The following is a 223592-nucleotide window of genomic DNA, read 5'->3' on the forward strand; positions in this document are numbered from 1 at the left end:
AGGTCGTCGTGACCCGTCCCGACGACGAGCGCGCCTCGCGTTCGCTCCACGGCCTCACGCGCACCCTCATCGCCAACGACATCATCGGTGTCACCGAGGGCTACTCCAAGGGCCTCGAGATCGTCGGCACCGGCTACCGCGTCGCGCAGAAGGGCAGCGCCGTCGAGTTCGCGCTCGGCTTCTCGCACCCGGTCACGGTCGAGGCTCCCGAGGGCATCACGCTGACCGTCGAGGGCAACAACAAGATCACGGTCGCCGGCATCTCGAAGCAGGCCGTCGGCGAGACCGCCGCCAACATCCGCAAGATCAAGAAGCCCGAGCCGTACAAGGGCAAGGGCATCCGCTACGCCGGCGAGGTCGTGCGTCGCAAGGCCGGAAAGTCAGGTAAGTAATCATGGCTGTGAAGAGCAAGACGGCCGCGCGTTCGCGCCGCCACACCCGCCTTCGCAAGAAGATCGTCGGCACGGAGCTCCGCCCCCGTCTCGTCGTCACCCGCTCGGCCCGCCACGTCTTCGTGCAGGTCGTCGACGACGCCAAGGGTCACACCGTCGCGTCGGCGTCGACCATGGAGGCCGACCTCCGTGCGTTCGACGGTGACAAGACCGCCAAGGCGAAGAAGGTCGGCGAACTCGTCGCCGAGCGCGCCAAGCAGGCCGGTGTCGACTCCGTCGTGTTCGACCGCGGCGGCAACAAGTACGCCGGTCGCGTCGCAGCGATCGCCGATGGAGCGCGAGAGGCAGGACTGAGCCTGTGAGCGAGAACACTGTGAAGGAGACCGAGGTGACCGCAGAGGCACCCGTCGAGACGGCAGCGGCGTCCGAGCCCGCCCGCAACGAGCGCGACTCGCGCCGTGGCGGCGGTCGCGACCGCAACCAGGGCCGTGACCGTGGTGGTCGCGACGCTGAGAAGAGCCAGTTCCTCGAGCGCGTCGTCACCATCAACCGCGTGTCGAAGGTCGTCAAGGGCGGCCGTCGCTTCAGCTTCACGGCGCTCGTCGTCGTGGGTGACGGCAACGGGCTCGTCGGCGTCGGCTACGGCAAGGCGCGCGAGGTTCCGACCGCGATCTCGAAGGGCGTCGAGGAGGCGAAGAAGAACTTCTTCCGCGTTCCCCGCGTCGGTTCGACCATCCCCCACCCCGTTCAGGGTGAGGCTGCCGCCGGTGTGGTGCTCCTGCGCCCGGCGTCGCCCGGTACCGGTGTCATCGCCGGTGGTCCGGTCCGCGCCGTGCTCGAGTGCGCCGGCATCCACGACGTGCTCTCGAAGTCGCTCGGCTCGTCGAACACGATCAACATCGTGCACGCCACGGTCGAGTCGCTGAAGCAGCTCGAGGAGCCCCGTGCGGTCGCCGCCCGTCGTGGTCTCGACTACGACGAGGTCGCCCCCGCGCGCCTCATCCGTGCCGAGGCACAGGCGGCCGAGGCCGCCGCAGCAGCGAAGGCAGGTGCCTGATGACCAAGCAGCTGAAGGTGACCCAGATCAAGTCCAAGGTGAGCGAGAAGCAGTACCAGCGTGACACGCTGCGCAGCCTCGGGCTCAAGCGAATCGGCCAGTCGGTCGTGCGTGAGGACACCCCGCAGAACCGCGGGTACGTCAACACCGTCGCTCACCTCGTGAAGGTTGAGGAGATTGACTAATGGCTGACGAGAAGAACGACGCCACCACCGAGGCCCCCAAGAAGGCCCCGGCGAAGAAGGCCGCCGCGAAGCCCGCCGCCGAGAAGGCCGCCCCCAAGGCGGCTGCAGCGACGAAGGCTCCGGCCAAGGCCGCTGCCGCGAAGGCCGACGACGCGAAGGCCGAGAAGGCCCCCGCGAAGAAGGCTCCCGCGAAGAAGGCGGCCCCCAAGGCCGACGTCGCGGAGAAGCGCGAGCAGGTGCTGAAGGTCCACCACCTCCGCCCCGCTCCCGGTGCCAAGAAGGACAAGACCCGCGTCGGACGCGGTGAGGGTTCGAAGGGCAAGACCGCCGGTCGCGGCACCAAGGGTTCGAAGGCCCGCAACAACATCCGCCCCGGCTTCGAGGGTGGCCAGCTTCCGTACCACATGCGTGCGCCGAAGCTCCGCGGCTTCAAGAACCCGTTCCGCGTCGAGTACCAGGTCGTCAACCTCGACAAGCTCGCCGAGCTCTACCCGAAGGGCGGCGATGTCACCATCGCCGACCTCATCGAGAAGGGCGCCGTGCGCAAGAACGAGCGCGTCAAGGTGCTCGGCAACGGCGACATCCAGGTGAAGCTCAACGTGGCCGTCGACAAGGTCTCCGGCTCGGCCGAGCAGAAGATCGTCGCCGCCGGCGGCTCGGTCAAGTAAGACCGAAACACGATTGGTTCGAGCCAGTCGGGACCTCGCGTAGGATAAGCGGGGTCTCGACTGGCTCGAGTCGTATAACGAACCAACTCCCTGCGCGGCGCAGACGCATCGCACGGAGCAACAGGAGGACGAGTGTTCAACGCCATCGGGCGGATCTTCCGCACGCCGGATCTTCGCCGCAAGCTCGGGTTCACGCTGGGCATCGTGGCCCTGTTCCGGCTCGGATCCTTCATTCCCGCGCCGTTCGTCGACTTCGGCAACGTGCAGCAGTGTCTCGCGGCGAACCAGGCCGCCGGGGCATCCGGGCTCTACGATCTCGTGAACCTCTTCTCGGGCGGTGCACTGCTGCAGCTCTCGATCTTCGCGCTGGGCATCATGCCGTACATCACCGCGTCGATCATCGTGCAGCTGCTGCGCGTGGTCATCCCTCACTTCGAGACCCTCTACAAGGAGGGCCAGGCGGGCCAGGGCAAGCTCACCCAGTACACCCGCTACCTGACCATCGCCCTCGGCGTGCTGCAGTCGACGACGCTCATCACGGTCGCGCGCTCGGGTGCGCTCTTCCCGAACAGCGACCCCTCGTGCTCGGCGCTGATCACGAACGACGCGTGGTACGCGATCCTGCTCATGGTCATCACCATGACCGCCGGTACCGGCCTCATCATGTGGATGGGCGAGCTCATCACCGAGCGCGGCATCGGCAACGGCATGTCGCTCCTCATCTTCACCTCGATCGCCGCGACCTTCCCGGGCTCGCTCTGGGCGATCGGCATCGCCCGCGGCTGGGACATCTTCGCGATCGTCCTCCTCATCGGTCTCGCGATCGTCGTCGCGGTCGTCTTCGTCGAGCAGAGCCAGCGGCGCATCCCGGTGCAGTACGCGAAGCGCATGGTCGGACGCCGCACGTACGGCGGCAACAACACGTACATCCCGATCAAGGTCAACATGGCCGGCGTCGTGCCCGTCATCTTCGCCTCGTCGCTGCTGTACCTGCCCGCGCTCATCGCGCAGTTCAACCAGCCGGCCGCCGGTGAGGACCCGCAGCCGTGGGTGCTCTGGATCACGAACTACCTGACCAAGGGCGACCACCCGCTCTACATGCTGCTGTACTTCCTGCTCATCGTCGGCTTCACGTACTTCTACGTCGCGATCACCTTCAACCCCGACGAGGTGGCCGAGAACATGAAGAAGTACGGCGGCTTCATCCCCGGCATCCGCGCGGGCCGTCCGACGGCCGAGTACCTCGACTACGTGCTCACCCGCATCACGGCGCCCGGCTCGCTCTACCTCGGCCTGGTCGCGCTGATCCCGCTGATCGCGTTCGTCTGGGTCGGTGCCAACCAGAACTTCCCGTTCGGCGGCGCATCCATCCTGATCATCGTCGGCGTCGGCCTCGAGACGGTCAAGCAGATCGACGCCCAACTCCAGCAGCGACACTACGAAGGACTTCTCCGATGACGCCAGCCGCCTCGAACGGCACCGACGCCACCAGCTCCGCCCGCTTCCTGATCGTCGGCCCCCAGGGCTCAGGCAAGGGGACCCAGGGCGTGCTCATCGCGGAGGCGTTCGGAGTGCCGCAGGTCGCCACCGGCGACATCTTCCGCGCCAACGTCGCGGGCGGCACCGAACTCGGCAAGCGGGTTCAGGCGATCATCGAGGCGGGCGACCTCGTGCCCGACGCGCTCACCAGCGAGCTGGTGCGCGACCGTCTCGCGCAGGCGGATGCCGCGGAGGGCTTCCTGCTCGACGGCTACCCCCGCAACCGCGGACAGGTCGACGACCTCGACGCGTTCCTCACCGGGCGCGGCGAGGCGCTCGACGCCGTGATCGAGCTGGAGGTGCCGCGCGAGGAGTCGATCACGCGCATCCACCAGCGCGCGGTCGAGCAGGGCCGCACCGACGACACCGAAGAGGTCATCGCGAACCGTCTGGCGATCTACGAGCGCGAGACGGCGCCGATCCTCGACGTCTACCGCGAACGCGGCCTCGTCGTCCGCATCGACGGCGTCGGCACGCTCGCCGAGGTCACGGGGCGCATCTTCGAGGCGCTCGCCGCTCGGGGCCTCGCGCCCCGGCACCCCGGCGCCGCGGCCTGACCCACGTGTTCCGGCGTTCGATCTACAAGTCGCCGGCCCAGCTGCGCTCGATGGTCGCGGCGGGCCGCGCGACGGCCGCGGCGCTCGGTGAGGCCCGGCGCCTCGCCGTGGTCGGCGCGACCGGCCTCGAGCTCGACGCCGCGGCGGAGCGAACCATCACGGCCGCCGGCGGTCGTTCGAACTTCAAGCTCGTCCCCGGGTATCGCCACACCCTGTGCGTCTCGGTGAACGACGACGTCGTGCACGGCATCCCGGGCGACCGGCGGTTCCAGCCGGGCGACATCATCTCGGTCGACGGCGGCGCCGAGGTCGACGGCTGGAACGGCGACTCGGCGTTCACGATCGTGCTGCCCGACCCGTCGCGGCCCGAGATCGTCGCGGCACGCGAGACGCTGTCGAAGGTCACCGAGCAGGCGCTCTGGCACGGCATCGCGACCCTCGCCCGCGCCTCCCACCTCAACGAGGTGGGAGCGGCGATCGAGGACTACGTGCGCGGCGAGGGGGAGTACGGCATCCTCACCGACTACGTGGGGCACGGCATCGGCCGCACGATGCACGAAGAGCCGCCGGTGTTCAACTACCGCGTCGACCGCCGGGGCCCCGCCGTGAAGCCGGGCCTCGTCGTCGCGATCGAGCCGATGCTCGTCGCCGGCGCGATCGACAGCTTCGTGCGCGACGACGACTGGACCGTCACGACGGCCGACGGCGCCGATGCCGCGCACTGGGAGCACAGCGTCGCCGTGCACGCCGGGGGCATCTGGGTGCTCACGGCGCCCGACGGCGGGGCCGAGGGCCTCGCTCCCTTCGGTATCGTGCCGACCCCGATCGACTGAGCGTTCCCGACCCGCGCCCGCGCCCGCAGGGCTAGGCTGGGTGCCGATCGAGCCGGGGGTGGTCGAGGTGGAGTTCATCGGGATCGGGGTGGGACGCGGCGTGGCGATCGGGCCGGTGGCCTGGATGTCGCCGCCGCCGCCCGAGCCGTCGACCGCGGCGAGCGGGCGCGGCCCCGAGCTGGAGCTCGAGCGGGCGCAGACCGCCGCAGCGGAGGTCGCGCGCGAGCTGCGCCGTCGGGCGGCCTCGGTGGAGGGCGCAGCGGCCGAGGTGCTCGAGGCACAAGCCCTCATGCTCGAGGACCCGGCCGTGCACGCGAGCGTCGCCGAGCACGTGACGCGGGGCTCGACGGCCGAACGCGCCGTGTTCGAGGCCTTCGCCGGATACCGCGAACTGCTCACCGGCATGGGCGGGTACCTCGCCGAACGCGCCGCGGACCTCGCCGACGTCTCGCAGCGGGTGATCGCCGAGCTGTCGGGCGCGCCTGCCCCCGGCGTCCCCGATCCGGGGCATCCGTTCGTGCTCGTCGCGCACGACCTCGCCCCGGCCGACACCGCGACCCTCGATCTCGATCGCGTGCTCGCCGTCGTGACGCTCGAAGGCGGGCCGACCTCGCACACGGCGATCCTCGCGCGCGAGAAGGCGCTCGTCGCGATCGTCGGCGCGGATGCCGCGGCGCTCGTGGAGGGCGAGACGGTGATCGTCGACGCGGAGAACGGACGGATCGTGCGCGACCCCTCCGACGACGAGATCGCCGCCGCGGTCGCGCGGCAGGAGGAGCTGGCGGCCGAGGCGACGGCGCCGATCGAGCCGGGTCGCCTCGCCGACGGCACGCCCGTCCCGCTGCTCGCGAATCTCGGCGACCCGGCCGGTGCCGATGAGGCCGTGCGCCTCGGCGCCGAGGGCGTCGGACTGTTCCGGACGGAGTTCCTCTTCCTCGGCTCGGAGGTCGCGCCCTCGCGCGCGGTGCAGGAGGAGGCCTACGAGCGGCTCCTCGCCGCCTTCCCCGACCGCAAGGTCGTGGTGCGGGTACTCGACGCCGGGGCCGACAAGCCGCTCGCATTCCTCGGCGGGAAGCCCGAGGAGAACCCCGCGCTCGGGATGCGGGGCATCCGTGCGCTGCGGCGCACCGAGCCCGTCCTGCGGGACCAGCTCGACGCCCTCGCCGCCGCGGCCGCACGGACGCACGCGCGCCTCGAGGTGATGGCGCCGATGATCGCGACGGTCGAGGAGGCCGCCTGGTTCGCGGAGATCGCCCATGGGGCGGGGCTCCCGGTCGCGGGCGTCATGGTCGAAGTGCCTGCCGCCGCGCTGCTCGCGGATCGGCTGCTCGCGGTCGTCGAGTTCGCCTCGATCGGCACGAACGACCTGACGCAGTACACGATGGCCGCCGACCGCCTCCTGGGCGACGTGGCGGAACTGCAGGACCCGTGGCATCCCGCCGTGCTCGGCCTCGTCGGCGCGGTGGGCGCGGCCGGGGCGCGGCTCGGCAGGCCGGTCGGCATCTGCGGCGAGGCCGCGGCCGACCCGCTCCTCGCGGTCGTGCTCGTCGGGCTCGGTGCGACGAGCCTGTCGATGTCGCCCTCGGCGCTCGCGGGGGTGCGTGCGGGGCTGCTCCGCCATTCGGCGGCCGACGCCAGGGCCATCGCCGAGGCGGCGCTCGGTGCTGACGGGGCCGCATCGGCGCGGTCGGCGGCGAAGGCGGCGTCGGACGCGCTCCGCTGAACGGCGCCCGCGGCATCCCTGGTCGGGGCCGCGCGGCCCGCTCGCGGCGCCGACTGGCGAAAACGGCGGAAATGACCTAAAGTTGACCCTTGGTGTTCTGCACGCCTGCCTTGCCATGCCCGACGACCTCGTCCGAGGGCACCGAGCACGGTACGCGCGCAGCAGTCATCGCACGACCAGCATCCCAAACTCCAAGCGATAGTGAGGCTATGGCCAAGAAAGACGGCGTCATCGAGATCGAGGGCTCGGTCATCGAGGCTCTCCCGAACGCGATGTTCCGGGTGGAGCTCACGAACGGGCACAAGGTTCTCGCGCACATCTCAGGGAAGATGCGCCAGCACTACATCCGCATCCTCCCCGAGGACCGCGTGATCGTGGAGCTGAGCCCCTACGACCTGACGCGCGGGCGCATCGTCTACCGCTACAAGTAAGGGCTGCCGGAAAGTAACGGCCCGCGGCATCCCGCGGGTACGAGGACAGCGAATCAGAGGAACCACTGTGAAGGTCAACCCCAGCGTCAAGCGGATCTGCGAGAAGTGCAAGGTCATCCGCCGTCACGGCCGCGTGATGGTCATCTGCGAGAACCCGCGCCACAAGCAGCGCCAGGGCTAATCGCCTGACGCGGGGCCACGCCGGGTGCGGGGCCCCACGCCACAACTGAATACGAATCGGCACTGCCAGATCCCGCTCACGCGGGGGACACCTCGGGACGGAGGCCCGGGCACCGGCAGTGCTCCACACCTCCACTTCGAAACAGGAGAAGCCACACATGGCACGTCTGGCAGGAGTCGACATCCCGCGCGAGAAGCGCGTGGAGATCGCACTGACTTACATTTTCGGCGTCGGCCGCACTCGCGCGCTGCAGACGCTCGCGGAGACCGGCATCGACGGCAACATCCGCGTGAAGGACCTCAGCGACGAGCAGCTCGTCGCCCTTCGTGACTACATCGAGGGCAACTTCAAGGTCGAGGGTGACCTCCGCCGTGAGGTCGCCGCCGACATCCGCCGCAAGGTCGAGATCGGCTCGTACGAGGGCCTCCGCCACCGCCGCGGCCTTCCGGTCCGCGGTCAGCGCACCAAGACCAACGCTCGTACCCGCAAGGGCCCGAAGCGCACCGTCGCCGGCAAGAAGAAGCCCGGCCGCAAGTAACCGCTCGTCGCCAGATCTAGGAGATTTCACACATGGCAGCACCCAAGGCGGCTACTCGCAAGCCGCGCAAGAAGGAAAAGAAGAACATCGCCGTGGGCCAGGCCCACATCAAGTCGACGTTCAACAACACGATCGTCTCGATCACCGACACCACCGGTGCCGTGATCAGCTGGGCCTCCTCGGGCGGCGTCGGCTTCAAGGGCTCGCGCAAGTCGACCCCGTTCGCCGCACAGCTCGCCGCCGAGTCGGCTGCGCGTCAGGCGCAGGAGCACGGCATGAAGAAGGTCGACGTCTTCGTCAAGGGCCCCGGATCGGGCCGTGAGACCGCAATCCGTTCGCTCCAGGCCGCGGGCCTCGAGGTCGGCAGCATCAACGACGTGACGCCGCAGGCGCACAACGGCTGCCGCCCGCCGAAGCGCCGCCGCGTCTAAGGCTCTCCGGACCGGTGGTCGGGCCGGGCTCTTCGGAGCCGGCCCGGCCACCGGGCATCCGTTCTCACACAACTCAAGATCCTCGACCTCGCAGGTGTCATATAGCGGACACCCTGCCGAAAGGAATCAACAGTGCTGATCGCACAGCGCCCGACGCTCACCGAAGAGAACATCTCGGAGTTCCGTTCGCGTTTCGTGATCGAGCCCCTCGAGCCGGGCTTCGGTTACACCCTCGGCAACTCGCTTCGCCGCACCCTCCTCTCCTCGATCCCCGGCGCGGCCGTGACGAGCATCCGCATCGACGGCGTGCTCCACGAGTTCTCGACGGTTCCGGGTGTGAAGGAGGATGTCACCGAGATCATCCTGAACATCAAGAACCTGGTCGTCTCCAGCGAGCACGACGAGCCCATCACCGCCTACCTGCGCAAGCAGGGTGCCGGTGAGGTCACCGCCGCCGACATCTCGGCTCCCGCCGGTGTCGAGGTGCACAACCCCGAGCTGGTCATCGCGACGCTCAACGACTCGGCCAAGTTCGAGCTCGAGCTCACGATCGAGCGCGGCCGCGGCTACGTCTCGGCCAGCCAGAACCGCAACGAGTACTCCGAGGCCGGCCAGATCCCGGTCGACTCGATCTACTCGCCGGTGCTCAAGGTCACCTACCGCGTCGAGGCCACCCGTGCCGGCGAGCGCACCGACTTCGACCGCCTCGTGGTCGACGTCGAGTCGAAGCCGGCCATCTCGCCGCGCGACGCGATCGCTTCGGCCGGCCGCACGCTCACCGAGCTGTTCGGTCTCGCCCGCGAGCTGAACACCGCGGCCGAGGGCATCGAGATCGGCCCCGCGCCGGTCGACGCCGTGCTCTCGAGCGAGCTCTCGATCCCGATCGAAGACCTCGACCTCTCGGTGCGCAGCTACAACTGCCTCAAGCGCGAGGGCATCAACACGGTGTCGGAGCTCGTCGCCCTGAGCGAGTCGCAGCTCATGAACATCCGCAACTTCGGTCAGAAGTCGGTCGACGAGGTGAAGGACAAGCTCACCGAGATGAACCTGTCCCTCAAGGACTCGGTGCCCGGTTTCGACGGCGCCCACTTCTACACCGGCTTCGACGACGAGAACTAGTCGCTCGCGCACGTAGCACCGACCCCACACACTGGAGATAACGAACCATGCCGAAGCCCACCAAGGGCCCCCGCCTCGGAGGCGGACCCGCGCACGAGCGACTCCTGCTCGCGAACCTCGCGGCTGCGCTCTACACGCACAAGAGCATCACCACCACCGAGACCAAGGCGAAGCGGCTCCGCCCGCTCGCCGAGCGTCTCATCACGTTCGCGAAGCGCGGCGACCTGCACGCCCGCCGTCGCGTGCTCGCCGTGATCGGCGACAAGGCCGTCGTGCACGAGCTGTTCGCGGTCATCGCCCCGCAGGTCGCCGACCGTGAGGGCGGCTACACCCGCATCACGAAGATCGGCAACCGCAAGGGCGACAACGCCCCCATGGCGGTCATCGAGCTCGTGCTCGAGCCGGTCGTGAAGAAGCAGCGCGCCGCGAAGCCCGCCGCCGCCGCCGCGGCCGCCCCGGCCGAGGTCGTCGAGGAGGCGCCCGCCGCCGAGGAGACCGAGGTCGTCGAGGAGGCGCCGGTCGAGGAGACCGCCGCCGACGAGACCGCCGAGGCCGCCGCCGACGAGGCCGCCGCCGACGAGGCCGCCGCCGAGAAGGCGTAAGCACTCCGCACCACGAGGAGGGCCCCCTGTCCACAGCGACAGGGGGCCCTTCGTCGTCTGTGCCACAATCGTGCTCGGCGCCGACGAGGTCCGTCGGCGGAGGCTCGGAAGGAGCAGCGTGCGCGCACCGGTGCGGATCCCCGAGGATCGCGACCTCTCGATCGACTTCGCCCGGGCGCTCTGCCTTCCGGTCGTCGTGCTGCTGCACGCGCTGCAGATGGGCATCGGCGGCGACCCGCTGCGCGCGTTCAACGCGCTCGACGGCTTCGAACCGCTCGCGTGGGCGACCTGGCCGCTCATGATCATGCCGGTGTTCTTCATCTGCGGCGGCTTCGCCTCGATCACGCAGTGGCGGAGGCTCCGTGGCCACGGCGAGACCGGCGCGCACTACCTGCGGGTGCGGGCGGTGCGGCTCGCGCAGCCCGTCGTGTCGGTGACGGCGGCGGTCGGGCTCGTGCTCGGCGGCATGCTGCTGGCGGGCGTCGACTTCGGCTTCGTGCAGAGCTTCGCGGTCCGGCTGGCCGAGCCGTTGTGGTTCATCCCCGTGTACCTGATCTGCACCGCGCTCGTCCCCGCGATGTCGTGGCTCCATCGGCACGCCCCCTGGCCGACCTACCTCGGCCTCGCGGCCGGCGCCGCGCTCGTCGACGTGCTCGCGCGGGGCCTCGGACTGCCGATCGGCGCCCTCAACTGGCTCTTCGTCTGGCTGTTCGCGCAGCAGCTCGGATTCGGCCTGCGCGACGGCTGGTTCGCGCGGCGCTCGTGGCCGCTGCTCGTCGCCATCGCGGCGTTCGCCTACGGATTCATCGCGATGCTCGTGACGGTCTTCGGCTACTCGCACGACATGCTCGACAACCTCAACCCGCCGAGCCTCGCGATCCTGGCCCTCGCGCTCGGCCAGGTCGCCCTGTTTGCGCTGCTGCAGCCGGCGATCCGGCGGTTCGTCGCGCATCGGACGGTGCTCGGCGTCGTGTTCGTGTTCGGCGTGTACGGCATGGTGATCTACCTCTGGCACACCTTCGCGATGGCGATCGTGACGGCGGCCCAGCTCCTTGTCGGTCTGCCCTTCCCGCCGGTGCTCTCTCCCTCGTGGTGGGCGACGAGGCCGCTCTGGATCCTCGCGATCGCCCTGGTGGTCGCCGCGTGCTGCGCCGTCGTGCCGAGACTCGAGACGCGTTGGCCGGCGCCGGTCGAACGCCGCACCCCGCTCGCCGCGGTCGTGGTCTGGACCCTCTGCGCGGTCGGCGGCGTGGGCGTGTTCCTGACGCTGGGCTACGTGCCGTGGACGCACGGGGTGCTGGGCTGGACGCTCGTGACGCTCGCGGTGGTCGCCCTCATCGCCGGCGGACCGGGGCCCCGCGCGCCGCGCGCTCGCGCCGACGAGGTCGATGCCTTCACCGCGACGGCGCGCGCCTAGGCTGGCGGGTATGGACAGGAGCGAGGCGGATGCCGCGGGGGCGACGCCGGTCGCCGTGAACGGCGAGCCCGATGAGGTGGTGCGCATCCGGCTCGGCATCGCCTACGACGGGACCGACTTCAAGGGCTGGGCCGCGCAGCCGCGGTTGCGCACCGTCCAGGGCACCCTCGAGGGTGCGCTCGCGACGCTCTTCCGACGCGAACGGGTGGCGCCCCGGCTGACCGTCGCGGGGCGGACCGATGCCGGGGTGCACGCGCTCGGCCAGGTGGCGCATCTCGACGTGCCCGCGTCCGCTTTCGCCAGGGTCACGCGGCTGCGCCGAGGCGACGCCTCGGGCGCGCTCGAGCACGATCCCGCCGCGGTGCTGCTCCGCCGGCTCACCGGCATCCTCGGCACCTCCGATTCCGATGTCGTGATCACGCACGCCGAGTCGGCGCCGGCCGGCTTCGACGCGCGGTTCTCCGCGGTGTGGCGACGCTACGAGTACCGGATCGCCGATGAGGCCGCCCTGCGCGACCCGCTCGCACGCGGCCGGACGGTCTGGTACCCCCGGGCGCTCGACGTCGAGGCGATGGATCGCGCGGCGAACCGCCTGCTCGGCCTCCACGACTTCGCCGCCTTCTGCAAGCCGCGCGAGGAGGCGACGACGATCCGCACCCTGCAGGCCTACGGCTGGCGGCGGGGCGAGGGCGACGTGCTCGTCACGACGCTGCAGGCCGACGCGTTCTGCCATTCGATGGTCCGGGCGCTCGTGGGCGCGTGCGTCGCGGTGGGGGAGGGCAAGCTCGCCGACGACGACCCCGAACGCCTGCTCGCCGCGGCCGAGCGCACGAGCGCGTTCAAGGTGATGCCCGCGAAGGGGCTGGTGCTCACCGAGGTCGGCTACCCCGACGACGCCGAGCTCGAGGCTCGGGCCGTGCAGACCCGGGCGCGACGGGACCTCCGGCAACGAGGCATCCCCGACCCGGTGGGGGAGCCGCGATTCTGAATCGCGGGATGAAGCTGCTAGAATCTCCCTTTGGTGCCGTTCTCTGCAGCGGTACCCGAAGTTGAGCCCTCCACCAGGCGTTCGCCCGCATCGCGATCGAACTCCCCCGGAGTGGGATTCACGAACCCCTCACTCGATCAGAAAGCAGCACTTCCGTGACGCGCACCTATACCCCGAAGTCGAACGAGATCCAGCGCGACTGGGTCGTCATCGACGCGACCGACATCGTCCTCGGTCGTCTCGCGAGCCACTCCGCAGCACTGCTGCGCGGCAAGCACAAGGCGATCTTCGCCAACCACGTCGACACCGGTGACTTCGTCATCATCGTCAACGCCGACAAGGTGGCCCTCACCGGCCAGAAGCTCGAGCAGAAGAAGGCGTACCGCCACTCGGGCTACCCGGGCGGCCTCAAGGCCGTCGGCTACGCCGAGCTCCTCGAGAAGAACCCCGTTCGCGCCGTCGAGAAGGCGATCCGCGGCATGCTTCCGAAGAACTCGCTCGGTCGGGCGCAGCTCAAGAAGCTCAAGGTCTACGCAGGCCCCGAGCACCCGCACGCCGCGCAGCAGCCCAAGCCGTACACCCTCACCCAGGTCGCCCAGTAATTCCGGCACCCTCGACGTTCTCGAAATAAGGATTCACACCAAAATGGCGAAGATCGCAGACCAGATCGAAGCGGCTCCCGAGAGCTACACGACCGAGAGCGCGCCCGAGGCCGCTCCCACCACCCCCCGCCCCGTGCTCAACGTGTCGGGCGCAGCCGTCGGCCGCCGCAAGCAGGCCATCGCCCGCGTGCGCGTCGTCCCCGGCGCCGGCACCATCACGGTCAACGGCCGTGAGTTCGCGGCGTACTTCCCGAACAAGCTGCACCAGCAGCTCATCACCGACCCGTTCACCGTGCTCGAGCTCACCGGCTCGTACGACGTGGTGGCGAAGATCACCGGCGGCGGCCCCTCGGGCCAGGCCGGTGCGCTCCGCCTCGCGATCGCGCGTGCGCTGAACGAGATCGACCGCGAGAACAACCGCCCGACCCTCAAGAAGGCCGGCTTCCTCACGCGCGACGCCCGCGTCATCGAGCGCAAGAAGGCCGGTCTCAAGAAGGCCCGCAAGGCTCCGCAGTTCTCGAAGCGTTAATCCGCTCCGCGAATCCGTATGCCTCGGCTTTTCGGAACGGACGGGGTCCGGGGCCTGGCCAACCGTGAACTCACGGCTGACCTGGCCCTGGGCCTCTCCCAGGCGGCTGCGGCCGTCCTCACGCAGGGACGCCACGCCGACGAGAATCGCGCGGCGGGCAGGCGCCCCGTCGCCGTCGTCGCGCGCGACCCCCGCGTCTCCGGTGAGTTCATCACCGCCGCGGTGTCCGCGGGCCTCGCGAGCTCCGGTGTCGACGTGCTCGACGCCGGGGTCATCCCGACCCCCGCGACCGCCTTCCTCATCGACTCGATCAAGGCCGACTTCGGCGTCATGATCTCGGCGTCGCACAACCCGGCGCCCGACAACGGCATCAAGTTCTTCTCCTTCGGCGGCACCAAGCTGCCCGACGAGGTCGAAGACCGGATCGAGTCGTTCCTCGGCAAGCAGAAGCTGGCCCCCGTCGGCGACGGCGTCGGCCGCATCCGGCGTTTCGCCGATGCCGAGGACCGCTATGTCGTGCACCTGCTCGGCACCCTCCCCAACCGCCTCGACGGCATCAAGGTCGTGCTCGACTGCGCCCACGGCGCGGCGGCGGGCGTCTCGCCCCAGACCTTCAAGGACGCCGGTGCCGAGGTCGTCGTGATCGGCGCCGACCCCGACGGCATCAACATCAACGACGGCGTGGGCTCGACCCACCTCGACCAGCTCCAGGCCGCCGTGCTCGCGCACGGTGCCGACCTGGGCATCGCGCACGACGGCGACGCCGACCGCTGCCTCGCGGTCGACGCCGACGGCAACATCGTCGACGGCGACCGCATCATGGCGATCCTCGCGCTCGCGATGAAGGAACGCGGCCACCTGACCGACGACACGCTCGTCGTCACCGTCATGTCCAACCTCGGTCTCAAGCGCGCGATGGCCGAGCACGGCATCCGCATCGTCGAGACGAAGGTGGGCGACCGCTACGTGCTCGAGGCGCTCGGCGCGGGCGGGTTCGCCCTCGGCGGCGAGCAGTCCGGTCACGTGATCATGAGCGAGTACGCGACGACCGGCGACGGGGTGCTCACCGGCCTCCACCTGGTGGCCGAGATGGCACGCACGGGCAAGACGCTCGCGGAGCTCGCCTCGGTGATGACGGTGTACCCGCAGGTGCTCGTGAATGTGCGCGGGGTCGATCATCACCGTCTCGGCGAGAACGAGCGCATCGCCGCAGCCGTCGCCGAGGTGGAAGCCGAGCTCGGCGAGTCCGGCCGGGTGCTCCTGCGTCCCTCGGGCACCGAGCCCATGGTGCGCGTGATGGTCGAGGCGGCGGACCAGCCCGAGGCCGACCGTCATGCGGCGGCCCTCGCCGACGTGGTGAAGGCGGAGCTCGCGCTGTAGTCGGCCGACTCCATCGACGTCATCGGAACGCCGCGTCCTCGCTCGAGGACGCGGCGTTCCGGCGTTCACGGACTGATCGTCGGGCGTCGACGACGGCCCCGGGTCAGAGCTTGCGCAGCAGCACGCTCGAGACCGCGTGGTCCGAGCCCTTGCGCAGCACGAGCGAGGCGCGCGAACGGGTCGGCCGGATGTTCTGGAGCAGGTTCGGCTCGTTGATGGAGTGCCAGATCTCGCGCGCCCGGAGCCGCGCCTCATCCTCCGACAGCGAGGCGTAGCGGTGGAAGTACGAGCGCGGGTTCGCGAACGCGCCCTGCTGGAGTTTGAGGAAGCGCTCCTCGTACCAGCGTGCGATGTCGCTCGTGCGCGCGTCGACGTAGATCGTGAAGTCGAAGAGATCGCTCACCGCGAGGCGGTGCCCGGGACCGGGCGGCTGCAGCACGTTGAGCCCCTCGACGATGAGCACGTCGGGGCGGCGCACGGTCACCTGGGCGTCGGGCACGATGTCGTAGGCGAGGTGCGAGTAGAACGGGGCGCGGACCTCGGCGGCGCCGGCCTTCACCTCGCTCACGAAGCGCAGGAGCGCTCGGCGGTCGTACGACTCGGGGAATCCCTTGCGGGCCATCAGCCCGCGGCGCTCGAGCTCGGCATTCGGGAAGAGGAACCCGTCGGTCGTCACGAGCTCGACCCTGGGCGTGTGCTCCCACCGGGCGAGGAGCTCGCGGAGGAGCCGCGCGATCGTGGACTTGCCGACGGCGACCGATCCCGCGACCCCGATCACGAAGGGCGTCGACTCGAAGCGCTCCCGCAGGAACTCGCTCGCGACCTTGTGCAGCGACTTCGTGCCGCCGACGTAGAGGTTCAACAGCCGGCTGAGCGGCAGGTAGACCTCGGCGACCTCGGTCGGGTCGAGCGGCTCGCCGAGGCCGCGCAGCTGCACGATCTCGGTCTCGCGGAGGGGCGACGGCATCGACGGCGCGAGCGCCGCCCAGTCGGCTCGGTCGAGTTCGATGAACGGCGAGATCTGCGTCGGGTGCGACGACGGGCTCTGCTGATCCGGCACCGTGCCAGTGTAGTGCGGGGCGGCGGGCTCGTCGGGCTGCGCCCTCGGGGCGGGCGCACAGCCGTTCGCCAGTAGAATCGCCCCCATGTGTGGAATCGTCGGATACGTCGGAGAGCGCAACAGCCTCGACGTCCTCATGGGTGGCCTGCGCCGCCTCGAATACCGTGGCTACGACTCGGCGGGGGTGGCGGTCGTCGATGACGACGGCGCCATCGAGACCGCGAAGCGCGCCGGCAAGCTCAAGGTCCTCGCGGACGAGCTCGAGCGCAATCCGCTGCACCACGGCGGCACCGGCATCGGCCACACCCGTTGGGCCACCCACGGCGGGCCGACCGACCGCAACGCGCACCCGCACCTCGGCGACGAGGGACGCCTCGCGCTCATCCACAACGGCATCATCGAGAACTTCTCCGAGCTGAAGGAGGAGCTCCTCGCCGAGGGGCACACCTTCGAGTCCGAGACCGACACCGAGGTCGCCGCCGTCCTCCTCGGTCGCGAGTACCGTGCCGCCGGCGACCTTCGCGCGGCCTTCCGCAACACCGTCTCGCGCCTCGAGGGCGCCTTCACCCTGCTGGCCGTGCACCGCGCCGAGCCCGGCGTCGTCGTCGGCGCACGTCGCAACTCGCCGCTCGTGATCGGGCTCGGCGAGGGCGAGAACTTCCTCGGCTCCGACGTCGCCGCGTTCGTGGAGTACACGAAGCAGGCCGTCGCCGTCGGGCAGGACCAGATCGTCGCGATCACCGCCGACGAGGTCGTCGTCACCGACTTCGCGGGCGAGCCCGTCGAGTTCGACACCTTCGAGGTCGCCTGGGACGCCTCGGCCGCCGAGAAGGGCGGATGGTCCTCGTTCATGCGCAAGGAGGTCTCGGAGCAGCCCGAGGCCGTCGCCAACACGCTGCGCGGCCGCGTGGTCGACGGTGCCGTCGTGATCCCCGAGCTCGAGGGCTTCGGAGACGACGAGCTCCGAGGCATCCGCCGCATCACGGTGATCGCCTGCGGCACCGCCTCGTACGCCGGCATGGTCGCGAAGTACGCGATCGAGCAGTGGGCGCGCATCCCGGTCGAGGTCGAGCTCAGCCACGAGTTCCGCTACCGCGAGCCGGTGCTCGACGCCGACACGCTCGTCGTCTCGATCAGCCAGTCGGGCGAGACGATGGACACCCTCATGGCGGTCAAGTACGCCCGCGAACAGGGTGCACGCACCATCTCGATCTGCAACACGCAGGGCGCCACGATCCCGCGCGAGTCCGACGCGGTGGTCTACACGCACGCCGGCCCCGAGGTGGCGGTCGCATCGACGAAGGCGTTCGTCGCGCAGATCACGGCGCTCTACCTCTTCGGCCTGCACCTCGCCCGCGTGCGCGGCACGCTCGGCGACGCCGAGCTCGCGGCGCAGCTCGCCGAGCTGACCGCGGTGCCCGAGAAGATCGAGCAGGTGCTCGGCGAGGCCGGCAAGGTCGAGCAGCTCGCCCACTGGATGGCGGACACGCGTTCGGTGCTCTTCCTCGGCCGGCACGTGGGCTACCCGATCGCCCTCGAGGGCGCGCTGAAGCTCAAGGAGCTCGCGTACATCCACGCCGAGGGCTTCGCCGCCGGCGAGCTGAAGCACGGGCCGATCGCGCTGATCGAGCCGGGCCAGCCGGTGTTCGTCGTCGTGCCGAGCCCGCGCCACGACCGCAGCCTGCACCCGAAGGTCGTCTCGAACATCCAGGAGATCCGCGCCCGCGGCGCCCGTGTCATCGCGATCGCCGAGGCCGGCGACGCCGCGGTGCTGCCGTTCGCCGACGAGGTCGTGCGCATCCCGCTCGCAGGCCCGCTCTTCGAGCCGCTGCTCGCGGTGGTGCCGCTGCAGATCTTCGCGATGGAGCTCTCACAGGCGAAGGGCCTCGACGTCGACCAGCCGCGCAACCTCGCGAAGTCGGTGACGGTCGAGTGATCATGGGCGCGGGGGCCGAGTGATCGCCGGCATCGGCATCGACGTCGTGGACATCGGGCGCTTCGAGCGCTCGATCACCCGGACCCCCGCGCTCCTCGGGCGTTTGTTCGCCGAGAGCGAACGTGATCGCCCGGCGCGCTCGCTCGCCGCGCGATTCGCCGCGAAGGAGGCGCTCATCAAGGCGCTCGGCGGCCACGCGGTGATCCGCTGGCACGACATGCAGATCGTGCAGGACGCCGAGGGCAACCCCGACTTCGCACTGTCGGGCGCGCTCGCCCGGCACGTCGCCGAGCTCGGCATCGACCGGGTGCACCTCTCGATGAGCCACGACGCCGGCATCGCGAGCGCGTTCGTCGTGCTCGAGAAGGCGAACGGGCGATGAGCCGGCAGGATGCCACGGGGTCGCCGTTCCGCGAGGCCGTCATCGACCTGGGCGCGCTCACGGACAACGTGCGCACCCTCGCCGCACGCATGGCCCCGGCCGAGATCATCGCCGTGGTGAAGGCCGACGCGTACGGGCACGGCGCGGTGGCCGCCGCGCGCGCCGCCCTCGCGGGAGGCGCGACCCGGCTCGGCGTCGCCGACCTCGACGAGGCGCACGAGCTGCGCGACGCCGGCATCGACGCCCCGGTGCTCGCATGGCTGCACGGGCCCGACGCCGACTTCGCCTGTGCGGTGCGTGCGGGCATCGAGCTCGGCATCTCCAGTCGCACGCAACTCGAGCGCGCGGCGGAGGCCGCGGCGTCGGTCGCGGCCGACGGCTTCGACGCGCCTGCCCGGGTGCATCTCAAGATCGACACCGGGCTGAGCCGCAACGGCGTGCCGGAGGCCGAGTGGGCCGAGGCGGTCGCCGTGGCCGCGGGCCTCGAGCGCGACGGGCTCGTCGAGGTCGTCGGCGTGTTCAGCCATTTCGCGAACACCTCGCGCGAGGTCGACGCCGCACAGCTCGACGCCTTCGAACGCGCCCTCGCCGAGGCGCGGGCCGCCGGCCTCGCCCCGCGGATCCGGCACATCGCCTCGACCGAGCAGGCGCTCCGCGACCCGAGCGCCCGCTACGACGCCGTCCGCATCGGGATCGGCATGTACGGCCTGACCCCCTTCGGCGACGGCACCACCTCGACCGAGCTCGGGCTCACCCCGGTGATGACGCTGCGTGCGCGCGTCGCGGCGGTGCGTCGTGTCGAGACCGGTGCCGGCGCCTCGTACAGCCACATCTGGCACGCCGAGCAGGCCAGCACCCTCGCACTCGTGCCGCTCGGCTATGCCGACGGGGTGCCGCGCCAGGCCTCGGGCAACGGGGCAGAAGCGCTCGTCGCCGGACGCCGTCGCCCGGTCGCCGGACGCATCGCCATGGACCAGTTCATCGTCGACGTCGGCGACGACGAGGTGGCGGTCGGCGACGAGGTCGTGCTCTTCGGCGACCCGGCCACCGGCGCGCCGACCGCGGACGAGTGGGGCGCTGCCGCCGGCACCATCGGCTACGAGATCGTCACCCGCATCGGCCCCCGCGTGCCGCGGCGGTACGTCGGCGGTGCCGATGCCGTCGAGGAGACCTCAGCGACCGAGGCGCGATCGTGACGTTCGCGGCGACCTTCGACACCGCGGAGGACCTGACCGAGTTCGGTCGCGACCTCGGCGCCGCGCTGCGCGCCGGCGACCTCCTCGTGCTCACCGGGCCGCTCGGGGCGGGCAAGACCACCCTCACCCGCGGCATCGGCGCGGGACTCGACGTGCGAGGCCCGGTGCAGAGCCCGACGTTCGTCATCGCCCGCACGCACCCGAACCTCGGCGGAGGCCCGCCGCTCATCCACGTCGACGCGTACCGGCTCGGCGACGCGGCGCTCGTCGACGACCTCGATCTCGACGTCGCCCGCTCGGTCGTCGTCGTCGAGTGGGGCGCCGGCCTCGTCGAGGAGCTCAGCGACTCGCGGCTCGAGATCGTGATCGAGCGACCCACGGGTGCGAGCGAGGCTCGAGGCGAGTCGCTCGACGAGGCCGACGGCGACGACGAGCTCGACCCCGACGAGCCGCGTACCGTCACCGTGCGCGGCTTCGGTCCCCGGTGGGCGGGCACCCCGTACGCCGTCTCGGCGTAGGCTTGTCCCCATGCTCCTCGCGATCGACACCTCGACGGGCACGAGTGTCGCGATCGTCGATCGCGACGCCGCGAGCGGCGAACTGCGCGTCCTCGCCGAGACCGGCACCGACGACACCATGCGTCACGCCGAGGTGATCGGCGGCTTCATCCGCGACGCGCTCGACGCGGCCGGCGTCGCCCCCGACCGGCTCTCGGGCATCGCCGCCGGCATGGGCCCCGGGCCGTTCACGGGCCTGCGGGTCGGCATCGCCGCAGCGCACGCCTTCGCACTCGGCATCGCCCGACCCTTCGTGCCCGTCCCGAGCCATGACGCGATCGCGTGGTCGCGGTACACCGCGGGCGAGACCGGCCCGCTCCAGGTCGTCACCGACGCGCGGCGCCGGGAATTCGCGGTCTCCGAGTACGACGGGCTCGACGAGGCGGGGCTGCCGGTGCGGGTGAGCGGCCCGGCGCTCGCGCCGCGCGACGCGCTGCCCGAGGCCCGTGGCATCCGATTCGAGGCGACGGTCGTCTCGGCCGGCGCCGTCGGCCTCGTCGCAGAACTCGCCTTCGCCGCCGGTCGCCTGCCGCTCGCCGACGATGCGCCCCTCTACCTCCGTGCGCCCGATGTCACTCCCTCCGCCGGAAAGCGGGTGCTGCAGTGAGCGTGTTCATGCGCCGAGCGCGGCCCACCGACCTCGAGGCGATCATGCGGCTCGAGCGCGCGACGTTCACCGACGAGGCCTGGCCCGAGGACGCGATGCGCCGCGAGCTCGAGAGCCCCCACGGGTACTACCTCGTCGCGGTCGACGACGAGCTCGCCTCGCGGCAGGCGCCGGCCGACGAGCCCGCGGCGGGCGACGACGCCTCCTCCGACCTCGAGCACGACGGGTCGGATGCCGCGTGGCCGCCGCTGCTCGGCTACGCCGGGCTGCTCGCGCCCTCGGGCGGCGACCAGGGCGACATCCAGACCATCGCCGTCGACCCCGCCGCGCGCGGGATCGGCCTCGGCCGCGGGCTCATGCACGCGCTCATCACCGAGTCCCGGCGCCGGGGCATCGCCCAGCTCTTCCTCGAGGTGCGGGCCGACAACCCGATCGCCCGTGCGCTGTACGAGTCGCTCGGCTTCGTCGAGATCGGGGTGCGCCGCGGGTACTACCGGCACGGGGTCGACGCGATCATGATGCAGCTCGCGGTGCCGCCGGCCGTCACTCGACCTGCTGGCGGCGTCGACGGCACGACGATCCGAGGGGCCTCACGATGAATACCCGCGAGCCGCTCATCCTCGGAATCGAGACCTCCTGCGACGAGACCGGGGTCGGCATCGTCCGGGGCACGACCCTGCTCGCGAACACGATCGCCTCCTCGATGGACGAGCACGCCCGCTACGGCGGCGTCGTCCCCGAGGTCGCGGCGCGTGCGCACCTCGAGGCCATGGGGCCGACGATCCGTGCGGCGCTCGCCGAGGCATCCGTCACGCTCGAAGAGATCGACGCCGTCGCCGTCACGAGCGGTCCGGGCCTCGCCGGCGCGCTGATGGTCGGGGTCGGGGCGGCGAAGGCGCTCGCCCTCTCGCAGGGCGTCCCCATCTACGCGGTGAACCACCTCGTCGGGCACGTCGGCGCCGACCTCCTCGACGCGGCCGACCCGCTCGAGACGCCGACGGTGGCGCTCCTCGTCTCGGGCGGACACACCTCCCTCCTGCTCGTGCGCGACCTCGTCTCGGACGTCGAGCTGCTCGGCGAGACCATCGACGACGCCGCGGGCGAGGCCTTCGACAAGGTCGCCCGCGTGCTGGGCCTGCCCTACCCCGGCGGTCCCGAGATCGACCGCGCCGCGGTGGGCGGCGATCCGAAGGCGATCCGCTTCCCGCGGGGGCTCACCCGCCCGAAGGACCTCGTGGCGCACCGCTACGACTTCAGCTTCTCGGGGCTCAAGACCGCGGTCGCCCGCTGGGTCGAGCAGCGTGAGGCCGCGGGCGAGCCGGTGCCGGTCGCGGATGTCGCCGCGAGCTTCCGCGAGGCGGTCGTCGACGTGCTCGTCGCGAAGGCGATCGATGCGTGCACCGAGCTCGGCGTGCCGCGTCTCCTCCTCGGCGGCGGGGTCATCGCGAACGCTCGCCTGCGCGAGGTGGCCGCCGAGCGGGCGGCGGCCGCGGGCATCGCGCTGCGCATCCCGCCGCTCTCGCTCTGCACCGACAACGGCGCGATGATCGCGGCGCTCGGCGCCCAGCTCGTCATGGCCGGTCATGCACCGTCCGAGCTCGGCTTCGGTGCCGACTCCACGCTGCCGGTGACCGACATCCAGGTCGCCTGACGCAAGAATCCTGTGCAGGTCGGCCCTCGCGCGATAGTGTGGGGACGAAATCACCGGGGAGCGGCGGCGATCGTCCGCGCCCGGAGCGCACCCTCATCCCGAGGGAGGCGTACACACAGCATCGAGGGGAACCACCGTGACCGACCCGAACCTTCCCGAGCAGCCCGCCGGCGCCGTCCCGCCCGTGCCCCCGGCCGCTCCCGCGACGCCTCCCGCCGCTCCCGCGTACGGCACGCCGCCGGCCGCTCCGGCCGCCCCCGCCTACGCCGCTCCGGCCTACGGTGCCCCCGCCCCGACCAAGACCAACGTGCTCGCGATCGTCTCGCTCGTCTCGGCGTTCTTCGTGTCGCTCGTCGCGATCATCACGGGTCACATCGCGCTCAGCCAGATCAAGAAGACCGGTGAGCAGGGCCGCGGCCTCGCGATCGCCGGCCTCATCATCGGCTACGTTGGCCTCGTCGCCACGATCGTCGTCGTCATCCTGTGGATCGCCGCCTTCGCGTTCGTCGCCTCGAACCCCGACATCACCACCTACTGAGCCGGGTCGATACCCGCATCACGCAGAGCAAGGAGCACCGATGAGTGATCCGAAGAACCCCGACGAGCTCCCCGGCGAGCCGGTCGAGCCCACGGTGCCCGACGCGCCCGAGCCCGTCGTTCCCGACGCGCCCGAGCCCGTCGTGCCCGACGCGCCCGAGCCCCAGGTGCCCGGTGCACCCGAGCCGGTCGTCCCGGTGGATGCGGCCGCGACCGGCCCCGAGGTGCCCTCGGTGCCCGAGCCGCCGGCTGCGCCCGAGCCGCCGACCGCACCGCCGGCTCCGCCCGCGCCTCCGGCTCCGCCCGCTCCGCCCGCCTACGGTGCACCGGCACCCGCGGCGCCGCCGAGCTACGGTGCAGCGACGCCGCCTCCGCCGCCCGCCTACGGTGCGCCCGCGCAGCCCGGCTACGGTGCGCCGGCGCAGCCCGGCTACGGTGCGCCGGCGCAGCCCGCGTACGGTCAACCCGGGTACGGTGCGTACGGCACCGCACCGAGCAAGCCGACCCCGGTGTTCAGCCTGATCTCGCTCATCGCCGGCGTGCTCGGCATCGTGGGCGGATTCGCCGTCGTGTGGATCCCCTTCGTCGGCGGCATCATGCAGCTGTTCATCCCGGCCGCGGCCGTGGTGCTCGGCTTCATCGGCAAGCGCAAGGAGCCTGCCGCGAAGGGCATGTGGCTGACCGGCATCATCACCGGCTTCGTCGGGATCGCCATCGGCCTGCTGTCGATCGTGCTCTGGAGCGTGCTCTTCGCGAGCGTCCCCTACGGCGACTACGACATCTACTGAGGGTGACATGACCGACCGTGCGGGGGTCTCGCCCGAGGGCGAGGCCCCCGACCGCCGTTCTCGGGCGGAGCCTCCCGCGCACGGAGCTCCATCCGATTCCGCGGGCGAGCCGTCGGGGGCGTCGCGACCCGACGGCGAACTCGCCGATCCGGACGGACGGGCTGGCGACGAGCGCCCGACGTCCACGCCGCCGACCGAGGCCGAGACCCCGCTCGACGACCCGCTCGCGCCCTACCGCCCCGCGGAGCCGACGCTCCGCGCCGACCCGGTCGTGCGCGAGTTCGACGTCCCCGTCGACACCGGGCAGCTCCGGCGCATCTCGACCGGCCAGCTGCTCGTGGTGCATCGGCCGGAGTACGACCAGAGCGAGGTCGTCGAGGCGCAGCAGCAGAGCCGCGCGTACAGCTGGGTCGCCGCGGTCACTGGCATCATCGGAGCGACCGCGTCGCTGTTCGTCGGCTGGATGCTGCCGCTCTCGATCGCGGCCATCGTGTTCGGCGTGCTCGGCCTGCGCCGTGAAGAGCACGGGCGGACGCTCGCGTTCATCGGCATCGGAACCGGGCTCGGCGGGCTCGTGTTCTCGGCGCTCTGGATCGGCTACTACGCGATCGTGTTCGGCGCGCTGCAGGCCTGACGCGGTGCGGCAGCGCCTTCGGGCCGTGTCCGGCTCGGTCCGAACGGTGGTCAGATCCGTTCGACGAGCAGCGTCACGTGGCGGCCCTGCTCGCGCGTGAGCACGATCGTCGCCCGCTCCGATCCCTTCAGCTTCAGGCGCGTCCGCAGTGCGGCGGGGTCGACGTCGACGCCCCGCTTCTTGATCTCGAGCGTGCCGACGCCGCGCGCCTGCAGCGCCTGCCGGAGCCCTCGCTCGTCGGCGGGCAGGCGTTCGATCACCCGGAACCCCCGGGCGAACGGCGAGTCGAACGCCGTGTCGGCGGTGAGGTAGGCGATGCCGGGGCTCAGCATCCATGCACCGTTCGCCCTGGCGAGGTCGCCGATGAGCCGGGCCCGGATGACCGCGCCGTCGGGCTCGTAGAGGTAGTCGCCGAGGGGCCCGTCGGGGGCGTCGGGGGAGTCGGCCGGCGCGGTCAGCTCGTGCGCGAGCTCGCCGCGGATGACGAGTGCCGAGCGGCCGACGCCCGGGCGCGCGAGCGCGCCGAGCCAGACGCCGAGTTCGACCACGTCGCCGTCGACGGAGACCCACTGCGCCTCCGCGCCCGCGGGGATCACGTCGCGGTCGGTGCCGGGCCCGAGCTTCACGCCCACCGGCAGTCGGTCGGCGAGCCCGAACGCGAAGTCGAGGCTCGGCGAGTACGCGGAGGCGTCGGCGATGCGCGTCGTCGTACCGCCCGTGGTGGTGCGTCGCGCCGGATCGAGCCAGACGCCGCCGATGCCGCCGAGTGCGACCTCCTCGGCGCGCTCGTGCAGCACACGGGCCTGCGGGAACGGAGTGAGGTTGTACGTCGCGATCGCGGCGGTGACCTCGTCGGCGTCGGCGGCGGTGACCTCGAGATCGATCGCCGCCATGGCCAGGGCGTCTCCGCCGATGCCGCAGCCGAGGTCGGCGACGTGCCGCACGCCCGCCCGCGAGAAGCGGCCGGCGTGGAGCGCGGCGACCTGCAGGCGGGTCGCCTGCTCGAGCCCCGCCTCCGTGAAGAGCATGCGGGCGGCGAACGGGCCGAACTTCGCGGCGGCCTTCGCGCGGAGCTTCGCCTGGCTGAGCACGGTGGCGACCAACGACGCCGGATGCCCCTGGCGGCGGAGCGCGGCGACCGTCTTCACGATGTCGGCCTTCGAGTCCCATTCGGGCAGGCCGTCGAGGAGCCGCAGCCCTTCGGGGGAGAGGAGTTCGACGAGCTCGGAGCGTTCCACCCGGCCACGCTAGCACCGCGGCGCGGCCGCCGAGCGGCGATGGCGCGGGGCCATCCGGCCGCCGTGTTCGCCGCGCGTGAACGGTCTGGCACTCACGTTGCACGAGTGCCAAAACGCGCCTAGACTCGGCTTAGCACTCTCACTCAGAGGCTGCTAATCAGTCTTCGCAAGACAGTTTCTTCATCAGAGAGATAGGGGCAACCGTGTCGGTTTCCATCAAGCCGCTCGAGGATCGCATCGTCATCAAGCAGGTCGAGGCCGAGCAGACCACCGCGTCGGGCCTCGTGATCCCCGACACCGCCAAGGAGAAGCCCCAGGAGGGCGAGGTCGTGGCGGTCGGCCCCGGCCGCATCGACGACAACGGCAACCGCGTCCCGCTCGACGTCGCCGTCGGCGACAAGGTGATCTACTCGAAGTACGGCGGCACCGAGGTCAAGTTCGGCGGCGAGGACTTCCTCGTCCTCTCGGCCCGCGACGTGCTCGCGGTCGTCGTTCGCTGAGCGAACCGACTTTCTGAACGGCCCGGATGCTGAGCATCCGGGCCGTTCTGCGTCTCCGCAGCCGCCGCGTTGGCCATCGACCCGCGCGGGCGTAGTCTGTATCGGTGAATCCCCGCCCTGAGACCCCTCCTGCGCCGACGCACCAGGGCATCAGCAGGCCGGGGCTCGGGTACGCGATCTCCTCTTACCTGCTCTGGGGCTTCCTCCCCATCTACTTCATCGCGCTCGCGCCCAGCAGCTCGCTCGAGATCGTCGCGTGGCGCATCCTGCTCTCGCTGGTCTTCTGCGCACTGCTCATCACGGTGACGCGCGGATGGGGCGCGTTCTTCGCCCTGCTGCGCGACCGGCGGGTGCTCTTCACGATGGCGGCCGCCGGCGCGCTCATCTTCGTCAACTGGCAGACCTACGTCTACGCGGCGGTCTCGGAGCAGGTCGTCGAGGCCTCGCTCGGGTACTTCATCAACCCGATCGTGACCGTGTTCCTCGGGGTGCTCGTGCTGCGCGAGCGGTTGAACACGACCCAATGGGTCGCGGTCGGCATCAGCATCGTCGCCGTCGTCGTGCTCGCCGTCGGCCACGGGCAGTTCCCGTGGATCGCCCTGCTGCTCGCGTTCTCGTTCGGCTTCTACGGCCTCATCAAGAAGCGGGTCGGCCCCCGCGTCGACGCCGTCTCGGGGCTGACGCTCGAGACCCTGTGGCTCGCCCCCCTCGCCGCGGTGCAACTGTGGTGGGTCGCCGCGACCACCGGGCTCACGATGGGCACCGAAGGCGCCTGGCACACGGTGCTGCTCCTCGGTGCCGGCGCCGTCACCGCGGTGCCGCTGCTGCTGTTCGCGGCGGCGTCGCGCCGACTGCCGCTCATCTACATGGGCTTCATCCAGTACTTCGCCCCGTTCATCCAGTTCCTCGTCGGCGTGGTGCTGCTCGGCGAGCCGATGCCGCCCGAGCGGTGGATCGGCTTCGCCCTCGTGTGGGCGGCCCTCGCCGTGCTCACGGTCGACCTGATCAGGGGAGCGCGGCGCGCGTCGAAACGGGTCGTCTCCGAGCCGGTCTGAGCGTCGTCCGCCCTGCGGAATCCGCGCATGATGACGTCGAATGACGCTGATTTCGTGCGCAGAACCCCCGAAGGATGTCGGTCGGGTAACAATCCGGGCGGGTGTTACCGGGTTGTGACCGGGGTGACTTGTTTCCGCGGATGCCCCGGAATACTGTCAGACAACGGCGTCACCACGGCGCTGCATTGTGTACCAATTCCTTCAGTCCCAAGGAGCAACATGAGCGTTTTCGCGAAGGCCACGGCCACGCGCTCGGCTCGCGCAGCCTGGACGGGTATCGCCATCGCCGGCGTCAGTGCCCTCCTCCTCACTGCGTGCAGCACGGGTTCACCGGAGCCGGCCGAATCCGAACCGGCAGCGGACGCCGGCGACGCCCTGCCCATCGCCGAGGGCGAGCGCGATCTCGCGCTCAAGCTCGGAACGATCCTGCCGCAGAGTGGTGCGCTCGCATTCCTCGGCCCGCCCGAAGAGGCGGGTGTCCAGCTCGGTGCCGACGACGTCAACGCGGCGGACTCGGGTCTCGCCGTCGAGGTCGTCTTCCGTGACTCGGGCGACACCACGACCGACACCGCGACCGTCTCGGTGACCGACCTCCTCTCGCAGGATGTCTCGGCCATCATCGGCGCCGCATCGTCGGGTGTCTCGAAGACCGTCATCGACCAGATCGTGGCGGCGGGCGTCATCCAGTTCTCGCCCGCGAACACCTCGGCCGACTTCACCGACTACAACGACAACGGCCTGTACTGGCGCACGGCTCCGTCCGATGTGCTGCAGGGCGAGGTGCTCGGCAACCTGATCGCCGAGGACGGCAACGCGACGCTCGGCCTCATCGTGCTGAACGACTCGTACGGCACCGGTCTCGCGCAGTTCACCAAGGACGCCTTCGAGGCGGCCGGTGGCGAGGTCGTCGCCGAGGCGCTCTTCAACGAGGGCGACTCGAGCTTCGACGCGCAGATCGCCGAGGTCACGGCGGCCAACCCCGACGCGATCGCACTGATCACGTTCGACCAGGCCAAGATCATCACGCCGGCCCTCGTCGGCTCGGGCTACCCCGGCGACCAGCTCTACTTCGTCGACGGCAACCTGTCCGACTACAGCGCCGACTTCGCACCGGGCCTCGTGGCCGGCTCGAAGGGCACGCTGCCGGGCCTCGACACGGGCACCCTCGGTGACTTCACCGACCGTCTGCTCGGCGTCGACCCCGACCTGACCGACTACAGCTACGCAGCCGAGTCGTACGACGCCGTCGTGCTGCTCGCGCTCGCGGCCTATGCGGCCAACAGCACCGACGGTGCCGAGATCGCCAAGTACCTCCAGCAGGTCTCGGGCGGTACCGGTGACGGCGAGAAGGTCACCACCTACGAGGACGGCATCGCGCTCCTCGCCGAGGGACAGCAGATCGACTACGACGGACCGTCGGGCCCGATCACGTTCGACGAGAACGGCGACCCCACCGAGGCGACGATCGGTATCTTCCAGTACCTCGACGACAACACCTACGAGCGCATCGGCGACGGCTGATCCAACGCACGAAGAAGGGCCCCGGCTTCGGCCGGGGCCCTTTCCCGTGCGCGGGGGAGCATCCGAGGCAGTCGCATGGCCGGATACGCCAGGCGGGTGGCGTTGACGCGACCCGAGGCTCCGAGGCTGGGCGCCGCAGCCCTCACGCGCGGCCGGCCTCCTGAGGCCGCTCGTGGTCGCTCGGGAGACTCGTGGTCGCTCGGGAGAACTGTTGCGACAGGCGTGAAGTGAGCCCCGTGGGCGCGCGTACAGCGGTGCCGACGATGCGACGGTGCAGCACCTCCTCGCCCGGTGTCCGCGTGCTGCGCCCTTCACAGCCCTTCGAGAGACCAGGCGGAGTGCGCGGTGCGAGCGTCGGCGGGCCACTGGCGTGCGCTGGACGGGGCCGCTCACGCCACGAACGACGAAGGGGCGGATGCCGCAGCATCCGCCCCTTCGCCGTTCGCCTGCGGCTACTCCTCGTCCTGCCCGAGGGTGCCGAGGTAGAGGCCGATGACCTTCGGGTCGTTGAGCAGCTCGCGGCCGGTGCCCGTGTAGGCATCGCGACCCTGGTCGAGCACGTAGCCGCGATCGCAGATCTGCAGGCATCGGCGGGCGTTCTGCTCGACCATGATGGTCGTCACGCCTGCGCGGTTGATCTCCTTCACCCGGAGGAACGCCTCGTCCTGCCGGACGGGGGAGAGGCCGGCGCTCGGCTCGTCGAGGAGCAGCACGTGCGGCCCCATCATGAGCGCGCGCGACATCGCGACCATCTGCCGTTCACCGCCTGACAGCGAACCGGCCCGCTGGCCGAGGCGCTTGCCGAGCTCGGGGAAGATCTCGGTGACGAACTCGAGACGCTCCTTCAGACCCTTCGGCTTCAGGAAGATCCCCATCTCGAGGTTCTCCTGAATGGTGAGGGAGGGGAACACGTTGTTCGTCTGCGGCACGAAGCCGACGCCCTGAGCGACGAGCTTGTTCGCCTTCAGGTTGGTGATCTCCTCGCCGTGGAGGAAGATGCCGCCCTCGCGGACCTTCACGAGTCCGAAGATCGACTTCAGCAGGGTCGACTTTCCGGCGCCGTTCGGGCCGATGATGCCGATCAGCTCGCCTTGTGCGGCCGTGAGCGAGCACCCGTTGAGGATGTTCACGCCCGGCAGGTACCCGGCGGTGACGCTGCGCACCTCGACGACGAGCTCGCCGGCGGGCGGCTCTGCGAGCGACGGGGCAGGGCTACTGTTCGTCATCGAGGAGCTCCTTCAGTGCTTCGACGTGACCGGTGTCGGTGGAGCCGAGGTCGGCGTCGTGGTGGGCGCCGAGATAGGCGTCGATCACCGCCGGGTCCTCCATCACCGTGTGCGGGTCGCCTTCGGCGACGACCTTGCCCTCGGCCATCACGATCACCCAGTCGGCGATGTGACGGACCATGTGCATGTCGTGCTCGACGAAGAGCACGGTCATGCCCTGGGCCTTGAGGTTGAGGATGTGGTCGAGCAGCGACTGCGTGAGCGCCGGGTTCACCCCGGCCATCGGCTCGTCGAGCATGACGAGCGTCGGGTCGCTCATGAGCGCCCGCGCCATCTCGAGCAGCTTCCGCTGCCCGCCCGAGAGGCTCGCGGCGTAGTCGTCCTTCTTGGCGTCGAGCTTGAAGCGCGTGAGGATCTCGAGCGCCTTCTCCTCGATCGCGGCGTCCTGCTTGCGCCAGAGCGACGGGATGAGGGAGCGGAAGAGGTTCTCGCCGACCTGGTCCTTCGCCCCGAGCTTCATGTTGTCCATGACCGAGAGCAGGGCGAGGGACTTCGTGAGCTGGAACGTGCGGATCAGGCCCATGCGGGCGACCCGGTAGGCGGGCACGTGCGCGAGCGCGCGCCCGTCGAACGACCACGTGCCGGTGTCGGGCTTGTCGAAGCCCGTCAGCAGGTTGAAGAAGGTCGTCTTCCCGGCGCCGTTCGGCCCGATGAGCGCCGTGATGGCGCCCCGCGGGATCTCGACGTGCTCGACGTCGACGGCGGTGAGGCCGCCGAACGTGCGCTTCACGCCGTCGGCGATCAGGATCGGGTCGTGCTTCTTGACGCCGGGGACGGCATCGCCGATGTGGAGACCCGTGGTCTTCACCGGCTTGGACGTGGGAGTGGCATCACTTGACAAAAGCCAGCTCCTTCCGATTTCCGAGGAGGCCCTGCGGCATGAATATGACGATCAGCATGATCGCGATGCCGACGAGGATGAAGCGGAGCTGACCGGCCTGCACCTGCGTCATGAACGGGAACCAGCCCGCCTCGACCGCTCGGGAGATGAAGCCCGAGAAGAACGAGAGCAGCACCCAGAACACCATCGAGCCGACGATCGGCCCGAGGATGGTCGCGGCGCCGCCGAGCAGCAGGATGGCGTAGACCATGAAGGTCAGCGTCGGCTGGAAGTACGACGGCACGACCGCACGCGGCATCACGAAGATGATGCCGGCGAGGGTGCCGAAGAGTCCGCCGAGGATGAGGCTCTGCATCTTGTACGAGTAGACGTTCTTGCCGAGCGAGCGCACGGCGTCCTCGTCTTCGCGGATGCCCTTGATGACACGGCCCCACGGGCTGCGCATCAGCAGCCAGGTGAGCAGCGCGGCGAGCGCGACGACGACCCAGGCGAGCACGAGGAAGAACCACACGCGGTTGTCGAACACCCACGGGCCGAAGCCGTAGCGCCCGGGCGGGAACGGGTTGAACTCGAGCAGCCCGGCCTGGAACTCGGAGAGGCCGTTGGCCGAACCGGTCACCGGCTGGAACTCGTTCGTCGTGAAGACGAGCCGCAGCACTTCGGCTGCGGCGATCGTCACGATCGCGAGATAGTCGGCGCGCAATCGCAGCGTCGGGATACCGAGGATGAGTGCGAACACCACGGACGCCACGAGTGCGCTGAGCAGGCAGGCCCACCAGGGCCAGCCGAGCTTCAGCGCCGGGATGGCGTAGCCGTAGGCGCCGAGCAGCATGAATCCCGCCTGGCCGAAGTTCAGCAGGCCGGTGAAGCCGAAGTGGATCGCCAGACCCAGCGCGGCGAGCGCGTAGGCGGCTGTCGTCGGGCTGATCAGCTCGACGGCCGCGTTTCCGAAGATTGCTCCCCAGTCGATCATGGTCGTCCCCTCCTATCCGATTCGCTCTCGACGGCCCAGGATGCCCTGCGGCCGGAACAACAGCACCAGGATCAGGATGACCAAGGCGCCCACGTACTTCATGTCGCTCGGCAGCCACAGCGTCGACAGCTCGACGAACACGCCCACGATGAGCGAGCCGACGAGGGCGCCGAACGCGGTGCCGAGACCGCCGAGGGTGACCGCGGCGAAGACGAGCAGCAGGATCTGGAAGCCCATGTCCCAGCTGACGCCCGGACGGAAGTACGCCCAGAGGATGCCCGAGAGACCGGCGAGCAGTGCGCCGAGCACCCAGACGATGCGGATGACCCCGTCGACGTCGATGCCGCTCGCGGAGGCGAGGCTGGCGTTGTCGGAGACCGCGCGGGTCGCCTTGCCGATGCGGGTACGCAGCAGGAAGAACGCGACCCCGAGGAGCACGACGATGCTGACGCCCATGCTCAGGAGGTCGACCCACGAGAGTGCGATCGGGCCGAGGCGGATGTCGCTCGGCAGGGTCGCACCGGGCAGCTGGCTCGTCGAGCCGCCGTAGAAGAACTGGTACGTGTAGCGCAGCGCGAGCGAGAGGCCGATGCTCACGATCATGAGCTGGATGACGCCGACGCCCTTCCTCCGCAACGGCTTCCAGATGGCGGCGTCGAGCCCCCAGCCGAGGGCCGCGCTCAACAGCAGCGCGATGCCGATCGCCGCCCACAACGGCCAGCCGAGGTTCGACCCGAAGGTGAGCACCATGAGCGCACCGAAGGTGATGAGCTCGGCGTGCGCGAAGTTCGAGAGGCCGGTCGTGCCGAAGATGAGCGAGAGACCGATCGCGGCGAGTGCCAGCAGCAGACCGAAGTTGATGCCGTTGAACAGTCGTTGCGCGAACTGGTCGAAGAAGCTCACCGTCACACGGTTGCCTTCGCCGAGGAAGAAGTTCACCGAGGCGTTCTTCGTGAGGCCGAACTCGGCCTCACGGGTCGCGCCGCCCTCGGCGACGACCACGCCCTTCGGCAGCGTGTCCTCGTCGAGGGTCACCTCGTAGGTGGCCTTCTCGGGCACGCCGATCTCCCAGCGGCCGTCGGCATCCGTCTCGGTCTCGGCTTCGAAGCCGTTCCCTTCGAGCGATATGCCCACTCCTTCGAGCGGCTCGCCGTTGTACTGCACGTTTCCACGGAAGTGGTATTCGTACTCCTCGGACTCCGAGGCCGTACTCCCATCCTCCGCCATCGCAGGGGACGCTGCGATGCCGGACAGAGTGAGTGCGGACAGAAGTATTCCGAGGAGGAGAAGCCACCTCCCGCGAGAGCGTGTCTGGATTGTTCTCGTGGGTTCCACTGCACCTCCAAGGGGTCACCGGAGGCATCTTGGACCTCCGGGACCGATCCTTTCCCGTTGACGACGTCGTCGACGGTACGTGCCGATTATGTCCCATGTGTTTCCGACATGAGCACAACAAGCCCTCGATTGTTATCCGGGGAATGCCCGCGGTGCAAACTCGCTTAACATTGATGCACCGCCAACTCGCCCACGACGCGCTCTGCGCGGGCTCACTCCACACGAAGGGAAGTCATGGATCAGGCAGATCCGTTCGGATTCACGGGACTCACGTACGACGACGTCCTCCTCCTGCCCGGTCACACCGACGTGATCCCGAGCGACGCCGACACGAGCTCGAGGCTCACGCGTCGCATCACCGTCGCGACGCCGCTGCTGTCGGCCGCGATGGACACCGTGACCGAGTCGCGCATGGCGATCGCCATGGCGCGCCAGGGCGGCATCGGCATCCTGCACCGCAACCTCTCGATCGCCGACCAGGCCGAGATGGTCGACCGCGTGAAGCGCAGCGAGTCGGGCATGGTCTCGAACCCGGTCACCACCACGCCGGATGCCTCGGTCGCCGACGTCGACGCGCTGTGCGCGACCTACCGGGTCAGCGGCCTCCCCGTCGTCGACGACGAGGGCAAGCTCGTCGGCATCATCTCGAACCGCGACATGCGCTTCGTCTCCGACTTCGACAAGCCGGCCACGAAGGTCAGCGACGTCATGACCAAGATGCCGCTCATCACCGGCCGGGTCGGCATGAACCCCGACGAGGCGCTCGCGATCTTCGCCGAGCACAAGGTCGAGAAGCTGCCGCTCGTCGACGACGAGGGCCACCTCACCGGGCTCATCACCGTGAAGGACTTCGACAAGTCCGAGCAGTACCCGAACGCCACGAAGGACTCCGAGGGGCGCCTCCGGGTCGGCGCGGCCATCGGCTTCTTCGGCGAGGCGTGGGAGCGCGCCGAGGCCGTCCGCGACGCGGGCGTCGACGTCATCGTCGTCGACACCGCGAACGGCGAGTCGGCGGGCGTGCTCGACATCATCCGCCGCCTGAAGGCCGACCCGAGCTTCGCCCACATCGACGTCATCGGCGGCAACGTCGCGACCTACGAGGGCGCGAAGGCGCTCGTCGAGGCCGGCGCCGACGCCGTCAAGGTCGGCGTCGGGCCCGGCTCGATCTGCACCACCCGCGTCGTCGCCGGCGTCGGCGTGCCGCAGGTCACGGCCGTGTACGAGGCATCCAAGGCGACGAAGCCCGTCGGGGTGCCCCTCATCGCCGACGGCGGACTGCAGTACTCTGGCGACATCGCGAAGGCGCTCGTCGCCGGCGCCGACACCGTCATGCTCGGTTCGCTGCTCGCGGGCACGGCCGAGAGCCCCGGTGAGCTCGTCTTCCAGAACGGCAAGCAGTTCAAGGCCTACCGCGGCATGGGATCGCTCGGCGCGATGCAGACCCGCGGCAAGAAGACCTCGTACTCGAAGGACCGCTACTTCCAGGCCGACGTGCCCACCGACGACAAGCTCATCCCCGAGGGCATCGAGGGCCAGGTGCCCTACCGTGGACCGCTCTCGGCGGTGGCGTACCAGCTCATCGGCGGGCTGCGCCAGTCGATGTTCTACGTCGGCGCCCGCACCATCGAGGAGCTGAAGACGAAGGGTCGCTTCGTGCGGATCACCCCGGCCGGCCTCAAGGAGTCGCACCCGCACGACGTGCAGATCGTCGTCGAGGCGCCGAACTACACGCGTTGAGGCGCGGCGACCTCGTCGCCTGCACAGGAGGGCGGTACGACTTCGGTCGTGCCGCCCTCCGTCGTCGTCGGCGCCCTATGCCGACGCCGCGTCGGCGAGCCGCGTGATCGCCTCGCCGAGCACCTCGGGCGTGCACGCGAAGTTCAGGCGCACATGGCCGCGACCGACCTCCTTGCCGAACATCGTGCCGATGCCGAGCGCGACCCGAGCGTGCTCGAGCGCGTAGCCGGCGGGGTCGTCGCCCCAGCCGAGGGCCGTGAGGTCGAGCCAGGCGAGGTAGGTCGCGTCGGGGATGCGGTAGCGCACCCCGGGCAGCTCGTCGGCGAGCAGCTCGGCGAGCAGCCGCCGGTTGTCGTCGAGGCTCGCGAGCACGCCGTCGAGCCAGTGCCCGCCCTCGCGGAACGCGGCGATCGAGGCGATCGAGCCGAACTGGCTCATGCGCCACTCGACCTCGTACGGGAACGCCCGCCGCACCGCGTCGCCGCGCTCCGACGCGGTGACGACCATCGCCGCCTTGAGCCCGGCGAGGTTGAACGCCTTCGAGGCGGCCGTGACCGCGACGCCGTGCTCCCGAGCCGCGTCGGACACGGTGAGGAACGGCGTGTACCCGGTGCCGGGCTGCGCGAGCGGGCCGTGGACCTCGTCGGAGACGATCGTCACGCCGTGCCGCGCCGCGAGGTCGGCGAGGGCGGTGAGCTCGTCGCGAGCCGGCACGAGCCCGATCGGGTTGTGGGGGTTGCAGAGGATCATCGCCCGTGCGCCCGCCGCGAAGGCCGCGTCGATCCCGTCGAGGTCGAGCGACCATCCCTCGTCGATGCCGCCGCGCATGGGCACCTCGACGACGCGGGCCGAGGCCTCGGTGACGATGTCGAAGAACGGCGGATAGATCGGGGGCGTGATGACGACCCCGTCGCCGGGCTCGGTCACCTGGCGCAGCACCTCGACGAGCCCCATGGCCACGTCGCCCGTGCAGGTCACGCGCGTCGGGTCGACCTGCCAGCCGAGCCGTTCGGCGGCGAACGGGACGAACGCCTCCGCCACGCCCCGGCTGCCGGCGGCGTAGCCGGTGTCGGAACGGTCGATCGCCGCGTGCAGGGCGGCCGCGATCGGCTCGGCGAGCGGGTAGTCCATCTCGGCGACCGGCAGCGGCAGCACGTCGGCGTCGTAGTGGCGCCACTTCTCGCTCGTTCGGGTGCGGAGGACGTCGAGGGGCTCTGCGGCGATGCGATGCATGCCTCCAGCTTGCCGCAGAACGGATCGGGGTGGCAGGGGGTGGCGCTGAGCTTGTATCCTGATCGGCTGCCCATCGGGCGGCGCGGCCGCGGGTGTCCCGAGTCAGGTCGCCGACCGATCGGATCACCGAGCAATGGGCTTCATCGACGTCAACGGCGTCTCCTTCTCCCTCCCCGACGGGCGGCCGCTGCTCGCCCGCCTCGCGTTCCGCGTCACCGACGGCGCCACGACGGCGCTCATCGGCGCCAACGGCGCGGGCAAGTCGACGCTGCTGCGGATCATCCGCGGCGAGCTCCGCCCCGATGAGGGCAGCGTGCAGCTCGACGGCGGGCTCGGGGTCATGGACCAGTTCATCGGCACCGGGCAGACGGTCGAGGGGGCGGATGCCACGGTCGCGGGCCTGCTCGTCTCGGTGGCGCCCGCGCGCATCAAGTCCGCCGCACTCGAGCTCGAGGCATCCGAGAACGCCCTCATCGAGCGCGACGACACCGACGCGCAGATGCGGTACGCGACCGCGCTCGCCGAGTACGCCGAGGCCGGCGGCTACGAGCAGGAGGTGGTCTGGGACCACTGCACCCTCGCGGCGCTCGGCATCCCGTTCGAACGTGCGAGGTGGCGCGAGCTCTCGACGCTCTCGGGCGGCGAGCAGAAGCGGCTCGCCCTCGAGGCCCTCTTCCGCGGGCCCGAGCAGGTGCTGCTGCTCGACGAACCCGACAACTCGCTCGACGTTCCCGGCAAGCGGTGGCTCGAGGAGCGGTTGCGCGAGACCCCGAAGACGGTACTGCTCGTCTCGCACGACCGCGAGCTGCTCGCGCGCGCCGCCGACCGCATCGTGACGATCGAGCTCGGCGCGGCCGGCAACACCGCCTGGATGCACGGCGGCAGCTTCGAGGGGTACCACGCCGCACGCGACGATCGGTTCGCCCGCCTCGACGAGCTGCGTCGACGCTGGGACGAGCAGCATGCGGCGTTGAAGACGCTCGTGAACACGCTCAAGGTGAAGGCGACGTACAACGACGGCATGGCCTCGCGCTACCAGGCGGCGGTGACCCGGCTGCGCAAGTTCGAGGAGGCCGGCCCGCCCGAGGAGCGTCCGCCGGCCCAGGCGGTCTCGATGCGGCTGCGGGGCTCGCGCACCGGCAAGCGCTCGATCGTCTGCGAGGGGCTCGAGCTCACGGGGCTCATGCGACCGTTCGACCTCGAGGTCTGGTACGGCGACCGGGTCGCGGTGCTCGGCTCGAACGGATCGGGAAAGTCGCACTTCCTGCGCCTGCTCGCGGGCGGCGGCACCGAGCCCGACCGTACGCTCGGCCACGTGACGAGCGTGGGCGAGACGCTCGCGCGGGTGCCGCACGAGGGGCGTGCGGTGCTCGGGGCGAGGGTCGTGCCGGGCTGGTTCGCGCAGAACCACGAGCATCCCGAGTTCCGGGGGCGCACACTCCTCGACATCCTGCACCGCGGCGACGCGAACCGCGACGGCATGGCGCGCGAGGCCGCGAGCTCGGCGCTCGACCGCTACGGGCTCGCCGGTGCGGCGCTGCAGAACTTCGAGCAGCTCTCGGGCGGGCAGCAGGCGCGGATGCAGATCCTGCTGCTCGAGCTCTCGGGGGCGACCCTGCTGCTGCTCGACGAACCGACCGACAACCTCGACCTCGTCTCGGCCGAGGCGCTCGAGGAGGCGCTCGAGCGCTTCGACGGCACGGTGCTCGCGGTCACCCACGACCGCTGGTTCACCCGCAGCTTCGACCGCTTCGTGGTGTTCGCCGAGTCGGGCGAGGTCGTCGAGGCGGATGCCCCGGTGTGGGACGAGGGCCGGGTGCAGCGCACGCGCTAGCCGTACCGACCTCGCGAGCACGCGTCGCACGTCGCGGCAGGTCGTCGGACGGGCCGAGCCGGGTCACCCGATCGGGTGAGGCGCGGATGGCAAGCCGCCGCGGAGACTGATCGGCATGACAGGACAGAAGACGGACAAGCGGACGGCGATCGCGGGACCGGCGCTCATCATCGTGTGCGCACTGCACACCGTGGTCGGAGTGCTCGTCTCCGCGCCGGCGCTGGCCGCGGCGGTGGCCGACGGCTGGTACGGGGCGATGACGATCGAGCTCGAAGTGGCGCTCTGGTTCTTGATGACCGGGTTCTTCGGGTTGGCCTCGGGCCTGGCGGTGACCGCCCTCGAGCTCACCGGCCGACTGCCGTGGTCGGTGAGCATCGCCCTGCTGGCGATCGCGCTGATCGGGGTGGTCGCGGCGCCGGTGTCGGGGTTCCTGCTCGTGCTCGTGGCGGCCGTCCTCGCGGTCGTGCAGTCGGCGCGCGGGCAGCGTCGGCGAGGATCGGCCGACTCGGACCGCGGCGCGCCTCTCGTCGACGGGCTGCGCCCGTCGGCTCCGGAGGGTGCGGGTCTCGTGCACGCTCCACGATCGCGGGAGGATCGGGCGTGAGCTCCGTCCGCCCCCGCGCCGAGGCCCGTCAGGCGAACGCGACGGCGAGGCAGGCCCCGACGAACACGAGCTGCTCGATCGTGCGCGGCAGGAGGGGCGAGGCGGTGCGGCTCGTGCGGGCGGCGTGCACGTTCGCGGGGAACACGGCCACGAGCAGCAGCGCGAGGCAGAGCGCGGCGAGGCGGTGCGTCGGCGGGAGCAGGAGTCCGATCGCGCCGGCGGTCTCGAGCACGCCGGTGGCCGCGACGATGAGCTCGGGCCGGGGCAGCCGCGGCGGCACCATCGCGACGAGCTCGGCGCGCACCGACGGCACGAGCCGCCCGACGGCGCCCATGAGGAACATCAGGGCGAGGCCGCCGGTGAGCCACGCCGGCCAGCTGCCGAGCGCCGGCACGCCGAGGGCGCCGAGGAGGGCGGTCGCGGCGATGCCGACGGCGAAGGCGATCGGCACGGGGGAGAGGAAGGTCCTCGCCCAGGGGCCGCGCGGCTTCGGCGCGGTCCGGTCGGCACGACCGGATCGTGCGTCGTCGGTCGCGGCCGTGTTGCTCGGAGTGCGGTGCATCGGTAGCTCCCATCTCGTGAACTTGTCAGTGTCAAGATAGGCCCGATCCCCAAACTTGTCAATGACTAGTTCAGGGTCCTAGTCTTGGCGCATGGCGTACCACCACGGCCGGCTCCGCGAGACGCTGATCGACGAGGCGGCGGCCGCGATCGACGAGCGCGGCGTCGACGCGCTGAGCCTCCGCGAGCTCGCGCGCCGAGCCGGCGTCTCGCACGCCGCGCCCGCCCACCACTTCGGCGACCGCTCGGGCCTGCTCACGGCGATCGCCGCCGACGGCTTCGAGCGCCTCGCCGACGCGCTCGGTGCCGCCGGCGCCGACTTCGTCGAGGCCGGGGTCGCCTACGTGCGCTTCGCGAGCGAGGAGCCCGGCCGGTTCGCGGTGATGTTCCGCACCGAGCTGCTGCGCCTCGACGACCCCGCGCTCGAGGCCGCGCGCGACCGGGCCGGGGGGATCCTCGCCTCCGGGGCGGTCGGCGCCCTCGGCGACGCCCGGGCCGACCGCCTCGCCGCCTGGTCGATCGTGCACGGCTTCGCCACCCTCTGGAACTCCGGCGCGATCGAGTCGGCGCCCGACGAGCATCCCGATGCACTCGCCCGCGAGGTCGCCGCGCGTCTCGTGCCCGACGCCCGGGCCGGCGACTGAGCCGCGATACCGCGGGCTCGGGCGCTTTCCGGCGCGACCGGTAGGCTGGGACGGTGAGCCAAGAGATCGAGATCGGCCGCTCCAAGCGGGGCCGGCGCGTATACGCATTCGACGACATCGCGATCGTGCCGAGCCGGCGCACCCGCGACCCCGAAGACGTCTCGGTCGGCTGGGCGATCGACGCCTACCAGTTCGACATCCCGTTCATCGCCGCGCCGATGGACTCGGTCGTCTCACCGCAGACGGCGATCATGATGGGCAAGCTCGGCGGTCTCGGCGTGCTCGACCTCGAGGGCCTCTGGACCCGCTACGACGACCCGGCGCCCGTGCTCGCGGAGATCCGCAGCCTCCCGGCCGAACGCGCGACCGAGCGCATGCAGCAGCTGTACTCCGAGCCGATCAAGCCCGAGCTCGTCACGGCCCGCCTCGCCGAGATCCGTGCCGCCGGCGTCACCGTCGCCGCAGCGCTCTCGCCGCAGCGCACGCAGGAGCTCTACGAGACCGTCGTCGCCGCGGGCGTCGACCTCTTCGTGATCCGCGGCACCACCGTGTCGGCCGAGCACGTCTCGAAGAACCAGGAGCCGCTGAACCTCAAGAAGTTCATCTACGAGCTCGACGTGCCGGTGATCGTCGGCGGAGCCGCGACCTACACGGCCGCCCTCCACCTCATGCGCACCGGCGCGGCCGGCGTGCTCGTCGGCTTCGGCGGCGGCGCGGCCTCGACGACCCGTGCCACCCTCGGTATCCACGCGCCCATGGCGACCGCGGTCGCCGACGTGGCCGGCGCCCGCCGCGATTACCTCGACGAGTCGGGCGGCCGCTACGTGCATGTCATCGCCGACGGCGGCGTCGGCACCGGCGGCGACATCGTGAAGGCGATCGCCTGCGGCGCCGACGCGGTCATGCTGGGTGCGGCGCTCGCGCGCGCGACGGATGCCCCGGGCGGCGGCTACCACTGGGGCGCCGAGGCGCATCACCCGCAGCTCCCGCGCGGCCGGCGCGTGCACGTCGGCCAGGTGGCGCCCCTCGAAGAGGTGCTCTACGGGCCCGCCCCGGCCGCCGACGGCACCGCGAACCTCGTGGGCGCGCTCCGCCGCTCGATGGCGACGACGGGCTACTCCGACCTGAAGGAGTTCCAGCGGGTCGAGGTCATCGTCGAGCCGTATCTCGGGTCGTAGTCGCCGCCGTACCCCCGCACGAGTCGGAGTCGCTCTATTCGATCGACGACGTCTCGGGTAGCGTGGAAACGGATCACGCGGCCCAGCCACGAGGCCGCGGGGATGGGGTGGCACGATGGCTCGGAACAAGTCGGTGACGCGTTCGCAGAAGCTCGGACCCGAGGAGCGCGCGGCCGCGATCGCCCGGCTCAAGGAGAAAGAGCTCGACATCCTGGTCGTGGGCGGCGGCATCGTCGGCACGGGGGCCGCGCTCGACGCCGTCACCCGAGGGCTCTCCACCGGGCTCCTCGAGGCCCGCGACTGGGCCTCGGGCACGTCGAGCCGCTCGTCGAAGCTCGTCCACGGCGGCATCCGATACCTCGAGCAGCTCGACTTCCGCCTCGTGCGCGAGGCGCTCATCGAACGCGGACTCCTCCTGCAGCGCATCGCTCCGCACCTCGTGAAGCCCGTCCGATTCCTCTACCCGCTGAAGACGCGCGTCATCGAGCGCTGCTATGTGGGCGCCGGCATGCTGCTGTACGACATCTTCAGCTACACGGGCGGCAGGCCGCCCGGGGTGCCGCATCACCGGCACCTCTCGAAGCGGCAGGTGCAGCGGGCCATCCCCTCGCTCGCCCCGAACGCGCTCATCGGCGGGCTCACTTACTACGACGCCCAGGTCGACGACGCCCGCTACGTGGCATCCCTCGCACGGACCGCGAGCTTCTACGGGGCGCACGTCGCGAGCCGGGTGAAGGTCGACGGCTTCATCAAGGTGGGCGAGCGCGTCGTCGGCGTGACGGCGCACGACCTCGAGACCGACGAGCGCTTCGAGGTGCGTGCGAAGCAGGTCGTGAACGCGACCGGCGTCTGGACCGACGACACGCAGCGCATGGTCGGCGAACGCGGCACCTTCAAGGTGCGGGCGTCGAAGGGCATCCACCTCGTAGTGCCGCGCGACCGCATCCAGTCGGCGATGGGCATGATCTTCCGCACCGAGAAGAGCGTGCTGTTCATCATCCCGTGGGGCCGCCACTGGCTCATCGGCACGACCGACACCGACTGGAACCTCGACAAGGCGCACCCCGCGGCGACCGCGGCCGACATCGACTACCTGCTCGAACACGTCAACCAGGTGCTGTCGATCCCGCTCACGCGCGAAGACGTCGAGGGCGTGTACGCGGGGCTCCGCCCGCTGCTCGCCGGCGAGAGCGACCAGACCTCGAAGCTCTCGCGCGAGCACCTCGTCGCCCACACGGTGCCGGGGCTCGTCGTCATCGCGGGCGGCAAGTGGACCACGTACCGGGTGATGGCCAAGGACGCGATCGACGCGGCCGTCGACGCCCTCGACGGCAGGATCCCGCCGTCGACGACCCAGGACATCCCGCTGCTCGGGGCCGAGGGCTACCAGGCGGCGTGGAACAAGCGCGGCAAGATCGCCAGGGCCTTCGACGTGCACAAAGTGCGGATCGAGCACCTGCTGAACCGCTACGGCACGATGACCGATGAACTGCTCGATCTGATCCGCAGCGACCCGAAGCTCGGCGAACCGCTGCCGGGCGCCGACGACTACCTCGCCGCCGAGGTCGTGTACGCGGCCTCGCACGAGGGCGCGCTGCACCTCGACGACGTGCTCGCGAGGCGCACCCGCATCTCGATCGAGGCGTGGGACCGCGGCGTCTCGGCCGCGCCGGTCGCGGCGAAGCTCATGGGCGGGGTGCTCGGCTGGGACTCGGCGCGCGAGACGCTCGAGGTCGAGCGCTACCTCCAGCGCGTCGCCGCCGAACGGGCCTCGCAGGAGCAGCCCGACGACGAATCGGCCGACCGGGTGCGGCTCGAGGCGCCCGACATCGTGAAGGTCGACTGAGCGCACCGACCGCGGCGCTGCAGCTCGACCGAACCCCGTCCCCGTGAGTGAACCCGGTGCATCCGGGGCTCGGTCACGGGGACGGGGTTCAGTCGTGCTGGGGCCGAGGGTGCGCACAGGTACGGCCGGGTAGGCTTGTCCATCGTGTCAGCCGAGTCCCGACGCGCCACCCTGCGCATGATGGTCCGTCCGCGCTGGGTGCTCGCGCTCCTGCTCGCTCTCGGGATCGCGGCCGCGTTCGCACTGCTCGGGCAATGGCAGCTCGAACGGGCCGTCGAGCAGGCCGAGGTGGTCGAGCACCCGACCGAGGAGCTCAGGCCGTTCGCGGGCGTCGCCGAACCCGGTGCCCCGACCACGCAGGCGGTGACCGGCCAGAAGGTCGAGGTCACCGGGACCTTCGTGGCGGGCGACACCGTGCTGGTCGCCGATCGCCGCAACGACGGCACCTCGGGATACTGGGCGGTCGCGCACCTCGAGGTCGCGGATGCCCCGGAGGGCGGCCTGCCGGTCGCGCTCGGCTGGGCCCGCGACGCGAAGGCCGCGCAAGCCGCAGCCGATCGCTTCGACGCCGCGATCGATCCCGATGACACGGTGGCGATCGTGGGTCGCTTCCTGCCGAGCGAGGCGCCGGTCGCACCGGCCGACGACGAGGACCCGTTCCTCATGCGCTCGGTCGCCGTCGCGCAGCTCGTGAACGTCTGGGCGGACTACGACGACCGGCCCGTGTACTTCGGGTACGTGACCGCGGCCGAGCCGGTCGATGGCCTCGAGGCGATCTACTCGCCGCCGCCCCAGCAGAACACCGAGCTCAACTGGCTGAACATCTTCTACGCGGTCGAGTGGGTCGTGTTCGCGGGCTTCGCGATCTACCTCTGGTACCGGCTCGTGCGCGACGCCGTCGAGCGCGAGCGCGAGGAAGCGGCGGAGGCCGCCGCGGCTGCCGGGCGGGCACCCGTCGACGCCGGCTGAAGCCGGAGCCGAACCTCCAGGTCTCGTACCGACTGAGCCCTGGGCGCGGTGACCCGCCCTGATCGGCTCAGCGGCCGAACGCCGCCGCGAACTCCGGCGCCGGCTTGATCTCGGTGATCACGTCGACGAGCACGCCGCCCGGGTCGCGCACGATCACATGACGCTGCCCGAAGGCCTCGCTGCGGAGCTCCTGCACGGTCGGCACTCCCGCGGCGTCGAGTCGGGCCGCGAGCGCGTCGACGTCGTCGACCTCGAGGTTCACGAGCATGCCGCGGGCGGCTTCGCCGTACCCGGCGGGGATCGACTCGTGTCCGGCGTCGAGCAGTGCGAGCTCGTGGCCGCCGTCGGGGTGGCGGAGGCTCACGTACCAGTCGGACTCGAAGGTGGTCGCGAACCCGAAGTGCTCGCGGTAGAAGTGCGCGCTCGCGGAGACATCCGCAGTGCAGAGGACGGGGTAGCAGCCGGTGAGCATGGTCTCTTCTCCTTCGTCGGGATGCATACAGACTGTATGTATCTATCCTCAGCCTGACTGACGTACAGTGTGTATGTCAATCAGGGAGGGTCGCATGGCGACGAAGGCGGAGCAGCGCGAACGCACGCGAACGGAGATCGTGCGGCTCGCGACCGCGCGCTTCGCCGAGCACGGCTATGCGGGCGTCGCGCTCGAGGAGCTCATGGCCGAGGCCGGGCTCACGCGCGGCGCGCTGTACCACCACTTCGGCAGCAAGCAGGGCCTGTTCCAGGCTGTCGTCGAGCAGGCGCAGCGCGGGGTCGCGCAGGCGGTCGAACTCGCCTCGGCGGGCCACGACGACGTGCTCGACGACTTCCTCGCGGGATGCCGCGCCTTCCTCGAGGCGAGCCTCGCCCCCGAGGTGCGACGGATCCTGCTCATCGAGGGCCCGGCCGTGCTCGGCTGGGGGGAGTGGCGCGAGGGCGACCTCGACACCAGCGTGCGACTGCTCGACGAGGGCATCGCCGAACTCGCCGCCGCCGGCCGCATCGACGGGCGTTCGCTCGACACCGTCTCGACGATGCTCTCCGGCGCCCTCAACGAGGTCGCGATCGCCAACGCGGCCTCGCCCGACCCCGCCCGAGGCATCGACGAGGCGGTCGAGACCCTGGGCCGGTTCCTGCTGGGTCTGCGCCCAGCCGCGGCCACGTAGACTGTACGCATGCCCCTCGAGCCGAAATCCGCCGATCTGCCGCGCATTCGCGGGGCGCTGAAGTTCTACAAGGTCGCCTCGGTGATCACGGGCGTCATGCTGCTGCTGCTCTGCGCCGAGATGCTGCTGAAGTACGTCTGGCACCTCGAGCTCTTCGCGTTCGGCCCCAACGGCGTGCTGAGCTTCGAGCCGGTCATCGAGACGGCGGCCGGCCTCGAGTCGACCGGCTCAGGTGTGAACCTCTCCACTGGCATCCTCATCGCCCACGGCTGGTTCTACGTCGTCTACCTCTTCAGCGACTTCCGGCTCTGGAGCCTCATGCGCTGGCACTTCGGCCGGTTCATCCTGATCGCCCTCGGCGGCATCATCCCCTTCCTCTCGTTCTTCCTCGAGGTCCGCGTCGCCCGTGAGGTGACCGCCTACCTCGACCGCCGCGAGGCCGCAGAGGCGGCCGCCGCGAGCGCCGCCCCCGAGACATCCGAAACCACCCCCGACTCCGTGGAGGCACAGCAGTGACCGATCAGCAGACCGAGCAGCGGCCCGTTCTCGTCGTCGACTTCGGCGCCCAGTACGCGCAGCTGATCGCTCGGCGCGTGCGCGAGGCATCCGTCTACTCCGAGATCGTGCCGCACACGATCACGGCCGACGAGGTGCGCGCGAAGAACCCGATCGGCATCGTGCTCTCGGGCGGGCCGTCGTCGGTCTACGAGGAGGGCGCGCCTCGCCTCGACGAGGCCATCCTCGAGCTCGGCGTGCCGACGCTCGGCATCTGCTACGGCTTCCAGGTGATGGCCCAGCACTTCGGCGGCGACGTCGCGCAGACCGGCCAGCGCGAGTACGGCGCCACCGCGGCGAACGTCGTGGATGCCTCGGGCAACGCACTGCTCGTCGAGCAGCCCGCCTCGCAGACCGTCTGGATGAGCCACGGCGACTCGGTCGCCCGTGCGCCCGAGGGCTTCGAGGTGCTCGCCTCGACCGAGTCGACCCCCGTCGCCGCGTTCGCGAACGACGAGCGCAAGCTCTACGGCGTGCAGTGGCACCCCGAGGTGAAGCACTCGCCGTTCGGCCAGGGCATCATCGAGAACTTCCTGCACCGCGCCGCCGGCATCCCCGCCGACTGGAACCCGGGCAACGTCATCGCCGAGCAGGTCGCCCGCATCCGCGAGCAGGTCGGCTCGGCCCGCGTCATCTCGGCGCTCTCGGGCGGCGTCGACTCGGCCGTCTCGACGGCCCTCGTGCAGCAGGCGGTCGGCGACCAGCTCACCGCCGTCTTCGTCGACCACGGCCTCCTCCGCAAGGGCGAGCGCGAGCAGGTGCAGAACGACTACGTCGCCGCGACCGGCGTTCGCCTCGTCACGATCGACGCCGAGGAGACGTTCCTCGACGCGCTCGCCGGGGTGACCGACCCCGAGGAGAAGCGCAAGATCATCGGGCGCGAGTTCATCCGCTCGTTCGAGGCCGCCGAGCGCGACCTCATCGCCGAGGCCGCCGCCGACGGCGAGCCGATCAAGTTCCTCGTACAGGGCACGCTGTATCCCGACGTCGTCGAGTCGGGCGGCGGTTCGGGCACGGCGAACATCAAGAGCCACCACAATGTCGGCGGCCTCCCCGAAGACCTGCAGTTCGAGCTCGTCGAGCCGCTGCGCACCCTCTTCAAGGACGAGGTGCGCGCGATCGGCCGCGAGCTCGGCCTCCCCGAGGCGATCGTCGGCCGCCAGCCGTTCCCCGGCCCGGGCCTCGGCATCCGCATCGTCGGCGAGGTCACCCGCGACCGGCTCGAGCTGCTGCGCGACGCCGACGCGATCGCCCGTGAAGAGCTCAGCGCCGCCGGCCTCGACCAGGAGATCTGGCAGTGCCCGGTCGTGCTGCTCGCCGACGTGCGCTCGGTGGGCGTGCAGGGCGACGGCCGCACCTACGGCCACCCGATCGTGCTGCGCCCCGTCTCGTCCGAAGACGCGATGACCGCCGACTGGACCCGCCTGCCCTACGACGTGCTCGCGAAGATCTCGAACCGCATCACCAACGAGGTGCGCGAGGTCAACCGCGTCGTGCTCGACGTCACGTCGAAGCCGCCGGGGACGATCGAGTGGGAGTGACCGCTCCCTGCCCCTGAGCTCGTCGAAGGGGAGTGGGCGAAGGGCGCCGGCCGTGTGGCCGGCGCCCTTCGGCGTACCCGGCGTGCGGCCGCGGCGCAGGCGGTCCGCGCTCTCAGCCCGAGAGGGCGTCGAGCTGCGCCTCGACTTTCGCTGAGACGGCACCGGTGCCGCCGAGGATGACGATCTTGTCGGGCCGGAGGCGCTTGAGCGCATCGGAGACCGGCTTCGGCAGGCTGTCACGGGCGGTCAGCAGGACCGGGCCGCTTCCGATGCCCGCGACCGGCCCGCCGGCGAGCGCGTCCGGGAAGTCCATGCCATTGGCGACATACGCCACCGAGACGCCGTAGTCGAACCAGCCGGCAAGCAGGGCTGACGTCGCGTAGCGGTCGGTGCCGTAGTCGACCACCGAGTAGCCCGGGATCAGAGCATCGAGTTGCGCGTGAGCGTTGGGACCCACGACGCCGCCGCCGATGATGTGGACGACCTCGGGCTTCAGGCGCTTCAGCTCGGTCACGATGGAGGCGGGGAGACTGTCGGCCTCACCCGTCAGCAGGATCGGTGCCTCCCCGATGGCGGCTTGCGGTGCGGCGGCGAGCGCGTCGGGGAACTTCGACCCGCTCGTGAGATAGGCGACCGGGACCCCTGGGGCGAAGCGGGACTTCGACAGTTCGGCTGAGGTTGCGAAGCGGTCTGCGCCGCCGATCCGCGTGACCGAGCCCGTGGTGAACTCGTCGAGCTCGCGCTCGACCGTGGAACTGATCGCGCCGGTGCCGCCGAGGATGACGATGCGCTTCGGCTGGAGGCGGCGGAGCTCGCCCTCGACGACGCGCGGCAGCGAATTCTGGGCTGAGAGGAGGATCGGCCCACCGGTCGTCGCCGCTACCGGCGCCGCCGCGAGTGCATCGGGGAAGCTGCTGCCGCTCGCGACATAGGCGACTGGGACCCCGGCGCTGAACTGCGAGGCGGAGACGCCGACCGCGGTCGCATAGCGATCACTCCCGGCGATGCGCGAGACCGCGCCCCAGGGATGGGTCTTGGACTCAAAGGTGAGCTTCGCGTTCTTTCCGGTGATCGTCGCGCGGGGAAGGACTCGGATCGAGTCGAAGTTCCCCCACGGACGATCGCTCCACCATTCGTCACGGAGCCCGGAACCCGGCGGTCCATAGAAGTAGAGCCTCCAGAGCCCCGGGGGGATGCCGCGGATGGAGTATTCGCCGTTCTCGTCGGTGGTGATCCAATCGATGGATGCCTCCTGCGTCCGCACGCCGGTCGAATGCGTATGGGCGCTCTCGAAGAAGACGTCTGCATCGGCGACCGGTGAACCGTCTGGGCCGGTCAGCCTGCCCGACAGTGTGGCTCCGCGCGTGAGCACTGCGTTCTTGTTCACCAGCACTGCACCCTGCGCGAGTTCCATGAAGGTGGCTTGGGACCGGTACGGCTTGTCGCCCAAGTACTCCGTGACATACGGCTCGCCATCGGCGCTCCGCCCCCAGAACTGCAGCGTCCATCTCCCGGGCGGCACACCTCGGATGGTGTACGAGCCGTTCGCATCGGACGTGACCGTTCGCTCGGGGGAGTAGCCGTCAGGGTCGACGACCTGGGCGGAGCCGGCCCCGAGCATCGCACCGGTGTCGAGTGAGACCTGTCCCGAGATCGTTGCACCCAGCCCGAGCGTCGCGTTCATACCCGTACGACGCTGGCCCGCCGAGAGATCGAAATAGACGGCGTCGCCCCCGGAGTACACCTCGCCCCAGTACTCCGCGACATAGTCGGCGAGCTCAGCGTGACGAGAGCCGAGCTCGAAATGCAGCGAGTATTTGCCCGCGGCCAGCCCCGAGAAACCGTATGTGCCGTCCGCCGCGACGGTCGTGTACGCGTCATCCGACGGCGAGGTTCGGATCAGCCGCACGGAGCCGCCGTCGAGCGGTCGACCGTCGCTGAGCGTCACCTTGCCGGTGATCGTCCCGGTTCCGGTCGCCGCGGCGCTGCTCACGGGCGCCGACGGATCATCCGCTGCCGCAACGGCTGCCGTGTCGGCGGGAAGTGCGAGCGACAACGCGAGGACGACGGCGCTGGGCGCGGTGAGCTGGCGGGCTGCGCGGCGTGCTCGGGTATCTGAAGAGGCAGGGCGGCGCAATCGGGTCTCCGGGAGTTCGGGTCTCAGGGTCGAACGGCCGATACGCCTCGACGCGAGCGACCTGGATGAATCTCACCACACCCGAACGCGCTTGGGAACACCTCTGCCGAACCGCCGCTCGTTCGGCTCACCGCCTGGCTGGCAGACTGGCCGCATGGGAGTCGTCGAGAACAGCAAGCTCACCGTCGTCGGCGCCGGGGCGGTGGGCTCGAGCCTCGCCTATGCCGCGCTCATCAGGGACTCGGCCGCCGAGGTCGCGCTCTACGACATCGCCGCCGAGAAGGTCGAGGCCGAGGTGCTCGACCTCGCCCACGGCACCCAGTTCACCCGCTCACGGGTGACGGGCGGCGCCGATCCGGCGGTCGTCGAGGGGTCGCACGTCATCGTCGTCACCGCCGGGGCGAAGCAGGCGCCGGGGCAGAGCCGGATGGATCTCGCGGCGACGAACGTCGGGATCCTCGAGACGCTGCTGCCCACGCTCCTCGAGCGGGCGCCGGGTGCCGTGATCATCCTCGTGACGAACCCGGTCGACGTGCTCACGGTCGCCGCCCAGCGCATCACGGGGCTGCCGCCCGAGCGGGTGTTCGGCTCGGGCACGGTGCTCGACACCTCGCGGCTGCGCTGGCTGCTCGCGGAGCGGGCCGGGGTCTCGACCTCGAGCGTGCACGCCAACATCGTCGGCGAACACGGCGACACCGAGTTCCCGCTGTGGTCGGAGGCCCGCATCGGGCCGGTGCCGATCCTCGACTGGACGGGCGGCGAGCGCTTCACGGCCGAGGAGCTCGACGGCATCGCGCTCCAGGTGCGCGACGCGGCGTACACGGTCATCCGAGGCAAGGGGGCGACGAACTACGCGATCGGGCTCACGGGCGCGCGCATCGTCGAGGCGGTGCTGCGCGACCAACACGCGGTGCTGCCGGTGAGCACCGTGCACGGCCCCGAGATCCCCGAGCTCGAGGGCATCGCGCTGTCGCTGCCGAGCATCGTCGACGGCGAGGGCGCACGGCCGATCCTCGGCACGCCGCTGTCCGATCGCGAGCGGGCGCAGCTCGCCGCGTCGGCCGATGCGATCCGGGCGACCGCGGCGGCGTTCGGGTTCTGAACACCGGCCGGATCGCCCGGAAACGACGAACGGCCGCCCGAGGGCGGCCGTTCGAAATGGGTGCGGGATTCGCTAGTCGCGCGTGATCGCGATCATGCGCAGGATCTCGAGGTAGAGCCAGATGACGGTGACCATGATGCCGAAGACGCCGGTCCACTCGTACTTCTTCGGGGCGCGGTTGCGCACTCCCTGCTGGATGAAGTCGAAGTCGAGCACGAGCGAGTAGGCCGCCATGATCACGACGAGGATGCCCAGGATGACGCCGAACGGGATGCCGGTGCCGAGGAAGTTCGCGCTGCGCATGCCCCACGGGTCGTCGTTCACGCCGAAGACCATGAGACCCCAGTTGATGAGCGAGAACACGAGGTAGCCGACCATCGCGATGAGGAAGACCTTGGTGGCCTTCTTCGACGCCCGGATCTTGCCCGACGCGAACAGCGCGAGCGTCACGCCGAAGACGACGAGGGTCGCGATCACGGCCTGGGCGACGATGCCGCCGCCGTAGACCATCTCGTACCAGGCCGAGATGCCGCCGACGAAGACGCCCTGCACGCCGGCGTAGGCGAGGATGAGGCCGGCCGACGGCTCGCGCTTGAAGGTGTTGACGAGGGCGAGCACGAAGCCGACGATGCCGGCACCGATCCAGAGGAACGGCACGCTCTCGACGGTCAGCCAGCCGAGTGCGGCGCCGACGAGCAGCAGGCCGAAGCCGGCGACCGACTTGCCGAGCGTCGACTCGACCGTCATCGTCTCGCCCGCGGGCGGCGTCGAGGGCTGGTTGTACATCTCCTGCAGCTGCTGCGCCGAGACGTCCTGCGCTGCGGCCACGGCTCCCTGCTGCGAGAAGGCGGAGTTCCGCGAGAATGCGGGATTGTCGAGAGCCATGGTTTCCTCTGCTTTCGGCTGTCGTCGGATGCGGGGGATCGGCGACCGGATGCGGCATCCGTGCCGTGAACAAACCTACCCGAATACTCCGTGACAACGCCGTGAGTCCGCGCGGAATTCCGCGGGGCAGGCGAGGTGGCTGGCTACGCTGGGCCCATGCAGCCCGACCTGGCCCCGCGCCCGCTCGTCATCGGCCACCGCGGAGCTCCGGGCTACCGCCCCGAGCACACCCGTTCGGCATATGAGCTCGCGTTCGCGCTCGGCGCCGACGCGGTCGAGCCCGACCTCGTCGCGACGCGCGACGGCGTGCTCGTGCTGCGGCACGAGAACGAGATCTCGGGCACCACGGATGTCGCGTCGCGACCCGAGTTCGCCGGCCGCCGCACGACCCGCGAGATCGACGGCAAGCCGCTCACGGGCTGGTTCACCGAGGACTTCACGTGGGCCGAGCTCGCGACCCTGCGGTCGCGCGAGCGGCTCGCCTCGGTCAGGCACGCGAGCGCGAGCTTCGACGGCCGATACCCGATCATCCGCCTGCGGGAGCTCTTCGAGCTCATCGACCGGGCGGCCGACGAGCAGCGGCGGATGCTGCGGATGGTGGCGGAGTTCAAGCACGCCGCGCACTTCGACGCGCTCGGCCTGCCCCTCGACGAGCTGTTCGCCGCCGAGCTCGGCGCCGCCGGATGGGGCTCGGGCGACGAGCGCCTGATCATGGAGGCGTTCGAGCCGACCCTGCTCGATCGGCTGGGGGCGCGGGGCATCCGGGGCCGACGGGTGTTCCTCATCGAGAACTCGGGCGCTCCCTGGGACCTCGTGCTCGCCGACGGGCGCCGGGCGCCGCGGTACGACGACTTCGTGACCGAACGCGGGCTGCGCGGCCTGACCGGCCGCTTCGACGGCGTGAGCGTGGGCACGCCGCGTCTCGTCGGCCCACCGTCCAAGCGGTCGCCGGATGCCACGGGCGCGCCGTTGCGCGGAGCGGCCCTCGTCGCGGCCGCGCACGCCGCGGGGCTCGAGGTCTACACGTGGACCCTGCGGCCCGAGAACCGCTTCCTCACGGCGCCGCGCCGTCGCGGCACCGCACGATCCGGTTACGGCGACTGGGCGGCGGAGTTCGGCGAGGTGCTCGCGACCGGGGTCGACGGCGTCTTCGTCGACCACCCCGATCTCGGGGTCGAGGCGCGCGCCGACTTCGCGAGGCCGGCCGGGTAGCACCGTCTCGAACGACGGAGAAGGTGTCAGGGGCCGCGCCTAGACTTGAAGGCGACATGACGCTGATCCTCGACCCCGACGACCCGGCCGGCTGGCGCGAGGCGCCCCCGGCACGCTCCGACGACCCCTCCACGGCGGGCTCGCCCCTCACCGAGGGTCTCAACCCGCAGCAGAAGGAGGCCGTCGAGTACCGCGGCCCCGCGCTGCTCATCGTCGCCGGTGCGGGCTCGGGCAAGACCCGCGTGCTCACGCACCGCATCGCGCACCTCATCGAGACTCGCGAGGCGTGGCCGAGCCAGATCCTCGCGATCACCTTCACGAACAAGGCCGCGGCCGAGATGCGCGAGCGCGTGCAGGCCCTGCTCGGCGACAGCGCCTCGGGCATGTGGATCTCGACGTTCCACTCGGCGTGCGTGCGCATCCTGCGCCGCGAGGCCGAGTCGCTCGGCCTGTCGTCGACGTTCACGATCTACGACTCGGCCGACCAGCGCACGATCCTGAAGCGCATCATCAAGGGCCTCGACGCCGACACCATGGGCTTCACGCCCGCGGGCGCGCAGGCGAAGATCTCGAAGCTCAAGAACGAGCTCGCCGATGTCGAGACCTACGCCCGCAACGCGAACATGAACGACCCGCAGGAGGTCATGTTCCTCGAGATCTTCCGGCAGTACACGAGGCGCCTGCGCGAGGCATCCGCCCTCGACTTCGACGATCTGATCGCCGAGACGGTCTACCTCTTCCGCGCGTTCCCGAAGGTCGCGGCGCTCTACCAGCGGCGGTTCCGGCACATCCTCGTCGACGAGTACCAGGACACGAACCACGCGCAGTACTCGCTCATCCGCGAGCTGACGCGACCGGTCGAGCCGGCGATCGTCACCGAGCTCGACAGCCACGGCATCCTCGTGCGCGGCATGACCGATGCGAGCGGCGCGATCCCGGGGGCGAGCCTCACCGTCGTCGGCGACTCCGACCAGTCGATCTACGCGTTCCGCGGCGCCGACATCCGCAACATCGTCGAGTTCGAGCGCGACTTCCCCGGGGCGAAGGTCGTGCTCCTCGAGCAGAACTACCGCTCGACGCAGAACATCCTCTCCGCGGCGAACGCCGTCATCTCGAACAACTTCGACCGCAAAGACAAGAAACTCTGGACGGCCGACGGAGACGGCGAGCAGATCGTCGGCTACACCGGGTACACGGCGCACGACGAGGCCCAGTTCATCGCCGACGAGATCGAGTCGCTGCACCGCTCGGGCGTCGCCTACCGCGACATCGCCGTGTTCTACCGCACCAATGCGCAGACCCGTGCGCTCGAAGAGATCTTCGTGCGCTCGGCACTGCCGTACCGGGTCGTCGGCGGCACGAAGTTCTACGAGCGGGCCGAGATCAAGGACGCGATGGCCTACCTCATCGCGGTCGCGAACCCGCTCGACGAGCTCGCGCTCCGACGCATCCTGAACACCCCGAAGCGGGGCATCGGGCCCGCAACCGAGACGACGATCGCGCAGTTCGCCGAGCAGAACGAACTGACGTTCCGGCAGGCGATGCGCTCGGCCGGCGGGCTCGGCCTCGGGCCCAAGGTCACCGCGGCGATCTCGGCGCTCGCCGACGTGCTCGACGAGGCCGCCGCGATGCTCGTGCCCTCGCAGGCCGGCATCGACGCGGGCACGAACGAGGGCGCGTCGAAGATCTCCGAGGTCCTCGTCTTCCTGATGGAGCGCTCGGGGCTGCTCGACGCGCTCCGCAACAGCCGCGACCCGCAAGACGAGACGCGGGCCGAGAACGTCGAGGAGCTCGTCGCGCAGACCCGCGACTTCGATCGTGAGAACCCCGGCGCGACGCTCGTCGACTTCCTCACGCAGGTCTCGCTCGTCGCCGCGGCCGACGAGCTCGACGACGCCTCCGGCACGGTCTCGCTGATGACCCTGCACACGGCGAAGGGGCTCGAGTACCACGCCGTCTTCCTCACCGGCATCGAGGAGGGGCTGCTGCCCCACCAGATGTCGGCGTCGGAGCCGGGCGGCCCCGCCGAGGAGCGACGGCTCTTCTACGTCGGCATCACGCGCGCCCGCAAGCGGCTCTACCTCTCGCTCGCGATGAGCCGCGCCCAGTTCGGCGAGGTCGCCGTCGCGATGCCCTCGCGGTACCTGCAGGAGATCCCCGAGGGGCTCATCGACTGGCGGCAGTCGCCGGGCATGGCGACGAGCCGCGGCGGTTCGCAGCCGCGGGCGCTCAACGCGCGTCGCGGCTTCGGCCAGGGCGGCGGGCAGGGCGGCGCCTGGGGCACCCGCGACCGCGACCTCGAGCGCTTCAGCGTCACCCGCTCCGAGAAGCCGAAGACCGAGTGGGCGAACAAGGTCACCGGCACGGTGCGCGACAACGGCGACCTCACCCTCGAGGCCGGCGACCGCATCCGCCACGCCGACTTCGGCGAGGGCAAGGTCACGCAGGTCACCGGCGAGGGCACGAAGCGCATCGCGCACGTCTCGTTCGACCGCGCAGGGCAGAAGAAGCTCCTCATCAAGATCGCGCCGATCGAGAAGCTGTGAGCTGGCCGACGCGGGCCTCGCGCACCGTCTACGAGAACCGGTGGATCCGGGTGATCGAGGACGAGGTCGTGCGTCCCGACGGAGGGCGGGGCATCTACGGCGTGGTCGAGGTGACGCACCCGGCCGCATTCGTGGTCGCGCTCACCGATGACGACGAGGTGCTGCTCGTCACGATCGACCGGCACACGGTCGGCTCGAGCGTCGAAGTGCCCGCGGGCGGCACCGACGGCGAGGACCCGCTCGTCGCCGCTCAGCGCGAGCTCGCGGAGGAGACCGGCCATGAGGCATCCGACTGGCGGGCGATCGGCCGCATGACCGCGCTCAACGGCATCGCCCGCGCGGTCGGGCACGTCTACCTCGCCACCGGCCTCCGCCGGATCGGCGATGCGGACGGCTCGCACGCGACCCGGATCGAAGAGGGCATCTCGGCCGTGCAGGCAGTGCCGTGGGCCGAGGCCATGCGCATGGTGCGCGAGGGCGGGATCGACGACGGCGAGACCGTCGCGGCGCTCTGCTACGCGGCGCTCGCACTCGGACGCCTCGCGTGAACGAGGGGCGCGCGAGCCTCCGCCGCTGGTGGCGGTCGGCACGGGCGCTCGACGTGGAGGTGGCGCTGCGAGCGGCGGTCGCCGCGGCGGTGCCGCTCGCGATCCTCGTGGCGGTCGGCCGGATCGACTGGGCCGCGTACGCGGCGTTCGGCGGCATGGTCGCCATCTTCGGCCGGAGCGAGCCGTACGGCACCCGGTTGCGCACGGTCACGGCCGCGGCCGCGGCGCAGCTCATGGCGACCGGGCTCGGCATCCTGCTGGCGGTCATCGGGGCACCGCTCGCGGCCCAGGCGATCGCCCTCGCGCTCGTCGTGACGGCGGTGATCGTCGGCTTCAACATGCTCGGCGTCACGCCGTCGACGCCGCTGTTCGCCGTGTTCGGGCTGCTCGTCTGCGCTGCGCAGCCCGTCGACGACGGCACCGGATGGCAGCGCTGGGGCGTCGCCTGGGCGGCGGCCGCATTCGCCTGGCTGCTCGCCATGTCGGGCTGGCTGCTGCGCCGGTACGGGGGCCGGGCGGCGCGGCGTGACGGTCTGTTCAAGCCGTTGCCGCGGCGCACCCCGACGCGGCGTCGCGGCCATGCCGATCCGAGGCTCTGGCTCAACGTGGTGCAGAACGTGCTGGCCGCGCTCGCCGCGGGCGGCATCGCGCTCGCGCTCGGCCTCGGTCACCCGTACTGGGCGGTCGTCAGTGCGGTCGCCGTCATCCCGCCTGCGCGCGCGGCGCACACGGTCTCGCGCGCGGTGCACCGGGTGCTCGGCACGATCGCCGGCGTCGCGGTGACCGCGCTCGTGCTCTGGCCCGAGCCGTCGGTCTGGGTGCTCGTCGCCGTGGTCGCGATCTGCCAGTTCGGCGCGGAACTGTTCGTCACCCGTCACTACGGCACCGCGCTCGTGTTCGTCACCCCGATGGCGCTGACGGTCGCGCACCTCGCCTCACCCGTGCCGGTCGCGACCCTCGTCGGCGATCGGGTGCTCGAGACCGCGCTCGGGGCCGCGGTCGGCGTCGTCGCCGTGCTGGCGGCGCGCCGCTTCGTCGAGGTCGTGCCGATGCCGCCGCCGACGACCGCGACGCCGAGCGTCGGCCCGCCGCGCGGGTAGCGCGCAGGCGGGGGAGCCCGACCGGGTCAGACCACCCCGCCGAGCAGCCCGCCGATCACCCACGTGACGACGAGCGCGAGCGCACCGCCGACGACGACCCGCAGCACCGCGCGGCCGCGCGGGGCGCCGCCGATCCACGCCGAGAGCCAGCCGGTGATCGCGAGTGCCACGACGACCGCGACGAAGGTCGTCGCGATCCGCCACTCGGGCGGCGGCAGGAGGATCGCGAGCATCGGCAGCACCGCGCCGACGAGGAACGACAGGGCGGACGCCCCGGCCGCGTGCCACGGGTTCACCACATCGCCCTCGGAGATGCGCAGTTCGGCCTCGAGGTGCGCCGCGAGCGCGTCGTGCTCGGTGAGCTCTCGCGCGACCCGCTCGGCCGTCTCCTCGCTCAGCCCCTTCGCCCGGTAGATGCCGGCGAGCTCGGCGAGCTCCTGCTCGGGCATCTCGGCGAGCTCGCGCGTCTCCTTCGCGATGAGCGCCCGCTCGGTGTCGCGCTGGGTCGAGACCGAGACGTACTCGCCGAGGCCCATCGAGATGGCGCCCGCGACGACCGACGCGACGCCGGCGACGACGATCGCGCCGAGATCGGTCGTGGCTGCGGCGACGCCGACGACGAGCGCGGCGACCGAGATGATGCCGTCGTTCGCGCCGAGCACGCCGGCCCGCAGCCAGTTGAGCTTCTCGTGCACCTTCGCGTCGTGGGGGTCGGCGCCGTGCGTCGGTTCGGTCGAGGCATCCGTCATGGCGGCAGTCTCGCAGCCCGCTCCCGCACCGCGCGGGCACGACGAGGGCGCGCCGCGACCGCGGCGGGGAGGGCCGGGGAGGGCGCCGTCCGGGCGGCCGGACACCGTGGCATCCGGCCGATTCTCGGCGCCCCGGCGCGGGGAGTAGCATGGAGGGTGGCCCACTTATCTTGACGTCGAGATGTTTTTCGTCGCCCTCCGGGCCGAAACCCACCAGCCCCTGTGCGCGATCGCGCGTGCGGACCGATTGGAAGTAGAGCGTGGATCTTTACGAGTACCAGGCCAGAGACCTGTTCGAGCAGTACGGGGTCCCGGTGCTTCCGGGCATCGTCGCCGACACCCCCGACGAGGTGCGTGCGGCCGCCGAGAAGCTCGGCGGCGTCGTCGTGGTCAAGGCCCAGGTGAAGACGGGCGGCCGCGGCAAGGCCGGCGGCGTCAAGGTCGCGAAGACCCCCGACGAGGCGTACGAGGCGGCGAAGGCCATCCTCGGCCTCGACATCAAGGGCCACGTCGTCAAGCGCGTCATGGTCGCCGGCGGCGCCCGCATCGCGCAGGAGTTCTACTTCTCGGTGCTGCTCGACCGGGCCAACCGCTCGTACCTCTCGCTCACGAGCGTCGAGGGCGGCATGGAGATCGAGCAGCTCGCCGTCGAGAAGCCCGAGGCGCTCGCGCGCATCGAGGTCGACCCGATCGCCGGCGTCGACGCGGCGAAGGCCCGTGAGATCGCGGTCGCCGCGAACTTCCCGGCCGAGCTCGTCGACAAGGTCGCCGAGGTCTTCGTGAAGCTCTACGAGGTCTACAAGGGCGAGGACGCGACGCTCGTCGAGGTCAACCCGCTCATCCTCGACGAGGACGGCAACGTCGTCGCCCTCGACGGCAAGGTCACGCTCGACGAGAACGCCGAGTTCCGTCACGCGAACCACGCGCTCCTCGAGGACAAGGCCGCGGCCGACCCGCTCGAGGCCGCCGCGAAGGCCCTCGACCTCAACTACGTCAAGCTCGACGGCGAGGTCGGCATCATCGGCAACGGCGCGGGCCTCGTCATGTCGACGCTCGACGTCGTCGCCTACGCCGGCGAGAACCACGGCAACGTGAAGCCCGCCAACTTCCTCGACATCGGCGGCGGCGCCTCGGCGGAGGTCATGGCCAACGGCCTCGGCATCATCCTCGGCGACCCGCAGGTCAAGAGCGTGTTCGTCAACGTCTTCGGCGGTATCACCGCCTGCGACCAGGTCGCCAAGGGCATCGTGGGCGCGCTCGCCGAGCTCGGCTCGGCCGCGAACAAGCCCCTCGTCGTGCGTCTCGACGGCAACAACGTCGTCGAGGGCCGCCGCATCCTCGAAGAGGCCGCGCACCCGCTGGTGACGCTCGCCGAGAACATGGACCAGGGCGCCGACAAGGCCGCCGAGCTGGCGAACGCGTAAGGGGCGTACGAAGAAATGACGATCTTCCTCAACAAGGACAGCAAGGTCATCGTCCAGGGCATCACCGGCGGCGAGGGCTCGAAGCACACCGCGCGCATGCTCGCGGCCGGCACCCAGGTGGTCGGCGGCGTGAACGCCCGCAAGGCGGGCACCACGGTGCTGCACACGGATGCCTCGGGCAACCCCGTCGAGCTCCCCGTCTTCGCGTCCGTGGCCGAGGCCATCGCCGAGACCGGCGCCGACGTGTCGATCGCGTTCGTGCCGCCGGCCTTCACGAAGGACGCCGTCGTCGAGGCCATCGACGCCGAGATCCCCCTCCTCGTCATCATCACCGAGGGCGTGCCGGTGCAGGACTCGGCCGAGTTCTGGGCCTACGCCAAGGAGAAGGGCGGCACGACCCGCATCATCGGGCCGAACTGCCCCGGCATCATCAGCCCCGGTGAGTCGCTCGTCGGCATCACCCCGGCGAACATCACCGGCAAGGGCCCGATCGGCCTCGTGTCGAAATCGGGCACGCTGACGTACCAGATGATGTACGAGCTGCGCGACCTCGGCTTCTCGACCGCGATCGGCATCGGCGGCGACCCGATCATCGGCACCACGCACATCGACGCGCTCGCCGCGTTCGAGGCCGACCCCGAGACCAAGGCGATCGTGATGATCGGCGAGATCGGCGGCGACGCCGAAGAGCGCGCGGCCGACTTCATCAAGGCGAACGTGACCAAGCCGGTCGTCGGCTACGTCGCGGGCTTCACCGCCCCCGAGGGCAAGACGATGGGCCACGCCGGCGCGATCGTCTCGGGCTCGGCGGGCACCGCGCAGGCCAAGAAGGAGGCCCTCGAGGCCGCCGGCGTCAAGGTCGGCAAGACGCCGTCCGAGACCGCGCAGCTCCTCCGCGAGGTGTACGCGGCGCTCGGCGCGTAAGCCCGAGGCCGCGTCCGGGCTTCCGGAAGCACGAACAGAACCCCGCAGACCCATGGTCTGCGGGGTTCTGCCGTCCGGCGGGGTGGAGCGGGGGGCGCACCCCGGCCGTCCGGCTCAATTCACGGTTCAGTGCTCATCTCAGTCGCTGCTGATGCTGCCCCCGTTCGTGATGCTCAGGACCGAGGTCTCGTGGCAGCTGGCGCCGATGTCCCGCTGTGCCGGGTTCGTGCTGTCGTAGTTGACTCGCCACGAGAACGACCCGCCCACCGTCTGCGCAGTGGTGTTGCTCGTCGACACCGTCTGCGGCGAGGTGCCCGACACGCTGACGTTCAGCTGCGTGAAGATGGCCGAACCGGTGCACGTCGCATTGGCGAACAACTCGAAATCGACGTTGCCCGCCAGAGCGCCGCTGCCGGCCGGGGCCGACACCGTCACCGAGTCGTTCGGCACCCACCGCTGCGCGCTCGAGAGCGTCGACGGCACGGTGTTCACCACGACGTCCTCGTTGGTGTCGGTGCATCCGCTGTTGTGCGTGGTGCCGTTGGTGTTCGGCGGGCTTCCGCTGTACACGGCGACCCAGTGGTAGGTGCCCGGCGCGGTGGGCACGAACTGCGGGGCCGGCGAGTTGTAGGTGCCGTTCCCGTTCACCGTCACCGCCGACGAGGTGTACGCCAGGGTGGTGCAGTCACCCGGCCCGTACAGCTTGAAGGTGATCGTGCCCGCGGCCGCGGCGCCCCCGGTGCCGGTCAGGTTGATGACCGGGTTCGCCGGTTGGGTGGCCGTCCCGGTCAGGGTCGCCGAGTCCGTCACCGCGTTGCCGAGCAGGACGTCATCGCCCGCGGTGGTCGCCAGCGTCGGGGTCTTCGGGATCACCGTGAAGCACTCCGTCTCGGTCGAGTCGCTCGAGCCGGGGATGCCGTTGGCTGCGTCGCCGCTGAACTCCGCACGCCAGCAGTACCGACCGACGGAGGTGACGTAGGCGGTCGGGGACACGACGGTCACCGGGTAGTCCGCTCCCGTCAGGCTCGTCGATCCGACGCTCGTGCCGCCGCTGTCGCACAGGTCCGGTGCGTCCACCTTGCACAGGGAGAACGCGACCGAGCCCGCAGGAACGGCGTCGCCTCCTTCGATGTCGACCACGGCCGAGTCCTTCACCGCGACGACGCCGGTGCCGATCGAGAGCCCACCGGACGGGATGTCAGCCCCGCCGCCGTCCTTCGGCGTGGTCACCGTGGTCGACGTGCAGTTGCTGATGGGCGGGGTCGTGGCGAGGATCGTGTCCTTGTAGTCCGCGGTGTCGGAGTTGCCGGTCACCGTGCTCGGGATGGTGTTGGCGAACGAGAGGCAGTCCGTCGACCCGCCGAAGATGGTGTCCGTCAGGTTGACGGCGGCCTCACCGAAGAACCCGTCGGCGCTGTACTGCGCCGCCGAGTTGGAGCTGTCGAGCTCCAGGGCCGGGCCGAGGGTCAGGTTCGGCGCGGTGCCGCTCCAGACGCGGAGGAACAGGTCGAGGCTTCCGCCCTGCTGATCCCAGAGGATCATGAAGTCGCCGGCCGTGCGGTTCGCCCACGGGTTGCAGTCGGCGATCAACTGCGCAGGCGTCGCCGTCTCGTAGGCGCAGGCCACGGGCGCCTTGTTCTGCATGAACTCGTACGCGATGAAGCCGCTGCCGGTGTTCTTGTCGCGCTCCCACGCGAAGTACAGCCAGTCGTCGCCGTCGGCGTCCTGATCGGTGTCGAGCCAGGCTCGGCGCAGGTCGACCTGGGCGTTCGGGTTCGTCTCACCCAGTGTGGGCGGCGCGTCCCGGTTGATGACGCCGATCTTCGTGGTGCTCGAGTTGAGCGGTCCGAGTTCCTTCACGTTCCCGAACGGGTCGTCGATCTGGTTGATGCCGCTGTCGGGCACCGAACCGTCGATGTCGAACGGCGGGACGGATCCTGCCAGCGCGGGACCGGCGATCAGGATCATCGTGACAGCGAGACAGCTCGCCGCCGCTGCGGCGAGCACCCGTCGTGTCCGTGACGTGGGTCCGGACGAGCGGGTTGGGGTTGTGAGCGGCATCGTCGCCTCCCGGTGTGCAACGTCGTCCGGCCCGGGCGGACCGGACGGTCCCGCGAGGCGATGGTCGGGGCGGCTGTGCGCGGGCGTGGCAGGGCGTGCGGGTGACGGTCGTCTCCCGCCGCCGTGGGTGAGGCGGCGGCGGAATGCATCGAACCCGGGGGAGTCTCAGGTTTCACCTCGCACGCTACTCCGGTGGGAAGCCGTGCAACAGAGTACGTGAGTGATTCTCATGACCCAGAACGGGGGTCATCCGTCCTCATCGTGAGAGAGTGTCGGCATGAGCGTCGAAGAACCGGATGCCGCGCGCGAGCGCGACCGTCGTGCCGCGCAGGTGCGCGACCACCTCGTCCGAACGGCCTTCGTGACCGAGGAGTCCGTGTACGGCGTCGTGCTGGTGTCGGGCATGATCGTGGTGGCCGGAACCCACGGCTCGAGCTCGTGGGAGGTCTTCTGGATCGTGGCGATCACCGTCGTCGTGTTCTGGGCCGCGCACGTCTACGCGGGCACGGTCTCGAGGCACGGACTCGCCATCGACCACGTGATGCCGCTGCGCCAGGCGTTCGACGCGGCGCTGAACCACTCGCTCGGTCTGCTCGCCTCGGCGCTGCTGCCGTCGCTGATCCTCCTGCTCGGCGCCCTGCGCGTGGTGCCCGACGCCCTGACCATCTGGCTGGCGCTCTGGGCCGGCGTGCTCGTGCTCGCCGTGCTCGGATTCGTCGCCTACCGGCGTCGGGGCGCACCCTTGCACAAGCAGCTGCTCGGCGCCGTCACCACGGCGGCCTTCGGCCTCGTCATGATCGTGTTGAAGGCATTCATCCACTGAGTTGTGCCCGGGGTGCCCCCCAAGCGCTATCGTCATGCTGAGGGGGGACATATGCCGAAGATGACCAGTGCCGAACTCGAAGCCCGGGTGGCCGAACTCGAGGCCGAGAACGCGCGCCTGCGCAGCGTCGAGACGACCGAGGTGTCCGGCGCGCAGGCGGCCCCGGTCACCGCCGAGAAGCGTCGCGGGCGTGGTCGTGGCCGAACCGTGGCTGCCGTCGTCCTCGTCGTGATCGGGCTCCTGCTCGCTCCCGTCGCCGTCGTCGCGGGGTGGGCCCGCCTCGAACTCGTCGACACCGACCGGTTCGTGGCGACCTTCGCTCCGCTCGCCGAGGACCCCGAGGTGCAGGAGTACGTCTCCGACCAGGTGACGGCGGCCATCGAACGGCAGGTCGACATCCCGCAGCTGACCGCCGATCTCTTCGACGGCCTCCGCGCCCTCGACCTTCCGCCCCGCGCCGAGGCCGCGCTCGGCCTCCTCGAGGCTCCGGCCACGCAGGGGCTCCAGTCGCTCGTCGCCGACGTGGTGGACCGGCTCGTGGCCTCCGACGCATTCGCCGACATCTGGCGCACGGCGCTGCAGACCACCCATACCCAGTTCGTCGCCGCCATGCAGGGCGACCCCGACGCGATGCTCGAGATCGGCGGCGACGGAACGCTGTCGGTGCAGATCGGCCCGATCATCGAAGCCGTGAAGGAGCGCCTCTCGGAGCGCGGCGTCGGGTTCGCCGACGCGATCCCGGTCGTCGAGCAGAGCATCGTCGTCGCGCAGGGCGACGCTTTCGTGCTGGTGTCGACGCTGTACGCGATCGCGGTCGGCATCGGCACGTGGCTGCCGTGGGTCGCGCTCGCCTTCCTCGTCGCCGGCGTCCTCGTCGCGAAGCGCCGCTCGACGGCCTTCGTCTGGACGGCCGGCGGCTTCGCCCTCGTGATGGCCCTGCTCGCGGCGGGCTTCGAGATCGGCAAGGTCGTCTTCGTCGCGACGCTCAGCCCGAGCATCATCCCGGGCGATGCCGCCGAGGTGATCTACGCGCAGCTCACCGAGCTGATGCGCTCGACGACCGTGGCACTGCTCGTGCTCGCCCTGTTCGCCGCACTGATCGCGTGGGTCGCCGGCCCCTGGGCGCCGGCTCGCTCGCTGCGGGGCTTCGCCGGCAGCGGCTTCGCGGCGCTCCGGCGCGCGGGCGACAAGCACGGGCTCTCGACCGGGTCGTTCGGCCATTGGCTCGATCGCTCCCACGGGCTCATCGCCGGGGCGATCGCGCTGATCGCCGCCGCGGTCATCCTGCTCAACCGGCCGGTGACGACGGCCTCGGTCGTGACGACCGTGCTGCTCGCGCTGCTCGTGCTCCTCATCCTCGAGGTGCTCCGCCGCCCCGTCGACGAACCCGAGGAGGCGGTCGGCGAACCGAACGAGGCGGATGCCGCGGCGCCCGCGACGGAGCCCGCGACGGAGGCCGCAGCCGACGGCGAGGCCGGCACCGACGCCGAGGCCGTCGACGACGCCGAGGTCCCCACCGGCGGCCGATCCGGACCGAGCTGACGTCGCGCCGCCGTGGCGGGCGGGTTCGGCGTCGGCGTCCGCTAGGCTCGGCGAGGTCATGAGACGTACGACGATCGCCCTGCTGGCCGCCCTCGAAGCCGCCGTCTCGGCGCTCATCGGTCTCGGCGTCGTCCTCGTGCCGCTGCTCGTCGTCTGGGCGGTGCACTTCGGCCTGGCGGTCGACGCGGCCGCGTTCTTCCGCGCCGCCGCCGACCTCTGGCTGCTCGGCCACGGGGTCGACCTCGTGCTCCAGCTCGACCCGGTCACCGCGGAACGCATGGCGCTGCCCGGGGCCGGTGATCCGTTCCCGATCACCATCGCGCTGCTCGGCTTCGCGCTCGCCTCCGTCGCCGTCGGTCGCCGCATCGGTCGCCGCTCGGCCGCTGCCGGTCACTCGATCACCGGGTCGGTCTCGGCGATCGTGGTCTACGCGCTCGTCGGCGCCGTGCTCGGCCTCGCCGCCGCCAGCGAAGCGGCGAGCGCCTCGCTCTGGCAGGCGATCGCGCTGCCCGCCTTCGTGATGGCGATCGGCGTCGTCATCGGCGCGGTGCTCGAGACGCTCCGCGAGGCCAATCTGGGCGACCTCGCGGGCGGCTGGGTGCGCGATCGGCTCGACGAGCTGCCGCCCGCCGGCGTCGACGCCGTGCGTCGAGCGGCGCGCATCGGCGGCGCCGCCGCCTTCGGCGTGCTCGGCGTCGCCGCGGTCCTCGTGGCCGCGCTCATCGCGGTCGACTACGCGACGATCGCGGGGCTCAGCCAGTCGCTCGGCGCGGGGGTCGACGGAGGCATCCTGCTCACCGTCGTCGAGCTCGCGTTCATCCCGAACTTCGTGATCTGGGCGGCGGCCTGGCTCCTCGGGCCCGGGTTCGCGATCGGCGCGGGCACGACCGTCGCACCGGGCGGCACCGTGCTCGGGCCGATCCCCGGCGTTCCGCTGCTCGGTGCGCTGCCCGGCGACGCCCCCATGCTCGGCGTGCTCTGGCTCCTCGTCCCGGTGGTGCTCGGCTTCGCCGGGGCGTGGTTCGTGCTCGGGCGGGACGGCGCGAGCGTGGCGAGCACCGAGGCCAGGGGCGACGTCGGGTCGGAGCCGTGGTGGTACCCGGTCGCCGTGGGCGCCGCAGCAGGCGTCGTCGCGGGCATCGTGATGGGACTGCTCGCCTGGTGGTCGGGCGGTGCGGCCGGTCCCGGACGCCTCGCCGTCGTCGGTCCCGACCCGTGGGCCGTCGCGCTCGTCGCGGCCGCGACGGTGGGCGTCGGCGCGATCGCGGGCGGCGTGGCGGCGTGGATGCGCCTCCGGCAGCCCGCTCACGAGTACGCAGCCCGGTAGTCCCCGGGTCGACGGGGCCGTCGTGGCGGCCTCCGGCGGCCGGTAGGCTCGAGGGGTGCTGAAGCTCGTCGTCCTCATCTCCGGCGGAGGCTCGAACCTCCGGGCCCTGCTCGAAGCCGCCGAAGACGCCGAGTTCCCGGCGCGCGTCGTCGCGATCGGCGCCGACCGCGAGGCATCCGGTCTCGTGCTCGGCGAGGAGTACGGCGTGCCGACCTTCACGGTGCCCTTCACCGCGTACCCCGACCGCGACGCCTGGGGTGACGCCCTGATCGAGGAGGTGCGCCGCTGGGAGCCCGACCTCGTCGTGCTCTCGGGGCTCATGCGGCTCGTTCCGCCCGCCGTCGTCGACGCCTTCTCCCCGCAGCTCATCAACACGCACCCCGCGTACCTCCCCGAGTTCCCCGGCGCGCACGGCGTGCGCGACGCGCTCGCCGCCGGCGTCGCCCAGACCGGGGCGAGCCTCATCGTCGTCGACAACTCCGTCGACGGCGGCCCGATCATCGCGCAGGAGCGCATCCCGGTGCTGCCGGGCGACACCGAGTCGAGCCTCCACGACCGCATCAAGCCCGTCGAGCGGCGCCTGCTCATCCAGGCCGTGCTCGACATCGCCAATTCGCACCTCGACCTGAAGGACCTCGCACGATCATGAGCGGCCACGCCATCGACCCCAGCCTGTACCGCGAGCGCGACCTGGTGCCCGTGCGCCGGGCGCTCATCGCCGTGAGCGACAAGCGCGGCCTCGTCGAGCTCGCGAGCGCGCTCGTCGAGTCCGGCGTCGAGATCGTCTCGACCGGCGGCACCTCGAAGGCGATCGCCGACGCGGGCCTGCCCGTCACGCAGATCGCCGAGGTCACGGGTTACCCCGAGCACCTCGACGGGCGCGTGCGCACGCTCCACCCGGCCGTGCACTCGGGCCTCCTCGCCGACCTGCGCCTCGAGTCGCACGAGCAGGAGCTCGCCGGACTCGGCATCGCGCCGTACGAGCTCGTCGTCGTGAACCTCTACCCGTTCGTCGAGACGGCCGCTTCGGGCGCCGCGCCCGACGCCGTCGTCGAGCAGATCGACATCGGCGGGCCGGCGATGGTGCGCGCCTCCGCGAAGAACCACGCGAATGTCGCCGTCGTGGTCTCGCCCGAGCGCTACACCGAGGTGGTCGCCGCGCTCGCCGCCGGCGGCACGACGCTCGCGCAGCGCCGCGAGCTCGCGCGCGAGGCGTTCCGGCACACCGCGTCGTACGACGTGGCGGTCGCCTCGTGGATCGGCAGCGTCGTCGCGCCCGACCAGCCGGCCGAGGTCTCACCGTTCCCCGCGTGGGTCGGCGGCACCTGGACGAAGGACGCCGATCTCCGCTACGGCGAGAACTCGCACCAGCAGGCGGCGATCTACTCCTCGCAGGGCGGGCGGCCGGGCATCGCCCAGGCCGTGCAGCTGCACGGCAAGGAGATGAGCTACAACAACTACGTCGACGCGGATGCCGCGGTGCGGGCCGCCTTCGACTTCGACGAGCCCGCCGTGGCGATCATCAAGCACGCCAACCCGTGCGGCATCGCCGTCGCCGCGGACGGCGCCGCCGACCCGATCGCCGACGCCCACCGCCGCGCGCACGAGTGCGACCCGGTCTCGGCGTTCGGCGGCGTGATCGCGGCGAACCGCATCGTCACCCGCGAGATGGCCGAGACCGTCGCCGGCATCTTCACCGAGGTGCTCGTGGCGCCGGCGTTCGAGGCCGAGGCGGTCGAGATCCTCACGCAGAAGAAGAACATCCGCCTGCTCACCCTGCCCGAGGGCTTCGTGCCGACCGCGGTCGAGCTCAAGCAGATCTCGGGCGGCGTGCTGCTGCAGCAGGCCGACCGGCACTTCGCGCCCGCCGCCGAGTGGACGCTCGCCGCGGGCGAAGCGGTCGACGCCGAGACCCTCGCCGACCTCGAGTTCGCGTGGCGGGCCTGCCGCGCGGTCAAGTCGAACGCGATCCTGCTCGCCTCGGGCGGCGCCTCGGTGGGCGTCGGCATGGGCCAGGTCAACCGCGTCGACTCGTGCAAGCTCGCGGTCGAGCGGGCCGGCGACCGGGCCGCGGGCTCGGTCGCGGCATCCGACGCGTTCTTCCCCTTCGCCGACGGACTGCAGATCCTGCTCGACGCGGGCGTGAAGGCCGTCGTGCAGCCCGGCGGCTCGGTGCGCGACGAGGAGGTCGTCGCCGCGGCCGCGGCGGCCGGCGTCACGATGTACTTCACGGGCGAGCGGCACTTCTTCCACTAGGCCGCGCTTCCACGGGGCCGGCCGGCCGGCCCGCCTGTTCGGTCGGGAGGAGATCGCGCGATCGGGAGGACCGGATCGCGCGGATGATCCTCCCGATCGTGCGAACTCCTCCCGAGCTGCGGTGACGGCGGGCGTGATGCGAGCCGGAGGTCACGGCGAGCCGTATGCGAGCCGCGGCATGCCGAGCGGCGGTACCCTTGGATCGACCCTGCGCACACCCCGCGCGGGCGAGGTTCCGCCCACGAAGCGGATGATTCGAGGAGAACGATCGATGTCGATCACCCACGCCCCGGCGGTACCCGCCGAGGTCAGCGCCACCCTGCCGAGCGACGCCCCCGACCATGAACGGGTGCTCATCACCCGCGGTCCCCGCTCCGGACTCACCGTCATCGTCGCGGTGCACTCCACGCGCCTCGGCCAGGCGCTCGGCGGTGCCCGCGTCTGGAACTACGGCCACTGGACCGACGGCCTCGCCGACGCCCTGCGCCTGTCGCAGGCCATGACCATGAAGAACGCCGCAGCCGGCCTCCTGCGCGGCGGCGGCAAGTCGGTCGTCGCGGTCCCGGCCGGCGTCGTCCTCGACGAGGCGCAGCGCCGCGACGCGATGCTCGACCTCGGCGACGCCGTCGAGTCGCTCGGCGGCGCCTACATGACCGCTGAGGACGTCGGCACGAGCGCCGAGCTGATGGCCGTCGTGCACGAGCGCACCGAGCACGTCTGCGGCCTGCCGCCCGAGCAGGGCGGCGTCGGCGAGCCCGCCGACGCGACCGCCGCGGGCGTCCACGCCTCGATCCTCGCGACGCTCGGCCACGTGTTCGGCTCGAACGACGCCGCCGGCCGCCACTTCGTCATCTCGGGTCTCGGGCAGGTGGGCGGTCGCCTCGCGCGCAGCCTCGCCGCCGCGGGCGCCCGCCTCACCGTGACGGATGTCGCGGAGCACAAGCGCGCGCTCGCCGACGAGCTCGGCGCCGCCTGGGTCGACCCGGCCGAGGCGCACCGCGTCGAGGCGGACGTGTTCGTGCCGTGCGGGCTCGGCGGCGTGCTGACGCCCGCCGTCGTCGACGAGCTGCAGGTGCGCGCCGTCGTCGGCGCCGCGAACAACCAGCTCGCCTCGCGCGAGGTCGCCGGCCTCCTGCGCGACCGCGGCATCGTCTGGGCGCCCGACTTCGTCGTCAACGCCGGCGGCGTGATCTACCTCGACGTCGCCGGCCAGCCCGGTGCCGACCAGGCTGCGCTCGACGCGCGCATCGCGGGCATCGGCGACGTGGTCGCCGCCGTCCTGCAGGACGCGGTCGCGACCGGTTCGACCACGCTCGATGCCGCCGAGCGGCTCGCCCGCGCCCGCCTCGACGCGGGTCGCTGAGCCCGCGGCTCCCGCCGCCGCATCCCGCCTCCGCCGGGCGACGCGTCGAGTTCCCCTCGACGTCTCGCCCGGCGGCCCGGGGGAGTGTTCACCGCGCACGGTGACGCATGCCGGGCGCGGAGAATCGCGGCGACGCATGGGCGACGGTGCGGCGCGACGGCGCGGGGAGCGCGGACGCCGAGGCATCCGACCGGCCAGTAGGCTCGTGCCATGACCTCCCCCGTTCCGCCGGCTTCCCCCCTGCCCGCATCCCGCTCCGCGGCTCGCTTCACGCCGGCCACGACCCGCGGACGCCGGGCGGCGGCGGCCCTCGTCTCAGCGGCGGTCGTCGCGATCATCGCCATGAGCGTCGCGGTGCTCGCCTTCTTCATCGGCAACGGGCAGTCTCCGACCGTCTTCGCCCAGGTCTTCGGGCACTTCGCCCTCGCCGCGTTCTTCGCGTGGGGGCTGCTCTCGATCGCGAACGCGCTCGGGGCGACCCGTGCGTGGTTCCTCGCCCTGATCACGGGGTTCACCTCAGCCTGTCTCGCCGCCCTCATCGCGACGACGATCATGGTCGCGCTCACCGCGCGTTCGCCGTTCGGGCCGCAGGCGTTCCTCTTCGTCGTCGGCTCCCTCGTGAGCCTCAACCTGATCTTCGTGCTCGCCGTCGTGCTCGGCCAGGTCCTCCTCGCGCCGCGCATCGTGCACGGCGTCCTCAGCTACGCACCGGTGCGGGAACCCCGTCGGATCGCCCTCGTGCGCATCCCCGCCTCGAACCTCGACGAGGCCGAGCTCACCCACGTCGAACGCCGCCCCGTCGACCAGGCGCGCGCCGACGAGCAGTGGGACAACTACTGCGCCGCGCTCGTCGCCGAGGGGTGGGAGACCGTCGAGGTCGACGCCGCTCCCGAGCTGGCGGATTCGGTGTTCGTCGAGGACACGGTCGTCATGTTCGACGACCTCGCGGTGCTCACGCTGCCCGGCGCCGAGTCGCGCCGCGCCGAGGTCGAGGCCGTGGAGCGCGCGGTCCGTTCCATCTCGAGGCTGAGCGTCGCGCGCATCGAGGCGCCCGGCACCCTCGATGGCGGCGACGTGCTGAAGGTCGGCGACGTCGTCTACGTGGGGGCCTCCTCGCGGACCAACGCCGAGGGCATCCGCCAGCTCCGCGAGCTCCTCGCGCCGCACGGCTACACCGTCGTCGGCGTGCCGATGTCGAAGGCGCTGCACCTGAAGAGCGCGGCGACCGCGCTGCCCGACGGCACCGTCATCGGCGACCCGGCCCTCCTCGACGAGACCGGGCTGTTCCCGCGGTTCCTGCCCGTGCCCGAGCCCGAGGGCGTCGCCGTCGTCGCGCTGTCGGCCACCTCGCTGCTCATGTCGGCGGCGGCGCCGCGGACCGCGACGATGCTCGCGGGGCTCGGCTACCGGGTGGTGACCGTCGACATCAGCGAATTCGAGAAGCTCGAGGGCTGCGTGACCTGCCTGTCGGTGCGGGTGCGCTGAGCCGTCGCCGTCGGCCGAGCGGTCAGCCGACCGCGCGGCCGTCGTGGAGTTCGATCACGCGATCGGCGCGGCTGACGAGCGCCGCGTCGTGGGTGGTCACGACGGCGGCGACGCCCTGCGCGTGCACGAGGTCGCCGATGAGGTCCATCACGGTCGTCGCCGTGCCGCTGTCGAGCTGCCCGGTGGGCTCGTCGGCGAGGAGCAGCTGCGGACGCGCCGCCAGCGCGCGGGCGATGCCGACGCGCTGCTGCTGACCGCCGGACAGCTCGTACGGCCGCTGGGCCGAGTGGCCGCCGAGCCCCACGAGTTCGAGCGCCTCCGCGACGCGCGCGGCGCGCTCGGCAGGGGGCGTGCGCTGGAGCCGCAGCGGGACCTCGACGTTCTCGGCCGCCGACAGCACGGGGATGAGCCCGAACGACTGGAACACGTACCCGACCCGGTCGCGGCGCACGGCGGCGAGTGCCTCCTCGCCGAGCGTCGACAGGTCGTCGTCGCCGAGCCGCACCGTGCCCGAGGTGGGGCGGTCGAGGCCGCCGAGGAGGTTCAGCAGCGTCGTCTTGCCGGCGCCCGAACGGCCGGTGACCACGACGAGCTCGCCGGGGTGCACCTCGAGCGACACCCCGTCGACTGCATGCACGGCACCGCCGCGTCCTTCGAAGACCCGGCTGACGGAATCTGCGCGCAGCGCGCTCATCGCTCCTCCTCGGTTCGATCGGATGCCTCGGGCCCGGCCGCGTGCCGTGCCCGCCGCGGGGGCGCCTCGGGTTCGTCGCCCGCGGCGGGAGCGGGGGTCGCGGACGGCGCGGGCTGCGAGGCATCCGGCCGTCGTTCGTGCCCCGGCCAGACGCCGACGTGATCGGTCTCGAGCGCGAGACGCACGCGGTCCCGCAGCTCGAGGCTGTGCATGAAGTCCTGCGGCAGCTGGAGGCGCCCGACGCGGTCGAGCACGGCGAACTCCTCGGCGACGTGCTGCTCCTCGCCGTGCTCGTCGACGCGCGTCGAGCGCAGCACCTCGGTCGAGGTGCGGCCGTCGCGGATCTGCACGGTGCGCCGGACGTGGCCCGACACGGCCGGGTCGTGCGTGACGATGAGGGTCGTCACGCCGAGCTCCTCGTTGACGCTGCGCATCGCCTCGAGCACCGCGGCGGACATGGCCTCGTCGAGCTCGCCCGTCGGCTCGTCGGCGAGCAGCACGAGGGGGTCGTTCGCGAGCGCGACGGCGATCGCCACCCGCTGCTGCTGGCCGCCCGAGAGCTCGGCGGGGCGCCGGTCGCGCTCGTCGCCGACCTCGAGCAGTTCGAGCAGTTCGTCGACGCGGCGGGTGCGCTCGGCGCCGCGGCGCGTGCGGGCGACGTTCATGGCGAGCGCGACGTTCTCGGCCGCGGTGAGGTACGGCAGCAGGTTGCGGGAGGTCTGCTGCCAGACGAATCCGACGGTGCGCCTGCGGTAGGCGACGCGCTCGCGCGAGCCCATCGTGAGCAGGTCGTGGCCGGCGACCCTGGCGACACCGGCCGTGGCGGTGTCGAGCCCCGAGAGGATCGTCAGCAGCGTCGACTTGCCCGAGCCCGAGGCGCCGACCACCGCGACCATCTCGCCCGAGTCGACCCGCAGGTTGAGGCCCTGGAGCGCCTGCACCTCGACCCCGTCGGCGGTGAAGATGCGCACGAGGTCGGTGCACAGGATGTGCGGTTCCTGGTCGATCGGCATGGTCAGCCCTCCTCTTCCTTGCGCATGGCGCGCGCCGCGCTCGCCTCGCCGCCGACGCGGGAGGCCAGCAGCACGGCGAGGCCGGTGACGAGCACCGAGCCCGCGAGCACCGCGCCGATCAGCCACGGGTCGAACACGACCCCGGGCTGCTGGTCCGCACCCGTGAAGGCGCGGAGGTCGATGCCCTGGAGCACCACGAACGGCAGCGCCACCCCGAGCAGCGCCCCGGCGACGAGCGCCACGGTCACGACCGGGCCGACCTCCCACGCGACGAGCGCGCGCTCCCCGCGACGACGCAGCCCGAGCGTCGTGAGCAATGGCAGGAGCCGTTCGCGGGCGGGGCGCCCGACCACGAGCGTGAGCACGATCGCGAGCGCCGTGAGCAGGCTCGAGAGCACGATCGCGCCGACGAGCGAGACCACGAGGCCCTGCGTCACCGAGGTCGAGGCGAGCTCGTCGCGCAGCATCGTCGGCGTGGTCACCGTGGCGCCCTCGCCGGCGATCTCCGCGAGCTCGGCGGTCACGGTTGCGGCATCGGCTCCGGGCTCGAAACGCACGAGCACGCGGTCGGGCACGAAGGTTCCGACGTAACCGTCGGCGTTGGCGCGGTCCATGAGCACCCAGCTCGTGCGCGGCCAGAAGGCGGTGCGCCCGTCGACGACGCCGAGGGTCTCCAAGGGATTGCGATCGAGTTCGACCTCCTCGGCGCCCTCGATCGAATCGGCGATGACCTTCGAGATGACGATCGGCACGGCGTCGGCGCCGGTCTGCGAGAGCCCCTCGGGCAGCGGCGTCGCCCCGGAGCGGCCGGCCTGCACGGCGCGCATCTCCTCGGCGTCGACGACGATCAGCGTCGTCGTGCGCAGGCGCCCGTCGATGCCGACCTGGATCGAGTCCGTCGCGTACACCGGGGCGATCGCCTCGACGCCCGGGACCTCGGCGAACGCCTCCTGCTGCTCGAGCGTGAACGGAACGCCCGCCACCGCGGCATCGGCTCCGACGCGGGCGTCGGCGGCGTCGTCGACGCCGGCTTGCACGGTGCCGAGCAGCACCGCGGAGAACATCGCGATCGAGACGCCGACGACCACGGTGAGCACGGGCACGACGCCCGCGGAGGGGTCGCGGAGCGCGCGCGCCGAACCGAGGAACGCCACGAGCCCCCGGCCGCGCTCTGCGGCTCGCACGATCGCGGCGAGCGGCAGGGGGTAGAGGCGCAGCACGACGAGGCACGTCACCACGGCGAGGAGGAGCGGGACCGCCGCGAGCAGCGGATCGACGCCGACCTCGCCCGCCGAGGTCGCGAGGCCGCGTCGGAGGAGCAGCACCACGGCGACCGCGGCGACGACCGCGACGAGGGCCTCGAGGATCCACCGGAGCCGCCCGCCCCCGCGCGTCGCGAAATCGGCGCGGGCGCGTCGGAGCGGGCTCAGCGCAGGCGCCGAGCTCACGAGGAGCAGCGCCGGCGTCGCCGCGAAGAGCGCGGCGATCACGAGCCCCGCCGAGCCGCCGTCGGCGGGCACCAGGAGCGTGCCGAGCACGGCGCCGAGGGCGGCCGCCGGCACGCCGATGACGGCGCCCTCGACGGCGAGGATGCCACGGAGTTGACCGGTCGACGCGCCACGGGCCGCCGCCAGCTCGAGCCCCTGCCTGCGCCGCTCGAAGACGACGCGCGCACCGAGCACGAGCACCGCGATCATCACCCCGATGGGCCCGGAGGCGACGGTCGCGAGCACCGTGTCGCTCGCCCCGGCCGCCGACGCGGCCGTCTCCAGGGCGTCGCCGAGCCCGCTGGAGAATCCGACGACGCCGATCGTCTGGAAGTAGTAGTCCCACTGGCCGGAACCGACCGGGTACCCGACGCTCGTGAACTCGTCGAGGTCGCCGCGGAGTTCGGCGGAGCGGTCGGCTCGGATACGGTCGTCGGCCACTGGGAACCACATCTCGAGGGTGGTCGGCAGCTGCGAGCGTTCGAGCGCCGCCCAGGAGTTCGGGTGCGCGAAGCCGAGCCCGGTGATGCGCAGGGTGCCGTCGGCCGTGAACGCGACCGAGGGTTCGAGCGGCACCGGCCAATGGGTCCAGAAGCCGTCGTCGGGATCCTTCGCGGCGAAGGTGCCGACGAGTTCGACGCGCTGGGCGTCGGCACCGAGCGGGATGCTGCGCTCCTGCCCGATCTCCCAGTGCATCTCTCGGGCGAACGGCTCGGAGGCGACGAACTCGAGCGGCTTCGCGCTCGGGGTGGGCCCGGACGGCTCCTCGGAGACGGCCGGTGCACCGGGATCGCTCTCGGGCGGTTCGGGCGGCGCTGGCGCGTCGAGCGCGGTCGGCCAGGCGCCCGCGGTCAGTTCGATGTGCTCGTCGAGGCGCGGGTCGAAGCCCGCGTAGAGCACGTAGTCGGTGGATCCGGGGCCCGCCCCGTCGGGCTTCGCCGAGTTGGGGCCGGCGATGACCGCCTGCAGGGGCTCGTCGGTCACGCGCGCCAGCTCGTCCGGCATCTGGTCGCGGATCGCGAGGAGGCGCTCCTCCTGCCCGCCCCACACCGCGTCGACGTCGTCGGCGAGCGTCGTCCCATGGCTCGAGGGTCCGAGCTCGGGGAGCGCCGAGCGGTTCGCCGACAGGACGTCGAGCTCTCGAGCCGGGAACTCGGCGAGGTGCTCGGCCAGCGCGGCGGTGTGCATCGCCGCGACGGCGCGGGGGAGCGCGGTGGCGAGGAGGGCGCCCGCCGCCACGAGCACTGCGAGCATGACCGAGGCGAACGGGGCGGCGAAGAACTGCCGGCGGAAGAGGCCGACCGGCGTCAGCGCCGAGTGGTGCCGTGCGCTCATCGCTCCTCCTCCCTGAGGCCGGGCCGGCTCGCCGTCCTCCGCACCGCGCGTGCTGCCGACGCGGCGACGAGCGCGGCGAGCAGCGCGAACGACGCGAGCCCGGCGAGCCAGGGCCAGAGCTCGAACCCGAGCGTCGCCCCGAGCGCGGCGGGGGCGTCGGCGACCGTCGCGCGAGCGAGCTCGCGAGCGGTCAACCACGCGGTCGCGCCGCCGATGACGGCACCCATCGCGATCGCAGCGAGCACGGTCGCGGCGAGTTCGGCGAATCGCGCGCGGGCCTGAACGCGAGGGCCGACGCCGACCACGCGCAGCACGACGATCTCGCCGAAACGGCTGCCGGCGAGGGCGCTCGCGAGCGCCATCAGCGCGATGAGGGCGAAGAGCAGGGCGCCGGCGGCGCCGAGCCAGAACGTCGCGATCGCCGGAGTGATGAGCTCGGCCGACGAGGCGTCGGCCCGGGTCGTCGTGGTGGCCGCGGTCCGCTGTCCGCGATCGATCGACTCCGCGGTCGCCGCGGGGTCGATCGACGCGAGCCAGCGCTCGCCGAATTGCGGCACCCCGGCGTCGGCGTCGAAGGCGGCGCGCTCGAGGGCGCCGAGGTCGACGAGGAGCGCGTCGCCGCCCGCGGTGGGGACGGCGGGGACGATGCCGGCGACGACGGCGTCGATCTCGGCGCCGCCCGTCACGATGCGGAAGTCCACGGCGTCGCCGACGTCCGCCGAGATGCGGGTCGCGAGCGCGGAGCCGAGCACGACCGGCAGCGGCTCGCCGGTCGACGCGAGCGGTGCCCGCGCCTCGGGGTCGCTCGCGGAGAGCTCGACGGTCTCGAAGGCGCCGGCGAGGTCGCGCGACGGAGCCTCGCCGTCGACCCCCAGCCCGCCGAAGGTGACCTGGACGCCCTGCGCGCCCGGCGCCCCGACGAGCTCGGCCGAGAGGCCGAGGAGGCGGAGGCCCGTGGCATCCGGGAGTTCGAGCTCTGCGAGGCCGCCGCCCGCCGCGATCTCGACCGAGCCCGCGGGCATCCGCATCGCGGCCCCGTCGTGAGTGAGGAGCCAGACCCCGACGCCGACCCGTCCGGGCGTGCCGCCGGGTGCGCGCACGCCGACCTCGATCTCGAGCGTCGTGGCGCCCTCGGGCAGCGGTTCCGCCGCGGCCTCCGCGGAGGGCGCCAGCTCGTCGGCCGCCGCGGCGAGCCCGGTGCCGGGGGCGACGGCGGCGAACCCGCCGGCGGGCGCGGCCACGAGCGTGGCGGCGTCGGAGCCGAGCCGGACCTCGCCGCGGAAGACCGGACCGTCCGCCACGATTCCGGGCACCTCGGCGAAGGGCTCACCCGTCGCCAGCGGGTCGGGGCCGCGCACGACGTCGCGGCCGGGGAACGAGACGCGGACGTCGCCGCCGGTCGCGAGCGCCGAGGCGTGTCGGTCGACCGTCTGCCACGCGCCCGCGAACACCGCGGCGAGCGTGAGCCCGGCGACCGCGATCATCGTGACGAGCGAGGCCGAGGCGAACAGGGAGCCGCGCCGTGCGAGCTGACGCATCGGCAGGGCGGGGACGAGCGCCGGCCGGGCGGCGGCCAGGCGCTCGAAGATCGCCCCGATCGGGCGCGCGAGGCCGAGCGCGAGGAGCGACAGCGCGAGCAGCACGAGCACGGGGGCGAGCACGGCGAGCGGATCGACCTCGACCGCGCCGGAGGCGCTCGTCACGAGCGGTGAGCCGTACAGCCGGAACTGCCACAGCGAGATCGCGGCGGCGACCACGACGAGCACCACGCCGCCCGCGACCGCGGTCCGCGGCATCCGGCCGTGGTCGTCGCCCGAGCCGCGCTGCACGGGCCGGCGCGCCTCTGCGAACGCGCGGCCGGCGACGAGCAGCACCGCGATCGCGACGCTCGTCGTCGCGACGAGCGAGGCGATCGCGGGGTCGCGCGCCTCGCCGGGGGGGACGAGCCCGAGGAGGAGCGTCGCGGAGATCGCGCCGACGGCCGCGGCGGGGATGCCCACCGCGAGCACTTCGACCACCGTGTCGCGGGCGAGTCGCGTGGCCGACGCGCCGCGCGCCCTGAGCAGCAGGGTCTCGCCGCGGCGCGCCGCACCGAGGAGCGCGGCGAGGCGGGCGAGCGCGGCGACGCCAGCGATGGCGAGCAGCAGCACCGGCACCGGGGTGAGCGCGCGCACCGCGCCGAGGCCCGCCAGCAGCCGGCTCAGCGTGTCGTGGAGGCCGCCCGACGCGGCGAGGCCGCTCGAGCCGAGGTCGTCCTGGTTGCGGAGCGCGGGTTCGACGTCGGGCAGGGTCGCGCGGAGCGCCGCCGCATCGTCGGGCGTCGTCGTCGCGGGGTCCACGACCGCGGTCCACTGCACGACCGCCGCCGAGGGGGCCGCCACGACCGCCGTCTCGTCCACGAGGAACGGCCCGGCGGCGCCGTCGGCGAACCCGGTCGCCACGACGGCGTCGCCGAACCAGGCGGGGTCGGTCGGGTCCGTCGGCTCCCAGATGCCGACGACCACGAGTGCGGGGCCGTCGTCGACGGTCACGGCCGAGCCGAGCTCGAGGCCGAGCTCCGTCGCGGCCGCCGCGTTCGCGGCGGTCGGCAGGGCGCCCTCCGCGCTCGCCTCCGGCGTGGACGAGCCGGCGTCGGGCCATTCGCCCGCGAGCAGCTTCGCACGCTCCGCGACGGCGGAGTCGGCCGTGAGCAGCGCCTCGAAGGGCTCGCCGCCCGCACTCGCCGGGGTCGGCAGCGCCTGCGTGCTCCGCTGCCAGGTCGCGCCGTGGGGCACGAGCATGCGGTCGAGCACCGCGGCGGCCGCCTCCGACTGGGCGTCCGCGTCGTTCGCGAGCCGGATCTGCCAGCGGGCGGCCCCCGCGGCGCCGGTGGCGGACTCGAGGCCGGTGCGCAGCCCGCCCGTCGCCGCTCCGGCGAGGGTGTCGAGCGCGGCGGTGCCGATCCCCGAGAGCAGCAGCACCACGGCCGCGATGCCGGCGAGCACCCCGAGACGGGCGTTCGCGCGGGCGAACGCCGTCCGTGCAGTTCCCACGCGGGCTCCTCATCGATCGGGACGGCACGCGGGCGGTGCAGGGCCGGGCATGCGGTCGCCTCGATGCGGCGGCGGCACGCGGACCCGCGTGGCGACGAATTCGCACACTCTACTCCGGATCACGGTCTTGCATGCCAGCGCGCGAACCCCATATTCTGAAGGGCTGGCCGCCGCAACCCTACGCGAGCGGCCCCGAGGGTATCGAAGACGATGACGCAGGAGGACACCATGCAGACAGACATCAACGCCCGCCAGGTCGCGGTCGATGGCGCTGCCCGCCGTACGTCCCCGGTCGCGCGGTCCGCGGGGTAGCGCCCCCGACAGCCCCGCAGGCGCTCAGCCTGCACGTTGCGCGGCCGTGCCGCGCCCGACGCGTGTTCCGCGTCCATGATCTCCGTTCACTCCACGCCGAGCCCGGTCGCGCCGCGACCCCATCGGCCACTCCTCCGAGAGGAATCCGGCTTTGTCCGACACCGTCCAGCCGCAGCAGCCCGCTGCGACCGAACCTCCCGCGCACGAGCAGCTCGGAGCGCTCCGCGCGCTCTGGCGCCTGCGCGAATACGCAGGGCCCGCGATGCCGGCGTTCGGCGCGAGCATGGCCGCGGCGCTCGTCGCGCAGCTCATCGCGCTGACGATCCCGCAGGTCCTCCAGCAGATCGTCGACGGCCCGCTCGCCGACGGCGAGGCCGACGCCGTCATCCCGCTGGCGCTCCTCGTCTTCGGACTCGGCGCCGCCGAGTCGCTGCTCTACGCCCTGCGCCGCTGGCTCGTCGTCGGACCGGGCACCAAGGTCGAGGCGCGCATGCGCAACGCCCTCTACGCGAAGCTGCAGGACCTGCCCGTGAGCTTCCACGATCGATGGCCGAGCGGCCAGCTGCTCTCGCGCGCGGTGAGCGACCTCGGCCTCATCCGGCGTTGGTTGAGCTTCGGCCTCGTGCTGACCGGTGCGAACCTGGTGATCATCGTGGTCGGCGTCGGCATCCTCATGTCGATGAACTGGATGCTGGGCCTCATCTTCCTCGTGTGCACGACGCCGCTCTGGTGGGCCGGATGGAAGTTCGAGGGCCGCTACTCCGAGCAATCGCGCCTCAGCCAGGACCAGCAGGGCGACCTCGCGACCGCGGTCGAGGAGTCGGTGCACGGCATCCGCGTGCTCAAGGCGTTCGGGCGCGGCAAGCACGCCTTGACGAGCTTCCGGGCGCGGGCCGAGTCGCTGCGCTCGACCGAGATCGAGAAGGCCCGCCTCGACGCCAACATCTGGGTCTGGATCATCGTCGTGCCGACGGTCGCGCTCGCGATCTGCCTCGTGCTCGGCATCTGGCTCGCGGCCAACGGCCAGCTCACGGTGGGCGAGCTCGTCGCGTTCTTCGCCACCGCGACGGTGCTCGCGTGGCCGATCGAGTCGATCGGGTTCATGCTCGCGTTCGCCCTCGATGCGCGTACGGCGACCGACCGCTTCTTCGACATCCTCGACAGCGAGAACACGATCGTCGACCCCGCCGAGCCGAAGCACGACGAGCGGCCGCGCGGCGAGCTCGCCTTCACGGGCGTGCACTTCCGCTACCAGGACTCGCCCGAGCGCTTCGGCGACCTGCTCGACGGCGTCGACCTCGTCGTCGAGCCGGGCGAGACGATGGCGCTCGTCGGCCTCACCGGCTCGGGCAAGACGACCATGACCGCGCTCACCACACGGCTCTACGACGTCACCGGCGGCTCGGTCGAGCTCGACGGCGTCGACGTGCGCGCGTTCACCCGCGAAGAGCTGCGCAGCCATATCGCGATGGCGTTCGAGGATGCGACGCTCTTCAGCGCCTCCGTGCGCGAGAACGTGCTGCTCGGCCGGCCCGAGCTCGCGGGCGACGAGCCCGGCGTGAAGGCCGAGGCCGAGCGAGTGCTCGACGAGGCGCTGCGCATCGCGCAAGCGGGCTTCGCCTACGACCTCCCCGAGGGCGTCGATACGAAGGTCGGTGAGGAGGGCATGAGCCTCTCGGGCGGGCAGCGGCAGCGGCTCGCGCTCGCCCGTGCGGTCGCGGCCAAGCCCGCCGTGCTCGTGCTCGACGACCCGCTCTCGGCGCTCGACGTCGCGACCGAGGCGAAGGTCGAGGCCGAACTGCGCTCGGTGCTCGCCGACACGACCGCGTTGATCGTGGCGCACCGCCCGTCGACGGTCATGATGGCCGACCGGGTGGCGCTCCTCGAAGACGGCCGGGTCACGGCCGTCGGCACACATTCCGAACTGCTCCGCGAGAGCGAGCACTACCGCTTCGTCATCTCGAGCCTCGAGGAGGACGAGCGTCGTCACGGCGTGGGCGATGCGGACGAAGCATCCGAACCGATGCGAGAGGAGGCGGCATCATGAGCGTCACCGGTGTACAGGGTGAAGAGCGCGACGAGTACTCGAAGGCCGAGTCGCGTCACATCCGCCTGCGGTCGCGGCGTCTGCTGGTGTCGCTGCTCAAGCCCCTCACGGGCAGGCTCTGGCTGACCGCGGCCGCGGTCGTCGTCTCGTCGGCTGCGCAGGTCGCGGGCCCCGCGATCATCGCCTACGGCATCGATCAGGGCATCCCGGCGCTCGTCGAGCAGAATTGGTGGCCCGCCGCCTTCGCCGGCGTCGCGTACCTCGTCACCGGCGTGGTGGGCGCGTTCCTCATCGCGGTCTACATCCGGCTGTCGGCGCGCGTCTCGCAGGCCGTGCTGATCGATCTGCGCACGCGGGTGTTCCTGCACACGCAGAAGCTCTCGCTCGAGTTCCACGAGTCGTACACCTCGGGCCGCATCATCTCGCGGCAGACGAGCGACCTCGACGCGATCCGCGAGCTCATGGACGAGGGGCTCACGCTGCTCGTCCGCGGGCTCATGTACATGGTGTTCACCGCGATCATGCTGTTCATCATCGACGCGCCGTCGGGGTTCGTGCTGCTCGTCGCGCTCATCCCGCTCGGCGTGCTCACCCGGTGGTTCCAGGTTCGGTCGCAGACGCTGTTCCGGCGCTCGCGGGTCGCGTCGGCGAAGCTCATCGTGCAGTTCGTCGAGACGATGACGGGCATCCGCGCGGTGCAGGCGTTCCGCAAGGAGCGCCGCAACGAGCAGGAGTTCGGCGGCCTCGTCGAGGACTACCGCGGCGTCAACGCGAAGGTGCTCGGCCTCTTCGTCGTGTTCAACCCGGGGCTCGCGCTCATCGGCAACACGGCGGTCGCGGTGGCGATCGTGCTCGGCGGCTTCCGCGTCATCGACGGCTCGCTCGGGGTCGGCGTGCTCCTCGCGGCGGTGCTCTACACCAAGCGGTTCTTCGACCCGATGGAAGACCTGGCGATGTTCTACAACGGGTACCAGTCGGCCTCGTCCGCGCTCGAGAAGATCTCGGGCGTGCTCGAGGAGGAGCCGAGCGTGCCCGACCCCGCGAAGCCGGTCGACCTCTGGAATGCGGATGGCCGGGTGACCTTCGACGGCGTCGAGTTCGCGTACACGCAGGGACGGGTCATCCTGCCCCGCTTCGACCTCGACGTGCCGGCGGGGCAGACGATCGCTCTCGTCGGATCGACGGGCGCGGGCAAGTCGACGCTCGCGAAGCTCATCGCGCGCTTCTACGACCCGAGCGACGGCGTCGTCTCGCTCGACGGCGTGGCGCTCAGCGCGCTCCACCCGAAGGACCTGCGCCGCGCGATCGTCATGGTCACGCAGGAGGCGTACCTGTTCTCGGGCTCGGTCGCCGACAACATCGCGCTCGGCAAGCCCGACGCGACCTTCGACGAGATCGTGCGGGCGGCGCAGGCGGTCGGCGCGCACGAGTTCATCGAGGGCCTGCCGAACGGCTACGACACCGACGTGAACAAGCGCGGCGGCCGCGTGAGCGCGGGGCAGCGGCAGCTGATCTCGTTCGCGCGCGCGTTCCTCGCGAACCCGGCGGTGCTCATCCTCGACGAGGCGACGAGCTCGCTCGACATCCCGAGCGAGCGACTCGTGCAGGAAGGGCTGACGAAGCTCCTCGCCGACCGCACCGCGGTCATCATCGCGCACCGCCTCTCGACGGTCTCGATCGCCGACCGGGTGCTCGTCATGGAGCACGGCCGCATCGTCGAGGACGGCGCCCCGGCCGAGCTCATCGGCGGCACCGGCCGCTTCGCGGCGCTCCACGCGGCCTGGCGGGACTCGCTGGTCTGAGCGTCACGCGCCGACGGCGCGCCGCGTTCACGGCATGACGGATGCCTCGCGCCCCACTCGGGGCGCGAGGCATCCGTCGTCCGTGCGCCGACTCATTGCGGCACGACCACCACGGGGGCGACCGCGCTCCCGTCGAAGCCGATCGCGGCCTGGAGCGTGTACGCCCCCATCCCGGGGATCACCACGAGGTCGCCCACGCCGAGCGGCGGCAGCGGCTGGTGTCGCACGAGGACGTCGCGGCGGTCGTTCGTCGGCCCGGCGAGGGTCGTCGGCACCCGGTCCCGGGTGAGGAGCCGACGGGTCGCGCGCTCCGCCGCGTCGTCGGCGAGCGGTTGGCTGGCGAGCTCCTCGGCGGCGAAGACGAGCGGACGGCCGCCGCCGCGCCGCAGGGCGGGGAGGAGGTCGCGCACCTCGCCGTCGAGCGCGAGCCATCGGCCGTCGGGACGGTCAGCGCCGGCGACGACGCGTGCGACGAGCGTCACCGCCGGTGCGGCGACGAACCGGCCCGGTGCGATCACGATCCGCAGGTGCGCGGGCGCGCCCGAGAGCGCCGCCCGGATGCGGGCGGCGACCCGGGCGAAGTCCGCCGACTCGTCGTCGAGGGGGAGGCCGCCGCCGAGGTCGAGCATCTCGAATCGGGTGCCGTGCCGGCGCTCGAGCGTGCGGGCGAGCGCGAGCGAGCCGCGGATCGCCTGCTCCCAGACCGCCGGGTCCCGCTGCCGGTCGCCGAGGTGGAAGGTGAACCCGGCGACGCGGAGCCCGACCCGTCGGCAGTGGGCCACGAGTGCGGGCGCCGCCTCGGCGGAGACGCCGGAGCCGGCCGCCGACCCGGCCGCCGAGCCGGCTCCGCGGCCGGGGAACGCGAGTCGCACGAGCACCGCGACGTCGCGGGGGAGTCCCGCGAACTTCGCGACCTCGGACGGTGCGTCCACGACGAAGGTGCGGATGCCGCGGAGATAGGCGCTGGTGAGGTCGTCGACCCGCTTGACGGGGTCGACGTGCACGACGTGCCGGAGCGGGACGCCCTCGCGCTCGAGCAGCGTGATCTCGCGTCGGGAGGCGACGTCGAAGCCGGCGCCGAACGCGTGCGCCGCCCGGATCGCGGCGGGGTGCGGCAGGGCGCCGAGCGCGAAGTGGAGGTGAACGCCGGGCAGTGCGCGCCGCAGCGCGAGCAGTCGCGTCGCGATCCGATCGGTGTCGAGCACCAGCAGCGGGCTGCCGTGCACCGCGACGAGCTCGGCGAGCCGGATGCGGGAGGCGGCGGCGACGAGCTCGCGGCGAACGAGTTCGCGGCTGGGCGGCAGCTCGGGGGCCGGCAGGGTGCGGCGGCGGGGCTCGGAGCGTCGGGTGCGCTCCCGAGTCGGGGTGGGGGTGAGGGTTGCGCCGAACATGTGACCGATGCTGGCCGAGACGCCGACCGTCCGGATCAGGAGCGACCACGAATCCGGCTGGGTGCGCGCCCTGAGCACCCGTCGGCACGCACGTCGCACGGGCAGCCTGCCACGTCGAGCGGTCGATGGGATCCGGGTACCCCCTGAAGCGGGGGAGCGGCGCGGGTGCCGAACGCGATACAGTCACGACAGGCGGGGGCGACCGGTTCGGTCGCCCGTGCCCGTTTCACGGCTCGGATCGGTGCGGTTCGGTGCCCCGGGTCGGCGGAGTGGAGGTGCCCATGGACGAGACGTCTCGACCGTTGCGGGTGGCGATCGCCGATGACGCGCTCCTCCTCCGCGAGGGCATCGCGAAGGTGCTCGAGGGCGGCGGGCTCGAGGTCGTCGCCTCGGTCGGAACGGGCGAGGAGCTCGTCGAGGTCGTGCGCGAAGGCGGGGTCGACGCGGCCGTGCTCGACATCCGCATGCCGCCGAGCTATCGCGACGAGGGCATCCTCGCGCTCGAGTCGCTCCGCGCGAGCGGATCGACGATCGGCGTCCTGCTGCTCTCGATGTACGCGACCCCTGAGTACGCCCTGCGCGTGATGGGCGCCGGCAGCGGCACCGGCTACCTCCTGAAGGAGCGGGTCTCCGAACCGCAGACCCTCGTCCGCGCCGTCGAGACGGTCGCCTCGGGCGGGTCGGTCGTCGACCCCGAGGTCGTCGAGCAGCTCGTGCAGCGCACCCGTGCCGACGACCCGCTGTCGCGGCTCACCGAGCGCGAGCGATCGGTGCTCGAGCTCATGGCGCAGGGGTACTCGAACGGCGGCATCGCGCAGACCCTCTTCCTCGGCCTGAAGACGGTCGAGACCCACGTCCGCTCGATCCTGCAGAAGCTCGACCTCGAGGAGTCGCCCGAGCACCACCGGCGGGTGCTCGCGGTGCTGACGCTCCTCGGCGCGAGGTGATGGCGCCCGGCCGACGCGGCCGGATCATCAAGCGCACGATCGCCATCGCGTCGGTGGTCGCGCTGAGCCTCACGATGGAGATCACGGGGTTCCTCGTGTCCCCCGAGTCCGAGCGCCCCGAGGTGAGCTACGTCACCCTGCACGCGATCGTCCCGCTCGTGTTCGCGGCCTGTGCGGGCGTCGCCTGGGCGATCGGGCCCTCCCGGGTGCCCGCGCGCCTCATGGTGCTCTTCCCGGTCGTGTGGATCCCGCTCACCTTCCTCCGGGTCATCGAGGACCTCGGATGGCTCTGGCCGCTGCTCTACGGCGTGCACCTCTGGTGGGGGCTGCTCACGGGCATCCTCGTGCTGCTCTATCCGCGCGGCGACTTCGGCGACCGCCTCGCGCGCGTGCTCGGGGCCATCGCGCTCGTGGCCTCGGTCGGCTACCTGCTGGGCACCGTGCTCCTCGCCGAGCCGCCAGCGGCGCTCTGCGACTGCGCCCCGAACCCCTACCGCATCATGGACGCCCCCGTCGTGGCCGGGGCGATCGACATCGGCTACCGCCTCATCGGCGTGCTCCTCGCGCTCGTCATCGCCGGACGGTTCCTCGTGCGCTGGATCCGGGGCAGCGTGCCCGCCCGCACCGTGGCGTTCCTCATGCCGGTGGCGCTGCTCGCCTGGGCGACGACGCTCGCCGCGCAGGCCGTGACGTACGCGGCGAACGCGACCGCGCCGCAGGTGCTCGCGACCGTGTCGCTCGTCGCGATCGCCTCGATCCCGGTGAGCTTCGTCGCGGGCATCTCGCACACGCGCAACATGCGCGCCCGCGTCGCCGACCTGATGCGCATCACCCGCGAGGGCGCCGACCGCGGCCTCTGGGCCGAGTCGCTCGCGCGCACCCTCCGCGACGCCTCGGTCAGGGTCTACTGGTGGGACGAGGAGCGGGGCCGGTACGCGGATGCCTCGGGCGAGCCCATCGAGCACGACCCCGCCGACCGCAACGGCGACCACAGCCTGCTGCCGGTCGCCTCCCCGACGGGCATGCCGATCGCGCTCATCCGGCACGACCGGGTGCTCACCGACAACATGCGCCTGCTCGACGGGGTGTCCAGCGCACTCCGGCTCTCGGTCGACAACGGCCGCCTGCGCTCCGAGATCGAGCGCACGCTCGAGCAGGTGCGCCAATCGCGTGCGCGCATCGTCGAGGCCGGGGACGAGGCGCGGCGCCGCATCGAACGCGACCTCCACGACGGGGCGCAGCAGCACCTCGTCTCGCTCGGCATGCGGCTGCGGCTGGCGGCGAACCAGGCGCGCGACCGCGGGGTCGAGCCGCTCGGGGTCGAGCTCGACGGCAACATCGCGATGCTGAACGACGCCCTGAAAGAGCTTCGGGAGCTCGCCCACGGCATCCACCCCTCGCTGCTCTCGTCCGGAGGGCTCGCGCTCGCCGTGCCCGAGCTCGCCGGCCGTTGCCCGGTGCCCGTCGAGATCGACGTGCAGGCCGAGGGACGGCTGCCCGAGGTGATCGAGTCGACGGCGTACTTCGTCGTGGCCGAGGCGCTCGCGAACGTCGCCAAGCACGCCCAGGCGACCCGCGGGTGGGTGCGTGCCCACCTCGTCGACAGCACGCTCGAGCTCGTCGTCCGCGACAACGGCGTCGGCGGCGCCTCGCCCGAGGGCAGCGGCATGCTCGGCATCGCCGACCGGGTCGACGCCGTCGGCGGCGAGCTGACGATCGAGAGCCCCGCGGGCGCGGGGACGACGATCACGGTGCGGATCCCGGTCGTCGTCACCGGGTGATCGCGGGTCCGATGCGCGGCCCGACTGCCAGACGCCCAGACGGGCCGACGGCCCGACGGCCCGACGGCCAGACGCCCAGACGGCCGAGCGGTCCGGCGGTCCGATTCGGCGTCCGGTCAGGGCCGCCAGCGCGCCGCGGCGAGATCGACGCGGTAGCCGTCGTCGTCGGCGGAGGGGCGCAGCGGGGTGCCCTCGCGCTCGTAGTGCGCTCGGGCCCGCTCGGCGTGCCCCGCGGGCGGACGCCCGCCCGCCCGGATGACGCGCCACCACGGGGCATCCGCGCCGTATCTCGCCATCACCTGGCCGACGGCGCGCGCGCCGCGCGAGCCGAGCAGCGCCGCGACGTCGCCGTAGGTGGCGACGCGGCCCGCCGGGATGTCGTCGACGACGGCGAGCACCGCGTCGACGAACCCGGCCGGCTGCTCGGGGAGCGCGCGGACCACGGGCCTCAGAGCTCGAGCGCGCCGATCACGTCGCCGTAGGCGGTCTCGCCGACGTCGACGAAGCCGACGCGGTGGAAGAACGCCTCGGGGCCCTGGTCGCCGGGCTCCCACAGCACGGTGATGCGGTCGAAGCCGCGGCGCTTGGCCTCCTCGGCGAGTGCCGTCGCGAGGAAGCGGCCGACGCCCTTGCCCTGCACGTCGGCGTCGACGTTGATGCGCCAGATGCAGGCGCGGAACTCCTCGTGGGCGTTCTCGGGGTCGAAGTTGCCGTGGATGAAGCCGACGACCCGCTCGCCCTGGAGGGCGACGCGCTGCCACGCGGTCTCGGGGTTCACGACCGAGGCCTCGGCAGAGTAGGTGACCGGCGCGATGAACTGCTCCTGGCCGGGCTTCAGCGACAGTGTGTTCGCGGCCACGATGTTCGACGCGGACAGATCTTCCAGTCTCAGCTCAGCCATAGCGCCAAGGCTAACCCGTGATTCCTGCGCACGGGTAGCCGGGCCGACCCTGAATCCACCCTGAATCCGGCTCGGGGTAGGTCCCCACGGGGTGCAGGGCGTGGCACCACCCGTCCTTCGTTGTCTCGATGTCGAGATATTCTGCCGACGCGGTAAGCTGGCAGACGGCGTGTCCGCCCACGAGACTTCCTCAAATTCCCCGAGAGATCCAAGGAGAACTCAACTTGTCCAAGATCAAGGTTGAAGGCACGGTCGTCGAGCTCGACGGCGACGAGATGACCCGCATCATCTGGCAGGCCATCAAGGACCAGCTCATCCACCCGTACCTCGACGTGAACCTCGAGTACTACGACCTCTCGATCCAGAAGCGCGACGAGACCGACGACCAGATCACGGTCGACGCGGCGCACGCGATCCAGAAGCACGGCGTCGGCGTCAAGTGCGCGACGATCACGCCCGACGAGGCGCGCGTCGAGGAGTTCGGCCTCAAGAAGATGTGGCGTTCGCCCAACGGCACGATCCGCAACATCCTCGGCGGCGTGATCTTCCGCGAGCCGATCATCATCTCGAACATCCCGCGCCTCGTGCCCGGCTGGAACAAGCCGATCATCGTCGGCCGCCACGCCTTCGGCGACCAGTACCGCGCCACCGACTTCCGCTTCGAGGGCGAGGGCACCCTCACGATGACCTTCACGCCGAAGGACGGCTCGGAGCCCCAGCAGTTCGAGGTCTTCCAGTCGCCCGGCTCGGGTGTCGCGATGGGCATGTACAACCTCGACGAGTCGATCAAGGACTTCGCGCGCGCCTCGCTCAACTACGGCCTCTCGCGCAACTACCCCGTCTACCTCTCGACGAAGAACACCATCCTCAAGGCGTACGACGGCCGCTTCAAGGACCTCTTCCAGGAGGTCTTCGACACCGAGTTCAAGGCGAAGTTCGACGAGGCCGGCCTCACCTACGAGCACCGCCTCATCGACGACATGGTGGCAGCCAGCCTCAAGTGGGAGGGCGGCTACGTCTGGGCCTGCAAGAACTACGACGGCGACGTGCAGTCCGACACCGTCGCGCAGGGCTTCGGCTCGCTCGGCCTCATGACCTCGGTCCTCGCGACGCCCGACGGCAAGGTCGTCGAGGCCGAGGCGGCGCACGGCACGGTCACGCGCCACTACCGCCAGCACCAGCAGGGCAAGCCCACCTCGACGAACCCGATCGCCTCGATCTACGCCTGGACGCGCGGCCTCGCGCACCGCGGCAAGCTCGACGGCAACCAGGAGCTCATCGACTTCGCGGCGACCCTCGAGGACGTCGTCATCAAGACGGTCGAGTCGGGTGCGATGACGAAGGACCTCGCGCTCCTCGTCGGCCCCGAGCAGGGCTACCAGACGACCGAGGAGTTCCTGAACTCGATCGACGCGAACCTCAAGGCGCGCCTCGGCGCGTAGTCCGGCGCCGCGGCCGCGGTGATCGATCCGAAGGGCGGATGCCACTGGGCATCCGCCCTTCGTCGTGCTTCCCCGGGGAGCGCAGGCCCGCAGGGCAGGATGGAGGCATGGCTCGCATCCTGAAGCTCGCACGTCGCTACTGGGTCGTCACGCTGACGCTCGCGATCGGAGTGCTCGGCATCGTGCTCGCGCTCGCCGGCGCGGGCGCCGCCGTGCCGTGGATCTTCAGCGGCTACGCGCTCGTCGTCGCCGCATGGCAGGCCGTCGGCATGGTCCGCGACATCCTCCGCGGCCACTGGGGCCTCGACATCCTCGCCATCACCGCGATCGTCGCGACGGTGCTCGTCGGCGAGTACATCGCCGCGCTCCTCGTGGTGCTGATGCTGACGGGAGGCGCCGCGCTCGAGGACTACGCGAACCGCCGTGCCAAGCGCGAGCTCGACGCGCTGCTGACGCGTTCGCCGCAGCTCGCGCACCGCCTCGACGGCGACGACCTCGTCGACGTGCACGTCGACGAGGTGCGGCCGGGCGACCGCCTGCTCGTGCGGCCGAGCGAGATCGTGCCCGTCGACGGCGAACTGCACTCGGCCGAGGCCGCCTTCGACGAGTCGTCGCTCACCGGCGAGAGCGTGCCGGTCGAGAAGCAGCGCGGCGACGCGGTGCTGAGCGGATCGGTGAACGGGCAGTCGGCGATCGAGATCGTGGCCACGGCGACGGCCGGCGACAGCCAGTACCAGCAGATCGTGGCGCTCGTCGCCCAGGCCGCCGAGTCGAAGGCGCCCGTCGTGCGACTCGCCGACCGCTACGCCGTGCCCTTCACGGTGTTCTCGCTCGCGCTGGCGAGCGTCGCGTGGTGGGCGTCCGGCGACCCGGTGCGATTCGCCGAGGTGCTCGTGCTCGCGACGCCGTGCCCGCTGCTCATCGCCGCGCCAGTCGCCTTCATCGGCGGGATGAGCCGCGCCGCGCGCAACGGCGTGATCGTCAAGGGCGGGGGAGTGCTCGAGCTGCTCGCGCGGGCGAAGACCGCGGTCTTCGACAAGACGGGCACGCTCACCCACGGCGAGCCGAGGCTCGTGGCGATCAGGCCCGAGCCCGGCTTCTCGGCCGACGAGCTGCTCGGCCTCGTCGCCTCCGCCGAGCAGTACTCGTCGCACGTGCTCGCGGCGTCGATGATCGAGGCGGCGAAGCAGCAGGGGCTGCCGCTCACGGAGGCCGAGTGGGCGCGCGAGGCCGCGACCAATGGGGTGACGGCGAAGCTCGGCGACCGCGAGGTGGTCGTCGGCAAGTTCGCGTTCGTTCAGGCGCAGGCCGCCGAGGCGCAGCGCACGGCGATCGCGCCGGGCGAGCTCGCCGTGTACGTCGCGGTCGACGGGCGCTACGCGGGCGCGCTGCTCGCGAGCGACCGGCTGCGTGCGAACGCGGGGGCGACCCTCGCCCGGCTCGACGAGCTCGGCGTGCACGACACGATGATGCTGACGGGCGACGCGCAGGCGACGGCCGACCACATCGCGGCGGAGCTCGGCATCACGCGGGTGCGCGCCGACTGCCTCCCGGGCGACAAGGTGCGCGAGGTCGCCGCGGTGGCCGCGCGACCTGTGATCATGGTCGGCGACGGCGTGAACGACGCCCCCGTGCTCGCGGCCGCCGACGTCGGCATCGCCATGGGGGCGAAGGGGGCGACGGCGGCGAGCGAGTCGGCCTCGGCGGTGATCCTCGTCGACGACATCTCGCGGACCGCGAAGGCCGTCGAGATCGGGCGCGACACGGTGCGCATCGCCCTGCAGAGCATCTGGATCGGGATCCTCGTGAGCGTGGGCCTCATGGTGATCGCGGCCTTCGGCGTGATCCCGGCGACGATCGGCGCGCTGCTCCAGGAGGTGGTCGACCTGATCGCGATCCTGGCCGCCCTGCGCGCGATCGGCGGGCGGCTCGACGCCAAGCGCGAGGTCGTGGCCGAGTCATCCGAATCTCGCCTCACCGTTCCGTAGATCACGAATCGATAACGCAGGCACGAAGTCGTGTCGAGCACTTGCGTCTGGTTTGTTCGTAAGGTTTACTAACAAACGTGACTGCAACGGATGCGCAGCGAGGCCCCGTCACCACGGAGCCGACGCCCCCCACCTCGGTGGTGCATTCCGACCTGCTCACCGTGCCGTTCGCCGGTGCCCCGATCTTCACCCGCTCGCGCGCCCTCCGGCCCACCGGCAAGGTGCTGCCCGAGCACGCGCGCAGCCACAACCGCGCCCTCGTCCTGCAGACGCTCTACAGCTCGGGCGCCCAGAGCCGCGCCGACATCGCCCGCGAGACGGGCCTCACGCGCGTCACGGTCTCCGACCTCGTCGCCGAGCTCATCTCCGAGGGGCTCGTCGTCGAACTCGGCCAGCGCGAGGACGCCCGGCCGGGCAAGCCCGCCACCCTCATCGACGTCGCCCGCGACGCCTTCCAGATCATCGGCCTCGACCTCTCCGAGCACGAGGTCTTCCGCGGGGCCGTCACCGCGCTCGACGGCACCATCGCCCGGCGCGCCGAGCTCGCCCGCGACGATGCGACCGGCGAGGACGCCGCCCGGCTCGTCGAGACCCTCGTCGACCGGCTGCTCGCGCTCGCGACGATCCCGGTGCTCGGCATCGGCGTCGGCTCGCCCGGCGTCGTCGACCCGCTCGGCGTCGTGCGCTCCGCCCCCAACCTCGGCTGGGTCGACCTGCCGCTCCAGGAGCGGCTCGCCGCCCGCACCGACCTCCCCGTGCACGTCGCGAACGACGCGAACGTCGCCATCCTCGCCGAGCACGGCGAGACCGCGCCCGGCGAGCTGCTGCTCGTCAAGGTCGGGCACGGCGTCGGCGCCGGACTCATCGTCGGGGGCCGCCCCGTCATCGGCGGCGGATTCGCCGCAGGCGAGATCGGCCACGTCGTCGTCGGCACCGACGGCGGCCCGCGATGCGCATGCGGCAAGGACGGATGCCTCGAGGCCTGGGTCGCCGAGCCCCGCCTCCGCGCGCAGCTCGACGAGGCCGCCGCCGAGCGCGACGTGATCCTGCGCGAGGCCGGCCGCCGGCTCGGCATCGTGCTCGCGCCGGTCGTCGGCGCCCTCAATCTGACGGAGGTCGTGCTCAGCGGCCCCGCCGATCTGCTCGACGGAGCCTTCCACGAGGCGACCGTCGACACTCTCCGGAAGCGGACGATGGCGGAACTCAACCGTGATCTGAGGCTCCGGATGTCCGAGCAGGCTGAGGACATCGTCCTCCGCGGCGCGGCCGTCATGGTCCTCTCCGGACAACTCGGAGTCTCGTGAGGGACTCCAACGCACCAAGGGTGACAGCGAACCCCCGCTGTTTCCCCACCCCCATGAAAGGAAACGACAAATGAGGAAACTCGGCATTGTGGCGCTCGGCGCCGCGGCTGCCCTGACCCTCGCCGGTTGCAGCACCGGTGGTGGGAACGAGTCGGCCGACGGTGGCGACATCACGGTCTGGGTCGTCGGAAGCGACACCCCTGAGGACGCTCGCGCCTACCTCAAGGACACCTTCGAGTCGGAGAACGACGGTTGGACCCTCACGGTCGAGGAGAAGACCTGGGCCGACGTGAGCGACACCTACGCAGCTGCGCTCCAGTCGAACGACTCGCCCGACGTGGTCGAGGTCGGCAACACCCAGACGGCGAGCTTCGCCGACCAGGGCCTCTTCCTCCCGCTCGACGACTTCAACAGCGACGACTACCTGCCCGGTCTCGTCGAGTCGGCGACCTACGAGGACGAGCTCTACGCCGCGCCGTACTACGCCGGTGGCCGCATCGTGTTCTACAGCAAGCAGATCCTCGGCGACACCCCCGTCCCGACGACGCTCGACGAGTACGTCGCGACGGGCAAGGAGCGCCGCACCGACACCGTCTCGGGCATCTGGGCTCCGGGCCGCGACTGGTACAACGCGCTTCCCTACGTCTGGGCGCACGGCGGATTCATCGCCGAGAAGGACGGCGACGCGTGGAAGGCCGGCTTCTCCAGCGACGGCGGCGTCGAGGGCCTGACCCAGCTCCAGGACGTCTACCTCAACGCGTCGAACGCGGCGAAGGACGGCGACGAGACCGACCCGCAGGTGCCGTTCTGCGCCGGTGAAGACGTCTTCCTCTCGGCTCCCGCGTGGGTGCAGTGGTCGATCACCGCTCCCGCCGACGCCGAGGCGCCCGGCTGCCCCGACACCTACGGCTCGGACCTGACGGCGTTCGCGCTGCCGGGCCTCGAGGCCGGCGAGACCGCCCCGATCTTCGCGGGCGGCTCGAACATCGCCGTCGCGACGAAGAGCGCGAACCCCGAGCAGGCTCGCGCCGCGCTCGACATCATGGCGAGCGCCGGCTACCAGGACCTCCTGGCCGCCGGTGGCCTGACCCCGGGCCTCACCGCTTCGGCGGCGAACCTGCCCGACACCGAGATCGCGAAGGCCCAGGCCGTCGCGCTCGAGAACTCGAAGGTGACCCCGACCACCCCGAAGTGGGCCGAGGTCGAGGCTGCGCAGATCATCCAGGAGGCGCTCGTGAAGATCGCCCAGGGTGGCGACGTGGCGGCCATCGCGGCCGACCTCGACGCGCAGATCGAGGAGATCCTCAACAGCTAGCCTGTTGAGCCCCGGCGGGGGCGGAGTCCCACACAGCTCCGCCCCCGCTTCCCTGCAACGAACTCGAACGGCGCCGGTGCCGCGAGACGTACCATCAGTCATACCCCGCGTCCCCCCGCGGACACCCGGAGGAAGAGCCATGAGCGCAACCCTCACCGAGCCTGACGCAACGCCGCGCACGCCGACCACGAAACCGCCCCGTCCCCCCAAGGGCGCCCCTGCCGGGCCTCGCAAGAGGAAGCCGGTGCAGTGGGCCCCCTGGGCGCTGCTCGCCCCGAGCATCGCGCTCCTCGTCGTGATGGTCGTCTACCCGACGATCGTGATGCTCGTCACCTCGTTCACGAACCTCGAGATCAAGAACAAGATGCTGGGCACGTCGCCCGACTTCGTCGGGTTCGACAACTACATCGAGATCTTCACCGACTCGCAGTTCCCCCAGGTGCTGGCCCGCAGCCTCGGCCTCATGGTCGTGCTCACCGCGCTCATCGTCGTGTTCGGCATGATCATCGCGCTGACCATGACGAAGCTCTCGAAGGCCTGGCGCCTCGCGGTGTCCGTCTCGCTCCTGTTCGCCTGGGCGATGCCGCCCCTGGCGGCCACGGTCGTCTGGGGCTGGATGTTCGACACCGACTACGGCGTCATCAACTGGGCCCTCAACACGATCACCGGCACCCAGGACTGGCGCGGTCACGGCTGGCTCGAGAACCCATGGTCCTTCATGATGGTGCTCGTCATCATCGTCACGTGGCAGAGCATCCCCTTCGCCGCGATCACCTTCTACGCCGGCCTCGGCCAGGTGCCCGAGGAGGTCATCGAGGCCTCCTCGCTCGACGGTGCCAGCGCGTGGCAGCGGTTCCGGCTCATCGTCCTGCCGTACATGCGCAACGTGATCACGGCCGTGCTCGTGCTCGAGACCATCTGGAACCTGCGCATCTTCACGCAGGTGTACGCCTTGCAGCAGCAGGGAGGCCTCGCGAGCGAGACCAACGTGCTGCCGACCTACCTGTTCCGGCAGGGGCTCGGCGAGTTCGGCACCACGGCCGCCATCGGCGTGTTCATGGTGATCCTGCTCATGGCCATCTCCTACTTCAACGTCCGCAACTCCCTGAAGGATGAAGAGCTGTGAGCATCAGTCCTGGAATGCAGCTCGCCGAAGAGCCCGGTTCGATCGCGGCGGAGACCCGCGCCGCCACCACGATCGGCGACGGGGGCCGCCTCGGCCGTCGCGCCGGCCGACGCAAGGGCCTCCTCGGACGCCTCGGCCTCAACCTCTGGGCGCTCGTCATCATCGTGTGCTCGATCTTCCCGGTCTACTGGATGGTGAACATGTCGTTCACCCCGTCGAACCAGATCATCAGCCGCAACCCGAGCCTGCTGCCGCTCGACTTCACGTTCAAGAACTACATCACGGCGTGGACGCGCGAGGCGGCACCGGGTCAGACCGACTTCCCGCACGCGCTCATCTCGAGCATCACCGTCGGACTCGCGGTCGTCGTCGTCTGCGCGATCCTCGCCTTCCTCGCGTCGATCGCCCTCGCGCGGTTCGCCTTCCGCGGCCGGGTGTTCTTCATCGTCGCCGTGCTCGTCGTGCAGATGGTGCCCGGCGAGGCGATGATGTTCACGATCTACAACATGATCGACGACTGGCGCCTCATGAACACGCTGCTCGGCCTGTTCATCGTGCACCTGGCCGCGGTCGTGCCGTTCACGATCTGGACCCTGCGCGGCTTCGTGAAGGGCGTGCCCGCCGAGCTCGAGGAGGCGGCCATGATCGACGGCTGCACCAAGGCGCAGGCGTTCTGGAAGGTCACCTTCCCGCTCATGGCGCCCGCGCTCGTCTCCACCGGCATCTTCGCGTTCATCCAGAGCTGGAACGAGTTCCTGATGGCGCTCCTGCTGCTCAAGGGCTACAACCTCACCCTCCCGCCGTGGCTGAACTCGTTCCAGTCGGCGACCGAGGCGACGAACTGGGGTGCGGTGATGGCCGGCTCGACGCTCATCGCGCTGCCCGTCGTCATCTTCTTCCTCTTCGTGCAGGGCCGCATGGTCGGCGGCCTCGTGAACGGAGCCGTCAAGGGATGAGCGCCGTGAACCCCACCGGTGCGGCCTCGCAGCTGCACCGGGACATCCTGACGACCCTGCTGCCGGGCTTCGACGGCCCGGTCGCCCCCGAGTGGGTGCTCGCGCGACTGCGCGACGGCCTCGGCGGCGTGTGCCTCTTCGGCGAGAACGTCGTCGACCCCGAGCAGCTCCGGGCGCTCAACGAGCGACTCCGTGCGGCGAACCCCGATGCGGTCATCGCGATCGACGAGGAGGGCGGCGACGTCACCCGCCTCTTCTACGACCGCGGCGCCCCGTTCCCGGGCAACGCCGTGCTCGGCCGCATCGACGAGCTCGAGCTGACCCGCCGGGTGGCGGCCGAGGTGGGCCGCGCCCTCGCGGCGACCGGCTGCACCGTGACCTTCGGGCCCGATGTCGACGTCAACGCGAACCCCGACAACCCCGTCATCGGCGTGCGCAGCTTCGGCGACGACCCCGAGCTCGTCGCCCGCCACTCGGCCGCCTGGGTCGAGGGGCTGCAGCAGACCGGCATCGCCGCGAGCGCCAAGCACTTCCCGGGCCACGGCGACACGGCGACCGACTCCCACCTCGCGCTGCCCGTGGTCGACGTGCCGCTCGCGACCCTGCAGGAGCGGGAGCTCGTCCCGTTCCGTGCGGCGATCGCGGCGGGCGCCCGCACGATCATGACCTCGCACATCCTGCTCCCGCAGCTCGATGCGGAGGCTCCGGCCACCCTCTCCCCGCACATCCTGCACAGCCTGCTCCGCGGGGAGCTGGGTTTCGAAGGCGTCATCGTGACCGACGCCCTCGACATGAAGGGGGCGAGCGGCGCGCACGGCATCCCCGAAGCCGCAGTGCGCGCCCTCGCCGCCGGTTGCGACCTCCTGTGCATCGGGGCGAACAACTCCGACGAGCAGCTCGGCGAGATCGTCGCGGCGATCGCCGAGGCGATCGAGTCCGGGCGACTGCCGGCCGACCGGGTCCGGGACGCTGCGGCCCGCGTGCGCGCGCTCGCCGCGACGGCTCCCGTCGTGCCCGCGGGTCCCGCTGCGCCCGAGGTGATCGAGCCCGCCCACGACGACGAGGAGATCGCCCGTGTGGTCGCCTCCTTCGAGGTCGCCGACGCCGTGCGCGGGCATCTGCTCGGTGCCTCGGGGATCGGCACGGTCGTCCGCGTCGACACGGTGGCGAACATCGCCATCGGCGTCGCGCCGTGGGGCCCATTCGCCGCGGAGGCCGTCGCCCCGCAGCCGTCGTGGCTCAGCCGCGCCGACCTCGTGCCGGTCGCCCACGGCGAGGTGCTCGACGACCCGGCCGCACTCGCCGGCCCCGTGCTCGTCATCGGCAAGGACCTGCACCGCCACGCCTTCGCCCGCCGGGCGATCGACGCGCTCCGTGCGGTGCGCGACGACGTCGTGACGATCGACATGGGCTGGCCGTCGCACGACCGCGGCTACGCCGACGTGGCGACCTACGGCGCCTCGCGCCTCCTCGGCGACGCGGTGCTCGCGTTCGTCGACGACGCGCTCGCCCCAGTGGCCGCGCGGTGAGGCTCGGCATCGACATCGGCGGCACGAAGACCGCGGCGGTCGCGCTCGCCGAGACCGGCGAACTGAGCGACCAGGTGCGCATGCCGACCGGGTTCGGGGCCGAGGCCGTCGTCGAGACGGCGCTCGCCACCGTCGAACGGATGGCGGAGCTCTCGGGCCTCGGCGCGAGCGCGTTCTCATCCATCGGCATCGGCATCCCCGGTGCCGTCGACACGATCACCGGCCGGGTCGCCCATGCGGTGAACCTCGGCCTCGAAGGGCTCGACCTCGGGCCTCGGCTCGCCGACCGGCTGGGCGTCGACGTGCGCATCGAGAACGACGTGAAGGCCGCGGCGCTCGGGGCACATCACCTCCTCGCCGCGGAGGGGTCGTCGGCACCGTCGGCCGACCGCTCGATGGCGTACCTCAACCTCGGCACCGGCCTGGCGGCCGGAATCGTGCAGGGGGGCCGCCTGCTGCGCGGCGGCCACGGTGTGGCGGGCGAGATCGGGCACATCCCCATCGACCCCGCGGGGGAGCTGTGCGGATGCGGCCAGCGCGGCTGCCTCGAGACCGTGGCCTCCGGTTCGGCGATCGCGCGCATGTGGCCGTCCGAGTCCGAGCTGCCCGCCCGTGAGCTCTTCGACCGGGCGGAGGCGGGTGACGCCGAGGCGGCCGGCGTCCGCGAGCGCTTCCTCTCCGGCGTCGCGGCGGCCGTGCGCCTGCTCGTGCTCACCACCGATGTCGACGAGGTCGTGATCGGGGGCGGGCTCGCCGCCCTCGGCGAACCGCTCGTCGACGGAACTCGCCGTATCCTGAACGGGTGGGCCGCCGACTCGGCGTTCCTCGCCTCACTCGGGCTCGCGGAGCGGGTCCGGGTCATTCCCCTCGGATTTCCGGCAGCCGCCGTGGGCGCTGCCCTGGTAGGAGTTGCGCAATGGCAGAAGTCGTAGTCGTCGAAGACGAGCAGGCGGCGGGCGAGCTCGTCGCGGGTTCGATCGTCTCGCTGATCAGGCAGAAGCCCGATGCGGTGCTCGGTCTCGCGACCGGCTCGACGCCGCTGGCGAGCTATCGGGCGCTCGCCGCCCGCATCGCGGCGGAGTCGATCGACGTGCGCGGGGTGCGGGGCTTCGCGCTCGACGAGTACGTGGGCCTTCCCGCAGGGCACCCCGAGAGCTATCGCGCGGTGATCACCCGCGAGGTCGTCGACCCGCTGGGCCTCACGCCCGAGCTCGTGCGGGTGCCGAACGGCGACCCGGCGACGATCGAGCATGCGGGCGCCGACTACGAGGCTGCCATCGTCGCGGCCGGCGGCGTCGACCTGCAGATCCTCGGCATCGGCCGCACCGGCCACATCGGCTTCAACGAGCCGGGCTCCTCGCTCGCCTCGCTCACGCGGGTGAAGACGCTCACCGAGCCGACCCGCGTCGACAATGCCCGCTTCTTCGACTCGCCCGATGACGTGCCCATGCACTGCATCACCCAGGGCATCGGCACGATCCTTCGCGCCCGTCACCTCGTGCTGCTCGCGTTCGGCGAGGCGAAGGCCGAGGCCGTCGCCGCGGCGGTCGAGGGCGGTGTGTCCGCGAGCCAGCCGGGCTCGGCGATCCAGTTGCACCCGCATGCGACCGTCATCGTCGACGCGGCGGCCGCGTCGCGCCTCGCGAACCTCGAGTACTACCGGCACGCCTGGGTCAACAAGCCCGCCTGGCAGGGCATCTAGCCCGCTGCGAACGACACGGATGCCTCGGGCGGGATGCCGCCCGAGGCATCCGTCGTTCTCGGAGACGTCGGGCGCGGAACGGCGACGCGCGCCCGTCAGTGGGGAAGCGTCCCGGGGAGCTCGGCGAGGTAGCCCTCCTCGTCGAAGTCGTCGAAGAGCTGACGCTGGATCATGAACCCCTGGCCGAGCGCCATCATGATGGGCACGCTGCGGGCGAGCCGGGCCTCGGCCTCATCGGCAGGGTAGTTGGCGAGGAACCACGGCCGGATGGCGTCGCTGAAGGTCTCCCTGATCGCACGGACGGGGCCGCGGATGGTGTCGCCGAGCTCGGTGTCGGTGGCCGCCGCGGCCCAGAGCTGCACCAGCAGGCGCGTGTCGAAGTGCGCGCGCATTCCGCGCAGCACGGTCGCGAGCACTTCGCCGGGAGTGAGCGGCGCCTCGCCCTCCTTCTGCCGCGCGGCGACCTCGAGGCGCCGCTGCCCGAGCGTGCGCTGCGCGACCGCCGCGAGCAGCTCGACCTTGCTCGGGAAGTGCCCGTAGATGGCGCCGGCGGAGAGCCCGGCCTCGGCGATGATGTCGGCCATCGAGGCGCCGTCGAGCCCCTTCGCGGAGAAGGCGCGCAGGGCGGCGTCGAGGATCTCGTCGCGTCTCGCCGCGCGGTACTCGTCGCTCACCTTGGGCATCGGCCGCCTCCCGCTCGGAAAACCGAATGATCGTTCTTGACAAGCATAGGAGGCGCGCGCATTCTTATAAAGAACGAATGTTCGTTTTTCTAGACTCCGGAGGAGATCATGGCGCACACGGATGCCACGCAGTCCCGCACTCCGATCGGGCGGGTCGTCGGCCTCGGCCTGGCGCTCGCGGCGATCGTCGCCGTCATCGTGCTGGCATTCGCCTGGCCCTCGGTGACGGCCGAGCCCAAGGACCTGCCGATCGCGATCACCGGCCCCGCCGAACTCGTCGACGCCGCCGAACAGGCGGTCGACGCGCAGCAGCCCGGCGCGATCGCCTTCGTCGAGGTCGACGACCGCTCGGCCGCCGTCGACGCGATCGAATCCCGTGAGGTGTACGGAGCCGTCGTGCTCGGCACCGAGCCCGAGGTGCTCAGCTCCTCGGCGTCGAGCGCCGTCGTCGCGCAGCTGCTGAACGGCGTCGCCGGCGGGCTCGAAGAGGGTGTCAACGCCCAGGCCGCTGCGGCGGCCGCGGCGGCGGGGGCGCCGACCGCCCCGCCCCACATCGACGTCGTCGTCACCGACGTGGTGCCGCTCGCCTCGAGCGACCCGCGCGGCACCGGACTCGCCGCCGCGCTCTTCCCGCTGGTGCTCGGCGGCATGCTCGGCGGGATCGCGATCTCGCTCGCCGTCATCGGCGCGATGCGCCGGGTGCTCGCCGTCGTCGTCTACGCCGTCGTCGGCGGACTGGCCCTGACCGCCATCCTGCAGGGCTGGTTCGGCGCGCTGCAGGGCGACTACTGGGTGAACGCCGCGGCGATCGCCCTCGCGCTCGCGGCGATCGCGGCGCCCATCACCGGGTTCGTCGCGCTCATCGGTCGCGCGGGCATCGCCGTCGGCCCCGTCGTCATGCTGCTCTTCGCGAACCCCATCTCGGCGGCGGCGATGCCGAAGGAGTTCCTGCCGGAGCCGTGGGGCGAGGTCGGCCAGTGGTTCCCGCCGGGGGCCGCCGCGACCCTCGTGCGCGAACTCTCGTACTTCCCGGCCGCCGACACGACCTTCCCGTGGCTCGTGCTCGCGGGGTGGGCCGTCGGCGGGCTCCTGCTCTCGGTGCTCGGCCACTTCCGCACCGCGGGCGGTGCCGAATCCGACGCGGAGGCCGATGCCGTGGCGGACGCAGAGGCCGCGGCCGGCGCGGAGGCCGCGTCGAGCGCCCGACCCGCCTGAGGCGGGCGGGGCGGGGTCAGCCCGCGAGCTCCTTGCGGCCGTTGATGATGCCGCTCACCGCGGCCACGACGGCGAAGACGACCGCCACGACGGGCTGCCCCAGCATCCACCAGCCGATCGCTGCGGCCGAGAAGATCGCGATCTCGACGAGCGCCTTGCCGAACGGATCGATGCGGAAGACCGCCTTCGGCGACATGAACAGCGCCCAGGCGACGATCGCGAGCAGCGGCGCCCCGATGCCGATGAGCACGCCCGGCCACGGCAGCGGGAAGGCCATGAAGCCCCAGATGCCGAGCGACACGAAGGCGAACAGTTCGAGGAAGAACCGGAGGATGTCGTTCGGGCCGATCTTCGGCTGGGCCTGCGGGGTCTCGGGTGCGGTGCTCACAACCCTCTAGCGTACCCGCGCCTCAGCGGAAGATGATGGTGCGGGCTCCGTCGAGCAGTACCCGGCGCTCGGCGAACCACTTCACCGCCTGGCTCAGCGTACGGCTCTCCTCGTCCTGGCCGATCGCGACGAGCTCGGCGGGGCTCCGCGAATGGTCGACGCGCACGACGTTCTGCTCGATGATCGGCCCCTCGTCGAGGTCGCTCGTGACGAAGTGCGCGGTCGCGCCGATGAGCTTCACCCCGCGGGCGTGCGCCTGCCGGTACGGGTTCGCGCCCTTGAAGCCCGGCAGGAACGAGTGGTGGATGTTGATGCAGCGTCCGGCGAGGGCCTCGCAGAGCTCGGGGGAGAGGATCTGCATGTAGCGGGCGAGCACCACGAGTTCGATGTCGTGCTCGTCGACCGCGTCGAGGACGCGTCGCTCGAACTCGGCCTTCGCAGCGGCGTCGGTGACGGCCGCCGATTCGAACGGCACGCCGTAGAAGTCGACGAGGTCGCGGAGCGTGCCGTGATTCGAGAGCACGAGCGGGATCTCGACCGGCAGCTGGCCCGCGCGCTGACGGAAGAGCAGGTCGTTCACGCAGTGGCCCGCGGTCGAGGCGAGCACGAGGGTGCGGAGCGGCCGCCCGACCTCGTCGAGGTGCCACTGCATGCTCCAGCGCTCGGTCACGGGGGCGAGCGCCGCCTCGAACTCGGCGCGCGTCGCTCGCGACTCGACCTGCAGGCGCATGAAGAAGCGCCCGGTGTCGAGGCTCGCGAACTGCTGGCTCTCGGTGATGTTGCCGCCTGAGGCGACGACGGCGCCGGAGATCGCGTGCACGATGCCGGGGCCGTCGGTGCAGCTCAGGGTCACGACCCAGTGGAACAGGTGATCGGGCGCGGCATCGGTGGTCATCCGCCCAGATTACCGGGCGGGCCGAGGCGGCTCGTGCTCGTCGCTCAGCGCGGGGTCACCAGTCCGCCTCGGCGGCGGGGCCCGTCCGCCCGTCCGCCGTGTAGCGCACCTGGACGCTGTCGGCGAAGAACCAGCGCCACGAGCCGTTCGATTCCCTGGCGCGACCCGCCGCGTTGAGCGTGTAGACGCCCTCGTGCCGGCCGTCGATCTCGAGCGCGACCGTCGCGCCGGGCACGCCCCTGAAATCCAGGCGGGTCAGCCGGACGCGGACCGAGGGCGTCTGGAGGGTCACGGGGACCGCCGTCGCCTCGGAGACGTTTCCGGCGCGATCGGTCTGCACGAGCTGCAGCGTCGTGGTGCCGGCATGAAGGCCCCGCGGGCCGATCCACCATGCGCCCGAGTCGTCGGCCGTCGTCGTCCAGGTCCGGCCGTCGTCGGCGGTCGCCGTGACCGTCGCTCCGGGCTCGGCGCTCCCGGCGAGGTCGGGGTCCACGAGCCCGCCCGCCGTGTCGACTCCGTCGACGACGGGAGGCAGTGCCTCCGTGTCGGGTTCGGGCGTCGGGGTGGGGGTCGGAGTGGGTTCGGGGGTCGGCGTCGGGGTCGGAGTGGGTTCGGGGGTCGGCGTCGGCGTCGGAGTCGGTTCGGGCGTGGGCGCGACGCTCGGCGTCGGCACGGGGCGAGGAGCCGGATCGACCGGCTGCGGGCCGGGCGATCCGTCGATCGGGGCCTCGTCGCCGATCGCCTCGTCGGGCTCGGGCGCGCTCGACGGAATCGGCCCGGGGGCCGTCGGCTCCGGCAGGATCGCGGGCGCCTCGCCCTCGTCGTCGGTGACCGGCGCGGGTTCGCCGACCTCGCTGATCGGCGCCGCGAGCGGCTCGTTCGTCGGCGTGAGGCTCGGAGCGACGACGGCGACCGCGACGACGGCTGCGGTCAGCACGAGCGCGCCGGCCCCGATCGCCACGCCAGTGCCGCCGATCGCGCCGACGAGCCCGCCGCCGGCCGCGGCACCGCCGCCGGCGGCTCCTCCGGCTCCGCCCGCCCCGGCGCCCGCTCCGCCCGAGCCGCCGGCCGCGCCGCCCGACCCGGCGCCCGAGCCACCGGTCGCGCCGCCGGCGGCGATGCCCCCGGCGCCCATCGCGTACTCGGCCACCGGCGCGCCCTGCGACAGCCAGGCCGAGTACGCCGTCGCACCGCCGACGCCGGCGGCGAGGGGCAGCAGCACGAGCGCGAGCCTCGATCCGACCTCCCGGGCCTCGGCCGCGACGATCGTGCAGCGCGCGCAGTCGTCGAGGTGCGATTCGAGCTTCGTGGTGTCGCGCGGCCGCAGCTTCCCGCGCGTGTAACTGCCGAGCCGGTCGATGGTCCAGCGGCACTCGGGCTCGGTCGAGTTCTTGAGGTGCGCGCGGATCCACGCCTGGCGGAGCCCTTCGCGGGCGCGATAGGCGAGGGCGGCCGTGCTGTTCGCGCTCATGCCCACGAGCGGCGCGACCTGCTGCGGGGTCATGCCCTCGACCTCGCTGTACCAGAGCACCTCCTGCCATCGGGTCGGCAGCGAACGGAAGGCCTGCGCGGTCGTCGAACGGTCGAGGGCGTCGAGCGTCGCCGCCTCGTTCGTCTCGGGGTCCTCGAAGGACTCGAGGGTCTCGAGGTTCGTCTCCTGGCGGGCCCGGCCCCAGCTCGCCGCCGTGTTGCGGATCGTCGTGAAGAGATACGGACGGAACGCGGCGGTCGGCCCCTTGCCGGCGAGGATCGCGTCGTAGATACGCGTGAACGACTCGGCGACGAGATCGTCGGGGTCGAGCGAGCTGTACGAGCGCGCGACGGTGCGCGCCGACGCGGCGTGGCGCTGCCAGAGTTCGGCGTACGCGGCGCGGTCGCCGCGGCGGGTGCGCTCGATGAGTGCGGCGTCGGCGGTGTGATCGGTGCGCACGGGGGGCACGCGCGGCTCCTTCGGGGTTCGGGTCGGTCCACCTGAGAGACGCGTCGAGGCGGGGATCATGACGCGGATCGGGGATTCCGGACAATTCCACCAGATTTTCCCGAGAATCGCGTCATAGATCCGTCTCGGCGACGTCTTCTCCTGTGAGGGCATGCACTGCGCCCTCGACTTCCGCCGTCTCGGTGCCCGAACGCCGAGACGGAAGCCGGGTACCCGCCGGCGGGACGAGACGCCCGGGGGAAAGGGCGGCTCGGTTCGAACGGCCGGGGCTCCGAGACGATGGGGAACACGTCTCGGGGCCCCGCCCTTCACCTCTCCGCGCGGAGCGGGCGCCGAGTGCTCCCGGCGTGCGACTGAAGCGGAGGACCGGGCGCGGGCAGCGCGCACTGCGCACGCACCGGTCGCGGGCAGCGGCGTCGTGCGCCGCACGGGCGCCCGAGGCAGGCTCGACCGCGGGAGGTCAGACGAGGCGGCTGCCGGCCGACCACACCGCCTGCACGTCGAGCTCGTCGCCGAGCAGCACTGCGTCGGCCGCGTAGCCGCGATCGAGCCGGCCGAGGTCGTGCGCCCGCCCGACCGCGGCTGCGGGCACCGTCGTGAGCGCGGCGATCGCCTGGTCGAACGGGATGCCGCAGTCGACGACGGCGCGGCGCAGCGCCTCGTCCTGCAGCAGGGTCGAGCCCGCGATCGAACCGCCCTCGCGGAGGCGGGCGACGCCCTGGTCGACGACGACCTCGAGCGTGCCGAGCAGGTACGCCCCGTCGGCCGAGCCCGTCGCCGCCATCGCATCGGTGATCAGTGCGACGCGGCCCGGGGCGCCCGCGAAGGCGAGCTTCACGACGTCGGGGTGCACGTGCACCCCGTCGTTGATGATCTCGAGCGTGACGTGGTCGGCGTGCATCGCGGCCACGACGGGGCCGGGTGCGCGGTGGTGCATGCCGCGCATGCCGTTGAACGCGTGCGTCAGGATCGTCGCGCCGGCCCCGAACGCCGCGAGCGCCGTGTCGAAGTCGGCCCCGGTGTGTCCGACCGCCACCGCGACGCCCGCGTCGACGAAGCGGGCGATCGCCTCCGTCGCCCCCGGGTGTTCGGGTGCGATCGTGATCTGGCGCAGCGTGCCGTCGGCCGCGGCGAGGAGGCGCTCGACCGAGTCCGCGTCGGCCGTGCGCAGCAGCGTCGGGTCGTGCGCGCCGCGGTAGGCGTCGTCGAGGAACGGCCCCTCGAGGTGGGCGCCGAGCACCCGGGGGTCGCGGCGCGACAGACGCGCGATCACCTCGAGCTGCTCGACCATCCGGTCGACCGAGGCCGTGACGAGCGAGAGCACCGTGCGGGTGGTGCCGTGGGCGTTGTGCACGGCGAGCACGCGTTCGATCGCCGCCTCGCCCTCGTCGGCCGACGCGCCGCCGGCGCCGTGGCAGTGGATGTCGATGAAGCCCGGGACGAGGAACCGCCCCGAGGCATCCGTCACGCTCGTCTCGGAGGTGAGGAGCGCCCGCCAGCCGTCGCCCAGGCCGCGCTCGGCGACGCGGCCGCCCTCGAAGCGCACCCAGGCGTCGGGCACCGTGTCGAAGCCGCTCACGAGCCGCGCCGAATGGATGATCGTGGGCCCGTTCGGGCCGGAGGCGGGTTCGGTCGCGACGACTGGGGTGCTCACCTAAGCAACGATAACGTCGTAGCCGTGGTCGGCGAGCCGTGCGAGCTGCGCCTCGGTCACGCCCGAGTCGGTGATCAGGGTCGAGAAGAGACGCCGCGAACCGATCGCGGCGAACGCCCGCTTGTCGAGCTTCGACGAGTCGGCGACGAGCACGGGGTGCGTCGCCCGCGAGGCCATGAGCGCGTTCACGGCGGCCTCGCGCTCGTCGTGCGAGGTCGGCCCGATCGCCGGGTCGATGCCGTTGACGCCGATGAAGGCGTAGTCGAGCGTCACGCTGCCGAGCACCGCGTCGGTGTAGGCGCCGACGAGCTCGTAGGAGCGCGCGTGCACCACGCCGCCGGTCACGACCGTCTTGATCTGCGGCCGGATCGCGAGCTGCATGGCGATGTTGATCGCGTTGGTGACGACGGTGAGGCTCGGGTCGTTCGCCGGCTCCATGATGTCGGCGCGCGACATGAGCGCCTCCACGATCGCCGTGGCGGTGGTGCCGCCGCAGAGTCCGATGACGGCGCCGCGCGGCACCATCGCGCTCGCCGCCCGGGCGATCGCCGCCTTCGACTCGGGGTTCTGCTGGTTCTTGTAGCGGATCGGCAGGTCGTACGCGACCGAGTGGGCGACCGCGCCGCCGCGGGTCCGGGTGAGCAGCTGCTGGCTCGCGAGCGCATCGAGGTCGCGTCGGGCGGTCGCCGGCGACACTCCGAGCTGGTCGACGATCTGTTCGACCTCGACCTGGCCGCCGTCGGCGAGCAGGTCGAGGACGGCGCTCAGGCGCTCCGCGCGATTCATCCGATCCCGTCCCTTCCGGTGGTGCCCGCCGTCGCCGGCGAGGCGAACAGTCTCAGCATGCGGCCCGCTTCGATGCGCACCGCGTCGCGGCCCGCCGCGAGGTACTTGCGAGAGTCTACGGCCGTCGGGTGCTCCGTGAGGTAGTCCCGGATCGCGCCGGTGAAGGCCGCATTCAGGTGCGTCGACACGTTGATCTTCGTGAGGCCCGCGGCGATGCCCGCGACGATCGTCTCGTCGGGCACGCCGGAGGAGCCGTGGAGCACGAGCGGCACCGGCACGGCGGCGTGGAGCCGCGCGATCAGCTCGAGGTCGAGTGCGGCGACCCGCTCGGTCATCGCGTGGGAGGAGCCGACGGCGACCGCGAGGGCGTCGACCCCGGTCTCGGCGACGAACTGCGCCGCCTCGGCCGGGTCGGTGCGGACGCCGGGGGCGTGCGCCCCGTCCTTGCCGCCGATCTCGCCGAGCTCGGCCTCGACGAGCACGCCCGCCTCGGCCGCGCGGGCGACGACCCGGCGAGTGGTCGCGACGTTGTCGGCGAAGTCGAGCTTCGCGCCGTCGTACATGACCGAGCCGAAGCCCCGGTCGATCGCGAGCAGTGCGAGCTCCACGTCCTCGGCGTGGTCGAGGTGCACCGCGACGGGGGCGCTCGAGGCCTCGGCGACGGCGAGCGTCGCCAGCGCGATCGGCTCGAACGCGCCGTGGTAGCGCACGCAGTTCTCGGAGAGCTGCAGGATCACCGGGAGGCCCGTGTCCTCCGCGGCGCCGACGAGGGCCTCGGCCGTCTCGAGGTGCAGCACGTTGAACGCACCGATGGCGGTGCCGGCGGCCGCTGCGGCGTCGAGGACGGTGCGGGTGGGGGTGAGCGTCATGCGGTGGTCCTCGGGTCGGTATCGGGCGCGGGGTACGCCTGCTCGGTGTTCGCCGGGTCGGCGGTGGATGCCTCGTGGTGGCCGGTGACGACCACCTCGGCCTCGAGCCGGGCGTGGTCGGGGGAGAGCGCGCCCGCGAGGGGCATCAGCACGGCCGAGGCCGACCACGCCGTCGCGCGCCGAGCGAGGGCCGCGCGGGCCGCGACGCCCTCGGAACCCGCATCGCTCACGAGCGAGGGGTTCGCCGCGACGGCGGCGGCGATCGCGGCGACTGCCGCGTCTCCGGCGCCGGTCGCGTTGCCGTGCAGCGGCTTCGGCAGCCGGGCGCGGACGCCGTCGGAGGCGTCGGCGTGCGACAGCACGAGCAGCCCCTCGGTGCCGAGCGAGACGAGCACGAGCCGGGCGCCGGCCTCGAGCAGGGCGCGCCCGCCCGCGACGGGGTCGTCGTGCCCGGTGACCTCGGCGAGCTCGTCGCGGTTCGGCTTCAGCACGGTGGCGCCGGCGCGAGCCGACGCGAGCAGGCCGGGGCCGCTCGTGTCGACGATCACCGGGGTGCCGGCGGCGACGAGTTCGGCGACGAGCCCGGCGAGCTCGTCGGGGCCGAAGCCGGGCGGCAGGCTTCCGCTGATGACCACCGCGTCGGCGCGCCGGCCGAGGCGGGCCGCCTCGGCGAGGAGGGTGCGCGCCTCGTCGTCGGCCAGTGCCGCGCCGTGCTCGTTGAGGATGGTCGTCTCGCCGCTCGTCTCGTCGACGAGGGCGAGGCTGCGGCGCGTCTCGCCGTGCACGGGCACGAGCCGGTGGGGGATGCCGCTGCGCTCGAGATCCTCCGCGAGGCGCGCGCCGGCCGCGCCGCCCGCCGTGGTGAGTGCGAGCACCTCGTGCCCTTCGGACGCGAGGACGCGCGCGACGTTCAGCCCCTTGCCCCCGGCGCGCGAGACGCCCGCCGGCATGCGGAGGGTCTCGCCCGGGCGCAGCTCGGCGAGGTGCCAGGTGAGGTCTTCGGCCGGGTTCGGCGTGACGGTGACGATCACGGCGCCGCCGTTCCGGCCTCGGCGGCCCGTGCCGCCGCCAGGTCGCGCGCCGCGAGGGCGGTGCCGAGCAGGCCCGCGTCGTCGCCGAGCTCGGCACGGAGGAGCACCGGCCGGCGATGGAAGCTGAGGAGGGCGTCCACGCGCTCGCCGAGCGGCTCGAAGAGCGCGGGCCCGGCCTGCGAGAGGCCGCCGCCGATGACGATCGCCTCGGGCGCGAGGGTCGCGACGAGTCGCGCGATGCCCTCGGCCAGCGCCTCGATGGCCGAGTCCCAGATGTCGCGTGCGACCCGGTCGCCGTCGCCGGCCGCTGCGAGCACCGCCCGGGCACCCGCGACCTCGCGACCGCTCGCCGCGCGGTACCGACGGGCGATCGCCCCGGCCGAGGCGACCGTCTCGAGGCAGCCGATCGCACCGCAGGGGCAGCGTTCGCCATGCGGATCGGCGAGCGAATGGCCGAACTCGCCGGCGTAGCCGCCGGCCGAGTACGGCTCGCCGCCGATCAGCATCGAGCTGGCGATGCCGGTGCCGATCGCGAGCACCACGGCGTCGTCGTAGCCGCGCGCCGCGCCGAGACGGTGCTCGGCGTCGCCTGCGGCGCGCACGTCGTGGCCGAACGCGACGGGCAGCCCGAGCGCGCGCTCGGCGAGATCGCGGATCGGTGCGTCGCGCCACCCCAGGTTCGAGGCGAAGAGTCCGAGTCCGCGCACCTCGTCGACGAGCCCCGGCACGCTCACCCCGGCCGCGGAGACGTCGACCTCGGGGTGCTCCTCGCGAAGGACCCGGGCCAGTTCGACGAACGATGCGGCAACCGCGCCCGCAGCATCACCGGCATCGCGCGCGGTCGGCGTGCGACGGAGCCCGAGCACCCGCCCCGAGGCATCCACCATCGCCGACTTCGTGTCGGTGCCGCCGACGTCGAAGGCGAGGACGGCGGCGCCGGGGCCGAGCGGTGGCGCGGTGTCGGTCATCGGGTCAGCCCTCGAGGATCACCGAGCGCGTGAGGTTGCGCGGCTGGTCGGGGTCGAGGCCGCGGGCGATGGCCCGGGCGAGCGAGACGCGCTGCGCGCGCACGAGGTCGGCCATCGGGTCGAGCGTGCTCGTCTCGAATCGCGCACCGGTCGCGGCGACGTCGCCGGCGAGCCCCTCGGGAGCGGGGCCGAACTGCCAGGTGACACGGCCGGGCGCGGCGATCGAGATCGGGCCGTGGCGGTACTCCATCGACGGGTAGGACTCGGTCCACGACTGCGAGGCCTCGCGCATCTTCAGCGCCGCCTCGTGGGCGAGGCCCACCGAGAAGCCGCGACCGAGGAAGGTGTACTGCTCGGCGTCGACGAGCGCCGGGTCGAGCTCTTCGGCGAGGGCGCGTTCGGCGTCGGCGATCACGGGCGCCAGGTCTTCGCCGAGCGAGGCGCGGAAGAGTGCGAGCGCCGTCGTCGCGAAGCGGGTCTGCACGACCGACTGCTCGTCGGCGAAGGGGAGGGTGATCGCGTCGTCGACGAGGTCGACGAGGGGCGAGGCGGCGTCGCCGATGACGCCGATCGTGCGCACCTGTCCGCGCACGTCGCCGACGAGCTGGAGCACCTCGGTCGTCGTGCCCGAGCGGGTGAGCGCCACGACCGCGTCGTAGCCGCGGAGGGGGAACGCCTCGGAGGCCGCGAACGCGTCGGTCTGGCCGTGCCCGCCCGACTCCCGGAGCCAGGCGTAGGACTGGGCCATGAACCAGGAGGTGCCGCAGCCGACGACGGCGATGCGCTCGCCGCGGCGCGGGAGGCGGGACTGCTCGTCGCGGAGCTCGGTCGCGCGCGCCCACGTCTCGGGCTGCGAGGCGAGCTCGGCGGCCATGTGGGCGGCGGGGGCGGAAGCGGAAGGCAGGCTCACGTGGGCTCCAGTCGGGTGGTGCGGCCGTCGAGTGACGACGATGACGCCTCAATGATTGCAGATGACTGCAACACGTGTCCAACGATCATAGAAAAGATCGTTTACTGCGTCGTCCCGCATTCGAGGGGTTTAGTGAGGGATCTAAACAAAATCCGGTAACAAATGGCTCTGCGGTCTTGACGGCCGTGCGGGGTGCGGAATAGATTTCCCAGCGTCGAATGAACGTACCTGATCGTTTGCTCGGCGAAACGTTCATCAAACTGCACGGATCACCAAGGATCGGTGCACAATGGACGAACGCATCGGCGCGTGAGACCTCGTCGTCGTCGGTGCGCCACCCAACACAGTGAGGAAGCATCCAATGAAGAAGTCTCTGCGCCTCGGCGCCGCGGTCGCGCTCGCCGCCACCGCCTCGCTGACGCTCGCCTCGTGCGGATTCGGCGGCGGTGACAGCGGCGGCGACTCGGCCGGCGGCAAGACCACGCTCGACCTGCTCGTGCCGAGCTACTCCGACAACACCCAGCAGCTCTGGGAAGACGTGATCGACGGCTTCGAAGCCGAGAACGAGGACATCGACGTCAAGCTCGAAGTCCAGTCGTGGGACAACCTCGAGCAGGTCATCACGACGAAGATCCAGGGCGGTGAGGCACCCGACATCTACAACGGCGGGCCCTTCGCCGGCTTCGCGGCCGACGAACTGCTCTACCCCGCTGAGGAAGTCGTCTCGCCCGAGACCTTCAGCGACTTCCAGGACTCGTTCATCAAGAACGCCGAGGTCGACGGCACCGCCTACGCCCTGCCGCTCATCGCGTCGGCGCGCGCGCTCTTCGTGAACAACGCGCTGCTCGAGCAGGCCGGCGTGGCCGAGGCCCCGAAGACCTGGGACGAGCTGCTCGACGCGGCGACCAAGATCTCGGCGCTCGGCGGCGGCGTGGCCGGCTACGGCATGCCGCTCGGCTCCGAAGAGGCGCAGGCCGAGGCGGCCGTGTGGCTCTGGGGCGGCGGCGGCACCTTCGGCGACGCCGAGGCGATCACCGTCGACGACCCGTCGAACCTTCCCGGTGCCGAGCAGATCAAGAAGATGATCGACGCGGGCGCGACGCAGGCCGACCCGGGCTCGACCGACCGCACGCCGCTCATGGAGATCTTCGTCCAGGGCAAGATCGGCATGCAGGTCGGCCTCCCGCCGACCGTCGGCCAGATCGAGGACGGCAACCCCGAGCTCGACTACTCGATCGTGCCGATCCCGACGCAGGACGGCTCGCCCTTCACGCTCGGCGTCATGGACCAGCTCATGGCCTTCCAGAACGACGGCGACAAGCAGGAGGCGATCACCAAGTTCTTCGACTACTACTACTCGGCCGACGTGTACGTGCCGTGGGTGCAGACCGAGGGCTTCCTCCCCGTCACCAAGTCGGGTGCCGAGCAGCTCAAGGGCGAAGAGGCGCTCGCGCCGTTCCTCGAGGTGCTGCCCGACGCGCAGTTCTACCCCTCGACGAACCCCAAGTGGTCGGCCACCGACGGTGCCTTCAAGGCCCTGTTCGGCCAGATCCAGACGAAGCCGGCTCAGGACGTGCTGACCGAGATCCAGGCGCAGGTCGACGCGAGCTGACGCTCGCCTCGACGCCACACGGAAAGGGTTCGGTGATCCTCGCACCATGAGCTCCACAACCGATGCATCATCGAACCCGACGGGGGCGGCCACCGGCCGCCCCCGTTCCGGGGGATCCCCGTCCGGCGGCACGGGCGCGAAGGCGCCCGCCCGCCGTGGCAAGCCCGGCGGCCGCGACCTCGCGATCGCCCTTCCCTGGATCACGCCCGCACTGATCCTCATCTTCGGCGTCGTGCTGTTCCCGGCCGTCGTCATGTTCTACAACTCGACCCGCGACATCTCGCTCTCCGGGCTCGACAAGGGCTCGGTCGGTCTCGACAACTACGTCGAGGTCTTCCAGTTCCCGTACTTCTGGCCGATCTTCTTCCGCACGATCGTCTGGGTCGTCGTGGTCGTGGCGTTCACGGTCGTGATCTCGCTCGGGCTCGCGCAGATCCTCAACAAGGCGTTCCCGGGCCGGCAGCTCGTGCGCCTCGTCGTGATCATCCCGTGGGCCGCCTCGGTCGTCATGACCACGATGGTCGTCTACTACGGGCTCGAACCGTACTTCGGCATCATCAACAAGTTCCTCGTCGACATCGGCCTCGTCGACACCCCCGAGGGCTACGGCTGGACGAAGAACCCGACCACGGCCTTCATGTGGTCGATCATCGTCGCGATCTTCGTCTCGCTGCCGTTCACGACGTACACGATCCTCGCCGGGCTCGCGACCGTGCCGGGCGACACGCTCGAGGCCGCGAAGATGGACGGCGCAGGCCCCGTGCGCACCTACTTCAAGGTCGTGCTGCCGCAGCTGCGCGGTGCGCTCAGCGTCGCCGTGCTCATCAACATCATCAACGTGTTCAACTCGCTGCCGATCCTCCGCGTGATGACCGGATCGATCCCCGGCTACGACGCCGACACGATCATGACGATGATCTTCAAGTACATCCAGAACCAGCACAAGGTCGACGTCGCATCGGCGCTCTCGGTCGTCGCCTTCCTCATCGTCATCGTGATCGTCGCGGTGTACGTGAAGGTCGTCAAGCCCATGAAGGAGGTCTGATCGTGACCGTCACCGAAACCCGCGCGATGCTCGCGACCGATACCGGCGGGGGCGCCGGTCGGCAGACCCCGCCGCGCAAGCGCCGCTACACCGAAGACCAGGTGTCGCTCGGGCGCGTGCTGCTGCGCATGTTCGCCGGCCTCATCGTGCTCGCGGTCTTCATCGTGCCGTACCTCATCATGTTCTTCGGCTCGGTGAAGACGAAGTCGCAGATCCTGTCGGTCGACCCCACCTACTTCCCCACGGAGTGGCACTGGGAGAACTACATCGACATGTGGTCGACGCCCGAGACGCCGCTGCCGCAGAACATGATCTCGACGATCGTGATCTCGGTGTTCGCGACGCTGCTCGTGCTCGCGGTCGCCCTGCCCGCGGCGTACTACACGGCGCGGTTCAAGTTCCCGTTCCGCATGGTGTTCCTCTTCCTCGTGATCGTCACGCAGATGCTGCAGCCGGCGGTGCTCACCTCGGGTCTGTTCCGCCAGTTCACGGCGCTCGGCATGGGCGACACCTGGGCGGCGATGATCTTCATCAACGCGGCCTTCAACCTGTCGTTCGCGGTGTGGATCATGCACTCCTTCTTCGCGGGCATCCCGAAGGAGGTCGACGAGGCCGCCCAGATCGACGGCGCGGGCCGGCTCACGGTGCTCTTCCGGATCAACCTCCCGCTCGTGTGGCCGGGCATCGTGACGGCGATCGTGTTCACCTTCGTCGCCTGCTGGAACGAGTTCGCCGCCTCGCTCGTCATCCTCTCGACGGCGGGCAACCAGCCCATGTCGGTCGCGCTCACGAAGTTCGTCGGCCAGTACTCGACGAGCTGGCAGTACGTCTTCGGCGTCTCGATCGTGGCGATCATCCCCGTGGTCGTGCTCTTCATGCTCATCGAGAAGCGCCTCGTCGGCGGCCTCACGGCGGGCAGCGTCAAGTAGCGCTCGGCACGCGATACGACAGGCGGATGCCTCGGGCTCGAACCCGAGGCATCCGCCTTCGTCGTCCGTGGACGTCGCCGGCGGTCGATCGACCGCGGCCCGGTGCCTGCCGATGCTTGACGGTCGCACCGTGCGTCTCCTATGTTCGGGGAGAACTTAGTTTACTCACTCACTGAAGTGGGATTCGAGACAAGGAGGTCTCCGTTGGACGACAGGATTCCGCCCGGCACGATCCGGGCACGATGGCGGCGGGGCACCGCGGTGGCGACGACGATCGCGACGGCGGGCGCGTTGCTCGCCCTTGCGCCGGTCCCGGCGCAGGCGGCGACGAACGCGGCCCCGGAGATCATCCCGGCCCTGCAGACCTGGACCGGCGGCGAGGGCGCGTTCGAGCTCGCCCCGGGCGCCCGAATCGTCGCCGACCCGGAGCTCGCGGCCGTCGCGCACCAGTTCGCCGACGACCTGTCATCCGCGACGGGGATCGTCGCAGACGTCGCGGTCGGCGGGGAGGCCGGCAGCGGAGACCTTCGGCTCGACCTCGACGCCGACCTCGAGTCCGCCGACGGCGGCGCCCTGTTCGACGCCGAGGGCTACCGACTCACGATCGACCAGGAGGGCGTCGTGATCGCCGCGCCCGCCGCGCAGGGCGCGTTCTGGGGCACGCGCACGGTGCTGCAGGCCCTCGTGCAGTCCCCGCTGCGCCGTTCCGTGCCCGCGGGTGAGTCGATCGACTGGCCGAACCACAGCGTGCGCGGCTTCGCGCTCGACGTCGGGCGCCGGTTCTTCACCCCTGAGTTCGTGCGCGACTACATCACGATGATGAGCTGGTACAAGCTGAACCAGTTCCAGCTGCACCTCAACGACAACGAGATCGCGCGGCCGGCGGGTGGCTGGAAGGACGCGTACGACGGCTTCCGGCTGAAGAGCGACAACCCCGCGTTCGCCGGGCTCGCATCCGAGGACGGCGCCTACGACCGCGCCGACTGGCAGAGCTTCGAGGACACCGCAGCCGCGCACGCCGTGACGATCGTGCCCGAGATCGACGCCCCCGCGCACTCGCGGTCGTTCATCCGCTGGAAGCCGCAGCTCGGATTCAACGGCGGCGACTCGGACCACCTCGACCTCTCGAAACCCGAGTCCACCGAGACGATCAAGGCCGTCTTCGACGAGTTCGTGCCGTGGTTCGAAGGCCCCGACGTGCACTTCGGCGCCGACGAGTACCCGCGCTCGGGCGCGGACCAGTACCGCGAGTTCTTCAACGCCATGGCCGAGCACATCCGCGGACTCGGCAAGCAACCGCGCGCCTGGGGCAGCATGAGCGTGATGCACGGCTCGGCCGACGGCTACGACCGCGACGTCGTCATCAACTCCTGGAACAACGGCTGGTACGGCATGGCCAAGGCGGAGGCCGACGGCTACCGGTACATCAACACGAACGACGGCGACCTCTACGTCGTGCCGTTCGCGAACTACTACCACGGCAACGGCCTGAACAACGCCGGCCTCTACGCGACCTGGCTTCCCAACCGGCTCGGCTCGACGGCCGTCGTGCCCGAGGGGTCGCCCGAGGGGGCGATGTTCGCGGTCTGGAACGACCTCGTCCACGAGGAGTACACCGAGCTCGACGTGCACGGCCTCGTCCGCGACTCGTTCCCCGTGATCGCCCAGAAGACCTGGGACTCGCAGACGCCCACTCGTTCGTACGGCGACTTCGTCGCCGTGCAGCGCCGCATCGGCTCGGGTCCGGGGCTCACGACGATCGACCAGACCGGAGTCGCTCGGCCGGGCGAGCTGAGCCTCGGCGCGACCGTCACCGCGTCTTCGAGCGAGGACGGCATGACGGCCGCGTCGCTGACCGACGGACTCGCGCTCACGCGATGGGCGACGTCCGAGGACACGGCCGACGTCCGGATCGAGCTCGCCGAGTCTGCGCCCGTCGGACGGATCGAGGTCGAATGGGCCGGCGCGGCTCCGGCGAGCTACGACGTCGACGTCTCCGACGACGGCGTGTTCTGGCAGCGGGTCGCCGACGACGTCGACGGTGCGACCGAGTCGGTCGAGCTCGGCTCGCTCCAGGCGAGGTACGTCGCAGTCCGCGACATCCGGTCCGACGGGGCCGCCGGCCTCAGCGCCTGGCGCATGTCGGTGTTCGCGCCCGAACCGCTCACGAGCGGGGCCACGGCCACCGCGTCGGGCGTCGAGGCCGCGGCGTTCCCGCCGAGCCTCGCGATCGACGGCGACGACAAGACCCGCTGGTCGGCGAACTACGTCGAGCAGCCGTGGATCGCCGTCGACCTCGGGGCGAAGCAGACGTTCGGCGAGGTCGTGCTGGCGTGGGAGGGAGCATCGGCGAAGGACTACGTCGTCGAGGTCTCCGACGACGGTGCGAGCTGGCGCAGGGCCGCCATGAAGTCCGGGCAGGCCGAGGGGGCGCGAGTCGACACCGTGACCTTCGAGCCCGTCGAGGCCCGCCACGTGCGGGTGACCGTGACAGCGAAGAACCTGAGCCCGTACCTCAGCCTGTTCGAGCTGACGGTTCCGTCGACGGGCGGACCCGACGCATGGATCTCGGCCGAGCTCACCCCGGGCGCGCCCGACGCGGACGCCGGCTGGTACACGACGGCACCGACTGCGGAGTTCGCCGCGGGCGGCACGGCCGGCGAGGTCTCGGCGATCGAGTACCGGCTCGACGGCGGCGAGTGGTCGTCGGCGGCCGACGCCGTCGCGATCGACGGGCAGGGCGAGCAGCGGCTGGAGTACCGCGCCACCGTCGGCGACCGGCGCGTCTCGGGCTTCGGCGTCGTCCGCGTCGACACCGCGGCGCCCTCGGTCGAGGTCGGCGCGAGCCGTCGACCCGCGGTGAGCACGCCGAGGAACCCGGTGCGGTTCACGGTCGACGCGCGCGACGACGGCTCGGGCGTCGCGGGCGTGGAGATCCGCCTCGACGGCGGCGAATGGACCGCCTGGGACGGCGAGGACGTCGTCGTCGAGGCCCCGGGCCGGCACACCCTCGAGGCGAGGGCCACCGACGCGGTCGGGCATCTCAGCGAGATCGCGACCTCGCCGGTGCCCGGTCGCGGCTGACCCGCGTCGCGCACTGAACACGGCGGATGCCTCGGGCCAGCCCCGAGGCATCCGCCGTCGCCGTGTTTGGGACGGGCGCGCCTAGCCCTGCCAGTCGACGCCGCCGACCTTGCGGTAGGCCACCCCGAGTGCGTCGAGGTGTGCGCCGAGCGTCGGCAGCCGCACGAGGAAGTCGGCCTCGTCGCGGGCGTCGGCGGGCGACCAGGCGACCTCGGCGGTCGCCGCGATGCGCGGGAAGACCATGAACTCGAAGTCGGGCACCGTCTCGATCGTCTCGCTCCAGAGCGACGACGTCACCCCGAGGATCTGCTCGTCGGCGAGCTCGATCCCGCCGATCGTCTCCTCGGGCTTCCACGCGTAGGCCTGCTCGAGGGTGATCGTGGCGGCCCACCTCGTGCCGAGCTGGCCGCCGAGCGGGCCCTGCGGTCGGTCGGGGTACATCATGTCGAGGTAGGTCACATCGGCGGGGGCGAGGATCAGCCGGCCGCCCTGCTCGAGGAACGAGCGCGCCTGCCCGGCCGACTCGGGGTACGGGCGCACCGGTTCGTCGCGTCGGTTCGCCGGCATCTCGTGGGAGGCCGTCAGGTCCCAGTAGTGCCCGACGGTGCCGGGCGGCAGCTCGCTCGACGCGCCCATCTCGTGGTAGGCGATGACCGTCTTGCCGGTCGCGGCGCCGGCCTTCGTGATGCGCCCGACGAGGTCGAGGAAGTCGTCGTGCGGGGTCGCGAGCGGTTCGTCGCCGCCGACGTGGATCCACGGGCCCGGGGTGAGTTCGGCGACCTCGCCGAGCACGTCCGCGAGGAACCGGTCGGTCGCCTCCGCCCGCTCGGGAGCGGCGCACAGCGACGAGAAGCCGACCTCGATGCCGGTGTACGGCTCGCGCGCCACCCCGTCGCAGTTCAGCTCGGCGTAGGCGCTCAGCGCGGCGTTCGTGTGCCCGGGCAGGTCGATCTCGGGCACGACGGTGATGAACCGATCGGCGGCGTAGTCGACGATGCGCCGGTAGTCGTCCTTCGTGTAGAAGCCGCCGCCGTCGCCGCCGACCGAGGTCGACGCGCCGATGCCGGTGAGCTCGGGCCAGGAGTCGATCTGCAGCCGCCAGCCCTGGTCGTCGGTGAGGTGCAGGTGCAGCACGTTGAGCTTCAGCAGGGCGATGCGGTCGAGGTGGTCGAGCAGGTCGTCGACCTGCATGAAGTTGCGGGCGACGTCGACGAGCGAGGCGCGGTACTCGAAGCGCGGCGCATCGGTGATCGAGACGGCCGGCACCGTCCAGCCGCCGTCCGGGGCGGAGGCGTCGGTGCGCTCGATCTCGGCGGGCAGCAGCTGGCGCAGCGACTGCGTGCCGCGGAACAGCCCGGCGGCCGAGGCCGCCGCGATGCGGACGCCGTCGCGCCCGCTCTCGAGGGCGTAGCCCTCGTCGCCGCCCGCCACCGCCGCGTCGATGACGAGCACGATGTCGTCGCCGTCGGCCGAGGAGGCGGATGCCTCGCCGGCGACCCGTTCGACGGGCAGCTCCCACCCCGTGGCCGCGCGGGCGGCCTCGGCGAGCGGGCCGGCGGCGCGCTCGGCCTCGTCGCCGTCGACGACGAAGCGGGTGCGCTCGGTGAGCGCGAACTCGCCGGCGTCGGTGCGCTCGAAGCTCACGGGGGCGGGCACGATGCCGGGCACGGGGGCTCCGTTCTCCTGCGGGGGAGTGCAGGCGGTCAGCGCGCCGAGCACGACGGCGAGCGGCAGGGCGATGAGGGCGGTGGAGCGGGCGTGGCGTCGTTGCATGCGTCCTCGCGAAAAGAAGGAATCCTGACGAAGTGGCTCGCTGCTCATCCTGCCACGGAACCGACCCGGGGCGACAGCGCCGTGTGACGTTCGGCAGCGACGCACGGCGGTCGCGCGAGGCATCCATTGCTATGCTTGCGAGCGTCGCGACTGGCGTTGAGATGGATTCCCATCGGGGAGCGACTGCTACGGACCGACCGCACGCCTGGGCCGGTACGACTGCTTCCGCGCGAGTCGCGGAGGCAGCAACCCCACATAGGTCCGTATGTCATAAGGAGCCAGTCTTGGCCGAATCCATCTTCAACGCGCCCCTCTCCGAGGTCGACCCCGAGATCGCCGAAGTTCTCGAACTCGAACTCGGTCGTCAGCGCGACTACCTCGAGATGATCGCGAGCGAGAACTTCGTTCCGGTCTCCGTGCTCCAGTCGCAGGGCTCGGTGCTCACCAACAAGTACGCCGAGGGCTACCCGGGGCGCCGCTACTACGGCGGCTGCGAGTTCGTCGACGTCGCCGAGTCGCTCGCGATCGAGCGGGCGAAGTCGCTCTTCGGCGCCGAGTACGCCAACGTGCAGCCCCACTCGGGCGCCACCGCGAACGCCGCGGTGCTGAGCGCGATCGCCACCCCCGGCGACACCATCCTCGGTCTCGAGCTCGCCCACGGCGGCCACCTGACCCACGGCATGAAGCTCAACTTCTCGGGCAAGCTCTACAACGCCGTGTCGTACGGCGTCGACCCCGAGACCTTCCTCGTCGACATGAACGTCGTGCGCGACAAGGCCCTCGAGCACCGCCCGCAGGTCATCATCGCCGGCTGGTCGGCGTACCCCCGTCACCTCGACTTCGCCGCGTTCCGCGCGATCGCCGACGAGGTCGGCGCGAAGCTCTGGGTCGACATGGCGCACTTCGCCGGCCTCGTCGCCGCGGGCCTGCACCCCTCGCCGGTGCCCTACGCCGATGTCGTCTCGTCGACCGTGCACAAGACGATCGGCGGCCCCCGCTCGGGCTTCATCGTCTCGCGCGACACGGAGCTCGCGAAGAAGCTCAACTCGAACGTGTTCCCGGGCCAGCAGGGCGGTCCGCTCATGCACGTGATCGCCGCCAAGGCGACCGCGTTCAAGGTCGCGGCCTCGGCCGAGTTCAAGGACCGCCAGGAGCGCACCATCCGCGGCGCGCAGATCCTCGCGGCCCGCCTGACGGCCGACGACTCGCGCGCCGCCGGCGTCGACGTGCTCACGGGCGGCACCGACGTGCACCTCGTGCTCGCCGACCTCCGCAACTCGAAGATCGACGGCCAGCAGGCCGAGGACCTCCTGCACGAGGCGCTCATCACCGTGAACCGCAACGCGGTGCCGTTCGACCCGCGTCCGCCGATGGTCACCTCGGGCCTGCGCATCGGCACGCCCGCGCTCGCGACCCGCGGGTTCGGCGACGCCGAGTTCACCGAGGTCGCCGACATCATCGCCCTCACGCTCCAGGGCGAGGCGGATGTCACGGCGCTCCGCGCCCGCGTCGAGGCGCTCACGGCGGCGTTCCCGCTCTACCCCGGCCTGCAGCAGTAGGCCGACGGCCGGGCGGCGGCGACCACGCCCCGCCCGGCCGACTCCGTCGCATCCGACCGTCACCAGAGGGAGCACCCACCCATGACCGCCATCACGCTCGACGGAGTCGCCACGGCATCCGCCGTGAAGCACGAACTCGCCACCCGCATCGCCCAGCTGAAGGTGAAGGGCGTCACCCCCGGCCTCGGAACGCTGCTCGTCGGCGACGACCCCGCCTCCCGCTCGTACGTCGCCGGCAAGCACCGCGACTGCGCGGAGGTCGGCATCGAGTCGATCCGCGTCGACCTGCCGGTCACGGCGACCGAGGCCGACGTGCGGGCCGCGATCCGCGACCTCAACGCCGCGCCCGAGGTCACGGGCTACATCGTGCAGCTGCCGCTGCCCGCCGGGCACGACGAGAACGCGATGCTCGAGCTCATCGACCCCGACAAGGACGCCGACGGCCTCCACCCCACGAACCTCGGGCGGCTCGTGCTCGGCATCGAGGGTGAACTGCACTCGCCGCTGCCGTGCACGCCCGCCGGCATCGTCGAGATGCTGCAGCGCTACGACGTGCCGATCCGCGGGCGCCACGTCACCGTGATCGGCCGAGGCCTCACCGTCGGGCGCCCCCTGGGCCTCCTCTTCACCCGCAAGGGCCTCGACGCGACCGTCACGCTCACGCACTCGCGCACGCAGGACCTGGCCGCCGAGGTGCGCCGCGCCGACATCGTCGTCGCGGCGGTCGGCGTGCCGCACCTCGTGAAGCCCGAGTGGATCAAGCCCGGCGCCGCCGTGCTCGACGTCGGCATCACCCGCGTGCAGGACGAGGAGACCGGCAAGGGCCGGCTCACCGGCGACGTCGACCCCGCGGTCGCCGAGGTCGCCGGCCACCTCTCGCCGAACCCCGGCGGCGTGGGCCCGATGACCCGCGCGATGCTGCTCGCGAACGTCGTGAAGGCGGCGGAGCAGCGGCTCGGCGCGTAGCCCGCGCACCACTCGTTCATCCGGCAGCAACGCGCGCGCCACCGGCGCGCCACCCGGGCTCCGTAGCCTGCCCGCATGGCCGAGCCGCACCCCGAACCGCACGACGTCGCCGTGGCGATCATCCCGGCGCGCGGCGGCTCGAAGGGGCTGCCGGGCAAGAACCTCATGCGCCTCGGCGGCGTCTCGCTCGTCGGGCGCGCGGTCGCCGCGGCGCGGTCGGCGCGCTCCGTCGGCACGGTCATCGTCACGACCGACGACGAGGAGATCGCGCGGGTCGCCCGGGCGGCGGGCGCCGAGGTCGTCGATCGGCCCGCCGAGCTCGCGGGGGATGCCGCGACCTCCGAGTCGGCGCTGCTGCACGCGCTCGACGAGCGCTACGCGCACGCGGGGGATGCCCCGCCGGTGACGCTCTTCGTCCAGGCGACCTCGCCGTTCATCGACCCCTCCGACCTCGACGCCGCGGTCGCCCGCGTCGCGAGCCACGAGGCCGACAGCGTCTTCGCCGCGGTCGAGAGCCACGCGTTCCTCTGGCGGGCCGCGGGCGACGGTGCCGTGTTCGGAGCGAACCACGATGCCGCCGTGCGGCGGCGCCGGCAGGATCGCGAGCCCGAGTTCCGCGAGACCGGGGCGTTCACTGCGATGCGGACGGCGGGGTTCCGCGCCGCGCGGCACCGCTTCTTCGGGCGCATCGCCCCGCAGTTGGTGCCCGCCCTGCACGGCGTCGACATCGACACGGCCGCCGAACTCGTCGTCGCGAAGGCGCTCGTCGAGCTCATCGACCGACCGGCCGCCGCGATCGACGTCGACGCCGTCGTCACCGACTTCGACGGGGTGCACACCGACGACACCGCCTGGGTCGACACCGACGGCCGCGAGCTCGTGCGCGTCAGCCGCAGCGACGGGCAGGGCGTCGCCCGCCTGCGCGCCGCGCAGGTGCCGGTGCTGGTCCTCTCGGCCGAGGAGAACCCCGTCGTGGCCGCGCGCGCGGCGAAGCTGCGGGTCGAGGTGCTCCAGGGGGTGCGTGACAAGGGGCCGGTGCTCGCCGAATGGGCGGCGGCACGCGGCATCCCGCTCGAGCGCATCGCGTACCTCGGCAACGACGTCGGCGACCTGCCCGCACTCGCCCTCGTCGGCTGGCCGGTGGCCGTCGCCGACGCCGTGCCCTCGGTGCGCGACGCCGCGCGCGTCGTGCTCGAGGCGCGCGGCGGCGCCGGCGCCGTGCGCGAACTCGCCGAACTCGTCCTGGCGGCGCGCCCCGGTGCGCCCGAACAGAACCCGTCACCACGAACCGAACACGAGGGAGCACTCGCATGACCGCCATCCGCATCGGCCGATCCGCGATCGGTCCCGGGCATCCCGTCTACGTGATCGGCGAGATCGGCCTCAACCACAACGGCGACGTCGAGATCGCCAAGCGGCTCATCGACGTCGCGGCCGAGTCGGGGGCGCAGGCCGTCAAGTTCCAGAAGCGCACGCCCGAGATCGCGACCCCCGAGCACATGCGGGATGTCCCGCGCGAGACCCCGTGGGGCACGATGAGCTACCTCGACTACCGGTACCGGGTCGAGTTCGGCGAGGCCGAGTACCTCGAGATCGCCTCGTACGCGATGCGCGCGGGACTCGACTGGTTCGCCTCGCCGTGGGACGTGCCGTCGGTCGAGTTCCTCGAGCGGCTCGACGTCGCCGCGCACAAGGTCGCCTCGGCCTCGGTCACCGACCTCGCGCTCCTCGAGGCGATCGCGGCGACGGGCAAGCCGGTGATCTGCTCGACGGGCATGTCGACGCTCGACGAGATCGACCGGGCGGTCGAGGTGCTCGGCACCGATCGGCTCGTGCTGCTGCACGCCACGTCGAGCTACCCGATGCCGCCCGAGGAGGCGAACCTCCGCACGATCGACACGCTCCGGGTGCGCTACCCGGGGGTGCCGATCGGCTACTCGGGGCACGAGCGCGGCCTGCAGATCTCGCTCGCCGCGGTCGCGCTCGGCGCAGTCGCCGTCGAGCGGCACATCACGCTCGATCGCGCGATGTGGGGCTCCGACCAGGCGGCCTCGCTCGAGCCGACCGGGTTCGAGCACCTCGTGCGCGACATCCGGATCATCGGCGAGGCGATGGGCGACGGCGTGAAGCGCGTGTTCCCCGGCGAGGAGGCGCCGCGCGCGAAGCTCCGCCGGGTGCCCGCGCTGTGAGTGCGAGGCCCCGGCGACTCGTCGTGGTCGCCGACTCCGACTCGTACGTGAAGTGGGGCGCCGCGTTCGCCTCGCGCCTGCCCGCCGGGTGGGCGGCCGAGCTCGTCCTCGTGACGACCCCGGTGCTGCCGAGCGAACGGCAGTTGTCCGCCGCCCTCGACGGCACCGTGTTCTCGCGGGGGGCGGTGCGACGACTGAGCCTCGACGGGCTCGCCGCACGACTCGAGGCCCGTCGGCCCGACGCGGTGCTGCTCGCGCTCCGGGGGCCGCTCGTGCGGGTGGTCGCGCCGATCGTCGGCGCACTGCCCGAGCGGCCGGTGATCGTGAGCGGCTTCCCCGGGCTCACGATCCCGGCCGAGCCGAAGGCGATCGTCTACCGCGAGCAGGTCGACCTGATCGTGCTGCACAGCCGGCGCGAGGTGCGCGAGTTCCGCGCGAACGCGCTCGCGCTCGGGGTGCCCGTCGAGTTCGGCCTCGCGACCCTGCCGTTCCTGTCGGTGCGCGATCGTGCGTTCGCGGCGGCCCGGGCGGATGCCCCCCGCCCGGACCCGTCCGCCGCCGGCGGCCAGCACGGCGGCGACCTCGTCTTCGCCGCGCAGGCGAAGGTGCCCGCTGAGCGGGAGGATCGCGTGCGGATGCTGGGCTGGCTCGCGGACGCGGCACGGCGGCGACCCGCTCGTCGCGTCGTCGTGAAGGTGCGCGCTCGCCGTGGGGAGGCGCAGACGCACGCCGAGGAGCACGACTACGCCGAGCTCCTCGCCGACCCCGAGGTGCTGGACGCCATCGGCGGCCCGCCGCCGAACCTGGTCGTGCTCGACGGGCCGATGTCGCGGTGCCTCGAGGAGGCCGCGATGCTCGTCACCGTGAGTTCGACCGCGGCGCTCGAAGCGGTCGCCGCGGGCGTGCCCGCGGTCGTCGTCGACGAGTTCGGCGTCGAGCCGAAGCTCATCAACACCGTGTTCGAAGGCAGCGGCCTTCTCGCCGGGGCCGATGCGATCGCCGAGTGGGCGCCGAGGCGCCCCGAACCCGCCTGGCTCGCCGACAACTACTTCCACGGCGAGGGCGACGACGACTGGGCCGATCGGCTCGACGGGCTCCTGCTGCTCCGGGAGGCCGGCGCCCTGCCGTTCAGGAGGCGTCGGCACAACCTGGCCGGGGGAGCGCTGCGCCGGGCCTTCGAGCGCAAGCGCATGCTCGGGCACTACGACCGCTCGCTCGCGGGCGCGGTCTCCACGGTCGTGGCCCGACCGGCGCGCTGGGTCGTGCGTCGCGTGCGTCTCGTGCGTCGCGTGGGCGCGTCGCGCCGACTACTCGCCTGAGGCGGCGTGCTCCTCGACGTGGGCGAGGTAGGCGGCGGCGTTGCGACGGATGCCGTCGCGCTCGGCGTCCGAGAGTTCGCGGCGCACCTTCGCGGGGACCCCTGCGACGAGGGATCCGGGCGGAACGACCGTGCCCTCGAGCACGACCGCGCCCGCGGCGACGAGCGATCCCTCCCCGATGACGGCGCCGTTCAGCACGGTGGCGCCCATGCCGATGAGGCAGTCGTCCTCGACGGTGCAGCCGTGCAGCACGGCGCCGTGCCCGACGGAGACGCCCCGTCCCACGGTGAGCGGGTACCCGGCGTCGACGTGGCACACGACCGTGTCCTGCAGGTTCGAGTCGGCGCCGAGCACGATCGGCTCGGCCTCGGCGCGGAGCACCGCGTTGTACCAGACGCTCGAGCCGGCCTCGAGGCGCACGTCGCCGACGATCACCGCGCCGGGCGCGACGAACGCCGAGTCGGCGATCACGGGGGCCGGGATGCCGGCCAGGACGATGATGCGGGCTGAGGGGTCTGCGGCCATGTTCCGAGCCTATCGACGGCGGCGGGCGACGGTGACGAGCCGCCAGCCGACGCCGACGGCGAAGACGACGAGGCCGGCGATGATCGAGGTCGACGGAAGGGTGACGACGAGCACGAGGCATCCGATCGCCCCGCCGGCCGAGAGCGCTCGGGGCACCCGGCGCTCGCCGGCCGGCTGCGTGAGCGCGGCGAGGTTCGCGACGAGGTAGTAGCCGAGCACGCCGAACGAGGAGAATCCGATGGCCTCGCGGAGGTCGACGGTGAGCACGAGTGCGACGATGACGACCGCCACGACGATCTCGGCGACGTGCGGAACGCGCGTGCGGGGGTGCACGGAGGCGAGCTGCTGCGGCAGCTCGCCGTCGCGCGCCATGGCGAGGGCGGTGCGACCGATTCCCGCGATGAGGGCGAGCAGCGCGCCGAGGGCCGCCGCGGCCGCGGCCAGGCGCACGACGGGGGCGACTGCGGGCCACCCCGCTGCCTCGACGAGGTCGACGAGCGGGGCTGTGGAGGCGGCGAGCGCCGGGGCGCCGAGCGTCGCGAGCAGGACGAGCGCGATGAGCGCGTAGAGCACGAGCGCGCAGGCGAAGGCGATCGAGATCGCCCGTGGGATCGTGCGTGCGGGATCGCGCACCTCCTCGCCGAGCGTCGCGATCCGGGCGTACCCGGCGAAGGCGAAGAACAGGAGGCCCGCCGACTGCAGGATTCCGGACCAGCCCGAGTCGACGAGTCCGTCGAGCGGGATGCCGCGCTGCAGCAGCGACCCGGTTCCTGCGGCGATGACGACCAGCAGCACGAGCACGACGAACGTCACGATGATCGTCGCGGCCCGTGCCGTGCGCGTGATGCCGCGGAGGTTCACCATGGCCAGCGCGATGACCGCGGCGGCGGCGAGCGGACGCTGCCACTCGCTCGGCACGAGATAGGCGGCGAAGGTCATGGCCATGGCGGCGCAGCTCGCGGTCTTCCCGATGACGAAGCCCCATCCGGCGAGGAAGCCGGGCCAGGCGCCGAGCCGTTCGCGGCCGTAGCGGTACGCGCCGCCCGACTCGGGATACCGCGCCGCGAGCTGGGCGGTCGAACTCGCGTTGGCGAACGCGACGAAGGCCGCGATCGCGAGCCCGATGACGAGCCCGCCGCCTGCGGCCGCGGCGGCCGGGGCGAAGACGGTGAAGACGCCCGCACCGATCATGGCGGCGAGCCCGATCACGACGGCGTCGCGCACGCCGAGGCGTCTGGCGAGTGAGGGTGGCGTCACGGCCGCACTCTACGCCACCCGTGTGTCGCGCAGGAGCCGCCGTAGGATCGGAGGATGAGTTCGCCGCTGCCCTCGTCCACGCCGTCGCACCCCGCGGTCGAACGCGTCGCCGCCTCGCTCTCCGCGCACGGCCTGGATCCCGAGATCGTCTGGTTCGACGACGCGGTGACGACGGCGCCCCTCGCGGCCGCGGCGCTCGGCGTCGAGGTCGGGCAGATCGCGAACTCGCTCGTCTTCACCCTCGACGGCGAGCCCCTGCTCGTGCTCACCTCCGGAGCGCACCGCGTCGACACCGAATGGCTCGGCGCCGAACTCGGTGGAACCATCGGCCGCGCGTCGAAAGAGATGGTGAAGGATGCCACGGGGCAGGTGATCGGCGGAGTGGCGCCGCTCGGACACCCCGCCCCGGTGCGCACGATCGTCGACACCGAGCTCGCCGGTTACCCCGTCGTCTGGGCCGCCGCGGGCCACGCCAAGACGGTCTTCCCGACCACCTTCGACGAGCTCGTCCGCATCACCGGAGGAACTCCCCGCCCGGTCGAGCCCGGCCGCGCCTGAGTGATTCCGAGCGCCTGCGCGCCGTCCTCGGTGTCCTCTCTGCGGGTTGACAGCACCCCACCCGGCCTCTCGAGTCGGTTCATCGTCAGGACTACGTCACTGATACGTCTCTGGTATCGGCCCGCCGAGCGCCCGCTGCTTCGTTACGTCACTGATCCGCGCACGGTATCGCCCAGCGGGCCGGTCCGTGCTCATCGGATGCTGATGCCGCACGCGAATCAGTGACGTAGGCGGGAGTCGGGGAGAGTTCCCCTGATACCGGAGACGTATCAGTGACGTAGTCCGCTCGTCCGGGTGCCCCGGAGGCTCGCGATGGCTTCGCGGCGCACCACGTGAGTGCGTGCGCGGAGTCGCTACTGCTCCTCCACGGGCGTGCCGCCCGCCGAGTTCCACGCGTATCAAGGCCGACACGTTTCCCTTCCGGATGCGGTCACCGAGGCTGGAGCGCGGGACGCAGAGAGGGAGGTACGCATGACCGCAGCGGATGGCGTCGAGCCGAGCCGGGCGCGGGCACTCGATGTCCCACGGCTCGTCATGCGAGTCCGCCGGCTCGGCGATCTGAGCCAGCGCGATCTGGCCCGCGTCGCCGGGATCAGTCAGCCGCAGATCGCCCGAATCGAACGATCCCTCCGCGGGCTCGACGTCCGCACGCTCGAGCGCATCCTCGGGCTGGCCGGCCTTCGGCTCGCGGTCGTCGACGACGAGGGAGCCGAGGTGTTCCCGGTCTCCGACGACGTGATCCGTGACAACGCGGGTCGGCTCATGCCGGCCCACCTCGACGTGCGGGTGCCGACCGATCGACCGCGGAGGCTCCTCACCGATACGCGCTACGACCGCGCCGAACCGCAGGGCTGGTACCACCACCGGGCCGAACGAGACCGTCGCCGACGGCAGCTCGGGACGACCTCTCACGTCGATCAGCCGACCCGACCCGATGCGGCGGCGGCCCGACGAGTGCGGCACGGATCGACATCGGGTCGGCCGCCGGACGCCGCGATCGACGACTGCGGTTGCCTCGACGAGTGCTGGGACACGCGCGGGTGCGCGAGCAGGTGCTCGTGCCGGTGCGGCGGCTGAGATCCTCGGGGAAGTTCAGACGTCGCGGCGGGTGCCCTGCGAAGCGCGCACCGTGAAGATCGAGGGCTCGCGGTAGCCGTGCTCGGCGAAGGCCGCCACGACCTCGCGCGTCACGATCGGCACGAGCGCGTCGATCATGAGGGCGATCGCCGAACCGCCGAAACCGCCGCCGGTCATGCGGGCGCCGATCGCGCCATTCGCCTGCGCGGTGGCGACCGCGAGGTCGAGCTCGGGCACGGAGATCTCGAAGTCGTCGCGCATGGAGACGTGCGAGGCATCCAGGAACGGGCCGATCGCGCCGGGGCCCTGCTCGTGGAGGGTGCGCACCGTGTCCAGCACCCGCTGGTTCTCGGTGACGACGTGCCGCACGCGGCGGAAGGTCTCATCGTCGAGCAGTTCGGCGGCTCGGGGGAGGTCGCTCTCGTGCAGCTCGCGCAGCGACTCCACACCGAGGGCCCGGGCGCCCGCCTCGCAGGAGGCGCGGCGTGCCGCGTACCCGCCCGTGGCGTGCGCGTGCGACACCCGGGTGTCGACGACGAGGAGGCTGAGGCCCTCGGCGGCGAACCCGAGCGCGATCACCTCGGCGTCGAGGCTCCGGCAGTCGAGGAACACACCGGCGTCCGCTTCGCCCAGCAGCGACGCCGACTGGTCCATGATGCCCGTCGGCGCCCCGACCACCCGGTTCTCGGCGAGCTGGCCGACCTTCGCGAGCGTGGGGCGGTCGAGGCCGAGACCCCAGTGCTCGTCGAGCGCGAGGGCGACCGCGCACTCGATCGCCGCCGACGACGACAGACCCGCACCGACGGGCACGTCGGACGCCAGGTACAGGTCGACCCCGCGCACGGCCGAGAGGTCGGCGCCGAACTCGCCGAGCGCCCACGCCACGCCGATCGGGTACGCCGCCCAGCCGTCGACCGAGTCGGGCGTGAGCAGGTCGAGGTCGATCTCGACCAGGTCGGGCGCGAAGCCCGTCGCGACGCGGAGCATCCGGTCGTCGCGGTCGCCGAGCGCGACCGCCGTGCGCTGCTCGATCGCGAAGGGGAACACGAAACCGTCGTTGTAGTCCGTGTGCTCGCCGATCAGGTTCACCCGGCCGGGCGACGACCAGACGCCCGCGGGGGTCCGTCCGAACCACTCGGCGAAGCCGTGCTGCGCCTGCGTCACCGGGTCGACCCGTCCCGCCGTCGTCTCGCTCATTCCGACACCTTCCCGATCGCGGCGCGCAGCGCCTCCGCCTGCGTCTCGGGGGGAACATCCCCGATCCATGCTCCCATCGCGGCCTCCGAGCCTGCGAGGTACTTCAACTTGTCGGCGCCGCGCCGCGGGCTCGTGAGCTGCAGCATCAGCCGCACGTCGTCGCGCCGCGTGTGCACCGGGGCCTGGTGCCAGGCGGCGATGTACGGCGTCGGGGTGTCGTAGAGCGCGTCGACGCCGCGCAGCAGCCGCCGGTACAGCACCGCGAGCTCGTCGCGCTCGGCGAGCGTCGTCGCGGCGAGGTCGGGCACGTGCCGATGGGGGAGCAGGTGCACCTCGATCGGCCAGCGTGCCGCGAACGGCACGAACGCGCTCCAGTGCTCGCCCTCGAGCAGGAGGCGCGGGCCGCCGCGCTCGCGCTCGAGCAGGTCGGCGAAGAGCGTCGGGCCGTACGAGTCGATCGCGGCCAGCAGCCGCTCGGTGCGCGGCGTCACATACGGGTACGAGTAGATCTGCCCGTGCGGGTGCCCGAGGGTCACGCCGATCTCGCGCCCGCGGTTCTCGAACGGGAACACCTGCTGCACGCCCGGCAGCGCCGAGAGCGCGGCGGTGCGCTGGGCCCACGCCTCGATCACCGTGCGGGCGCGGGTCACCGTCTGGGTGCCGAACGACCCCTCGTGCTCCGGGCTGAAGCAGACGACCTCGCAGCGGCCGACCGACGGGTGGCGGCGCTCGAGGCCGACCCGGCGCAATTCGCCGAGCGCATCGAGCGGGTCGAAGGCCTCGGCCGGGGCGAGCCCGGGCCCGAAGGAGGGGGAGCGGTTCTCGAAGACGGCGACGTCGTAGCGGCTCGGGATCTCCGAGGGGTTTCCGGGCGACTGCGGCGAGAGCGGGTCGAGCTCGGCGGGCGGCAGCACGACGCGGTGCTGTCGGGCGGCCGCGATCGAGATCCACTCGCCGGTCAGCGGGTCCTGCCGCATCTCGGCCATCGCCGGCCGCGGGGCGAGTTCGCGCTCGTCGACGGCGCGTTCGGCCGGCAACTGCGTGTCGGCGTCGTCGAAGTAGATGAGCTCGCGGCCGTCGGCGAGCGTCGTCGGCTGCACGGCGATACGCGGGTCGATCACGGTCGCGGATGCCTCGGCGGCGAGGTCGCTCGTCTGGTTCACGCGGCACACGATACGCGACTTTCGTTCTGCAAACAAACTGCTTTCGTATTGCAAAGTTCAGCCCTGGGCCGGATGATCGAACCATGGACGACGACCCGCAGCTCGACGCGCCCCGCCGCCGCGAACTCGCCCTCGCCCTCGTCACAGAGCGCGGATTCGTGCGCGTCGCAGAGCTCAGCCGCGCCTTCGGGGTGACGACGGTCACCGCCCGCGCCGACCTCGACGCGCTCGAACGCCAGGGCGGCATCCGCCGCGTCCACGGCGGGGCCGTACCCGTCGGCGCCTCCGTCGGCGATGCGCGCCCCGAGCGCGAGCCGAGCTTCGAGGAGGCGCTCGAGGCATCCGTCGAACCGAAGCGGCGCATCGGCGAGCACGTGGCCGGCCTCGTGCGCAGCGGCCAGAGCCTCATCCTCGACGTCGGCACCACCACGCTGCAGGTCGCGCGGGCGCTGCGGCGGCGCACCGACCTCGAGGACCTCGTCATCTTCACGAACGGGCTCTCGATCGCGCTCGAGCTCGAAGCCGAGATCCCCCGTTTCCAGGTCGTCGTGACCGGCGGCACCCTGCGCCCGCGCCAGCACTCGCTCGTCGACCCGCTCGCCGGTTCGCTGCTGCAGCACGTGCACGTCGACCTCGCCGTCATCGGCTGCAACGGCGTCGACCCCGTGCAGGGCGTCACCAACGCGAACCTCCCCGAGGCCGAGGTGAAGGCGCTCATGCTCCAGCGGGCGGCGCGAGCCGTCGTCGTGGCCGACGGCTCGAAGCTCGGCGAGGTGCACCTCGGCCGGGTCGGCCCGGTCGACGCGTTCGACGCCCTCGTCACGGATGCCTCGGCACCCTCAGCGCTCGTCGCCGAACTGGAGGACGCCGGACTCGCGGTGGTCACCGCTCACGGCCCCGGCGCAGCCCATAGAGTTGAGGCATGACCCAACCCACGGGCGAGCAGTTCGAGCTCGAGACGACGACGTCGAGCGGCCAGATCCGGGCCACCGTCACCGCGGTCGCCGCAGGGCTCCGCACACTCAGCATCAACGGCATCGACCTGGTGCCGCCGTACGGCGAAGACCAGTCACCGCCCATGGCCGCGGGCATCGTGCTCGTGCCGTGGCCGAACCGCATCCGCGACGGCCGCTGGAGCCATGACGGCGTCGACCACCAGCTCGCCATCACCGAGCCGGCGCGTTCGAACGCCATCCACGGACTGCTCCGCCACACCGAGTACCAGCCGATCGAGCGCGACCGCGACTCGGTCACGCTCGCCGCGCGCATCTACCCGCAGTCCGGCTACCCCTACCTCCTCGGCACCGCCGTGCACTACGAGCTCGTCGCCGACGGGCTGCGTGTCACCCACTTCGTCGAGAACCTCGGCGGCGAGGCCGCGCCGGTCGCCATCGGCACCCACCCGTACCTCAAGATCGGCGGCGTGCCGACCTCCGAGCTGACGCTGCGCCTCGACGCCGCGAGCCACATCGAGGTCGACGATCGGCTGCTCCCGACGGGCGAGGTGCCGGTCGACGGCACCGAGTGGGACTTCCGCGAGGGCCGCCGCGTCGGCGACCTGCGTCTCGACGACGCGTTCGGCGAGCTCGCGAGCGACGACGGGCAGGTGCTGCACTCGCTCACCGCGCCCGACGGCCGCAGCGTCTCGGTGTGGGCCGACGACGAGTTCGGCTACGTGCAGGTGTACACCTCGCACGAGTTCCCCGGCGAAGACGGCGAGATCGCGATCGCGATCGAACCGATGACGGCACCGGCAGAGGCGTTCAACTCGGGCCGCGGCCTCCGCTGGCTCGATCCGGGCGAGGAGTGGCAGCTCAGCTGGGGCATCCGCTTCGAGGGCTTCAGCGCCGACTGACGCCCGCTCGGTCGAGGCGGCGCGACGCGCCGCATCGAGACACCGGGTCGACCCCGCACCCGCTCAGGCCGCGCACGACCCCGAGCCGACCGGATCCGCGAGCGAGGGGGCGCGCTCCGCGAGCGGCGCGAGCGTCGAGATCGGGATGGCGAAGCCGACCGTCGCGGCCGACTCCGAGCGAGCGAAGACGACGCCCGCGACCTCGCCGTCCGCGGTCAGCACCGGTCCGCCCGAGTTGCCGTGGTCGACCTCCGCCGAGAGCGTCAGCACGTCGCGGGTCGAGGTGCTCCCGCCCTCCTGGATCGTGAGCGGGCCGCTCGCGGCGACCCGGCCGGGGCGGAGCTCGAGCGGGCCGCCGAACGGATACCCGGCGACGGCGACCTCGTCGCCGAGGGCGGGAGCGTCGAGCGCGAGCGGCGCTGCGGCGAGGCCCTCGACCGCGATCACGGCGAGGTCGTGCTCGGCGTCGAACGCGACGACCCGCCCCGAGACGGCGGGCAGCCCGGGCGCCTCGACGATGGGCTCGTCGACCCCTGCGACGACGTGCGCGTTCGTGACGATCCGATTATCGGCGACGACGAATCCGCTGCCCGAGAGGTTCGCGCCGCACTCGAACGCCGTGCCCGTGACGCGCACCACCGAACGCGACGCCGCGGCCAGGGCCGGCGTGTCGAGCGTGCCGCTCGGCGGCGGCTCGGTCGGCAGGGGCGTGTCGAGCACCTCGACGAGCCAGGGCAGCGCGTCGCCGAGGGCGGCGGTGCGGAGCTCGGCCATCACCGACTTCGCGGGCGCCGGGGTCACCTGGTCGAGTGCGCGCAGCACGGTCGAGCCGGCGACGGCGGGCGAGAGCACGGGCACGCCGAGCGCCGAGACGCCCGAGGCGACGAGCGCGACCACGAACGCGGTGACGAGGAGATTGCCGATCGCCCCGAGCACCCGGTCGAGCACCCCGAGCTTCACCGCCCGCGCGCCGCGGCGGAGCGCCCGGCCGACGACCGCGCCGAGCCAGGCGCCCGCCGAGAGCAGCACGAGCGCCGCGACGAGCGCCACCGGTGCCCGCCATTCTGCGACGGGAACGAGCCCGGCCGCCCACGGCATGACGAAGTAGGCGGCGATGCCGCCCGCGATGAGACCGACGAGCCCCGCGGCGGTGCGCAGGAGCCCGGCGCGAGCGCCGTACACGACGGCGCCGATGAACACGAGCACGAGGAGGAGGTCGAGCAGCAGGCTCCAGGGCATCGCGCCTCCAGGGGTTCGTCGTGGTCCGATCCAGCCTGAGACATCCACCTCGGAGACTGCTGCAAGCGGCGTGCGATTCGTCGATGACGTACAAACGCGGGCGGCACGCCGCGGACCGTCGCGTAGGGTCTCAGATGGCCCGCGCGCACCCGCCGGGCAGCCCCGACGAAGAGGAGTCACGGATGCGCGTCGGCATGTTCCTGAACTACGCGGGCGGCTTCCGCGAGGCCGCCGACGAGGTCGCCGAGCTCGAGGCGGCCGGTGTCGACCTCGTCGCCGTGCCCGAGGCGTACTCGTTCGACGCCGTCAGCCAGCTCGGATTCCTCGCGGCCCGCACCGAGCGGATGACGCTCATGAGCGGCATCCTGCAGCTCTACACGCGCACTCCCACACTCACGGCGATGACCGCGGCGGGGCTCGACTACGTCTCGGGCGGTCGGTTCGAACTCGGCATCGGCGCGTCAGGACCGCAGGTCATCGAGGGCTTCCACGGCGTGCGCTACGACGCCCCGCTCGGCCGGGCCCGCGAGATCATCGACATCTGCCGCACGACCTGGCGGCGCGAGCCCGTCGTCCACCAGGGCCGCAACTACACGATCCCGCTGCCCGCCGGCGAGGGCACCGGACTCGGCAAGCCGCTGAAGCTCATCAACCGCCCCGTGCGCGAGCGCATCCCGATCACCGTCGCCTCGCTCGGGCAGAAGTCGGTCGAGCAGACCGCCGAGATCGCCGACGGCTGGCTGCCGATGTTCTACCACCCCGAGCGGGCCGCCGGCGTCTGGGGTGCCGCGCTCGCTGCGGGCACTGCGAAGCGGGCACCCGAGCTCGCCCCCCTCGACGTCTTCGCGAGCCCGGCACTGGCGATCACCGAGCGGCCCGAGCTCATCGCCGCGGCCATCGCCGCCGTGAAGCCCCAGCTGGGCCTCTACATCGGCGGCATGGGCGCACGCGGCAAGAACTTCTACAACGACCTGATCGCGAGCTACGGCTTCGAGTCCGAGGCCGCGAACATCCAGGACCTCTACCTCGACGGCCGCAAGGCCGAGGCGATCGCCGCCGTGCCCGACGAGCTCGTGCAGGCGGTCTCGCTCATCGGTCCGGCCGGGCACGTCGCCGAGCGGGTCGCCGCGTTCGCCGAGTCGGGCGTGACGACCCTCGCGGTCACGCCCCTCGGGCGCGACTCGGCCGAGCGTGTGGCGCTCATGGCCGGGCTCCGCGCGATCGTCGGCTGAGCGGGTGCTCGCGGCCGGCGCCCTCAGGCGGATGGCCCGGCGACGAGCCTCCCCGAAGTGGGGCGCGCGGACTCTGGTGCGGAGGCGGCCTCGCGGATAGCGTTGGAGCTGCACGCGAAGTTGCGTGCAGGGGAACCAATGGGAGGGGCCGCCATGGCGGGAACGTTCGAGCTCTACACGGATGCGAGCGGTGAGTACCGGTTCCGTCTGAAGGCCTCCAACGGGCAGGTGATCGCCGCCTCGCAGGGCTACACGACGAAGGCCGCCGCGCAGAACGGGATCGACTCGGTGCGCACGCACGCCACCGACGCCGAACTCGTCGACCAGACCGAGTGACTCGAACGACCGCCGGGCGGTGCCCATGGCATCGCCGGTGCGGTCATGCGCCATCGGCGTCGGCTCGGCCGACCGCGGCACTCGCCCCGATCTCGCGGCGTTCGCCGCGCCGCTCGGCCGCATAGGCCCACACCGCGAGGGCGAGCATCGGCCCCCAGAACCAGAGCGGCAGCACGAGGTCGAAGACGATGACCTCGATGAGCGAGTCGGCGCCGAGCGACAGCACGAAGACCGGCACGGCCGAGATCGTGATGATCGTCGCCGCGGCGAGTCCGGGCACGACCGCGAGCCGAGCGGGCACGGGGCGACCGCCGAGCCGCGGCATCCAGCGCGGGAACACGCGGCCCCACCGCATGATGAGCCCGAGCGTGAGCACGCAGGCCGCGGCCGCTCCCGACCCCAGCATGAGGCCGGTCGCGAGCACGGCCGGTGAGAGCTCGCCCTGTGCGGGCGCGAACAGCGGCCACGGCGTGAGCCAGCTCGCCCGTACGATCGCGTACGGCAGCGGCCCGAGTGCCGCGAGCACGGTGACGGTGCGGCGGTGGCGAACGAGCCACGACTCGAAGGCGCGCACCTCGCGGGTGGTGCGTCCGGCGACGACCGCCACGACGGTCCACGCGAGGACCGCGGTGACCGATGCGGCCGAGACCAGGATGGGAAGCGCGTTGTCGACGAGCCCCGAGCCGAACCTCACGAGGAAGGTCGTGACGCCGTCCCACGTCAGTCCGGCCCACGACACGGCGACCCCGAGGAGGGCGAGGAGCAGCAGGAGGAGCGGCACGCCGAGCCTCGGCGCCCGCACGATGAGCACCGCGGTGGTGAGCACCCCGGCGACGACCGCGGAGAAACCGAACAGGTAGCCCGCGAAGGTGATGGTGCCGGCGTCGCCGAGTACGACGATGACGGTCGCGGCGAGTACTGCCGCGGCACCGGCGACGAGTGGCGCCCGCCTGCGGAGTGCGCCCCGCGAGAGGGCGACGCCGGCGAGGAGGAGGCCGACGGCCCCCGTCGCGACCACGACCGCGGCGAACTGCGTCGGCTCCAGCAGGGCGTTCGCGAGGCTTCGCGAGCCCGGCGCCGTGTACGGATTCGAATCGGGCAGGAGCCACCAGGCGAGACCGAAGGCCGTGATCGCGCCGGACGCGACGAGTGCCAGCACGGCGAAGGGGCGGAGCAGCCGGGTCTCGGCCTCCGATCGGGTGGCGGCGACCGAACCGGTCGCCGGTCTGGTGGATGTCATCAAGCGCTCCTCTGCATCGACCCGGGAGCCCCGCGTGGAGGCCGTTCCCGGCGTCCCCGCCGACGATCGGCCGGGCACGACGCCAGCGTCCCGCGACGAGCGGGTCGCGCGCCTCACCCGATCGGGTGAGATGCCGCGCCGCGGCTCGCCGGTAGCGTGGGGCCGGTGAAGGATGCCACGACCGCGCGCCGAGGACCGAGCCGCGCCGACTTGGCGTGGGCGGCGGTGGCCGCGGCGGCACTCCTGCCGATCACCGTCGCCGAGGTGCTGCGCGTGGCTGGGCCCGCGGGGGCCGTCTGGGCGGGCAGCGTGCTCGCGCTGTTCGCGCTCCTGCACCTGTTCGTCGCGTTGCGGCGGCAGTGGCCGCGGGCGGCGATCGCCGTGGCATCCGCGCTCATGCTGGTGCTCGCCGCCCTGAGCCTGCCCGGCATGCCCGGGCTCGCCGTGCTGCAGGCGAGCTCGCTCGTCTACCTCGCGTTCGTCTACGCCGCCGCGGCGAGCGACGACCGGGTCGCCGGGGTGGCCGGGCTCGCCCTCGGACTCGCGGGCGCCGGGATCATCACGGGGATCGTGTTCCTGTCGGACCGGCCGGACGACGAGGCGATGGGCGCGAGCACGGGCGCGGTGCTCGCGCTCGCCGGCTCGCTCGCGGGCGGGATCGGCGCGGCCTGGGCGCTCGGACGATACCGTCGCGAGACCCTGCGCAAGCGTGCGGCGCAGGAGCTCGCGCTCGCGCAGGCCGCGGAGCTGCGACTGCAGGGCGAGCTGCGCGCGGTCGCCGAGGAGCGGCGCCGGATCGCCCGGGAGCTGCACGACGTCATCGCGCACTCGCTCGCGGTGATGGTGGCGCAGGCGGAGGCGTCCCGGTTGCTCGTCGGACGCGACGACGAACGGGCGCGCGGTGCGATCGAGCACGTGGTGGCGACCGGTCGTGCGGCGATGGGCGACATGCGCGGATTGCTCGGCGCGCTCGCCGAGTCGTCGCCCGGCGATGACCCGACGACCCGAGAACCGAGCCCGGGACTCGACGCGCTGCCGGAGCTCGTCGAGCGCTCGCAGTCGCCCGGGCGCACCGCGGACGCGGTCGTGGTCGGCGTGCCCGCGGACGTGCGACCCGGCGTCGGGCTCGCGGCGTACCGCGTGGTGCAGGAGTCGCTGACGAACACGATCAGGCACGCCCCGCCGCCGACGCACTCGCGGGTGCGGATCGAGTGGGACGCCGCCGGGCTCACCGTGACCGTCGACGACGACGGGCGCGACGCGGCCGCGGCGCGGGAGTCCGCCCCCGGGCGAGGCCTGCGGGGCATGCGCGATCGCGTCGAGCAGGTCGGCGGCGGCTTCGAGGCCGGCCCCCGAACGGATGCCCCGGGGTGGCGCGTCGTCGCGCGGTTGCCCGTGGGCAGCGAGGTCGACGACGGGGGATCCCGATGACGGGCGGCTCGTGCATCCGCGTCGCGCTCGCCGACGATCAGGAGCTCATGCGATCGGCGCTCGAGATCATGCTCGAGGATCCGCCCGACCTCGAGCTCGTCGTGCAGGCCGCCGACGGCGCCGAACTGCTCGAGCGACTTCGTGCGCACCGTGCCGACGTGGTCGTGATGGACGTGCGGATGCCCCGCCTCGACGGCATCGAGACCACGCGGCGCGTGCGGGCGGAGCATCCGGGTACCCGGGTCCTCGTGCTGACCACCTTCGACCTCGACGAGGTCGTGTTCGCCGCCATCCGGGCGGGGGCCAGCGGGTTCTTGACGAAGGACGCCTCCGCCGAGGAACTGGCTGCGGCGATCCGCGCCGTCCACGCGGGCGACGCGACCCTCGCGCCGCGCGCGACCGCGAGCCTCGTCGACTTCGTGGCGAAGGCGCCGGCCGCGCCCGATCCCGAGGCACTGCTCGCCCCGCTCACGGCGCGCGAGCGCGACGTCCTGGCCGAACTCGTCGTCGGTGCGTCCAACGACGAGATCGCCGAACGCCTCTACCTCACCGGCAACACCGTCAAGACGCACGTCAAGGCGATCCTCGCGAAGCTCGAGCTGCCCGACCGGGTGCACGTCGTCATCTGGGCGTACGAACGCGGGCTCGTGCCGCGATGAGGGTGACCGAGGCGTTCGAGTTCGAATGTCAGTTGTCGAAGATACCTTCGAATGAAGGAGGTCGTCGATGACAAGTGCCCGAGCCGTGGAGCCCGACCCTGATGGTGCCCCCGGGGAATTCCGACATCCCGACCCGCTGATTAAAAGTCAGCTGCTCTGCCTCTGAGCTACGGGGGCGTGAACGTGACGCAGAAGCGCTGCTATCGCTGCAAGCAGTCTAGGCCACTTGAAGAGTTCAACCGCCTCAGATCGGCGCGAGACGGTCTCACATCGCTCTGCAAGGAATGCAACCGGCAGAAGGCCCGCGAGTACTACGCAAACAACCGTGAGGCCCATGTGCGCGTGATCATGGCGAGAAAGGCGCAGCAGAGGCGCCTCGCGCTCGACGCTGTCGGCGACTACCTGCTCGCGCATCCCTGCCTCGACTGCGGCGAGTCCGACCTGCGGGTGCTCGACTTCGACCATCGCGCGGATTGCGACAAGTCCGCCGAGGTGATGCGCCTGGCGCAGAACGGCTACTCGGTGCGCAAGGTCATGAGCGAGATCGCCAAGTGCGACGTGCGCTGCCGCAACTGCCACGCGAAGGTCACCTACGAGCGCTCCGGCGACAACTGGCGAACCGCATTCATGCGGCGCGCCGCCGCGCGGGAGTGAGTCGGTCGGGCACGGCGAAGCGGCCGGCCACCGGATTCACCCGGCGTCCGGCCGCTCGCCACCTCGGCGGGTCGTCGTTCAGCCCCGACGGCTGTTCGCGGTTCCCTTGAGCGGCACAACGGTCAGCTTGCCGCCCTCGTCCGAGAGCGCCTCGGTCGTCACGTAGAGCTGTTCGGCTCGCACCGACACCGCGGCGGGCATCGCGACGTCGATCACGCCGGTCGCCTGGCTGGCGCCCGGGGCGACGATCGCGACCTGGCCCGCGCCCTCGGCCCCGCCGAACAGTTCGCTGACGTAGATCGTGCCGTTCGGCGCGACCGCGAGGTTGGTGGCCCCGTTGAATCCGCTCGCCACGGGCACGATCTCGCCGGTCTCGGGGTTCACCTTCACGACGGTGCCGCGCGGTCCGAAGGCGGGGCTCTCCTCGCCGCCGGGAAGGCTCGTCACGTAGAGCCAGCCGTCGGGGCCGAGCTCGACATCGGTCGGCACCGGCTCGGTGCGATAGCCGTGGCCGGCAGTGCAGGCCGGCCAGCCGTACTGGCCGCCGAAGCCCGGCGGCACGATGATCGGCGCGCTCGGCGGCAGCACCGCCACCGTCGAGACCTCGCCGTCCTCGACCGCGAGGATGGCGTTGGCGCCCGCGTCGGCGATGTAGACGGTGTCGCCGACCACGGTCGCCCCGTACGCGTGCGTGTCGACGATGCCGGTGTAGTGCGGCTCGCCGAGCGGCGGGAACGGCGGGAATCCGGTGAACTGCGCCTCGCACTCGGGCGTCAGGTCGGAGAAGCCGTAGGTGTTGACGGCATCGGGGTTCTCGCTCGCCTCGTACCCCGCGAGGTCGGCGACGAGGGTCGAGGTCCCGTTCTTCAGCGCGTAGAGGCCGGCGACGACGTGGTCGTGACCGCCGCGCATGTAGTAGACCGTCGATCCGGCGATCGCCGGGGCCGAGATCTCCTCGCCGGGTGCGGCGACGAGCGTCGAGGTGCCGCCCTTCTTGTCGACGCCTGAGAGCAGGCCGGCGAAGTTGCCCGAGACGATGGCGCGGCCGTCGGTCGCGACGGCGAGCCCGAGCGGGGAGGGAAGCCCGCTCGCGCGGGTCTCTGGGGTGCCCGGGGCCGGCGCAGCGGCGGCCGGGGCGGCGATGGCGGCGGTCGCGACGAGCGCGGTCGCCGCAGCGAACGTGAGGAGGCTTCGAGTGCGCATGGTTCGCAGGCTATTCCCGATGCGACGGCCCCGACGCCCCCAGTGCGGGCGGCCCCAGTGCGGGGGATCACCCGGCGTGGGGGACAGTCGCGGGGAGCCCGGGTATCCTGTTCCGAATGGCCGCCGACTTCCACCGCCCCACCCGGTTTCCGCCCGCACTCTTCGACGGCTTCATCGGCGGCGACGACCCGGCCCGGCTGAACCGGGCGGCCCACGACACGGCGGCGGCCCTCCTCGCGCGGGTGCGCGAGAACCCCGATCCCGAGATCGTCGCGCGGCTGATCGCGTACACCGACCTGCACGGCATCGACGCGATCGCCGAGCTCTGGTCGGGCTCCTCGGCGAAGAGCCTGCCGGGCGCGCTCTGGCGCATCTACCTGCTGCGCACGCTCATCGGCCAGGACGCCGAGGCGCTGAGCCTCGCCTACCGACGCGGCTCCGAGGTCTCGCACACGATCGACCAGGTCGTCGCGGGGGCGGCCTCGCCCACGGGCCCCGACGAGGTGCGCGAGCTCGCCGACCGGGTGCTGCACGGCGTCTTCACCGGAGATTTCGCCGTCGCGCTCGAGCGCGCGGCGGCGTTCGCGCGGGTGAGCGCGGCCGGGTTCACGAGCCTCGCCGACGACGCGGATGCCACGGACGCCGCGCACCCCGAGCGCTCGGGCGCGCTCACCCGACGCGCGTTGCGCCTCACCGAGCTCGCCGACGAGCTCAGCGCCTGCGCCCGCCTCTGGCGGCGCGACGCCCTCGACTGAGCCGCTCACCGCGCCTGGCAGACTCCGGCGCCGTCGCCGGGAATGAACCCGCCTCCGACGTCGTTTAGACTGACTGAGGCCGGCCGCAGTAACCCCGGGCTCCAAAATTCGCCGCTCCGAGCGGCCTCGCGCCGAGAGGCGTTTCTGCGGCCGGCCTTGTCATGTCTTCGGCCGGGTCGAACGGCACCTCAGCCCCCGGTGCGCCATTCGGTGGTGCGGCATTCGAGGTCGGTCCGGCCGATGCGCCCGGTGGGCGACCACGTCTCGACGAATCGTTCGGGACGCACCCGCGGGTCGGACGACCAGAGCTCGTCGAGCCGGGCCTCCGCGGCTTCGTCGCCGGCGTCGGCCGCGACGGTCAGCTCGGCGACGAGGTCGGCGAGTTCGAGCTGTGCGGCCGAGAGTTCGTCGCCCGGCGCGGCCATCGCTCCCCAGCCGTCCCACAGCAGTACCTCGCAGCGCTGCCGGTGGGCGAGGTCGGCGATCACGTAGCCGTGCACGAACGCGGGACCTGCGTACGGCGTGTCGGGCCCGACGCCGTGGTCGGCGAGGTCGGTGAGTCCTGCGCGGTACGCCTGCCAGGCTTCGGCGGCGGTGCGGAAGCCGGCCGCGTCGCCGCGCGTGAGGTCGTCGACCGCGAACGGGTACGCGGCGGGGTCGAGTTCGGGGTCGAAACGCACCCAGCGTCCGGTCTGGTCGTCCCACCGCTCGCCGACGACGTGGTCGTGGTGATAGCCGGGTGCGAAGTACCCGGCGAACCCGAGGCGGCTGCGAGCCGGAACGCCGTGCTCGCGCAGGATCGCGACGGCGAGCACCGAGTGGTCGCGGCAGCAGCCGCCGAGGCGAGCCTCCGGCGCACGGGGCGCGTCGAGCGGCCCGGCCTGCCGCTCGACGAGGGCGTCGAGCTGCGAGGCGACCCACCGTCGGTCGATGTCGTCGAACTGCTCGGCCCCCACTCCTCCCGGGGTCGCGCGATAGTGGTCGACGAGGAGCTCGACGGTGCGGTGAAGCGCGTCGAACCCCGTGCCGACGGCACGCAGCAGGTCGGCGTGGGCCCCGGGATCGGTGACGGCGGAGTGGGGGCGGTAGCGCTCGGAGCGGGCGGCCGCGACGTTGGAGGAGGTGCCGGCCGGTGCGGCCTCGGCGAGGTGATCGGTCATGGTTCGAGCATCCAGTCCGCCCCGGGGGCAGAGTCAAGCACGAGGCGCTGATCCGGGGTCCACGGGGGTCGCGATCGTGGCGACGACGTCGCCGGGCACGGTCGACCACGGGCGCTCGTAGAGCTCGCGCGGCGGGCCGAGCGGGCCGCCGTGCCGCTCGGCGGCGCGCGCGATCGCGTCGTAGAACCGCAGCAGGGCGGGATAGACGAGTTCGTCGGCGGCGACGTCGACCGCGACGTACGTGGTCGCCGGTTCCGCGCGCAGCACGATGTCGCCGACGGGATCGCACGTCCCGGTGTACGGCACCGCGCTCTCGACGCGGCCGGGCAGCGCGAAGCCCACGGGCTCGTGGAAGATCAGCTGGTGCGTCGCGAGCGGGCGTGCGTCGTGGGCGGCGAGGTGGTGACGCAACGCGATGACGTCGCCGATCGTCGTGGGCACGAGCTCGGCCTGCTCCACGACGCGTGTGATCGACGCCGTCTTCTGCGCCTCGCGGTGGACCACCCGCACACGGTCGGCGACGGCAGCGGATGCGTCGGCGTCGACGAGTTCCAGCCCCGAGGCATCCGCGACGACGTCGACGACCTGGCTGCGCCGGGCGAACGCGCTGCGCTCGGCCGACCACCAGGCGGCGAGATCGGCCCGCAGCCGCTCGGGCGGAGCATCGATCAACTCGTGGACCCGGTCGAGCGGCAGCCCTACCCGGCGCAGGGCCTGGATCGAACGGGCGCGGGCGAGCTCGGCCTCCCCGTAGCGGCGGTACCCGGTGCGCGCATCGACCTCGGCGGGCACGAGCAGTCCGTTCGCCTCGTAGAGCCGCAGCGCCTTGAGCGACAGCCCGGAGGCGCGGCTCATCTCGCCGGTCCCGAGCATCCGCATGCCCGTACGGTAGCGCATCGACCGGGGGCATCCCGCAGCCCTGCGGCTGCATAGCATTGGTGCATGGCCTCGACCGTGACCCTCCTCATCGCCCCGCTGCCCGCCGACGCGTCCGCCGACGGCGTCGATGCGACCTTCCACGAGGTGGATGCCTCGGAGCCGGCGCTGCGGGTCGGCGAGCTGTCGACGCAGCGCGGCGACGGCATCTTCGAGACCCTCGCCGTCGTCGACGGTCACGCCCAGGAGGCGCAGGCCCACCTCGTGCGGCTGCGCAACTCGGCGGCGATCTGCGAACTGCCGGAGCCGAACCTCGAGCAGTGGCACGCGGCGATCCGGCGCGCGACCGCGGCGCTGCCGGCCACCGGCGAGTTCGCGCTGAAGCTCGTGCTGAGCCGCGGCGTCGAGCACGGCCCGGCGCCGACGGCGTGGCTGCACGCCTCGCCCGCGGCCGACTTCTCCGTGCCGCGCGAGCAGGGCATCCGGGTCGTGACGCTCGATCGCGGGATCGCCCACGATGCGGCGGCCCGGGCGCCCTGGCTGCTGCTCGGCGCGAAGACGCTGAGCTACGCGCCCAACATGGCCGCGCTCCGCGAGGCGAAGCGCCGCGGCGCCGACGACACGATCTACGTCTCCTCGGACGGATTCGTCATGGAGGGGCCGACTTCGAGCATCATCCTCCGCATCGACGGCGTCTACACGACGCCCGCGCCGAGCGGGGCGATCCTCCACGGCACCACCCAGCAGAGCCTGTTCGAGCACCTCGCCCAGGCGGGGGAGCGCACCGAGTACCGCGACATCCCGGTGGCCGAGCTCGCGCTCGCCGATGCCGTCTGGCTCGTCTCGAGCGTGCGGCTCGCCGCGGGCGTGACGGCGGTCGACGGGGCTCCCGTCGCCCTCGACGCGGCGACCACCCGGCGCTTCAACGACTACCTCCTGAGCCCGCGAGACTGAGCGCCGCCCGCCCCCGAAGGGGGAGTTGCGCGGCCGGCGACCGGCACTCGCGCCGACTTTGTAAATGTTGCTAACATAACCCCACGCGACCGGAGAAGTGAGCGGAGGGGCAATGGCGTCCACACCGGAACGGCCCCGCCAAGCCCCGCGTCATCGCTCGTCGACCGAGGTCTTCGAAGACACGCGCGCGGTGGTCGAGCTGCTCGCCCGGCACCGCCTCGTCGTCGCCCCGCATGTCGCCGCACGACTGGGTCTCGCCCTCAGCGGCGACGCCGACGCGATCATCGAGGTGACCGGACGACTCCGCGTCGCGCAGCGGCTCGGCCACGCCGTGCTGCCCGACCCGCTGCCGCTCGTCCCCGCCATCGAACGGGCGGTCGGGGCCGACGCGCTGCGGCTGGCGGAGTGGGAGCGCCTGCTGCTCGTCACCGCCGCGGTCTGCGTCGACGACCGGGTCGACGTGCTGCTCGCCGCCTCGGGCCGGCCGATGTCGGCGCTCGTCGAGGGCGGGGTCAGCCGTCATCTCCTGCTCGTCGCCGGCCACTTCGCCTTCGCCGACCCGCGGGTGCGCGTCTGGGCGCACGCCGTCGCCAGCCTCGCCGAGCGCACGGCGGCGCACGCGGCGCTGGCCCGGGCGTATGCCGAGCTCGGCGTCGACGCGCGGGCCACCTGGCACCGATCGCTCTCCACGCTCGAGGGCTCCGAGGCGTTCGTCGCCCCGCTCCTCGAGATCGCCGAGGCCGCCGATGCGGCCGGCGAGTCCGAGTGGGCGCACGCCGTCGCCCGCGAGGCGGCGAGCCACGCCTCGGGCCGCGCCGAGATCGATGCGTGGCGCATCGCCGGCCGCGCCGCCCTGCACGGCGGCCACGTCGACGACGCCAGATGCTGGTTCGGCGGGGTGCTCGAGCACGGCGACGAGGACGAGCGCGCCGCGGTGCTCGCCGATTACCTCATCGCGCGCTCAGCGCTCGAGGGAGACGTGCCGCTCGGCGAGCTCGACGATCGGATCGCCGCGGCGACCGCCGACGGGGCGGGCTGTTCGGATGCCGAGACACGGTCCGCGCGACGGTGGTCCGATCTCGCCCGCGCCTCGGCGACTGCGGCCGGGCTGCTGGCCGAGCGCGGTGCTCCGGCCGCCGCCGCGCGCCGCCTCGCCGAAGCCGGGCGGCTGACCGCCCGGTACGGGCTCGACGACGGGCCGATCCGCGCGGCGCTCGCGTGGTGCGCGATGTTCGGGGTCGGGAACGCCGCACCGACGACCGTCGTATCGGGCACCGCCGCGACGGCCGGCGCCGGCGCGATCGCGCGCGCGATTGAGCAGGGACTCGCGGGCGATCCCGAGCGTGCCGCCCGCTGGCTCGGCGCACTCCGCGACACCTCGAGCGATCCGCGCGTCGCTCGCGACGAACGGGCGCCGATCATGCGGGCCGCACGCGCCGTCGCCGCCGCGCTGCTGGTGCTCTGGTCGGGCGAGGTCGGCCGGGCCGGGCAGCTGCTCGCCCGTGCCGCGACCGACCTGCCGATCGCACTGCCGTTCGGCGGGCTCGGGGCGACGCTCGCGCGACGGATCGACGTCATCACGAACGGCGAGATCGGTGCGTTCGCCCGCGCGGTCGAGGCGTCGCAGCCGCCCTCGACGGTCTCGATCCGGGCCGAGGAGCTCGTCGACCGCGCCGTGGCCGCACACCTGCGCGGCGCCCGCGCCGAGGCGGCGACGCTCGTCGCCCTCGCGGGCGAACGCGAGCAGGCGGCGGGGTGCGGCCTGCACGTTCCGGGGCTCGACACCGCCGCCGGCTGGGAGGTGCACGGTCGAGCGCCGTCGGCGAACGTCGGGCCGGAGGTCGAGCCGGGCGTGCGGCGCCCGCCCGACTCGCGGCTCGCGAGCGAGCTCCGCCGTCGCATGCGCAGCACCGACCGGCACCGATTCGAGGCCGACTACCGCGCAGCGCTCGAGGCCAGCCGGGGCATCGGCTCGCACTACGAGCGCGCGCGTACCGAGCTGATGCTCGCGCGGGGCTGCGGCGAGGCGGGCGCTCCCGATCGCGCCCAACGCCACCTGCTGGCCGCCGAGCACCTGTTCGGCGAGTCGGGTGCGACGGCCTGGCTCGCCGTCGTCGACGCCGAGCGGCGTCTGCTCGCGGCCGGGCCGGACTCCCCGGTCGCGCCCGCGGGCGGGCCGGCCGCGGCCACCGCGAACGGCGGCGAGGCGCTGGGCCCCACCGCGGCCTCAGCCGTCGGAGCGCCACCCGCGGGACCGGGTGTCCCTGCGCCGGCACCGGCACCGGCAGCCTCGTCGACGGTCCCCGCCCCGGCCCCGATCACCGCCGACCCGGCCGATCCCGACGACCCGCTCGTGGCGTGCCGCGCCGTGTGGGCCGAGGTGCTCACCGAGCGCGAGCTCGAGGTCGCGATGCTGGTCGTCGACGGGGCATCCAATCGCGACGTCGCGGCCCGGCTCTACGTCTCGGTCCGCACGGTCGAGGTGCATCTCGGTCGCGCCTTCACGAAGCTCGACGTGCATTCGCGGGTCGAGCTCGCGGTGCTCGCCTACCGTATGCGCGGACTGTCTCCGTCGCGCACGGCGTAGGCCGTCGGCCGAGGCGCGTACGTAGTCCCGCGTATGCGGGGATGTGCGGATTCGGCCGCGCCGTCCCGTCGGTAGCGTCGGGCTGCCCGTGGACCGCGGGCGGACCACAGGCAGACAGGAATGAGATGCGAACACTGAAGTTCGGGCGCGGCTCGAAGGCCGCCGTCGCCGCCGCGGGGATCGGACTGCTCATCGCAGCCCTCCTCCCCGCAGCGGTCGCGAGCGCCGCCGAGGCATGCGCCCCGGCGTGGAGCTCGACCGCCGTCTACACGGGCGGCGCGACCGCCTCGCACGGCGGCGTCAACTACACCGCGAAGTGGTGGACCCAGAACAACGAGCCGGGCACCGGCGAGTGGGGTCCCTGGGCGGCGGGCGCCGCATGCGGCACGGGCACCCCCGAGCCCACGCCGACCCCGACGCCGACCCCGACCCCGACGCCGACCCCGACGCCGACTCCGACCCCCACTCCCGAGCCCGGCACGCCGTGGACGTCGAACCCCGACGAGAAGTGCCGGCCCGACGGCCTGTACCAGACCCCCGGCGTCGACGTGCCCTACTGCACCATCTACGACGAGCAGGGCCGCGAGAAGCTGCCGAACGGCCTCGAGCACCGCGTCATCGGCTACTTCACGAACTGGCGCACTGGGCAGAACGGCCAGCCGCGCTACCTCGCGAGCGACATCCCGTGGACGCAGCTCAGCCACATCAACTACGCCTTCGCCCACATCGACGGGCAGGGCAAGGTCTCGGTCAACCAGGACGTCGCGGGCAACGCCTCGACGAAGATGACGTGGCCCGGCGTCGCCGGCGCCGAGATGGACCCGACGCTGCCGTACCAGGGGCACTTCAACCTGCTCTCGAAGTACAAGCGGCAGAACCCGGGCGTGAAGGCGCTCGTCTCGGTCGGCGGCTGGGCCGAGACCGGCGGCCACTTCGACGCGAACGGCGACCGGGTCGCCGACGGCGGCTTCTACACGCTCACCGACTCGCAGGCGAAGATCGACGCGTTCGCGGACTCGGCGGTGCAATTCATCCGCACCTACGGCTTCGACGGCGTCGACATCGACTACGAGTACGCCAATTCGAACGGCAAGGCCGGCAGCCCCGACGACTTCGCCTTCTCCGAGCCGCGGCGTGCGAAGCTCTGGGCCGGCTACGAGTCGCTCATGAAGACCCTCCGCGAGAAGCTCGATCGCGCCGGCGCGGCCGACGGCACGCACTACCTCCTCACCGTCGCCGCACCCGCCTCGGGCTGGCTGCTGCGCGGTGCGGAGGTCTACCAGGTGACGCCGTACCTCGACTACGTCAACATCATGAGCTACGACCTGCACGGCTCGTGGAACGACTACGTCGGTGGCAACGGCCCGCTCTTCGACGACGGCAAGGACCCCGAGCTCGCCGCCGGCGGCGTCTACGGCGCCTACGCCAACATCGGCTACCTCAACACCGACTGGGCGTACCACTACTTCCGCGGTGCGATGCCGCCCGGTCGCATCAACGTCGGCCTGCCGTTCTACACCCGCGGCTGGGACGGCGTGCAGGGCGGCACCGACGGGCTCTACGGCAAGGCGCCGCTCGCCGACCAGACGAAGTGCCCGCCCGGCACCGGGCCGACCATCGGCGGCACCTCGAAGTGCGGCAACGGCGCGGTCGGCATCAACAACCTCTGGCACGACCTCGACAAGACCGGGGCCGAGGTCGGCGCGGGCGCGAACCCGATCTGGCACGTGCTGAACCTGCAGAAGGGCGTCGTGGGCGACTACACCGCCTCCTACGGGGCGCCGACGTCGATCAACGGCACCTACACGCACCACTTCGACCAGACGACGAAGACCGAGTGGTGGTGGAACGCGACCACGAAGACCTTCCTCTCGGGCGACGCCGACCAGGCGATCACGGCGAAGGCCGAGTACATCGCCGACAACGGCATCGGCGGCGCCATGATCTGGGAGCTCGCGGGCGACTACGGGTACGACACGCAGAAGGGCCAGTACGAGATGGGGTCGACGCTCGTGTCGATCCTGCACGACCGGCTCTCGGCGTCGCAGCCGTACGACGCGGCGAAGGCGAACGTCTCGATGCCGACGAAGGCGATCGACCTGCAGGTGTCGTTCGGAGACTTCGCGCTCGGCGACAACAACTACCCGATCAACCCCAAGGTGACCTTCACGAACCGGTCGAAGTCCGCGATCCCGGCGGGGTCGACGATCACCTTCGACACCGCGACGAGCGACACGGGTGCGATGGGCGAGCAGAACGGCTGGGGCATCACGAAGGTGTCGAGCGACCACACCGGGTCGAACGTGGGCGGCCTGAAGGGCGACTTCCACACCTACGCGATCACGGTGCCCTCGGGCGGCATCCCCGCCGGCGGCAGCGTCTTCACGAAGCTCTCGTGGCGACTGCCCATGACGGAGATCTCGAACCTGCGGGTGAAGATCGGCACCGAGACCTTCGCGACGCTCGACGACCTGCCGCGCGGCGTCACGGTCGTCGAGCCGTCGGCCGGCTCGGGCGGCGGCACCGGCGGCGGTGGCACGGGCACGTGCGATGCGGCGGCCTGGAGCGCCACGGCGATCTACACCGGGGGCCAGCAGGTCTCCTACAACGGATCCGAGTACACGGCGAAGTGGTGGACGCAGGGCAACGCCCCCGGCACGAACGACGTCTGGGGTCAGCCGGCCGCCTGCTGAGTCGGGTGCGGCATCGAGGCATCCAGCGGTCGACGCGGATGCCGCGGGCGGGGGTTCCGGCGACGGAACCCCCGTCCGTCCGCATGCAGTACGTAGGTAGTCCTACGTACGCCCGGCACCCGGGGATCGGATCATGTGGATCGTGCGGACGCCCGCCCGTGGCCGTCCTTCATAGCGTGAGCGTGTCCAAGGGCGCACGCGCCCGTTCAGTTCCCCTTCACCGAAGGACGCCATGAAGATTCAGAGAACTCCGGGGCGCGGACTGCGCCGGGCGCTCGCCGCCCTCGCGACCGGCGCGATGGTCGCAGGCCTCGCCGCGGTCGGCGCCGCGCCGGCCGTCGCGGCCGAGCAGTCGCCGAGCGCCGTCAACGGCTACCGCAACGTCGGCTACTTCGCCCAGTGGGGCGTCTACGGCCGCGACTTCAAAGCCAAGCAGCTGCAGACCTCGGGTGCCGCGGCCGACCTCACCCACATCAACTACGCGTTCGGCAACATCCACTACCAGGACCTGACGTGCTTCATCGCCAACAAGGCGCAGGGCACGGGGCCGAACGGCTCCGACGGCGCGGGCGACGCGTGGGCCGACTTCGGCATGGGCTACACCGCCGCCAACTCGGTCGCAGGCACAGCCGACACCTGGGACCAGCCCCTCGCCGGCTCGTTCAACCAGATGAAGCAGCTGAAGGCGAAGAACCCGAACCTCAAGGTCATGATCTCGCTCGGCGGATGGACCTGGTCGAAGAACTTCTCGAAGGCCGCCGCGACCGACGCCTCGCGCAAGAAGTTCGTGAAGAGCTGCGTCGACCTCTACCTGCGCGGCAACCTGCCGGTCATCGACGGGCGCGGCGGCACCGGTGCCGCTGCCGGCGTCTTCGACGGCGTCGACATCGACTGGGAGTGGCCGGGCTCGCAGAACGGCGAGGTCGGCAACCACGTCGACGAGGTCAACGACAAGGCGAACTTCACCCTGCTGCTCAAGGAGTTCCGCACGCAGATGGACGCCCTGAGCGCGGAGAACGGCCACCCGTACCAGCTCTCGGCGTTCCTGCCGGCGAACCCCGCCGACATCGCGTCGGGCGGCTGGAACAACCCCGAGAACTTCCGCTACCTCGACTACGGCAACGTGCAGGGCTACGACCTGCACGGCGCGTGGGACCCGACGCTCACCGGTCACCAGGCGAACCTCTTCGACGACCCCGCCGACACCCGGCCCGCGACGAAGAAGTTCAGCGTCGACAAGGCCGTGAAGGAGTACCTGAAGACCGGCATCTCGCCCAAGCAGCTCGGCATCGGCCTCGCCGCCTACGGACGAGGCTGGCAGGGCGCGACCTCGGCGAATGCCTGGGGCCCCGCGACGGCCGCAGCTCCCGGCACGTGGGAGAAGGGCAACGAGGACTACGACAAGCTGAAGACCCTCGGCACCGACCACTACGACCCCGCCATCGGCGCCGCCTGGCGCTACGACGGCAACCAGTGGTGGAGCTACGACAACGCCCAGTCGACGACCCGCAAGGGGCAGTACATCGCCGACCTCGGCCTCGGCGGTGGCATGTGGTGGGAGCTCGACGGCGACCGCAACGGCCAGCTGGTCGGCACCCTCGCCGACAAGCTCCGCGCCTCGGCGACGGGCCCGGCGACCGACCCGACCGGGCCGACCGACCCGACGGATCCCACCGACCCGACCGACCCCACGGATCCGACCGACCCCACCGACCCGACCGGCTGCACCGCGGCCGCGTGGAGCGCGACCGCGATCTACACGGGCGGACAGAAGGTCTCGTACGGCGGCAAGGAGTACTCGGCGAAGTGGTGGACGCAGGGCAACACCCCCGGCACCAACGACGTCTGGGGCCTCGTCGGCCCGTGCACGACGGACCCGACCGACCCGACCGACCCGACCGACCCCACTGATCCGACCGATCCGACCGGCTGCAGCGCCGCCGCGTGGAGCGCGACGGCCGCGTACTCGGGCGGAGCGACGGTGAGCCACTCGGGCAACGAGTACAAGGCCAAGTGGTGGACGCAGGGCAACACCCCGGGCGCCGAGCAATGGGGCCCCTGGGAGCTGGTGAAGGCCTGCTGACCCGCTTCTGAGAACACGGATGCCCCGGAGCGAACCTCGCTCCGGGGCATCCGTCATGCGCGTGCCGCGCCGTGCGCGTCGCGCACGCGGCCGATCAACCGAAGCGGCCCGAGACGTAGTCCTCGGTCGCCTGCACAGACGGGTTCGAGAAGATCGTCGTCGTGTCGGCGTATTCGATGAGCTTGCCCGGCTTGCCGGTGCCCGCGATGTTGAAGAAGGCGGTCCGGTCGCTGACGCGCGATGCCTGCTGCATGTTGTGGGTCACGATCACGATCGTGTACTGCTGCTTGAGCTCCTCGATGAGGTCCTCGATCGCGAGCGTCGAGATCGGGTCGAGCGCCGAGCACGGCTCGTCCATGAGGATGACCTCGGGGGAGACCGCGATCGCGCGCGCGATGCAGAGACGCTGCTGCTGACCGCCCGAGAGGCCCGAGCCGGGGCGGTCGAGGCGGTCCTTCACCTCGTTCCAGAGGTTCGCGCCGCGCAGCGACCGCTCGACGAGCTCGTCGGCGTCGGACTTCGAGATGCGCTTGTTGTTGAGCTTCACGCCCGCGAGCACGTTCTCCTTGATCGACATCGTCGGGAACGGGTTCGGCCGCTGGAACACCATGCCGACCTGACGGCGCACGAGCACCGGGTCGACCGCGGGGTCGTAGAGGTTGTTGCCGTCGATGAGCACCTCGCCCTCGACGCGCGCACCGGGGATGACCTCGTGCATGCGGTTCAGGGTGCGGAGGAACGTCGACTTGCCGCAGCCCGACGGACCGATGAACGCGGTGACGCTGCGGGGTTCGATCTCGAGGGTGACGCCCTCCACAGCGAGGAACTTGCTGTAGTAGACGTTGAGGTCGCGGACTTCGATGCGCTTGGACACGGGTTTCCTTCTTGCTTACGGTCGACGGGCTCAGCGGCCGAGCTTCGGCGCGAACAGACGGGCGATGAGCCTCGCGATGAGGTTCAGCGCCATGACGATGAGGATGAGGGTGAGGGCGGCGGCCCAGGCACGATCGAGGAACGCCTCGGCCGGGTTGCCCTGGTTCGCGTACTGCGTGTAGACGAACACCGGCAGCGACTGCATGCGACCCTCGAAGAGGTTGTAGTTCATGCTCGCGGTGAAGCCCGCGGCGATGAGGAGCGGGGCCGTCTCGCCGATGACGCGGGCGATCGAGAGCATGATGCCGGTCGTGATGCCCGCGATCGAGGTGGGCAGCACGACCTTCACGATCGTCAGCCACTTCGGCACGCCGAGGGCGTAGGCCGCCTCGCGGAGCTCGTTCGGAACGAGCCGCAGCATCTCCTCGCTCGAGCGGACCACGACCGGGATCATGAGGAGCGAGAGCGCGACGGCGCCGGCGATGCCGGTGCGGGTGCCGGGGCCCCAGAAGATCGCGAAGAGCGAGTAGGCGAACAGGCCCGCGACGATCGACGGGATACCGGTCATGACGTCGACGAGGAAGGTCACGCCGCGTGCCAGCTTGCCGCGGCCGTACTCGACGAGGTAGATCGAGGTCATCAGGCCGATCGGGATCGAGATGACCGCCGCGGCGCCCGTCATGAGCAGCGTGCCGACGATCGCGTGCAGCGCGCCGCCGCCCTCGCCGGTGACGTTGCGCATCGACATCGAGAAGAAGTCGGCGTCGAAGCGGGCGAGGCCGAAGGTCACGACGGTGATCGACAGCGAGACGAGGGGGATCATCGCGAGGAGGAACGCGCCCGTCACGAGCGCCGTCACGAGGCGGTCGGTCGCACGGCGCGCGCCCTCGACGAGGCGGGAGAAGAGCCAGATCGCGGGGATGTAGAGCAGGGCGCCCACGACGAGCGCGCCGCCCCAGTCGAAGCCCGAACCGGAGCCGATGGCGACGACGCCGAAGACGGCGGCCGCGACCGCGACCGCGGTGCCGAGGATCACCCAGGGGGCGGAGGAGGGGAGGCGGCCCGCGGTGAGCGAGTTCGCGATCGGGGTGCCCGTCTCGGGCGCGGGGGTCATGGTCTGCAGGGTCATCAGTTCGCTCCCGAGAATTCCTTGCGGCGACTGATGATCCAGCGCGCGAAGGCGTTGACCGCGAAGGTCACGACGAAGAGGATGAGGCCGGTCGCGATGAGCACGTTCACGTTGAGGGCGTAGGCCTCGGGGAAGCTCAGCGCGATGTTCGCGGCGATGGTGGTCGGGTTGACCGAGGTCAGCAGGTCGAACGTCACGACGTGCGCGGCCGAGAGCACCATCGCGACCGCCATGGTCTCGCCGAGCGCTCGGCCGAGGCCGAGCACCGAGGCCGAGATGATGCCCGAGCGGCCGAACGGCAGTACCGCGACGCGGATCATCTCCCAGCGGGTTGCGCCGAGCGCGAGCGCGGCCTCCTCGTGGAGGACGGGGGTCTGGAGGAACACCTCGCGGCAGATGGCGGTCATGATCGGGAGGACCATGACGGCGAGGACGAGCGCGGCGGTGAGGATGGTGCGGCCGGTGGCCGAGACGGTGCCGCTGAACAGCGGGATCCATCCGAGGTTCTCGTTGAGCCAGGTGTAGGCCGGCACGACGGCCGGGGCGAGCACGCCGATGCCCCAGAGGCCGAACACGACCGAGGGGACGGCGGCGAGGAGGTCGACGATGTAGCCGAGCACCGACGCGAGCCGGCGCGGCGCGTAGTGCGAGATGAAGAGGGCGATGCCGATCGAGATCGGCAGGGCGATGAGGAGGGCGAGCGCTGCGGCCCAGACGGTGCCGAAGACGAGGGGGCCGACGTACTCCCAGAAGTTCGTCTCGAGGATCGAGGCGTCTTCCTTCGTGGCGGAGAGCGCGGGGATGCTCTGGACGATCAGGAAGAGGGCGACGGCGGCGAGCGTCACGAGGATCATCGAGCCGGCGAAGACCGCCGAACGGGAGAAGACGAGATCGCCGACGCGGAGCTTCGCCTTGATCGGGGCTGGTGCGGAGGTCATCTGGTGCGATCCTCGGGGGTCGGGTTGCGGTTCGGGGGTGCGCCTCCCGGACGAACCGGAGGACGCGGCTGTGCCCGACCCCGTCGTTCCTCCTGGAACTCGGGGGTCGGGCACGACGTCGTTACTTGATCGAGTCGATCGCGGCGGTCACCTTCTCGCGGAGCGTGTCCGAGATCGGCGCCGAGCCGGCGTCGGTCGCGGCGGTCTCCTGGCCCTCGGGGCTCGCGAGGTAGGACAGGTACGCCTTCACGAGCTCGACGTTGTCGGACTCGGCGTACTCGCCGCAGGCGATGAGGTAGCTGACGAGGACGATCGGGTAGACGCCCGCCTCTTCGGAGGTGCGGTCGATCTCGATCGCGAGGTCGCCCTCGGCGCGGCCCTCGGCGAACGGCGAGTGGTCGACGATCGCGGCAGCGGCCTCGGGCGAGTACGGCACGAACTCGTCGCCGACCTTGATCGCCACGGTGCCGAGGTCACCGGCGCGCGAGGCGTCGGCGTAGCCGATGGTGCCGTTGCCGTTGGTCACGGCGTCGACGAGGCCCGAGGTGCCCTGTGCGGCCTCGCCGCCCTCGAACGGCCACACGCCGTCGGCCTCCCAGGTCCACACGTCGGCCGCGGCCGCACCGAGGTACTCGGTGAAGTTCTCCGTGGTGCCCGAGTCGTCCGAGCGGTGCACGGGGGTGATGGCGAGGTCGGGGAGCGTCGCGTCGGGGTTCGTCGCGGCGATGGCCGGGTCGTTCCACTTGGTGATCTTGCCCGCGAAGATGCCGGCGACGGTCGCCGCGTCGAGGTCGAGCGAGTCGACGCCCTCGAGGTTGAAGATGACCGCGATCGGCGAGATGTAGAGGGGGAGCTCGACGATGGTCGAGTCGGGGGCGCACTTCTGGAAGCCGCCGGCGGCGAGCTCCTCGTCCTTGAACGCGCGGTCGGAACCGGCGAAGTCGCTCGCACCCGAGAGGAAGGTCTCGCGGCCGGCGCCCGAACCCGAGGGGTCGTAGTCGATCGTGACGTCGGGGTTCGCGGTCTGGAATCCGGCGATCCACGACTGCTGGGCCGCGTCCTGCGACGAGGCGCCTGCGCCGACGAGGTTGCCGGCGAGGGTCGAGGTCGACTCCTCGGGAGCGGCGGCGCCGCCCTCGTTCGAGGCGCAGGAGCTGAGCGCGAGCGCCGCGGTGACGGCGATGGCTGCGGGCACGCCGAAACGCTTGAGGTTCACGTGATTTCCCTTCCGGGGATCGTTTGCAGGAGTTGTGGGCCGGTGCCGGCCCGCCTGCGACGCTAACGAGCGCGCCTTACGAGCATCCGCCACCTCGGTAAACGGGAGGTGAACGGATCCGGGCGCGCAGAAACCGCCGGAAGATCGCGCTTTCAGGCGCGCGGCGGGTGCGTCTCGATCGAGATGATGCCCGAACCCTGGTTCGTCGCCGAGAGATGCACGACGCTGAACGCGCCCGGTTCGAGCTCGGCGGCGTCGCCGACGTAGGTGCCGAGCGGGGTGGCGGTCGCGAGCGCGAGCTCCGTGAGGAGGTCGGGCAGCAGGGGGCCGTGACTGCAGATCACGGCCGACCGGCCCGCGCGCACGCGCTTGCCGACGACGCGCCGGACCTCGCCGTCGCCCGCCCGCCAGGCGTCCTCGCTGATGCCGGCGTCCCGCTTGATCTCGATCCCGGTCGCGGCGGCGAGCGGCGCCACGGTCGTGACGCACCGCACGGCGGGGCTGGTCACGATGCGCTTCGGTCCCCACGCGGTGAGGGTCCCGACGAGGGCCGCCGCCTGGTCGACCCCTCGGGCGGAGAGCGGCCGCGAGGCATCCGGCCCCTCGAACCCGTTGCGGGCGACGGCCTTGCCGTGGCGGAGCACGGTGAGGCTGAAGGTGCGCGTGACGCCCTGCTCGACGAGCTGCATGAAGTTGTCGAGGATCTCGACGTCGGGCTGGTAGCTGAGGTACCCGCGGGCGCGCTTGGGCGTCACCCACTCGAGCGCCGCGACCTCGGCGTTCGGCTTGAATGTCGAGCGCTGCACGGCCTTGTCGCTCACCTCGGCCGCCCAGTAGTGCACGATCTTCTCGCGACCGCTCGGCAGGGGATAGCGCGAGATGCCGAGCGGCACGCCGAGGGCGACCTCGAGCCCCGTCTCCTCGGCGATCTCGCGGACCGCGGTCTGCGGCAGCGACTCGCCGGGATCGACCTTGCCCTTCGGGATCGTGACGTCGCCGTAGACCGTGCGATGGATGACGAGCACGTGCAGCTTGCCGTCGATGTGGCGCCAGCAGACGGCGCCGGCGGCGTAGACGGCCGTCGTCACCGGCGTTGCCCCGTTCGCGGACGCTGGGCCGATCTCGTGCGACGGGCCACCTCGGCCATGAGCAGGTTCTGCATGTCGGCGAGCGGCTGCCCCGAGTCGTCGGTCGAGTGGCGGGTCCACACGCCCTCGCCGTCGAGGTGCCACGAACTCGTCGACTCGTCCATCGCCAGGTCGAAGAGCCCCTGCACCTCGGCGAGGTGCAGGGGATCGGTGAGGCGCACGAGCGCCTCGACCCGGCGGTCGAGGTTGCGGTGCATCATGTCGGCCGAACCGATGAAGATCTGCGGGTCGCCGTCGTTCTCGAAGCAGAACAGCCGCGAGTGCTCGAGGTAGCGCCCGAGGATCGAGCGCACCCGGATGTTCTCGCTGAGCCCGGGCAGGCCCGGTCGCAGGCTGCAGATGCCGCGCACCCACACCTCGACGGGCACGCCGGCGTTCGAGGCGCGGTAGAGCGCGTCGATGATGGCCTCGTCGACCATCGAGTTCACCTTGATGCGGATGCCGCTGGGCCGGCCCGCCTCCGCGTTGCGGATCTCGGTCGCGATGAGCTTCAGGAGCCCCTTGCGGAGGTGGAGGGGCGCCACGAGGAGCCGCTTGAACTTCTTCTCGATCGCGTAGCCCGACAGCTCGTTGAAGAGGCGGGTCAGGTCCTTGCCGACCTGGTCGTCGGCGGTGAGCAGGCCGAGGTCCTCGTAGATCCGGCTCGTCTTCGGGTTGTAGTTGCCCGTGCCGATGTGGCTGTAGTGGCGCAGCACGCCCTTCTCCTGGCGGATCACGAGCGCGAGCTTGCAGTGCGTCTTCAGCCCGACGAGGCCGTACACCACGTGCACGCCCGCCTTCTCGAGCTTGCGCGCCCACGTGATGTTCGCCTGCTCGTCGAAGCGGGCCTTGATCTCGACGAGGGCGAGCACCTGCTTGCCCGACTCGGCCGCGTCGATGAGCGCCTCGACGATGGGGCTGTCGCCCGAGGTGCGGTAGAGCGTCTGCTTGATGGCCAGGACGTCGGGGTCGGCCGCCGCCTGCTCGAGGAACGCCTGCACGCTCGTCGCGAACGACTCGTAGGGGTGGTGCAGCAGCACGTCCTGGCGGGACACCGCCTTGAAGACGTCGGCCCGCAGGTTCGACTCGGTCGGCTGCAGCTGCACGGCCGTCGTCGGCACGTGCGTCGGGTAGTGGAGTTCGGGCCGGTCGAGGCGCGACAGGTCGAAGAGGCCGCCCAGGTCGAGCGGCGCGGGCAGGCGGTAGACCTCCTGGTCCGTGACATCCAGCTCGCGAACGAGGAGGCCGAGCGTCACCTCGTCCATGTCGTCGGTGACCTCGAGGCGGATCGGCGGGCCGAACCGCCGCCGCAGCAGCTCCTTCTCGAGCGCCTTGATGAGGTTCTCGGTCTCGTCCTCCTCGATCTCGACGTCCTCGTTGCGGGTGACGCGGAACACGTGGTGCTCCACGATCTCCATGCCGGGGAACAGATCGCCGAGATGGTTGGCGATGAGCTCCTCGAGGGTGAGGTACCTCGCGCTCTCGATCGACTCGTCGGGGTCGACGCGCACGAATCGCGGCAGCATCTGCGGCACCTTCACGCGAGCGAACTCCTGCCGGCCGGTGCGGCTGTTGCGCACACGCACCGAGAGGTTCAGCGAGAGGCCCGAGATGTAGGGGAAGGGGTGCGCCGGGTCGACCGCCAGGGGCATGAGCACCGGGAAGATCTGCTTCGAGAACACGTCGTGGAGGTGCGCGCGCTCGTCGTCGCCGAGCTCGGCCCAGGTGGCGATGCGGATGCCGGCCGCGGCGAGGGCCGGCTTCACGAGGGTCTGGTACGCGGCGGCGTGGCGCTCCTGCAGCTCGTGCGCCTTCTTCGAGATGTCGCTCAGCACGTCGGCCGGAGCCCGCCCGATGTTCGTGGGCACCGCGAGCCCCGTGACGATGCGGCGCTTGAGGCCGGCGACCCGGACCATGAAGAACTCGTCGAGGTTCGACGCGAAGATCGCGAGGAAGTTGGCCCGCTCGAGCACGGGGAGCGTCTCGTCCTCGGCCAGTTCGAGCACCCGCTGGTTGAACGCGAGCCAGCTGAGCTCGCGGTCGAGGTAGCGCTCGGCCGGCAGCTCGGGCGCGCCTTCGATGTCGAAGGGTTCGAAGTCGTCGTCGAAGTCGCTCGCCGTCCGGTCGGAGGTGCGGTCGTCCTCGAGGATGCTGTCGGGGCTCATCCCCTCATCATGGCACGCGACCCGAAACGCGCCGATGAGGGCCGGGTTAACGGGCGGTGACGGGGGCTGGGCGGCGACGGGGCCGGGCGGCGGGGCTGCGTTCGTCAGCGGGCCGTGACGGGCGCCGCGCCCGCGCCCTCGTCGTCCTCGTGGACGTTGAAGCGGTACCCGACGTTGCGCACCGTGCCGATGAGCGACTCGAGGTCTCCGAGCTTCGCCCGCAGCCGCCGCACGTGCACGTCGACCGTGCGGGTGCCGCCGAAGTAGTCGTACCCCCACACCTCGCTGAGCAGCTGCTCGCGGGTGAACACGCGCGACGGATGCGCTGCGAGGAAGCGCAGCAGCTCGAACTCCTTGTAGGTGAGGTCGAGCGGCTTGCCGTGCACCTTGGCCGAGTAGCTCGCCTCGTCGATGACGACGCCCGACGTCTGGATGCGTTCGCTCGGCTGCGAGGTCTGCGCGCGTCCGATCGCGAGGCGGATGCGCGCGTCGATCTCGGCGGGGCCGGCGCCCTCGAGCACGACGTCGTCGACGCCCCAGTCGGGCGTGACCGCGGCGAGGCCGCCCTCGGTGACGACGAGCACGAGCGGCGCCGAGAGCCCCGTCGTCTTCAGGATCTGGGAGAGCGCCTTGGCGCCAGCGAGATTGGTGCGGGCGTCGAGCAGCACGAGGTCGGCGTCGGGTGCCCGGACGAGTTGCTCGGGCGACGCGGGGATCACCCTGACCCGATGGGTCAGCAGTGCGAGCGCCGGGAGAACGTCGTCGTTGGCCGTCGGCGTCAAGATCAGCAGCTGCGCCACGCCACACCCTCCAGTAGTAAGGTGCGGTCAATACTACGGGACGGCCGCCGCTGTCCCGCGACACGAACGGGGAGACATGGTCGAGCAGTCCGGGACGCGCTTCGGGTGGGCGAGCGTGGTGCTCATCTGGGCGATCGCGATCGCGGGGTCCGCGATCGTCGGCGGCCTCGCTCTCTCGGGTCAGGGCACCTGGTTCGGGGATGACTCGTGGCTCGGGCTCTACGGTGCGCTCGGCGTCGTGCTCGCCGCCGCGGTGATCGGCACGCTCGTCGTGCAGCTGGCCACCCGCCGGCCCGAGGGCTTCGTCGGGCGGGTGTCGGCGTCGATCGGCGGGGCCGTCGTCGTGGTCGCGCTCGCCGCGCTGCTGCTCGCACCGCTCGCGACGGGCTGACGCGCCCGAGCCCCGCGGGCAGCGGATAGACTCGCAGTATGTCTGAGCTGCTCGCCCTCGAACTCCTCTTCATCGGCCTGCTCGGCCTCGCGAGCCTCGCGATCGCGTGGATCAGCGGGGTCGTCGTCTACAAGCTCTTCAAGGGTCAGCGCTAGGCGCTGGTGAAGGCGTGGCGATGATCGAGCTGCCCGTCGACCTTCCGGCCGAGCTCGTCCCGCTCTCCTGGCTCCTCGGAGTCTGGGAGGGCTCCGGGGTGATCGACTACGCGGTCGGCGACGAATCGGTCACGCACGAGTTCGGGCAGCGGGTGAGCTTCAGCCACGACGGGCTGCCCCACCTGAACTACACCTCGTACACGTGGCTCTTCCCCGCCGAAGAAGGCGGTGAGCCCACCCCGCTCGCGACCGAGACCGGCTACTGGCGCCTCGCCCGTGCGCAGGGCGAGGGCGACCCGGGGCCGGCGCTGCTGCCCGCGGTCGGCGAGACGCGGTTTCCCGACGCCGACTCGGTCGAGGCCCTGCGCAACGCCGACGGCGGGTTCGACCTCGAGGTGTCGATCGTGCACCCCGGCGGCGTCAGCGAGCTCTACCTCGGCCAGGTGAAGGGCCCCCGTATCGACCTCGCCACCGACGCCGTCATGCGCGCGGCCGGCGCGAAGCCGTACTCGGCGGCGACCCGCCTCTACGGGCTCGTCGAGGGGCACCTGCTCTGGGCGTGGGACATCGCGGCCCTCGGCCAGGACCTGCGCACCCACGCCTCGGCCCGCCTCGGCAAGGTCGACTGATGACAACATCGCCGCTGCTCGCGCTCCCCGGCGCCGTGCCGGCCGAGTCCTCGCCGGCCGTCGCCGGTCACTACGGCAACCCCATGGTCGAACAACGCCGCCTCGAGCGCGGCGAGGCGATCGTCGACCTCTCCGACCGCGGCGTCGTCACGGTGACCGGCCCCGACCGCCTGAGCTGGCTGCACTCGATGGCGAGCCAGTCCTTCGACCGGCTCTCGCCGGGCGAGGGCATCGAGGCACTGCTCCTCGATGCGGCCGGGCACATCGAGCACGCCGTGCACGCCGTCGACGACGGCGAGACCGTCTGGCTCGTCGTCGAGGGCGACGAGGCCGCGTCGCTCGCGGCCTGGCTCGACCGCATGCGGTTCATGCTGCGCGTCGAGGTCGCCGACCGCAGCGCCGAGACGGCGGTGCTCGCCGCGATGTCGCAGGCCGCGCTCGACGCCGCCGTCGCCGCGTACGCCCCCGCGGGGGTCGCGCTCGACTGGATCGACCCGTGGGCCGCGCCCCGGCCCGGCGCGCACCAGTACGCCGAGCAGGCCGGCCACCCGGCATCCGACTGGCGCCTCATCGAACGCATCGTTCCGCGCGCGGCGCTCGCCGACGCCGCCGACGCGGTCGCGGCCGGTCGCGCCCAGGTCGCGGGCGCACTCGCGCTCGACGCGCTGCGCATCGCCGCATGGCGCCCGCGCCTCGCGAGCGAGGTCGACGAGAAGACGATCCCGCACGAGCTCGACTGGCTGCGCAGCGCGGTCGACCTCGGCAAGGGCTGCTACAAGGGCCAGGAGACGGTGGCGAAGGTGCTGAACCTCGGCCGACCGCCGCGACGGCTCGTGCTGCTCCACCTCGACGGCAGCGACACCGTGCTACCCGCTCCCGGCGACGAGGTCGTCGGCGAGAAGGTGCGCCCCGAACCCGCCGAGGGCGAGTCGCCCGAGCGCAAGGTGGTCGGGCGCATCACGTCGAGCGCCATGCACCACGAGCTCGGGCCGATCGCGCTCGCCGTGGTGAAGCGCGCCGTGCCCGCCGAGCTGCCCCTCATCGTGCTGAGCCACGGCATCGACGTTGCGGCGGCCCAGGTCGAGATCGTGCCGGCGGGGGCCGGCGCCGCCGTCGAGGTGCCGCGCCTGCCGCGCCTCGGAGTGCGCAAGCCCTAGCCGCCGTCAGCCGGCCCCGCCGGTCGACGCCGGGTCCGCTGCGTCGTGCCCACGCGCCGCGCTTCGGCGCGCCCGGCGCCGGCCGCGCGACATCCGCCCGCCGCGCCCGCCCCGGACACGACGATGCCCCGGAGCCCGAGGGCTCCGGGGCATCGTCCGCCTGAGACTACTTGCAGTTCATCTTGGCGTAGGCGACCTTGACCTCCTTCAGGTGCTCGCGCTCGCCGTCGTGGTGCCGGACCGCGACCGTGATGCTGCCCTTCTTGAGCTTCTTCGTCTCCGTGTCGAACAGGTGGTAGACGGCCGAGCCCGCGGCGACATCGGCGATCTCGTGGGTGCCCCACGGCGTCGTGATGACGACGTCGGATGCCACGTTGCCGGTGTTCGCGGCGTACACCGCGAGCTGCGCGGAGCCGGCGCCGCACTGGGGCGCCGCGGTCGCCGTGACCCCGAGCTCGACGGGCAGCGGCTCGTCGATCGTGATCTCGGCGGTCTGGGCCTCCTCGGCGTTGCCGGCGACGTCGGTCGAGCGGTACTCGACCGTGTGCTCGCCCGCCCCGGTCACCGTGACCGGTTCGGCGTAGGCGACCCAGTCGCCGCCGTCGACCCGGACCTCGGTGCCGGCGACGCCCGAGGTGTCGTCGACCCCTGCGAGGGTGAACACCGCGCCGCGGACGATCTCCTCGACCGTGGCCGTGGTGACCGGGGCGACGGTGTCGAGCCGGACGCTCACCGAGCGCGCCTCCTCGACGTTGCCCGCCTCGTCCGTCGAGCGGTAGCCCACCGTGGTCTCGCCCTCGCCGGTCACCTCGACCGGCTCGGTGTACGCGGTCCACGCGCCGTCGCCGATCGCGTACTCGGTCGAGGCCACGCCGGTGCCGTCGCCGTCGCCCGCCTCGAGCGAGAAGCTCGGAGCGGCCGTGTACCAGCCCTCGGCGCCGTCGGGCTCGGCCGGGCTCAGGGCGAGCTCGGTCGTCGGGGCCGTGACGTCGACGATCGGCACCTCGAGCTCGAACGAGTCGAACTCGACGACGGTCGACTCCTCCTGCTGGGGGCCGATGGCCATGAGGCCGACGCCCTTCAGCGGGAGGTCGAACGTGATCGGCTGGCCGATCGACGTCCAGTTGACGCCGCCGTCGCTCACCTCGGCCGAGTAGCTCGACCCCGACTTCGTCACGCGCAGGTACCAGTACCCGCTCTCGCTCGAGTCGGCGATGTTGAGGTTGCGGCTTCCGATGCCCGACGCGCTCTTCTCGCCGGCGAGCTCGGCCCGGAGGTCGAGCGCGCTGCCCGGGTTGTTGTACGCGACGATGTCGGCCTTGACGTAGTTGTCGTCGTCGGCCCACATCATGAGGCCCGCCAGCTGGTAGCGGTGCTTCAGCGGCGCCTTGAACTTCGTGGTCGCCACCCAGTCGCCCGCGGGCGCCTCGGTGAGGATGAAGTTGCGCGGCGACACGGGGTTCGACCCGTTGATGTCGCCCGGCTGCGTCTCGATCTTGAGGTGGCCGTCGGCGACCTCGAGGTGGTTCGAGTCGTAGCGCACGCTCTGCGCCCAGCGGCAGCCGTCGAGCGCCGCGCCGTCGAACGCGTCGCCCGGGGTCACCGGGGTGCGCGTGTCGGCGTCGGGCGTGACGCGCAGCCAGTCGACCTTCGCGACCGTCGGCGTGGTGCCGAGGTCGCCCGCGGCCATCACGCCGAGGCGTGCGTTCGGCTTCTGCTGGAGCTGGCCGGCCAGGGCCGTCCAGGTCTGGCCGTCGGCCGAGTACGCGCCCTTCAGCACGCTGCCGTCGCTCGTCAGCTTCAGGTGGATCGTGCTCGGGAAGTCGGCCGGGAGCGTCGGCGACGCCGCCGTCGAGCGCGAACCGGCCGTCTCGCTCTGGAACTCGATGAACCGGCTGCCGTTCTGGCTGCGGACGAAGGCGAGCTTGTTGTACTCGTCATCGCTGCCGTGGAGCACGAGGCCCGCCCACTGCCAGTGCGAGGTGTGCGCGAGGTCGAGCTTCGTCGTCGCCTCCCACGCCCCGGCGGGGGTGGGCTTGCCGATGAAGCTGACCGGACCGGTCGACGCCTCGTTGATGTCGCCCGCCGTCACCGGGAGCGTCACCGCACCACCCGACTGCGTGACCGGCACCGTGCCGGAACGGACCGTCCACGACGGTGCGAGCGCCGGGGCGTCGAACTCATCGGAGAACGGTGCGCCCGTGCACATGAGCGGCTCGAGCGGCTGCTCGGGCTCGGGCCCCTTGGGGTCGGTGTCGATCGCGAACTCCGAGAAGTCGACGGCACCCGCCGAACCCGAGTGCGCGACCATGAACATGCCGACGTCCTGCGTGCTCGCGGCATCCGCAAGGGTCACCGCACCGCCCACCTGGGTCCAGCTCGTGCCGTTCTTCGAGAAGTAGGCCGTGTACTCGGTGCCCGAGCGCTTGAGCTTCACCCAGGTGGGGTAGCTCGTCGTGCCGCCGGCGACCGAGGTGTTCAGCTGGCCGTTGCCGTCGGGGTCCGCGAGGAACTCGACGCCGTTGTTCGGACGGATGCCGACCATCGCGTAGCCGGGCGAGCTGCCGGGCTGCGTGAGGTCGTTGCGCACGATGATGCCGGCCTTGGCCGAACCGTTCGTGTTCTGCTGGGCGTCGACCTTGACGACGGCCTCCCAGTCCTCGTCGCCGCCCGCCGGAGCGTACAGCGTCGAGTACTCGTCGACCCCCTGCCAGGTGTTGTCGCCCGCGCCGGTGATGCGGAACTTGCCCGAGCCGATGCGCTCGAAGAGGCCGTCGGCGTTCGTGAAGGGCACGAGGTCGCCGAACAGCTCGCCGACCTGCGAGAGCACGACGCGCGAGGTCTTCGACTTGCCCGCTGCGTTCGTCGCGACCGCGGTGAGCTCGTAGAGCCCCTCCTCGGGCGACGCCCACTCGGCCGTGTACGGAGCCTCGGTGTCGGTGCCGATCGACTCGCCGTCGACGAAGAACTCGACCGCCTCGACCGAACCGTCGGTGTTGAACTCGTCGCTCGCCGCGGCCTCGACCGTGACGTCCTGACCGGGCTCCAGCTGGACGCCCTGCTCGGGCGAGGTGATCGCGACCTCGGGGGCCGCGGTCGGGGACGAGCCACGGCCGATCGCCTCGAGGAAGTTCAGCTTCACCTCTCCGCCCCGGAACACGAGGAACAGGTTCATCGAGTCGCCGGAGAACGCGCTCACGTCGAGCGCGACGTCCGCGAACCGGGTCGAACCGGTGGCCGGGACGTCGGCGGTGGCGAGGAGCTCGCCGTCGACCGCGCCCTTGCGCAGTTCGATGCTCGTGCCGTCGGCGACCGCGGACACCCGCAGCGCGAGACGGTCGATGCGGTGGAAGCTGACCGGGTCGTAGTTCACCCAGTCGCCGTCGCGGGCGACGACCATGCGGTCGCCCTCGGCGCCGCCGACGTCGCGGCTCGCGGCGACCGAGACCCCCGGCGAGGAGGTGTCGAAGAACTCGGCCTGCTTCACCTTCGGGAACACGAGCGTCGTCGCCGAGCCCGTGAGCGGGTTCACGCCGCCCTCGCCGCCGTGGTCGGTGTACCGGGCGTCGATCGCGAAGAAGATGTCCTCGTCGGGGGCGTGGCCGCCGAGGCTCGTCGGCGTGGTGCCGGTGAGACCCGAGAGCGGAGTGAGCGGGTGCGCGTGGTCGTCGTGGCCGAGCGCCGGCTGGATGATGACCTCCGAGCCGTCGACCGTGCCGTCCTCGGGGTCGCTCACCTGGGAGGCCCAGTTGAGGTCGTCGCCGAAGTCGAAGAACGCGCCGTTCGGCGGCAGCGAGATGCCGACGCTCGGGCGGGTGTTGCCCACGGTGATCGGCACGGTGGTCGTGCCGGTCTTGCCGTCGGGGTCGGTGACGGTCAGTCGGGCGTCGTAGACGCCGTCGGACGCGTAGCTGTGGCTCGCCTGCGGGGTCGTCGCGTCGGTCGTGCCGTCGCCGTCGAAGTCCCATGCGAACTGGAGCGCGGCGTTCTCGGGGTCGGTCGAACCCGAGCCGTCGAAGGCCACCGCGAGCGGCGCCTGCCCCGAGTCGCGGTCGATCGAGATCTTCGCGATCGGCGAGCGGGAGCCCTGGATGTAGTCGATGCGGTGGAGCCCCGAGTTCGGGTTGTCACGGCCGAAGCCGCCGCCCCAGTCGAGCACGTAGAGCGAGCCGTCGGGACCGAAGCGCGAGTCGATCGGGGCGAGGAACTGCTCCTGCGGGAGGAACGCGTTCACCTTCTCGATCTGGTCGCCCGGGGCCTGGTCGCCGCCTGCGAGCTGGATGGAGTACATCTTGTTGCGCGCCCACTCGTAGAAGAAGGGCTTGCCGTCGTACGACGCCGGGAACTTCGTGTCGCTCACGAGCTCGGGGTCGTAGTCGTACACCGGGCCGCCCATGGGGGCGAGACCGCCGCCCTGCGGGATGATGCCGGGCACCGAGGAGCGCTTGTAGCCGTACGCGAGGTCGGCGCCGCGCGCCGCAGGCAGCTCGGTCAGACCAGTGTTGCGGGGCGAGTCGTTGATCGGCGCGTCGCAGTCGAAGTAGTCGCCGACGGTGACGGGGTTCGTCGTGTAGTCGACGTCGCGGAACGGCTCGTTCTGGCCCATGCAGAGCGGCCAGCCGTAGTTGCCGGGGCTCGTGATGTAGTTCCACTCCGCGATGCCGGCGGGGCCGCGCGTGGTGGGCGCGTCGCTGCCGTTGTCGGGGGAGTAGTCGGCGAGGCTGATCGCACCGGTCGACTGGTCGATCGAGAAGCGGAACGGGTTGCGGAAGCCCATGGCGTAGATCTCGGGCAGCGTCTTGTCGTCCGCGTCGTCGGCCTCGGGGAAGAGGTTGCCCTCCGGGATCGTGTAGCCGGGGCCGTCGGCCTTCGGCGTGATCCGCAGCAGCTTGCCGCGGAGGTCGTTCGTGTTCGCCGAGGTCTCGCGGGCGTCGTGGAACGTGCCGGGACGCGTCGAGAGCGGTGCGTAGCCGCCCGAGGGCTCCGAGTGCGGGTTCACGTCGTCGCCGACGCCGAGGTACAGGTTGCCCTGGGCGTCGAAGTCGAGGCCGCCGCCGGTGTGGCCGGGCTCGTCGGGCAGGCGCCGCGCGGGCACCTCGATGATGAGCTCCTCGCTGGCCGGGTCGATGACGCCGTTCTCCATCGTGAAGCGCGAGACGCGGCTGAAGAAGCTCGACGGGTCGGAGTTGTCGGGTGCGTCGGGGGAGCGGTACAGGTAGACGCGCCCGTTCTCGGTGAAGTCGGGGTCGAGGGCGATGCCGAGGAGGCCGTCCTCACCGCCCGAGTAGACGTCGAGCTCGAGCGCGGTCGTGACGGCGTTCGTCGACGGGTCCCAGACGCGGACCTGGCCGCGCACGAGCTCGGTGTAGAAGACCCGTCCGTCTTCGGCGATGTCCATCGCGAAGGGCGCCGAGGTGTTCTGGTCGAGCGCGACCTTCTCGAAGTTGCCCCATGAGGTGCCGCCGCAGTCGCCGGCTTCGACGCCCGCGGCGTACTTCACGCCGCCGACGATGTGCTCGAGCAGGTCGGGCTCCTCGAAGTGGGAGCCGAAGTGTCCCATCGCCGTCACCCAGGCACGGCCGCCGTCGTAGGGCTTGCACCACGAGATCGGGTGGTCGTAGCCCATGGCGTTGCCGCCCGCGTCGTACGTCGACTCGTCCATCGTGGCGAGCACGTGCGCGGTGCCGCGGACGTTGTTCGAGAAGTTGTACCACTCGTCGGCGCGGTCCCAGCGGTCGGCCTCGAAGTGCGCGGTCGAGGGGTGCGTGTGGTCCTCGATGCGCACGGTGCCGGGCTGGCCGGGGTCGGTGCCGGTGGCGGCATGGCCCGGCATGAGCGAGCCGACGAGCTCGTCCCACCAGGCGTAGTTGCCGCGCATGTCGGTGGCGTTGTGGATCGCGACGATGCCGCCGCCGGCCTGCTGGTAGCGCTCGAGCGCGGCCTTCTGGTCGGCGTTCCACGGGTCGCCCGAGGTCTGGAACATGATGACGGCGTCGTACTCGGCGAGGGCCTGGTCGTTGAAGACCGTGGAGTCCTCGGTGTGGGTGACCACCATGTCCTCGGCTTCGAGCGCCGCCGTGATCAGGGGCGTGCCCTTGTCGATCGCGTCGGTGTGCCGGTACTGCGTGGTCTTGGTGAAGATGAGCACATGCGCGCCGTCGTGCGCCTGTGCTGGTGCGGCGGTCGCCACGATCGCGCCGGCGGCGAGTATCGAGGCGAGTGTCCCGGCGAGGAGCCGGGAGAGGACGTGTGGCAGCTTCGTCAGCATGAGACCTCCGTTGGTTTCCAATGCTGGACACGCAGGCGATCACGAACGGTGTGCGAGTCCGATCCCGAACCTAGGGGGACTTTTGTCGTTGGTCAAGCAAAAGATGTGACGCTATCGACTTCTTAATGATCAGGACTGTTGAGTAATGCGTATTTGTGCGCAGAATGGCTGCGCTCCGTCGCCGCGGGGCCGGGTCCGCCGCGCTCAGTCGAGGGGGGCGACGGCCGACCACGGCACGGTCAGCTCGCCGAGCCGGCTGCGTCGCGGCCCGCCGATGATCGGCCACCCCTCGTGGCGGAGCGTCGCGACGGCCGCGATCCAGCGCTGCGACGGCCCGTAGACGGCCATCGCCGCATGCGTCCGCCACGCCAGGTCGAGATCGCCGAGCAGCCGGTGGATCCGCTCGCCCGGCACGTTGCGGTGGATGAGCGCCTTCGGCAGGCGCTCGGCGACGATCGAGGGCAGTTCGAGGCCCGAGCGGCGCAGGCTCACGGTGAAGGTCCGCGGTCCGGATGCCCCGAGCCCCACCCAGCTCGAGACGCGGCCGAGTTCGTCGCAGGTGCCCTCGACGAGCAGCCCGCCGGAGGCGAGCCGCGACCGCATCAGGTCCCACGCCGAGCCGACCTCGGCCTCGTCGTACTGGCGCAGCACGTTGAACGCGCGGATGACCGCGGGGCGGCGCCCGCCCGGCACCGGCACCTCGAAGCCGCCGACCGCGAAGTCGACGTCGAGCGAGGCGCTGAAGTGGGCGTCGCCGGCCCGGACCGCGGCGAGCTGCTCGCGCGCGACGCGCACCCGCTCGGGCTCGATCTCGAGGCCGAGCACGCGGACGTCGGGGCGCACGTGGGCGAGCCGCGACGCGAGTTCGAGCGTCGTGACCCCGCTCGCCCCGTAGCCCAGGTCGACGACGAACGGGTCGGGCGCGTGCAGCAGGGCGGGATGCGCGGCGATCCAGCGGTCGACCCGGCGCAGCCGGTTCGTGTTCGTGGTGCCCCGGGTGACGGTGCCCACGCGCTGCCCGGGCCGGAGGCGCCGGGGGTGGGGCGAGGCATCCGGTGGCATGCTGCAAGTCTGGCAGCCCGGCGGCCGCCTTCGCGGCAGCCGGGCGGTCATCGGGCTTCACGCGGGCGGGGGCCCGGATGCCTCGCCGCTAGGCTGGTGGGCATGCCTCACACCCTCGTGCTGCTCCGTCACGGCAACAGCGAATGGAACCAGAAGAACCTGTTCACCGGCTGGGTCGACGTCCGGCTCTCCGAGCTCGGTCGCACCGAGGCGGCTCGCGCGGGCGAGCTGCTCGCCGACTCGGGCCTGCTGCCCGACGTGCTGCACACCTCGGTGCTCACGCGCGCGATCCAGACGGCGAACATCGCGCTCGACGTCGCCGACCGCGCCTGGATCGACGTGCGTCGCAGCTGGCGCCTCAACGAGCGCCACTACGGCGCGCTCCAGGGGCTCGACAAGGCCGAGACGCTCGAGAAGTACGGCCCCGAGCAGTTCCAGCTGTGGCGACGCTCGTTCGACGTGCCGCCGCCCGTCCTCGCCGACGACGCCGAGTACTCGCAGGTCGGCGATCCCCGCTACGCGGACCTCGCCGATGACGAGCTGCCGCGCACCGAGTGCCTGAAGGACGTGATCGCCCGCATGCTGCCGTACTGGCAGTCCGACATCGTCCCCGACCTCGCCGCCGGCAAGACGGTGCTCGTGACCGCGCACGGCAACTCGCTGCGCGCACTCGTGAAGCACCTCGACGGCATCGGCGACGACGACATCGCCGAGCTCAACATCCCGACCGGCATCCCGCTCGTCTACGAGCTCGACGACGACTTCCGCCCGACGAAGCCGGGCGAGTACCTCGACCCCGAGGCGGCGGCGGCCGGTGCGGCCGCGGTGGCGGCGCAGGGCAAGAAGTAGCGCGAAGCACGAGAAGGGCGGATGCCGTACGGCATCCGCCCTTCGTCGTCCCGGACGCGGCCCGCGACCGGGGTGCGCTCAGAGCGCGGACTTCTCGGGGTCCCAGTCGCCCGTCGCGAGGTACTGGACCTTCTTCGCGATCGAGACCGCGTGGTCCGCGAAGCGCTCGTGGTAGCGGCTCGCGAGGGTCGCGTCGACCGTGTCGACGGTCTCGCCCTTCCACTTCTCGCCGAGCACCTTGTCGAAGACCGAGAGGTGCAGCGCATCGACCTTGTCGTCCTCGTTGCGGATCTCCTCGGCGAGGTGCACGTCCTCCGTGCGGAGGAGCTCGACGAGCTTGCGGGCGATCTCGACGTCGAGCCGGCCCATCTCCGAGAAGGTCGGGCGCAGCGACTTCGGCACGACCTTGTCGGGGAATCGGTAGCGGGCGAGCTGCGAGATGTGGGTCGACATGTCGCCCATGCGCTCGAGCGAGGCGCTGATGCGCAGCGCGCTCACGACGATGCGCAGGTCGCGCGCGACCGGCTGCTGCTTCGCGAGGATCGTGATCGCGAGCTCGTCGAGCTCGACGGCGGCCTGGTCGATCTTGTCGTCGTCGGCGATCACCTCCTCGGCGAGACTCACGTCGGATTCGTTGAACGCCCGAGTCGCCTTGTCGATCGAAACGGCGACGAGGTCGGCGATCTCCACGAGTCGCTCCTGCACCTCGGCCAGTTCCTGCTGGAACACCTCACGCATGCTCGAATTCCTTGCCTCTCATCGTCCGCGCGCACAGCACGAACCCTCCGGGACGACCCGGCTCCGGGACATCCTCCCGGCCGGAGGTGAACAACAGGTGCCGGGATGCTGAACACTCCCTAACGTAGCGCCGCACAGCGGGAAGACGGCCTTCCGGCGCTTGGCGCCTCGTTAGTCTGGTGCCATGGACTCCACGTGGGCAGTGCTCACCGCGCTCGCCTTCGGCGTCTTCCTCGGCGCCGCATTCATGGTCGTGCTGCACGTCGCCGAGCGCCGCGGATCGAGCGCGGCGCGGGTCGTCGCGCCGACGATCCCCGACGGCGTCGACCAGGTCCTCGACGTGCTGGAGTCCGCCGGCGTCGTCCTCGACCCCTCGAACAACGTGCTCCGCGCCTCGCCCGGCGCGCTCGCGATGGGGCTCGTGCGCCAGCAGGCGCTCGTGCACCCCGAACTGCTCGAACTCGTCGCCTCGGTGCGGCGCTCGGGCGACCCCGTCGCCGAGGAGCTCACGGTCGCGCGGTCGCCGTACGGCGAGTCCCCGCTGCGCCTGCGGGTGCGCGTCGCCCGCCTCGGCACCCGCTTCGTGCTCCTCCTCGCCGAGGACCGCACGGAGTCGCACCGCCTCGACGAGGTGCGACGCGACTTCGTCGCGAACATCAGCCACGAGCTGAAGACGCCGATCGCGAGCGTCAGCCTGCTCGCCGAAGCCCTCGACCAGGCGGCCGACGAGCCCGACCAGGTCCGCCGCTTCGCGGGCCGGCTGTCGGTCGAGGCGAGCCGGCTGGCGCACATCACGAGCGAGGTGATCGAGCTCTCGCGGCTCCAGGCCAGGGACGCGCTGCGGCCCGACGTGCTCGTCGACGTCGACGAGATCGTCGCGGCGGCCGTCGACCAGAACCGGGTCGTCGCCGGCGGCAAGCGCGTCGACGTCGCCGTCAAGGCGGGCAGCGGCGCCCAGGTCTACGGCGATCGCGCGCTCATGATCGTCGCGGTGCACAACCTCGTCGCGAACGCGATCGCGTACTCGAACGAGGGCGGCCGGGTGGGCGTCGGCGTCAAGGTCGAGGGCGACGAGGTCGAGATCGCCGTCACCGACCAGGGCATCGGCATCGAGAGCGACGACCTCGATCGCGTCTTCGAGCGCTTCTACCGGGTCGACCAGGCCCGCTCGCGCAACACCGGCGGCTCGGGGCTCGGGCTCAGCATCGTGAAGCACACGGTGCAGAACCACGGCGGCGACGTCCGCGTGTGGTCGCAGCCCGGCCGCGGCTCGACGTTCATGATCAAGCTGCCGCTCGCCGAGACGCCCCCCGTCGCCGGCGACGCGGCCGACGCCCCCGGGGCGAAGTCGGCCCCGGCCGATGCCCGACCGGCTGCGAAGCTCGCAGCATCCCGACAAGGAGACCGTACGTGACCCGCATCCTGCTCGTCGAAGACGAGATCGCCCTCTCCGATCCGCTGAGCTTCCTGCTCGAGCGCGAGGGCTACGAGATCGAGGTCGCCGCCGACGGCCCCTCGGCGATCGCCGCATTCGACCGCGACGGGGCCGACCTGGTGCTGCTCGACCTCATGCTGCCGGGGTTGCCGGGAACCGAGGTCTGCCGCGAGATCCGTACGCGCTCGACCGTGCCGATCATCATGCTCACGGCCAAGGACTCGGAGATCGACATCGTCGTCGGGCTCGAGCTCGGCGCCGACGACTACGTCACGAAGCCGTACAAGACGCGCGAGCTGCTCGCACGCATCCGGGCGGTGCTGCGCCGCCGCACCGAGATCGAGGACTACGACGAGGCCGTGCTCGAGGGCGGTCGCGTCAAGATGGACGTCGACCGGCACACGGTCGAGGTCGACGGCGCGCCCGTGCCCATGCCGCTGAAGGAATTCGAGTTGCTCGAACTGCTCATGCGCAACCCCGGCCGGGTGCTCACGCGCGGCCAGCTGATCGACCGCGTCTGGGGCTCCGACTACTTCGGCGACACGAAGACGCTCGACGTGCACATCAAGCGCATCCGCTCGAAGATCGAGCTCGCGCCGTCCGAGCCGGTGCAGCTCGTCACCGTGCGCGGTCTCGGCTACCGATTCGAGGCGTGACGCCGGCGCCCGCGGGGCGCAGACATGCGAAGAGCGGATGCCGGTGGCATCCGCTCTTCGTCGCGTTCAGTGGGTCGCGGTTCAGGGAACGAGCGACTCGTACTCGGGCAGGCGCCCGTCGAGGACCGGGACCTGCTTCTCGATGCCCTCGGCCGAGCCGTACTGGAAGTAGATCGGCAGGAGCGATCCGGGGTCGGTGTCGATGCCCTCGAGGACGATCGGCTCGACCTCGTCGAGGCCCTCGACCGCGTCGGCGCCGAAGGCGACCGTCGCGCCCGCGTCGACCGGGATGGTCACGGTGTCGCCGCCGTCGACCTGCACGTCGAGGTCGACGTCGTCCTCGCCGTTGTTCACGATGGTGAGCACGAGCGTGCCGTCGACGCCGTCGTCGCTGACGACGAGGATGTTGCGGAGGTCGAGGTCGCCGACGTTGGCGGAGACGCCGTCGCTCGCGTCGTAGTGCTCGGTCGTCGCCTGATAGGTGAGCATCGAGCACCCGCTCGCGCCGAGCGCGACGCCGAGGGCCAGAGCAGCGGATGCGGCGAGACGCGCCTTCACAGAACCTCCAAGTGCGAAACTGCGCGCACGAACCAGTCGGCACGTGCGATCGAATCCGAGCATATCGTACGCAGGAGCGCCCGCGAGAAGGGGAGGCGAACCTTAGCACGATCGGGAATGTGATATCCTGAAAGTTGCCGAAAGGACTATCATTCATGCTTTTTGAGGTTGGCGAAACCGTCGTTTACCCCCACCACGGTGCCGCAACGATCACCGAGGTCAAGAAACGCATCATCAAGGGTGAAGAGAAGCTCTACCTCAAGCTGAACGTCACGCAGGGCGATCTCGTCATCGAGGTGCCCGCGGAGAACGTCGACCTCGTCGGCGTTCGCGACGTCATCGGCAAGGAGGGCCTCGACAAGGTCTTCGAGGTGCTGCGCGCCCCCTTCACCGAGGAGCCGACCAACTGGTCGCGCCGCTACAAGGCGAACCTCGAGAAGCTCGCCTCGGGCGACGTGATCAAGGTCTCCGAGGTCGTGCGCGACCTCTGGCGCCGCGATCAGGACCGCGGTCTCTCCGCAGGTGAGAAGCGCATGCTCGCGAAGGCACGTCAGATCCTGATCTCCGAGCTCGCGCTCGCCGAGAAGACCGACGAAGAGGCGGCGTCGACCGTGCTCGACGAGGTGCTCGCCTCCTAGCGGGCGATCCGATCCTTCGTCGAACGGCGGGTGCGCGCGCACCCGCCGTTCGTCGTCTCCGGCGTCGCGCGGTCAGCGGAGCCGGGCGCTCGGGCCGTGAGTACCCGGGACTACGCTCGAAGCGTGAGTTCAGCGATCGCCGTCATCGTCGTCGCCGCAGGCAGCGGCACCCGCCTCGGCCATGCCGAGCCCAAGGCCTTCGTGCCGCTCGGCACCGACACCGTGCTCGCCGCCGCGGTCTCCGGCGTGCTCGCGATGCGGCAGGCGCCGCACCTCGTGCTCGTGGTCCCTGGCGATCGCGTCGAGGCCGCACGCAGACGATTCGCCGCCGACGCCGCGACTGCGGGCGCCGTGCTCGACGTCGTCGCCGGCGGCTCGAGCCGCCAGGAGTCCGTCGCCGCGGGCCTCGCCGTGCTCCCCGCCGCCGTCGAGACGGTGCTCGTGCACGACGCCGCCCGCGCGCTCACCCCCGCACTGCTCTTCGACGAGGTCGCCGCCGCCGTGCGCGCGCGCGGGCACGGCATCGTGCCCGCCCTCGACGTGGTCGACACCGTGAAGCGCGTCGCCGACGACGGGCGGGTCGTCGAGACCGTCGACCGCTCGAGCCTCCGCGCGGTGCAGACGCCGCAGGGCTTCCCGCGGTCCTCGCTCGATCACGCCTACGCCACGGCGCACGGCGAGTTCACCGACGACGCGGCGCTCGTCGCCGCCGCGGGGCTCGTCGTCGAGACGGTGCCCGGCGACGTGCGTGCGTTCAAGATCACCGTGCCCGCCGACCTCCGCCGGGCGGAGCAGCTCCTCGCCGAGCAGCGGGCGGCCGCGCAGCGCATCGCCGAGCCGCGCGTCGCCGATGCGCCCGCCGCCGCGCGCACCGCGGTGCCGCGGATCGGCACCGGGACCGACGTGCACGCCTTCGCCGACGACGACGCGCCGCTCTGGCTCGCGGGCCTGCACTGGCCCGGCGAGCGGGGCCTCTCCGGGCACTCCGACGGCGACGCCGCGGCGCACGCCGTCTGCGACGCGCTCCTCGCCGCGGCCGGGCTCGGCGACGTTGGCCAGGTCTTCGGCACCGCCGACGCGCGGTTCGCCGGCGCCCACGGCGAGGTGTTCCTCGCCGAGACCCGGCGCCTCGTCGAGGCATCCGGCCATCGCATCGGCAACGTCAGCGTGCAGATCGTGGGCAACCGCCCGAAGCTCGCGCCGCGCAGGGCCGAGGCCGAGGCGCTGCTCTCGCGGGTGCTCGGCGCGCCGGTCAGCGTCGCCGCGACGACGAGCGACGCGCTCGGGTTCACGGGTCGCGGCGAGGGCGTCGCGGCGATCGCGACCGCCCTCATCGTCCCGGCCTGACGCGCGGCGCGGGTCACGCGGGGTCGCGCCGGTAAGCTTTGCAGGTGACCGTGCGACTCTACGACTCGAAGGCCCAGGCGCTGCGCGACTTCGTGCCCCTCCGGGAGGGGCGCGTCGGCATGTACGTCTGCGGACCGACGGTGCAGTCGAGCCCGCACATCGGCCACCTCCGCAGCGCGCTCGTCTACGACATCATGCGTCGTTGGTTCGCCTACCGCGGCAACGACGTCGTCTTCGTGCGCAACGTCACCGACATCGACGACAAGATCCTGCAGGCCGCCGTCGACGAGGGCACGAGCGACACGTGGTGGGCCCTCGCCTACCGGGTCGAGCTCGAGTTCACCGGGGCCTACAACTCGCTCGGCATCCTCGCGCCGAGCTACGAGCCCCGGGCGACCGCGAGCGTGCAGCAGATGCAGGAGCTCATCGCGCGCCTCATCGAGCGCGGCCATGCGTATCCCGCCGCCGACGGCTCGGGCGACGTCTACTTCGACACCTCGAGCTGGCCCGCCTACGGCGAGCTCACCCGGCAGTCGCGCGACAAGATGGAGGCGGCGGCCGACGCCGACCCGCGCGGCAAGCGCGACCCCCGCGACTTCGCCCTGTGGAAGGGCCGCAAGCCGAGCGAGCCCGAGTCGGCGAGCTGGCACTCGCCGTGGGGCGACGGCCGGCCCGGCTGGCACATCGAGTGCTCGGCCATGGCCGCCCGCTACCTCGGCTCCGAGTTCGACCTGCACGGCGGCGGGCTCGACCTGCGCTTCCCGCACCACGAGAACGAACTGGCGCAGTCGAGCGCCGCGGGCGACGGCTTCGCCCGCTACTGGGTGCACAACGGCCTCGTCAACATCGGCGGCCAGAAGATGTCGAAGTCGCTCGGCAACTCGGTCTACGCCGCAGAGCTCTTCGCCCTCGCGAGCCCGCTCGCCGTGCGGTACCTGCTCGGCCAGGCGCACTACCGTTCGACCCTCGACTACGCGCCCGCCTCGCTCCTCGAGGCCGAGGCGGCGGTCGACCGCATCCGCGTGTTCCTCGAACGCGTCGAGCGGCGGCTCGCGGGCACCCGCTTCGCGGGCGTCGGCGCCCCCGTCGTGCCCGCGGCCTTCGAGGCCGCGATGGACGACGACCTCGGCGTGCCGCAGGCGCTCGCGGTGCTGCACGACACCGTGCGCGCCGGCAACCAGGCGCTCGACGCCGAGGAGCTGCACGACGCGGCGACCGCCCACGGGCACGTCGCCGCCATGGTGCAGGTGCTCGGCATCGACCCCCGCGACCCCCACTGGTCGGCGGCCGAGCAGGGGCCCGCTGCGGCGGCCCTCGACGTGCTCGTCCGTCGCCTCATCGACGACCGGCAGGCCGCCCGCGAGTCGAAGGACTACGCGGCGGCCGACCGGATCCGCGCCGAACTCACGGCCGCGGGCATCACCATCGAAGACAGTCAGACCGGCACGCATTGGAGTTTGGGATCATGAAGGGCAGCAGCGGCAAGTCGCGCGCCGGAGCCGTGCGGAAGGCGAAGAACAAGCAGGTCGGCTCTGGCGGCCAGGGCCGTCAGGCCCTCGAGGGCAAGGGGCCGACGCCGAAGGCCGAAGACCGCGCCTGGCACCCCGCCGGCAAGCGGAAGGCCGCGCAGGAGCGCTACGCCGCCGCGGGCGGCAAGGGCCGCGCCGGCGGCAAGGTCGCGGGCCAGGGGCGCGGTTCGAACGCGCCCCGGGGCGCATCGGGTGCGGCGCGACGCTCGAAGTCGGGCGACGAGTCCGAGATCGTGACGGGCCGCAACTCGGTCGTCGAGGCGCTGCGTACCCGCATCCCCGCGACGACCCTCTACATCGCCGCGCGCATCGAGATGGACGACCGGGTCAAGGAGGCGGTGAAGATCGCCACGAACCGCGGCATCCCGATCCTCGAGGTCATGAAGCCCGAGCTCGACCGCCTCGCGGGCGAGGGCGGCGTGCACCAGGGCCTCGCCCTCAAGGTGCCGCCGTACGAGTACGCGCACCCGATCGAGCTCCTCGACGAGGTCATCGCACGCGACGAGACGCCGCTGCTCGTCGCCCTCGACGGCATCACCGACCCGCGCAACCTCGGTGCGATCCTGCGCTCGACGGGCGCCTTCGGCGGCCAGGGCGTCATCGTGCCCCAGCGTCGTTCGGTCGGCGTCAACTCGGCCGCATGGAAGACGTCCGCCGGCGCCGCCGCGCGGGTGCCGGTCGCGATGGCCGCGAACCTCACCCAGACCCTGAAGGGGCTGAAGGAGCGCGGCGTCTTCGTGCTCGGCCTCGACGGCGACGGCGACGTGTCGCTGCCGGGCCTCAGCTGGGCCGACCGCCCGATCGTCGTCGTCGTCGGCAGCGAGGGCAAGGGCCTCTCGCGCCTCGTCGCCGAGACCTGCGACGCGATCGTGTCGATCCCGATCAGCGCGACGACCGAGTCGCTCAACGCCGGCATCGCCGCCTCGGTGACGCTCTACGAGATCTCGAAGCTCCGCGCCGCGGGGGAGTAGCGCGGGCGAGTCGCGTCACCGCGAGGCATCCGGCCGGATGCCTCGCGGCCGCACTCACACCTTCAGGCGCCAGTCGTCGTCGTCATCGGGATCGACGGCGCTCATCGCCGCCGTCTCGGTCGGCACGACCTCGATCGCGGCGGTCAGCGAACCGGTCGGCGGGTCGATCATGGTGGCCTCGTCGCGCCGGTGGCGCAGCACGGTGTTGATGTACGAGGTCACCGCCTCGGCGAGCGGGATGTCGTGCCCCGCCTGCTGCGCCATGAACCAGCGGTGCTCGAGCAACTGGTGGAACACCTCGGCCGGTTCGAGCTTGCCGCGCAGCTCGCGGGGGATGGCGCGCACCACGGGCTCGAACACGCGCATGAGCCATTCGTGCGCCACCATCTCTTCGTCGAGCTCGCCCTTTCCGTAGGCGGCGCGGTACGAGTCGAGGTCGTTGAGCAGGCGCCGGGCCTGGTTCTCGCCCGCGTCGATGCCGGTGAGGCGGAGGAGCCGGCGCTGGTGGTGCCCCGCGTCGACGACCTTCGGCTGGATCCGCACGGTCGTGCCCGAGGCATCCGTCCTGATCGCGAGCTCCTCGATGTCGAAGCCGAGCTCGTTGAGCCGGTTGACGCGCTCGTTGATGCGCCAGCGCTCGGCGGAGGAGAACGACTCGGAGCCCGTGAGCTCGGTCCAGAGGCTGCGGTAGGCCTCGACGATGCCGTTCGAGATGCGAACCGGGTCGAGCTCGTCGGCGACCTTGCCGCCGGCCTCGAGGTCGAGGAGTTCGCCGGCGATGTTCACCCGCGCGATCTCGAGGTCGTTCTCGCGCTGCCCGTTCGAGAGGCCGCCTTCGTAGAGCTTGCCCGTCTCGGCATCGACGAGGTAGGCGGCGAAGGCGCCGGCGTCGCGGCGGAACAGCGTGTTCGAGAGCGACACGTCGCCCCAGAAGAAGCCGACGATGTGCAGGCGCACGAGCAGCACCGCGAGCGCGTCGACGAGGCGGGTCGCGGTGTCGGGCCGCAGCGTCTGCGAGAAGAGGGCGCGGTACGGCAGCGAGAAGCGCAGGTGCCGGGTGACGAGCACGGGCTTCAGCTCGTCGCCCTCGTCGTCGCTGCGGTTCGTGATGACGGCGACGGGGTCGACGCAGGGGATCTCGAGGCGCTGCAGCGTCCGCAGCATCTCGTACTCGCCCTTCGCCATCTCGGCGGTCGTCTCCTTGATGGCCACGACGTGCCCGCCGAGGTGCGCGAAGCGCACGAGGTGGCGGGAGATGCCCTTGGGAAGGGCGGCGATCGTGTCGCTCGGCCACGACTCGAGCGGAAGGTGCCACGGCAGATCGAGGAGGGCCGGGTCGGCCATCGCCGAAGTGATCGAGAGTGAACCGCTCATGGGTCGATCCTTCCAGACGCGCGGATGCCCCGGGGGCGCCCTCGGAAGACGACGATGCCGGCCGGGCGAACCGCCCGACCGGCATCGGTCGTCATGAGGCGCGAGGTCAGCTGACGACGGCCTTGTTGCCGAGGCGGTCGCCCGACTCGGCGTCGAAGAGGTGCACGTGGTTCGGCGTGGCGGTGAGGTACACCTTGTCGCCGGCGTTCGGGTGCGAGCGGCCGTCGACGCGCGCGACGATGTCGGTGCGCTTGCCCTCGACGGTCGAGTGGCCGTAGAGGTAGCCGTCGGCGCCGAGCTCCTCGACGAGGTCGACGTCGACCTCGAGGCCCTCGCCCGGGGTCGACGAGACGACGATGTCCTCGGGGCGGACGCCGATGGTCGCGACCGTGCTGGTGGCCTCGGCGAGGACGTCGCGGTCGACCGGCACGACGGCCGAGCCGAACTTGACGCCCGACTCGACGAGGTCGGCGTGGAACAGGTTCATCGCGGGCGAGCCGATGAAGCCGGCGACGAACACGTTCTGCGGCTTCTCGTAGAGGTCGCGCGGGGTGCCGACCTGCTGGAGCAGGCCGTCCTTCAGCACGGCGATTCGGTCGCCCATGGTGAGCGCCTCGGTCTGGTCGTGCGTGACGTAGACGGTGGTGACGCCGAGGCGGCGCTGCAGCGAGGCGATCTGGGTACGGGTCTGCACGCGGAGCTTCGCGTCGAGGTTCGAGAGCGGCTCGTCCATGAGGAACACCTGGGGCTGGCGCACGATGGCGCGGCCCATGGCGACGCGCTGGCGCTGGCCGCCCGAGAGGGCCTTCGGCTTGCGCGAGAGGTAGGGCTCGAGGTCGAGGAGCTTCGCGGCCTCGAGGACGCGCGCGGCGCGCTCCTCCTTGCCGACGCCGGCGATCTTGAGCGCGAAGCCCATGTTCTCGGCGACCGTCATGTGCGGGTACAGCGCGTAGTTCTGGAAGACCATCGCGATGTCGCGGTCCTTCGGGGGCACGTCGGTGACGTTGCGGTCGCCGATGAAGATGTTGCCGTCGTTGACCTCTTCGAGGCCGGCGAGCATGCGGAGCGACGTGGACTTGCCGCAACCCGACGGGCCGACGAGCACGAGGAACTCGCCGTCGGCGATCTCGAGGTCGAGCTGGTCGACCGCGGGGCGGGTGCCGCCCGGGTACAGGCGGGTGGCCTTGTCGAACGTGACTGACGCCATGGTGCTTTCTCTCCTTCACCGGCAGGTACGTGCCGGACGATCCGTAGTGAATGGAAGCGCGTCGACATCGACGCCTCCTCAGTATCGCACGCGCGAAGCGGGCTCCCGACCAGCCGGGTGGATGCCCCGGCACCGTCGCCGAGGCATCCTCAGCTGCGGCCCGGTGGAGGTGGAGGGCGCGTTCAGTGCCCGTTTGGGTGATTCCCAGCCATCCTCCCTACTATCGTCATTGCGTGCGCCTGCACTCGCGCGCGCCCACACAGCGACCGGAGTGACCATCGATGAGCAACGGCGGATCGAACCAGCCACGCCCCACCCGTAACCAGCAGCGCGAAGCCGCGCGCGAGAAGGCCAGGGAGCTGCGCGAAGCGCAGAAGAAGCGCGAGCGCCGCAACAAGTTCCTGCTGGTCGGCGGCGTGACCGTCGCCGTCATCCTCGTGATCGGCCTGGTCATCGGCGTCGTCGTGCAGAACATGAAGCCCGCGGGCCCCGGCCCGGCCAACATGGCCAGCAACGGCATCCTGCTCACCGGAGTCGACGGCGTCGTCACCCCGGTCGAGACGAAGTCGCTTCCCGCCGACGCCGACCCGATCCCCACCGAGCAGGACGACAGCGGCACGGTCGCGAACATCGTCGTCTACGTCGACTACCTGTGCCCCTTCTGCGGCCAGTTCGAGACGACGAACGGCGAGACGATCCGCACGATGGTCGAGCAGGGCGCCGCCACCCTCGAGACGCACCCCCTCGCGATCCTCACGAACAAGTCGGCGGGCACCCAGTACTCGCTGCGTGCGGCGAACGCCGCGGCGTGCGTGGCCGACACCTCGCCCGAGTCGTTCTTCGACTTCAACGCGCTGCTCTTCGCGAACCAGCCCGATGAGGGCTCGACCGGTCTCACGAACGATGAGATCAAGGGCTTCGTGAAGGAGGCCGGTGCGTCGTCGGTCGGCACGATCGAGAGCTGCATCGACTCGAAGGAGTTCTTCGGCTGGGTGAACAACGCGACCGAGCGCGCGCTCACGCAGCCCGTTCCGAACTCCGACCTCGAGTCGATCAAGGGCACCCCGACCGTGCTCGTGAACGGCAAGCAGTACGTGGGTTCGCTCACCGATCCGGCCGAGTTCCAGTCGTTCGTGCTGCAGGCCACGGGCGAGGCGTTCTCGGAGTCGAACTCCACGCCGACCCCGACCCCCACCCCGACGCCCGCGTCGTAGTCGCGACGCATCCAGACGAAGGCCCGGCGTTCGCGCCGGGCCTTCGTCGTCGGAGCCTCCCGGGTAGGATGATCCGACGGGGCCTCCGCCCTCTGCCGGCTTGGCGCAATTGGTAGCGCACCGCTCTTGTAAAGCGGTGGTTACGGGTTCGAGTCCCGTAGCCGGCTCTTGACCGAAGACATCGCCGGCGTACCGTCGAACGCCGAACCGCACAGCCCCGTCCACCGCCATGCGCACGTCCACCCGCATGTCGAGCGCACCCGCATGCCGCTCTGGATCGCGGTCGTGCTCGCGATCGTGTTCGGTGCGGGCACCGCGCTCCAGTCGCGCATCAACGGCCAGCTCGCCGCCGAGCTCGACGACCCGTACACGGCGGCGGCGATCTCCTTCGGCACCGGTCTCGTCATCCTGACGGTCGCGCTCGCGGTGTGGCGCCCCGGCCGGGAGGGGGTCGGGCGGGTCCTCGCGGGCCTCCGCGCCGGACGCCTCGCGTGGTGGATGGTGCTCGGCGGGCTCGCCGGCGCCTGGTTCGTCGTCACCCAGGGGCTCTCGGCCGGCGTGCTCGGCGTGGCCATGTTCACGGTCGCGATCGTCGCGGGCCAGACCATCGGCGGCATCGTGTTCGACCTGATCGGGCTCGGTCCGGGCGGTCGGCGCCCGCTCACCCCGATGCGCGTGCTCGGCGCGCTGCTCGCACTCGTCGCGATCGGCTGGGCCGTGTCGGCGCAGCTCGCCCACGACGTGCCGCTCCTCGTGATGCTGTTCCCGTTCGTCGCCGGACTCGGCGTCGGATGGCAGCAGGCCGTCAACGGGCGGGTGAAGGCCGAGGCGGGCAGCGCGCTCACCGCGGCGTTCGGCAACTTCCTCGTCGGCACCGTCGCGCTCGTGGTCGTCATGCTCGGGCACGCCGCGATCGCGGGATGGCCCGAGCGGCTGCCGACCGAGCCCTGGCTCTACCTCGGCGGCGCGATCGGCTGCATCTTCATCGCCGGGCAGGCGCTCGTCGTGCGTGTGATCGGCGTGCTGCTGCTCGCCCTCTGCGGCGTCGCCGGCCAGCTCGCCGGGGCGCTCGCCCTCGACCTGCTGCTGCCCACCGGCCGCCCGGTCGACGGCGCCACGATCGGCGGCACCGTGCTCGCCGTCGTCGCGGTCGCGGTCGCGTCGATCCGGTGGTCGCGCCACCGGCACCGGGCCGACGTGCCCGGCGAGGACGAGCCGGGCGAGGGCGACGAGGCCGCGGTCAGTCGATCGAGCTGAACCGCGGCGCCGGACGCTCGGACGGGCGCCCGGGGCGCGCGCCGTCGGGTCGCCCCCCGACGTACAGCCAGCCGAGCAACTGCTCGCCCGGTGCGAGCCCGTGCATCTCGGCGACGGCAGGATGCCTCGTGAACGGCCCCGTGCGCCACATGACCCCCCAGCCCGCCTCGTCGAGGAGGAGGCTCAGGAGATGACCGACGCCGGCTGCGGCGACGAGCTGCTCCCATTCGGGCGCCTTCGGATGGAATCGCGGCGAGAGCACGAGCGCGAGCACCAGCGGTGCCCGGAGCGGCTTGGCCGCGAGCTTCTCGGCCGCGTGGCCCTCGAAGCCCGACGCGGCCACGAGGGCTTCGCCGAGCCGCTCGCGAGCGGCGCCGCGGAGCGCGATCGTGCGCCACGGCCGGAGGGCGGCGTGGTCGGCGACCCGCTCGGCGACGCCGAGCAGCTCGAGGAGTTCGGCGTCGTCGGGCGCGGCATCCGTCACCTTCGGCGCCGAACGCCGGGCGAGCGCCGCTTCGCGAACCGATGCCACCTCAGGACTCGGGCGTGAAGCCGAGGGCGAGCGAGTTCATGCAGTACCGGTCGCCCGTCGGGGTGCCGAACCCGTCGGGGAAGACGTGGCCGAGGTGCGAGCCGCAGTTCGCGCAGCGGACCTCGGTGCGGACCATGCCGAGGGTGCGGTCCTCGATGAGCTCGACCGCCTCGGGGCGCACCGACTCGTAGAAGCTCGGCCAGCCGCAGCCCGAGTCGAACTTCGTGCCGCTCTTGAAGAGCTCGGCCTTGCACGCGGCGCAGTTGTAGACGCCGGCGCGCTCCTCGTCGAGCAGTTCGCCCGTCCAGGGGCGCTCGGTCGCCGCCTCGCGGAGCACCGAGTACTGGTCGTCGCCCAGCTCGGCTCGCCACTCGGCATCGCTCTTGTTCACGGGGTAGGACATGGGGTGCTCCTCTCGGGGTGCGGTCGACGGGTTCCATCGTCTCAGCTCGGCCGCACGGGTGCGGCCGCAACGGATGCAACGCCGCGGAGCGTCCGTGTGTTCCGGCCGACGGCACACGCCGCGATCACTCGGCGCACTCTCGGCGGGCGTTCCCTAGTATGTGCTGCAGGCGGTGCGTCGACCGCCGCGACGGGAGGAACGGATGAGCGCGGAGCGCGTGCCCGACCGACCAGCTGTCGTCGGCCTCGACGACCGCCAACTCCGCGTGCTCGCCTTCGAGGCGCGCGCGTGGCAGCAGCCCGCCCGCAAGGCCGAGGCGATCCGCGACGAATTCGGCATCTCCGCCGCCCGCTACTATCGGATTCTCGGCGAGCTCATCGACTCGCCGGCGGCGCTCCGCCACGATCCGATGCTCGTCAAGCGACTGCAGCGGATGCGTTCGGCGCGCCGGGCGGCACGCTCCAGCCGTTCGATTCCCCTCGGCCGACCGCTCGACTGAGCCAGGCCCCGACCCGAATCTGGATCACATGGCGCAGAAGTTCCCTCGCGATCGCTTCGACACGATCCCGCACGGCATCGACCGCGTCGGCGCCCATCGCGCGCCCGCCCGCCGCGGGGCTCGATGGATCCGGTTCGGCTGGGCCGCGCTCGCGACCGTCGTGCTCGCCGGGGTCGGCATCGCGGGCGTCATGATCTTCAACGACCGGCTGAACGCCGCGAGCGGGCCCGACCCGGCCGCGACGCCCACGCCGACCGCGACCGCGGAGCCGACGATCGCGCCCGAGGTGAAGGTGACCGTGCTGAACGGCACCACGACCGCCGGGCTCGCGGCCAAGGCCACCGAGGCGCTCACCGCCGGCGGTGTGCCGGTCGACGCCACGGCCAACGCGAGTGCGAGCGACCTCACGGAGACGGTCGTCTACTACGCGACGCCCGACCTGGAGGGCGCCGCGCGCGGCGTCGCGACGCTGCTGCCCGAGGCCGACGTGCGCCTCTCCGAGAGCTTCGCCGAGACGGGGACGCCGCTCGTGCTCGTGCTCGGTTCGGACTACGCGGAGGCCTCGGCCGGCTGAGCCGGGCGAATCGTTGCCATTCTGCGACCATTCGTGACGCGCATCCCCTTGCGTCCGGGCCGCGCGGTGTGACTATCTGGAGTTGGTCGCCCGAGCCCGTGTGCACGTCCGGCACCTCAGGTGCCTCGTTCGCCCGCGTCGAGGGCGACCCGGTACAGGCGACAGGCAGGTGCTGATCCACACACCGCAACATGGGAGCAACGAATGGCGAACGGAACCGTCAAGTGGTTCAACGCTGAAAAGGGATACGGGTTCATCACCGTCGACGGGGACGGCCAGGACGTCTTCGTCCACTACTCCGCCATCGACATGGCCGGGTACAAGGTGCTCGAAGAGGGCCAGCAGGTCGTCTTCGAGGTCGGCACGGGGTCGAAGGGGCCGCAGGCCGAAGCCGTTCGTCCCGCCTGAGCGCACACGAATTCCGAACGCGCCGTCGCCCCTCCGACGGTGCGTTCGGCGTGTCCGGGGAGATCGCAGGCCACCGCTCCCCGTGCCTCGCTAGCATGTGGCCATGGCCACGGGGGTCCGAGCGACCTTTCGGCGACGAGGGGCCGCCCTCGCCGCCGTCGCCGTCGCGGCGGTGCTCGTCGCGGGCTGCCAGCAGGCGCCGCCCGAGCCGACCCCCACGCCGACCGCAGAGCCCCGACCGGTCGGCAGTTCGCAGCCGTTCGCCGTGGCGTACTCCCCGCTCCGGGGCACGCCGACCGACCCGGCCGCGCCGCAGCATCCCTCGCTCGCCGCCAAGATCGACAACCATGAGGATGCGCGACCGCAGATCGCGCTGAACCGGACCGACCTCGTCTTCGAGGAGCTCGTGGAGGGCGGCCTCACCCGCTACCTCGCGGTCTGGCACTCGGACATGCCGGACGTGATCGGGCCGGTGCGCTCCATCCGCCCGATGGATCCCGACATCGCCTCGCCGCTCGGCGGTGTCATCGCGTACTCGGGCGGGCAGGACCAGTTCGTCGCGATGATGATGGCGACCCCGCTCGTCAACGTCGTCTTCGACCTCGACGAGACCGGGCTGTACTCCCGGGCCGACGAGCGGCCGGGCCCGCACGACGTGATCCTCGACGCCGCCGAGACGATGGCGCGCAACGCGGAGCTCGAGCCGCCGCCCGTGCTGTTCGAGTACGGCACTGCCGACCCGCTCGCCGATCCGACGCTCGCCGCCGCGCCGACCTCGCGCATCGCGCTGGTCTTCTCCGAGGGACGATCGCCGTCGTGGGACTGGGATGCCGGTTCGTCCTCGTGGCTGCGCTCGCAGGAGGGGACCGCGGACCTCGAGGCCGGAGGTGGACGGGTGCGTGCGACGAACGTGGTGACGCTCGAGGTCGGCATCGACTGGCGGTACGGCGAGGTGCCGAAGACCGTGCTCATCGGGTCAGGCGAGGCCTGGGTGTCGGCCGGCGGGCGCACGGCGCACGGCACCTGGTCGAAGGACGCCGCGGCCTCGCCGATCGTGCTCACGGCCGACGACGGCTCACCGCTGCGGCTCGCGCCCGGCAACACGTGGATCGAACTCCTCCCGGAGAGCGGCAGCGCCTCGTTCACCCCGTGACGGACCCTCGCGTTGTTCGCGCTCGGCGTGCGCCGAGGGCACCGGGCTCGCTTGCACTCATGGCGGTCGAGTGCCAGAATCGTTTTAGCACTCACGTGATTTGAGTGCTAATCACGAATCTTTGAAGACGTCCGAGAAGGGGCGAGAAACACACATGGCAAAGATCATTGCTTTCGATGAGGAGGCCCGCCGCGGCCTCGAGCGTGGCCTCAACACGCTCGCCGACGCCGTCAAGGTGACCCTCGGCCCGCGCGGTCGCAACGTCGTGCTCGAGAAGAAGTGGGGCGCCCCCACGATCACGAACGACGGCGTGTCGATCGCCAAGGAGATCGAGCTCGACGACCCGTACGAGAAGATCGGCGCCGAGCTCGTCAAGGAGGTCGCCAAGAAGACCGACGACGTCGCCGGCGACGGCACCACGACCTCGGTCGTGCTCGCCCAGGCGCTCGTTCGCGAAGGCCTCCGCAACGTCGCCGCAGGCGCCGACCCCATCTCGCTGAAGCGCGGCATCGAGAAGGCCGTCCAGGCCGTCGAGGCCGAGCTCCTCGCCAACGCGAAGGACGTCGAGACGAAGGAAGAGATCGCCGCCACGGCCTCGATCTCGGCCGCCGACGAGCAGATCGGTGCGCTCATCGCCGAGGCGATCGACAAGGTCGGCAAGGAGGGCGTCGTCACCGTCGAGGAGTCGAACACCTTCGGCACCGAGCTCGAGCTCACCGAGGGCATGCGCTTCGACAAGGGCTACCTGTCGGCGTACTTCGTCACCGACCCCGAGCGCCAGGAGGCGGTCTTCGAGGACCCCTACATCCTGATCGTCAACAGCAAGGTCTCGAACATCAAGGACCTGCTGCCCATCGTCGACAAGGTGATCCAGACCGGCAAGCAGCTGCTCATCATCGCCGAGGACGTCGACGGCGAGGCGCTCGCGACCCTGATCGTCAACAAGATCCGCGGCATCTTCAAGTCGGTCGCCGTCAAGGCTCCCGGCTTCGGCGACCGTCGCAAGGCGCAGCTCCAGGACATCGCGATCCTCACCGGCGGCCAGGTCATCTCCGAGGAGGTCGGCCTCAAGCTCGAGAACGTCACCCTCGACCTGCTCGGCCAGGCCCGCAAGGTCATCATCACCAAGGACGAGACGACCATCGTCGAGGGTGCCGGTGACGAGGAGGCCATCGCCGGTCGCGTCGCGCAGATCCGCAAGGAGATCGACAACACCGACTCCGACTACGACCGCGAGAAGCTCCAGGAGCGCCTCGCCAAGCTCGCCGGCGGCGTCGCCGTCATCAAGGCGGGTGCGGCCACCGAGGTCGAGCTCAAGGAGCGCAAGCACCGCATCGAAGACGCGGTCCGCAACGCGAAGGCCGCCGTCGAGGAGGGCATCGTCGCCGGTGGTGGCGTCGCGCTCATCCAGGCCGGCAAGACCGCCTTCGAGAAGCTCGAGGTCTCGGGCGACGAGGCGACCGGTGCGAACATCGTGCGCGTCGCGATCGACGCCCCGCTCAAGCAGATCGCCCTCAACGCCGGCCTCGAGCCGGGCGTCGTGGTCGACCGCGTGCGCAACCTCCCGGTCGGCCAGGGCCTCAACGCCGCGACCGGCGAGTACGTCGACATGCTCGCTGCGGGCATCAACGACCCGGTGAAGGTCACCCGCTCGGCGCTGCTCAACGCGGCTTCGATCGCCGGTCTCTTCCTCACCACCGAGGCCGTCGTCGCCGACAAGCCCGAGAAGAACCCGGTTCCGGCCGGCGACCCCACGGGTGGCATGGACTTCTAAGCAGGTCCGCGACACGCGATCGCACGAAGGGCGTCTCCCCAGAGGGAGGCGCCCTTCGTCGTGCGCGGCGTGCGGTCGGCGGAGCCGCCGCGGCGTGCTGCGGCCGCCGAGGCCCTCGACGGACTCGGTGCCGTCGCACATCTCGGTTTCACCCTGTCATCGCCCAGTCGGGTGCACGGGTCACCCGTGCCGGTGCTCGCCGACGACTCAGCGCAGGAAGAGTCGTGCGTTCGCCTGCTCCGCCTCGGTGTACTGCGTCGCGGCGATGCCGAGCGCGCGGCTGAGCCCGACGAGGCTCTGCTCGACCTGGAGCTGCGTGGCCCGCCAGTCGGAGACCGCGCCCTGGAACGCGCTCGAGGCCTGACCCGACCACGACGACTGCAGGCCGGTGAGCTGGGCGAGGAGCGCCTGCACGTCGGACTGGATGCGCCCGATCGTGCCCTGCGCGGTCTGTGTGGCTGCGGCGACCTGTTCGGCGTCGACGTGGTAGCTGGTCATGGGGCATCCCTTCGTTCGGTGTGCCCACACGCTATTCGTGCTTCGTGTCACCGCAGCCGTGAGCGCGAACGCCGCGAAGCCGGACGGTCGCGTCGCGACTGGGGAGGAGGGGTGCCTCGGCTCTCACACCTCGGCGATCGGCTGCGGCGCCGCCGACGACCCGGCGAGCGGCAGCATGACCCGGAACGTCGCTCCTCCGCCCGGCGTCTCGACCACGTCGACCGCGCCGTTGTGCGCCGCGACGATCGAGGAGACGATCGCGAGCCCGAGGCCCGAGCCGCCCGTCTCGCGCGTGCGCGAGGTGTCGGCGCGCCAGAATCGCTGGAAGATCTTCTCGCGGATCTGCGGGGGGATGCCCTCACCGTGGTCGACGACCTCGATCATCGTGCGCTCGGCGGCATCGTCGATCGACACGCGGATCTCGAGCGGGCTGCCGTCGTTCGTGAAGCGGATCGCGTTGCCCATCAGGTTCGTGATGACCTGGCGGATCTTGTTCTCCTCCGCGAGCACCACTGCACGGCGGACAGGTTTCGGCGTCGCTTCGGCGGCATGCACGGCTGCGGTCTCCGCCGCCGCGGCGGCTGCCGCCGTGCGTTCGGCGGCCTTGGCCGCGGCCTCGGCCTCGGCGCGCGCGGTGTGCGCCGCGTTCTGTCGGCCCGCGCGTCGCGCAGCCTGGGCTGCCGCATTCGCCGCACGACGGGCGGCCTGCGCCTCCTTGCGCGCCACGGCCGCCGGCGAGGGCTCGCTGCGGGGCTGCCGCCCGCGCAGGCGCGCCAGCGTGGCGCCGGCGAACGAGATGGGGCCGGTCGAGGCGGTGCGGGCGCCGGGGTCGAGCTCGACCTCCAGCTCGGGTGCGGCGTCGGCGGCGGCATCCGCGTCGCCCGGCTCTTCGGGCGCGATCACCGTGACGGTACGACCGGGGTGCGCCGCCATGGTGTCGAGGGCCGCGTCGCGGGCGAGCGGCACGAGGTCGACCTCGGCGAGCTCGAGCGGCTTCGCCTCGTCGAGGCGGGCGAGTGCGAGCAGGTCCTCGACGAGGCCGCCCATGCGGATGGCCTCCTTCTCGATCCGGTCCATCGCCTGCGCGACCTCGTCGGGCGACTGCAGCGCGCCCATCCGGTAGAGCTCGGCGTAGCCGCGCACGGAGACGAGCGGGGTGCGCAGCTCGTGCGAGGCGTCGCCGACGAACCGGCGCATCTGGTCGATCGTGCGGGCGCGGTCGCGGAACGCGCGGTCGATGCGGTTGAGCATCGTGTTGAGCGAGCGGTTGAGGCGGCCGACCTCGGTGTTCGGCGTCGCGCCGCCGAGTCGTTGGCTGAAGTCGCCGTCGGCGATCGCCGCGGCCGTGCGCTCGACCTCGCGGAGCGGGCCGAAGGTGCTCGTCACGAGCATCCGGGTGAGGAGGGCGCCGACGAGCACCACGCCGAAGCCGAAGCCGAAGAAGATCGTGAGGTACACGGCGAGCAGGCGCTCGGTGTCCTGCGTGGAGACGGCGATCACGATCGGCACCAGCGTGCCGTGCGAGTCGGCCGTCATGAGCGCCGCGACGGCGCGGAAGGTGGGGTCGCCGTTCGCATCGTCGAGGGGGAACGTCTCGTAGTGCCCGCTGTTGATGGCGGTGACCTGCGCCTGGGTCATCGTCGCCGGGAAGTCGGGCCACTGCTCCTCGGGGACGTCCTCCCAGTTGTTGCGCTTGTATTCGCCGGTCGCGGTGTAGATCGCGACGAACACGTCGTCCTTCGACGAGAAGTCGAGCTGGTTGAGGTTCGTCTGGACGCGGGGCTTGTCGCTGTCGATCTCGAAATACTGCTTCATCGACCCCGAGGCGATCGCCTCGAGCTTCGAACCCATCTGATCCTCGACGTAGGAGCGCAGCATCGCGGCCGTGCCGATGCCCGAGACGAGCAGCCCGAGCGTCAGCATCAGCACCGTCACCCCGGTGATCTTGGTGCGGAGCGAGATGCGGTTCCACCGCTCGAACAACGTCTGATTCATGGCGGGCCGAGTCTAGGCGGCGGAACCTGAGTCAGGGCTTGGAGGAGGACTTGAGCATGTAGCCGAACCCCCGCTTGGTCTGGATGAGCGGTTCGGCCGAGTGCTGGTCGAGCTTGCGGCGCAGGTACGAGATGTAGCTCTCGACGATGCCGGCGTCGCCGTTGAAGTCGTACTCCCACACGTGGTCGAGGATCTGCGCCTTCGACAGCACGCGGTTCGGGTTGAGCATGAGGTAACGCAGCAGCTTGAACTCAGTGGGGGAGAGTTCGACCGGCACGTCGCCGACCAGCACCTCGTGCGTGTCCTGGTCCATCGTGAGCTCGCCGGTGCGGATCACCGCGTCCTCCTCGGCGTGCATGGTGCGGCGGAGGATCGCCTTGATGCGCGCCACGATCTCGTCGAGCGAGAAGGGCTTGGTGACGTAGTCGTCGCCGCCGACCGTGAGGCCGGTGATCTTGTCCTCGGTGTCGTCCTTCGCGGTGAGAAAGAGGATCGGGGCCGTGTAGCCCGCCGAGCGCAGCCGCTTGGTGACGCCGAAGCCGTTCATGTCGGGCAGCATCACGTCGAGGATGATCAGGTCGGGCTCCTCCTCGAGCACCGCCGAGATGGTCTGCGCGCCGTTGCCGACGGCGCGCACCGCGAAGCCGGCGAAGCGCAGGCTGGTCGTGAGGAGGTCACGGATGTTGGGCTCGTCGTCGACGATGAGAATGCGAGGTCCGTCGCTCATGTCTCGATTCTCTTGACGTTCGCTGAATCTTGGCTGTGAGTCGTGTGGGTGAGAGGTCATTGCGGCGGGGCGACGACACGGATGCAGCAGTTGCCGGCGCCGGGGTCGAGGAGCACGCGGGCCGGGTCGGTGCCGGTGGAGCGCGCCATGCCGCACACGAGCGCATGGTTCAGGTCGCAGACGACCGCGGCGTTCTCGAGGGCGAGCCGGTGGAACGGGCAGGTGCCGAGGGTGACGCCCGCTTCGCCGTCGTCATGCGGTTCGAAGCCGGCGTCGGCGAGGGCGGTGCCGAGATCGTCGGATGCCCCGGCGAGGCCCCGCCCGGCCCGTTCGGCGGCCTCGTGCAGCGCGTCGCGCACCGGGACGTCGTCGGCGACGGCGCGGCCGATCGCCTCCGCCATGACGCGGCCGCCGAGTTCGTAGAGGCGCGACGGCAGGCTGAGCGCCACCTCGCCGTCGGCGCGTCGGTAGAGCTTCGCCGGTCGCCCGGCGCCGGGGCCGGTGCGCCCGGTGAGCCGCCGGGACTCCGTCGCGAGGAGCCCTGCCTCGACGAGGCGGTCGAGGTGGAAGGCCGCCGTGCTCCGCGGCAGGTCGAGCGCCTCGGCGACGTGGTCGCGTCCGACGGCGTCGCGGCTGGTCGCGACCACGCGGTAGACGCGGCGACGCGCCGGGTCGGCGAGCGCGCCGACCGCGGTGATCGGGTCGGGGTCGCCCATCGCTGCGGTGCCCATGACCGGATCATATCTCTAAATGCAGCAATTGTTGACAAAAGAATTCCGCGGGCCTAGCCTCGGCAGCAGGGAGCCCGGAGGGAAACATGACGTCGAGCGAATCCGCGGCAGCGGCCGAAGTGCCGAGGCTGCACGCCGTCACCGACGACGAGGTCGGGTACGCCATCGACCGTGAGGCGGCCGCCGACGCGGTGCGGGCGCTGCTCGTCGCGCTCGGCCGCGACGTCGAGAGCGAGCATCTCGCCGACACCCCCCGACGGGTCGCCGACGCGTACATCGAGATGCTGACGCCTCGCCCGTTCACGCCGACGACCTTCCCCGGCGAGGGGTACGGCGAGCTCGTCGTCGTCCGCGACATCCCGTTCGACTCGCTCTGCGAGCATCACCTGCTGCCCTTCCGCGGCGTCGCCCACCTCGGGTACGTTCCCGGCAACCGGATCATCGGGCTCTCGAAGCTCGCTCGGGTGGTCGAGCAGTACGCCCGCGACCTCCAGGTGCAGGAGCGGCTGACCCGGCAGATCGCCGACCGGCTGGTCGAGGTGCTCCACCCCCAGGGCGTAGGCGTGGTGCTCGAGGCCGAGCACCTCTGCATGTCGTTGCGGGGGGTGCAGGTGGCCGGCACCCGGACCATCACGAGCTCCCTCGCGGGCGCGGTCCGCGAGGACGACCGCCTCCGCCGCGAGTTCCTCGAGCGCTGCGGCGTCGGCAGAACGGAGCACTGAGAGATGAGTGACGAACGACTCGTGATCGTCGGCGGCGGGCTCGCGGCCGCCCGTGCGGCGGAGGGGGCGAGGCAGGCCGGGCACGCCGGTGCCATCACGATCGTCGCCGGCGAAGACGCGATGCCCTACATCCGGCCGCCGCTCTCGAAGGAGTTCCTGACGGGCGCGGCGGAGCGGGACGTGGTGGACGTCCACCCGGCCGAGTGGTACGCCGACGAGCGCGTCGAGGTGCTGCGCGGGGTGCGCGCGACCGAAGTCGACCCGGCGGCGCACCGCGTCCGCCTCGCCGACGGTCGCGCGCTCGACTACTCGCGTCTGCTCATCGCGACGGGCGCGAGCGCCAGGCGCTGGCGCGCACCAGAGGGCGAGCTCGACGGCGTGCACGTGCTGCGGTCCTTCGCCGACTCCGTCGCGCTCCGTGATGAGCTCTCGCGTGGCGGCCGTCGCATGGTCGCGATCGGCGCAGGATGGATCGGCCTCGAGGCGACCGCCGCGGCACGCGGGTACGGCGACGAGGTCACGGTCGTCGCGCCCGAGGCCGTGCCGCTCGCGGCCGCCGTCGGCAGTGCGGTCGGCGAGGTGTTCGCCGGGCTGCACCGCGCGCACGGCGTCGACCTCCGGATGTCGACCGGGGTCGCCGCCATCCGCGGCGCCGACGGGCGCGCGACGGGCGTCGAGCTCGACACCGGCGAGACGCTGCCGGCCGACCTCGTGCTCGTCGGCATCGGCGCGGTGCCCGAGACCGGCCTTGCCGAGGCGGCCGGCCTCGAGGTGCGCAACGGCATCGTCGTGGATGCCTCGTTCCGCACCAGCGCCGACGACGTCTACGCCGTCGGGGACGTCGCGAGCGTCTACCACCCCGTGCTCCAGGCGCACCTGCGCACCGAGCACTGGGCGAACGCCGAGAACGCGGGACGGGCTGCGGGCCGCGCGCTCGCGGGCGAGTCGCTGGAATACGCCGAGATCCCGTACTTCTACACCGACCAGTACGATCTCGGCATGGAGTACTCGGGCTACGGACCCCTCGCCGACGGCGTCGACCCGGTGTTCCGCGGCGACCGCGACGGCCGCGAGTTCATCGCCTTCTGGCAGCGCGACGGGCGGGTCGTCGCCGGCATGAACGTCAACGTGTGGGACGTGAACGAGGCGGTGCAGCGGCTGATCCGCTCGGGTGCCCGGCTCGATCCCGCGCGCCTCGCCGACCCGGCGGTGCCCCTCGACGAGCTCGTGGCCGAGGCATCCGCGTGACCGGAGCGCCGCCGACCGGCTGGGTCGACCCGAATCTCGCCGAGCCGGTGCGCCGCATCGCGGGGCGCGAGGTCGACTTCCGGCGCTCCCTCGCGATCATGGCGGTCGTGAACCGCACGCCCGACTCCTTCTACGACCGCGGCGCCACCTTCGGGCTCGATGCGGCCGTCGAGGCCGCCCGCCGCGCGATCGACGCGGGGGCCGCCTGGATCGACGTCGGGGGCGCGAAGTTCGGGCCGGGGCCGGCGATCCCCGTCGCCGAGGAGATCGACCGGGTCGTCCCCGTCGTCGCCGCGCTCGCCGGGTCGGGCGCCGCGCTCTCGGTCGACACCTTCCACGCCGAGGTCGCCGCCGCGGCGATCGCGGCCGGCGCGCACGTCGTCAACGACACGACGGGGGTGCACGACCCCGCACTCGCCGAGGTCGTCGCCGACTCCGACGCGACGCTCGTCATCACCCACAGCCGGGCGCAGCCGCGCCAGTGGTTCCCGAAGCCGCAGTACGACGACGTCGTCGGTGAGATCTCGGCGTTCCTCGAGCAGCGCGTCGAGCTCGCGGTCTCGCGGGGCGTGCCCGAGTCCCGCATCGTGCTCGACCCGGGCCACGACCTCAACAAGAACACCCTGCAGACGCTCGAGCTGACCCGCCGGTTCGGCGAGTTCACGCGCCTCGGCTTCCCGCTCGTCGCCGCCGTCTCGAACAAGGACTTCATCGGCGAGAGTCTCGACCGGCCGCGCGGCGAGCGCCTCGCGGGCTCGATCGCGGCGGCCGTCTTCTGCGCGCTCCAGGGCGCGCGCATCCTGCGCATGCACAACATCGTCGAGTCGGTCGACGCGGCGCGCATGGTCGAGGCGATCATGGGATGGCGCGAGCCCGCGTACCTCAAGCACAACATGCTCGACGGCCCGAACGAGGAACCGTGAGCGGGGCCGCGGGCCGCTCGCCCGCCGAGGCCGGCGGCTCCGTCGACCGGGCCGGGCTGCTCGCCGCCTACGCCCTCCCCGACCGCGAGACGCCCCGCGTCCGCATGAACTTCGTGATGAGCCTCGACGGCGCCGTGGCGCTCGGCGGGCGCAGCGGCGGCCTCGGCGACGACGCCGACCGGCTCGCGATGGGGGTGCTGCGCACCCTCGCCGATGTCGTCCTCGTCGGCGCGGGCACGGTGCGCGCCGAGAGCTACGGCGGACTGCGCCTCCGAGACGAGAACGCGGCGTGGCGTCGCGAGCACGGCCTCGCCGACGAGCCCCGCCTCGCGGTCGTCTCCTCGGCGCTCGACCTCGAACCCGGGCTCCCCTTCTTCGCCGAGGCGGTCACCCGCCCGATCGTCGTCACCCACGCGGCATCCGACCCGTCGCGTCGCGCCGCGCTCGCCGAGGTCGCCGACGTCCTCGTCTGCGGCGAGACGGCCGTCGACCCGATCGCGATGCGCGACGCGCTCGCCGGGGCGGGTCTCCCGCAGATCCTCTGCGAGGGCGGTCCCCACCTGTTCGCCTCGCTCGTCGAGGTCGACGCCGTCGACGAGCTGTGCCTCAGCCTCAGCCCGCTGCTCGTCTCCGGCGACGCCGGTCGCATCACCGCGGGCGGGCACGAGCACGCGCGCCGCATGCGGCTCGTGCACGCGATCCCCGCGGGCGACCTGCTGCTCCTCCGCTACGCCCGCCGAGCCGCCTGACCCCGCATCACCGTTTCTCAGGAGTGCCGGGCCCGAAACGGCTGTTTCTCAGGACGAGTCGATCCCGTCGTCGGCGCAATCGCGCGGGTACCGGCCCGACCACGGCCCGCACTTCCTGAGAAACAGTGATGCGCGGTCGATCAGGCGGCCGGGTCGAGGGTGTGGGCGTCGAGGATCGTGTACGAGTAGCCCTGCTCGGCGAGGAACCGCTGCCGGTTCTGCGCGAAGTCCTGGTCGACGGTGTCGCGCGCAACGAGCGTGTAGAAGTTGGCGCTGAGACCCGACTCCTTCGGGCGGAGCAGCCGGCCGAGGCGCTGCGCCTCCTCCTGCCGCGACCCGAACGAGCCCGACACCTGGATGGCGACCGTCGCCTCGGGCAGGTCGACCGAGAAGTTCGCGACCTTCGACACCACCAGCACCGGTGTCGTGCCGTCGCGGAACTCCTGGAAGAGGCGCTCTCGCTCGTCGACGGGCGTCGAGCCCGTCAGCTGCGGGGCGTCGAGCGCCTCGGCGAGCTCGTCGATCTGGTCGAGGTACTGGCCGATCACGAGGATGCGCTCGCCGGCGTGCCGAGTGACGAGCTCCTTCACCACGCCGAGCTTGGCCGGGGCGGTCGCCGCAAGCCGGTAGCGCTCGTCGTCGGCGGATGCCGCGTATGCGAGCCGCTCGGACTGCGGGAGGTCGATGCGCACCTCGAAGCAGGCGGCGGGCGAGATGAAGCCCTGCGCCTCGATCTCCTTCCACGGCGCATCGAAGCGCTTGGGGCCGATGAGCGAGAACACGTCGCCCTCGCGGCCGTCCTCGCGCACGAGGGTGGCCGTGAGGCCGAGCCTCCGCCTGGCCTGCAGCTCGGCGGTGAGCTTGAAGACCGGTGCCGGCAGCAGGTGCACCTCGTCGTAGACCACGAGCCCCCAGTCGAGGGCGTCGAGCAGGGCGAGGTGGGCGTACTCGCCCTTCCGCTTCGCCGTGAGGATCTGGTAGGTCGCGATCGTGACCGGCTTGACCTCCTTCACCTGCCCCGAGTACTCGCCGATCTCGTCGGGGGTGAGGCTCGTGCGCCTGAGCAGCTCGTCGCGCCACTGCCGGGCGCTCACGGTGTTCGTGACGAGGATGAGGGTCGTCGTCTTGGCGGTCGCCATCGCACCCGCGCCGACGAGCGTCTTGCCCGCGCCGCAGGGCAGCACGACGACGCCCGAGCCGCCCTCGAAGAAGTTGTCGACCGCCTTCTGCTGGTAGTCGCGCAGGTGCCAGCCGTTCTGCTGCAGGTCGATCTCGTGCGGGGTGCCCGGGGTGTAGCCGGCGAGGTCCTCGGCGGGCCAGCCGAGCTTCACGAGCTCCTGCTTGAGCTGCCCGCGCGCCCACGGCTCGACGAGGAAGCTCGTGTCGTCGACGCGCTCGCCGATGAGCGGTGCGATCTTCCGTGCGCCGACGACCTCGGTGAGCACCGCGACGTCGTCGCCGTGCAGGCGCAGCGCGCCCTCGTCGGTGCGGTCGATCACGAGGCGGCCGTAGCGGCCGACGGTCTCGCGCATGTCGACGGCGACCGTCTGGGGCACCGGGAACTTCGCGTAGCGCTCGAGCGTGCCGAGCATGTCCTCGGCGTCGTGGCCCGCCGCGCGGGCGTTCCAGAGGCCGAGCCGGGTGATCCGGTAGGTGTGCACGTGTTCGGGGGCGCGCTCGAGCTCGGCGAACACCGCGAGGTCGTGCCTCGCGTCTTCGGCGAGCGGATGCGCGACCTCGAGCAGCACGGTGCGGTCGCTCTGCACGATGAGGGGGCCGTCTGACATAACCGTCGAGTCTACGCCCGTGCGGTGGGAGGGCGGCCGGGTCGGTCGCCCGGGCGCGTCGGCCCCGGGAGACGTGGTCGTCGGGTGTCTCAGAATTCGGCGGGCGCGGGTGCGACGGCCGCGATCGCCGAGATCGGGAGGGTGCGCTCGATGTCGGCCTTGCGGTCGCGCGCGCGGAGCCGGCCGTTCGCGACGCTCGCGGGTGCGAGGAGGTAGTCGGCCGTGTCGCCGCCCGGCATCCGCACGGTCACCGTCAGCGTCTCCTTCGAGCGGGCGGCCGCCTCGAGCTGACGCGCGAGCCACGCCTGCTCGGCATCGCCGCCGGTCTGCTCCTCGGCCATGCGGTCGAGCAGGGCCGCGATCGGGTCGGGCGTCGGCGCGACGACCGGGGCGGGGGCGAGCCGGTGCCGCTGCAGCCGGATGATCTCACCCGCCGCGTCCTCGGCGGCGACGGGGTACTTCGCATCCGACAGCGCCCAGAACACGACGTCGGGTGCGAACCTGGAGAGCAGCCGATGCGGGCCGCTCTGGCGCAGGGCGAGCGAGGAGATCGACTGGTCGACCGCGAGCGTGCGGATGAGCTGCTCGTCGTCGGACCGGATGGAGGCCCGCGCGGGGGCATCGGACTCGGCGGCGCTCGACACGCGCACCGCGCCGAACCGCTCGGCGGCCTCGGCGACGAGGTAGGCGAGCGGCTGCGGGATGCCGGTGAGCGAGAGCCCGCCGAGGAACTCGAGGATGGATTCGGCGGTCTCGCCGGCGGCGAGCCCTCGGTTCACGGATGCCGCGCTCACGCGATACGTCGATGCGAGGTCGCGACCCTCGACGTCGGCGACGCCTCGGAGCCGGCCGTCGAGCGACGGCTCGAGCGGCCCGGGCGCGACGATCGAGAGGTCGTGCTGCAGGTAGACGCGGTCGACCTGGGCGGGGAAGTGGGCGGCGACGAGGTCGGCGGCCCGGTCGAGCTCGCCCCCGAGCACGAGCCGGCCCGCCTCGACCGGCTCGCCCGCGACGGCGAGGCCGAGCGACTCTGCCTCGCCGAAGAGCCGCTCGAGGCCGTCGTCGAGCCAGGCTCCGCCGGCCGGGTACAGCCAGCGGACGTCGTCGCGCAGGGCGGTCGCGGTCAGCGGGTCGCTGCGGCGGGCGACGAGGCGGCGCAGCGTCTCGGGGATGCGAGCGCGCCAGAATTCGGCCAGCTGCAGCCAGCGGCCGCGCGCCGACTCGAGCGACCAAGCCGCGCCGCGGTCGGACTCGAGCCAGAAGGCCCCGTCGCGCACGACGAGACCGGCCTCGTCGGCTCGTCGGAAGAGCCGGGGGAGTTCGTCGAGCTCGGTGCCGCTCGCCTCCGCGAGCCGCTTCGAGTCGGGCAGGGCGAGCCCGCCCTTCGCGAGCTCGCGGGCGGGTTGGGCTCCCAGCGCGGCGAGCAGCTCGGCCGTCGCCGTCACGGTCGCGTAGGCGGCCTCGGAGGAACGCCGTTCGAGCAGGCTCCGGTCGACCGAGTCGCTCGGCACGAGCACCGGCGGGGCCGGGGCGGCGAGATCGCCGGCGGTCGGCAGGTCGTCGCCGAGCCGCGGCACGAGGCGAGCCGCGACGGCGGCCGGCACATGGACCCGAGCGTCCCGTCGCACGACGAGGAGCGACGCGGACAGGTCGTCCATCAGCTCGCCCGTGGCCTCCACCCGTGTGCTCGTGGCGCCCAGCGCGGCGAGCTCGCCCCGGACCGCCTCGACCGTGCTGCCGCCGGCGGCGTCGGCGATGGCGGACGCGACGGCGAGCACCGCGAGGTGGCGCCGGTCGAGTCGGCCGATCGCCTGGTCGAGCGAGTCCTGCGCGAGGAGCGCCTCGGCGAGGTCGAAGAGGTCGTGGATGCCGGAGGTCTCGAACTCGCGCGTCCGCAGGGCTGCGGCGAGATCATCTCGCGTCAGCTCGCGGAGTCGTGCGGCGAGTTCGAGCATCGTCTCCGCTCAGCTCGATCCGGCTCGGGCTTCGCGGGAACGTCGCACGCTGTTGAGGATGAGCAGCACGATCAGGAGCAGGAACGCGATCGGCAGGCCGAACCACGGGAGCATGATGATGAACGGCCAGGCGCCCTGGCTGAAGCCGTCGTCGGCGGCCGCGCCGTTCGCCGTGCCGATCATGACCACGAAGAAGGCGACGATCGACAGGCCGACGATCGTCGCGAACATGACGGCGAGGATGCGCTCGGCGCGATGCTCGGTGATAGGGCCGGAATCGCTCACTCGTCAAGAATAGGGCAGGAGGCCTCGGTACGGGGGACGTCACTCTAGACTGGAGGGAGAACGGCGCGTTGATTTCGGCGCGCCGTGAGACGTATAAGCGAGGTTTCCACGATGCCCACCGGCAAGGTCAAGTTCTACGACGAGGACAAGGGCTTCGGCTTCATCAGCGGCGATGACGGCCAGGAGGTCTTCCTCCATGCATCCGCCCTCCCCGCCGGCGCGACCGTGCGTGCGGGCAGCCGGCTCGAGTTCGGCATCGCCGAGGGCAAGCGGGGCGCGCAGGCGCTCTCCGTGCGGGTGATCGACACGCCCGTCAGCCTCACCAAGATCCACCGCAAGCCCGCCGACGACATGGCGATCATCGTCGAGGACGTCGTGAAGGTGCTCGACGGCATCGGCGCCGACCTCCGACGAGGGCGCTACCCCGAGAAGTCCAAGGCGCGCACCGTCGCCGCGGTGCTCCGCAAGGTGGCTGACGATCTGGATGCCTGAGACCTCCGACACCCAACTGCCGGCCGCCGACGAGTCCGCGGCCGAGCCCGAGGCGTTCCGAGCGGACGCCCCGGTCGCCCCGCGCGACGAGGCAGACGCCTCCGGTTCGGATGACTCGGACGGCGCCGTCCTCGAGACGGCGCCGCCCGTCGCCGACGAGACGCTGCTCGCCTCGGTCGATCTCGCTCGGCGCGCGCTGCTCGAGGTGACCGCGCCCGAGACGGTGGGGTCGGTCATCGGGCACGTCGTCGAGGGCGAGCACGTGCTGAGCCTGCTGTTCGCCTCCGACCTCGCGGGCTACCCCGGCTGGCGGTGGAGCGTGACGATCGCCCGCGTCGACGACGCGGAGCCCACGGTGCTCGAGACCGAGCTGATGCCGGGCGAGCAGGCGCTGCTCGCGCCCGAGTGGGTGCCGTGGTCGGAGCGTCTGGCCGAGTACCGGGCGGCCCAGCAGGCCGCCGCCGCGCTTGCCGCCGCGGCCGGTGACGACGAGGGCGACGAGTTCGACGAGGAGCCCGACGAGGACGACGACCTCGACGGCGAGGTCGACGAGGACTCCGACGACGACGCCGCCGAGGAGGACGACGACGCCGAGGACGACGACGAGGACGAGGACGACGATTCGGACGATGACGGGCTGTCGCACGACGACGACGTGTTCGACGGGATCGACATCGACGCGCTCGACGTCGACACTGCTCACGACGACGACGACGACGATGATGACGACGACGATGACGACGTGGACGATGCGGACCGCGACCACGACGCGGACCGCGACGACGCGGACCACGTCGAGGACGAGGCGACGCCGACGGCGTGACCCGGGCTCAGGCGGAGACGCTCGATCCGTCGTCGCGCGGCTGGGCGCGTCGACGGATCACCTGCACGACGATGATCCCGACGACCCCGAGTGCGACGCCGACGAGCGCCGCCACGAGGGTCCACCCGAGACCCGCGGCGTCGAGTTCGTCGCGGAAGACGAGGCATCCGACGGCCACCACGAGCCATCCGATCGTGCCGGCGACCAGCGCCTTGCGCGCGTCGGCCCGCGCGGGCGCCGGATCGGGGCGGCGCTCCTCCTCGCTGAGCCAGAGGCGCACCCGGTCAGCCGATCCGCTCGAGGACGTGGTCGATCGAGGCGATGAGCTTGCGGACGTCGTCGGGCTCGATCGCCGTGAAGGTGGCGATGCGCAGCTGGTTGCGGCCGAGCTTGCGGTACGGCTCGGTGTCGACGACGCCGTTCTCGCGCAGCACCTTCGAGATCGCCGACGCGTCGACTGAGTCGTCGAAGTCGATCGTCACGACGACCTGCGAGCGGTCGGCGGGGTCGGCGACGAACGGGGTCGCGACACTCGAGGCCTCGGCCCACTCGTAGAGCAGCCCGGAGGATTCGCGGGTGCGCGCGTCGGCCCAGGCGAGGCCGCCCGACGCGTTGATCCAGTCGATCTGGTTCTCCATGAGGAGGAGGGTCGAGAGTGCAGGGGTGTTCAGCGTCTGGTCGAGCCGCGAGTTGTCGACCGCGTTCTTCAGCGAGAGGAACTCGGGGATGTACCGGCCGGACGCGGCGACACGCTCGATCCGCTCGATCGCGGCGGGCGACATGAGCGCGAACCACAGTCCGCCGTCGGCGGCGAAGTTCTTCTGGGGCGCGAAGTAGTACACGTCGAACTCGCGGGCGTCGACGGCGGCGCCGCCCGCGGCGCTCGTCGCGTCGATGACGGTGAGCGCGCCGGCGTCGCCCGCGACGCGCACGACGGGGGCCTGCACGCCGGTCGACGTCTCGTTCTGCGGCCACGCGTAGACGTCGAAGCCCGCGGCGGCCTCGGCGCGCGCGCTCGTTCCGGGGGCGGCGGTGCGCACCTCGGGCGCTTCGAGCCAGGGCGCACCTGCGGCCTTCGCGAACTTGGCACCGAACTCGCCGAAGGAGGCGAGCTGGGCGCGGCGCTCGATGAGCGAGACGGCGGCCGAGTCCCAGAAGGCGGTCGAGCCGCCGTTGCCGAGCACGACCTCGTAGCCCTCGGGGAGCGAGAACAGCTCGGCGAGGCCGCGGCGCACTCGGCCGACGAGGTTCTTCACGGGCGCCTGGCGGTGCGAGGTGCCGAGCAGGGCCGGACCGACCTCGGCCAGGTGCGCGAGCTGCTCGGGGCGGACCTTCGACGGTCCGCAGCCGAAGCGTCCGTCGGCGGGCAGCAGGTCAGCGGGGATCACGAGGCTCGGCATGCGAAGAGTCTAGCGAGGCGGTGGTGGCCGCTAGGCTTGATGACGGGCTGCGACGCAAACGGGAGGATACCGCGTGACCGATCTGATCGATACGACCGAGATGTACCTGCGCACGATCCTCGACCTCGAAGAGGAGAACATCGTGCCGCTGCGGGCGCGCATCTCCGAGCGTCTCGGTCACTCCGGCCCGACCGTGTCCCAGACCGTCGCCCGCATGGAGCGCGACGGGCTCGTCGTCGTCTCCGGCGACCGCCACCTCGAGCTCACCTCCGAGGGGCGCAGCAAAGCCGTGCACGTCATGCGCAAGCACCGCCTCGCCGAGCGTCTGCTGGCCGACGTCATCGGGCTCGAATGGGAGTACGTGCACGACGAGGCCTGCCGCTGGGAGCACGTCATGAGCGAGCAGGTCGAGCGTCGCCTCATCGAGATCCTCGGAGGGCCGAAGGAGTCGCCGTACGGCAACCCCATCCCGGGACTCGAAGAACTCGGTCTGCCGCCGGCCGATCCGTTCATGACGGGCGTCGTGAACGTCGTCGACGCGGTCGCCGACCGCGAGGAGCCCGTGCGCGGCACCGTGCGCCGGCTCGGTGAGCCCGTGCAGTTCGACCCCGAACTCCTCGGCCAGCTCAAGCAGGCCGGCGTGATGCCCGGCGCGCTCGCGAGCTTCAGCCGGGCGGGCGGGTACGTGCTCGTCGAGGTCGACGGGGCCGACGGCGGCATCGAGCTGCCCACCGAAGTCGCGGGCCACCTCTTCATCAGCGTCTGATCCGAGCGGCGCCGAGCCCGTGGAACGGGCGATTCCAGCCGCGCCGTGATCGAAATGTGACAATCGGGCCGGGCTCGCGTACCCTCGTACGAGTCCACCGGCACGAAGCCAGCTGGAGGACCAGGGTCGAGACGCTCCCAGTGCTCACCGCTCGACCCGGTACCCGTGAGGCGCCCTGCGCGCATCAGGTGAGACGACATCCAGGTGGCGTGGGGCGACGGAGGTTACATTTTGGCTCGACTCTCCCGGCGCCGTCCCACCAGGACCCGCGCTCGCGGGGCCGCGACGAAGGCGATCATCGCTTCGAAGGCCCCCGGTTCCCCCACAACCCCCCAGACCCAGGACCTCGCCGACGCGGTCGCCGCGAAGGCATTGCCGTCGACCAGGCGACTTCGCCGGGGCGGCCTCGCGAACATCCTCGTGATGACGGCCGCGGCCGGCATCGTCGGCACGCTCGCGATCCCGGCCTACGCCATCGCTCCGGGCAGCGTCGGCCCGCAGTTCGGCGAGACCGACGCGACCCGCCTGTCGAAGGCCCAGGCCCAGTCGGTCGAGGTCACCGACGACGTCATCGCGGCGCCCGTCACGGATGACGGCTACGCGACGGTCTCCGGCGAGGAGATCCGCGCCGCGGCCGAGGCGGCCGCCGCCGCCGAGGCGGCGGAAGCGGCCCGCGTCGCCGCGGAGAACGCGATGACCTCGTACGCGGCGTCGTACGACGGCCCCTCGGTCGGCGACTTCCTCGCGAACCCGCCGTATCCGAGCTTCGACCTGGCGAGCGTGTACAACGTCGCGACGCAGTACATCGGCACCCCCTACGTCTACGGCGGTGCGACGCCCGCGGGCTTCGACTGCTCCGGCTTCGTCATGTACGTCTACGCGCAGTTCGGCGTCAGCATGCCCCACTCGTCGGCCGGGCAGGGCGCGATGGGCACGGTGATCTCCGAAGCCGACGCGCAGCCGGGCGACCTCGTGATCATGGACGGCCACGACGGCTTCTACGCCGGCGACGGAATGATCCTGCACGCGCCCTACGAGGGTGCCTCGGTGCGCGTCCAGCCCATCTGGACGAGCGACTACTCGATCGTGCGCATCGGCATCTGAACGTGAACACCGCGTGTCCTGCACGCGACGAACGGCGCGCCGGGAGTTCCCGGCGCGCCGTTCGTGCCTTAGCCTGAAACCCTGACGATCCGAGATACCGGGCAGGTGAAGCCGATGGTGAAGGCGCACAGCATCCATTCCACGGGTGCGCGCGCGCAATTCCACCAACGGCGCAGCAGTCAGCCGAGTACCATCCGCGCGAACGCGCCGACGGGCACTGTCTTCATGACGGTGCCCGTTTTTCGTTCCCCGGGTGCGTTCGGCGAAGCCTCCGCCCGCAGGTCCTCGCCCATCGGGGGCGCCGTCGGATCGTCGAGTCCTGCACGCGGCTGGAAGCCATCCAGCCCCGATCGGAAGGCCCCCCATGCGCACTCTCGTGCTCAACGCCGGATATGAACCGCTCGCCGTCGTCTCCTTCAAACGGGCGCTCCTGCTCGTGATGAACCAGAAGGCGACCGTCATCCTCCGCGAGGAGGGCAATCCGGTGTGCGCCGCGAGCGGCAGCTGGGACAGACCGAGCGTCATCCTCCTGACGCGGTACGTTCGCGCGCCGCGCTCGCATCAGGTGCCGGTGAGCCGACGCGGCGTGCTGCGCCGCGACGATCACCGCTGCGCGTACTGCGGGCGGTCCGCCGCCACGATCGACCACGTGCTGCCGCGCTCGCGAGGCGGTCGCGACACCTGGGAGAACCTCGTCGCGTGCTGCCTGCGCTGCAACAACACGAAGAGCGACCGCACCCCGGCCGAGATGGGCTGGGAGCTGCGCTTCACTCCGAGGATGCCCAACGGGCGCAGCTGGGCGGTCCGGGGCGTCGAGCGGCCGCTGCCGCAGTGGAGCGAGTACCTCGCCACCGCCGCCTGAGCTCCGATCGGCCGTCGTCCCCCGCCCGAGGCGCGGCGATCGTTGGGGCGCGGGCGGGGTGCGGTGGGTCGTCGTGACAAAGGTCGCCGCAGTGCCCTATGGTAGGTCGGGTGCGGACCGCCCCCCGAGATCCAGAGCATGGTCGTCGTCGACGCCCTGAGCCGGTCGTCCCGTCCCCTCGGGCACCGCGACGCAACGGCCCGATCCGGGTGCTGGCCACGGTGCTGGTCGTGCCGGCGATCGTCGGCACCGTCGCGCTTCCGGCCTACGCCATCATTCCGGGCGGCGCCGAGTTCGGGGCATCCGGCGAGTTCAGCCTGAGCGTCGCCGAGGCGCAGGACGTCTCGGTCGGTGCGCTCGCGAGCGGCGCGCCGATCGTCTCCGACGGCTACGCGGTGACCACGAAGGCCTCGATCGAAGAGGCGCGGCTGGCGGCCGAGGAGGCCGAGCGTGCGCAGTGGGCCTCCGACCTCGCCTCGCGCGGCGGCGGCAGCTACGCCCTGTACACCGTCCGCGCAGAGGGTGACGACTACCCCTGGTGGGACCAGCTGCCCGACGACTACGGCGGCGGGCTCTCGCCCCTGCGCTACTACTACCGCGAGTGTGTCGACTTCGTCGCCTGGCGACTCAACCGCGATGCCGGTGTGACGAGCGCCCCGTGGAAGTGGGACTGGTCGAACCTCGCCTCGGGCAGCGCCTACGCCTGGGCCGACGAATGGGTGAGCCACGGCTGGCCCACCTCGAGCACGCCGGTGGTCGGCGCGGTGGCCTGGTTCCCGTACAACCACGTCGCCTACGTGCAGTCGATCAACAGCGACGGCTCAGTGAACATCGAGGAGTACAACCAGAACTCCGACCACTCGTACCACCAGCGCACGATCCCCGCGGGCGACGCGCTGTACCTGTACCCGCCGGCCTGATCCCGCCGGCGTCTCGCGGCGTGCCCGCGGCGCGGACGCGTACGAGCCCAGGCGCGCCTAGGGCATCCGGGCGAGGCACGCGGGCGCGGGCGTCGTGACCGTGTCGACGACCCCGAGCGGCACGCCCTCCTCATCGAGCGCGATGATCGCGATCGAGTCGGAGCCCTGATCGGCGACGAGCGCGAACCGCTCGTCGCGGCTGAGCTCGAGATCCCGCGGATGCCGCCCTCCGGTGGCCACGGTGCCCACGAGTTCGAGGGTGCGTGCCCGGGCATCGAGGCGGAGGCCGCGGAGCGCATCGGCGTCGCGGTCGCCGATCAGCACCACGCCGCCGCGGGTGAGCCTGATCGCCGAGCAGCCGAGGCCGCGCGGCTCGGTCTCGGGCCCGATCGGGAACCAGGCGAGCTCGCGGCCCTCGACGAGGTCGATGAGGCTCGCCGTCCGATCGAGTTCGTTCGCCGTGACCGCCAGGTCGCCCGAGATCACGAGGTGGCGCGGGCCCGCGCCCGGGTGGATCACGATGTCGGCGCGCGCATCGCGTTCGAGCGCCTCGGGCAGACGGCCGAGGCCGATGACGCGGATGCGGTCGGCGCCGAGATCGGGGACGAGGAGACGATCGCGGTCGTGATCGAGCACCGCCTGGTGCGGGTGGGAGCCGGTCTGCCGATCGGCGTTCGGCCCGCGGCCTGAGAACTCGGCTTCGAGCACGGTGTCGGCGGAGGCGTCGGGTGCGAGCGGGTGCACGGTCACGCGGTGCCCCGAGTAGTTGGCGGCGAAGGCGAGCTCGCCCGACTCGGTGAACGCGAGATGGCACGGGTCGCCGCTCGTGACCCCGATGCGGCTGAACGGCGCGAGCCCGTCGCCCTCGAAGGTCCAGCTCGAGATGCGGCCGTCGGCGAGCTCGTGCACGATGGCGAGCACGCCTGCGGCCGCCGAGATCGCGAGGAACATGGGGTTCGGCCCCACGTCGATCGGGTCGCCCAGGGTGGCCCGCCCGTCGGCGTCGAGGTCGAGCGAGCGGATGCCGCGCGCCGGCGACCCCAGCGCCCCGACCGTCGACGCACCGACCCAGAACCTCGTCGTGCCCGCCTCGACCACTGCCGTCTCCGTTCCCGCGGCAGGGCCGCACGTCCACGCGCACGCCGTGCGCCGCCGATCACGCTACCGGAGTGCCATAGACTCGTACGACCGGCCTCTGTAGCTCAATGGAAGAGCAACTCCGTCCTAAGGAGCAGGTTGGGGGTTCGAGTCCCTCCAGGGGCACCGATGGGTGCGCGCTCCGGCGTCGACCGCCGTGTGAATCGATTCGGGACGTTCGGCGCGTGTCCACCCCCGAACGGGGGGATCCGCGGTGCTACGCTCGGAGGACTCCGCAGCGACGGCGGCGACGATGTTTCGGGTACATCGCCTCCTCAGTACCGTCACCACGGAGTGCGACGGGGAAGGGAGCCGGGGGGCAACACTCTCTTCCTCGCTTTGCGACGCGTGTGCCATCGGGCGTACGCCATCGCCGGGTTCGCGACCTACCCGCGTGGTCCGGTGATGGCCGGGTCGGCGATTCCCCCTCGCCGGCCCGGCGGCCCTCGTCCGACTCGGACGCCCGCCACGACGCGGCCGGTCGGCCCGGCTCACCCGCCGATGAGCCCGCGCAGGTCGTCGGCCGTGAGCGACTCGCTGAACAGCTCGTCGTCGTCCATGAGCGACGACACGAGCGCGGCCTTCTTCGCCTTGAGCGCCATCACCTTCTCCTCGATCGTGCCCTCCGCCACCATGCGGTAGACCATGACGGTCTTCGACTGGCCGATGCGGTGGGCGCGATCGACTGCCTGCGCCTCGCTGGCGGGATTCCACCACGGGTCGAGGAGGAACACGTAGTCGGCCTCGGTGAGGTTGAGCCCGAAACCGCCCGCCTTGAGGCTGATGAGGAACACGGGGGCGTCGCCCGTGCGGAACCGGTCGATGACCTCGCTGCGGCGGCGGGTCGAGCCGTCGAGGTAGGCGTACGGCACGCCGGCCGCGTCGAGCCGCGCGGCGGCCAGTTCGAGGAACGAGGTGAACTGGCTGAAGACGAGCGCCCGGTGCCCTTCCGCGATGACCTCGTCGAGCTGGTCGAAGAGGGCGTCGAGCTTCGCCGAGGGGACGTCGGCGTACTGCTCGGAGTCGATGAGGGCCGCGTGCAGGCTCAGCATGCGCAGGAGCGTGAGCGAGCGGAAGACCGTGAAGCGGTTGCGGTCGAGGTCGTCGATGAGACCGAGCAGCTTCTGGCGCTCGCGCTGGAGGAAGGTGTCGTAGATGCGGCGGTGCGCGGGATCGAGGGCGACCTGGAGCACCTGCTCCTGCTTCTCGGGCAGCTCAGGGGCGACGAGCTCCTTCGTGCGACGCAGCACCAGCGGTCGGATGCGGCGACGGAGCGTCGCCAGCCGTTCGGCGTTGTGGTCGATCTCGATGGGCCGGCGGTACCGCTCGGCGAAGGCCCGGCCCGACGGGAACAGGCCGGGGGCGACGATGCGCAGCAGCGCCCACAGCTCCATGAGGTTGTTCTCGACGGGGGTACCGGTCACGGCGAGCCTGAACGGCGCTCGGATGTCGCGGGCGGCCTGGTTCGCCTTCGAGTTGCCGTTCTTCACGAACTGGGCCTCGTCGAGCACGAGCCCCGACCAGTCGGGTTCGGCGAACGCCGCGGCGTCGAGGCGGAGGATCGCGTAGCTCGTGACGACGAGATCGGCGCCCGCGATCACGTCCTCGAGGCGGCGACGGCTCGCGGCCTGCGTCGCGGTCACCGTCACGACGCGCAGTCCGGGCGCGAATCGCGCAGCCTCGCGCTCCCAGTTCGACACCACCGACGTCGGGGCCACGACGAGGAACGGCGGCGCCGAGGCATCCGGCTGCCCCTTCGCATGCGCGACGAGCGCGAGCGTCTGCGCCGTCTTGCCGAGGCCCATGTCGTCGGCGAGGATGCCGCCGAGGCCGTGCCGGTGGAGGAACGCGAGCCAGCGGAAGCCCTCGAGCTGGTACGGGCGCAGCTCGATCGCGAAACCCTCGGGCTGCGGGATCGGCTCGACGCCCTCGGGGGCATTGAGGCCCGCGACGGTCTCGCGCCACGAGACGGCCGCGGCCGACTCGTCGGCGAGGTCCTCGAACTCGGCCCAGAGGCTCGTCTGCGTTCGGTGGATCGGCAGTTCGCCGCCCTCCCACTCGTCGAGGGTGCCCGCCTCCTCGAGGAGTTCGCGGAGCGGCGCGAACACCGGCTGATCGAGCGAGAGGTAGCTGCCGTCGATGAGGAGGAGCTTCTTGCGACCGTGCGAGAGCGCGCTGAACAGCGGCCCGAACGGCACCTTCTTGCCCTCGACCGTGACGACCACCCCGAGGTCGAACCAGTCGGTGCGCTCGCTCTCGACGGTCGTCACGGTGAGCTTCGGCGCCTCGGTGAGCTCGCGGTACTCGGGCGCCTCGCCCACGACGTCGACCCGGAGGTGCTCGAGCGCCTCCAGTTGCGGCAGCAGTCGGGTCGAGAACTCGGCGGCCTCGACCCCCCGCAGGACGACCACGGGGCGGAGGCCCGCGGATGCCTCGGCCCCCGGCTCGCGCCGACTGCGCGCGCCGAGGGCGCGGGGCGTTCGCAGCAGCGCCGATCCCGTCGACTCGCCCGTGCTGAGCTCTGCGGCGAGCGCCGCCGGCCGGCGCTCGCGCACGGGGTCGTGGAACTCGGCGTCGGGCGCGTCGAAGGGGAGGCGACGACCGCCGTCCGTCTCCCACTCCCACCCGAGGCGCAGCAGGTGGCCGGGCTCGTGCGTCACGGTGGCGACGAGGGTCGCGGGCGGAAGCGCGGGCAGCTCGACCGCCGGGTCGTCGCTCGCGACGCGGACGGCACGAGCGAGCCGCGGGTACTCGTCGCGGGCGAAGTCGGCGACCTCGGTGGCGGGCACCACGATGGGGTCGGCGCGGCGCACCACGGCGCGGGCGGCCGGGGTCAGCGCGGTCGAGAGCGGCGCCAGGGTGATGCGGCCCCTGGCGAAGTCGAAGGTGTAGACCCCGTGGTCCCCGACGAGGCGCGCCCGGCGGCTCGGGTGGCGTTCGCCGTCGACCGAGACCGTGGGGGCGAGCTCGAGGCCCGCAGGCGTCGGGGGAGCGGTCGTCGAGGCCTCGGGGTCGGCATCGGCATCGGCGCCGGTCTCGGTCTCGGCCGCGTGATCCGCGGCGGCACGGACGTCCAGGCTGATCTCCGCGGCGTCGCCGATCACCACCTCGGTCTGCGCGGTCGAGCCGACGAGGGCGATGCCGAGCGCGGCGGCCTGTTCGAAGAGCGCCCAGAGGGTCCCGCTCTCGTACTCGTCGAGTGAGATCCACCCGGAGCCGTACTCGGCGAACGCGGAATGGCGGGCGCCCTTGAGCACCGAGAACTCGCCGAACCAGCGCGCCTGGCGCGGGTCGAACCCGCCCGCGGCCCCCTGGAATCCCACGTTCTGCCAGGTCAGGTTGGCCTTGATCCAGCCACCGCGCGCACCGCGGGTCACCGGGCGCACGGCGAGCCGGTCGACCGAGGCCTCGGTCGTCGCCGGCTCCTCGCGCGCCGACTGCCGCGGGCCGCTGCCGCCGCGTCGCGCGACGCGCTCGCGCAGCTCGAACTGCAGCGCGAGCGGCTGACGGGCCACCTGCTCCCCGTCGCCGCGGCCGAACGGCGCCGTCAGCGCCTCGAGCTCGGCGCGCCAGCCCTGCCCCGTGGCATCGTCGAGACCCGGCGCCGGCGCCGCGGCCTCCTGCTTGTGACGCTCGGCGGAGGCGAGCAGCACGGCCGCGACGTGCTTGCAGTTGCGCCCGACGGGGCAGCTGCAGGTGCCCGACAGGATCGTCGTCCGCCCCGGGATGCCGAGGTCGAGCCGCACGTTCACCCGGTACGACTCCGCCGAGCTGCCCCGGACGACGGCGCCGAGCCGGAATCCGGCGGCCTCCCAGACGAGCTCCTCGACGGCGCCCGAGCGCTCGACGGTGCGTCCGCGGCTGAGGCTCAGCGGGCCCACGAGGCGGGCGATGGCGAGTTCCTCGACGGGCGGGAATGAGTCGGAGGGCATCCCTCTATCGTCGCATCTGCAGACGCGACCGTGCGCCTCGGCGATCGCCCGTCGGTCCGTGATACGGGCCGGCGGCCGGCCGCGGGACGCTCAGTTCCAGTCGACGGCGTGGGCCCAGCCGGCGATGTACGCGCGTTCGTTCTCGTCGAGACGGACGGGTGCACGCGGCATCCTCGCGTCGGACTCGCAGAGTTCGAGGATGCGCCGCACCACGACCATTCGGAGCGGGGCGTGGAGATCCTCGAGGATCTCCCACCGGAGGGGGCCCTCGAGCATCGGCCACCAGATGCCGACCGGCGGCAGGGCCGTGGTGAGGCGCCGCGGGTGCGAGGGACGATCGATGGTCGAACTCATCGGACGTCCTCCTCGGAGATCCTGCCGGTCTCGGGATCGCGGACCACGACGCGTTCGTCGGCGTCGGCGTCCTCCTCTGCCTGCTGATGCTGTTCGGCTGCCCGGAGCGCGGCCTCCTGCTCGTCCTGGGCGCCGGGTTCGTCGGATCGCACGTCACTCATGGAGACTCCTCGCGCCATCGAGCCCCGTCGGCCCCGGCACGTCCGACGCTACGCGGAGCGCGCGGCAGACGCGAGGGATTGACCCGCCCGACCTCCGGTGCTACCGCCGCGGGGCGCTGAGGTGCAGGATGGTCGGATGGACCTCCCGGTGATGCCGCCAGTGCCGCCCATGCTCGCCAAGTCGGTGAAGGAGATCCCAGACACCGGCCACGTCGAACCCAAGTGGGACGGGTTCCGCACGATCGTGTTCAAGGACGGCGACGAGATCGAGCTCGGCAGCCGCAACGAGCGGCCGATGACGCGCTACTTCCCCGAGCTCGTGGCCGCGCTCCGCGAGAACCTCCCAGCGCGGTGCGTCGTCGACGGCGAGATCATCATCGCGACCGAGGGGCGGCTCGACTTCGAGGCCCTGCAGCAGCGGATCCATCCCGCCGACAGCCGGGTGCGGATGCTCGCGGAGCGCACTCCGGCCGCCTTCGTGGGCTTCGACCTGCTCGCCTCGGGCGACCACGACCTCATGGCCCGGCCGTTCTCCGAGCGGCGGGCGCGTCTCGTCGACGCGCTCGCCGAGGCATCCGACCCGGTCTTCACGACCCCCGCGACGAGCGACCCGGCCGTCGCGCGCGACTGGTTCATGCGCTTCGAGGGGGCGGGTCTCGACGGCGTCGTCGCGAAGCCGCTCGACGGCGCGTACCTCCCCGACAAGCGTGCGATGTTCAAGATCAAGCACGAGCGCACGGCCGACTGCGTCGTCGCCGGGTACCGGTGGCACAAGTCGGGCGACGTCGTCGGCTCCCTCCTGCTCGGGCTCTACGGCGACGACGGTCGGCTGCAGCACGTGGGGGTGGCGGCCGCCTTCTCGATGGCGCGCCGGGCGAGCCTCGTCGCCGAGCTCGAGCCGCTCGTCGCCACCGACCTCGCCGGGCACCCCTGGGGCGAATGGGCCGACGAGTCCGCGCAGCAGGGCGGCCGGCTGCCGGGCGCGGTGAGCCGGTGGAACGCCGGCAAGAACCTCTCGTTCGTGCCGCTCCGGCCCGAGCTCGTCGTCGAGGTCGCCTACGACCACATGGAGGGCGACCGATTCCGCCACACGGCGCAGTTCCGCAGGTGGCGCCCCGACCGCACGCCCGAGAGCTGCACGTACGCCCAGCTCGAGGCGCCCGACGGGCTCGACCTCGCCGAGATCCTGCCGCTGCGGGAGTGAGCCGCGAGGCCCGGGAGCCGGCCCGCGTCAGAGCACGGTGCGCAGGCCCGCCGGCATCGCCGTGTGGTGCTCGAACACGAGGTTCGTCTCGGTGAGGGCGACCGCGGGGTTCGCCGAGAGGTTCTTCAGCACGAACTGACGCACGTGGTCGCTGTCGCGCACGCGCACGTGGATGAGGAAGTCCTCGGAGCCGCCGAGGAAGAAGAGCTGCGCGACCTCGGGCTGGGTGCGGAGCTCGTCGGAGATCTGCTCCATCAGATGACGGGCACCGGGCCGGATGCGCACGCTGACGAGCGCCTGCAGGTGGTAGCCGAGCGCGGCGGGCGAGATCTCGGCGGTGTAGCGCACGATGACGCCGCGCTCGCGGAGCGAGCGCACCCGGGCGAGGCAGGTCGAGGGCGAGACGCCGACGGCGCGCGCGAGATCGACGTTCGGGATGCGTGCGTTCTCGTGCAGGAGCGCGATGATCTGCCGGTCGACGCCGTCGAGCACGACGGGCGCGGGCTCGACGCCCGGGGCGCTGATCTGCGGTGCATCCGCCATCGAAACCCTCGCTATCGCATGAATGAATCGGAGATCTCGATTCTACCGAATCATCCACGGTTGATCTTTCAGAATGACGAACAAGCGGCGATGATGTTCGCATCCATCCACATTCCATTCGGTCGACTGTGCTGTCGGCCGAGAGCTGTTCGGAGTAACCATGCGTATCGGCGTGCCCGCTGAGATCAAGAACAACGAATTCCGCGTCGCGATGAACCCCGCCGGCGTCCACGCGCTCACGCAGCGCGGCCACTCGGTCGTCATCGAGTCGGGCGCAGGCACCGGCGCCGGCTACACCGATGCCGAGTACGTCGAGGCGGGCGCCGGCATCGTCGCCACCGCGGGCGAGGCCTGGTCGGCCGAGCTCGTGCTGAAGGTCAAGGAGCCCGTCGCGAGCGAGTACGGCTACCTCCGCGACGACCTCACCCTCTTCACCTACCTCCACCTCGCGGCCGACCTGCCCCTGACGAAGGCCATCCTCGACTCGGGCGTCACGGCGATCGCCTACGAGACCGTGCAGCTCGCCGACCGCTCGCTGCCGCTGCTCACCCCCATGAGCGAGGTCGCCGGGCGCCTGGCCCCGCAGGTCGGTGCCGCCGAGCTGCACGCCTCCAAGGGCGGACGCGGCGTGCTCCTCGCGGGCGTGCCCGGAACGGCCCCCGCGAACGTCGTCGTCATCGGCGGCGGCGTCGCCGGCGAGCAGGCCGCGGCGACCGCGCTCGGCCTCGGGGCCGACGTCACCGTCTTCGACATCTCGCTGCCGAAGCTGCGCGAGATCGACGGCCGCTACCACGGCCGCATCAAGACCATGTCCTCCTCGTCGTACGAGATCGCCCGCGCGCTGAAGACCGCCGACCTCGTCGTCGGCGCCGTGCTCATCCCGGGTGCGGCCGCGCCGAAGGTCGTGACCGACGAGATGGTCGCGACGATGAAGCCGGGCGCCGTGCTCGTCGACATCGCCATCGACCAGGGCGGCTGCTTCGAGGGCTCGCGCCCGACGACCCACGCCGAGCCGACCTTCAAGGTGCACGACGCGATCTACTACTGCGTCGCGAACATGCCCGGCGCGGTGCCCGCGACGTCGGCGCCCGCCCTCATCAACGCGACCCTGCCGTACGCGCTGAAGATCGCCGACCTCGGCTGGGAGGCGGCGCTCGCGGGCGATGCCGCGCTCGCCAAGGGACTCAACGCGACCGGCGGCAAGCTCACCTACGAGCCCGTCGCAGCCGCGCACAGCCTGGAGTACACGGCTCGCTGAGCCGGCGCGGGGCGCGCGTCGCGCCCCGCCGAGCTTCACCCCTCGCAGCCGATCGACCGCCACTGCACAGGCGGTCGCGAGGGGTGCGGAAACGTCGCGCAGGGCGTGCTCCCGCTGCCCAGCGCGACCGGATGCCCCGCCCACGACTCGTGGGCGGGGCATCCGTCATTCTGCGTCGGAGACGAGCCGCGGATCAGGCGAGGCTGAGGAAGAGCCGTTCGAGCTCCTCGACGTCGGGCTTCGACGCCGCCCCGCGTTCGGCGGAGGCGCCGCCGGTCGCCTCCTGCTCGTCGGCGAGGCACTCGCGCAGCGCGGAGGAGATGATCGCGAACCCGGCGCGGTCGAGCGCGCTCGAGACGGCCGCGAGCCGGGTGACCACGGTGCGGCAGTCGGCGCCCGACTCCACGGCCTCGATGACGGCGCCGAGCTGGCCCCGTGCGCGTTTCAGGCGGTTCGCGATGCGGCGCTGCTCGGCGAGGCGTGCGGCGTCGGTCTCGGCCCCGATCGCCCCGGCGGCCTCGCCCGCGCCGCTCATTCCGTCCCGCCCGTCTCGACCGGGAGCCCGGCGCGGTACCACTGCAGGATGCCGCCGTCGATGTTCACGGCGTCGACGCCCTGCTGCTCGAGGTAGACCACGGCCTGGGCGCTGCGCCCGCCGACGTGGCACATGACGTACACGGTGCGGTCGCGCGGGACCTCGTCGAGGCGGGCGACGAGTTCGCCGAGCGGGATGTGGTGCGCGCCGTCGACGCGCGCCTGGGCGAGCTCCTCGGGCTCGCGCACGTCGATGATGTACGGGTCGTCGGCGGCGTGCACTTCGGTGGGGGAGAGGGACTGCATCGGTGGGGCCTCGTTTCTGTCGTCAGGTCGGATGGTCGGGGTCGGCGTGGGGTGATCGTCGGAGGGCGGGCCTCAGGCGGCGGCCGCCCGGTCGCGGTCGGATGCCTCGCCGGCCGCGAGTTCGCGGGCGCGCATGCCGTCGCGCCAGGTGAGGAAGCCGCCGTCGAGGTTGACGACGTCGTGGCCGAGCGAGGCGAGGAGGCGGGCCGCGGTGTGGGCGCCCTGGCCGACCCGGCATTGCACGACGACGCGACGGCCGGCGAACTCGGCGTGCGTCTCGCGCAGCCGCTCCACGGGCAGCCAGCGCGACCCGGGGATGCGTCCCTCGGCCAGCTGCGCCTCTGCGCGCACGTCGAGCAGCGCGGCGCCCTCCTCGAGCACCGCGTCGAGCTCGTGCCACTGGACGACCCGGTCGATGCCCGTCGCGAGGTTCTCGGCGATGTAGCCCAGCTGGTTCACCGGGTCCTTCGCGTGGCCGAACTGCGGGGCGTAGGCGAGCTCGAGTTCGGCGAGCGAGGAGGCGGTCATCCCTGCGCCCATCGCTGCGGCGAGCACATCGATGCGCTTGTCGACGCCGTCGGTGCCGACGGCCTGGGCGCCGAGGATCAGGTCGCTGGCGGCGTCGACGACGAGCTTCAGCGACATCGGCGACGCGCCCGGGTAGTAGCCCGCGTGCGAGAGCGGGTGGGAGTGGATGACGCGCACGGCCCGGCCCCGCTCGCGGGCGGTGCGCTCGGTCCATCCGACGCTCGCGACCGCGAGCCCGGCGACGTCGATGATCGCGGTGCCGAGCGCAGGACGGGCGGAGGCGACGCGCCCGGCGATGGCGTCGGCGGCGGCCCGCCCGTGGCGGTTCGCGAGGCCGGCGAGCGGCACGAGGCGGGGGCCGCCGTCGACGGCGTCGCGCTGCTCGACTGCGTCGCCGACGGCGAAGATCGCGGGGTCGCTCGTGCGGTGCGAGCGGTCGACGACGATGCCGCCGCTCGGCCCGATGGCGAGGCCCGCCGCGGCGGCGAGGCCCGTCTCGGGCACGACGCCCATCGCCGCGACGACGAGGTCGGCGGCGAGCCGGGTGCCGTCGTCGAGTCGCACGTGGTCGGTCGCGACGTGGTCGACGGTGCGGCCGAGCCGCAGGGCGACCCCGTGCGCGGCGAGGTGGTCTGCGACGGGCGCCGCCATCTCCTCGTCGAGCGAGCCGAGCACCTGTCCGCCGCGCTGCACGAGGGTCGTCGCGAGCCCGCGGCGGGCGAGGTTGTCGGCCATCTCGAGGCCGATGTAGCCGCCGCCGATGACGACGGCGTCGCCGGCGGGCGCGTCGTCGAGGCGATCCATGATGCGGTCGAGATCGTCGAGGGTGCGCAGGGTGTGGAGCGGGGCGCCGGTCGCGACGTCGCGGGGGCGGCGCGGCGCGGCGCCCGGCGCGAGCACGAGTTCGTCGTAGTGCAGCGTGTCGACGACCCCGGTCATGAGGGAGCGCACCGCGACGGTGCGCGCTGCGCGGTCGATCGCGATCGCCTCGTGACGCACGCGCACGTCGAGTCGGAACCGTTCGCCCAGCCGCTCGGGCGTCTGCAACGAGAGGGCGTCGCGCTCGGCGATGACGCCCGACACGTGGTACGGCAGGCCGCAGTTCGCGAACGAGACCGCGGAGCTGCGTTCGACGACGATGATCTCGCGTTCCTCGTCGAGGCGGCGCAGGCGGGTGGCTGCGGACATGCCTCCGGCGACGCCGCCGATGACGACGGTGACGCGCGGTGAGTGCGGGGCAGGGGAGAGCGGGAGCATCCGATGACGGTAGCACGATACCCTGGGGGTATCGAATGAGCGCCCGATGCGGCGATGCTCCGAGGAAATCGCGTGTTTCGCCTTAGTGTGTCGGTGTGCAGCGGCTCGATCGGAACGACGACGCCGAGGACGAGATCCTCGGCGAGGAGGCCGATGCCGCAGCCGACGACCTCACCCCGGACCACATGCAACAGGACATCACGAGCCCCGACGGCGTCAGCCTCGGCGATCCCGAACTCATCGCCGGCAACGTCGCCGAGCCCAGCTGGCGACGCTGGAGCGCCGAACTCTCCTCGGTCGGCGGGCGCTCGCCGCTCGTGCGGTTCGTCGACACGCCGCGCACCCGCATCGAGCTCTCCACCACGCATCCGGGCGGGCTGCCCCAGTTCATCACCGGCAAGTCGACGCTGCTCTCGAGCCTCATCCGCGACGAGCTCGCGCTCCGCAACGCGCGACTCGCGGCCGCCGAGATCACCCAGAAGGGGATCGAGCTCCGGAGCGTCCGCGGCATCGAGTCGGTCCACCTCGCGATCGGGCTGGCCTCGTGGCGCAACGACGGCGAGGAGTACCTCGCGCCGGTGCTCCTGCGTCCGCTCGCCATCCGCCGCTACGGCCGTGACTTCGAGCTCAAGCTCAAGGGCCAGCCCTTCCTGAACCCCGCGCTCGCGCGCGAGCTCCGCGAGCAGTTCCAGATCACCCTCGACGCCGAGGCGTTCGTCGCGCTCGCGATCACCAACGGCGCGTTCAAGCCGCAGCCCGTCATCGACCGGCTGCGAGGCCTCACCAGCCATCTCCCGTGGTTCCAGGTCGCACCGCGACTCGTCGTCTCCTCCTTCGCCGAGGTCGGCCCTGAGATGGCGGCGGATGCCTCGCGGCTCGAGCATCCCGTCATCGACGCCCTCGCGGGCAACCCGGCGGCCCGTGCCTCGGTCGCCGCCGCGCGCGAGGAGCCCGCGCGCCCCGTCTTGCAGGACGAGCGGCCGCCGTCGACCGACACCCTGCTCCTCGACGCCGACCCCGAGCAGGAGCAGGTCGTCGCCGAGATCGAGGCGGGCGCCTCGGTCGTCGTGAAGACGCTGCCGGGCACCGGCGGCACGCAGACGGTCGTCAACGCGATCGGCGCCCTCGTCGCGAAGGACAAGCGGGTGCTCGTCGTCGGTTCGCGTCGAGCGAGCCTCGACGGCATCGCCCACCGCCTCGGCCAGATCGGTCTCGGCGGCGCCGCCGTCACGACCGCGGGCCTCCGGCGCGAGCTGATCCAGTCGATCTCGCGCAACGAGAAGGCCGAGCGCCCGCGCGTGGCCGACGTCGACGACGCGCTCGTCCGGCTGCGCAAGGTGCTGCTCGACTACCGCACGGCGCTCACACGGCGCGACCCCGAGCTCAAGGTCTCGGTGCTCGACGCGCTCGGCGAGCTCGCCCGGCTCGCCCTCGTGCCCACCCCGCCCTCGACGACGGCGAGGCTCGACCACGCCGCACTCGTCGCCCTCTCGAGCGGGCGGGGCGACGTCGCACGCGAGCTCGCCCGGGCCGCCGAGCTCGGCGAGTTCCGCTACGGCCCCGGCGACTCGCCCTGGTACGGCGCCTCCTTCGCGACCTCGGCCGAGGCGACGAACGCCCACGAGCTCGCGAAGCGACTGAGCAGCGTCGAGGTGCCCCGGCTCCTCGAGCGCGGTCGCGCGCTCATCGCGCAGACCCGCCTCCGCGACTTCGAGTCGATCGCCGAGCTCGGCGTCTTCCTCCGACTCCTCCTCGACGTGCGCGAGACGCTCGACCGGTTCCAGCCGTCGGTCTACGATCGCCCGCTCGGCGAGCTCATCACGGCGACGGCGCCCCGGCGCGAGTCGCCTGGCATGTCGGGCGCCAACCGCCGCAGGCTCCGCAGGCACGCCCTCGAGTACGTGCGCCCCGGGGTGCACATCACCGACCTCAACGCGGCGCTCCGCGGCATCCAGCAGCAGCGCACGCTGTGGCAGCGCTACTCGGACGCCGGCGCTATCCCGGGCGTCCCGGTCGGACTCGACGACGTGCACGTCGCGTTCCAGCACGTCGCGACCGACCTCGCCACCCTCGACGCGCCGCTCGACGTCGTCGGCACGCCGCGTCAGCTCGCGGCGCGTCCGATCCGCGAGCTCGTCGCGACGCTGGCGGGGCTCGCCGCCGACTCCGAGGTGCTCGCGAACCTGCAGGAGCGCACCGCGATCCTCGGGCGCCTGCGCGACCTCGGCCTCGACCCGCTCCTGCTCGATCTCGCGCGGCGCCACGTGCCCGAGCCGGCCGTCGCCGGCGAGCTCGAGCTCGCCTGGTGGCAGTCGGTGCTCGAGCAGGTGCTCGCGAGCGAGAAGGCGCTCCTCGGCGCGAACACGACCGTGCTCGATCGGCTCGAGGGCGACTTCCGGCTCGTCGACGAGGCGCACGCCTCGGCCGCGGGCCCGCTGCTCGCGTGGCGGCTGGCCGAGAACTGGAAGGTCGCGCTCGTCGACCACCCCGACGAGGCCGGCAAGCTCAAGCGGATGCTCCGCGGCGACCGGGTCCGCGTGAGCGCCCTCCAGGCCGAGGTCCCGAACCTCTTCCGCGTGCTCGCGCCCGTCTGGCTCGCCTCGCCCTACGAGGTCGCCGGGATCGACGAGCGGATCCAGTTCGACACCGTGCTCCTCGTCGATGCGGGGGCGACCACGATCGCCGAGAACCTCGGCGCGATCCGCCGTGCGAAGCAGGTCGTCGCGTTCGGCGACCCGGTCACGCAGACGCCGACCCTGTTCGAGACGGGCATCGACGACGGCGACCAGCCGGTCGAGGCCGACCACGGCGTCGACGCCCTCCACGCCGACTCGGCGCTCGCGCGCCTCGGCGAGCTCCTGCCGACCCTCACCCTCACGCGCAGCTACCGTGCGGGCGGCGAAGACCTCGCCGAGCTCGTCAACCGCCGCTTCTACGCCGGGCGCATCGTCTCGATGCCGTGGGCGGGCAGCTTCCTCGGCCACGGCAGCCTCGGGCTCCACTACGTCGCGGGCAACGGGCTCCCCGACGCCGTGACCGGGACGGTCGAGTCGATCGACTCCGAGGTCGCGAAGGTCGTCGAGCTCGTGATGGAGCACGCCGTCAAGCGGCCGCGCGAGTCGCTCATGGTCATCACCGCGAGCACCCGCCACGCGGCGCGCGTGCACCAGGCCGTGCTCGCGGCGTTCGCCAAGCGCACCGACCTCTCCGCGTTCATCCTGAAGGACCGCGCCGAGCCCTTCACGGTGCTGACGCTCGAGCAGGCCGTCGCGCAGAGTCGCGACCGCGTGATCTTCTCCATCGGCTACGGGCGCACCCCGCACGGGCGCCTGCTCTCGAACTTCGGCTCGCTCGGCGAGCCCGGCGGCGACCGGCTGCTCGCGGTCGGCATGACGCGCGCCCGGCGTTCGATGGACCTCGTCTCGGCGTTCCGGCCGGAGGACATCGACGAGTCGCGGCAGAGCCACGGCGTGCTCGCCCTGGCGAACGTGCTCACGCAGACCGAGGAGCGTGCCGCCGACCAGGGCGAGGCGGACCCGCCCGGGCCGATGCTCCGCGACCTCGGCGCCCGTCTCGAGCGCCGCGGCATCCGGGTGAGCGTCGGTCACCGCGGGCGGCTCGCCCTCGCGGCGGCCCACGCCGGCAAGGCCGTGGTGGTCGAGACCGACGACGCCTTCACCGGGCAGAGCCTGCGCGAGTCGCTGCGACTGCGCCCCGACGTGCTGCGCCGGCTCGGCTGGCACTACCTCCGGGTGCACAGCTTCGAGCTGTTCGGCAATCCCGATGCCGTGGCCGCGCGGGTCGCGACCCTGCTCGGCAAGCCCGACCCGGCCGTCGCCGAGGGCGACGTGCCGCCGCGCGCGCCGTGAACGACGAGCAGGAGCACGAGTCGACGCCCCGCCAGCGCGTCGAGCGCGCGCCGGGCCGCGCGCGGCGGGCACGGCTCACGCCGGCCCCGGGATCCGACCCGTCGCCCGAGGCGCCCGTCGAACGCGAGGCGCCGCCCACCGATCCCGATGCCGCGTCGTCGGCCGGGCGGAAGCCCTCGCCCGACGACGAACGGCTCACGCGCGACCGTCCGCCGCACTGGCGGCGCGACTGACCGGTCCCGCCCGCTCGCGGCCCGCGACGACGAACCGCCCGGCAGGGCCGCGTTCGCGGCCGCCGGGCGGCGCAGCTCGTTCGTGCCGGTGCCCGTCGGGCTAGTCGCCCGCGTGGCGCCCCGTGGCGGTGCCGCCGGCCGACGGCCCCTGCTCGGCGAGGAGGTCGCGGATCTGCGCGAGCACGGTGAGCTCGGTCTCGGGCTCCTCGGGGTCGGGCTGCCCGGCCTTCCGCTTCTGCTCGGCGCGCTCCTTGAAGTGGTTCATCGGCATGACGAACACGAAGTAGACGACGGCGGCGACGGCGAGGAACGAGATGATCGCGCCGATGATGGCGCCGAATTTGAAGTCAGTGTCGCCGATGGTGACGACAAGTGCCTCGTCGAGGGTCTTCGCATTGAATACGAGCCCGATCAGTGGATTGATGAGGTTCGCGACGATCGCATTCACCACCGAGGTGAATGCGGCACCGATGACGACCGCGACGGCGAGGTCGATGACGTTGCCCCGCATGATGAATTCCTTGAAGCCCTTGATCACGGCTTCCCCCCTCCGGAGTCGATTCGGACGGGCACCACGCTAGCCGAGGCTCAGGACGAAGCCGAAGCGCCCCCGCCGCTCGACGCGGGCTTCGACGACGACGACGAGCTCGAGCTCGACGAGGAGCTCGACGACGAGGCATCCGACTTGCCCGACGCGCCGCCGGAGCCGCTCGACCGCGAATCGGTGCGGTAGAAGCCCGAGCCGTTGAAGGTCACGCCGATCGTGTTGAAGAGCTTGCGCAGCTTGCCGCCGCACACCTCGCACACCGTCAGCGTGTCGTCGGTGAACGCCTGGTGGATGTCGAAGGCGTTGTCGCACTCGGTGCAGCGGTAGGAATACGTGGGCATGGAACTCTCCGGTCGTGGAGACCGGCCGATCCGGTCAGAAGGCGATGATGCGGGTGGGGGTCACGACGCCGTTCACCGGCTGGTCGTGCACCTCGCGCGGCACGTGCTCGACGAACTCGCTGTCGAAGACCACGGCGTACACCGGTGGACATTTTCCCATCGATCCGAGGGTCTTGTCGAAATAGCCCCGGCCCCAGCCGAGGCGCATGCCGCTCGCGTCGATCGCGGCGGCCGGGATGAGGATGAGGTCGACGTCGTTGATCGCCATCGGGCCGAGCAGCTCGCCGACGGCCTCGGGCGTGCCGTGGAGGCCGACCGTCTCGGTCGCCTCCTCGCCGACGGTCCAGTCGAGCAGACCGTCCTCGCGGGTGACCGGGAAGAGCACCCGGATGCCCCGAGCCTCGGCCCAGTTCACGAACGGCCTCGTGTCGGGCTCGGACGGCATCGACAGGTAGCACGAGATGGAGTCGGCCTCGGTCGAGCCGATGAGCTCTTCGAGCCGCGCCGTGAAGCCCTCGGTCGCGAGTCCGCGCTCATGCGCCGTCATGTTCCTGCGGCGTTCGCGGAGCTCGGCGCGCAGGATGCGCTTCTGGACGTCCGGATCCTCGGGCATGGCACACATCCTAGGCCGCGGCCCTGCGGAGGGGCAGCCGGGGCGGGTCTGCGAGGGGCGAACGGCTACGCTTGAGGCCATGACGCAACGGATCACGAAGGCGGTCATTCCTGCGGCTGGGTTGGGGACGCGGTTCCTGCCGGCGACGAAGGCGATGCCGAAGGAGATGCTGCCGGTGGTCGACAAGCCGGCGATCCAGTACGTGGTCGAGGAGGCGGTTGCCGCGGGGCTGACGGACGTGTTGATGATCACGGGTCGGAACAAGAACGCGTTGGAGAACCACTTCGACCGGGTCGCGGAGTTGGAGGCGACCCTGGAGCGCAAGGGCGATACCGCGAAGCTCGAGAAGGTGAACGAGTCGACCGAGCTGGCCGACATGCACTACGTCCGGCAGGGTGACCCGCTGGGGTTGGGGCATGCGGTGCATCGGGCGCACATGCATGTGGGCGACGAGCCGTTCGCGGTGCTGCTGGGTGATGACATCATCGACGC

At 71.8% G+C, this 223592-nt stretch carries 201 protein-coding genes and 3 tRNA genes (1 of these 204 only partly in view); 128 read left to right on the top strand and 76 right to left on the bottom strand.

Annotation, left to right across the window (positions count from 1 at the left end):
• The 20 genes from rplF to glmM form a co-directional block, all read left to right on the top strand.
• Window positions 1-392: the 3' portion of a 50S ribosomal protein L6 gene (gene rplF, locus ACFVAJ_RS11820; RefSeq protein ID WP_376944312.1), read on the top strand. Its footprint begins 145 nt before the window's first position; 392 of the gene's 537 nt are visible here — the last part of the coding sequence; the start codon falls outside the window, past its left edge; the stop codon is at window positions 390-392.
• A gap of 2 nt (window positions 393-394) precedes the next feature.
• Window positions 395-754 carry a 50S ribosomal protein L18 gene (gene rplR / locus ACFVAJ_RS11825; protein ID WP_376944314.1) on the top strand — a complete coding sequence of 120 codons (360 nt, stop codon included), beginning with the start codon at window positions 395-397 and terminating at the stop codon, window positions 752-754.
• Window positions 751-1449, top strand: coding sequence for a 30S ribosomal protein S5 (gene rpsE / locus ACFVAJ_RS11830; RefSeq protein WP_157423227.1), 699 nt, complete (start codon window positions 751-753; stop codon window positions 1447-1449). The genes rplR and rpsE overlap by 4 nt, the downstream gene beginning before the upstream one ends.
• Window positions 1449-1634, top strand: coding sequence for a 50S ribosomal protein L30 (gene rpmD, locus ACFVAJ_RS11835; protein ID WP_376944316.1), 186 nt, complete (start codon window positions 1449-1451; stop codon window positions 1632-1634). Before rpsE ends, rpmD begins: the two co-directional genes overlap by 1 nt.
• On the top strand, window positions 1634-2302 hold the full coding sequence (rplO, locus tag ACFVAJ_RS11840) for a 50S ribosomal protein L15 (RefSeq protein WP_376944318.1): 669 nt from the start codon (window positions 1634-1636) through the stop codon (window positions 2300-2302). The genes rpmD and rplO overlap by 1 nt, the downstream gene beginning before the upstream one ends.
• 132 nt (window positions 2303-2434) lie before the next feature.
• Entirely contained in the window at window positions 2435-3760 is a 1326-nt protein-coding gene (gene secY / locus ACFVAJ_RS11845; RefSeq protein WP_376944320.1) for a preprotein translocase subunit SecY, read from the top strand.
• Window positions 3757-4398 carry an adenylate kinase gene (locus ACFVAJ_RS11850; RefSeq protein ID WP_376944322.1) on the top strand — a complete coding sequence of 214 codons (642 nt, stop codon included), beginning with the start codon at window positions 3757-3759 and terminating at the stop codon, window positions 4396-4398. Before secY ends, ACFVAJ_RS11850 begins: the two co-directional genes overlap by 4 nt.
• Window positions 4399-4403: 5 nt before the next feature.
• Entirely contained in the window at window positions 4404-5231 is an 828-nt protein-coding gene (gene map / locus ACFVAJ_RS11855) for a type I methionyl aminopeptidase (protein WP_376944324.1), read from the top strand.
• Window positions 5232-5271: 40 nt separating this feature from the next.
• A complete protein-coding gene (gene ptsP / locus ACFVAJ_RS11860; protein WP_376944326.1) occupies window positions 5272-6954 on the top strand; it encodes a phosphoenolpyruvate--protein phosphotransferase in 1683 nt (560 codons plus the stop codon).
• 209 nt (window positions 6955-7163) lie between these two features.
• Window positions 7164-7385 carry a translation initiation factor IF-1 gene (gene infA, locus ACFVAJ_RS11865; protein ID WP_011186713.1) on the top strand — a complete coding sequence of 74 codons (222 nt, stop codon included), beginning with the start codon at window positions 7164-7166 and terminating at the stop codon, window positions 7383-7385.
• A gap of 67 nt (window positions 7386-7452) precedes the next feature.
• Window positions 7453-7566 (top strand): 50S ribosomal protein L36, encoded by a 114-nt coding sequence (gene rpmJ, locus ACFVAJ_RS11870; RefSeq protein WP_022889747.1) that lies wholly within the window; start codon window positions 7453-7455, stop codon window positions 7564-7566.
• A gap of 157 nt (window positions 7567-7723) precedes the next feature.
• The gene (gene rpsM / locus ACFVAJ_RS11875; protein WP_376944328.1) at window positions 7724-8104 is read left to right on the top strand and encodes a 30S ribosomal protein S13; all 381 of its coding nucleotides are present in this window, start codon (window positions 7724-7726) and stop codon (window positions 8102-8104) included.
• A 32-nt stretch (window positions 8105-8136) separates the two neighbouring features.
• Window positions 8137-8535: a 30S ribosomal protein S11 gene (gene rpsK, locus ACFVAJ_RS11880; protein ID WP_092668574.1), complete on the top strand. Its 399-nt coding sequence runs from the start codon at window positions 8137-8139 to the stop codon at window positions 8533-8535.
• 132 nt (window positions 8536-8667) lie between these two features.
• Entirely contained in the window at window positions 8668-9654 is a 987-nt protein-coding gene (locus ACFVAJ_RS11885) for a DNA-directed RNA polymerase subunit alpha (RefSeq protein ID WP_022889750.1), read from the top strand.
• A 47-nt stretch (window positions 9655-9701) separates the two neighbouring features.
• On the top strand, window positions 9702-10256 hold the full coding sequence (gene rplQ / locus ACFVAJ_RS11890) for a 50S ribosomal protein L17 (protein ID WP_376944330.1): 555 nt from the start codon (window positions 9702-9704) through the stop codon (window positions 10254-10256).
• A gap of 118 nt (window positions 10257-10374) precedes the next feature.
• A complete protein-coding gene (locus ACFVAJ_RS11895; RefSeq protein WP_376944332.1) occupies window positions 10375-11673 on the top strand; it encodes an acyltransferase in 1299 nt (432 codons plus the stop codon).
• Window positions 11674-11683: 10 nt separating this feature from the next.
• Window positions 11684-12661: a tRNA pseudouridine(38-40) synthase TruA gene (gene truA, locus ACFVAJ_RS11900; protein WP_376944335.1), complete on the top strand. Its 978-nt coding sequence runs from the start codon at window positions 11684-11686 to the stop codon at window positions 12659-12661.
• Between the two features lie 155 nt (window positions 12662-12816).
• Complete coding sequence (gene rplM, locus ACFVAJ_RS11905) at window positions 12817-13263, top strand: 50S ribosomal protein L13 (protein ID WP_157423236.1); 447 nt, start codon at window positions 12817-12819, stop codon at window positions 13261-13263.
• 43 nt (window positions 13264-13306) lie between these two features.
• Window positions 13307-13792: a 30S ribosomal protein S9 gene (gene rpsI / locus ACFVAJ_RS11910; RefSeq protein WP_022889754.1), complete on the top strand. Its 486-nt coding sequence runs from the start codon at window positions 13307-13309 to the stop codon at window positions 13790-13792.
• 18 nt (window positions 13793-13810) lie between these two features.
• The gene (gene glmM / locus ACFVAJ_RS11915; protein ID WP_376944337.1) at window positions 13811-15172 is read left to right on the top strand and encodes a phosphoglucosamine mutase; all 1362 of its coding nucleotides are present in this window, start codon (window positions 13811-13813) and stop codon (window positions 15170-15172) included.
• A 103-nt stretch (window positions 15173-15275) separates the two neighbouring features.
• Here the strand turns inward: glmM and coaA are convergent, their stop codons facing one another.
• Window positions 15276-16232, bottom strand: a complete 957-nt coding sequence (gene coaA / locus ACFVAJ_RS11920) for a type I pantothenate kinase (RefSeq protein WP_376944340.1) — start codon at window positions 16230-16232, stop codon at window positions 15276-15278.
• Between the two features lie 85 nt (window positions 16233-16317).
• Between coaA and glmS the strand changes: the two genes are divergently transcribed.
• The 10 genes from glmS to ACFVAJ_RS11970 all read left to right on the top strand — a co-directional run bounded on the left by glmS (window position 16318) and on the right by ACFVAJ_RS11970 (window position 24520).
• A complete protein-coding gene (gene glmS / locus ACFVAJ_RS11925) occupies window positions 16318-18168 on the top strand; it encodes a glutamine--fructose-6-phosphate transaminase (isomerizing) (RefSeq protein ID WP_376944342.1) in 1851 nt (616 codons plus the stop codon).
• 19 nt (window positions 18169-18187) lie between these two features.
• Window positions 18188-18550: a holo-ACP synthase gene (locus tag ACFVAJ_RS11930; protein WP_376944345.1), complete on the top strand. Its 363-nt coding sequence runs from the start codon at window positions 18188-18190 to the stop codon at window positions 18548-18550.
• Entirely contained in the window at window positions 18547-19746 is a 1200-nt protein-coding gene (gene alr, locus ACFVAJ_RS11935) for an alanine racemase (RefSeq protein ID WP_376944348.1), read from the top strand. The genes ACFVAJ_RS11930 and alr overlap by 4 nt, the downstream gene beginning before the upstream one ends.
• Window positions 19743-20264 (top strand): tRNA (adenosine(37)-N6)-threonylcarbamoyltransferase complex ATPase subunit type 1 TsaE, encoded by a 522-nt coding sequence (tsaE, locus tag ACFVAJ_RS11940; RefSeq protein ID WP_376944350.1) that lies wholly within the window; start codon window positions 19743-19745, stop codon window positions 20262-20264. Before alr ends, tsaE begins: the two co-directional genes overlap by 4 nt.
• Before the next feature lie 10 nt (window positions 20265-20274).
• Window positions 20275-20910, top strand: a complete 636-nt coding sequence (gene tsaB / locus ACFVAJ_RS11945) for a tRNA (adenosine(37)-N6)-threonylcarbamoyltransferase complex dimerization subunit type 1 TsaB (protein WP_376944352.1) — start codon at window positions 20275-20277, stop codon at window positions 20908-20910.
• Window positions 20907-21509: a GNAT family N-acetyltransferase gene (locus ACFVAJ_RS11950; RefSeq protein WP_376944354.1), complete on the top strand. Its 603-nt coding sequence runs from the start codon at window positions 20907-20909 to the stop codon at window positions 21507-21509. The genes tsaB and ACFVAJ_RS11950 overlap by 4 nt, the downstream gene beginning before the upstream one ends.
• Window positions 21506-22561, top strand: coding sequence for a tRNA (adenosine(37)-N6)-threonylcarbamoyltransferase complex transferase subunit TsaD (tsaD, locus tag ACFVAJ_RS11955; RefSeq protein WP_376944356.1), 1056 nt, complete (start codon window positions 21506-21508; stop codon window positions 22559-22561). The genes ACFVAJ_RS11950 and tsaD overlap by 4 nt, the downstream gene beginning before the upstream one ends.
• A gap of 136 nt (window positions 22562-22697) precedes the next feature.
• Entirely contained in the window at window positions 22698-23099 is a 402-nt protein-coding gene (locus tag ACFVAJ_RS11960) for a DUF4190 domain-containing protein (RefSeq protein WP_376944358.1), read from the top strand.
• Window positions 23100-23139: 40 nt separating this feature from the next.
• Window positions 23140-23886 (top strand): hypothetical protein, encoded by a 747-nt coding sequence (locus tag ACFVAJ_RS11965; RefSeq protein ID WP_376944360.1) that lies wholly within the window; start codon window positions 23140-23142, stop codon window positions 23884-23886.
• A gap of 7 nt (window positions 23887-23893) precedes the next feature.
• Window positions 23894-24520: a hypothetical protein gene (locus ACFVAJ_RS11970; protein WP_376944361.1), complete on the top strand. Its 627-nt coding sequence runs from the start codon at window positions 23894-23896 to the stop codon at window positions 24518-24520.
• A gap of 50 nt (window positions 24521-24570) precedes the next feature.
• Here ACFVAJ_RS11970 and ACFVAJ_RS11975 read toward each other — a convergent pair whose 3' ends face one another.
• Complete coding sequence (locus ACFVAJ_RS11975) at window positions 24571-25758, bottom strand: SAM-dependent methyltransferase (RefSeq protein WP_376944362.1); 1188 nt, start codon at window positions 25756-25758, stop codon at window positions 24571-24573.
• Between the two features lie 203 nt (window positions 25759-25961).
• Here ACFVAJ_RS11975 and groES point away from each other — a divergent pair, with 203 nt between their 5' ends.
• From groES to ACFVAJ_RS11990, 3 genes are all read left to right on the top strand, one after another.
• On the top strand, window positions 25962-26258 hold the full coding sequence (gene groES / locus ACFVAJ_RS11980; RefSeq protein WP_022889766.1) for a co-chaperone GroES: 297 nt from the start codon (window positions 25962-25964) through the stop codon (window positions 26256-26258).
• A gap of 104 nt (window positions 26259-26362) precedes the next feature.
• The gene (gene rarD, locus ACFVAJ_RS11985) at window positions 26363-27313 is read left to right on the top strand and encodes an EamA family transporter RarD (protein WP_376944363.1); all 951 of its coding nucleotides are present in this window, start codon (window positions 26363-26365) and stop codon (window positions 27311-27313) included.
• Window positions 27314-27532: 219 nt separating this feature from the next.
• Window positions 27533-28834 carry an ABC transporter substrate-binding protein gene (locus ACFVAJ_RS11990; RefSeq protein WP_376944364.1) on the top strand — a complete coding sequence of 434 codons (1302 nt, stop codon included), beginning with the start codon at window positions 27533-27535 and terminating at the stop codon, window positions 28832-28834.
• Window positions 28835-29286: 452 nt separating this feature from the next.
• On the opposite strand, the gene ACFVAJ_RS11995 is transcribed toward ACFVAJ_RS11990, so the two are convergent.
• Genes ACFVAJ_RS11995 through ACFVAJ_RS12010 form a run of 4 tightly spaced genes read right to left on the bottom strand, consistent with a single transcriptional unit; the run spans window position 29287 to window position 33161 of the window.
• Window positions 29287-30060: an ABC transporter ATP-binding protein gene (locus tag ACFVAJ_RS11995; protein ID WP_376944365.1), complete on the bottom strand. Its 774-nt coding sequence runs from the start codon at window positions 30058-30060 to the stop codon at window positions 29287-29289.
• Window positions 30047-30961, bottom strand: coding sequence for an ABC transporter ATP-binding protein (locus tag ACFVAJ_RS12000; RefSeq protein WP_376944366.1), 915 nt, complete (start codon window positions 30959-30961; stop codon window positions 30047-30049). The genes ACFVAJ_RS11995 and ACFVAJ_RS12000 overlap by 14 nt, the downstream gene beginning before the upstream one ends.
• Window positions 30951-31931, bottom strand: coding sequence for a branched-chain amino acid ABC transporter permease (locus ACFVAJ_RS12005; protein ID WP_376944641.1), 981 nt, complete (start codon window positions 31929-31931; stop codon window positions 30951-30953). The genes ACFVAJ_RS12000 and ACFVAJ_RS12005 overlap by 11 nt, the downstream gene beginning before the upstream one ends.
• Window positions 31932-31946: 15 nt before the next feature.
• Complete coding sequence (locus ACFVAJ_RS12010) at window positions 31947-33161, bottom strand: branched-chain amino acid ABC transporter permease (protein ID WP_376944367.1); 1215 nt, start codon at window positions 33159-33161, stop codon at window positions 31947-31949.
• A gap of 342 nt (window positions 33162-33503) precedes the next feature.
• Between ACFVAJ_RS12010 and guaB the strand changes: the two genes are divergently transcribed.
• Window positions 33504-35006: an IMP dehydrogenase gene (gene guaB, locus ACFVAJ_RS12015; RefSeq protein WP_376944368.1), complete on the top strand. Its 1503-nt coding sequence runs from the start codon at window positions 33504-33506 to the stop codon at window positions 35004-35006.
• Between the two features lie 75 nt (window positions 35007-35081).
• On the opposite strand, the gene ACFVAJ_RS12020 is transcribed toward guaB, so the two are convergent.
• Entirely contained in the window at window positions 35082-36239 is a 1158-nt protein-coding gene (locus tag ACFVAJ_RS12020) for a MalY/PatB family protein (protein ID WP_376944369.1), read from the bottom strand.
• A gap of 133 nt (window positions 36240-36372) precedes the next feature.
• Between ACFVAJ_RS12020 and ACFVAJ_RS12025 the strand changes: the two genes are divergently transcribed.
• Window positions 36373-38073 carry an ABC-F family ATP-binding cassette domain-containing protein gene (locus ACFVAJ_RS12025; protein WP_376944370.1) on the top strand — a complete coding sequence of 567 codons (1701 nt, stop codon included), beginning with the start codon at window positions 36373-36375 and terminating at the stop codon, window positions 38071-38073.
• Between the two features lie 115 nt (window positions 38074-38188).
• Window positions 38189-38677, top strand: a complete 489-nt coding sequence (locus ACFVAJ_RS12030; RefSeq protein WP_376944371.1) for a DUF6463 family protein — start codon at window positions 38189-38191, stop codon at window positions 38675-38677.
• Between the two features lie 28 nt (window positions 38678-38705).
• Here ACFVAJ_RS12030 and ACFVAJ_RS12035 read toward each other — a convergent pair whose 3' ends face one another.
• Window positions 38706-39239, bottom strand: coding sequence for a DoxX family protein (locus ACFVAJ_RS12035; protein ID WP_376944372.1), 534 nt, complete (start codon window positions 39237-39239; stop codon window positions 38706-38708).
• Window positions 39240-39330: 91 nt separating this feature from the next.
• Between ACFVAJ_RS12035 and ACFVAJ_RS12040 the strand changes: the two genes are divergently transcribed.
• From ACFVAJ_RS12040 to ACFVAJ_RS12055, 4 genes are all read left to right on the top strand, one after another.
• Window positions 39331-39882 carry a TetR/AcrR family transcriptional regulator gene (locus ACFVAJ_RS12040; protein WP_376944373.1) on the top strand — a complete coding sequence of 184 codons (552 nt, stop codon included), beginning with the start codon at window positions 39331-39333 and terminating at the stop codon, window positions 39880-39882.
• 53 nt (window positions 39883-39935) lie between these two features.
• Window positions 39936-41060 carry a GuaB3 family IMP dehydrogenase-related protein gene (locus ACFVAJ_RS12045; protein ID WP_376944374.1) on the top strand — a complete coding sequence of 375 codons (1125 nt, stop codon included), beginning with the start codon at window positions 39936-39938 and terminating at the stop codon, window positions 41058-41060.
• Window positions 41061-41175: 115 nt separating this feature from the next.
• Complete coding sequence (locus ACFVAJ_RS12050) at window positions 41176-42906, top strand: glycerol-3-phosphate dehydrogenase/oxidase (protein WP_376944375.1); 1731 nt, start codon at window positions 41176-41178, stop codon at window positions 42904-42906.
• A gap of 144 nt (window positions 42907-43050) precedes the next feature.
• The gene (locus ACFVAJ_RS12055) at window positions 43051-43875 is read left to right on the top strand and encodes an SURF1 family protein (RefSeq protein WP_376944376.1); all 825 of its coding nucleotides are present in this window, start codon (window positions 43051-43053) and stop codon (window positions 43873-43875) included.
• Between the two features lie 67 nt (window positions 43876-43942).
• Here the strand turns inward: ACFVAJ_RS12055 and ACFVAJ_RS12060 are convergent, their stop codons facing one another.
• On the bottom strand, window positions 43943-44374 hold the full coding sequence (locus ACFVAJ_RS12060; protein ID WP_376944377.1) for a VOC family protein: 432 nt from the start codon (window positions 44372-44374) through the stop codon (window positions 43943-43945).
• A 67-nt stretch (window positions 44375-44441) separates the two neighbouring features.
• On the opposite strand from ACFVAJ_RS12060, the gene ACFVAJ_RS12065 reads away from it, so the two are divergent.
• The 3 genes from ACFVAJ_RS12065 to guaA are packed head-to-tail and all read left to right on the top strand — an operon-like array spanning window position 44442 to window position 47134.
• A complete protein-coding gene (locus ACFVAJ_RS12065; RefSeq protein WP_376944378.1) occupies window positions 44442-45038 on the top strand; it encodes a TetR/AcrR family transcriptional regulator in 597 nt (198 codons plus the stop codon).
• 9 nt (window positions 45039-45047) lie between these two features.
• Window positions 45048-45554 carry a DUF3817 domain-containing protein gene (locus tag ACFVAJ_RS12070; protein WP_376944379.1) on the top strand — a complete coding sequence of 169 codons (507 nt, stop codon included), beginning with the start codon at window positions 45048-45050 and terminating at the stop codon, window positions 45552-45554.
• Window positions 45551-47134, top strand: coding sequence for a glutamine-hydrolyzing GMP synthase (gene guaA / locus ACFVAJ_RS12075; RefSeq protein WP_376944380.1), 1584 nt, complete (start codon window positions 45551-45553; stop codon window positions 47132-47134). Before ACFVAJ_RS12070 ends, guaA begins: the two co-directional genes overlap by 4 nt.
• A 112-nt stretch (window positions 47135-47246) precedes the next feature.
• Here guaA and ACFVAJ_RS12080 read toward each other — a convergent pair whose 3' ends face one another.
• Window positions 47247-49271, bottom strand: coding sequence for a cell wall-binding repeat-containing protein (locus ACFVAJ_RS12080; protein ID WP_376944381.1), 2025 nt, complete (start codon window positions 49269-49271; stop codon window positions 47247-47249).
• A gap of 154 nt (window positions 49272-49425) precedes the next feature.
• On the opposite strand from ACFVAJ_RS12080, the gene ACFVAJ_RS12085 reads away from it, so the two are divergent.
• Window positions 49426-50373, top strand: a complete 948-nt coding sequence (locus ACFVAJ_RS12085; RefSeq protein ID WP_376944382.1) for an L-lactate dehydrogenase — start codon at window positions 49426-49428, stop codon at window positions 50371-50373.
• Between the two features lie 72 nt (window positions 50374-50445).
• On the opposite strand, the gene ACFVAJ_RS12090 is transcribed toward ACFVAJ_RS12085, so the two are convergent.
• Window positions 50446-51258, bottom strand: coding sequence for a Bax inhibitor-1/YccA family protein (locus tag ACFVAJ_RS12090; protein ID WP_376944383.1), 813 nt, complete (start codon window positions 51256-51258; stop codon window positions 50446-50448).
• Window positions 51259-51414: 156 nt separating this feature from the next.
• On the opposite strand from ACFVAJ_RS12090, the gene ACFVAJ_RS12095 reads away from it, so the two are divergent.
• From ACFVAJ_RS12095 to ACFVAJ_RS12110, 4 genes are read left to right on the top strand one after another with little or no spacing between them, the layout of a single operon-like run.
• Complete coding sequence (locus ACFVAJ_RS12095; protein WP_376944384.1) at window positions 51415-52470, top strand: glycerophosphodiester phosphodiesterase family protein; 1056 nt, start codon at window positions 51415-51417, stop codon at window positions 52468-52470.
• 56 nt (window positions 52471-52526) lie between these two features.
• Entirely contained in the window at window positions 52527-55016 is a 2490-nt protein-coding gene (locus ACFVAJ_RS12100) for an ATP-dependent helicase (RefSeq protein WP_376944385.1), read from the top strand.
• A complete protein-coding gene (locus tag ACFVAJ_RS12105; protein ID WP_376944386.1) occupies window positions 55013-55564 on the top strand; it encodes an NUDIX domain-containing protein in 552 nt (183 codons plus the stop codon). Before ACFVAJ_RS12100 ends, ACFVAJ_RS12105 begins: the two co-directional genes overlap by 4 nt.
• Window positions 55561-56664 carry an FUSC family protein gene (locus tag ACFVAJ_RS12110; protein WP_376944387.1) on the top strand — a complete coding sequence of 368 codons (1104 nt, stop codon included), beginning with the start codon at window positions 55561-55563 and terminating at the stop codon, window positions 56662-56664. The genes ACFVAJ_RS12105 and ACFVAJ_RS12110 overlap by 4 nt, the downstream gene beginning before the upstream one ends.
• Window positions 56665-56690: 26 nt before the next feature.
• Here the strand turns inward: ACFVAJ_RS12110 and ACFVAJ_RS12115 are convergent, their stop codons facing one another.
• The gene (locus ACFVAJ_RS12115) at window positions 56691-57413 is read right to left on the bottom strand and encodes a VIT family protein (protein WP_376944388.1); all 723 of its coding nucleotides are present in this window, start codon (window positions 57411-57413) and stop codon (window positions 56691-56693) included.
• A gap of 260 nt (window positions 57414-57673) precedes the next feature.
• On the opposite strand from ACFVAJ_RS12115, the gene sucC reads away from it, so the two are divergent.
• Window positions 57674-58837: an ADP-forming succinate--CoA ligase subunit beta gene (gene sucC / locus ACFVAJ_RS12120; protein ID WP_376944389.1), complete on the top strand. Its 1164-nt coding sequence runs from the start codon at window positions 57674-57676 to the stop codon at window positions 58835-58837.
• A 15-nt stretch (window positions 58838-58852) separates the two neighbouring features.
• Window positions 58853-59761, top strand: a complete 909-nt coding sequence (gene sucD, locus ACFVAJ_RS12125; RefSeq protein WP_376944390.1) for a succinate--CoA ligase subunit alpha — start codon at window positions 58853-58855, stop codon at window positions 59759-59761.
• A gap of 138 nt (window positions 59762-59899) precedes the next feature.
• Here sucD and ACFVAJ_RS12130 read toward each other — a convergent pair whose 3' ends face one another.
• Entirely contained in the window at window positions 59900-61729 is a 1830-nt protein-coding gene (locus ACFVAJ_RS12130) for a hemagglutinin (protein WP_376944391.1), read from the bottom strand.
• Between the two features lie 370 nt (window positions 61730-62099).
• On the opposite strand from ACFVAJ_RS12130, the gene ACFVAJ_RS12135 reads away from it, so the two are divergent.
• From ACFVAJ_RS12135 to ddaH, 7 genes are all read left to right on the top strand, one after another.
• Window positions 62100-62645 (top strand): hypothetical protein, encoded by a 546-nt coding sequence (locus ACFVAJ_RS12135; RefSeq protein ID WP_376944392.1) that lies wholly within the window; start codon window positions 62100-62102, stop codon window positions 62643-62645.
• Window positions 62646-62696: 51 nt separating this feature from the next.
• Window positions 62697-64187 (top strand): hypothetical protein, encoded by a 1491-nt coding sequence (locus ACFVAJ_RS12140; protein ID WP_376944393.1) that lies wholly within the window; start codon window positions 62697-62699, stop codon window positions 64185-64187.
• A 58-nt stretch (window positions 64188-64245) separates the two neighbouring features.
• Entirely contained in the window at window positions 64246-65514 is a 1269-nt protein-coding gene (locus ACFVAJ_RS12145) for a DUF6350 family protein (RefSeq protein ID WP_376944394.1), read from the top strand.
• 55 nt (window positions 65515-65569) lie between these two features.
• Window positions 65570-66163 carry a phosphoribosylglycinamide formyltransferase gene (gene purN, locus ACFVAJ_RS12150; RefSeq protein ID WP_376944395.1) on the top strand — a complete coding sequence of 198 codons (594 nt, stop codon included), beginning with the start codon at window positions 65570-65572 and terminating at the stop codon, window positions 66161-66163.
• The gene (purH, locus tag ACFVAJ_RS12155) at window positions 66160-67770 is read left to right on the top strand and encodes a bifunctional phosphoribosylaminoimidazolecarboxamide formyltransferase/IMP cyclohydrolase (RefSeq protein ID WP_376944396.1); all 1611 of its coding nucleotides are present in this window, start codon (window positions 66160-66162) and stop codon (window positions 67768-67770) included. Before purN ends, purH begins: the two co-directional genes overlap by 4 nt.
• Before the next feature lie 271 nt (window positions 67771-68041).
• On the top strand, window positions 68042-69133 hold the full coding sequence (locus ACFVAJ_RS12160; RefSeq protein ID WP_376944397.1) for a Glu/Leu/Phe/Val dehydrogenase dimerization domain-containing protein: 1092 nt from the start codon (window positions 68042-68044) through the stop codon (window positions 69131-69133).
• Window positions 69134-69343: 210 nt separating this feature from the next.
• Window positions 69344-70618 (top strand): dimethylargininase, encoded by a 1275-nt coding sequence (gene ddaH / locus ACFVAJ_RS12165; RefSeq protein WP_376944398.1) that lies wholly within the window; start codon window positions 69344-69346, stop codon window positions 70616-70618.
• Window positions 70619-70640: 22 nt separating this feature from the next.
• On the opposite strand, the gene ACFVAJ_RS12170 is transcribed toward ddaH, so the two are convergent.
• From ACFVAJ_RS12170 to ACFVAJ_RS12185, 4 genes are read right to left on the bottom strand one after another with little or no spacing between them, the layout of a single operon-like run.
• Window positions 70641-71312, bottom strand: a complete 672-nt coding sequence (locus ACFVAJ_RS12170; RefSeq protein WP_376944399.1) for an ABC transporter ATP-binding protein — start codon at window positions 71310-71312, stop codon at window positions 70641-70643.
• Window positions 71309-72325, bottom strand: coding sequence for an ABC transporter ATP-binding protein (locus tag ACFVAJ_RS12175; RefSeq protein WP_376944400.1), 1017 nt, complete (start codon window positions 72323-72325; stop codon window positions 71309-71311). Before ACFVAJ_RS12175 ends, ACFVAJ_RS12170 begins: the two co-directional genes overlap by 4 nt.
• Before the next feature lie 2 nt (window positions 72326-72327).
• Entirely contained in the window at window positions 72328-75147 is a 2820-nt protein-coding gene (locus ACFVAJ_RS12180; protein ID WP_376944401.1) for an FtsX-like permease family protein, read from the bottom strand.
• Entirely contained in the window at window positions 75144-78179 is a 3036-nt protein-coding gene (locus tag ACFVAJ_RS12185; protein WP_376944402.1) for a hypothetical protein, read from the bottom strand. Before ACFVAJ_RS12185 ends, ACFVAJ_RS12180 begins: the two co-directional genes overlap by 4 nt.
• A 574-nt stretch (window positions 78180-78753) precedes the next feature.
• Between ACFVAJ_RS12185 and ACFVAJ_RS12190 the strand changes: the two genes are divergently transcribed.
• Window positions 78754-80538, top strand: coding sequence for an ABC transporter ATP-binding protein (locus ACFVAJ_RS12190; protein WP_376944643.1), 1785 nt, complete (start codon window positions 78754-78756; stop codon window positions 80536-80538).
• The gene (locus ACFVAJ_RS12195; protein WP_376944403.1) at window positions 80535-82340 is read left to right on the top strand and encodes an ABC transporter ATP-binding protein; all 1806 of its coding nucleotides are present in this window, start codon (window positions 80535-80537) and stop codon (window positions 82338-82340) included. Before ACFVAJ_RS12190 ends, ACFVAJ_RS12195 begins: the two co-directional genes overlap by 4 nt.
• A 92-nt stretch (window positions 82341-82432) precedes the next feature.
• Here ACFVAJ_RS12195 and ACFVAJ_RS12200 read toward each other — a convergent pair whose 3' ends face one another.
• Window positions 82433-83731 (bottom strand): type III PLP-dependent enzyme, encoded by a 1299-nt coding sequence (locus ACFVAJ_RS12200; RefSeq protein WP_376944404.1) that lies wholly within the window; start codon window positions 83729-83731, stop codon window positions 82433-82435.
• A gap of 281 nt (window positions 83732-84012) precedes the next feature.
• Here ACFVAJ_RS12200 and ACFVAJ_RS12205 point away from each other — a divergent pair, with 281 nt between their 5' ends.
• Window positions 84013-84678 carry a response regulator gene (locus tag ACFVAJ_RS12205; RefSeq protein ID WP_376944405.1) on the top strand — a complete coding sequence of 222 codons (666 nt, stop codon included), beginning with the start codon at window positions 84013-84015 and terminating at the stop codon, window positions 84676-84678.
• Window positions 84678-86459, top strand: coding sequence for a sensor histidine kinase (locus ACFVAJ_RS12210; protein WP_376944406.1), 1782 nt, complete (start codon window positions 84678-84680; stop codon window positions 86457-86459). Before ACFVAJ_RS12205 ends, ACFVAJ_RS12210 begins: the two co-directional genes overlap by 1 nt.
• A 116-nt stretch (window positions 86460-86575) precedes the next feature.
• Here ACFVAJ_RS12210 and ACFVAJ_RS12215 read toward each other — a convergent pair whose 3' ends face one another.
• The gene (locus ACFVAJ_RS12215) at window positions 86576-86902 is read right to left on the bottom strand and encodes an MGMT family protein (protein WP_376944407.1); all 327 of its coding nucleotides are present in this window, start codon (window positions 86900-86902) and stop codon (window positions 86576-86578) included.
• Between the two features lie 5 nt (window positions 86903-86907).
• Window positions 86908-87360 carry a GNAT family N-acetyltransferase gene (locus tag ACFVAJ_RS12220; RefSeq protein ID WP_376944408.1) on the bottom strand — a complete coding sequence of 151 codons (453 nt, stop codon included), beginning with the start codon at window positions 87358-87360 and terminating at the stop codon, window positions 86908-86910.
• 224 nt (window positions 87361-87584) lie between these two features.
• Between ACFVAJ_RS12220 and ACFVAJ_RS12225 the strand changes: the two genes are divergently transcribed.
• From ACFVAJ_RS12225 to ACFVAJ_RS12265, 9 genes are all read left to right on the top strand, one after another.
• A complete protein-coding gene (locus ACFVAJ_RS12225) occupies window positions 87585-88802 on the top strand; it encodes an NADP-dependent isocitrate dehydrogenase (protein ID WP_376944409.1) in 1218 nt (405 codons plus the stop codon).
• 107 nt (window positions 88803-88909) lie between these two features.
• The gene (locus ACFVAJ_RS12230; RefSeq protein WP_376944410.1) at window positions 88910-90790 is read left to right on the top strand and encodes a heavy metal translocating P-type ATPase; all 1881 of its coding nucleotides are present in this window, start codon (window positions 88910-88912) and stop codon (window positions 90788-90790) included.
• 152 nt (window positions 90791-90942) lie between these two features.
• Window positions 90943-92094 (top strand): ROK family protein, encoded by a 1152-nt coding sequence (locus ACFVAJ_RS12235; RefSeq protein WP_376944645.1) that lies wholly within the window; start codon window positions 90943-90945, stop codon window positions 92092-92094.
• 70 nt (window positions 92095-92164) lie between these two features.
• Complete coding sequence (locus ACFVAJ_RS12240) at window positions 92165-93409, top strand: extracellular solute-binding protein (protein WP_376944411.1); 1245 nt, start codon at window positions 92165-92167, stop codon at window positions 93407-93409.
• A gap of 244 nt (window positions 93410-93653) precedes the next feature.
• The gene (locus ACFVAJ_RS12245; protein WP_376944412.1) at window positions 93654-94535 is read left to right on the top strand and encodes a carbohydrate ABC transporter permease; all 882 of its coding nucleotides are present in this window, start codon (window positions 93654-93656) and stop codon (window positions 94533-94535) included.
• Window positions 94532-95491: a carbohydrate ABC transporter permease gene (locus ACFVAJ_RS12250; protein ID WP_376944413.1), complete on the top strand. Its 960-nt coding sequence runs from the start codon at window positions 94532-94534 to the stop codon at window positions 95489-95491. The genes ACFVAJ_RS12245 and ACFVAJ_RS12250 overlap by 4 nt, the downstream gene beginning before the upstream one ends.
• Entirely contained in the window at window positions 95488-97020 is a 1533-nt protein-coding gene (locus ACFVAJ_RS12255) for a glycoside hydrolase family 3 protein (protein WP_376944414.1), read from the top strand. The genes ACFVAJ_RS12250 and ACFVAJ_RS12255 overlap by 4 nt, the downstream gene beginning before the upstream one ends.
• Window positions 97017-97952: an ROK family protein gene (locus ACFVAJ_RS12260; protein ID WP_376944415.1), complete on the top strand. Its 936-nt coding sequence runs from the start codon at window positions 97017-97019 to the stop codon at window positions 97950-97952. The genes ACFVAJ_RS12255 and ACFVAJ_RS12260 overlap by 4 nt, the downstream gene beginning before the upstream one ends.
• Window positions 97937-98722, top strand: a complete 786-nt coding sequence (locus ACFVAJ_RS12265) for a glucosamine-6-phosphate deaminase (protein ID WP_376944416.1) — start codon at window positions 97937-97939, stop codon at window positions 98720-98722. Before ACFVAJ_RS12260 ends, ACFVAJ_RS12265 begins: the two co-directional genes overlap by 16 nt.
• Window positions 98723-98817: 95 nt before the next feature.
• Here the strand turns inward: ACFVAJ_RS12265 and ACFVAJ_RS12270 are convergent, their stop codons facing one another.
• Window positions 98818-99405, bottom strand: a complete 588-nt coding sequence (locus tag ACFVAJ_RS12270) for a TetR/AcrR family transcriptional regulator (protein WP_376944417.1) — start codon at window positions 99403-99405, stop codon at window positions 98818-98820.
• A gap of 108 nt (window positions 99406-99513) precedes the next feature.
• On the opposite strand from ACFVAJ_RS12270, the gene ACFVAJ_RS12275 reads away from it, so the two are divergent.
• Entirely contained in the window at window positions 99514-100620 is a 1107-nt protein-coding gene (locus ACFVAJ_RS12275; protein ID WP_376944418.1) for an ABC transporter permease, read from the top strand.
• 16 nt (window positions 100621-100636) lie between these two features.
• Here the strand turns inward: ACFVAJ_RS12275 and ACFVAJ_RS12280 are convergent, their stop codons facing one another.
• The 9 genes from ACFVAJ_RS12280 to ACFVAJ_RS12320 all read right to left on the bottom strand — a co-directional run bounded on the left by ACFVAJ_RS12280 (window position 100637) and on the right by ACFVAJ_RS12320 (window position 110024).
• Window positions 100637-101008 (bottom strand): YrdB family protein, encoded by a 372-nt coding sequence (locus ACFVAJ_RS12280; RefSeq protein WP_376944419.1) that lies wholly within the window; start codon window positions 101006-101008, stop codon window positions 100637-100639.
• 22 nt (window positions 101009-101030) lie between these two features.
• Entirely contained in the window at window positions 101031-101903 is an 873-nt protein-coding gene (gene purU / locus ACFVAJ_RS12285) for a formyltetrahydrofolate deformylase (RefSeq protein ID WP_376944420.1), read from the bottom strand.
• Window positions 101904-101958: 55 nt separating this feature from the next.
• Window positions 101959-103842 carry a sigma-70 family RNA polymerase sigma factor gene (locus ACFVAJ_RS12290; RefSeq protein ID WP_376944421.1) on the bottom strand — a complete coding sequence of 628 codons (1884 nt, stop codon included), beginning with the start codon at window positions 103840-103842 and terminating at the stop codon, window positions 101959-101961.
• 460 nt (window positions 103843-104302) lie between these two features.
• Window positions 104303-105496, bottom strand: a complete 1194-nt coding sequence (locus ACFVAJ_RS12295; protein ID WP_376944422.1) for an N-acetylglucosamine-6-phosphate deacetylase — start codon at window positions 105494-105496, stop codon at window positions 104303-104305.
• Entirely contained in the window at window positions 105497-106282 is a 786-nt protein-coding gene (locus ACFVAJ_RS12300; protein ID WP_376944423.1) for a DeoR/GlpR family DNA-binding transcription regulator, read from the bottom strand.
• Entirely contained in the window at window positions 106279-107151 is an 873-nt protein-coding gene (locus ACFVAJ_RS12305; protein WP_376944424.1) for a ketose-bisphosphate aldolase, read from the bottom strand. Before ACFVAJ_RS12305 ends, ACFVAJ_RS12300 begins: the two co-directional genes overlap by 4 nt.
• Window positions 107148-108182: a 1-phosphofructokinase family hexose kinase gene (locus ACFVAJ_RS12310; protein WP_376944425.1), complete on the bottom strand. Its 1035-nt coding sequence runs from the start codon at window positions 108180-108182 to the stop codon at window positions 107148-107150. Before ACFVAJ_RS12310 ends, ACFVAJ_RS12305 begins: the two co-directional genes overlap by 4 nt.
• Window positions 108179-109150, bottom strand: coding sequence for an ROK family protein (locus ACFVAJ_RS12315; protein ID WP_376944426.1), 972 nt, complete (start codon window positions 109148-109150; stop codon window positions 108179-108181). The genes ACFVAJ_RS12310 and ACFVAJ_RS12315 overlap by 4 nt, the downstream gene beginning before the upstream one ends.
• 4 nt (window positions 109151-109154) lie before the next feature.
• Window positions 109155-110024 carry an SIS domain-containing protein gene (locus ACFVAJ_RS12320; protein WP_376944647.1) on the bottom strand — a complete coding sequence of 290 codons (870 nt, stop codon included), beginning with the start codon at window positions 110022-110024 and terminating at the stop codon, window positions 109155-109157.
• 397 nt (window positions 110025-110421) lie between these two features.
• On the opposite strand from ACFVAJ_RS12320, the gene ACFVAJ_RS12325 reads away from it, so the two are divergent.
• The 4 genes from ACFVAJ_RS12325 (at window position 110422) to ACFVAJ_RS12340 (ending at window position 116730) form a co-directional block, all read left to right on the top strand.
• The gene (locus ACFVAJ_RS12325) at window positions 110422-111672 is read left to right on the top strand and encodes an extracellular solute-binding protein (protein ID WP_376944427.1); all 1251 of its coding nucleotides are present in this window, start codon (window positions 110422-110424) and stop codon (window positions 111670-111672) included.
• 46 nt (window positions 111673-111718) lie between these two features.
• Window positions 111719-112717: a carbohydrate ABC transporter permease gene (locus ACFVAJ_RS12330; protein ID WP_376944428.1), complete on the top strand. Its 999-nt coding sequence runs from the start codon at window positions 111719-111721 to the stop codon at window positions 112715-112717.
• A 2-nt stretch (window positions 112718-112719) separates the two neighbouring features.
• Window positions 112720-113646: a carbohydrate ABC transporter permease gene (locus ACFVAJ_RS12335; protein ID WP_376944429.1), complete on the top strand. Its 927-nt coding sequence runs from the start codon at window positions 112720-112722 to the stop codon at window positions 113644-113646.
• Between the two features lie 204 nt (window positions 113647-113850).
• The gene (locus ACFVAJ_RS12340) at window positions 113851-116730 is read left to right on the top strand and encodes a discoidin domain-containing protein (RefSeq protein WP_376944430.1); all 2880 of its coding nucleotides are present in this window, start codon (window positions 113851-113853) and stop codon (window positions 116728-116730) included.
• An 81-nt stretch (window positions 116731-116811) separates the two neighbouring features.
• Here the strand turns inward: ACFVAJ_RS12340 and ACFVAJ_RS12345 are convergent, their stop codons facing one another.
• Entirely contained in the window at window positions 116812-118503 is a 1692-nt protein-coding gene (locus tag ACFVAJ_RS12345) for a beta-N-acetylhexosaminidase (protein ID WP_376944431.1), read from the bottom strand.
• Window positions 118504-118787: 284 nt separating this feature from the next.
• On the opposite strand from ACFVAJ_RS12345, the gene glyA reads away from it, so the two are divergent.
• The 5 genes from glyA (at window position 118788) to ACFVAJ_RS12370 (ending at window position 124536) form a co-directional block, all read left to right on the top strand.
• Entirely contained in the window at window positions 118788-120062 is a 1275-nt protein-coding gene (gene glyA / locus ACFVAJ_RS12350; RefSeq protein ID WP_376944432.1) for a serine hydroxymethyltransferase, read from the top strand.
• An 81-nt stretch (window positions 120063-120143) separates the two neighbouring features.
• Window positions 120144-121028: a bifunctional methylenetetrahydrofolate dehydrogenase/methenyltetrahydrofolate cyclohydrolase gene (locus tag ACFVAJ_RS12355; protein ID WP_376944433.1), complete on the top strand. Its 885-nt coding sequence runs from the start codon at window positions 120144-120146 to the stop codon at window positions 121026-121028.
• A 75-nt stretch (window positions 121029-121103) separates the two neighbouring features.
• Window positions 121104-122342, top strand: coding sequence for a cytidylyltransferase domain-containing protein (locus tag ACFVAJ_RS12360; RefSeq protein ID WP_376944434.1), 1239 nt, complete (start codon window positions 121104-121106; stop codon window positions 122340-122342).
• Complete coding sequence (locus tag ACFVAJ_RS12365) at window positions 122339-123217, top strand: N-acetylneuraminate synthase family protein (RefSeq protein WP_376944435.1); 879 nt, start codon at window positions 122339-122341, stop codon at window positions 123215-123217. The genes ACFVAJ_RS12360 and ACFVAJ_RS12365 overlap by 4 nt, the downstream gene beginning before the upstream one ends.
• Entirely contained in the window at window positions 123214-124536 is a 1323-nt protein-coding gene (locus ACFVAJ_RS12370) for a DUF6716 putative glycosyltransferase (RefSeq protein ID WP_376944436.1), read from the top strand. Before ACFVAJ_RS12365 ends, ACFVAJ_RS12370 begins: the two co-directional genes overlap by 4 nt.
• Here the strand turns inward: ACFVAJ_RS12370 and ACFVAJ_RS12375 are convergent.
• Window positions 124525-125061 carry a gamma carbonic anhydrase family protein gene (locus tag ACFVAJ_RS12375; RefSeq protein WP_376944437.1) on the bottom strand — a complete coding sequence of 179 codons (537 nt, stop codon included), beginning with the start codon at window positions 125059-125061 and terminating at the stop codon, window positions 124525-124527. The two genes, ACFVAJ_RS12370 and ACFVAJ_RS12375, sit on opposite strands and share 12 nt — an antisense overlap.
• A 9-nt stretch (window positions 125062-125070) precedes the next feature.
• Window positions 125071-126318 carry an APC family permease gene (locus tag ACFVAJ_RS12380; RefSeq protein ID WP_376944438.1) on the bottom strand — a complete coding sequence of 416 codons (1248 nt, stop codon included), beginning with the start codon at window positions 126316-126318 and terminating at the stop codon, window positions 125071-125073.
• Between the two features lie 54 nt (window positions 126319-126372).
• On the opposite strand from ACFVAJ_RS12380, the gene ACFVAJ_RS12385 reads away from it, so the two are divergent.
• Complete coding sequence (locus ACFVAJ_RS12385) at window positions 126373-126876, top strand: YbaK/EbsC family protein (RefSeq protein ID WP_376944439.1); 504 nt, start codon at window positions 126373-126375, stop codon at window positions 126874-126876.
• 471 nt (window positions 126877-127347) lie between these two features.
• Window positions 127348-127953 (top strand): helix-turn-helix domain-containing protein, encoded by a 606-nt coding sequence (locus ACFVAJ_RS12390; RefSeq protein WP_376944440.1) that lies wholly within the window; start codon window positions 127348-127350, stop codon window positions 127951-127953.
• Between the two features lie 15 nt (window positions 127954-127968).
• On the opposite strand, the gene galK is transcribed toward ACFVAJ_RS12390, so the two are convergent.
• A complete protein-coding gene (galK, locus tag ACFVAJ_RS12395) occupies window positions 127969-129150 on the bottom strand; it encodes a galactokinase (RefSeq protein WP_376944441.1) in 1182 nt (393 codons plus the stop codon).
• Window positions 129147-130271 carry a galactose-1-phosphate uridylyltransferase gene (gene galT / locus ACFVAJ_RS12400; protein WP_376944648.1) on the bottom strand — a complete coding sequence of 375 codons (1125 nt, stop codon included), beginning with the start codon at window positions 130269-130271 and terminating at the stop codon, window positions 129147-129149. Before galT ends, galK begins: the two co-directional genes overlap by 4 nt.
• A gap of 125 nt (window positions 130272-130396) precedes the next feature.
• On the opposite strand from galT, the gene ACFVAJ_RS12405 reads away from it, so the two are divergent.
• On the top strand, window positions 130397-131239 hold the full coding sequence (locus tag ACFVAJ_RS12405; protein ID WP_376944442.1) for a DeoR/GlpR family DNA-binding transcription regulator: 843 nt from the start codon (window positions 130397-130399) through the stop codon (window positions 131237-131239).
• Window positions 131236-132168, top strand: a complete 933-nt coding sequence (locus ACFVAJ_RS12410; protein ID WP_376944443.1) for an aldose 1-epimerase family protein — start codon at window positions 131236-131238, stop codon at window positions 132166-132168. Before ACFVAJ_RS12405 ends, ACFVAJ_RS12410 begins: the two co-directional genes overlap by 4 nt.
• A 63-nt stretch (window positions 132169-132231) precedes the next feature.
• Here the strand turns inward: ACFVAJ_RS12410 and ACFVAJ_RS12415 are convergent, their stop codons facing one another.
• Window positions 132232-133407 (bottom strand): MarP family serine protease, encoded by a 1176-nt coding sequence (locus ACFVAJ_RS12415; RefSeq protein ID WP_376944444.1) that lies wholly within the window; start codon window positions 133405-133407, stop codon window positions 132232-132234.
• Window positions 133408-133541: 134 nt separating this feature from the next.
• Between ACFVAJ_RS12415 and ACFVAJ_RS12420 the strand changes: the two genes are divergently transcribed.
• Both ACFVAJ_RS12420 and ACFVAJ_RS12425 read left to right on the top strand, forming a co-directional pair.
• A complete protein-coding gene (locus tag ACFVAJ_RS12420) occupies window positions 133542-134639 on the top strand; it encodes an LLM class F420-dependent oxidoreductase (RefSeq protein ID WP_376944445.1) in 1098 nt (365 codons plus the stop codon).
• Between the two features lie 153 nt (window positions 134640-134792).
• Complete coding sequence (locus ACFVAJ_RS12425; protein WP_376944446.1) at window positions 134793-134975, top strand: YegP family protein; 183 nt, start codon at window positions 134793-134795, stop codon at window positions 134973-134975.
• Between the two features lie 43 nt (window positions 134976-135018).
• Here the strand turns inward: ACFVAJ_RS12425 and ACFVAJ_RS12430 are convergent, their stop codons facing one another.
• The gene (locus ACFVAJ_RS12430) at window positions 135019-136215 is read right to left on the bottom strand and encodes a hypothetical protein (RefSeq protein ID WP_376944447.1); all 1197 of its coding nucleotides are present in this window, start codon (window positions 136213-136215) and stop codon (window positions 135019-135021) included.
• A 165-nt stretch (window positions 136216-136380) separates the two neighbouring features.
• On the opposite strand from ACFVAJ_RS12430, the gene ACFVAJ_RS12435 reads away from it, so the two are divergent.
• Both ACFVAJ_RS12435 and ACFVAJ_RS12440 read left to right on the top strand, forming a co-directional pair.
• Window positions 136381-137646 carry a sensor histidine kinase gene (locus ACFVAJ_RS12435; RefSeq protein WP_376944448.1) on the top strand — a complete coding sequence of 422 codons (1266 nt, stop codon included), beginning with the start codon at window positions 136381-136383 and terminating at the stop codon, window positions 137644-137646.
• Window positions 137643-138305 (top strand): response regulator, encoded by a 663-nt coding sequence (locus tag ACFVAJ_RS12440; protein WP_376944449.1) that lies wholly within the window; start codon window positions 137643-137645, stop codon window positions 138303-138305. The genes ACFVAJ_RS12435 and ACFVAJ_RS12440 overlap by 4 nt, the downstream gene beginning before the upstream one ends.
• Before the next feature lie 102 nt (window positions 138306-138407).
• Here the strand turns inward: ACFVAJ_RS12440 and ACFVAJ_RS12445 are convergent.
• A tRNA-Lys gene (locus ACFVAJ_RS12445) sits at window positions 138408-138482 on the bottom strand.
• Between the two features lie 6 nt (window positions 138483-138488).
• Between ACFVAJ_RS12445 and ACFVAJ_RS12450 the strand changes: the two genes are divergently transcribed.
• Window positions 138489-138959 (top strand): hypothetical protein, encoded by a 471-nt coding sequence (locus ACFVAJ_RS12450; protein WP_376944450.1) that lies wholly within the window; start codon window positions 138489-138491, stop codon window positions 138957-138959.
• A gap of 78 nt (window positions 138960-139037) precedes the next feature.
• Here the strand turns inward: ACFVAJ_RS12450 and ACFVAJ_RS12455 are convergent, their stop codons facing one another.
• The gene (locus ACFVAJ_RS12455; protein WP_376944451.1) at window positions 139038-140162 is read right to left on the bottom strand and encodes a ScyD/ScyE family protein; all 1125 of its coding nucleotides are present in this window, start codon (window positions 140160-140162) and stop codon (window positions 139038-139040) included.
• A gap of 116 nt (window positions 140163-140278) precedes the next feature.
• Here ACFVAJ_RS12455 and ACFVAJ_RS12460 point away from each other — a divergent pair, with 116 nt between their 5' ends.
• Window positions 140279-140917 (top strand): DNA-directed RNA polymerase subunit beta, encoded by a 639-nt coding sequence (locus ACFVAJ_RS12460; RefSeq protein ID WP_376944452.1) that lies wholly within the window; start codon window positions 140279-140281, stop codon window positions 140915-140917.
• A gap of 188 nt (window positions 140918-141105) precedes the next feature.
• On the opposite strand, the gene ACFVAJ_RS12465 is transcribed toward ACFVAJ_RS12460, so the two are convergent.
• Entirely contained in the window at window positions 141106-142077 is a 972-nt protein-coding gene (locus tag ACFVAJ_RS12465; protein ID WP_376944453.1) for a transglutaminase-like domain-containing protein, read from the bottom strand.
• Between the two features lie 33 nt (window positions 142078-142110).
• The gene (locus tag ACFVAJ_RS12470; RefSeq protein ID WP_376944454.1) at window positions 142111-142956 is read right to left on the bottom strand and encodes a MerR family transcriptional regulator; all 846 of its coding nucleotides are present in this window, start codon (window positions 142954-142956) and stop codon (window positions 142111-142113) included.
• 63 nt (window positions 142957-143019) lie between these two features.
• Between ACFVAJ_RS12470 and ACFVAJ_RS12475 the strand changes: the two genes are divergently transcribed.
• The 4 genes from ACFVAJ_RS12475 (at window position 143020) to ACFVAJ_RS12490 (ending at window position 151270) form a co-directional block, all read left to right on the top strand.
• Entirely contained in the window at window positions 143020-143907 is an 888-nt protein-coding gene (locus tag ACFVAJ_RS12475; protein ID WP_376944455.1) for an aminodeoxychorismate lyase, read from the top strand.
• Window positions 143908-144019: 112 nt separating this feature from the next.
• Window positions 144020-146494, top strand: coding sequence for a LuxR C-terminal-related transcriptional regulator (locus tag ACFVAJ_RS12480; protein WP_376944456.1), 2475 nt, complete (start codon window positions 144020-144022; stop codon window positions 146492-146494).
• A gap of 125 nt (window positions 146495-146619) precedes the next feature.
• Window positions 146620-149187 (top strand): glycosyl hydrolase family 18 protein, encoded by a 2568-nt coding sequence (locus tag ACFVAJ_RS12485; protein WP_376944457.1) that lies wholly within the window; start codon window positions 146620-146622, stop codon window positions 149185-149187.
• 232 nt (window positions 149188-149419) lie between these two features.
• Window positions 149420-151270, top strand: coding sequence for a glycosyl hydrolase family 18 protein (locus tag ACFVAJ_RS12490; RefSeq protein ID WP_376944458.1), 1851 nt, complete (start codon window positions 149420-149422; stop codon window positions 151268-151270).
• A gap of 94 nt (window positions 151271-151364) precedes the next feature.
• Here ACFVAJ_RS12490 and pstB read toward each other — a convergent pair whose 3' ends face one another.
• From pstB to ACFVAJ_RS12525, 7 genes are all read right to left on the bottom strand, one after another.
• Window positions 151365-152144 carry a phosphate ABC transporter ATP-binding protein PstB gene (gene pstB / locus ACFVAJ_RS12495; protein WP_376944459.1) on the bottom strand — a complete coding sequence of 260 codons (780 nt, stop codon included), beginning with the start codon at window positions 152142-152144 and terminating at the stop codon, window positions 151365-151367.
• Between the two features lie 30 nt (window positions 152145-152174).
• On the bottom strand, window positions 152175-153272 hold the full coding sequence (pstA, locus tag ACFVAJ_RS12500) for a phosphate ABC transporter permease PstA (protein ID WP_376944460.1): 1098 nt from the start codon (window positions 153270-153272) through the stop codon (window positions 152175-152177).
• On the bottom strand, window positions 153272-154210 hold the full coding sequence (gene pstC / locus ACFVAJ_RS12505; protein WP_376944462.1) for a phosphate ABC transporter permease subunit PstC: 939 nt from the start codon (window positions 154208-154210) through the stop codon (window positions 153272-153274). The genes pstA and pstC overlap by 1 nt, the downstream gene beginning before the upstream one ends.
• 121 nt (window positions 154211-154331) lie before the next feature.
• Window positions 154332-155426 (bottom strand): phosphate ABC transporter substrate-binding protein PstS, encoded by a 1095-nt coding sequence (locus ACFVAJ_RS12510; protein ID WP_376944464.1) that lies wholly within the window; start codon window positions 155424-155426, stop codon window positions 154332-154334.
• 152 nt (window positions 155427-155578) lie between these two features.
• Entirely contained in the window at window positions 155579-156514 is a 936-nt protein-coding gene (locus ACFVAJ_RS12515; protein WP_376944466.1) for an NUDIX domain-containing protein, read from the bottom strand.
• Window positions 156511-158718: an RNA degradosome polyphosphate kinase gene (locus tag ACFVAJ_RS12520; RefSeq protein ID WP_376944468.1), complete on the bottom strand. Its 2208-nt coding sequence runs from the start codon at window positions 158716-158718 to the stop codon at window positions 156511-156513. Before ACFVAJ_RS12520 ends, ACFVAJ_RS12515 begins: the two co-directional genes overlap by 4 nt.
• 104 nt (window positions 158719-158822) lie before the next feature.
• Entirely contained in the window at window positions 158823-159518 is a 696-nt protein-coding gene (locus tag ACFVAJ_RS12525) for a DNA-binding response regulator (RefSeq protein WP_376944470.1), read from the bottom strand.
• Between the two features lie 76 nt (window positions 159519-159594).
• On the opposite strand from ACFVAJ_RS12525, the gene ACFVAJ_RS12530 reads away from it, so the two are divergent.
• The 3 genes from ACFVAJ_RS12530 (at window position 159595) to ACFVAJ_RS12540 (ending at window position 161850) form a co-directional block, all read left to right on the top strand.
• Window positions 159595-159909 (top strand): hypothetical protein, encoded by a 315-nt coding sequence (locus tag ACFVAJ_RS12530; RefSeq protein WP_376944472.1) that lies wholly within the window; start codon window positions 159595-159597, stop codon window positions 159907-159909.
• Between the two features lie 175 nt (window positions 159910-160084).
• Window positions 160085-160693 carry an FABP family protein gene (locus ACFVAJ_RS12535; protein ID WP_376944474.1) on the top strand — a complete coding sequence of 203 codons (609 nt, stop codon included), beginning with the start codon at window positions 160085-160087 and terminating at the stop codon, window positions 160691-160693.
• On the top strand, window positions 160693-161850 hold the full coding sequence (locus ACFVAJ_RS12540; protein ID WP_376944476.1) for a YgfZ/GcvT domain-containing protein: 1158 nt from the start codon (window positions 160693-160695) through the stop codon (window positions 161848-161850). Before ACFVAJ_RS12535 ends, ACFVAJ_RS12540 begins: the two co-directional genes overlap by 1 nt.
• Before the next feature lie 166 nt (window positions 161851-162016).
• Here the strand turns inward: ACFVAJ_RS12540 and ACFVAJ_RS12545 are convergent, their stop codons facing one another.
• Both ACFVAJ_RS12545 and ACFVAJ_RS12550 read right to left on the bottom strand, forming a co-directional pair.
• The gene (locus ACFVAJ_RS12545; protein ID WP_376944478.1) at window positions 162017-168118 is read right to left on the bottom strand and encodes a ThuA domain-containing protein; all 6102 of its coding nucleotides are present in this window, start codon (window positions 168116-168118) and stop codon (window positions 162017-162019) included.
• 204 nt (window positions 168119-168322) lie between these two features.
• A complete protein-coding gene (locus ACFVAJ_RS12550; RefSeq protein WP_376944480.1) occupies window positions 168323-169180 on the bottom strand; it encodes a class I SAM-dependent methyltransferase in 858 nt (285 codons plus the stop codon).
• A 96-nt stretch (window positions 169181-169276) separates the two neighbouring features.
• Here ACFVAJ_RS12550 and ACFVAJ_RS12555 point away from each other — a divergent pair, with 96 nt between their 5' ends.
• Window positions 169277-170029 carry a phosphoglyceromutase gene (locus ACFVAJ_RS12555; protein WP_376944482.1) on the top strand — a complete coding sequence of 251 codons (753 nt, stop codon included), beginning with the start codon at window positions 169277-169279 and terminating at the stop codon, window positions 170027-170029.
• 78 nt (window positions 170030-170107) lie between these two features.
• Here the strand turns inward: ACFVAJ_RS12555 and phoU are convergent, their stop codons facing one another.
• The gene (gene phoU / locus ACFVAJ_RS12560) at window positions 170108-170767 is read right to left on the bottom strand and encodes a phosphate signaling complex protein PhoU (RefSeq protein ID WP_376944484.1); all 660 of its coding nucleotides are present in this window, start codon (window positions 170765-170767) and stop codon (window positions 170108-170110) included.
• 184 nt (window positions 170768-170951) lie between these two features.
• On the opposite strand from phoU, the gene ACFVAJ_RS12565 reads away from it, so the two are divergent.
• Both ACFVAJ_RS12565 and ACFVAJ_RS12570 read left to right on the top strand, forming a co-directional pair.
• Complete coding sequence (locus ACFVAJ_RS12565) at window positions 170952-172181, top strand: sensor histidine kinase (protein ID WP_376944486.1); 1230 nt, start codon at window positions 170952-170954, stop codon at window positions 172179-172181.
• The gene (locus ACFVAJ_RS12570) at window positions 172178-172858 is read left to right on the top strand and encodes a winged helix-turn-helix domain-containing protein (RefSeq protein WP_376944488.1); all 681 of its coding nucleotides are present in this window, start codon (window positions 172178-172180) and stop codon (window positions 172856-172858) included. Before ACFVAJ_RS12565 ends, ACFVAJ_RS12570 begins: the two co-directional genes overlap by 4 nt.
• An 81-nt stretch (window positions 172859-172939) precedes the next feature.
• On the opposite strand, the gene ACFVAJ_RS12575 is transcribed toward ACFVAJ_RS12570, so the two are convergent.
• Entirely contained in the window at window positions 172940-173416 is a 477-nt protein-coding gene (locus ACFVAJ_RS12575; protein ID WP_376944490.1) for a hypothetical protein, read from the bottom strand.
• Between the two features lie 155 nt (window positions 173417-173571).
• On the opposite strand from ACFVAJ_RS12575, the gene ACFVAJ_RS12580 reads away from it, so the two are divergent.
• The 4 genes from ACFVAJ_RS12580 to rlmB all read left to right on the top strand — a co-directional run bounded on the left by ACFVAJ_RS12580 (window position 173572) and on the right by rlmB (window position 177901).
• Window positions 173572-174054, top strand: a complete 483-nt coding sequence (locus ACFVAJ_RS12580; protein ID WP_022889889.1) for a CarD family transcriptional regulator — start codon at window positions 173572-173574, stop codon at window positions 174052-174054.
• Window positions 174055-174177: 123 nt separating this feature from the next.
• Window positions 174178-175401 (top strand): 2-C-methyl-D-erythritol 4-phosphate cytidylyltransferase, encoded by a 1224-nt coding sequence (gene ispD, locus ACFVAJ_RS12585; RefSeq protein ID WP_376944492.1) that lies wholly within the window; start codon window positions 174178-174180, stop codon window positions 175399-175401.
• A gap of 44 nt (window positions 175402-175445) precedes the next feature.
• Entirely contained in the window at window positions 175446-176870 is a 1425-nt protein-coding gene (cysS, locus tag ACFVAJ_RS12590; RefSeq protein WP_376944494.1) for a cysteine--tRNA ligase, read from the top strand.
• Window positions 176867-177901 (top strand): 23S rRNA (guanosine(2251)-2'-O)-methyltransferase RlmB, encoded by a 1035-nt coding sequence (gene rlmB, locus ACFVAJ_RS12595; protein WP_376944496.1) that lies wholly within the window; start codon window positions 176867-176869, stop codon window positions 177899-177901. The genes cysS and rlmB overlap by 4 nt, the downstream gene beginning before the upstream one ends.
• Window positions 177902-177955: 54 nt before the next feature.
• Here rlmB and ACFVAJ_RS12600 read toward each other — a convergent pair whose 3' ends face one another.
• Both ACFVAJ_RS12600 and ACFVAJ_RS12605 read right to left on the bottom strand, forming a co-directional pair.
• A complete protein-coding gene (locus tag ACFVAJ_RS12600; RefSeq protein WP_376944498.1) occupies window positions 177956-179275 on the bottom strand; it encodes a DUF4032 domain-containing protein in 1320 nt (439 codons plus the stop codon).
• Between the two features lie 106 nt (window positions 179276-179381).
• Entirely contained in the window at window positions 179382-180482 is a 1101-nt protein-coding gene (locus ACFVAJ_RS12605) for an ABC transporter ATP-binding protein (RefSeq protein WP_376944501.1), read from the bottom strand.
• Between the two features lie 281 nt (window positions 180483-180763).
• On the opposite strand from ACFVAJ_RS12605, the gene ACFVAJ_RS12610 reads away from it, so the two are divergent.
• The 3 genes from ACFVAJ_RS12610 to ACFVAJ_RS12620 all read left to right on the top strand — a co-directional run bounded on the left by ACFVAJ_RS12610 (window position 180764) and on the right by ACFVAJ_RS12620 (window position 182953).
• A complete protein-coding gene (locus tag ACFVAJ_RS12610; RefSeq protein ID WP_376944503.1) occupies window positions 180764-181696 on the top strand; it encodes a DsbA family protein in 933 nt (310 codons plus the stop codon).
• A gap of 94 nt (window positions 181697-181790) precedes the next feature.
• A tRNA-Thr gene (locus ACFVAJ_RS12615) sits at window positions 181791-181863 on the top strand.
• Window position 181864: 1 nt separating this feature from the next.
• Complete coding sequence (locus ACFVAJ_RS12620) at window positions 181865-182953, top strand: DMT family transporter (RefSeq protein ID WP_376944505.1); 1089 nt, start codon at window positions 181865-181867, stop codon at window positions 182951-182953.
• Here ACFVAJ_RS12620 and ACFVAJ_RS12625 read toward each other — a convergent pair.
• Entirely contained in the window at window positions 182937-183485 is a 549-nt protein-coding gene (locus tag ACFVAJ_RS12625; RefSeq protein WP_376944507.1) for a nitroreductase family protein, read from the bottom strand. The two genes, ACFVAJ_RS12620 and ACFVAJ_RS12625, sit on opposite strands and share 17 nt — an antisense overlap.
• A gap of 1 nt (window position 183486) precedes the next feature.
• Window positions 183487-183888 (bottom strand): peptide-methionine (R)-S-oxide reductase MsrB, encoded by a 402-nt coding sequence (gene msrB, locus ACFVAJ_RS12630; RefSeq protein ID WP_376944509.1) that lies wholly within the window; start codon window positions 183886-183888, stop codon window positions 183487-183489.
• A 202-nt stretch (window positions 183889-184090) separates the two neighbouring features.
• Between msrB and ACFVAJ_RS12635 the strand changes: the two genes are divergently transcribed.
• The 5 genes from ACFVAJ_RS12635 to groL all read left to right on the top strand — a co-directional run bounded on the left by ACFVAJ_RS12635 (window position 184091) and on the right by groL (window position 188296).
• A complete protein-coding gene (locus ACFVAJ_RS12635) occupies window positions 184091-184387 on the top strand; it encodes a DUF3263 domain-containing protein (RefSeq protein ID WP_376944511.1) in 297 nt (98 codons plus the stop codon).
• A 28-nt stretch (window positions 184388-184415) separates the two neighbouring features.
• Window positions 184416-184961: a LytR C-terminal domain-containing protein gene (locus ACFVAJ_RS12640; RefSeq protein WP_376944513.1), complete on the top strand. Its 546-nt coding sequence runs from the start codon at window positions 184416-184418 to the stop codon at window positions 184959-184961.
• A 204-nt stretch (window positions 184962-185165) separates the two neighbouring features.
• Window positions 185166-185369, top strand: a complete 204-nt coding sequence (locus ACFVAJ_RS12645) for a cold-shock protein (RefSeq protein WP_022889901.1) — start codon at window positions 185166-185168, stop codon at window positions 185367-185369.
• 103 nt (window positions 185370-185472) lie between these two features.
• Complete coding sequence (locus tag ACFVAJ_RS12650) at window positions 185473-186522, top strand: DUF3048 domain-containing protein (RefSeq protein ID WP_376944515.1); 1050 nt, start codon at window positions 185473-185475, stop codon at window positions 186520-186522.
• A gap of 154 nt (window positions 186523-186676) precedes the next feature.
• Window positions 186677-188296, top strand: coding sequence for a chaperonin GroEL (gene groL / locus ACFVAJ_RS12655; protein WP_376944517.1), 1620 nt, complete (start codon window positions 186677-186679; stop codon window positions 188294-188296).
• A gap of 207 nt (window positions 188297-188503) precedes the next feature.
• Here the strand turns inward: groL and ACFVAJ_RS12660 are convergent, their stop codons facing one another.
• The 4 genes from ACFVAJ_RS12660 to ACFVAJ_RS12675 form a co-directional block, all read right to left on the bottom strand.
• Window positions 188504-188794 carry a WXG100 family type VII secretion target gene (locus ACFVAJ_RS12660; RefSeq protein WP_376944519.1) on the bottom strand — a complete coding sequence of 97 codons (291 nt, stop codon included), beginning with the start codon at window positions 188792-188794 and terminating at the stop codon, window positions 188504-188506.
• 123 nt (window positions 188795-188917) lie between these two features.
• The gene (locus tag ACFVAJ_RS12665; protein ID WP_376944521.1) at window positions 188918-190789 is read right to left on the bottom strand and encodes an ATP-binding protein; all 1872 of its coding nucleotides are present in this window, start codon (window positions 190787-190789) and stop codon (window positions 188918-188920) included.
• Between the two features lie 31 nt (window positions 190790-190820).
• Window positions 190821-191516, bottom strand: a complete 696-nt coding sequence (locus ACFVAJ_RS12670; protein WP_022889907.1) for a response regulator transcription factor — start codon at window positions 191514-191516, stop codon at window positions 190821-190823.
• 56 nt (window positions 191517-191572) lie between these two features.
• Window positions 191573-192247 (bottom strand): helix-turn-helix transcriptional regulator, encoded by a 675-nt coding sequence (locus ACFVAJ_RS12675; RefSeq protein ID WP_376944523.1) that lies wholly within the window; start codon window positions 192245-192247, stop codon window positions 191573-191575.
• Between the two features lie 86 nt (window positions 192248-192333).
• Here ACFVAJ_RS12675 and folE point away from each other — a divergent pair, with 86 nt between their 5' ends.
• From folE to ACFVAJ_RS12695, 4 genes are read left to right on the top strand one after another with little or no spacing between them, the layout of a single operon-like run.
• Entirely contained in the window at window positions 192334-192969 is a 636-nt protein-coding gene (gene folE, locus ACFVAJ_RS12680; RefSeq protein WP_376944525.1) for a GTP cyclohydrolase I FolE, read from the top strand.
• A gap of 3 nt (window positions 192970-192972) precedes the next feature.
• Entirely contained in the window at window positions 192973-194217 is a 1245-nt protein-coding gene (locus ACFVAJ_RS12685) for an NAD(P)/FAD-dependent oxidoreductase (protein ID WP_376944527.1), read from the top strand.
• On the top strand, window positions 194214-195140 hold the full coding sequence (gene folP, locus ACFVAJ_RS12690; protein ID WP_376944529.1) for a dihydropteroate synthase: 927 nt from the start codon (window positions 194214-194216) through the stop codon (window positions 195138-195140). The genes ACFVAJ_RS12685 and folP overlap by 4 nt, the downstream gene beginning before the upstream one ends.
• Window positions 195137-195889, top strand: a complete 753-nt coding sequence (locus ACFVAJ_RS12695; protein WP_376944531.1) for a pyrimidine reductase family protein — start codon at window positions 195137-195139, stop codon at window positions 195887-195889. The genes folP and ACFVAJ_RS12695 overlap by 4 nt, the downstream gene beginning before the upstream one ends.
• Before the next feature lie 140 nt (window positions 195890-196029).
• Here ACFVAJ_RS12695 and ACFVAJ_RS12700 read toward each other — a convergent pair whose 3' ends face one another.
• From ACFVAJ_RS12700 to ACFVAJ_RS12710, 3 genes are all read right to left on the bottom strand, one after another.
• Entirely contained in the window at window positions 196030-197676 is a 1647-nt protein-coding gene (locus ACFVAJ_RS12700; RefSeq protein ID WP_376944533.1) for a DNA repair helicase XPB, read from the bottom strand.
• Between the two features lie 89 nt (window positions 197677-197765).
• A complete protein-coding gene (locus ACFVAJ_RS12705; RefSeq protein ID WP_376944535.1) occupies window positions 197766-199631 on the bottom strand; it encodes a helicase-associated domain-containing protein in 1866 nt (621 codons plus the stop codon).
• A 9-nt stretch (window positions 199632-199640) separates the two neighbouring features.
• Window positions 199641-199916 carry a multidrug ABC transporter ATPase gene (locus ACFVAJ_RS12710; protein WP_376944537.1) on the bottom strand — a complete coding sequence of 92 codons (276 nt, stop codon included), beginning with the start codon at window positions 199914-199916 and terminating at the stop codon, window positions 199641-199643.
• 111 nt (window positions 199917-200027) lie between these two features.
• Between ACFVAJ_RS12710 and ACFVAJ_RS12715 the strand changes: the two genes are divergently transcribed.
• Complete coding sequence (locus ACFVAJ_RS12715) at window positions 200028-200408, top strand: cold-shock protein (RefSeq protein ID WP_157423423.1); 381 nt, start codon at window positions 200028-200030, stop codon at window positions 200406-200408.
• The gene (locus ACFVAJ_RS12720; protein WP_376944539.1) at window positions 200401-201231 is read left to right on the top strand and encodes a DUF3027 domain-containing protein; all 831 of its coding nucleotides are present in this window, start codon (window positions 200401-200403) and stop codon (window positions 201229-201231) included. The genes ACFVAJ_RS12715 and ACFVAJ_RS12720 overlap by 8 nt, the downstream gene beginning before the upstream one ends.
• Window positions 201232-201238: 7 nt before the next feature.
• Here the strand turns inward: ACFVAJ_RS12720 and ACFVAJ_RS12725 are convergent, their stop codons facing one another.
• Window positions 201239-201511, bottom strand: a complete 273-nt coding sequence (locus ACFVAJ_RS12725; RefSeq protein WP_376944541.1) for a DUF2530 domain-containing protein — start codon at window positions 201509-201511, stop codon at window positions 201239-201241.
• Window positions 201512-201515: 4 nt separating this feature from the next.
• On the bottom strand, window positions 201516-202631 hold the full coding sequence (gene serC, locus ACFVAJ_RS12730; RefSeq protein ID WP_376944543.1) for a phosphoserine transaminase: 1116 nt from the start codon (window positions 202629-202631) through the stop codon (window positions 201516-201518).
• A 73-nt stretch (window positions 202632-202704) separates the two neighbouring features.
• Between serC and ACFVAJ_RS12735 the strand changes: the two genes are divergently transcribed.
• The 4 genes from ACFVAJ_RS12735 (at window position 202705) to ACFVAJ_RS12750 (ending at window position 206283) form a co-directional block, all read left to right on the top strand.
• Complete coding sequence (locus tag ACFVAJ_RS12735) at window positions 202705-203397, top strand: iron dependent repressor, metal binding and dimerization domain protein (RefSeq protein ID WP_376944545.1); 693 nt, start codon at window positions 202705-202707, stop codon at window positions 203395-203397.
• 231 nt (window positions 203398-203628) lie between these two features.
• Window positions 203629-204501 (top strand): C40 family peptidase, encoded by an 873-nt coding sequence (locus tag ACFVAJ_RS12740; protein ID WP_376944547.1) that lies wholly within the window; start codon window positions 203629-203631, stop codon window positions 204499-204501.
• A gap of 364 nt (window positions 204502-204865) precedes the next feature.
• On the top strand, window positions 204866-205363 hold the full coding sequence (locus tag ACFVAJ_RS12745) for an HNH endonuclease (RefSeq protein ID WP_376944549.1): 498 nt from the start codon (window positions 204866-204868) through the stop codon (window positions 205361-205363).
• A gap of 230 nt (window positions 205364-205593) precedes the next feature.
• Window positions 205594-206283, top strand: coding sequence for a CHAP domain-containing protein (locus ACFVAJ_RS12750; protein WP_376944551.1), 690 nt, complete (start codon window positions 205594-205596; stop codon window positions 206281-206283).
• A gap of 57 nt (window positions 206284-206340) precedes the next feature.
• On the opposite strand, the gene ACFVAJ_RS12755 is transcribed toward ACFVAJ_RS12750, so the two are convergent.
• On the bottom strand, window positions 206341-207381 hold the full coding sequence (locus tag ACFVAJ_RS12755) for a lactonase family protein (RefSeq protein WP_376944553.1): 1041 nt from the start codon (window positions 207379-207381) through the stop codon (window positions 206341-206343).
• Window positions 207382-207474: 93 nt separating this feature from the next.
• Between ACFVAJ_RS12755 and ACFVAJ_RS12760 the strand changes: the two genes are divergently transcribed.
• Window positions 207475-207546 (top strand) — tRNA-Arg (locus ACFVAJ_RS12760).
• 365 nt (window positions 207547-207911) lie between these two features.
• Here ACFVAJ_RS12760 and ACFVAJ_RS12765 read toward each other — a convergent pair.
• From ACFVAJ_RS12765 to ACFVAJ_RS12775, 3 genes are all read right to left on the bottom strand, one after another.
• The gene (locus ACFVAJ_RS12765; RefSeq protein WP_376944555.1) at window positions 207912-211352 is read right to left on the bottom strand and encodes an SNF2-related protein; all 3441 of its coding nucleotides are present in this window, start codon (window positions 211350-211352) and stop codon (window positions 207912-207914) included.
• Between the two features lie 90 nt (window positions 211353-211442).
• On the bottom strand, window positions 211443-211706 hold the full coding sequence (locus ACFVAJ_RS12770; RefSeq protein ID WP_376944557.1) for a hypothetical protein: 264 nt from the start codon (window positions 211704-211706) through the stop codon (window positions 211443-211445).
• The gene (locus tag ACFVAJ_RS12775; protein ID WP_376944559.1) at window positions 211703-211867 is read right to left on the bottom strand and encodes a hypothetical protein; all 165 of its coding nucleotides are present in this window, start codon (window positions 211865-211867) and stop codon (window positions 211703-211705) included. The genes ACFVAJ_RS12770 and ACFVAJ_RS12775 overlap by 4 nt, the downstream gene beginning before the upstream one ends.
• Window positions 211868-212003: 136 nt before the next feature.
• Here ACFVAJ_RS12775 and ACFVAJ_RS12780 point away from each other — a divergent pair, with 136 nt between their 5' ends.
• Window positions 212004-213071, top strand: coding sequence for an ATP-dependent DNA ligase (locus ACFVAJ_RS12780; protein ID WP_376944561.1), 1068 nt, complete (start codon window positions 212004-212006; stop codon window positions 213069-213071).
• Between the two features lie 27 nt (window positions 213072-213098).
• Here the strand turns inward: ACFVAJ_RS12780 and ACFVAJ_RS12785 are convergent, their stop codons facing one another.
• Window positions 213099-213614, bottom strand: coding sequence for an Lrp/AsnC family transcriptional regulator (locus tag ACFVAJ_RS12785; protein WP_376944563.1), 516 nt, complete (start codon window positions 213612-213614; stop codon window positions 213099-213101).
• Between the two features lie 160 nt (window positions 213615-213774).
• Here ACFVAJ_RS12785 and ald point away from each other — a divergent pair, with 160 nt between their 5' ends.
• Entirely contained in the window at window positions 213775-214872 is a 1098-nt protein-coding gene (ald, locus tag ACFVAJ_RS12790) for an alanine dehydrogenase (protein WP_376944565.1), read from the top strand.
• A gap of 193 nt (window positions 214873-215065) precedes the next feature.
• Here ald and ACFVAJ_RS12795 read toward each other — a convergent pair whose 3' ends face one another.
• The 3 genes from ACFVAJ_RS12795 to ACFVAJ_RS12805 all read right to left on the bottom strand — a co-directional run bounded on the left by ACFVAJ_RS12795 (window position 215066) and on the right by ACFVAJ_RS12805 (window position 217497).
• The gene (locus tag ACFVAJ_RS12795) at window positions 215066-215407 is read right to left on the bottom strand and encodes a metal-sensitive transcriptional regulator (protein ID WP_376944567.1); all 342 of its coding nucleotides are present in this window, start codon (window positions 215405-215407) and stop codon (window positions 215066-215068) included.
• A complete protein-coding gene (locus tag ACFVAJ_RS12800) occupies window positions 215404-215712 on the bottom strand; it encodes a rhodanese-like domain-containing protein (RefSeq protein WP_376944569.1) in 309 nt (102 codons plus the stop codon). Before ACFVAJ_RS12800 ends, ACFVAJ_RS12795 begins: the two co-directional genes overlap by 4 nt.
• A gap of 72 nt (window positions 215713-215784) precedes the next feature.
• Window positions 215785-217497: an FAD-dependent oxidoreductase gene (locus ACFVAJ_RS12805; RefSeq protein ID WP_376944571.1), complete on the bottom strand. Its 1713-nt coding sequence runs from the start codon at window positions 217495-217497 to the stop codon at window positions 215785-215787.
• Window positions 217498-217592: 95 nt separating this feature from the next.
• Here ACFVAJ_RS12805 and ACFVAJ_RS12810 point away from each other — a divergent pair, with 95 nt between their 5' ends.
• Both ACFVAJ_RS12810 and ACFVAJ_RS12815 read left to right on the top strand, forming a co-directional pair.
• A complete protein-coding gene (locus ACFVAJ_RS12810) occupies window positions 217593-221366 on the top strand; it encodes an AAA family ATPase (protein WP_376944573.1) in 3774 nt (1257 codons plus the stop codon).
• Window positions 221363-221599, top strand: coding sequence for a hypothetical protein (locus ACFVAJ_RS12815; RefSeq protein WP_376944575.1), 237 nt, complete (start codon window positions 221363-221365; stop codon window positions 221597-221599). The genes ACFVAJ_RS12810 and ACFVAJ_RS12815 overlap by 4 nt, the downstream gene beginning before the upstream one ends.
• Before the next feature lie 100 nt (window positions 221600-221699).
• Here ACFVAJ_RS12815 and mscL read toward each other — a convergent pair whose 3' ends face one another.
• The 3 genes from mscL to ACFVAJ_RS12830 are packed head-to-tail and all read right to left on the bottom strand — an operon-like array spanning window position 221700 to window position 223100.
• Entirely contained in the window at window positions 221700-222137 is a 438-nt protein-coding gene (gene mscL / locus ACFVAJ_RS12820) for a large conductance mechanosensitive channel protein MscL (protein WP_376944577.1), read from the bottom strand.
• Between the two features lie 50 nt (window positions 222138-222187).
• Window positions 222188-222487: an FmdB family zinc ribbon protein gene (locus ACFVAJ_RS12825; RefSeq protein WP_376944579.1), complete on the bottom strand. Its 300-nt coding sequence runs from the start codon at window positions 222485-222487 to the stop codon at window positions 222188-222190.
• Between the two features lie 34 nt (window positions 222488-222521).
• A complete protein-coding gene (locus ACFVAJ_RS12830; protein ID WP_376944581.1) occupies window positions 222522-223100 on the bottom strand; it encodes a 5-formyltetrahydrofolate cyclo-ligase in 579 nt (192 codons plus the stop codon).
• A gap of 79 nt (window positions 223101-223179) precedes the next feature.
• Between ACFVAJ_RS12830 and ACFVAJ_RS12835 the strand changes: the two genes are divergently transcribed.
• Window positions 223180-223592: UTP--glucose-1-phosphate uridylyltransferase (locus ACFVAJ_RS12835; RefSeq protein ID WP_376944583.1), on the top strand; the 413-nt coding region annotated here is incomplete at its 3' end.

This window comes from Agromyces sp. NPDC057679, assembly GCF_042799635.1.
GTDB lineage: Bacteria > Actinomycetota > Actinomycetes > Actinomycetales > Microbacteriaceae > Agromyces.

What these genes read in the sequence shown, in the direction of transcription:
- ACFVAJ_RS12375 (WP_376944437.1), bottom strand. Translation starts at nt 125,061, where the DNA reads ATGGCCGCAGACCCCTCAGCCCGCATCATCGTCCTGGCCGGCATCCCG.
- pstA (WP_376944460.1), bottom strand. Translation starts at nt 153,272, where the DNA reads ATGACCCTGCAGACCATGACCCCCGCGCCCGAGACGGGCACCCCGATC.
- ACFVAJ_RS12355 (WP_376944433.1), top strand. Translation starts at nt 120,144, where the DNA reads ATGACCGCCATCACGCTCGACGGAGTCGCCACGGCATCCGCCGTGAAG.
- ACFVAJ_RS12210 (WP_376944406.1), top strand. Translation starts at nt 84,678, where the DNA reads ATGGCGCCCGGCCGACGCGGCCGGATCATCAAGCGCACGATCGCCATC.
- truA (WP_376944335.1), top strand. Translation starts at nt 11,684, where the DNA reads ATGGACAGGAGCGAGGCGGATGCCGCGGGGGCGACGCCGGTCGCCGTG.
- ACFVAJ_RS12390 (WP_376944440.1), top strand. Translation starts at nt 127,348, where the DNA reads ATGACCGCAGCGGATGGCGTCGAGCCGAGCCGGGCGCGGGCACTCGAT.
- ACFVAJ_RS12550 (WP_376944480.1), bottom strand. Translation starts at nt 169,180, where the DNA reads ATGCCACCGGATGCCTCGCCCCACCCCCGGCGCCTCCGGCCCGGGCAG.
- ACFVAJ_RS12300 (WP_376944423.1), bottom strand. Translation starts at nt 106,282, where the DNA reads ATGAATCGCGCGGAGCGCCTGAGCGCCGTCCTCGACCTGCTCGCCGAC.
- ACFVAJ_RS12670 (WP_022889907.1), bottom strand. Translation starts at nt 191,516, where the DNA reads ATGAGCGACGGACCTCGCATTCTCATCGTCGACGACGAGCCCAACATC.
- ACFVAJ_RS12415 (WP_376944444.1), bottom strand. Translation starts at nt 133,407, where the DNA reads ATGCCCTGGAGCCTGCTGCTCGACCTCCTCCTCGTGCTCGTGTTCATC.
- ACFVAJ_RS12265 (WP_376944416.1), top strand. Translation starts at nt 97,937, where the DNA reads ATGGCAGAAGTCGTAGTCGTCGAAGACGAGCAGGCGGCGGGCGAGCTC.
- ACFVAJ_RS12060 (WP_376944377.1), bottom strand. Translation starts at nt 44,374, where the DNA reads ATGCATCCCGACGAAGGAGAAGAGACCATGCTCACCGGCTGCTACCCC.
- ACFVAJ_RS12650 (WP_376944515.1), top strand. Translation starts at nt 185,473, where the DNA reads ATGGCCACGGGGGTCCGAGCGACCTTTCGGCGACGAGGGGCCGCCCTC.
- ACFVAJ_RS12440 (WP_376944449.1), top strand. Translation starts at nt 137,643, where the DNA reads ATGACGGGCGGCTCGTGCATCCGCGTCGCGCTCGCCGACGATCAGGAG.
- ACFVAJ_RS12065 (WP_376944378.1), top strand. Translation starts at nt 44,442, where the DNA reads ATGGCGACGAAGGCGGAGCAGCGCGAACGCACGCGAACGGAGATCGTG.
- glmM (WP_376944337.1), top strand. Translation starts at nt 13,811, where the DNA reads ATGCCTCGGCTTTTCGGAACGGACGGGGTCCGGGGCCTGGCCAACCGT.
- ACFVAJ_RS12805 (WP_376944571.1), bottom strand. Translation starts at nt 217,497, where the DNA reads ATGCTCCCGCTCTCCCCTGCCCCGCACTCACCGCGCGTCACCGTCGTC.
- ACFVAJ_RS12825 (WP_376944579.1), bottom strand. Translation starts at nt 222,487, where the DNA reads ATGCCCACGTATTCCTACCGCTGCACCGAGTGCGACAACGCCTTCGAC.
- ACFVAJ_RS12330 (WP_376944428.1), top strand. Translation starts at nt 111,719, where the DNA reads ATGAGCTCCACAACCGATGCATCATCGAACCCGACGGGGGCGGCCACC.
- ACFVAJ_RS12600 (WP_376944498.1), bottom strand. Translation starts at nt 179,275, where the DNA reads ATGAGCGGTTCACTCTCGATCACTTCGGCGATGGCCGACCCGGCCCTC.
- ACFVAJ_RS12115 (WP_376944388.1), bottom strand. Translation starts at nt 57,413, where the DNA reads ATGACGGATGCCTCGACCGAACCGACGCACGGCGCCGACCCCCACGAC.
- rpmD (WP_376944316.1), top strand. Translation starts at nt 1,449, where the DNA reads ATGACCAAGCAGCTGAAGGTGACCCAGATCAAGTCCAAGGTGAGCGAG.
- ACFVAJ_RS12200 (WP_376944404.1), bottom strand. Translation starts at nt 83,731, where the DNA reads ATGTTCGGCGCAACCCTCACCCCCACCCCGACTCGGGAGCGCACCCGA.
- ACFVAJ_RS12745 (WP_376944549.1), top strand. Translation starts at nt 204,866, where the DNA reads ATGCGCACTCTCGTGCTCAACGCCGGATATGAACCGCTCGCCGTCGTC.
- ACFVAJ_RS12520 (WP_376944468.1), bottom strand. Translation starts at nt 158,718, where the DNA reads ATGAGCCCCGACAGCATCCTCGAGGACGACCGCACCTCCGACCGGACG.
- ACFVAJ_RS11850 (WP_376944322.1), top strand. Translation starts at nt 3,757, where the DNA reads ATGACGCCAGCCGCCTCGAACGGCACCGACGCCACCAGCTCCGCCCGC.
- ACFVAJ_RS12665 (WP_376944521.1), bottom strand. Translation starts at nt 190,789, where the DNA reads ATGAATCAGACGTTGTTCGAGCGGTGGAACCGCATCTCGCTCCGCACC.
- ACFVAJ_RS12635 (WP_376944511.1), top strand. Translation starts at nt 184,091, where the DNA reads ATGAGCGCGGAGCGCGTGCCCGACCGACCAGCTGTCGTCGGCCTCGAC.
- ACFVAJ_RS12050 (WP_376944375.1), top strand. Translation starts at nt 41,176, where the DNA reads ATGGCTCGGAACAAGTCGGTGACGCGTTCGCAGAAGCTCGGACCCGAG.
- ACFVAJ_RS12645 (WP_022889901.1), top strand. Translation starts at nt 185,166, where the DNA reads ATGGCGAACGGAACCGTCAAGTGGTTCAACGCTGAAAAGGGATACGGG.
- ACFVAJ_RS12040 (WP_376944373.1), top strand. Translation starts at nt 39,331, where the DNA reads ATGGCGTACCACCACGGCCGGCTCCGCGAGACGCTGATCGACGAGGCG.
- tsaB (WP_376944352.1), top strand. Translation starts at nt 20,275, where the DNA reads ATGCTCCTCGCGATCGACACCTCGACGGGCACGAGTGTCGCGATCGTC.
- ACFVAJ_RS12485 (WP_376944457.1), top strand. Translation starts at nt 146,620, where the DNA reads ATGCGAACACTGAAGTTCGGGCGCGGCTCGAAGGCCGCCGTCGCCGCC.
- ACFVAJ_RS12540 (WP_376944476.1), top strand. Translation starts at nt 160,693, where the DNA reads ATGACAACATCGCCGCTGCTCGCGCTCCCCGGCGCCGTGCCGGCCGAG.
- pstC (WP_376944462.1), bottom strand. Translation starts at nt 154,210, where the DNA reads ATGACCTCCGCACCAGCCCCGATCAAGGCGAAGCTCCGCGTCGGCGAT.
- msrB (WP_376944509.1), bottom strand. Translation starts at nt 183,888, where the DNA reads ATGTCCTACCCCGTGAACAAGAGCGATGCCGAGTGGCGAGCCGAGCTG.
- ACFVAJ_RS12480 (WP_376944456.1), top strand. Translation starts at nt 144,020, where the DNA reads ATGGCGTCCACACCGGAACGGCCCCGCCAAGCCCCGCGTCATCGCTCG.
- ACFVAJ_RS12195 (WP_376944403.1), top strand. Translation starts at nt 80,535, where the DNA reads ATGAGCGTCACCGGTGTACAGGGTGAAGAGCGCGACGAGTACTCGAAG.
- ACFVAJ_RS12130 (WP_376944391.1), bottom strand. Translation starts at nt 61,729, where the DNA reads ATGATCCTGATCGCCGGTCCCGCGCTGGCAGGATCCGTCCCGCCGTTC.
- ACFVAJ_RS12170 (WP_376944399.1), bottom strand. Translation starts at nt 71,312, where the DNA reads ATGAGCGCGCTGCGCGCAGATTCCGTCAGCCGGGTCTTCGAAGGACGC.
- ACFVAJ_RS12140 (WP_376944393.1), top strand. Translation starts at nt 62,697, where the DNA reads ATGCCGAAGATGACCAGTGCCGAACTCGAAGCCCGGGTGGCCGAACTC.
- ACFVAJ_RS11990 (WP_376944364.1), top strand. Translation starts at nt 27,533, where the DNA reads ATGAGCGTTTTCGCGAAGGCCACGGCCACGCGCTCGGCTCGCGCAGCC.
- ddaH (WP_376944398.1), top strand. Translation starts at nt 69,344, where the DNA reads ATGACCTCCCCCGTTCCGCCGGCTTCCCCCCTGCCCGCATCCCGCTCC.
- ACFVAJ_RS12800 (WP_376944569.1), bottom strand. Translation starts at nt 215,712, where the DNA reads ATGCAGTCCCTCTCCCCCACCGAAGTGCACGCCGCCGACGACCCGTAC.
- ACFVAJ_RS12545 (WP_376944478.1), bottom strand. Translation starts at nt 168,118, where the DNA reads ATGCTGACGAAGCTGCCACACGTCCTCTCCCGGCTCCTCGCCGGGACA.
- ACFVAJ_RS12715 (WP_157423423.1), top strand. Translation starts at nt 200,028, where the DNA reads ATGCCCACCGGCAAGGTCAAGTTCTACGACGAGGACAAGGGCTTCGGC.
- glmS (WP_376944342.1), top strand. Translation starts at nt 16,318, where the DNA reads ATGTGTGGAATCGTCGGATACGTCGGAGAGCGCAACAGCCTCGACGTC.
- ACFVAJ_RS12070 (WP_376944379.1), top strand. Translation starts at nt 45,048, where the DNA reads ATGCCCCTCGAGCCGAAATCCGCCGATCTGCCGCGCATTCGCGGGGCG.
- infA (WP_011186713.1), top strand. Translation starts at nt 7,164, where the DNA reads ATGGCCAAGAAAGACGGCGTCATCGAGATCGAGGGCTCGGTCATCGAG.
- ACFVAJ_RS12240 (WP_376944411.1), top strand. Translation starts at nt 92,165, where the DNA reads ATGAGGAAACTCGGCATTGTGGCGCTCGGCGCCGCGGCTGCCCTGACC.
- ACFVAJ_RS12230 (WP_376944410.1), top strand. Translation starts at nt 88,910, where the DNA reads ATGGCTCGCATCCTGAAGCTCGCACGTCGCTACTGGGTCGTCACGCTG.
- ACFVAJ_RS12420 (WP_376944445.1), top strand. Translation starts at nt 133,542, where the DNA reads ATGGCCCGCGCGCACCCGCCGGGCAGCCCCGACGAAGAGGAGTCACGG.
- ACFVAJ_RS12190 (WP_376944643.1), top strand. Translation starts at nt 78,754, where the DNA reads ATGCCGGCGTTCGGCGCGAGCATGGCCGCGGCGCTCGTCGCGCAGCTC.
- serC (WP_376944543.1), bottom strand. Translation starts at nt 202,631, where the DNA reads ATGCCGAGCCTCGTGATCCCCGCTGACCTGCTGCCCGCCGACGGACGC.
- ACFVAJ_RS12325 (WP_376944427.1), top strand. Translation starts at nt 110,422, where the DNA reads ATGAAGAAGTCTCTGCGCCTCGGCGCCGCGGTCGCGCTCGCCGCCACC.
- ACFVAJ_RS12675 (WP_376944523.1), bottom strand. Translation starts at nt 192,247, where the DNA reads ATGGGCACCGCAGCGATGGGCGACCCCGACCCGATCACCGCGGTCGGC.
- ACFVAJ_RS12365 (WP_376944435.1), top strand. Translation starts at nt 122,339, where the DNA reads ATGACCGCCATCCGCATCGGCCGATCCGCGATCGGTCCCGGGCATCCC.
- ACFVAJ_RS12565 (WP_376944486.1), top strand. Translation starts at nt 170,952, where the DNA reads ATGGACTCCACGTGGGCAGTGCTCACCGCGCTCGCCTTCGGCGTCTTC.
- ACFVAJ_RS12025 (WP_376944370.1), top strand. Translation starts at nt 36,373, where the DNA reads ATGGGCTTCATCGACGTCAACGGCGTCTCCTTCTCCCTCCCCGACGGG.
- phoU (WP_376944484.1), bottom strand. Translation starts at nt 170,767, where the DNA reads ATGCGTGAGGTGTTCCAGCAGGAACTGGCCGAGGTGCAGGAGCGACTC.
- ACFVAJ_RS12010 (WP_376944367.1), bottom strand. Translation starts at nt 33,161, where the DNA reads ATGGCGGAGGATGGGAGTACGGCCTCGGAGTCCGAGGAGTACGAATAC.
- ACFVAJ_RS12020 (WP_376944369.1), bottom strand. Translation starts at nt 36,239, where the DNA reads ATGCATCGCATCGCCGCAGAGCCCCTCGACGTCCTCCGCACCCGAACG.
- ACFVAJ_RS12085 (WP_376944382.1), top strand. Translation starts at nt 49,426, where the DNA reads ATGGGAGTCGTCGAGAACAGCAAGCTCACCGTCGTCGGCGCCGGGGCG.
- ACFVAJ_RS12275 (WP_376944418.1), top strand. Translation starts at nt 99,514, where the DNA reads ATGGCGCACACGGATGCCACGCAGTCCCGCACTCCGATCGGGCGGGTC.
- ACFVAJ_RS12255 (WP_376944414.1), top strand. Translation starts at nt 95,488, where the DNA reads ATGAGCGCCGTGAACCCCACCGGTGCGGCCTCGCAGCTGCACCGGGAC.
- ACFVAJ_RS12410 (WP_376944443.1), top strand. Translation starts at nt 131,236, where the DNA reads ATGACCCAACCCACGGGCGAGCAGTTCGAGCTCGAGACGACGACGTCG.
- ACFVAJ_RS12720 (WP_376944539.1), top strand. Translation starts at nt 200,401, where the DNA reads ATGCCTGAGACCTCCGACACCCAACTGCCGGCCGCCGACGAGTCCGCG.
- ACFVAJ_RS12030 (WP_376944371.1), top strand. Translation starts at nt 38,189, where the DNA reads ATGACAGGACAGAAGACGGACAAGCGGACGGCGATCGCGGGACCGGCG.
- alr (WP_376944348.1), top strand. Translation starts at nt 18,547, where the DNA reads ATGAGCCGGCAGGATGCCACGGGGTCGCCGTTCCGCGAGGCCGTCATC.
- ACFVAJ_RS12090 (WP_376944383.1), bottom strand. Translation starts at nt 51,258, where the DNA reads ATGGCTCTCGACAATCCCGCATTCTCGCGGAACTCCGCCTTCTCGCAG.
- ACFVAJ_RS12320 (WP_376944647.1), bottom strand. Translation starts at nt 110,024, where the DNA reads ATGGCCGCCGAGCTCGCCTCGCAGCCCGAGACGTGGGCGCGCGCGACC.
- ACFVAJ_RS12605 (WP_376944501.1), bottom strand. Translation starts at nt 180,482, where the DNA reads ATGGCGTCAGTCACGTTCGACAAGGCCACCCGCCTGTACCCGGGCGGC.
- ACFVAJ_RS12095 (WP_376944384.1), top strand. Translation starts at nt 51,415, where the DNA reads ATGCAGCCCGACCTGGCCCCGCGCCCGCTCGTCATCGGCCACCGCGGA.
- ald (WP_376944565.1), top strand. Translation starts at nt 213,775, where the DNA reads ATGCGTATCGGCGTGCCCGCTGAGATCAAGAACAACGAATTCCGCGTC.
- ACFVAJ_RS12425 (WP_376944446.1), top strand. Translation starts at nt 134,793, where the DNA reads ATGGCGGGAACGTTCGAGCTCTACACGGATGCGAGCGGTGAGTACCGG.
- ACFVAJ_RS12700 (WP_376944533.1), bottom strand. Translation starts at nt 197,676, where the DNA reads ATGTCAGACGGCCCCCTCATCGTGCAGAGCGACCGCACCGTGCTGCTC.
- groL (WP_376944517.1), top strand. Translation starts at nt 186,677, where the DNA reads ATGGCAAAGATCATTGCTTTCGATGAGGAGGCCCGCCGCGGCCTCGAG.
- ACFVAJ_RS12775 (WP_376944559.1), bottom strand. Translation starts at nt 211,867, where the DNA reads ATGAGTGACGTGCGATCCGACGAACCCGGCGCCCAGGACGAGCAGGAG.
- ACFVAJ_RS12430 (WP_376944447.1), bottom strand. Translation starts at nt 136,215, where the DNA reads ATGACATCCACCAGACCGGCGACCGGTTCGGTCGCCGCCACCCGATCG.
- purU (WP_376944420.1), bottom strand. Translation starts at nt 101,903, where the DNA reads ATGACCACCGATGCCGCGCCCGATCACCTGTTCCACTGGGTCGTGACC.
- ACFVAJ_RS12795 (WP_376944567.1), bottom strand. Translation starts at nt 215,407, where the DNA reads ATGAGCGGCGCGGGCGAGGCCGCCGGGGCGATCGGGGCCGAGACCGAC.
- ACFVAJ_RS12465 (WP_376944453.1), bottom strand. Translation starts at nt 142,077, where the DNA reads ATGACCGATCACCTCGCCGAGGCCGCACCGGCCGGCACCTCCTCCAAC.
- ACFVAJ_RS12100 (WP_376944385.1), top strand. Translation starts at nt 52,527, where the DNA reads ATGACGCTGATCCTCGACCCCGACGACCCGGCCGGCTGGCGCGAGGCG.
- ACFVAJ_RS12580 (WP_022889889.1), top strand. Translation starts at nt 173,572, where the DNA reads ATGCTTTTTGAGGTTGGCGAAACCGTCGTTTACCCCCACCACGGTGCC.
- rplQ (WP_376944330.1), top strand. Translation starts at nt 9,702, where the DNA reads ATGCCGAAGCCCACCAAGGGCCCCCGCCTCGGAGGCGGACCCGCGCAC.
- rlmB (WP_376944496.1), top strand. Translation starts at nt 176,867, where the DNA reads ATGAAGGGCAGCAGCGGCAAGTCGCGCGCCGGAGCCGTGCGGAAGGCG.
- ACFVAJ_RS12145 (WP_376944394.1), top strand. Translation starts at nt 64,246, where the DNA reads ATGAGACGTACGACGATCGCCCTGCTGGCCGCCCTCGAAGCCGCCGTC.
- ACFVAJ_RS12460 (WP_376944452.1), top strand. Translation starts at nt 140,279, where the DNA reads ATGGCCGCCGACTTCCACCGCCCCACCCGGTTTCCGCCCGCACTCTTC.
- folE (WP_376944525.1), top strand. Translation starts at nt 192,334, where the DNA reads ATGACGTCGAGCGAATCCGCGGCAGCGGCCGAAGTGCCGAGGCTGCAC.
- ACFVAJ_RS12135 (WP_376944392.1), top strand. Translation starts at nt 62,100, where the DNA reads ATGAGCGTCGAAGAACCGGATGCCGCGCGCGAGCGCGACCGTCGTGCC.
- ACFVAJ_RS12405 (WP_376944442.1), top strand. Translation starts at nt 130,397, where the DNA reads ATGGACGACGACCCGCAGCTCGACGCGCCCCGCCGCCGCGAACTCGCC.
- ACFVAJ_RS12175 (WP_376944400.1), bottom strand. Translation starts at nt 72,325, where the DNA reads ATGCCGATCGACCAGGAACCGCACATCCTGTGCACCGACCTCGTGCGC.
- rplR (WP_376944314.1), top strand. Translation starts at nt 395, where the DNA reads ATGGCTGTGAAGAGCAAGACGGCCGCGCGTTCGCGCCGCCACACCCGC.
- rpsM (WP_376944328.1), top strand. Translation starts at nt 7,724, where the DNA reads ATGGCACGTCTGGCAGGAGTCGACATCCCGCGCGAGAAGCGCGTGGAG.
- ACFVAJ_RS12685 (WP_376944527.1), top strand. Translation starts at nt 192,973, where the DNA reads ATGAGTGACGAACGACTCGTGATCGTCGGCGGCGGGCTCGCGGCCGCC.
- ACFVAJ_RS12360 (WP_376944434.1), top strand. Translation starts at nt 121,104, where the DNA reads ATGGCCGAGCCGCACCCCGAACCGCACGACGTCGCCGTGGCGATCATC.
- ACFVAJ_RS12305 (WP_376944424.1), bottom strand. Translation starts at nt 107,151, where the DNA reads ATGACGCTCACCCCCACCCGCACCGTCCTCGACGCCGCAGCGGCCGCC.
- ACFVAJ_RS11965 (WP_376944360.1), top strand. Translation starts at nt 23,140, where the DNA reads ATGAGTGATCCGAAGAACCCCGACGAGCTCCCCGGCGAGCCGGTCGAG.
- ACFVAJ_RS12830 (WP_376944581.1), bottom strand. Translation starts at nt 223,100, where the DNA reads ATGCCCGAGGATCCGGACGTCCAGAAGCGCATCCTGCGCGCCGAGCTC.
- ACFVAJ_RS12035 (WP_376944372.1), bottom strand. Translation starts at nt 39,239, where the DNA reads ATGCACCGCACTCCGAGCAACACGGCCGCGACCGACGACGCACGATCC.
- ACFVAJ_RS12385 (WP_376944439.1), top strand. Translation starts at nt 126,373, where the DNA reads ATGAGTTCGCCGCTGCCCTCGTCCACGCCGTCGCACCCCGCGGTCGAA.
- ACFVAJ_RS12640 (WP_376944513.1), top strand. Translation starts at nt 184,416, where the DNA reads ATGGCGCAGAAGTTCCCTCGCGATCGCTTCGACACGATCCCGCACGGC.
- ACFVAJ_RS12770 (WP_376944557.1), bottom strand. Translation starts at nt 211,706, where the DNA reads ATGAGTTCGACCATCGATCGTCCCTCGCACCCGCGGCGCCTCACCACG.
- galK (WP_376944441.1), bottom strand. Translation starts at nt 129,150, where the DNA reads ATGAGCGAGACGACGGCGGGACGGGTCGACCCGGTGACGCAGGCGCAG.
- ACFVAJ_RS12610 (WP_376944503.1), top strand. Translation starts at nt 180,764, where the DNA reads ATGAGCAACGGCGGATCGAACCAGCCACGCCCCACCCGTAACCAGCAG.
- sucD (WP_376944390.1), top strand. Translation starts at nt 58,853, where the DNA reads ATGACGATCTTCCTCAACAAGGACAGCAAGGTCATCGTCCAGGGCATC.
- tsaD (WP_376944356.1), top strand. Translation starts at nt 21,506, where the DNA reads ATGAATACCCGCGAGCCGCTCATCCTCGGAATCGAGACCTCCTGCGAC.
- ACFVAJ_RS12315 (WP_376944426.1), bottom strand. Translation starts at nt 109,150, where the DNA reads ATGACCGACACCGCGCCACCGCTCGGCCCCGGCGCCGCCGTCCTCGCC.
- ACFVAJ_RS12535 (WP_376944474.1), top strand. Translation starts at nt 160,085, where the DNA reads ATGATCGAGCTGCCCGTCGACCTTCCGGCCGAGCTCGTCCCGCTCTCC.
- rpsK (WP_092668574.1), top strand. Translation starts at nt 8,137, where the DNA reads ATGGCAGCACCCAAGGCGGCTACTCGCAAGCCGCGCAAGAAGGAAAAG.
- purH (WP_376944396.1), top strand. Translation starts at nt 66,160, where the DNA reads ATGAGCGGCCACGCCATCGACCCCAGCCTGTACCGCGAGCGCGACCTG.
- ACFVAJ_RS12455 (WP_376944451.1), bottom strand. Translation starts at nt 140,162, where the DNA reads ATGCGCACTCGAAGCCTCCTCACGTTCGCTGCGGCGACCGCGCTCGTC.
- rplO (WP_376944318.1), top strand. Translation starts at nt 1,634, where the DNA reads ATGGCTGACGAGAAGAACGACGCCACCACCGAGGCCCCCAAGAAGGCC.
- ACFVAJ_RS12490 (WP_376944458.1), top strand. Translation starts at nt 149,420, where the DNA reads ATGAAGATTCAGAGAACTCCGGGGCGCGGACTGCGCCGGGCGCTCGCC.
- ACFVAJ_RS12785 (WP_376944563.1), bottom strand. Translation starts at nt 213,614, where the DNA reads ATGGCGGATGCACCGCAGATCAGCGCCCCGGGCGTCGAGCCCGCGCCC.
- ACFVAJ_RS12530 (WP_376944472.1), top strand. Translation starts at nt 159,595, where the DNA reads ATGGTCGAGCAGTCCGGGACGCGCTTCGGGTGGGCGAGCGTGGTGCTC.
- ACFVAJ_RS12470 (WP_376944454.1), bottom strand. Translation starts at nt 142,956, where the DNA reads ATGCGGATGCTCGGGACCGGCGAGATGAGCCGCGCCTCCGGGCTGTCG.
- ACFVAJ_RS12660 (WP_376944519.1), bottom strand. Translation starts at nt 188,794, where the DNA reads ATGACCAGCTACCACGTCGACGCCGAACAGGTCGCCGCAGCCACACAG.
- ACFVAJ_RS12160 (WP_376944397.1), top strand. Translation starts at nt 68,042, where the DNA reads ATGTCGATCACCCACGCCCCGGCGGTACCCGCCGAGGTCAGCGCCACC.
- ACFVAJ_RS11970 (WP_376944361.1), top strand. Translation starts at nt 23,894, where the DNA reads ATGACCGACCGTGCGGGGGTCTCGCCCGAGGGCGAGGCCCCCGACCGC.
- ACFVAJ_RS12345 (WP_376944431.1), bottom strand. Translation starts at nt 118,503, where the DNA reads ATGCAACGACGCCACGCCCGCTCCACCGCCCTCATCGCCCTGCCGCTC.
- ACFVAJ_RS12220 (WP_376944408.1), bottom strand. Translation starts at nt 87,360, where the DNA reads ATGGCTGAGCTGAGACTGGAAGATCTGTCCGCGTCGAACATCGTGGCC.
- ACFVAJ_RS12205 (WP_376944405.1), top strand. Translation starts at nt 84,013, where the DNA reads ATGGACGAGACGTCTCGACCGTTGCGGGTGGCGATCGCCGATGACGCG.
- ACFVAJ_RS12180 (WP_376944401.1), bottom strand. Translation starts at nt 75,147, where the DNA reads ATGAGCGCACGGCACCACTCGGCGCTGACGCCGGTCGGCCTCTTCCGC.
- ACFVAJ_RS12475 (WP_376944455.1), top strand. Translation starts at nt 143,020, where the DNA reads ATGGCCTCGACCGTGACCCTCCTCATCGCCCCGCTGCCCGCCGACGCG.
- ACFVAJ_RS12705 (WP_376944535.1), bottom strand. Translation starts at nt 199,631, where the DNA reads ATGCTCGAACTCGCCGCACGACTCCGCGAGCTGACGCGAGATGATCTC.
- ACFVAJ_RS12765 (WP_376944555.1), bottom strand. Translation starts at nt 211,352, where the DNA reads ATGCCCTCCGACTCATTCCCGCCCGTCGAGGAACTCGCCATCGCCCGC.
- ACFVAJ_RS12270 (WP_376944417.1), bottom strand. Translation starts at nt 99,405, where the DNA reads ATGCCCAAGGTGAGCGACGAGTACCGCGCGGCGAGACGCGACGAGATC.
- guaB (WP_376944368.1), top strand. Translation starts at nt 33,504, where the DNA reads ATGGATCAGGCAGATCCGTTCGGATTCACGGGACTCACGTACGACGAC.
- ACFVAJ_RS11995 (WP_376944365.1), bottom strand. Translation starts at nt 30,060, where the DNA reads ATGACGAACAGTAGCCCTGCCCCGTCGCTCGCAGAGCCGCCCGCCGGC.
- rpsI (WP_022889754.1), top strand. Translation starts at nt 13,307, where the DNA reads ATGGCGAAGATCGCAGACCAGATCGAAGCGGCTCCCGAGAGCTACACG.
- ACFVAJ_RS12780 (WP_376944561.1), top strand. Translation starts at nt 212,004, where the DNA reads ATGGACCTCCCGGTGATGCCGCCAGTGCCGCCCATGCTCGCCAAGTCG.